The sequence below is a fragment of the Streptomyces europaeiscabiei genome (assembly GCF_036346855.1).
In the GTDB taxonomy this organism is placed as follows: domain Bacteria; phylum Actinomycetota; class Actinomycetes; order Streptomycetales; family Streptomycetaceae; genus Streptomyces; species Streptomyces europaeiscabiei.
Map to the genome: position 1 here is coordinate 4,708,208 of NZ_CP107841.1, position 227,317 is coordinate 4,935,524.

Below are 227,317 nucleotides of genomic sequence, written 5' to 3' on the forward strand. Positions count from 1 at the left end.
TCGCCCGACGTTCCGTACGCCTCGGCGGTCCCCGTGCCGGCCGGCGCCGAGCCGCCCGCTCTGACCGCCCTCTACGTGGCCGCGCTGATCGCCGGCCTCATGGGCGCAGGTCTCGTCTATCTGGTCATGTTCGACGAGTTCTCGGAGCCCGAGCTGGTCACGATCACACCGCTGTGGTTCTTCCCCATCGTCTTCGGTGTGTACGGCTTCGCCTCCCAGCGGCTGCTGCGCTACATCACCGCCGGCCGCGCGCGAACCCTCGGCGAAGCCGCCCGCGTGTCCATCGACGTGGCCGGTTACTGGGCGGCGCTGGTGCTCTTCCCGTTCCTGGTGCTGAAGTGGCGCAGTTCCCTGCTCGTGTCACTGGCGGCGGCACTCTTCTGGGCGGTGCTGCTGTGGCTCTTCTTCGTCCTGCTCTTCCCGACCCTCTGACGGAACAGCCCACTTTTCTCACGCCACCACTTCACGCCGCCACCTCACGTCTCACCTCACGCTCAGCTCACGGCTTACGGCTTACGAAAAGGCGCCGGCCCCGGGAAACCCCGGAGCCGGCGCCCACGTCTCTTACGGCTGCCGCGCCTACTTCACGTCGACGGCGTCGGCCGCCGAGGTCACGGCCGCCGTGCCCGAGCTGCCCGCGAAGACGAAGCGGTACGTGCCGTCGACGGTCGCCTTGACGGTGGTCTTCAGGGCGCCCGCGGAGGACGTCTTGACCGTCTTGACGTCCTTGTAGACGGACGTGCCCTTCTTCTTGAACTGCAGCTTCACGGACTGGCCGCCGTACGCCGGGAACTTGTTGGTGTCCCAGTTCGCGCGGGTCAGCTTGCTCGTGACCGTGATGGTCTTGCCCTTCTTGACGGGCTCGGGGGCCGCGTTGGCACCGGTGAGCCTCGTCTCGCGCTGGAGCTTGGCGGTGCCGAGGCCGCCCTGCCAGGTCTCGCCCATGTCCGCGGCGTCCTCGTCGAACTGGATGGCGAGGCCGCCGGCCTTCCAGGTCTTGGCGTACGCGTTGACGAGTTCACCGTCGCCCGGCCTGATGTCGATGACCGCCTTACAGTTGGCGGTGGTCGGGGAGGTGGCCGCGCAGGACGCCGCCTCGTCGCCGAAGAGCACCGGGTTCTCGAGTGTGTCCTCCAACGAGGCGGGCAGCGACTTGAGGTAGAGGAAGGGCCCGTTGGCGAAGTCCTCGTCGGCGATGTCCACGTCCGCGGCGTGCGTGAGCGTGTAGGTGACCGGCACCGTGCGCTTCTTCGTCGCGCCGACGACGATCGGCTTGCCGCCGTTCACCTTCATGGCGGAGAAGGAGACGTCGGGGCCCGCCGTCGCGTCGGCGGTGGTGGCCGCGCCGAAGGCGGACGGCCCGTTGCCGGCGGTGACCGCCGCCCACTGCGGGGAGGTGGCGATGCCGTTCGCCGAGTCGTCCGCGGCGTACACGGCCGGAGCGGCGAAGGCGGAGAGAGCGAGGGCGCCGGAGACGGCGACCGCGGTGGTTCGGATACGCATGTGTTCCCCCGGTGGAAAGTGGAGCCCGACGGTCGTCGTCACATCGGCCCCCGTGATCGCGGGCCCGTTGGCCCGCGTGCTCTGGTGCGTCGGGGGGACGCGCCGGTTCACCCGGCGCGTCCCCCCTGCCTCCCGCTACGGCGCCAGGCCGACCGGAAGGGGTGAGCCCTGGGGCTCGCTGCCTACTGCACGTCGATGGTGTCGCCCGTGGCGGTCGAGCCTGCCGTGGTCGAGGTGCCCGCGAAGACGTAGCGGTACGTGCCGTCGGCGCTCGCCTTCACCGTGGTGGACACATCGCCCGTGGAGGCCGAGTTGACGGTCTTGACCACCTTGTAGGTGGACGTGCCGCTCTTCTTGAACTGGAGCTGCACCGGCTGACCGCTGAGAGCACCGTTCACGTTGGTGTTCCAGTTGGCGCGGGTCAGCTTGCTGGTGATGGTGATCGTCGCGCCCTTGGCCACGGGCTCCGGGGCGGCGTTGGCGGGCGCGAGCTGGCTCGCGCGCAGGACCTTGAAGGACTTGGCGTTGTCCTTGATGTAGTAGTCGTAGTCCTTGGCCTGGGCGAGCACCGTGGTCTTCCAGGTACCGGCGACGGAGTTGATGACGTCGTAGCCCGGCTTGAAGGTGAAGGTCGCCGAGCAGTTGTACTTGGACGACGTCACCTTCTTGCAGCTGATCGGGTCCTTGTTGGACGCGATGATGCTTTCGGAGGTCTCAACCGTCTGGCCGCGGTACAGGTACGCGCTGGCCGTCCGGTGGCCCGAGTTGTCGGTGACGGTGAACTTGAGCGTGACCGTCTTGCTGGCCTTGGCACCGACGACGACGGCTTTGCCTCCGTTGACGGAGACATTGCTGATCCTGGTGTCGCCGATGTGGTCGTCGGCCTGCGCGGCCGGAGCGGCGAGGGCGGTCAGAGCCAGGGCGCCGGTGACGGCGACGCCCAGAGTGGCGCGCTTACGCAATGTTTTCCCCACGTGGAAGGGATCTCACGGACGGTCGGTCACACGAGATCCGGTTCAAATCTGAGGAGCCGGTCGGCTCCCGGGAGTCGAGTGACTCCTGAGAAGCCCGTCGGCTCGGGTGATCAGATCCACGAGGGATACGAATGGTTGTACGAGATTCGAGTTTCCGGTGGAGATGTTGCCCAGATCACAGTCGACCTCGCGCACAACCCGGCAAAAGCCGCTATACACGCTCCAGCGGGTGATGCGGCCCCGCCGGAAGCTCGACGTCGATCGCGTCGCCGGGACGGACCGTTCCCCCCTGCCGGACCACCCCCATGATCCCGGACTTGAAGGTGAAGTCCCCTGTCACGGCGTCGAGTTCGAAGACCTCCTTCAGCAGCCCCTGCTGGAACGTGTTGATCTGGTCGCACGGGTTGCGGAGCCCCGTGACCTCCACGACCGCCTCGTCACCGAGGTGCAGCAGCGCGCCCGTGGGCAGCCCCAGCAGGTCGACCCCGCGCGTGGAGACGTTCTCGCCGAGCTGACCGGCCGCGACGGTGAAGCCCTTCACGGCCAGTTCGTCGAAGAGTTCCTCGTGGATGAGGTGCACCTGCCGCAGATTGGGCGCGTCCGGCTCGTACGTCATCCGGAACCGGTGCTTGATGGTCTTCCCCGCGTGGACGTCGCCCTCGACGCCGAGACCGGTGAGCAGCGTGATGCTCGTCCGGTTCGGCTTGCTGAAGGAGTACGTCCCGTTCGCGCTCACCGCCGTGACCCGCGCCGTCATCGTGTGCCCGCCTCTCCTGCCGTACGTATCCGAATCCGCCACCGGCCTCCGCTCGTGCGCACTCAGTCGAACCAGCGGTCCCGGGCCAACTCCGCCGTCCGGGACGGGTCTTCGAGCAGCGCGGCCACCTCGAAGCGGCGCGGCCACTGCCCCGCCGCCCAGGCCAGCCCGGCGGCGACCCCTTCCAGGGTGGAGGCGTGCAGTACGCCGTCGCGGGTGCGGCGCCAGTCCAGCTCGACGCCGTCGACGACGAGTTCCTCGTGCTCGAAGTACGACGAGGGGGTGGCCGGGCCGAGCAGGACCCGTACCGGCTCCGGTACGTCGTGTTCCGTGCCCTGCGAGTCCACGCCCCCGGTCACCGACTCGCTGAGCCTTCGCACCTGGAACAGCTCGGCCAGTTCGGCGGCCCGTGACGGCCGTACGGGGAGCAGGGGCATACCGGAGGTGAAGGGCAGCAGGTCGGGGGAGTCGACGACGACGGCGTCGGCCGCGTCCACGACCGTCACCTTGCCGTCCACCACGGCGCGCACGTCGTCCGGCAGGGTCACCTGCTCGGGGTCGAGGTCGGCCAACGCACCGTACAGACCGTGCAGTTGGGCGGACGTCACGGGAAGGTCCGGGTCGGCCAGGCGGTCCAGCAGTTCGGCGGCGCCGCCCGGCTCGTCCAGCAGCGCGGCCACCGAGGTGCGGACGCCCAGCGCCCGCAGGACCTGCTCGTCGTCGAAGCCGGTGGCGTCGGCCTCGTCGTACAGGCCGTGCAGGAGCGGGTCACCGCCGGCCGCGAGGAGGCCCGCCGGGCGGCGGCCGTCGAGGACCGGGTGCCCGCGCAGCCACCAGGCCGTGTAGGGGCGTACGACCTCGTGCGTGCCGTCCGGGAGCAGGATGCGTACCGGCTGGACGAGGGCGTCGCGCAGCGGGGGCCGGGCCAGCAGGGCGAGCGCCTCCGGCCAGCGGTCCTCGTCGACGAGGTCCAGGTCCCGCACGGCCACGATCTCCGTCGCGACGGGCGGCACGGGGCTGTCCGGGAACCGGTCGAGGATGTCCTCGGACCACACGTCCACCGCGTCGAGCAGCCCCGGGTCGTCCGGCTCGGCGAAGTCCCCGTCGCGCGGCTCCAGTTCGTCCGGGTCGAGGACGACGTCGGTGGCGCGTACGAGGGCGAAGTTGGCCAGAACACCGCAGGCGGCCAGGGGCTGTTCGCCCCAGCGGTCGGCCAGCTCGGCGTCCACGAAGGCGAGTTCGTCCTCGCGGATGACCCGGGCGAAGGGGCTGCCGGGGAGGACGAGTTCACCGGCGGGCGCCAGTTCGCCGTCCTCGTCGGTCAGGGCGAGGGCGCCGAGCCAGGGTTCGTCGCCGGGGTCGAGGGCCGCGTCGCGGACCAGGGCGAGGACGAGGTCGGCCAGTTCGTCGGCGTCCGGCCGTCCGTCCTCCTCGTCCCAGACACCGCCCTCGTCGTCCAGGGACGCGGCCACGGCGGCCCGTACCTGCGGAGTGGTGAGCACGGCACGCGGGGTCGCGGGCAGGGCGCCCAGCTTCTCCAGAAGCGGATGCGCGGCGTCCGGGTGGGCGACCTTCAGGCCGAGGCGGGCGAGGGTCTCGGGGGCTGTCTGCGGCCCGTCGGGGATCGGCAGGAGCACCTGGCGGGGCCCGATGGTGGTCCGCCCGTCCGCGAGCGGCACGGGAAGGCCGGACAGGCGGTCCGGATCCACCCCGGCGAGGCTGTCGTACAGCCGCCGCCACCAGTCGGGCTCCTTCTCCAGGCCCGCGAGCCGGTCGATCGCGTCGCCCAGCGGAAGGCGCGCGACACCCAGCGTGCGCAGCTCCGCGCGCCGTTCGAGCCCGGCGGGCAGCAGGCTGGGCAGTACGTCGGCGAGGACCTGCACGGTCTCGGCGCCGGCCCCCTCGACGACCTCGGCGTCACGGGGGCGGAGGGCGGCGGGCAGGTCGTCGTCGGGCTCGGGTGCGACCGCGCGCGGCAGGAACGCGGTCCGCGGCAGCCGTTCGAGGATCGCCTGGCGCAGGGCGCCGTCCAGCTCGCCCTTGCCCAGCGGACCGGGCACGAGGTCGATGATGCCCTCGGCGACCGGCTCCCAGGCGGCGAGGAGGCCCGCGTACGCGTCCGCCGCGCGCTGCACGAGGAAGTCGGTGAGCGGCCCGGCCGCGGCGTGCCGCCGGGTCGTGTCCAGGGGGAAGGAGGCGATGAGCAGCGCGGGTACGCCGAGGGCCTCCTCGCTGGGTGTGGGCGCGTGCACGACGGCGCTGGTGCGCGGCCGGACCGGCTCTCCGTCGGGCCCGGTCGGCACGGCCCAGGTGACGGACCAGTGCGGCCGCAGCCGCTCCTCGACGGGCCGGTCGGCGAGCAGCGTGGCCTCCAGTGCCCCGTGCTCGGCGACGGTGCGCCAGCGCGTGACCCCGTCCCGTGAGTCCTCGACGACGACGTGCGCCCCCTCCACGCTCCGTCGCAACGTCCGTACGTCACCGGTGCCGATCTCGATGACGACCTCTTCGAGGCCGGGCAGCGCGAGGAGCAGGGCGTCGTCGACCGCGTGCAGCATCCGCTCGGCGAGACCGGCGGCGGCCGTGTCGCGCAGCGGCAGGATGACGACGGTGTCGTACGTGTCCGGGGCGGTCCCCTCGGCCGCGAACGGCAGCCGCAGCAGCGGCACATGCCCGTCACGCCGACGGATCTCGTCGCCCAGTCCCGGGCTGTGCCGGGCGGTGTCGGCGGCGAGCAGCCGGGCCTCGGCGAGCGACCAGCGGATACCGCCGTGCCGGCCGACGACGGCGGGCTCGTCGGTGACGGAGAGCACGGCGGCGAAACCGACGCCGAACCGGCCCACCGTGCCGTCATGGCCGCTCGGGGTGTCCCGCTTCGCGGACGCCCGGAGTGTGGACAGCGACTCGACGCCGCCCGCGTCCAGGGGGGCGCCGGTGTTGGCGGCGACGAGGACGCCGTCCCGGAGGGTGAGCCGCAGCCGCCCCGGCACCTTGGCCCGCGCGGCGGCGTCGGCGGCGTTCTGCGCCAGTTCCACGACGAGGCGGTCCCGGTAGCCGCCGAGGACGAGATCCTCCTCGGCGTTGGCGTCCTCACGGAACCGGGCCGGACTGGTGGCCCAGGCGTCGAGCACGCCCCGCCGCAACCGAGCCGTCCCGAACGGGTCCGCACCCTCGACCGCCGGCCGCACGAACTTGCTCACGGTTCACCTTCCATGTCGCCAGGTGCACGAAGGTACCGTGTCGCTGCGCTGCTTCGGCCGGACGCCCAGGGGGGTGGGGGTGCCTGTGCGTCGGCGGGTGCGGGTGGTGGGGGCTGGTCGCGCAGTTCCCCGCGCCCCTGAAAAGCAGGGGCTGCGCCCCGTGCTTTCATCCAGCAGACCCGCCGCCTCCAGGCCCGCAGGACCGCCGCTTCCAGGGCCGCGGGCCGCAGTCTTCCAGGGCCGCAGGACCGTCGCCTCTCGGGCCCGCAGGACCGTCGCCTCTCAGGCCCGCAGGGGCCTGGATCTTTCAGGCCCGCAGGACCGTCGCCTCTCAGGCCCGCAGGGGCCTGGATCTTTCAGGCCCGCAGGACCGTCGCCTCTCAGGCCCGCAGGGGCCTGGATCTTTCAGGCCCGCAGGGGCCTGAATCCTTCAGGGGCGCGGGGAACTGCGCGAGAAGCCCCACCGGACCCGCACCCGCCGACGCACCGAACCCCCGAGCTCTCAGGCGAACCCGGGACCCAATGTCCCTGCGCCTCTACGCCCCTGCGCCTCTACGCCCCTGCACCCCTGCACCCCTGCACCCCTAAGAGTGCCCCAGATCCGCCTCGGACTCGGTCTCCTCCGACCCCACGGGCACCGATCCCGAGTCCGGCGACGGCCGCAGCGGGAAGGGGTCCACCCGGGTCTCGTCGAGCCGTGGCGGAGCCGGCCGAGGCGTGGCCGGCATGACCGCCGCCTCCGAGTGCCCGCCGCACCCGTACGTCAGGGAGACCATCCGCCCGTCCGCCGGGGCGAACTCGTTCGCGCACACCCCGAAGGCCTGGCCGAGCGACCCTCCGATCGCCACGAGGAACCCACAGCTGACGCACGCCGCCGGCGCGGCCTGGGCCATCGCGGTCTTCGCCCCGAACCCTTCCTCCCACCGGTCCGCGGCCGTGTGCAGCCCGTACCGGGACAGCACCCGGGCCCGCCGCATGCCCAGTTCCTCCGCGACCGCGGCGATCGACCCGCGGGTCGGCGCGAACGGAAGGTTCGCCGGTGCCCCGGCGGTGACCTCGGCGTCCTCCGCCTCCACCAGCTCGGCCATGTCGTGCGAGACCGGGGAGTTCGGCAGCGGCTCGTCCTCGCCGGAGTACCCGGGCTCCAGCCGCAGGTCCTCGGCGTCCGTGGGCAGCAGGTCGCCGGGGCCCATGTCGCCGGGCCGGAGCCGCTCGCTCCACGGCACCCACTCCGGCGCGAGCAGCGCGTCGGGGCCCGGGAGCAGGACGACCTCGTCCAGTGTCACGAACTTCGCGCGTGAGGCGCGGGCGACGGTGACGGCCCAGCGCCAGCCGCGGTAGCCCATCTCCTTGCACTCGAAGAAGTGCGTCACGACACGGTCGCCCTCGGACACGAGCCCCGCGTGCTCACCCACCACGCCTGGCGCGGCGGCCTCCTCGGCGGCGGAGCGGGCCAGATCGACGGCCTCGGCACACAGGCGGTCGGGGGTGCGGCTTCGCGTTGTCGCTGCGCTCACAGGTATCGCTTCTCTCCTACGCCGTCTCACGAGTGCGCCTCCCTCGGCGGGGGGTGCGGACGGAGCGGACCAAAGGGCCGCGTCGACGTCCGCGCCCGATCGCACTCGGGCGCACCTATGTCATCCATTCTGCGGGATGAACGAGAGGCGCGCGGCCGAGAACAACCGCCGCAGGCGCGCTATGCACGCTACCTTCTCCGAGGCTCTGCGCCCACACCGACGTAGCGGTTCCGCGATTCCGCTGCGCTCGGCTTTGGCCGGAGAAGGGTCCGGGGAGGCTGGACAAACACGGTCGGTTGTTGGCGGGAAACCGCCGTGACCTGCGGTCCGGCCGCGCGTGAGGACTCGGGAGGCCAGGATCTTCGGGCGGCCGCGGGTGGATCGCGGCTGATCGCGCAGTTCCCCGCTCCCCCGAAAAGCAGGGGCTTCACCCCGTGCTTCTCGGCCCGCAGGTCCATCGCCCTTCAGACCCGCAGGGTCTGATCCTGCTGGGGCACCGGGAAACGCGCGACCAGCCCCCACCCACCCGCGGCCGGCCCACCCACCGCGGACACCCCGTCCCACCGCGGACACCCCGTCCCGAACCGGGGCCATACGAGCGGTAAACGCACTACGCCCCCCTTTCTCGGGGCACTATGACGAGGTGACCGGCGCCGAGCGGAGCGGAGCGCGCGGAACGGGTCGGGTGACCGGCGCCGTCCGCTCGATGGGCCGCGCCCTGCACCTGCCGTTCACCGGCCCCGCACGAGGCATCCGCAAGGCCACCCACGCCCACGGCGCCGGCGAATCCGGCCTCGGCAAACTCATCGAGCTGCACGGTGTGAACGGCGCGGGCGACGTGATGATCACCGTCTCCCTCGCCTCCACCGTCTTCTTCTCCGTCCCCACCGACGAGGCCCGCGGCCGCGTCGCCCTCTACCTCGCCATCACCCTCGCCCCGTTCGCCCTCCTCGCCCCCGTCGTCGGCCCCCTGCTGGACCGCCTCCCGCACGGCCGCCGCGCCGCGATGGCCTGCGCCATGCTGGCCAGGGCGTTCCTCGCCCTGATCCTCGTCGGCGCCGTCGAGACCGGCGGCATCGAGCTCTATCCCGCCGCCCTGGGCGTCCTGGTCGCGTCGAAGGCGTACGGGGTGGTCCGCAGCGCGGTCGTACCCCGGCTGCTCCCGCCCCGGTTCTCCCTGGTGAAGGCCAACTCCCGGGTCACCCTCTGCGGCCTGCTCGCCACCGGCCTCGCCGCGCCCATCGGCGCCGGACTGCAGGCGCTCGGCCCGCGCTGGCCGCTCTACGGCGCCTTCGTGATCTTCATCGCGGGTACGTTCCTCTCCTTCACGCTCCCCGCGAAGGTCGACTCGGCGAAGGGCGAGGACAGGGCCCTGCTCGCGGCGGACCCCCAGCATCTGCACGGCCCGCACCGCAGCGAGACGCTGAAGAAGCCGGGCCTGCGGACGGTCGGACCGGCGGTCACCCACGCCCTCACCGCCAACGCCGCGCTGCGTGGCCTCTCCGGGTTCCTGATCTTCTTCCTGGCATTCCTGCTGCGCATCCACCCGCTCCACGGGCAGAGCGCCGCCGTCTCCCTGGGCATGGTGGCCGTGGCAGCCGGTACGGGAAACGCGCTGGGCACGGCCGTAGGTGCGTGGGCGAAGCAGCGTTCGCCGGAACTGATCATCGTGACCGTCGTCGCCGTCGAACTCTGTGTGGCGATCACGGCGGCCCTGTTCTTCGGCTGGTTCTTCGTCGCCTTCCTCGCCGCGGTCGCCGGGTTCTCGCAGGCACTGTCGAAGCTGTGCCTGGACGCCCTGATCCAGCGCGACGTCCCCGAACTCGTCCGGACCTCCGCCTTCGCCCGCTCCGAGACCCTGCTCCAGATGTCCTGGGTGGTCGGCGGCGCCATCGGTATCGCCCTCCCCCTCAACGGCACCCTCGGGATGGCCGTGGCCGCCGCGATCGTCGCCGCGGGCTGGCTCACCACGGTCCGCGGCCTGCTCGCCTCCGCCCGTCACGGCGGCGCGCCCCGCGCCCGTGTGGCCTGACCGATTCCCCGTCCGGCCCGGCACGCCGTACCCCACGTAAGGGAGCCCCTGGACATGCCAGATAACCTTCGCCCATGACCTTCCCGCGTTCCCGTCGCGCCGCAGCCACTCTCGGCGCCGTTTCCGCCGGACTTCTCGTCCTGTCGGCCTGCGATGAGCCGACGCCGATGGCCACCGTCACGATCGGCACCGACTCGATCAGCGCCGAGGCCGAGTGCTACCGGACCCTCGACGCCGCACAGGCCAAGGAGTGCGCGGAGGAGAAGCCCTCGAAGTCGATCGAGCTGCCGGAGGGCAAGGCCCTGCGCATCGGCGTCGACCCGGAGGTGGCGAAGACGGGCTGGGCCCTGTGGATCAACGGGGAGCAGGCCACCAGCGAAACGTTCGACAAGACCTACTGGTCGTTCGAGAACCCGGGCCTCTTCGCCACCCAGCCCGGTCAGCCCGCCCAGAAGTCGCTGACGATCAGCATCGTCGAGCAGAACGCCTCGGGTTCGGCGATCAAGGGTGTCTGGAACTTCAAGCTGAAGAACCCGGACGCCTGATCCGCGGCCGCCGCCCATGCGCATTCTCGTAGCCACCGCCGTCCCCGCCGAACGGGACGCGGTGGCACGAGCGCTTCCGGGCCCCGTCGCCGAGACCCGCCTCCCGGCGGGGACCCTCCACGGCTTCCGGACGCCCCCGCACGACTACGACCTCCTCGCCGCCGGTGTGGGCCCCGCCCTCGCCGCCGCCTCCACCGCCGCCGCGCTGACCGCCGCGGCCCTGGAGGGCAGGCCGTACGGGCTGGTCGTGTCCGCCGGTATCGCGGGCGGGTTCCTGCCCGAGGCGCCCCTCGGCTCTCTCGTCCTCGCCGACGAGATCACGGCGGCCGATCTGGGCGCCGAGACGCCGGACGGCTTCGTCCCGGTCACCGACCTGGGCTTCGGCACCGTCACCCACCACCCGCCGCGGGACCTCGTACGTGCCGCCGCGACCGCCACCGGTGCCCGCACCGGCACCGTCCTCACCGTCTCCACGGTCACCGGCAGCGCCGAGCGCGCGGCCTCCCTGCGGACCCGCCACCCGCGTGCGCTGGCCGAGGCGATGGAGGGCTTCGGAGTCGCCGAGGCCGCCGCCGCACACACCACGCCCGTCCTCGAACTGCGCGCCGTCTCCAACCCCGTGGGCCCGCGCGACCGCGCCGCCTGGCGCATCGGCGACGCGCTGGCCGCACTCACCGAGGCCTTCGGGAAGCTGACGCCCGTACTGGAGAGTTGGGACCCCCATGAGCCCTACGAGCCCGACGAGCCCCATGAGCCCTACGAGTCCTGAGGCGACGCCCATGAGCCGCGCGACCACCCCCGCCGGGACCGGCGCACTGCGGATGGCGTACTCGCCCTGCCCCAACGACACCTTCGTCTTCGACGCCTGGGCCCACGGCCGGGTCCCCGGCGCGCCCGCGCTCGACGTGACGTTCGCGGACATCGACATCACCAACGGCATGGCCGAACGCGGCGACCTCGACGTGCTGAAGGTGTCGTACGCCGTCCTGCCGTACGTCCTGGACGAGTACGCGCTGCTGCCCTGCGGCGGGGCGCTCGGCCGGGGCTGCGGCCCGCTGGTGCTGACGCGGGAGCCGGGCACGGACCTCACCGGCCGTACGGTGGCCGTGCCGAGCGAGCGGTCGACCGCGTATCTCCTCTTCCGCCTCTGGGCGGCGGACACCCTGCCCGGTGGAGTCGGCAGAATCGTCGTGATGCCGTTCCACGAGATCATGCCGGCCGTACGGGACGGCAGGGTCGACGCCGGACTCGTCATCCACGAAGCCCGCTTCACCTACCGGAACTACGGCCTCCACAAGCTCGCCGACATGGGCGAGCACTGGGAGGACACGACGGGGCTGCCGATCCCGCTGGGCGCGATCATCGCGAAGCGCTCGCTGGGCGCAAAGACGCTGACCGGGCTCGCTGAGACGATCCGCGCCTCCGTCCGCGCGGCCTGGGACGACCCCGCGGCTTCCCGCCCGTACGTCCTCGAACACGCCCAGGAGATGGACCCGGCCGTCGCCGACCAGCACATCGGTCTGTACGTCAACGAGTTCACGGCCGACCTCGGCGAGGACGGCTACGCGGCGGTCAGGGGCCTGCTCACACGCGCGGCGGCCGAGGGACTGGTACCGCCCCTCGGCCCGGACGCGCTCGTATTTCCTTAGACACCCCGGGAGTTGTCCCGGCTACGGGAGTTCGCGATTACACGTCCAACTGGTCGGCCACGGCGCGGAGAAGACCTGCGATCTTCCCGCCCGCGGCACGGTCGGGATAGCGGCCCCGCTCCAGCATCGGCGTGATGTTCTCCAGCAGCGTCGTCAGATCCTGCACGATCGAGGCCAGTTCGTCGGGCTTCTTGCGCTGGGCGGCGGCGACCGAGGGGGCCGGCTCCAGGACCGTCACGGAGAGGGCCTGGTCGCCGCGCTGACCGGCGACGACCCCGAACTCGACCTTCTGGCCCGGCTTCAAGGTGTCGACACCGGCGGGCAGTACGGAGGAGTGGACGAAGACGTCACCGCCGTCGTCGCGGGAGAGAAAGCCGAAGCCCTTCTCACTGTTGAACCATTTGACCTTGCCAGTCGGCAAAGCACACGCTCCCTCGATAGCTGCCGGACTGACACCGGACGCCCTTGAACTGCCGTTGAGACAGCCTACCGGGGCTCTCCCCAGCGACACACAGGCTTAATCACGCCTGGAAACACGACTGCACCCCTGCCTGTGGCGGCAGAGGCTCAGAGAGGTGGGGGAAGCGTGCGGGGCCGGCCGATGGGGCGGTAGAGAGTGGCGCGGGAGACTCCGAGAGCCTCGGCAATGGCGGAGACGCTTTCACCCTCGGCCGTACCAGCCTTGGCGACAGTCGGCTCGTCCTCAGTGATGGCAGTGGGACGTCCACCGGTACGGCCCTGAGCCTTGGCAGCGTCCAGACCAGCACGGGTCGGCTCAACGATCATGTCTCGCTCAAGCTCAGCAAAGGCGACCATCACCGTAAAGAAGAACTTGCGTCGGAAAATGCGTCTGAAAAGTGTTCTCGGTGTGCGCAAACCGCTCTGGACAGCACTACAGCGGGTCGTCGGACCCGCCGGTCCCCGGCCTATTGGTCCGGGGGCGGGTGACAAGACGTCGGCCGACTGTTCCCTCGCGGCCGGCCGGCTGTTCCCTCGCGCTGGGAACTACCCTGGTCGGGTGCGTGACAAAACCCAACCGAATTCCGCCGAACCCGGTGACCGGCTGATCCGTGCCGGTGCCGTCGTGTTCTTCGTCGGCGCCGTGGCCACACTCGTCACCGTGGCCCCGCTGTTCCTCGGAACGACTCCGTTCCCCACCTATATGTTCGTCCTCAGCATGCTCATGGGCGTCGGGTTCCTCATCGCCGGCGCCGGAGTCCTGCAGTCCGTGGCAGCGGGACGCCGGAGGGCGCGCGAGGCACGTTCGTAGTCCTGATGCAGTCCTGCCGGTTCTCCGGGGCTACCGGGAGCGCGTCCGCCGGTGGGTGTCGAGCCACGCCGGGAACGCGGTCAGGTCCGTGAGGACGACGTCGGCGCCGGCCTCGCTCAGCTCCCGCTCGTCGCAGGGGCCCGTGGCCACGGCGACCGCGTACGCCTGTGCCGTGCGGGCGCCGCGTACGTCGCCGGTGTGGTCGCCGACGTACACGCTCGCGCCGTGCTCGCGCAGCGCAGCCGCCTTGGCCTCCGCCCACAGGTCACCGACGAGTTCGTCGGGCTCCATGCCGAGGTGCTCCAGGTGCAGCCTGGCGTTGGGCTCGTACTTGGCGGTGATCACGATCGCCCGCCCACCGGCCGCCCGGACCGCCGCTATCGCCTCCGGCGCACCCGGCATCGCGGGGGTCGCGGCGATCGCGATCGCCGGATACATCTGCCGGTAGAGGTCCGCCATCGCCGGGATCTCCGCCGCCGGGAACCAGTGCGCCAACTCCTCCGCGAGCGGCGGCCCCAGCCGGGTGATCGTCAGATCGGCGTCGATGTACGTCCCCGTCCGCGCCGCCAGCGCCTCGTAACAGGCATGGATCCCGGGCCGCGAGTCGATCAACGTCATGTCGAGATCGAATCCGACGGTCAGTGCGCGAAAGTTCATGCAGTCCATTTTGCGCCGGGTGGGGTGGCGGGTCGGGGGCGGGTGCGTGGGGGCCGGTCGCGCAGTGGGGCCGATGAAGTGGCATGAGCGCAGCCCCTTGCCACTTCAGGGGCGCGGAGAACTGCGCGAGCAACCACGACGGACCCTCGCTGGAGGCGCTGGAGGCGCTGGAGGCGCTGGAGGGGGCCGAAGGGGCGCAGCCCCTTGAGGATGGGACGGGTAGGGGCGGCGGGGGCGAAGAAGCCCCCTGGTCAGCGGGGGCGTTGGGAGCGCCAGAGGAGATAGAGCGCGGAGGAGACGGCGGCGATACGGAGCATCCAGGGCCAGGCTTCGGCGAGCGCGGCATCCATGTGTCCCTGGGCGATGGGCTCCCCCCAGCGCCCGTCCGTTCGCCCCCACAGCCAGACGATCCCCCCGGCGGCCACCACCCCCGGAATGCCCATGACCGCCCACTTCGACTCGGCGGGCGTCAGCCTCCGCGACAGATAGGCGATCAGCCACCCGAGCCCCAACGGCACCAGGCTCCCCATGACCGCCCCCGCGACCAGCAGCACGGCGGCCAGCAACAGCAGCGGATTGCTCCACCCCTCACCCGCAGGCCGCAACCGGGGCAGCGGCAACCGCCGCCGCCGGGACCCGGCCGCCTCCGTGACGACCGCCGAGGGGGTCTCCCCCTTCTCGGCCGCCCCCGCGGCGCCGATGGCCTTGTCGACCGCCCCGCTCTCCCCCTCCGCCTTCACCGGCGGCGGCTTCAACAGCTCGGGAATCTCCACACCCCCGACGAACCCCGGCACGGAGTCCCCGAGCCCGAACCCGAGATCGGCACCCCCGGGGCCACCGCCTCCGCCGACCCGCCACCAGTCGGGCTGCGCGTCGCCGTCCCCCAGCTCGTGCAGCGGAGCGAGATGCGGCGGAGCGGCACCACCCACCACCGGCGGCACGGCGTCGGCGGGACGCGGTCGCGGCACGACCCGCCGCAGCCCCCTGGACAGCCCCTTGGACCGCTCCCCTGCGTCCTCCGCGTCTTCCCCGCCGGTGGCCCGCTGCGCGGGCACGGCGGCAGCCGGCGGCTCCGGTACGTCACCGGGCGCGCCCGCCGCCTCGACGACCTCGTCCGGCGTACCCAGGCGGGCGATGATGCGCCGCATGGCGGCCGGGCTGTCCACCGGCACCGTCGCCCGCCGCCGGTCGATCTCGTCCCGCAGCCCCGACACCAGACGCATCCGCGTCGCCGACGGCAACTGCCGCTGCTGGGCCAGATCACCGACCCGGCTCAGATACTCGTAGACGACCTGGTCGCTCTCAATCCCCACGAAGCCCCTCCGGGGTTGGCGCGCATACTCCCCCGACGGTATCGCTTCCGAGTACCCGGGGTTCCCCGGTGCCCCGCGCCGGAGCCGGGCGGGGCGGGTTCCACTCACCGGCACCAGCCGGGTGCCGCCGCGCGCGGCCGGGCGGCCGGGCGCCCCGGCAGGGGCGCGGGGCGGTGCCGGCTCGCGGCTCCGCCGGGTGGGCGCGATCAGCCACGCCCCACCCGCACCCGCCACACCGCACACGCCCCCGAGTCATGAGGCGCCCCGGTCCGGCGGAGCCCGCGCGCTAACGTTGGCCGGATGAGCACCGAGGAGCACATCCCCACGGAGGCGGCGCCTGCCGGTGGGGCCCCCCGTTCGCTGGCGGAGGCGCTGCGCGGGCGGGACGACCGTTCGCTCGCCGTGCTGCTCCGGGCACGGCCGGACCTCATCACCCCCGTGCCGACGGACCTGACCCAGCTGGCGACCCGGGCCGGGACACGCGCGTCGGTCGTGCGGGCTCTGGAGCGCCTGGACCGGTTCGCCCTGCAGACGGCGCAGGCCCTGGCCGTGGCGGCCGACCCGGCGTCGTACGCCGAACTCGCGTCCCTGCTGGCCGGCGACGAGGGGGACCCCGCCGTCGCCACCGCGCTGCCCCACGCGCTCGGCTCCCTGCGCGACCAGGCCCTCGTGTGGGGCCCCGACGACCGCCTCCGCCTCGTCCGCACGGCCCGTGAGCTGCTCGCCCCCTCGCCGCAGCATCCCTCCCCCACCGGTCTCGGCCCGACCGTCGCGGAGGCCACGGCGGGCATGTCGCCGGGGCGGGTGCAGGAGATCGTGGCGGAGGCCGGTCTGGCGAGCACCCACGACTCGGTGTCGGCCGTCACCGGTCTCAGCGGGCTCTTCACCGACCGTCGCCGCATGGCCACGCTCCTCGCCTCCGCGCCCCCCGAGTCCCTCGACGTCCTGACCCGCCTGGTGTGGGGTCCGCCGTACGGCCAGGTCACCGCGAAACCGGCGGCCCATCTGCGGTGGCTGCTGGACCGGGGCCTGCTCCTGCCGACCGCCCCCGGCACGGTCGTCATCCCCCGCGAGGTCGCCCTGCATCTGCGGGCGGGCCGGGCGCACCGGGAGGTCCAGCCGGTACCGCCGCCCGTCGAGGCGACGGCCGCACACCGTCCACAGGTTGTGGACGCGACGGCGGCCGGCCAGGCGTACACCGCGCTGGCGACCATGGAGGAGCTGCTGAAGGACTGGGACGAGGGCGGGCCGGGCGTCCTGCGCGCGGGCGGGCTCAGCGTGCGGGACCTGAAACGGACCGCCGTGGCCCTCGACCTGCCCGAACCCGCCGCCGCGTTCTGGGTCGAACTCGCCTACGCCGCCGGGCTGCTGGCCTCGGACGGCGAGGCCGACGAACGGTACGCCGCCACCCCCGCGTACGACGAGTGGCTGGAGCTGCCCGCCGCCGAGCGCTGGGCGCGGCTCGTCACGGCCTGGCTGACGGCGACCCGTACGCCGGGCGTGATCGGTGAACGGGACGCCAAGGACCGTACGTTGTCGGCGCTGGGCCCGGGGCTGGACCGGTCGGCCGCGCCCGAGGTGCGCCACCGGGTCCTCGCGCTGCTCGCCGGGCTCCCCGAGGGCACCTCGGCCACCCCCGACTCCGTACTGGCCCGCCTCCACTGGGAACGCCCCACCCGCGGCGCCCAGCAGTCCTCACCGCCCCAGCAGCCACCCGCAGCGCACGCGCAGTCCGCGCAGCCGTCCCGTCAGGGCGAGGACCTGCGCGCCCGGATCGCCCGGTGGACGCTCTCCGAGGCCGAGTCGCTCGGCGTCACCGGGCGCGGCGCGCTGTCCTCGCACGGCCGCGAGCTCCTCGGCTTCCCTCACGAGGCCGCGGCCACCGCCGACCTGCCGGAGACCCCCGGCGACAAGCTCCCCGCCCATCACGTGCCCCTGCCGCACCCTTCCGCACCCGCCCCTTCCTCCTCCCCCGACTCCGTCGCCGAGCAGGCCGCGGCCGCCTCCCGGGCCGCGCGGCTGCTCGCGCCGCTGCTGCCCGAGCCGCTGGACCACGTGCTGCTGCAGGCGGACCTGACGGCCGTCGCGCCCGGCCCGCTGAAGCGGCCGCTGGCCGACACGCTGGGCGTCCTGGCGGACGTGGAGTCGAAGGGTGGCGCGACGGTGTACCGGTTCACGCCGGGGTCGGTACGCCGGGCGCTGGACGCGGGCAGGAGCGCGTCCGACCTGCACGACTTCCTGACCGCCCACTCCCGTACGCCGGTCCCGCAGCCGCTCGCGTATCTGATCGACGACGTGGCCAGGCGCCACGGCCATCTGCGGATCGGCGCGGCGTCGGCGTACGTGCGCTGCGACGACGACGGGATGCTCAGCGAGATCCTCGCCGACAAGCGGTCACAGGGGCTCGGGCTGCGGCGTCTGGCGCCCACCGTCCTCGCCGCGCAGGCGGACCCGGCGACCCTGCTCGACGGGCTGCGGGCGATGGGTTTCGCGCCGGCCGCCGAGTCCGCGGAGGGCGACGTCCTGATCACCCGGGCCCACGCCCACCGCACCCCGCCCCGCACGGCCCCGGAGCCCGTTCCGGACGGCCCTCCGGCGCCGGACGACACGCTGCTGGGCGCCGCGATCCGCGCCATCCGCGCCGGTGACCTCGCCACCACCACACCCCGCAGGACGACGCCCGGGGATCCGGCCCCGTCCGGTGCCCTGCCCCGCACCGGCTCCGCCGAGACCCTCGCGACGATGCAGGCCGCGGTCCTCACCGGCGAGGCCCTGTGGATCGGCTACGTCAACGCCGAGGGCTCCGCCAGCCAGCGCGTCATCGCCCCGGTCCGGGTCGAGGGCGGCTTCGTGACGGCGTACGACCACACGGCGGACGAGGTACGGACGTTCCCGCTGCACCGGATCACGGGCGTCGCGGAACTCGCGGACGACCCGTCCTGAACAAGTGGATCAAGCCGCTTCCCACCCCTCACCCGTTCGGGTGCATGGGGGCGTTCATGCAGGCCATACCCGCTTTTCCCTCTCACGAGCGATGAAGGGGCGCCCCGCGCATCCCGCCCGGTGACGCGGGGCAGCCACCCTGTGTCCGATCGAGATCGACCCCTGCGCTCGAAAGGCCCACACGTACGCATGCGCCCCCTCGTCACGCTCGTCTCCGCCGTCGCCGCCGTCGCCCTGATGGGCGTGCTCGCCTCCCCGGCCGCGGCCAACCCGCCCCTGCCCCTTCCCGAACTCGGCACGCTGGTGGGTGAGGGCATCGGCGTGGAGGGGCCGTTGATCCAGAACGTCAGCCTGCTGAAGTAGTGCGGCGCAGCCGGTAGCTGTCCCCTTCGAGGCGGACGATCTCGGCGTGGTGCGCGAGGCGGTCGACCATCGCCGGGGCGGCCCCGCCGAAGATCTCCTCCCAGCGGCCGAGCGGGCGGTCGCTGGTCACGATCAGCGAGGCCCGCTCGTAGCGGTGCGCGATCAGCTGGAAGACGAGCCGAGCGGTGTCCGTGTCGAAGGGGAGGTAGCCGACCTCGTCGACGATCAGCAGGGGGCAGGCGTCGAGCGCGGACAGCTCCTCGGCCAGCCTGCCCTCGGCCCGCGCCCCGGCCAGCCGCGCGGCCCACTCCGTGGCGGTCGCGAACAGCACCCGGTGCCCGGCCTGGCAGGCCCGTACGCCGAGCCCGATCGCCAGATGCGTCTTGCCGGTGCCGGGGGCGCCGACGAACACCACGTTCCGTCCGGCGGCCACGAAGTCCAGCGTTCCGAGCCGTGCCAGCAGCCGCCGGTCGAAGGAGCGCGGGTGGCCCGCGTCGAACTCCTCCAGCAGCTTCCGCGCCGGGAACCCGGCCGCCCGCACCCGCCCCTCGACCCCGAGCCCGGCCTCGGCCCCGTGCGGCGGGCGCCGGGCCTCGTGGATCGTGTAGTTCTCGTACGAGGTCGCCTGGGCCGGGATCGGCAGCGGCGCACGAACGGGAAAGGGGGCGGCAGCGGGCCCGTGCGGCCGGTCCGGTGCCGTCGGATGGGCCGGTCCTGTCGGTTCCACCGGTTCCCTCGGTTCGTTCGGTTCGTTCGGTTCGTTCGGTTCGTTCGGTTCGTTCGTGGGTTCCGTCGGCGTCCACGAGGCCCTCGGTGGCCTCGGGTCGTCGGGCGGGCCGTGGTGGGAACCGTGCCCCTTGTCCTCGCGCAGCATCGGTCCCGACATGTACGCCAGGAGCACCGCCGAGGCGATGAACGCCATGTGGATCACCGTGCCCCACAGCAGCGCGTGGTGCGAGGTGTGGTGGACGTCCACGAACATCTGGAGCAGGTGGACGGAGGAGATGCCCACGATGGCGGTGGCAAGCTTCACCTTCAGCACGTTGGAATTGACGTGCGAGAGCCATTCGGGCTGGTCACGGTGGCCCTGGAGACCGATGCGGGAGACGAAGGTCTCGTAGCCGCCGACGATCGTCATGATCAACAGGTTGGCGATCATGACGACGTCGACCAGCTTGAGCACGGCGAGCATCACGTACGTCTCGGTGGCGCTCCCGCTCACGCACCGGACGATTAACGTCCACAGCTCGTTGAAGAACTTGTAGACGTACACCCCCTGTGCCGCGACCAGACCGAAGTACAGCGGCGCCTGGAGCCAGCGGGTGGCGAACAGGGCGTAGCCGAGCGTGGTGCCCTGCGGGGAGGCGGACGGGATGACCGGATCGGCGGGGTCGGCCGGGGTGAGTGGCTGCACGGTTCGCCATTCTTCGGAACCATTGCCGCAAATCTGAATTCCCGCCACTCAGGGGAATGAATAGACATTCAATAGCACTGGTGAAGGTGGGCGGGATCGCACACGCGAGCCCGCCGGAGGAGCCGAATGATCAGGCACACTGGACGTTTGGCCGAAGCGCCGAAGAGCCCACGACGACCTGGGGACGTTCTCAACGCCTCCTCACTCCGGTCCGGGCCGAATCGAAAGGGTGTCGTGCGGTGAATGGTCCCCTCATCGTCCAGTCCGACAAAACGCTGCTCCTGGAAGTCGGCCACGAGCTGGCCGACGAGTGCCGTCGCGTCATCGCGCCGTTCGCCGAACTGGAGCGGGCGCCCGAGCACATCCACACCTACCGGGTGACCCCGCTCGGCCTGTGGAACGCGCGGGCCGCCGGGCACGACGCCGAGCAGGTCGTGGACGCGCTGGTGCAGTACAGCCGTTATCCGGTGCCGCACGCGCTCCTCGTGGACGTCGCCGAGACGATGGACCGCTACGGCCGCCTCACCCTCTCCAAGCACCCGGTCCACGGCCTCGTCCTCACCACCACCGACCGGCCGGTGCTGGAGGAGATCCTGCGGTCGAAGCGGGTCGCCCCGCTCGTCGGCACCCGGATCGATCCGGACACCGTCGCCGTGCACCCCTCCGAGCGCGGGCAGATCAAGCAGACCCTGCTGAGGCTGGGCTGGCCCGCCGAGGACCTCGCCGGATACGTGGACGGCGAGGCCCACCCGATCGAACTGGCCGAGGACGGCTGGGCACTGCGCCCGTACCAGAAGCAGGCGGTGGAGAACTTCTGGCACGGCGGCAGCGGGGTCGTCGTGCTGCCCTGTGGTGCCGGCAAGACGCTGGTCGGGGCCGGGTCCATGGCCCAGGCCAAGTCGACCACCCTCATCCTCGTCACGAACACCGTCTCCGCTCGGCAGTGGAAGCACGAGCTGGTGAAGCGGACTTCGCTGACCGAGGAGGAGATCGGCGAGTACAGCGGGACGCGGAAGGAGATCCGGCCGGTCACCATCGCCACGTACCAGGTGCTGACGACCCGCCGGAAGGGCGTCTACCCGCACCTGGAGCTGTTCGACTCCCGTGACTGGGGTCTCATCGTCTACGACGAGGTGCATCTCCTTCCCGCTCCGGTCTTCAAGTTCACCGCCGATCTGCAGGCGCGCCGGCGGCTGGGGCTGACGGCGACGCTCGTCCGGGAGGACGGGCGGGAGTCGGACGTGTTCTCCCTCATCGGGCCCAAGCGGTTCGACGCGCCCTGGAAGGAGATCGAGGCGCAGGGCTACATCGCGCCCGCCGACTGCGTCGAGGTCCGGGTGAACCTGACCGACTCCGAGCGGCTCGCCTACGCCACCGCCGAGCAGGAGGAGAAGTACCGCTTCTGTTCCACCACCGCGACCAAGCGGAAGGTGGCCGAGGCGCTCGTCCGCCGCTTCGCGGGGCAGCAGATCCTCGTCATCGGCCAGTACATCGACCAGCTCGACGAACTGGGCGCCCACCTGGACGCGCCGGTGATCAAGGGCGAGACCAGCAACGCGCAGCGCGAGAAGCTCTTCGACGCGTTCCGGCAGGGCGAGATCAACGTCCTGGTCGTGTCGAAGGTCGCGAACTTCTCCATCGACCTCCCGGAGGCCACGGTCGCCATCCAGGTCTCCGGCACCTTCGGCTCCCGCCAGGAGGAGGCCCAGCGTCTCGGCCGCGTCCTGCGCCCCAAGTCCGACGGCCACCAGGCCCACTTCTACTCCGTCGTCGCCCGCGACACCATCGACCAGGACTTCGCCGCCCACCGCCAGCGCTTCCTCGCCGAACAGGGCTACGCCTACCGGATCATGGACGCGGACGAGCTGCTGACGGAGGGCTGACGAAGGGCTGAGCAACAGGTCACAGGGGGTGCCCGCGCTCGGTACGCTGAGTCGTACCAGCGCTGAGCAGGGCAAGGGAGAAGGGCACCATGCCTCACGAGGACATCTACGCGGTGCTGTACACCGAGTCGGCGGCCCGTGACCGCGACCGGCTCGACCCCATGCGCCGGGCTTCCTTCGACAAGGCGATCGAGCTGCTCGCCCGCGATCCGTACACCGAGCTCTCCCGCACCATAGGAGTGGGCGACCAGGACCGCGAGATCCGGCTCACCTCGCAGATCGTCGCGGAGTACATGGTCTCCCGCGGTCGCCTGCTCCTGGTGATGCTGCGGATCTTCGACGACACGGACATCCTGCTGCCCGAGGAAGGCTGAGGCCGCCGACGAGGGCGGAGAAGGGCTGAGCGGCAGGAGTGATCGCCCCGTGGGCCGGCCCGGGGCTCAGCGGCGTACGCCAGGTGGGCGGGGCCTCACCGGCGGCGTATGCCCGCTTCCTCCGCGTACTCGCCGAGGACGATCACGCCGAAGGCGGCGCTCGCGAAGACCTTGACGGCGCGGAGGGCGTCGCCGAGGCGGTGGCGGTTGTGGTGGTCGTCGAGGCCGGTCGCGCCGGACGGCGGACCGGGTCGGCCGGAGGCCGATGCTGGGATGAACGTCGCTGCACTCATGACTCCATGGTGGAACGTCCGCCTTTGGATTACGTCGGTCTACGGAGTGAACCCGCTGAGCCCCCGGCTCACCCTCAGGTGTCGCCCACCCCTAGTACCCGCGAAGTACAGACCCCCTAGGGGTACGGCGAGGGCAGATCAGGGGCCCACCAGGCCGACGAGCACGCGGCCCGTGGAGCCCGGCCCGTCGCAATCGGTCCGTGGAGCCCGGCCCGAGGACATCTGTCCGTGGAAATCGGTTGGCCTACGCCCCCTCCCCTCACCTACACTCTCCGCTCTTGCCCGCCTCCCGTTCGTGGAGCGCCGCCGTCCGGACGGAAACCGGTCGGCCACCGCCACTAGTGCCGCGGCACTAGGCAGCACCCGCTCTCAGGCAGACCCCCACAGGTCCCGTAGGCCACCGGAGGCACCCCCTTGTCCGCGCACCCCGACGACCCCGCCACCGGCGCCGTCCTCGATCCCGTCACCCCCAACGACCCCCTCACCCGAGAGCGCTCCCACCTCGCCGCCTCCCGTTCCGCTCTCCGCGCCATGCGGGAGGACGTGGAGGCGCTGGACATCAAGGACGTCACCGCGAACTGGGTGAACGCGGAGGTGCTGGCACGCCAGATCGGCGAGCGGATCAAGTCGCTGGCCGATCTGAGCCACACACCGCTCTTCTTCGGCCGTCTCGACTATCTGCACTCTCCCGGCGCCGACCGGGCCGAGGGAGCGGAGGGGGAACGGTTCTACATCGGACGTCGGCATGTGCACGACGCGGACGGCGATCCGATGGTCATCGACTGGCGTGCCCCCGTCTCACAGCCGTTCTACCGGGCCTCCAAGACCGATCCGCTGGACGTCGGACTGCGGCGCCGCTTCGGATACACCGGCGGCGACCTCACCGCGTACGAGGACGAGCACCTCTCCGACCCCTCCGAGGCGGCCGCCACCAGCAAGCTGCTCCAGCAGGAGATCGAGCGCCCGCGCGTCGGCCCGATGCGGGACATCGTGGCGACGATCCAGCCGGAGCAGGACGAGATCGTCCGCTCCGACCTCGCCGGCTCCCTCTGCGTCCAGGGGGGCCCCGGCACCGGCAAGACCGCCGTCGGCCTGCACCGGGTCGCCTACCTCCTCTACGCCCACCGCGAGCGCCTCGCCCGCACCGGCACCCTCGTCATCGGGCCGAACCGCTCGTTCCTCCACTACATCGAGCAGGTCCTCCCCGCGCTCGGCGAGCTGGAGGTCAAGCAGGCGACCGTCGACGACCTCGTCTCCCACGTCGAGGTGCGGGGCGCGGACGAGGCGCCGGCCGCGGTCGTCAAGGGCGACGCCCGGATGGCCGAGGTGCTCCGCCGGGCCGTACGCTCGCACGTCACCCTCCCCACCGAGCCCGTCATGGTCGTCCGGGGTTCACGTCGCTGGCGCGTACCGGCGTACGAGCTGACGGACATCGTGGGGGAGTTGCTGGACCGGGACATCCGCTACGGGGCCGCCCGTGAGGCGCTGCCGCAGCGGATCGCGCACGCGGTGCTGGTGCAGATGGAACGGTCCGGGGAGGCGCCCGACGACCGGGTGCAGGACGCGGTGGCCCGCAACACCGCCGTGAAGGCGGCCGTCAAGGCGATCTGGCCGCCGGTCGAGCCCGCCAAGCTCGTCCTGCGCCTGCTCTCCGACGCGGACTTCCTGGCCGTACACGCGGACGGGATCCTGACCGAGGACGAGCAGAAGACGATCCTGTGGGCGAAGCCCGCGCGGAGCGTGAAGTCGGTCAGATGGTCGGCCGCCGATGCCGTACTCATCGACGAGACCACCGACCTCGTGCAGCGCACGCACTCCCTCGGCCATGTCGTCCTCGACGAGGCGCAGGACCTGTCGCCCATGCAGTACCGGGCGGTCGGACGCCGCTGCACCACCGGTTCCGCGACCGTTCTCGGCGACCTCGCGCAGGGCACGACGCCCTGGGCGACGCGGAGTTGGGAGGAGGCGCTGACCCATCTCGGGAAGGCGGAGGCGCATGTGGAGGAGCTGACGGCCGGTTTCCGCGTGCCGACCGACGTGATCACGTACGCCTCCCGGCTCCTCCCCCACATCGCGCCGGGTCTGACACCGGTCGCCTCGGTCCGTGAGAACCCGGGCTTCTTCGACGTACGGCCGAGCACGGACGACTCCCAGGTCGTCGCCGCCTGCGAGGAGTCGCTCCGCAACGAGGGTTCGACCGGGCTCATCGCCGCCGACGCCCGGGTCCCCGCGCTCGCCGAGGCGCTCACAGCGGCGGGCATCGGCTATCTGGCGCCGGGTGAGGAGACGACGTACGAGACCCGCCTCACCCTCGTACCGGCCTCGCTCGCCAAGGGCCTCGAATACGACTACGTCGTCCTGGACGAACCACAGGCGGTCGTCGACGGCGAACCGGACGAACGGACGGGCCTGCGCCGCCTGTACGTGGCCCTCACGCGCGCGGTGTCGGGCCTGATCGTGACGCATACGGCCCCGCTGCCGCCGCAGCTGGCCTAGATCAGGTCGTCCGGTCCTCCGGGCAGGGCGCCCAGCTGACGTCGTGCTTCCGCCAGCCACATTCCCTCGCCGCCGCGTGTCATGGAGTCGTCGTCCTCCTCCTCGGACAGCGATTCCGCGTAGTCCGACCGGGCCTGGGCCAGGCTGAGCAGGCCGTTGGGGCCGCCCCGGACGACATGTGCGTCGGCGTCGTCCTGACCGTCGTCCTCCCAGCCGCACTCCGGGCAGATCTCGAAGTAGGCACGCTTCTCCAGGGTGGGCTGGAAGCAGCAGGGACACGGCAGCGGGCCCGGACCGCCCTCGGCCGTCAACCCGCCCACCTGGCCTGGTCGTCCGGGGTGTGTGGGCTGGCGAAGTGGAAGGGGACGGAGAGGCGGGTGGCCAGGGCTCGGCCGGAGTGGGTGGCGGCCTCGGCGGACGGGTGGCCCGGAGCGCGGGCCACCCGCTCCTCGCCGAGGTACCGCTCGGCCGTCCCCCGGTAGACGGTGGCCAGCGGATGCTCGCCCTCGGGGTCGGCGGTGTGGGCCAGCAGGATCACGAACCAGTCGTGGACCGTGTCGCCGTCCCAGATCGCCTCGACGGCGACGAGGCGGCCGGGCAGGCCGGTGGCCAGGGCGGTCAGGGAGTCCTGGTCGAGGGGGCTGTCGGGGGTGCGGGCGACGCGGTCACCGTGGTGGAGGTAGCGGTCGTGGACGACGTATTGGGCGTCGGCGAGGCCGAGACCGTGGGCGCGGCCGGCGGCGAAGACGGCGCGGACCGCTGGGAGGAGGGCGTCCTGAAGGACGTATCCGTCGACCTGCGTACGGATGCCGGCGGGCAGCCGCTCCCACCACTCGGACGTGTTCATGACGTCGAATGTACGGGAACGCGCACACGCGACGGCCCCCGGCGACCGAGGTCACCGGGGGCCGATCACGCGAGGGTTCCGCCTACTTGAACTTGTTGCTGGTCGCCAGGTAGACCTGCTTGGCGTTCTTGCCGAGGCGCGGCCCGGTGATGAACGTGGAGCGGTCGCTCAGGGAGTTGTTGGAGACCAGGTAGGTGCGGCCCTTGTAGGTCGTGAACCAGGGGCCGCCGGAGGCGCCGCCGTTCATGGTGCAGCCGACCATGTACTGGGCCGGGTAGTCGCTCGGGTAGCTGTGGCCGAGGACGAAGCGCTTGGTGGCGCCCTGGCAGTGGTACATCTTCGAGCCGTCGTACGGGGCCTCGGCCGGGTAGCCGCGGACCTTCATGTTCTTGACCTTGTTGGCGGCGGGCGCGTTGAACCACACCGGCAGGGCCGAACCGAGGCGCTCCTCCAGGGACTTGGAGCCCTTCTCCGGCTTCACGTGGAGGACGGCGTAGTCGTACGCGGCGGCCACGGTGCCCTCGCCGGCGGCGCCACCCTTGATCCAGGTGCCGGAGGTGGTGGCCCAGTCGGCCCAGGTGAGGCCGTAAGGGGAGACGTTGCCCGCGCGGTAGTCCTTCGACGCCTGGGCGATGTTCAGCTTGCCCGTGTTGTTGAAGGACGGCACGAAGGCGATGTTGCGGTACCAGCCGCCGCCCTTGCCCGCGTGCACGCAGTGCCCGGCGGTCCACACGAGGTTGGACTTGCCCGGGTGCGCCGGGTCCTTCACGACGGCGGCGGAGCAGACGCTCGACCCCTGGGGCGTGGTGAAGAAGAGCTTGCCGACCGGGGCGGCGTTCTTGTGGTAGGTCGCCTTGACCTTGGTGGCCTGCTGCTTCTTGACCTTGCCGTCGGGCAGCCAGACCTGGGTGGTCTTGCCGCCACCGGCGGCCGTGTTGCCCGCCTCGGCGACCGCCGGCAGCTCCGGGAGGTTCTCCTCGGCCTCGGCGATGCGCTCCGGCGTCCAGAAGTCCTCGATGTACGGGTTGGCGAAGTCCTCCGCCCTGGAGGGCCAGTCGCCGCCGAAGTCCTGCCAGCCACCGTCCTTCCACTTCCGCAGCGCGTCACCGGTGAGGTCGGTGGGCACGCCCTCGGGGAGCTTGAAGCCGCCGACGGTCGTGTCACCTCCGCCCTCGTTCTCGCCGGTGTCGATGTCGTCGCCCGCGCCCGCCTGGGCGGTCGTCGAGTCCGAGGCCTTGGCCCCGCTCTCCTCGGTCTTGCCGCAGGCGGTGGTGGTGACCATGACCGCGACGATCACGGCGGCAGCGGCCGTGAGTCCGCGGCGGCGTATGAATGACATGGAACCTGTCCCCCGTGTGACTGAAACTTGTCATGCCCCCGCTTGGCTGGGGGCCGGGACAACTATGCCCGCGGGCGGGCGCGAAATGATCTCCGAGACGGCCTTCGCGGCGACTCCGCACACAACAACTACCTGGCGGATATCTGCCCGTGATGTGACACCGGGTCGCGGCATCCGATTCCCGGCGGCGCCCCGCAGGGGCAACGCACAGGATCTACACATTGATTGATTCTTCATCACTCCGACACCTCCCGCCTCTTGTGCACTACCCGCGAGTAGGGCGAACCTGACCTGCGCATGCCACCCCGCACATCGGCATGTCCCCGCCCCGGCTCCCCCGGCCGTCCCCCCGCGCCGCGGTCCATCAGGAGGTCGCAGTGAAGACAGGTTCGCGCACGCGCACTTCGCGTCGTTTCCGCAGATCCGCAGTCACCCTCGGCGCCACCGTCGCGCTGGTCGTCGGTGTCGCCGGCAGCGCGTACGCGGCTCCGCCCGCCGCGCTGCCCGCCAACGCGGAGGCGCTGGAGACGACTTGGCAGCCGGCCTACGACTACGACACGGACGGTTGTTACTCGACCCCCGCGATCGGCCCCACGGGCACGGTCAACGGTGGCCTGAAGCCGACCGGTTCGCTCAGCGGCGACTGCCGCGACCGGTCCGACCTGGACAACACCAACGGCTACTCGCGCTACAAGTGCAACAACGGCTGGTGCGCGATCATGTACGACCTCTACTTCGAGAAGGACCAGGCGGTCTCGGGCAGCAGCATCGGCGGCCACCGCCACGACTGGGAGCACGTCGTGGTCTGGGTGCAGAACGGCACGGCCCAGTACGTCTCGACGTCCAACCACGGCGGCTTCACCGTGCACGCCGCGTCCGCGGTGCGCTGGGACGGCACCCACGCGAAGATCGTCTACCACAAGGACGGTATCCGGACGCACTGCTTCCGCCTCGCGGGCTCGAACGACGAGCCGCCGGAGAACCACGAGGGCACCTGGCAGTACCCGCCGCTCGTCGGCTGGAACGGCTACCCGTCCGGCGTCCGCGACACCCTCGTCGCCTACGACTTCGGCAGCGCCAACTTCGGCCTCAAGGACGGCAGTTTCGCCTCCAACCTCACGAAGGCGATGCCGTCGGGGATCTCGTTCGACCCGAACGCGTAACGGCCGCGGACCGCCAGACCGGCAGATCGCCAGACCGGCAGATCGCCAGACCGGCAGACCTGCAGATCGCCAGACCTGCAGACCTGGAGACCGGTGGAAGGCCACCTCGGGGAGGTTCGCCGCCCCCGAGGTGGCTCACGGCTGTGGGCGCGTCCCGGAAGGACGACCGCCCCGGCCCCCGCTCGCCCTGTGCCGCTACAGCGCCAGCGCCAGGAACCCCACCAGATAGGCGGCCACGAAGAGCGGTGGCACCCACTGTTCCAGGCGGGTCAGGGGCACGTATCGGCGCCAGTCCTCCCCCTCCCCCAGCTCGGTCCATTCGGCGCGGGAGTAGGCGTAGGCGGGGAGCCGTTTCTCGAACGCGCCGATCACCGCCCACTTCGCGGTGTTGAGCTGGCGGTAGGAACGGACCATCAGGTACCACGCCACGCACTGCCCGACGAGGATCAGCAGACCGGCGAGAAGCAGCCAGACCGAAACGCTGCCCGGACGCGGCCCCAGCCCGCCGACCATGGCCGTGGCGATCGCGCTGTTGAGCGACAGGAAGAAGGTGTTGGCAGCGCCCCGCCGCGCGCTGACGCGGTCGGCCGTCTCGACACAGAGCTTGTACTGCTCGAAGAGCACGCCCAGATAGGGGGTGTTGGCGGGCGTGTAACTGTCGGGGGCGACTTCGGAGTTCCACAGGGAGTGGTGGACGTCTGCCATCCGCTCATCATGGCCGCCGCGCCGGAGACCCGCTGGTACGGGCCCGTACGTGCCACGAAAGAGCGAATCCGGCGCCGTAACCCTTGGTGTTCGATTGCGTGTCGCGCCCCGCCTCCGATCTGTTGTTCCTCATGACCGATCACCCTCCCTTCGGAACTCCCCGCCGTCGTCAGCGTCCGCTGCTCGGCTGCGTGTTACGGCTCGTGGGTTTGGCGGGGACGCTCTGGGGCGGGCTGCTCGTGATCCTGGCCGCCTCGCGGACCAACACCGTCTTCATCCCCGTTCCCGGCGAGCCCATGGTGCAGAACGTGTTGATCGTCGCGGGGACAGGGCTCTGGGGCGCGGTGTCGCTGCTGGTGGGCCTGCGGATGCGGCGGCACGGGCGGCGTCATCACGTCCGGGTGGTCAAGACGATGGAGGAGGCCCGGCAGGAGCCGTACGTCCTCTATCTGCGCCCCTTCGCCGAGGACGTCACGGGCGCCCTGATGCGGCATGCGTTCACCCGTTGGATGGGGGTGGGCGGCTCGCTCGTGAACGGCAGTTCGCTCACGCTGGAGGAGGGCGTGTGCCGGATGTTCAGCGGTTTCGGCCGCCCGCTCGCCGTGGGTGAACCCGACGAGTCACTCCCCCTCGCCGGCTCCCGCCGCCTCTATCTCCCCCTCCACGACTGGCAGCCCACCGTCACCTCGCTCATCACCGACGCCCGCCTGGTCCTCCTGGTGGCCGGCGCGAGCGAGGGCACCCTGTGGGAACTGACCGAGGTGATGCGCCTGCGCCGCCCCGAGTCCGTACTGGTCCTGCTCTACGGCGACCGGGAGACGTACGACGTCCGGGCGGACTACGACATCTTCCGGACCGCCGCCGAGCTCGAACTGGACGACCGGGCCGAGGAGTTGCGCCAGGTGCACGGCGCCGACTGGCAGCCGCCCCGCTTCCCTCCCCTCCCCGGCTTCCACGACCCGGACCGCTTGAAGTGGACCCCGCTCCTGCGGGCCGTCATCCACTTCCGCTCCGACTGGACCCCCGAGGTCGTGCTCCTGGACCCCACGGCCGTCAGCGCGTGGACGTACGAGGGGCGTATCCGCAAGATGACCCGCACCCAGCTGATGCCACTGATGGCGCGGTTGCACGACGGCCTCGACGGCCCTGACGGGGCCGGTGACGGCGGAGGCCGACTGACCCCGCCGCCGCTTCCGGTGGACCCTCATTGAATCCTCCTCTCCCTGAAGGGAGGGGATTCCTGGCTCAGGCCGCCTCCTGGAGCAGCGCTCCAGGAGGCGTTCCGCCATCGGCACCAGCCGGGTTGAGACCAGCCCGGACGAGCATGACGCGGGCGGAATTCCTGTCCCGTGGGGACACGGCTCCGCACGCGGTGCAGGTGTAGGTGCGCCCGCGTCGCGACACCCGGATGCGATTTGCCCCGGCGTGAACGCCGGGGCCTCCTCGCAAGAAACAGGTGACTGACGGGAATCGTCAGACGGAGTTGTCAGACGGAGTTGTCGGACAGGCCTAGGCCCGGCCGGCCCGAGGTCCTGGTTCCCGGGCGGGCGGGGCGGGTGTCCAGTGCCGTACGCCATTCCTGTACGGCGTCGGCGGCGACCGGCGCGGTCCAGCCCTGGGGGCGGGCCGCGCCTCCGATGTGGAAGGCGTCGACGCGGGCGGCGCGCAGGCGCGGGACGTGGCCGAGACGGAGGCCACCGCCGATCATGAGGCGCTGGGTGTAGCCGGGGTCGCCGCGCCGCGCGGCCTCGGCCAGCAGCACCGGCAGGCCGTCGTCGACACCGGCGCCCGAGCCCGCCGTGAGGTAGGTGTCCAGCCCCGGCAGGTCCGCGAGCTGCTTGCGCAGGGCGTCCCGGTCGGCGGCGCGGTCGATCGCCCGGTGGAACGTCCACGACCGCCCGTCCAGCTCGGCGACCACGCGCTCCACGGCGTCCAGATCCAACCCGCCGCCCTCCCCCAGGAACCCGAGCACGAACTCCTCCGCCCCGGCCGCCCGCAGGTCGCACGCCACCCGCACCAGCGCGTCCACGTCCCCCGCCGCGAACCCGTCGGCGAGCCGCAGCATGACCCGCACCGGGATGTCCACGGCGGCCTGCACCTCCACGAACGTCGCGACCGCCGGGGTGAGGCCGTCGGCCTCCATGTCCGCGACCAGCTCCAGCCGGTCGGCACCTCCGGTCTGGGCGGCGACGGCGTCCTCGGCGTCGAGGGCGATCACCTCCAGAAGCGCGCGCGTGGTCATGGGGCCCCTTCCATCGGGCTTCACGTGACGACAACAGGTCTAGTCCAATTTAGCAACAACCCGGAGTGGTGGACGTGAACGTCACGATGAGCACCCGGAAGACCACCCTCCGCATCTACCCTCGTTCGGGCGCTCTTCAACAAGACCGGCCGTGCGAGAGGGAGTTGTCCCACGCCGAAGCCGAAGACCATCGACCCGTCCCGGTCCACGCCGGCGATGTACGGCGCGGAACTGCGCCACCGGCGGGAGCGGGCGGGAATGTCGCGGGAGGAACTGGGGCGGCGATGTTCCTCACCGGAGCGCATGTCGGGATGCTGGTGTTCCAGGCCGGCCGTCTGGTCCCGCTTCGTGGGGGGCGTGATGCAGACGGGCATGTAAGTCACGTCCGAACACGGAGGCGAACCTAGGTAGGGATACTCAGGCGTCCGGTCGCTCCGGGACGCATCGTTGACCTCAGCGCATCAGCACCAACAAAACGGTCAACATCCCTTCGTCTCCATGGAGTTCAGTAATGACCGCCTCGTCTCGTTCCCTGTCCCGGAGCCTACGCCGTCACCTGTTGAACCCCGCCGCCCTGGGCTATCTGGCCCTCGTGGTCGCCGTGGGCGTCTGGGTCGGGGTGGACTCGCTGTTCGTCGAGCACGCGGACGCCGGCTTCGCAGGGGTCTGGCTCTTCCTCGTCACCGCGCCGACCTCGCTCCTGTTCGTCGCGCTGCCCGGCGGGCTGCCCTTCCTCGGGATCGTCCTCGGCGCCGTGATCCAGGCCTTCGTGCTCGGTGCCACGTACCGCTGGGTCGTCGAACGGCCCACGAAGAAGGTCAACTTGGGCAACGCCTGACACTCCGAGACCGTCTTTCGCCAGACTCCGCGCCCAGCTGGCCTCGATGGCCGACGCCACACGTATCACGGTCATCGACGTCGACCCGGCCTACACCAGCCGCTGGGGCGCCCAGCACTGGCAGAAGCCGCTCACCAGCACGACTCGTCAGACCACTCGCCACGATGCTGCTGCCATGGCGATCGGAAGGCGCGCTCAGGGACATCCGGTCCGGCGACGGACGGCACCGCCCCCACAGCACCGGAGTGATGCGGTGGGGCATCGGACCGTCCAGGCCGGACCCGGCGTCCCTGGGCGTGAGGAAACCCGCCTCCGCATCCCCGGACCACGGACACGATCCGTGCGCGCCGGACGCGGAACGAACGCGGGCAACCAGAACGCCCAACACCGTCCGGGGCGTTCGGCCGAGCACGAGACCTGGCAACAGGACTCACCCCCGCTCAGTCTTCAGCATGATCTAGCGCGGAACCCCGGGCGTTCACGCCCGGGAGGAAACGCTTCTTAACACTGCTCTGACGTGCACGGGTGCAGGGTCTGCACTGTTGGCCTCAGTCGGGACGTTTCTGGTTCTCGATGTACTCCTTGATGACGGCGAGCGGGGCGCCCCCGCATGAGGCGGCGAAGTAGGACGGCGACCAGAAGTGCTCACCCCACAGGTACTTGCGGATGTGGCCGGGGAACTCCTGCCGCAGGCGCCGGGCGGAGACGCCCTTGAGGGAGCCGACGAGCCGGGAGATGGCGACCTTGGGCGGGTAATGCACGAGCAGGTGGACGTGATCGCGTTCGCCGTTGAACTCCCGCAGCTCCGCGCCGAAGTCGGTGCACACGTCGCGCATGACCTCTTCGCAGCGCCGAAGGATCTCGTCGGTGAACGGTCCGCGCCGGTACTTGGGGGTGAAGACCAAGTGCGCATGCAGGGTGCAGACGACGCTACGGCCCCTGCGGATGTCGGGGTTTGGCTCCCAGCGTGGTGACATAGATCAATGCTACGATCACTCTCGTGAAGATCGTGACGCAGGTCAAACTCATGCCGGACGCCGTGCAGGCATCCGCGCTTGAGCGCACCCTGCGCACGGTCAACGATGCCGCGAACTGGGTGTCACAGGTGGCGTTCGAGCGCGGTGTGCCGCGTGAGTACGAGCTGCGCAAGCACACCTACGCCGAACTCAAGGCCCGTGGGCTGGGAGCGCAGGCCGCGCAACACGTCATCAAGAAGGTGCGCGACTCGTACACCACGCTCAAGGCCAACATCCGTGCCGGGAACCTCGGCAAGGAGGGCTCGAAGCGCCGCCGCAGGGCTGAGTCCAAGCCGGTCACCTTTCGCCCCGAAGCCGCACAGCCGTATGACGACCGGTGTCTGAGCTGGCAGCACGACCAGCGGACCGTGTCCGTCTGGACCGTGGACGGCCGAGTCAGGAACATCCGCTTCGCCTGCTCCGCCGACGCGCTCAAGACGCTCCAGGCGCACCGGCAGGGCGAATCCGACCTGATCCAGCGCGACGGCGTGTTCTACCTCGTCGCCACCTGTGACGTGCCCGAGGCCGAGAGTTACGAGCCGGACGGCTTCATCGGCGTGGACCTCGGCATCGAGAACATCGCCACCGCCTCCACCGGCTACCTCGCCACGGGGCGGAGACTCAACCGGTACCGCAAGCGACAGCTTGCCCTGCGCGCCAAGCTCCAGAAGAAGCGCACCAAGTCCGCCAAGCGGCGGCTCAAGGCCCGTGCCCGCAAAGAAGCGCGGCACGCCGCCAACCAGAACCACATCATCTCCAAGACGATCGTGACCGAGGCTGAACGCACCGGACGCGGCCTGTCCCTCGAAGAACTCAAGGGCATCCGCAACCGGGTACGGCTCCGCAAGCCCCAACGGGTCGCACTCCACTCCTGGGCCTTCGCCCAGCTCGCAGACTTCATCGTCTACAAGGCCAAGCGGGCCGGGGTACCCCTGGTCTTCGTCGATCCCGCGTACACGTCGCAGACGTGCGCCGAGTGCGGCCACGTCGACAAGCGAAACCGTGTCGACCAGGGGCTTTTCATCTGCCGGAGGTGCGGGGTCGTTGCCCACGCCGACCGGAACGCATCCCACAACATCGCCACCCGTGGCGAGAGCGTGTGGAATGCGGGGCGTGAGTCACGCGTCCCTGCCACCCCATAGGGGTGTCTGGACGGAGGAGTCCACCCCAGCAGCCAGCTGGGCACTACCTCCAAGCCCGGTCCTTCAGGGCCGAGTCAAGTTGACGAACGGTTGAGCCCGGCCCAGCTCGCGCGGACACGGCACACGGCACAATGCGTATATGCCGCCCGACCCTGACACCGTCGACGCCCGCCGGGAAGCCCTGCGCTACCGGTGGCTCCCCGCGCTGCTCTCCGCCCGGGACGGTGCCTGTGACCCGGCGCCGACCCCGTACGCCGACAACCTGATCGAGCGGTGGGCCGAGCCGCGGCGGAAGTACCACACGCTCGATCACCTGACGGCGGTCCTGGACCACGTCGAGACGCTGGAGGACCACGCGGCCGACGCCGACCTCGTACGGCTGGCAGCCTGGTTCCACGACGCCGTGTACGCCCCGGACCGGTCGGAGAACGAGGAGCGGTCGGCCCGGCTCGCCGAGCGGGCGCTGACCGAGGCCGGGGTGCCCGGGGCGAAGGTGGCGGAGGTCGCCCGGCTGGTGCGGCTCACCGTCACCCACGACCCGGCCGACGACGACCCGAACGGACAGGTCCTGTGCGACGCGGACCTCGCGATCCTGGCCTCCGAGCCGGACGCGTACGCCGCGTACGCCGCCGCCGTACGGGAGGAGTACGGGTTCGTGCCCGACGACGCCTTCCGGGCGGGCCGGGCGGCCGTACTGCGCCAACTCATCGATCTGCCACGGCTGTTCAGGACACCGTACGGAGAGCGGGAGTGGGAGGAACGGGCCCGGGAGAACCTGCGGGCGGAGCTGGCCGGACTGGCGGAGGACTGACGCCGCACGGACACGGACGCACGGACCCGGACCCACGAACACGGACCCACGGACACGGACCCACGGACACGGAAGGAATGCGACCCCATGACCGCCTGTTGCCGATGAATATGTCTTCACCCGCCGCTGCCGCGCCCGACCACGCCCGCTTCCGCATACCCCTGTCCGTCTACGTCCTCGGCCTCGCCGTCTTCGCACTCGGAACCAGTGAGTTCATGCTCTCGGGGCTGCTGCCGCCCATCGCCGAGGACATGCAGGTGTCCATTCCACGGGCGGGGCTGCTGATCTCGGCGTTCGCGATCGGGATGGTGGTCGGGGCGCCGCTGCTGGCGGTGGCGACGCTGCGCCTCCCCCGGCGTACGACTCTCGTCGCACTGATCACGATCTTCGGGTTCGGGCAGATCGCCGGCGCCCTCGCACCGAACTACGCCGTTCTCTTCGCCTCCCGGATCGTGAGCGCGCTCGCCTGTGCGGGGTTCTGGGCGGTCGGGGCGGCCGTGGCCGTCGCGATGGTGCCGGTGAACGCGCGGGCACGGGCGCTGGCCATCATGATCGGCGGGTTGTCGATCGCGAACGTGCTCGGGGTGCCGGCGGGGGCGTTCCTCGGGGAGCACTTCGGGTGGCGGTCGGCGTTCTGGGCGGTGGCGGTGGCCTCGGCGATCGCGCTCGTCGGGGTGGTCACACTCGTTCCGGCCATTCCCCGGCCCGAGGAGCGGCCCCGGCTGGGGCAGGAGGTCCTGATCTACCGCGAACCCCAGGTCTGGCTGTCCATCACGGTCGTCGCGCTGGCCGCCGGCGGCATCTTCTGCGCGTTCAGCTACCTCGCGCCGCTGCTCACGGATGTGGCGGGGCTGGACGCCGGGTGGGTGCCGTCGGTTCTCGCGCTGTTCGGGATCGGGGCGCTGATCGGCACGGCGGTCGGGGGACGGGTCGCGGACGCGCACCTCTTCGGGGTCCTGCTCAGCGGTATCACGGCCTCCACGGTCCTCCTCGTCGCCCTCGCGCTGCTCGCCGAGTACGCCGTCGCCGCCGTCCTCCTCTCCTTCCTCCTCGGGGTGTCCTGCTTCTACACCGCCCCGGCCCTCAACGCCCGGCTGTTCAACGTCGCCGGCGCCGCCCCGACCCTCGCCGGCGCCACCACCACCGCCGCGTTCAACCTCGGCAACACCGGTGGCCCCTGGCTCGGCGGCGTCGTCATCGACGCGGGCTTCGGCTTCGCCTCCACGGCCTGGGCGGGCGGCGCCATCACCGCGGCCGCCATCGGCACCACGGCCGTGTCGCTGCGCCTCGACCGGCGTACGCGGGCCTCCCGGCGCGTGGCCGGGAGCAGTGGCAGCGTCGTAAATGCAGTACGTACGGACGTCTGACCCCGCCTATCCTCGCCGCCATGCGACCAATGGGTGGGGATCAGGTACAGGAAGCTGTCGAACACAGCCTCGCGGTGCTGGGGACGGTGGTCGACCAGGACTGGGAGGGCGTCAAGGCCGGTCGGCTGGAGTGGAGTTGCCGGGGGACCGCCGACCACATCGCGTCGGACCTGATCGCGTACGCGGGGCAGTTGACGGGGCGGCCGACGGCCCGCTGGGTACCGTTCGAGATCGATACGTCGGAGTGCGAGGAGAACGCCGACGTACTGGAGGTGATCCGGACGACCGGCGCCCTCCTCGCCGCCGTCGTCAGCACCGCCCCCCGCACGGTCCGCGCCTTCCACCCGTATCCGTTCCGCGCGGCCGACCGCGAGGGCTTCGCGGCGATGGGCGTCGCCGAGGTGCTGCTGCACACGTACGACATCGCGGAGGGCCTCGGGCTTCCCGCGTCCGCGTCCGTGCCGCCCGTCGGGCTGTGCGAGTCCGTCCTCGCGCGCCTCTTCCCGCACGTCAGGCCCGGTGACGACCCCTGGGCGACGCTGCTGTGGGCCACCGGTCGGGGCGAGTTGCCGGGGCGCGCGCCCGTCACGGAGTGGCGTTGGAGCAACCCGCTGCACATCGACGCCGAGCGCGTCGTCCTCCAGGGCGTCCACCCGGCGGCCGCGGCCGACCTGGCCGAGGGCGGCACCGGTGGCTTCGACTGGATCGTGGGCGGCCCGATCGAGGGGACGCGGGTCGGGGCGGGGCTGGTGTTCCAGGCGTACGAGGCGGGGGTGCACCGGCCGGAGTGGGGCATGTTCGTGCTCGTGCGCAAGGAGGACGGGCTGGCCGTCGGCGCGCTCGGCTACCACGGCGCCCCGGACGAGGAGGGCCGCGTCGAGGTCGGCTACGACCTGGTCGAGGGGGCGCGCGGGCGCGGCTACATGACCGAGGCGCTGGGCGCGCTGGCCGGCTGGGCGCGGGAACGGGGCCGGGAGCAGGGAGACGTACGGTCGCTGTTCGCGGTCGTCGAGAAGGCCAACATCCCTTCGCAGGGCGTCGTTTCGCGGGCCGGATTCGAGAAGGTGAGCGACGACTGGGGTGACGGGGAGCACGGGGAACAGTTCGCGTACGAGCTCCGTCTGCGCGCCTGACGCAAGCCGGGCCCAGCCTCGGACCGGACGCGGACCGCACGCGGGACGTGCGGGGACGCAGGGGAACCCGGGACAGCCGGGCACCTCGTCGACCGGCCCCGCCGAGCGGCGGCACCCTCTCAGGCCGTAGCCCCCCGCCGCTTGGGCCTGCGCAGCCCCGCCTCCGTCAGCCTTCGCAGCAGCTCCTTCGAGCCCACCTCCACGGCCCCCGCCCGCACGACCTCCTCGTAGCGGTGGGACGGGATGTCGTAGTGGTCGCGCTCGAAGGCGCGCTCGGGGATGCCCGACCCCCGTGCGAACGCGTGCAGCTCGTCGAAGGACACGTCGCTCACCAGGTGGGACCACATGTGCCCGTGCCCCGGCCAGGTGGGCGGGTCGATGTAGAGGGTCACGAGGACGGCGCCTCTCCGGAGGCCTCTCCGGACGCGTCGCCGGAGGCCTCTCCGAACCCGTCCCCGGTGGCCTCTCCGTGCACTGCCCCGGAGGCCTCTCCGTGCGCTGCCCCGTACGCCGAGCCCAGCGCCCCCACCGCGGCGACCCGCACCCCCGCCTTGTGGCACACCCACTGCGGATCGGGCCCGAGCTCCGGCTCCACGTCGAGCGCGTGCGGGTCGCCGTCGTCGCAGACCGGGCAGAGCGGCCAGCGGCCGTACCGTTCGAGCAGGGCGTCCTGGACGTCCTGGGCGACGAGCCCGCCGACGTATGTCACGCCGTCCGGCCACTGCTCGACCCACCAGCGGCGCTGCACGACGGAGTCCTCGACCATGGACACGACATCCGCCTCGGCGACCTTCCCGGCCACCAGATCGGCGAGCACGAGGGCGCGGGCCGCGTGCAGCGCCTGCTCAAGAGGGCTCACGGGATCCATGGGGGGCTGTACGGGGTCGCTGCTGGAACTCATGCATCCATTGTGCGGCCCTTGACCATATGGCCGGACAGAAAATATCTTTCAAGATGTGAGCGATGATGTGAAGGAAATTTTCGCACCTGTGGAGGGACAGGCCACGGGCCGCCCGGCCGGAGGGCGGAGCGGCGCCGCGACCACACCCCCCACACCTCCCGCACCCGCCGCCCTCGCGGCGAAGGTGCGGACGCTGGCCCCTTCCATGACCCGTTCCATGCAGCGGGTCGCGGAGGCCGTCGCAGGGGACCCGGCGGGCTGCGCGGCGCTCACGGTCACCGGCCTCGCCGAGCTCACCGGCACCAGCGAGGCGACGGTCGTCCGCACCGCCCGCCTCCTCGGCTACCCCGGCTACCGCGACCTGCGCCTCGCCCTCGCCGGCCTCGCAGCCCACCAGGAGTCGGGCCGCGCACCCTCGGTCACGGCCGACATCGCGGTCGACGACCCGCTCCCCGACGTGGTCGCCAAGCTCGCCTACGACGAGCAGCAGACCCTGGCGGACACGGCGGCCGGACTCGACATGGTCCAGCTCGGCGCGGCGGTCGGTGCGCTCGCCGGGGCCCGCCGCATAGACATCTACGGCGTCGGGGCGTCCGGGCTCGTCGCCCAGGACCTCACGCAGAAGCTACTCCGCATAGGGCTGATAGCCCACGCGCACAGCGACCCGCACCTCGCCGTCACCAACGCGGTGCAGCTGCGCGCGAAGGACGTGGCCATAGCGATCACCCACTCCGGCTCGACGGGCGACGTCATCGAGCCGCTGCGGGCCGCCTTCGACCACGGGGCCACGACGATCGCGATCACCGGGCGGCCGGACGGACCGGTCTCCCAGTACGCCGATCACGTCCTGACGACGTCCACGGCCAGGGAGAGCGAGCTGCGCCCGGCGGCGATGTCGTCCCGGACGAGTCAGCTGCTGGTGGTGGACTGCCTGTTCATCGGGGTGGCGCAACGGACGTACGAGTCGGCGGCGCCGGCGTTGTCCGCGTCGTACGAGGCACTGGCGCATCGACATCGGACCGGGGGCCCGTCGCGGTAGCGCGTCCGGGAGCGAGCGTCCAGGCAGGGGCGGCGGGTCTGTGTCATCCGCGGCTCCACCGCGGGGCGCGACCGACCACGACGAACCCGCGGACAACCACGGCGTCCGACCTGAAGGCACAGCCGCACCGGACCGGACCGCACTGTACGGAATGAGTCGCCATGCCCCCCTCCTCCTCCAACGCCTCCGCCCTCCCCCACCACCTCTCCGTGCGCGCCGAGTTGGAGTCGCTGACGACCGAGGCGTTCCGGCCGGAGCTGGCCGACATCGATCAGCTGCCGACGCTCGACATCGCGAAGCTGATGAACACCGAGGACGCTACCGTGCCGACGGCGGTCTCCGCGCAGTTGCCGCTGATCGCGGCGGCGATCGACGCGATCGCGGAGCGGATGGCCCGGGGCGGCCGGCTGATCTACGCGGGCGCGGGCACGGCGGGCCGGCTGGGCGTACTGGACGCGTCCGAGTGTCCGCCGACCTTCAACACGGCACCCTCGCAGGTCATGGGCCTGATCGCGGGCGGCCGGGAGGCCATGGTGACCTCGATCGAGGGGGCGGAGGACTCGGCTGAGCTGGCCCGGACGGACCTCGACGCGCTCGGGCTGACGCCCGACGACACGGTGGTCGGCGTCTCCGCCTCCGGTCGCACGCCGTACGCGGTGGGCGCGGTGGAGCACGCGCGCGCGGCCGGCGCGCTGACGGTCGGCCTGTCCTGCAACGCGGCCAGCGCGCTCGCCGGGGCGGCCGACCACGGCATCGAGATCGTCGTCGGCCCGGAACTGGTGACGGGCTCGACCCGCCTCAAGGCGGGCACGGCCCAGAAGCTCGTCCTCAACATGCTCTCGACGATCAGCATGATCCGCCTGGGCAAGACCTACGGAAACCTGATGGTCGACGTCCGCGCCACCAACGACAAGCTCCGCGCCCGCTCCCACCGCATCGTCGCCCTCGCCACGGGCGCGACGGACACCGAGATCGAAACGGCCCTCACCGCCGCGAACGGCCAGGTGAAGAACGCGATTCTCACCATCCTGAGCGGCGTGGACGCGCCCACCGCGGCCCGCCTGCTGGCAGCGAACGAGGGCCATCTGAGGGCGGCCCTGGCGGCGGCGATGACGACGGGCTGATACTCCGCGGGACAGGTGGGGCGCCCCCGAGCAGACTCCGCGGGCTCCGCGATATGCAGAATTTCCGGCAATCATCCCAGAAAACACACATACCCCTCCGAGGTCGAGCCTGGCCTGCGGGGAGTGTCAGTGGTGTGTGGCACGGTGGTGGGGATCGCTGATGTCAGGTGAGGGTCGCTGATACCACCCATGTCACCGACGTCTCCCACGTCTCCCACGTCTCCCAGGGAAGGACCGAGCACGTGAACCACGCGCAGCTCACCGCCCTCGGCCGCGCCCTGCGTCTCCTCGGGGAGCACGGCGACGCGCTGAACGCCGACACCCCGGACGCCCGGCTGCACGAGGTGAAGGCGGACCTCAGACGAGCCCTGGAGCTGCTGGACGAGACGGTCACGGCGGCCGCACCGACGACCCGCTGCGCCGAGCATCCGAACGGCCCGGTCGACGAGGAGGCCCCCGACCGCTGCCTCCTCTGCGAGACCCGCCGCCGCGCCGCCCGCCGCACCCAGCTCAACGACAGCTACGGCCCTCCCCGGCCCACCGGCCCCGCCACCCCGACCCCCTCCCGCTACGGCGTACGGGACGAGCGCCCCCAGGCCCAGGAGCGCTGGCTCCCGGAGGCGTGGAACGGCCAGGTCTGGCAGCTCTGCGGCACCCCTCGCCGCGACCGCCGCGAGGCCGAGCTGTATCTCGCCGCCCAGCGCCGGGGCCCCCGCCCCGCCATCGCCTACCGGCTGGTCCAGGAGTTCACCGACTACGACGTGACGCGCATCTGGGGCGAGCCGGTCCGGATGGACATCGAGCCGATGGGGAACCTGTGAGCGGGCGCCGCACCTAGCCGGCCGGCAGCGTCGTCACGGAGGACACCGTCAGGCGTGCCAGGCGTGCCACGAGGGAAGGGTGCACCTTCACGGCACCAGCATTCAACACGGCAGCCGCCCTTCCCCGTTGACCTGCCGCACCCGGGCCCGCAGCACCTCCCCCGGGGCGGCCTCGCGCAGCGTGTCCGGCGGACAGTCCCACTCCCGCCCGCCCCCGACCGGCCGCAACTGCACGTAACCGCCCTCGCGGCCCATCACCTCGCCGAGCCGCCCGTCCCGTACGTCCACGGCGTACGACCGCTGTGACGCGGTCACGTCTTTGCCGCGCTGCGCAGGACGGCGGCGAGGTCGGCGGCGACCTGGAGGTTGCAGCACCCCAACTCGACCAGTGGGTAAGGCAGTTCGCTGGCCCCGGTCACCGGGTCGACCCGAAGCGAGGGCAGCACGATGCCGACTCCGCGCAGGGCCCGGTCGAGCCGCTCCACGGCTTCCTCGGTCGTCCGCACCGTGCTCCGCCCCTTCGCCGCCGCTCTGTTCTTCACGTCCGCTTCCTCCACGCTGGGTTTCCGGTTCACCACACAGCGTGTCCGAGGGGCATCTAGCCTGACCAGATACGACGCCCCAACAGGGGGTCTGCTGGACAGGGAGCTGTGGCCATGCCAGGACCGAAGGATCTGGACCCGTCGTCGTCACCCCGAGCGCTTTTGGGCGCGGAGCTTCGCCATGCGCGGGAGAGGGCGGGGCTCAGCCAGGAGGATCTGGGCCAGCAGTTGTTCGTGAGCGGGTCGTTCGTGGGGCAGCTGGAGTCGGCGGTACGGCGCCTGCAGCCGGAGATCGCGCGGCTGATCGATGTGGCCCTGGAGACCGGGGACTTCTTCCTGCGGAACTGCCAGGCCGCAGCCAAGTCCAAGTACCCGGAGCACTTCGCCCAGGCGGCCGAGGCCGAGGCGGTCGCTACGAGGATCAGGGAGTACGCACCCATGCTGATCCCAGGGCTGCTCCAGACCCGCGCTTACGCACAGGCTGTGTGCATCGCGCATCAGCCGACGGCTCCCGACGAGGCAATCGACAAGCTGGTCTCGGCACGGCTGGAGCGGGCCAAGCTCCTCGACGATCCAACAAAGCCTCTGCTGAGAGTCGTACTTGACGAGGCGGCACTACGCCGGGTGACGGGCAGCCCGACCGTTATGGTCGAGGCTCTTCGCCACGTCGCAGCGCTGGTCCACCGGCGCCGGGTCATTGCACAAGTGCTGCCGTTCAGAGCAGGCGCGCACACGCTGATGGGCGGGGCGATCAAGCTGATGGGCTTCGACGACGCACCACCGCTCGTGTACTTCGAAGGTCCCGGAACCGGCAGGCTGGAAGACGACCCAGCCACCGTCACCCGCTACGAACTGGCCTACGATTTGCTGGGGGCCACTGCGCTCTCGCCCCACGAATCTCTGGCCTTGATCGAATCGGTGGCGGAGGATTACGCCCATGAAGATCAGCCCTGAGTACCACCTCCCCTCGCTTGCCTGGCGCAAGTCCACACACAGCGACGGCAGCGGCGGCAACTGCCTCGAAGTAGCCGCCAACCACCCCACCCACATCCCCGTGCGCGACTCCAAGACCCCCCTCGGCCCGAAGCTCGTGTTCCGGGCCGAGGCATGGTCCGCGTTCGTCGAAGACCTCAAGTCGCGCTAGGCGAACGGGTTGCCGTGACCCGGCAGCTGTCCGCCCGACCGCACATACCGCAGCCGGCCCATCTGGTCAGTCATCGGTGTGAACCCGGCGGCCTCAAGCTGGGCGGCGTACCTGACGTTGCGACGTCGACTCGCCACGAGCCCGACGTACACCAGGCCCATGAGCGCGGCCCAGACGCCGACGGAGACGACGACGCCGATGGTGCCGTCCCCGAACCGGTATCCGATGCCCGCGACCATCCCGGTGATGCCGATACCCGCGAGGGCGAACCGCTGCTTGTCGGTGAACTGGCGGCCGAGGTCGAACAGCATCCGGAGCTTGAGAAGTCCGGCCTCGTCGGGCGGGACAGGCGGCAGCGAGCCCTCGTTCCCGGCGTCGGGATACCGCTCCCGGTTGCGCGCGGCACGCTCCCGGCCTTCCCGGCTCGGGTCGGGCACGATGCGCAGCGCGAACCTGTTGTCGCTCAGGTTCAGGTCCGCGTACTCGTACCCGAACTGCTGCGCGATGAAGGCAAGTCGGGTGAGCCCCTTCATCGTCGTCATGGTGACGATGAGCTCCACGGGCTCACCACTCTCCATCTTCCGCAGCATCTTCCGCACATGCCTCTTACCCACCAGTGCCCCCGTCCCTCAGCAACGCCCATTGATCGAACAGCACCGAGGCGACCCCGGCGACCGATTTACCGCCCCGAAGCTCAAGCCCCCAGCTCCGAGCCCTCTTTTCAAGGAATGGGAGGTGGGCCTCAACCCACCCTCCCACCCGGCGAGTTGACTTGACGCGTTCGAGTTGCCACGCACGGTGACGATGCTGATACCGTGCCCGCAGACGAAACAGCCCCCGCCAGGTGCTACCAACACCTGCGGGGGCTTGACCTACGAGATCGAAAGCTCCTCGATCCCCATGGCTACTGCCAACCTTAGTGTTGCCCCCCTGCCCGCGCACGCGGACCCGCACCCTCCGCGCCCCCACCCCATGGCCAACCCTGGCTACGGCAAGCGCACCGCCCCCGGCCAACACCCCCGCACGGCCCACGACTTCGCGGACCTCCCACCCCGCGAAGCGGCGATCGCCGCGTACATCGACCGCCTCTCCGAGGGCGCCGACATCTCCGTGAAGACGCTGGCCAAGACCCTCATCTACGGGCAGTGCGCGCTCCGGACGGCCCTCAACAGGCTGCAAGAAGCGGGCCACTTGCGTCGGGGCCGTGAGGCCGTGGAGACCGAGTCGGGCAGTTCCCGCTGGATCACCCGATCGTGGTTCTCCCGGACGGCACGGGACGACGACTGGTGGGCGGTTTTCACGCGGGGAGACGTACCGCAGGAGCAGGGGCAGGAGCAGGGGCAGGGGCAGGACCCGAAGAGATCCCCCACTCGCTCCCGCGCCCACATCCTCCTGGCCGCGCTGGGCCGGGAGGCCCCCGCGCTCTCCCTCTCCCAGGCGGAGTGCGCGGCGCTGGCCCCGCTCCTGCTGCCGTGGTTCGAGCGAGGCGCCACCGACGAGTCCATCCGCCAGGCCCTGACCTCCGGCCTCCCCACCCCGGTCCACAGCCCGGCGGCCCTCCTCCGCACCCGCCTCCTCACCAAGCTCCCCCCGGAGCCGGCGCCCACTCCCGACCCCGTACGCCCGCCCCTCCGCATGCTGGAGTGCGGTGAATGCGGCACCCCGGGCCCCCCGGAGGCCCTGCCGGGCGGCAGGTGCAGCGCCTGCCGGGGTCAACGCGCCCCTGCTCAACCCAACACGCCCCTGTCCGCCGCCGCAGTTCACCTCCACGCGGCCCAGATCCGTGCGGCGATGTCACAACAGCCACGAGAAAGAACACCCGCATGACCGCTCCTACGGTCCGCAGGCATCACCCCAGGGCACGATGGAGGGGAGGAGGCGACGCCATGACCCCCAGCACCGCCGAACGTCCGCAGATGCCCGTCGAGGACTTCGAGGAACTCGCCAGCGTGGCACCGGAGCACGTCCGGCTCGAATTCGTCGACGGGCGAGTCCGGACCAGGGACCCACTGAGCGTCGAGGACTTCGAGGAACTGGAGCGGCGGGCACCGGAGACCGTCCGGCTTGAGTACATCAACGGAAAACTTGAGGTCAAGGCCATGCCGGACGGCAACCACAGCGAGATCTTCATGTGGCTGCTGGAGCAGTGCCTGCATCATCGCCCCGGCCTGCGTCTTTACCACGAGCGCGGAGTCAGGACCGAGGCCTACCGCAAAGGTCGCGCTCGCACGGACGGAGCTCTCGCGCAACGGGGTCACTTCAAAGGCCACGGGGAGTGGTCCGCTTCCAACGGCGTCCTCATGGTCGTCGAGATCACCTCACACGACCGCGACACCAATCAGCGAGACCGCATCGACAAGCCCGTCGGCTATGGGGCAGTCGACATCCCCGTCTACCTCCTCGTCGATCGCGACAAGGAGACCGTCGTCGTGTACAGCGAGCCGAAGGACGGCAGCTACCAGCAGATCACCCCATTCCCCTGGGGAACCCCGGTGGAGCTGCCCGACCCCCTCGGCTTCACCCTGGACACGGAAGAACTGAAGGACTACGCCGACTGACCCGCCCCCCCATGCCGGGCCCACCGGACTCGTGGGCCCGGCACCACCTCAGCTGAGCGAGCCCAGCGCCGCCGGCTCGAACGCCTTCAGTTCGCCGAAGCGGCCGTCGAGCACCTTCGCCGCCCACTCCGGGTCCTGGAGCAGCGCGCGGCCCACGGCGACGAGGTCGAACTCCTCGGCCTCCAGGCCGTCCAGCAGGTCGTCGATGGCCTTGGTCGACGACGACTCACCGGCGAACGCGGCGAGGAACTCGCCGTCCAGGCCGACCGAGCCGACGGTGATGGTGGGCTTGCCGGTGAGCTTCTTCGTCCAGCCCGCGAGGTTGAGCTCGGAGCCCTCGAACTCCGCCTGCCAGTAGCGGCGCGTGGACGCGTGGAACGCGTCGACCCCGGCCGCCACGAGCGGGCTCAGCAGCGCCTCCAGCTCCTCCGGCGTCTCGGCGAGGCGCGCGTCGTACGCCTCCTGCTTCCACTGCGAGTAGCGGAAGATGATCGGGAAGTCGGCGGACACGGAGTCCCGTACGGCCGCCACGACCTCCGCCGCGAACTTCGTACGGGCGACGAGGTCACCGCCGTAGGCGTCCGTACGGCGGTTGGTGCGCTCCCAGAGGAACTGGTCGATCAGGTAGCCGTGGGCACCGTGGATCTCCACGCCGTCCATGCCGATGCGCTCGGCCTCGGCGGCGGACTTGGCGAAGGCCTCGACGACCTCGTCGATGTCGGCCTGGGTCATGGCCCGGCCGCCGTCGGCCTCGGTGCCGTCGGGCCGCAGGCCGGAGGGGCCGAACACGGGGGCGTCCGGGAAGAGCTTGCCCTGCTGCCGGACGGTCCCGATGTGCCACAGCTGCGGGACGATCGTGCCGCCACCGGCGTGCACCGCCTCCACGACCTTCGCCCAGCCGGCGAGCTGCTCCTCACCGGCGAACCGCGGCACTCCGTCCAGGTCCCCGGCCGTCTCGTGACCGACGTAGGTGCCCTCGGTCACGATCAGGCCGACTCCCGCGGCCGCCCGCCGCCCGTAGTACGAGGCCACGTCCGCCCCGGGGACACCGCCGGGCGAGAACACCCGCGTCATGGGGGCCATGGCGATCCGGTTCGGAACGGTCAGACCGTTGATCGTGACGGGTCGGGACAGCACTTCGGCGGCACGGGAGGTGGAGGCGGTGGTCACGTGGGGACTCCTCGGAGAGGCCGTAGGGACGTCGGCACGACGTCGCGTGGACATCGAGTGGTACGAGTGGAACTAGTGGAACATGCACTACATGCGCATGCATCTAGCACCTCTCCTCCCAACCGCCCCGCCCGGCACGGAATTCCGCCGCCACCCCCGCGTCCGATGTGACCCCGGACACGCCCGAGGGCGGCACTCCCTGCGTCCAGGGAGTGCCGCCCTCGGTACTGAAGGACGGTGATCGACCAGGGTCGATCAGAAGTCCATGTCACCGCCGGGCATACCGCCACCGGCAGGCGCGGAAGCCTTCTCCGGCTTGTCGGCGATGACGGCCTCGGTGGTGAGGAAGAGCGCGGCGATGGAGGCGGCGTTCTGCAGAGCGGAGCGCGTGACCTTCGCCGGGTCGATGATGCCTTCGGCGATCATGTCGACGTACTCACCGGTCGCGGCGTTCAGGCCGTGACCGACGGGCAGGTTGCGCACCTTCTCGACGATGACGCCACCCTCGAGACCACCGTTGACGGCGATCTGCTTGAGCGGGGCCTCCAGCGCGAGACGTACGGCGTTGGCGCCGGTCGCCTCGTCACCCGTCAGCTCCAGCTTCTCGAAGACCGAGGAGGCCTGGAGCAGGGCCACGCCACCACCGGCGACGATGCCCTCTTCGACGGCCGCCTTCGCGTTGCGAACGGCGTCCTCGATGCGGTGCTTGCGCTCCTTGAGCTCGACCTCGGTCGCGGCACCGGCCTTGATGACGGCCACGCCGCCCGCGAGCTTCGCCAGGCGCTCCTGGAGCTTCTCGCGGTCGTAGTCCGAGTCGCTGTTCTCGATCTCGGCGCGGATCTGGTTGACCCGGCCCTGGACCTGCTCGGAGGAGCCGGACCCGTCGACGATGGTCGTCTCGTCCTTGGTGATGACGACCTTGCGGGCACGGCCCAGGAGGTCGATGGAGGTGTTCTCGAGCTTGAGACCGACCTCCTCGGAGATGACCTCGCCGCCCGTGAGGATGGCGATGTCGTTCAGCATCGCCTTGCGGCGGTCGCCGAAGCCCGGGGCCTTGACGGCGACGGACTTGAAGGTGCCACGGATCTTGTTGACGACCAGGGTCGACAGGGCCTCGCCCTCGACGTCCTCGGCGATGATCAGCAGCGGCTTGCCCGACTGCATGACCTTCTCCAGGAGCGGGAGCAGGTCCTTGACGTTGGTGACCTTGGAGTTGGCGATGAGGATGTAGGGGTCCTCGAGCACGGCCTCCATGCGCTCCATGTCGGTCGCGAAGTACGCCGAGATGTAGCCCTTGTCGAAGCGCATGCCCTCGGTGAGCTCAAGCTCGAGCCCGAAGGTCTGCGACTCCTCGACGGTGATGACGCCTTCCTTGCCGACCTTGTCCATCGCCTCGGCGATGAGCTCGCCGATCTGGGTGTCGGCGGCGGAGATGGAGGCCGTGGAGGCGATCTGCTCCTTGGTCTCGACCTCCTTGGCCTGGTCGAGCAGCGCACCGGAGACGGCCTCGACGGCCTTCTCGATACCGCGCTTCAGGGCCATCGGGTTGGCACCGGCGGCGACGTTGCGCAGGCCTTCGCGGACCAGCGCCTGGGCCAGGACGGTCGCGGTCGTCGTGCCGTCACCGGCTACGTCGTCCGTCTTCTTCGCGACTTCCTTGACCAGCTCGGCGCCGATCTTCTCGTACGGGTCCTCGAGCTCGATCTCCTTGGCGATGGAGACACCATCGTTGGTGATCGTGGGGGCGCCCCACTTCTTCTCGAGGACGACGTTGCGGCCCTTGGGGCCGAGCGTCACCTTGACGGCGTCCGCGAGCTGGTTCATGCCGCGCTCGAGGCCGCGCCGTGCCTCCTCGTCGAACGCGATGATCTTGGCCATGTGAAGTGGTCCTCCCGGACAGGGGGTGGATTTCTCCGGACCGTGCTGGCGCCCGCGACGGACGGCTCGCCGGCCTCGTGGTTCCTTGCCCCACATGGCCTGCGGGCCTCACCGACCCGATCCTCGTTGTCACTCTCACCTTCAGAGTGCTAACGCCAATGATTAGCACTCGGCATGCCCGAGTGCAAGGTGCGCCCGCGAAGCGGGCTCGTTGAGGGGTGGTGGTCGGGTGACGGGCGGGCGCAAGCGGCTCTCGATGATCCGCAGGTGAACGCACCCCCGCGCGCCCATGCGCGACCCCCGCCCGCACCCCCGCCCCGGACCCGTGGGCGGCCTCGACCGGTGACCGCGCACACAAGAGGGCTCGCACCCCTTACGGGATGCGAGCCCTCCCACGAAGAACGAAGAACGTCGCTGCGTTAACCCCGGCGCGTTACTTCAGCCGGCCGCGAGCCGGACCATGTCCGCCTGCGGCCCCTTCTGACCCTGCGAGATCTCGAACTCGACCCGCTGGCCCTCTTCCAGGGTGCGGTAACCGTCCATCTGAATCGCGCTGTAGTGGACGAATACATCCGCACCACCGTCGACCGCGATGAAGCCGTACCCCTTCTCCGCGTTGAACCACTTGACGGTGCCCTGAGCCATGCCTAACTCCCCTATTACTGGCCCTTGCACAGATCCACACTTCGCGGATCCGGGTCAGACCTCACCCCCCAACGGTTGGGGGTGTGCGCCGGAACGCGTCGACCGCGGCCGAATGTATCTGTCCAACTGCCCTCTGCAACAGGTCAATCGGACGAGAATTCTGGACACGACCGGTCGGGAATGTACGAACAATTCACCCGAATTCAGGGCAAGTCGGGCCCCACAAAAGGGAAGAAATACGCAAAAGGCCTGCACACTTTGGCTACTTCATATAGGGCGTGCGGCTCAATCAAATATGCGCCCGGCATGGAATCACTATGCCGATCGGACCGGGTTCCCCAACTGTACCGTGCTCAACCATAGAGAATTGCCCCCTCCGCTTCTCTCGCAGAGGGGGCAATTCGATGAACTCTCAGTAATCAAAGTTACCGACGGTTACTACCGGCCGGTACGGCCGGGGTCAGCCGCCGGCGACGGCGGGAATGATCGACACGCCCGCACCGTCCGGCGTGGCCGTCTCCAGCCCCTGCTCGAACCGGACATCGTCGTCATTCACGTACACATTCACGAACCGCCGCAACTTGCCCTGGTCATCCAGAACCCGGGCGGCGATCCCGTTGTGGTTCTTCTCGAGGTCGGCGATCACCTCGGCGAGAGTCGCGCCTTCGGCACTCACCTCGGCCTTGCCGCCGGTGTAGGTACGAAGGATGGTGGGGATGCGAACGTTGACGCTCATGACGTGTGACCTCCGGTCGGGACGGCGGGGTTGGGGGCGCGGGGAACTGCGCGGCCGGCCCCCACCGGCCCGCAGACGAACGACTGGCGAGTCTTACGCGAGACCGGCCTCACGGAACGAATCAAGGTTGGGCCGAATGGTCGCGGTGAGGCCGGTCCCGGCCACCGCGTCCAGCGTCTTCAGACCGTCACCGGTGTTGAGAACGACCGTGGTCAGCGTCGGGTCGAGAAGCCCGTCCTCGATCAGCTTCTTCGCCACCCCGACGGTCACCCCACCGGCGGTCTCCGCGAAGATCCCTTCCGTCCGCGCCAGCAGCTTGATCGCCTCGACGACCTGCTCGTCCGTCACGTCCTCCACGGCCCCACCGGTGCGCCGCGCGATGTCGAGCACATACGGCCCGTCCGCCGGGTTGCCGATCGCCAGCGACTTCGCGATGGTGTTCGGCTTCTGGGGCCGCACCACGTCGTGCCCGGCCTTGAAGGCCACCGACACCGGCGAGCACCCCTCCGCCTGCGCACCGAAGATCTTGTACGGCTTGTCCTCGACGAGCCCGAGCCTGATCAGCTCCTGGAGCCCCTTGTCGATCTTCGTGAGCTGCGACCCGGAGGCGATCGGCACGACCAGCTGGTCGGGAAGCCGCCAGCCGAGCTGCTCGCAGATCTCGTACGCCAGGGTCTTGGAGCCCTCCGCGTAGTACGGCCGCAGGTTGACGTTGACGAAGCCCCAGCCCTCGCCGGCCGGGTCGCCGATCAGCTCGGAGCAGAAACGGTTCACGTCGTCGTAGTTGCCCTCGATGCCGACGAGCTCGCCACCGTAGATGGCGGCCATGACGACCTTGCCCTGCTCCAGGTCGTGCGGGATGAACACGCAGGACCGCAGGCCGGCGCGGGCGGCGGCGGCGCCGACGGCACCGGCCAGGTTGCCCGTGGAGGAGCAGGAGAGGGTGGTGAAGCCGAAGGCGCGGGCCGCCTCCAGTGCCTGGGCGACGACGCGGTCCTTGAAGGAGTGCGTCGGGTTGCCGGAGTCGTCCTTGATGAAGAGCTTGCCGGTGTCGACGCCGAGCGCGGCCGCGAGGTTGTCCGCCTTGACGAGCTGGGTCCAGCCGGGGTTGATGTTCGGCTTGGTGGCCACGTCGGCCGGGACGGGCAGCAGGGGCGCGTACCGCCAGATGTTCGCGGGGCCGGACTCGATCCGCTTGCGCAGCTCTTCGGTTTCGTAGGCGGAGTAGTCGTACGCGATCTCCAGCGGCCCGAAACACTCCTCGCACGCGAAGACCGGCCCGAGGGATACGCGGTGACCGCATTCGCGACAGCTCAGGGCGGCGGCGGGGCCGAGGTCTACTGTGGAGGTGGAGTCGGTGGTGCTTGCAACAGTCTGCGCAGCCATGGAGGCGAGGCCCTTTCTCCTCATCTTCCTCACGACGCACTTCGCCGTGAGACGGATTTGGCACCTTCCCGAGCCGGGAGCCTCGCGGAACGATCAACGGTGGCGCGCCATCGCGCTGCGCCGTCGATCGGTACGAGACCGGCTGGAGGGTTGCCGGGGCTTCATCGGGCCGTATCCCTCTGCCCCTCTGGATGAGCGGTATTTGGTTGTATACGCGGACGAGCACCGACATGCGATGGTCACCAGCGTTGTCCAAGACTGTAACCGAAGGCCAGGACAGTTGAGAGAGCCGTCCGAACCGCGAGATGAACGCAGAGGAGCCGCGCACCGTGCTGAAGGAAGTCGAGCGTTGGCTGAGCACCCGCTCCTGGTCCATGACCGACCGCCCGCTCCACAGGATCATGGCCGCGAAACGAGCGAGCGGCCAGTCGGTCAGCGTCGTCCTGCCCGCGCTGAACGAGGAGGAGACGGTCGGCGACATCGTCGCGATCATCCGTCATGACCTCATGCGGCAGGTCCCGCTCGTCGACGAGATCGTGGTCGTCGACTCCGGCTCGACCGACCGGACGTCCGAGGTCGCGGCGGCAGCCGGGGCGAGAGTCGTCCACCGCGACGACATCCTGCCCCGCATCCCGGCCGTGCCCGGCAAGGGCGAGGTCCTGTGGCGCTCCCTGCTCGTCACGACGGGCGACATCGTCTGCTTCATCGACGCGGACCTCAAGGAGTTCTCGTCCGACTTCGTCTCCGGGATCGTCGGCCCCCTGCTCACCGACCCCGGTGTCGACCTCGTCAAGGCGATGTACGACCGCCCCCTGGGTTCCGCCGCCGGCCAGGGCGGCCGTGTGACGGAACTCATGGCCCGCCCCCTCCTCAACATGCACTGGCCCCAGCTGGCCGGCTTCGTCCAGCCGCTCGGCGGCGAGTACGCGGCCCGCCGCTCCCTGCTGGAACAGCTCCCGTTCCCCGTCGGCTACGGCGTGGAGCTGGGCATGCTGGTCGACGCACTGCATCTGGTCGGCCTCGACGCCCTGTCCCAGGTCGACGTGGGCGTCCGCAAACACCGTCACCAGGACGGTCAGGCGCTGGGCCGCATGTCCGCGGCGATCTACCGGACCGCGCAGCTCCGGCTGGCCCGGGGCCACCTGATCCGGCCCGTCCTGACGCAGTTCGAACGGGGGCGGAACGGGTTCGAGCCGCGGACGCATTCGGTGGATCTGGAGGAGAGGCCGCCGATGGTGGAGATCGCGGAGTACGTGGAGCGGAAGGCGGCGTGAGGGGGTGGGGGGGTGCGGTTCGTGGGGTGCGGTTCGTGGGCGGGTGCGGGTGAGTGGGGGCTGGTCGCGCAGTTCCCCGCGCCCCCGGAAAGCAGGGGCTGCGCCCCGTGCTTTCCGGCCCGCAGGGCCGTCGTCTTTCAGGCCCGCAGGGCCTGGTCTTGAGGGGCGCGGGGAACTGCGCGAGAAGCCCCACCGGACCCGCACCCGCACCCCCCACCCCCATGGACGCTCCTGTATACGGCCGAACCGCACGTTTGACCGCCGAACCCCCGGGCTAGGTTGAGCCTTATGGCATCAACGCACCGCGCGGCTCAGGTACTGGTCGCGTCCAATCGGGGACCCGTCACCTACACGCTGGACGAGAAGACCGACACGCTCAGCGCGAAGCGCGGCGGCGGCGGCCTCGTGTCGGGCCTCTCCGCGATCGACCCTGACTCCGGCGCCGTCTGGGTGTGCTCCGCGCTGGGCGACGGCGACCGCGAGGCCGTACGCCGCGGCGTCGCCGAGCCCGGCGTGCGCATGCTGGACATCCCCGCCGACGTGCACCACGACGCCTACAACGGCGTGGCCAACTCCACGCTGTGGTTCGTGCACCACATGCTCTACCAGACCCCGCTGGAGCCGTCCTTCGACGCGGAGTTCCGGCGCCAGTGGGCGGCGTACGAGACGTACAACCGCGCCTTCGCCGAGGCCCTCGCCCAGGAGGCGGCGGACGGCGCGTCCGTGCTGGTCCAGGACTACCACCTGGTCCTGGTCCCCCGGATGCTGCGCGAACTCCGCCCCGACCTGCGGATCGGCCACTTCTCGCACACCCCGTGGGCGCCCGTCGACTACTTCCGGCTGCTCCCCGACGACATCGCCGCGCAGGTGCTCGACGGGATCCTCGGCGCCGACCGGGCCGCGTTCCTCACCCAGCGGTGGGCGGACGCGTTCACCGAGTGCTGCCGGGCGGTCCTGGGCCCCGGCAGCCCGTCCGGCACCCGGATCGGCGTGCACGGTCTGGGCGCCGACGCGGACTTCCTGCGGGCCCGCGCCCACCAGGCGGACGTCGACGACCGCATGGCCCTGCTGCGGGAACAGATCGGTACGGCCCCGGACGGCACCCCGCGCCGCACGATCGTCCGTGTCGACCGCACGGAACTCTCCAAGAACATCGTGCGCGGCCTGCACGCCTACCGGCAGCTCCTCGACGACCAGCCGACCTGGCGCGAGCGCGTCGTACACGTCGCCTTCGCGTACCCGTCGCGGCAGGACCTCGCGGTGTACCGGGACTACATGGCCGAGGTCCAGCGGGTCGCGGACGACATCAACGAGCGGTACGGGACGCCGGGCTGGACGCCGGTCATCCTCCACCTGAAGGACGACTTCGCGCGGTCCCTGGCGGCGTACCGGCTCGCGGACGTGGCCCTGGTGAACCCCATCCGGGACGGCATGAACCTCGTCGCCAAGGAGATGCCGATCATCTCCGACGAGGGGTGCGTGCTCGTGCTGTCACGGGAGGCGGGGGCGTTCGAGGAACTGGGGGACGACTCGATCGTGGTGAACCCGTACGACGTGGTGGGTACGGCAAGGGCATTGCACGAAGCGCTGTGCCTGCCGGCGGCTGAGCGGGCGGAGCGCACGAAGCGGCTCGCGGCGGCGGCCACTGCGTTGCCGCCGACTCAGTGGTTCCTGGATCAGTTGAGGGCGTTGGAAGAGTGAGAGCCCCGCGCCCCCGAAAGAACCGGGCGCCCTCTCTCGTTCTCTCGTTCTCTCGTTCTTCGTTATACGTGCTCGGCGATCGCCGACAGCAGGTGTACGACCCCCGCCGGGCCGTCCACCACCAGGTCCGCCCGCTCCGACAGCTCCGTGACCTCTGTGCTGCCGCTGCAGACCAGCAGCCCCGGGGTGCCCTCGGTGCGGAGTTTTTCGACGGCGGCGAAGGCGGGGAGGTCGCCGAGGTCGTCGCCGGCGTAGAGGACTGATTCGGCAGCGGTTTCCGCCAGGTACTCGCGGAGGGCGACGCCCTTGTCCATGCCCGGGGGGCGGAGTTCGAGGACCATGCGGCCGGGTTCGACGATGAGGCCGTGGCGGGTGGCGAGGTCGGTGAGCGGGGCGCGCAGCGCTTCGAAGGCGGCCTGCGGGTCGGTGGCACGGCGGGTGTGGACGGCGATCGCCCGGCCCTTCTCCTCGGTCCAGGTGCCCTGCCACGCGCCGACGCTGTCCAGGAGACCGGGCAGTTCGGCGCGGACCGCCGCGACTCCGGGGTGCGGGGCGGGGGCGGTGACCGTGCCGGTGACGGCGTCCCAGCGTTCGGCGCCGTAGTGGCCGAGGACGACGAGGTGTTCCAGGCCGGGGACACCGGCGAAGCCACCGTGGCGGACGGCGACGCCCGCGGGGCGGCCGGTCACCACGGCTACGGAGGCCACCTTGGGGGCGAGCGCGGCGAGCGCGGCGACCGCGTCGGGGTGGGCGCGGGCCTGTTCGGGGTCGGGGACGATCGGGGCGAGCGTGCCGTCGAAGTCCAGCGCGATCACCGTACGGCCGGGGCGGTCGAGGATCGCGTCCAGCGCGTCCCGCCCGGCCGGGGTCACGGGTGTCGGCAAGGTGGCCTTGGGGTTCTCTGCGTCCTTGTGGCTGCCCATGCCTGCGACCCTATCCGTCATCGCTCGGACCGGCGCCCCTCCCGGACTCTTCGCAGCCGGTTGACCGTGACCGGGTCGTGGGCGAGGGCGCGTGGGTCGTCGAGCAGGGCGTTGAGCAGCTGGTAGTAGCGCACGGGGGCGAGGCCGAGCCGCTCCCGGATGGCCCGCTCCTTGGCCCCGGGCCCCGCCCAGCCCTGCCGCTCCACGGCGAGGATCGCCTGCTCGCGGACGTCCAGCTCTTCCATGCGACGACGGTAACGGACGGGTACGACATCGCGCCGTACGGCTGCGGGGTGCGTGGTCGGCTGCGGGTGGGTGGGGCTTCTCGCGCAGTTCCCCGCGCCCCTGAAAGACCACGGCCCTGCGGGCCGAAAAGCACTGGGGCGCAGCCCCTGCTTTTCAGGGGCGCGGGGAACTGCGCGACCAGCCCCCACCGGACCCGCACCCACCGACGCGACCGCAACCGCCCGAGGAGCACGGCCGCGCAGCGACAACGCGCCCCTCAGCCCGCCCGATCCGCAACCGTCGCCGTCTGCTGCAGCTGCTGCAGCACGACCCCCGGCTTCACCCCGGGCCGCACCGCCCGCCCGATCTGCTCCTTGACCGCCGCGCTGACGTCCGCCCAGGACGTCTTGCCGACGGGGTAGAGCTCGGCGTTGGGCAGCTCTTCGAGGAAGGGGCCGAGATCCGCGTCGTCCTTGTCCGCGCCCATCTCCTCGGACGCGGACGCGGTCACCGGCAGCAGGTCGTACTCACGGGAGAAGTCGAGAACGTTCTCGTCGCTGTAGACGAAGTCGAGGAAGTCACCGATCTCGTCACCGTGGCCGTTCTGCTTGAAGGCCATCATCCAGTCGGTGACGCCCATGGTGGCGTGCTCCTGCTCGTCGCGCCCCGGCATGGCGGCCGTGCCGTACTCGATCCCCTGGTCGGCGGCCATCCGCATCAGGCTGGGGTGCCCGTTGAGCATGCCGACCTCACCGCGCGCGAACGCCGCGAACGCGTCGGCACGGTTGAGATCGGCGGGGGCGGTGGGCCCGGTGAGACCCTTGCCGACCAGGTTGTCCTTGAGCCAGGTGAAGGTCCGGACGTTGTCGTCGGAGTCGAGCCGGTAGGTGCCGGCGTCGTCGGTGTAGCCGCCCCCGCCGCTGAGCAGCCACTGCATGGTCTCGGCCTGTGCCTCCTCGGACCCGAGCGGCAGCGCGTACGGGGTCTTGGTACCCGCCTGGTCGAGGGCCTCGGCATCGGCCGCCAGTTCGCTCCAGCTGCGTGGGGCGCTGTCGATGCCCGCCTCGGCGAAGAGCTTCTTGTTGTAGAAGAGGACGCGGGTGGACGCGGCGAAGGGCATCCCGTACGCGATCCGCCCCACCTGGCCCGAGCCGGCGAGCTGAGGAAGGAAACCGGCCTGGACGGGGATGGAGAGCAGCTCGTCGACCTTGTAGAGCCGGCCGGCCGAGGCGTAGTCGGCGTACGTACCCGCCTGCGCCAGGTCGGGGGCCTCGTCGGCGGCGACCATTTCCTTGACCTTGCGGTCGACGTCGTTCCAGGAGTAGACGCTGACGTCGACCGTGACACCCGGGTTCTTCTTCTCGTACGCCTTCACGACCGCGTCCCAGTACAACTGGGAGCTGTTCGCCTTGGAGTCGCCGTAGTCGGCGGCGACCAGCTTCAGGGTGACGCCGGAGCCGTCGGCCTCCGAGACACCGCAGCCCGCAAGCGTCGCCATCAGTCCCAGCGCGGACAGTGCGGCCAGTGCCGCCGTTCCGTTGTTCCTGTTCCTGTTCCTGACGCCGGTCTTCGTCCGCCGCTGCCGCTGTCCCACTCGTACTGCCCCAACCTGTCGCACGGCCCCGCGCACAACAGCCTGAACCACAGGCCCCGCGTTCAAGACCGTCAATCTCTCAACCTCTCGAACTTCTCGAACTTCTCCATAAGGTCTACACCATAAGGTCTATACCACGTAAGTGGACTAGACCTCTCGTGGTCGAAGGGTCACACTGTTCTCCGTGAGACACGTCATCGCCCTCGATGTGGGCGGCACCGGGATGAAGGCCGCACTGATCGGGGCGGGCGGCGAGCTGCTGCACCAGGCGCGGCTCGCCACCGAGCGCGAGCGCGGGCCGGACGCCGTCGTCGGGTCGATCCTCGACTTCGCCGCCGAGTTGCGCGCGTACGGCGAGCGGCGCTTCGACGTGCCCGCGGCCGCCGCCGGGGTCGCCGTGCCCGGCATCGTCGACTCCGGCCGGGGCGTCGCCGTCTACGCCGCCAACCTCGGCTGGCGCGACGTCCCGTTGCGCGCGCTCCTCGCCGAGCGCCTCGGCGGTGTCCCGGTCGCCCTCGGCCACGATGTGCGCACCGGCGGGCTCGCGGAGGGGCGCGTGGGCGCGGGCCGGGGCGCGGACCGCTTTCTCTTCGTGGCGCTCGGCACCGGGATCGCCGGCGCGATCGGCGTCGACGGCCGGGTGGAGGCGGGCGCCCACGGCTTCGCGGGCGAGATCGGCCACATCGTCGTACGGCCCGGTGGCATCCCGTGTCCCTGCGGGCAGCACGGCTGTCTGGAACGGTTCGCCTCCGCGGCGGCCGTCAGCCAGGCCTGGGCGGAGGCCTCTGGCGACCCCGGGGCCGACGCGGCGGACTGCGCCAAGGCCGTCGAGTCGGGCGACCCGCGCGCCGGCGCCGTCTGGCAGCACGCCGTCGACGCCCTCGCCGACGGACTCGTCACCGCCCTCACCCTGCTCGACCCCCGCACCCTCATCATCGGTGGCGGCCTGGCGGAAGCCGGTGAAACCCTGTTCACACCGCTGCGCACCGCCGTCGAACACCGGGTCACCTTCCAGAAGGTGCCCACCATCGTCCCGGCCGCCCTGGGAGACACCGCGGGCTGCCTCGGCGCCGGCCTCATGGCCTGGGACCTCATCACCACCACGGACCCCACGGACCCCACGGACCCCACGGAACCTTCGGAGGTAACCACCTGATGGCCCCCACCCTTTCCGGCACCGGGTCCGACAACAGCGCCCCGTCAAAGGCCGCGCGTCCTGACGCCGGTTCCGCCAGCGCCCTGAAAGGGGCGCGGAGCGACGCTGAACATGCGGCTACCGCCGCGTGGGCGCAACCAGCCCCCACACACCCGCAGTCGCCACCCAAGGCGCACCCTTACGTCCTCGAAGGCGCCAACGTCGTCCTCCCCACCGGCACAGTGAGAAACGGCCGACTCGTCATCAACGGCACCAGGATCGCCGCCGACGCCCCGGAGAACGCCCACACCATCGACGTCCGCGGCCACTGGCTGGTCCCCGGTTTCGTGGACATCCACAACCACGGCGGCGGCGGAGCCTCCTTCACCTCCGGCACCGTCGACGACGTACTCCACGGCATCCGCACCCACCGCCTCCACGGCACCACCACCCTCGTCGCCTCCACGGTCACCGGCGACATGGACGGCCTCGCCCACCGTGCCGGCCTCCTCTCCGAACTCGCCGAGCAGGGCGACATCGCCGGCATCCACTTCGAGGGCCCGTTCATCTCCCCCTGCCGCAAGGGCGCCCACTCCGAGGAACTCCTCCGCGACCCCGACCCGGCGGACGTCCGCAAGCTGATCGACGCGGCGCGCGGCCGGGCGGCCATGGTCACCCTGGCCACCGAACTCCCCGGCGGCCTCGACTCCGTACGCCTCCTCGCCGAACACGGCGTCATCGCCGCGATCGGGCACACGGACGCGACGTACGAGCAGACGGTTCAGGCCATCGACGCGGGCGCGACCGTGGCGACCCATCTGTTCAACGCGATGCCTCCGCTCGGCCACCGCGAGCCCGGCCCGATCGCCGCGCTCCTGGAGGACGAGCGGATCACCGTCGAGCTGATCAACGACGGTACGCATCTGCACCCGGCCTCCCTCCAGCTGGCGTTCCGTCACGCGGGCGCCGACCGGGTCGCGTTCATCACCGACGCCATGGACGCGGCCGGCTTCGGCGACGGCCTCTACACGCTCGGCCCGCTGGCGGTCGAGGTCGTGGACGGCGTGGCCCGCCTGGTGGAGGGCGGTTCGATCGCGGGCTCGACCCTCACCCAGGACCGCGCCCTCAAGCGCGCCGTCACCGTCGACCGCCTCCCGGTCGAGGACGCCGTCGCCGCCCTCTCCGCCAACCCGGCGCGGCTCCTCGGCCTCTACGACCGCGTCGGCTCCCTGGACCCGGGCAAGGACGCCGACCTCGTCCTCCTCGACGCGGACTTCGAGCTGAAGGGTGTGCTGCGGAAGGGCGAGTGGTTGACATCCTCCCCTTCTTAAAAGCGGGGGATTCCAACCCGTTGGGGTTGAGGTTCACGGACGTTCGGCCGCTGGTTGGGCGGTGTCGTCCCTCCGGCACCGGCTGTCCGCCGGGGGCGGGGGATCCCGCCCTGTCCTGCCGCGACGTTGATACTGGCGTTGGTGTCCGCGTTGCAGGTGAAGCCGCAGGAGGAACAGACGAACTCGGCTTGGCTCTTGCGCGAGTTCTTGTCGATCCATCCGCAGGCACTGCACCGCAGACTCGTGTACGGGGCGGGAACGTCCTCGACCCGGCCGGGGGCCTTGTGCCCGGTGCGCTGCCGCAGCAGGCCCCAGCCCTGGGCGAGGATCGCCCGGTTCAGGCCGGACTTCTGCGCCACGTTGTGGCCGGGCCGCTCCACGGTTCCCTTCGCGGACCGGGTCATCGTCTTGATGTCCAGCTTCTCGAACCGGACAAGGTCATAGCAGCGGGCGAGCATGGTGCTGGTCTTCTCGCACCAGTCCTTGCGCCGGTTCGCCTCCCGCGCCTTGAGGCTGGCGGCCTTCGCGTACTCGTCGGTCTTGGCCTTGCTGCCCTTGGGGGGCGCGAGCAGCCCGCCGCTGCCCGGCAAACAAGGTGGACTGGCCTATGGGCTGATCCACAGGCGATCGATCCCCAACCGGCCTGCTCCGTCCGGTCGTTGGCATGTGGTGCGGAGTGCGACGGTCGGCCCGGAGGGACTGGGCCGACCGCCGCTCATTTGGCATGATCGAGCCTCCGCGCAGTCGAGACGCAAGGGGGTTGGTCCCGTGATCCTCACGGTCACACTGAACACCGCTCTCGACATCACCTATCGCGTACGGGACCTGAGGCCCCACGCCACGCATCGGGTGACCGACGTGACCGAACGCCCCGGCGGCAAGGGCCTGAACGTGGCCCGCGTCCTCGCGGCGCTCGGCCACGAGGTGACGGTCACCGGCTTCGTCGGCGGCGCGACGGGCCGGGCTCTGCAGGATCAACTCACGCACACACCGGGTGTGGTGGACGCGCTGGTCCCGGTGAAGGGCGCGACGCGCCGGACGGTCGCCGTGGCCGACGCGAGCGGTGACACGACTCAGCTCAACGAACCGGGCCCGCTCATCGCACCCGCCGAGTGGTCCGCCTTCCAGGAGGCGTACGTCGATCTGCTGCGCTCCGCCTCGGTGGTGGCCCTGTGCGGCAGCCTGCCGCCGGGGGTACCGGTGGGCGCGTACGCGGGCCTGGTCCGTACCGCCCGCACGCTGTCCGTACCGGTCCTGCTGGACACCAGCGGCGAGCCGTTGCGACGCGGGGTGGCGGCCCGCCCCGACCTGGTGAAGCCGAACGCCGACGAACTGACCGAACTCACCGGCTCCCACGAGCCGTCCCGCGCGACCCGGGACGCCCGGCGCCGCGGCGCCCAGGCCGTCGTGGCCTCCCTCGGTCCCGAAGGCGTCCTCGCCCACACCCCCGAAGGCGTCTGGCGCGCCACCCCGCCCCGCCGCTTCCGCGGCAACCCGACGGGAGCGGGCGATTCGGCGGTCGCGGGCCTGCTGTCCGGCCTGATCGACCGCCTCCCCTGGCCCGACCGCCTGGCCCGAGCCGTCGCCCTGTCGGCGGCGACCGTAATGACCCCGGTGGCGGGCGAGTTCGACCGTCAGGCGTACGAGGAACTGGTGGGGCAGGTGACGGTGACGGGGGAGGTTACAGCGGCCTGACGACATCCTGATCGCGGCTGAAAGCCACTCTTGTGGCTAAATACTCCATTGCGTTTCGAACTGGCGTTTGAAATTGTCGTGATCAGCCAACCTCGATCAAGAAAGCGAAGAACTCGCTATGAAGCTACGCCTGCTTGCGCTCGCCGGGGCCACTGTGATCGCCACCCTGCCACTCACCACCGCCCAGACGGCATCCGCCGCGACGAAGTGCCCGAAGAATTACGTTTGTTCGTGGAAGAAGGCCAGCTTCAAGGGGACGAAGCACATCCATAACAATTCAAGCGGGTGCTCCCCGTTCAGCGGCCGATCGGTGTCCAACCAGACCGGCAAGCTCATCACTGTCTACACGGACGAGTCCTGCTACGGCGACAGCATCGACATCGAGACGGGCCACTACTCGTCGAAGACTCCGTGGCGTTTCAAGAGCGTGGCCGTCTGGGGCCAGTGATGTTCTCCGGGCCATGACCCGGGGTAACGCCTTCACCACAGCTAGGGACTTGAGGGCCATCAACTGGCGGCCCTCAACTGTTTGCTTCTACGGGACTGTCACGGCACTACGAGCCCCGAGCCGCCTACTCCGGAGGCTTGAGGTACAGCTGATCGAGATTGGCATCACACTGATTGCCCTCGTTGCACTCGATCTTGATCTCGTTCGTTCCCTTGTTCAGGGTGACGAGGGACCAGGTGTTCTGCCAGCCCTTCGCGTAGTCGCCCTTGGGGGAGTTGGAGAAGTTCTTCAGGTTGAGCGGGCGGCTCTGGACGGTTCCATTCACCACGAGCGTCGCGTCAGCATCCACACCGGGGATGCCGTACTGCACGTACAGGCGGTATTGACCGGCCTCGGCGAGGTCTTCGATCTTCCATGTCACCGACGAACCGACCGAGTTGAAGTTCCCGACATAGAACCCGCCCTCCGACTTGGCGCCGGGGACGTCGGAGGCGATGGCCGCGTTGCCGCCGAGGAGGAGGGTCTTGGCCTCGGCCTTGGGGAGTTCGCCGGCTTTCGCCTTCTTCGACTTGCTGGCCGACGGGCTGGGGTCCTTGCTCTGCTCGGCGGTGGGGGTGGTGGAGGCGCCGGTGTTGTCGCCGGAGGTGTCCTTCGAGTTGTCGCTGAGCATGGCGACGCCGATCCCGATCACCACCGCGGCCACGACGGCGATCGCGCCGATGAGGAGACCCTTGGTGTTGGGGCCACGGCCCCGGCCGCCGCCCCCGCCGTTGCCGTGCCCGTGCTGGCGGGTCGTCGGGGCGCCGCCGGAGAAGCTCTCGGGGGCCTGGTAGTGCGTGTTCGGCTGGCCGGGGCCGCCCTGCTGCTGGCCGTACCCCTGCTGCGGGACCTGCCCGTACTGCGCGGTGGGGGCCTGCGGAGCCTGCTGGGTCTGCTGCCCGTACTGGCGTTCGCCGACCGGTCGCGCCCGGTTGACCGCGTTCGGGTAGCCGTAGCTCGCGCTGGGCGGCTGGGCTCCTCGGGCCTGCCCGTCCTCGTAGAGGTAGCCGAACGGGTCGTCGTCCTCGGGCGTGCTCGCGCCGTTGTTGCCGGGCGTCATCCCTAGGTCTCCTCAGCGGTGCGGTACATACACGTACGGGTGGCGGGTTATTGCGTGGGGGTGTAGGAGAGCGAGCCTACCCGCTCGCGGTGGCCCAAACGGGTGACTCGGACCTCATCGCCTCGCCGACCCACCACCCACCAGGTACTTTCCAGCCGCCGCCCGGCGCTGACCTGGTCTTATCCCTACATGTCGCGGGTGTCACTCCGGCCGCTATCCGGCCCGCCTGTGCTGCCTGGGACGTGATCGTTTCTCGACGTACATCCGCTCGTCAGCTGATTTCAACACCTCGTCCGCCGTCATTCCGCAGTGCGCCCATCCGATGCCGAAACTGGCGCCGACGCGCATCGCGCGGCCGTCGACCCGAATCGGCTGGATGATCTCGTTACGGAGGCGTACGGCGAGGTCCTGGGCGTCCGCGCGGCCGAGGCCGTCGGCGAGGACGACGAACTCGTCGCCGCCGAGCCGGGCCACCGTGTCGCCGTCGCGCACACCCCGGCTGAGCCGCCGGGCCACCTCGATGAGGACGGCGTCGCCCGAGTTGTGCCCGAACCGGTCGTTGATCGACTTGAACCCGTCGAGGTCGCAGAAGAGCACCGCGAGCCCCTTGGCCCCGTCGTCCCGCTCGTCCTCGGGCGCGACGGTGTGCACATGGTGGTCGAAGGCGTCGTACGGCCCGCCGGCCCTGTGGAAGTCGAAGGCGTGCCCGCTGTGTCCCGCGGCCTCGTACTCGTCGAACGACGGGTGCGGCAGCCGCGCCGAATGCTCGGCGGCACCGTGCTCCCCGAACTCGCCGTGCCCGGCGCCGAACTCCCCTGGCACCCCGAACTGCCCGAAGGCCGCGTTCATCGAGTCGGCCGCCGCGCCGGCCGGGAGCGACTGGGGGCGCTGACAGAGACGGGAGGAGAGGCGCGAGCGCAGCTCCGCGGAGTTCGGCAGCCCGGTGAGCGCGTCGTGCGAGGCCCGGTGCGCGAGCTGCAGCTCGCGCCGCTTGCGCTCCTCGATGTCCTCGACGTGGGTGAGCAGGAAGCGGGGCCCGTCGGCGGCGTCCGCTACCACGCTGTTGCGCAGCGACACCCACACGTACGTCCCGTCGCGCCGCCCGAGCCGCAGCTCCGCGCGCCCGCCCTCGGCGGAGGTCCGCAGGAGGGTGCCTATGTCCTCGGGATGGACGAGATCGGAGAACGCATACCGCCGCATCGCCGAAGCCGGCCGCCCGAGCAGCCGGCACAGCGCGTCGTTGGTCCGCAGGATCCGGCCGTGCTGATCGCCGCCCATCTCGGCGATGGCCATGCCGGAGGGGGCGTACTCGAAGGCCTGCCGGAAGGATTCCTCACTGGCGCGCAGCGCCTGCTGCTCCCTTTCGAGCCTGACCAGTGCGCGCTGCATGTTGGCGCGCAGGCGAGCGTTGCTGATCGCGATGGCGGCCTGGAAGGCGTACATCTGGAGCGCTTCCCGCCCCCATGCACCCGGTCGGCGACCGTTTCGCGGCCGGTCCACGGACACGACGCCCAGCAGCTCGCCGCAGGAGGCGCCAGGGGCGCCCGGGGTGTACATCGGGGCGAAGAGCCGGTCGGACGGATGCCACTCGTCCTCGAACCGGGGGGCGGGACCGTCGGTGTACCACTGCGGTACGTCGTCCTCGTCGAGCACCCAGCCCTCGGTGTGCGGTATGAACCGCAGGTCGCCCCAGGCCTCGCCCATGTTCAGCCGGCGGTCCCAGGCGTCGCGGGAGCCGACGCGGCCGGTGATCAGGGCTTCGGCGGCGCTGTTCCCGGCGAGGGCGGCGACGACCAGGTCGCCGTCGGGGCGGACGAGGTTCACGCACGCCAGTTCGTAGCCCAGGCCGTTGACCACACCGTCGGCGACGGTCTGCAGCGTGTCGGCCAGGCTGCGCGCGGTGTTCATGTCCGCCATCACCTTGTGCAGCTGCCGCAGTGTCGTCAGACGGACGTAGGGCTCCGAATCGGTTTCCATTCGCCCTCCCCCCGAGATCTCGTGGCAGCTCCAGGCTCCAGGTAACCTGCTTAACTCGCGGGCTTACTACCGCTTACAGTTCCCGCTTACAGCTTGCAGCTTCCCCGCCACTGAATCACAGCGCGAAGCCCACTCGGTACACAGGGTCAACAAAATATGGCTCCTGTGACTCAAGTCACAACAGAAGATGAGCAATTGAGTGGAGTTTATGCGTTTCCCACGTGCGCTTCCTGAACAGAATTCAGAACTCTGTGTAGGCACTGTGCGCGGGGCTGATCGGGGCTGATCAGGGCGGCCGAGCAGGGCCGAGTGGGACCGACTGGGACCGAGTGGGACTGAGCGCGGCCGGGCGGGTCGCCCTGGTACTAGGTCGTAGGTCCGGGTGGCGGGTCGTGCCCTGGCCCGATGTGGCGGCCGGCCGCCGAGGATTAGCGTGCGGACGTGTCGAAGACCCCGCCCTCAGCCCCGCCGGTGCCACCGCGCACCGATCCTCCGGTTCCTCCCGCTCTTTCCGTTGCTCCGGTTCCTCCCGCTCTACCCGTTCCTGTCGCGCTTCCCATTCCTGTCGCAAATTCGTCGGCCGCCGCGCGGAGCACCCCGGCCACCCACGGTTCCCTGTCCGGCGGGCATGCTGAGGGGGTGAGTGAAGACGAGTTCCGAGCCGCGATGTCCCGACTGGCGGCCGGTGTGGTCCTGGTGACCGCGCACGAGGCGGCGCTGGATCAGGACGGGCCGCGCGGCGAGGACGTCGGCATGACGGCCACCTCGTTCATGTCGGTGTCCCTCGACCCGCCCCTCGTCATGGTCAGCCTCCGCGAGGGTTCCCGCATGGACGACCTTCTCGACGAGCAGCCCCTGTGGGCCGTATCCGTCCTCTCCGACCACCAGCGCACCATCGCCGGCCGCTTCGCCATGAAGGGCCGCGTGAGCGACCGCCTCCTCTTCGACGACCTCTCGTACACCCGGGGCGAAATCACCGGCGCCCCCCTGATCGACGACGCCCTGGCGACCCTGGAATGCCGCACCGAACAACGGGTGACCGCCGGCGACCACACCCTCGTCATCGGCAGGGTCCTGGCTTCGACGTCGCCGGGGTCCGGAGGCGGCCCTCTGGCCTATTTCCGGGGCCGTTACAGGCATTTGGCCCCGTAAAGGCCGGCCCCGCCGGAAGCGTGGGAATTCGCGCGAGCGACCCGATCACGACACTCAGGCGCCTACCACCTACCGATCACCACTTGCCCTCACCCTTGCCCTTGCCGCCTACGCAGGAGCGCCGACCCGGGCCTCAGCCCCAGTCCCGCCCCGACCGCCCCCGCTTGGTGTCGGACCGCTGCTTCTTCTCCCGCAGCCGCCGTTCGTTGATCCCCCTCGGGATACGGGTGGCCCGGCGCGGCCTGGGCGGCGGCGCGGTCGCCTCCGCGAGCAGCGCGGCCAGACGTACGGCGGCGGTCTCCCGGTTGCGCCACTGGGAACGGTGCTCGGAGGCCCGCACGCTGACGACCCCCTCGACGAGGCGCCCCGCGAGCCGCTCCAGCGCCCGCGCCTTCCACACCTCGGGAAGTGCCTCGGTGTTCGCGAGGTCGAACCTCAGCTCGACCTGCGAGTCACTGGTGTTGACGTGTTGTCCGCCGGGACCGGAGGACCGGGAGAAACGCCACATGAGCTCGGCCTCGGGAAGCGAGACGGAGCCACGGATGACGTGAGGACCGGACATGCCCCCATCGTCGCGCGGATGTCCGGTCCACGTCACGCCCTTTTCACCGCGTCCGGCGATGCTGCGTACCGCGCCCGGCCGAAGCTCGGGTAAAGAAAGTAAAAACCGCAGGAACCTCTGGCGCCCCTCCCGACGTTCATAGGGGTACAGGTAGCTTCGTCCCCGGCACGAAGCCCGTAAGGCACGTACGCAACGAGGGAAGGACTCCCAACCATGGCTGTAAGCCTGTCCAAGGGTGGCAACGTCTCGCTCACCAAGGAGGCCCCGGGCCTGACGGCCGTCACCGTGGGCCTCGGCTGGGACGTCCGTAGCACCACCGGCACGGACTTCGACCTCGACGCCTCCGCGATCGCGGTCAACACGCAGGGCAAGGTCTACTCGGACGGCCACTTCGTGTTCTTCAACAACAAGCAGACCCCGGACCAGACCATCGTCCACACCGGTGACAACCGCACGGGTGAGGGCGCGGGCGACGACGAGGCGATCAACGTCAACCTGGCGGGTCTCCCCGCCGACATCGACAAGATCGTCTTCCCGGTCTCCATCTACGACGCCGAGAACCGCTCGCAGAACTTCGGCCAGGTCCGCAACGCCTACATCCGTATCGTCAACCAGGCCGGCGGCGCCGAGATCGCGCGCTACGACCTCTCCGAGGACGCCGCCACCGAGACCGCCATGGTCTTCGGCGAGCTGTACCGCAACGGCGCCGAGTGGAAGTTCCGCGCGGTCGGCCAGGGCTACGCCTCGGGCCTCGTCGGCATCGCCCAGGACTTCGGCGTCAGCGTCTGACGTTTAGACCGTCCGGGGCGCCGATGCCCCGCACCGCACCACACCGCCGAAGGCCCCGCCGCGACGCCCGCCGTCGCAGCGGGGCCTTCGGCCGTCCTGCCTGGCCCCACCACACGCCGCGTCCTCGCACCCGTCTTCACACCCGTCGGCCCTCACACCCGCCAGTCGGCGGAGTACTGGATGTGCAGCGAGGCGGGTACGTGCCGTCGGTTCGGCGGTCGCGACCATGGCCCCGCGCCCAGCTCGACACAGAAGTGTAGGGAGTTATGGGTGGGGGTTGTGAGTGGGGAGTCAGGGGAGCGGAGGGCGGGAATCTAGTCGCTCGGTCCGGGGCCGGTGTCAGACCCGGTCGATAGCGTGCGGGGCATGCTGCTGCTCGAACCACTCCACACGGCCGAGGACGGAACCATTCCCGGCCCCCTCCTCGCCGAACTCACCGCCCTGCACGCCTCCAACCGCGACTTCTACACCCTCAGCGGTGACTTCCCGGACGCGAACGACATCCGTCCCGAGCAGGTGGCTGCGGCACTGTCGGTGGAGCTGGCCAACCCGGACGTGGAGATCCTGCTCGCCCGCGACGGCGGCGGCGGCAGCCTCGGTGACCGCGGCGACAGCGACAGCGCCAGTAACAGCCGGCGGCTCGTCGGGGTCGCCATCACCCTCGCGCGCCATCCCGATCCGGCCGACCCCGACCCGTGGATCGGGCTGCTGCTCGTCGACACGGCGGCCCAACGACGGGGGTACGGGCGGCAGTTGGCGGCCCTCGTCGAGGAACGGTTCCGGCGGGCAGGGCGTACCGCCGTGCGGCTGGCGGCGCTCGACAACAACCCCGGTGCCCTGGCGTTCTGGACGTCTCTCGGTTACGAGGTCGTCGAGCGTCGCCGGGACCGCCAGCTGGGGCGCCCGTGCACGGTGCTGCGCAGGACGCTCCGTACGCCGCGCCGGGCCGCACGGGTCGCCGTACTCGATCCGGAGGGTGCCGTCTTCCTGTTCAAGTACCACAACGAGGAGGTGGGCGTGCACTGGGCGCTGCCCGGAGGCGGTCTGGAAGCGGACGAGGCACCGCGCGAGGGTGCCCTGCGGGAACTGCGTGAGGAAACGGGCTGGACGGACGTGGAGCCGGGCGCCTTCCTCGGTACCTGGGACCATGACTTCATCCGCGCCGACGTCCCCGTCCGTCAGTACGACCAGATGTTCGTGGCCCGGGGGCCCCGCCGTGAGCCGGTCGGTGGCCTCCTCGCCGCCGCGCGCACCAAGGAAGGCATCCTGGCCTGGCGCTGGTGGACCCGCCAGGAGCTCACCGAGGCGGAGGAGGCCGTGTGGCCGCCCGAACTGCTGTCGCTGCTGACGGAGTTCGAGAGGTCGGAGAAATCCGGGAAGTGACGGAACAGCACTCTCACGCCTCCGGCGGCCTGCCCTCCCCGTACAGCCATTCCTCCCAGATCGGCGTCAGGTCCGCGTCCGGAGCCGCCTTCTCCGCGAACTTCTCGACGTACGCCGTGAAGTCGGCCGTGTCCGCGTTGCCGTGGCGGTGAGCGGTCGCCCAGCCCCGGATCAGCCCGAAGAAGGCGTCGTCGCCGACCGCCTCGCGGATCTTGTGCAGGACCATGGCACCGCGTTCGTACACCGGGCTGTCGGAGATACGGGCGGCGCTCGGCGGCTTCGCGGGCGGGAAGTCCCAGACGGCCTCGTTCGAGGCGGCGTCCTGGTGGTAGTCGCCCTCGTACAGCGCGTCGAAGATCTCCTGGGCGGTGTCGCCGCCGTGGTCCTCCTCCCACAGCCACTCGGCATACGTGGCGAAGCCCTCGTTGAGCCACATGTCCCGCCAGCTCTTCGGGGTGACGGAGTCGCCGTACCACTGGTGGGCCAGTTCGTGGACGAGGAGCGAGAGGTCCGGGGCGCCGGGGAAGACGGGGCGGTTCTGGGTCTCCAGGGCGTACGCCACGTCCTCCGGCCTCTCGACGATCGCGCCGGTGGAGGAGAAGGGGTACGGGCCGAAGTTCCCCTCCGCCCACTCGATGACCTCGGGGATCCGGCCGAGGACCGCGCGGCTGTCCTCGGCCTGCGCGGGATCGACGGCGACGTACACCGGAAGCCGACCCGCGCCCGTGCCTTCGTCCGTGCCCTCGCCCTCGCCCTCGTCCGCGCCCTCGCCCTCGTCCGCGCCCACTGTCGAGTGTCGGATCTCGTACGTGCCGATCGCGATCGTGGCCACGTAACTCGCCATCGGCTCGGCGGTGTGCCAGGAGTAGGTCGTACGGCCGCTCTTGGTGGACTCGCTCCTCAACTCCCCGTTGGAGACGGCCCGCAGGCCCTCGGGGACGGTGACCGTGATGTCGTAGGTCGCCTTGTCGGAGGGGTGGTGGTTGCCGGGGAACCAGGTCATCGAGCCCGCCGGTTCGCCCAGCGCGAGGACTCCGTCGGCGGTCGGCAGCCAGCCCTCCCGGGAGCCGTCCGGGTCGGTGATCGTCTCCGGGGCGCCCGAGTAGCGCACCGTCGTACGGAACGTCTCCCCTTCGCGAAGCCCGTTCTCGGGGGTGACGGTCAACTCCTGCCCCGCCCGCTTCCAACGCGCCGCCGCGCCATCGACGGTGACCGACCCGACGTCCATCCCCTTCAGGTCGAGGTTGAAGGAGCCGAGGTTGCGCGTCGCCCGTGCGGTGACGACGGCGGTGGCACGCAGGTGGGCGTCCGCCTCGGTGTCGACCTCGGTATCGGTGTCGGTATCGGTGTCGGTGCCGGTGTCGGTGCCGGCGCCGGTGTCGGCATCGGGCTCGGTGTCGGAGTGGGAGTCGGCATCGGGCTCGGTATCCGTATCGGCCGGGGGTTCGTATCCAAGGGTGAGGGCGTAGTGGGTGACGTCGTAGCCGCCGTTGCCGAGTTTGGGGAAGTACGGGTCCCGGAGGCCGGCGGAACCCCTGCTCTCCTCGGCCGCGCCGCCGCCCCCGGTGCACGACGTGAGCGTGAGTGCCAGCGCGACAGTGAGCAGGGCGGCGGGGACAACCGGTGCGGATCGGGACACGTCGGGGATCCTATGAGGACATGACACCATCGCCTACGTGCTCGACATCGGCTACGCCCTCTCCAACCGCTTCCCCGACCCGCCGCAGACGGACTACCGCCGCGCCGACGTGTACGCGCTGCGGCACGACCTGTTCTGCGGAGACGTCTACCTCGCCGACACCAAGGCGGACCGGGAGCTGTCCACAGCCTGGGGATGGGTGCCGGTGCTGGACTTCGCGTGGGCGCTGTGCGACATCGTGGAACGGCTGGACCAGGACCCGGCCGGGTCCCGTGCCTCCCGGCCCCAGTACGCGGAACTCGACTTCACCGAGTCCACCGACCGCATGCTCTTCGAGCGGCGCTTCGGGTGGGTGGACGTCGAGGCGGACTGGATGCGGGCCGAGGAACCCCCGCTGACCTTCTCCCACACCGAGCTCCGCCGCGAGGCCCGCGACTTCCTGCACGATGTGATCGCCGACCTCTGCGACCTCCACGACGCCTTGGCCGAGAACCCGGCGATCTGGACCCTCCAGTCCCGCTTCCCCAGACTCCCGTAGGGGCGCCGCGGTCGTCTGCGGGCCCGGCGGGAGCGGAGTCTTTCAGGGGCGCGGGGAACCGCGCGAGCAACCACGACGAACCCGCGGTGGGTGTTGAAGGGGCACCGCCCCTCGGGGATGGGAACGGGTAGGGGCGGTGGGGGGCGAACCCCACCAGGCACCCCCGCAGGTCACCCCTCCACCCGAATCCCCATCTCCCCCGCCAACACCGGCGCCAGGTCCATCAACTGGGCCGCGCTGATCACCGCCCCGGACAACCGATCCACCCCCCGCACGATCTCCACCGACGCGGCCCCCCGCAGATCCACATCCACCAGGGTCACGCCACTCAGATCGGCCCCCTTCAACGCGCACCCCACAAACGCGACCCGTTCCAGCCGCGCACCCGCGAAATCCGGCTCGACCAGCACGCAGTCCTCGAAGACCACATCCTTGAGCCGAGCCTCACGCAGGTTGAGGTAGTCGATCTTCCCCCCGCGCACGAGCACCCGCTCCAGCACGGCCCCGTGCAACTGCACCCCGCCGAGCCGCGCATCGACCAGCTCCACGTCACGCAACGTCGCCTCGGCGAGATCCGTGCCGACACCCCGTATCCCGGTGAGGACGGAGTCGAGCACGCGAGCCCGGTGCAGCCGCGTCTCGTCCAGCGCGCAGCCTCGCAGCGCGCAGTCCATGAAACGGGCGCCCCCGCCGTCCTGCCCGGCGAAGTCCTCCTCATGGAACTCCAGCCCGTCATAGTCCCCGTCGGGCTCCAGCCCCCCGCCCGCATACGCCTCCAGCATCGGCAACCGCACCTCCGGCCGCCGCGCCGCCTTCACCACCGACCTCGACCTCGACCCCGACACCGACCTCGCCCTCACCATGCCCCCATCGTGCACCCCGCCACTGACAATCACCCTGACCTGCGCCGACACCCCGCCAAACCACCAACCGACAGCCCCATGTCACATTCCGGCGCCCTCGACCTGTCGTACACGCGGACAGCCGCCAAGACGGCCGACACCGACCGGCACCGACCGGCACCGACCGGCACCGACCGGCACCGACCAAGGGAGCCCCAGCCATGCACCGCGCTCCAGCCGAGCCCGGCCCCTCCCCCCGTACGGGCACCGCACCCCGCACCCACGCCACACGCGTCCCCGCCCCCACCCCCCTCACCATCATCGGCGGCGGTTTCGCCGGGCTCACCGCGGCGATCACCGCCGCCGAGGCAGGGGCGAGGGTCACCGTGTACGAGGCGCACCACACGCTCGGCGGCCGGGCGCGGACCGCGGAGGGGCCGTACCGGACGAACGAGGGACCGCACGCGCTGTACAGCGGCGGCCCGCACTGGACGTGGCTCGGGCAACGCGACCTGATCGGGCCGCTCGCGCCTCTCCCGCCCCTGGAGGCCGCCCGGCTGCGCCTGCACCACAAGGGCGCCCTGCGCCGGACCCCGCCGTACGCGATGCTCAGGCTCCTCCGCCCACGCCGTACGGGCCAACAGGCGCCCGTCGACGTCGACTTCCTCACCTGGGCGACCGAACAGGCCGGCGAGGAGGCCGCGCGCGCCGCCGCCAACTACTCGGCGGTGGCGCTGTTCCACCACGCCCCGGGCTCCCTGTCCGCCGCCTTCGTGCAGGAACGGCTGCGCCGGGCCACGAAGTTGCCCCCGGAGGCGCACTACCCACGCGGTGGCTGGGCGAGCGTCATCGACCGCATGGCGGCCCGCGCCTGGAACCTCGGCGTCCGCATGGAGACCCTCAGCCGCGTCGACACCCTCGACACCCTCACCGGCAACAGCAACAGCAACAGCAAGGGCAGGGGCAGGGGCACCGGCCCGATCATCGTCGCCACCTCCCTCGCCGCCGCCCGTCGCCTGCTCAAGGACGACTCGCTGACCTGGCCGAGCGGCCGTACGGCACTCGTCGACCTCGCCGTACGCACCCGCCGGGGCGACGCGTTCACGGTCTCCGACCTGGACGCGCCCGGCTGGATCGAACGGTTCACCGCGCAGGACCGCACGCTGGCCCCGGCGGGCGAGCAGTTGCTCCAGGGGCAGTTCCCGATCGGTCCGCACGAGTCACGGGCGGACGGCGTCGCCCGAGCGGAACGCCTGCTGGACCTGGGCTTCCCCGGCTGGCGGGACCGGGTCACCTGGCGGCGCGAGGCGACCTCGAACGGCCGTACGGGCGCGGTCGATCCGCCCGGCACCAGCTGGCGCGACCGCCCTGCCGTGGACCGGGGAGACGGCGTGTACCTCGTGGGCGACCAGGTCGCGGCGCCGGGCGTGCTCTCGGAGGTGTCGTTCAACAGCGCGCTCGCGGCCGTCTCGCTGGCGCTGGGCAGAAGGTCGAAGAACACCCTTGACCTCAAGCGCGCTTGAGGTCGGAGTCTGGGGCTCGCCAGGCGAAACGAGACGTACGCACGCCACGCGCACGCGAGACCGCCCAAGGGGGCCCACATGCACGCCATCCGTCTGCACGCCTTCGGTCCGGCCGAGAACCTCACGTACGAGAAGGTCGCGGACCCCGAGCCCGGTCCGGGCCAGGTCCGTGTCGCCGTCGCCGCGGCGGGCGTACACCTGCTGGACACAGCCATCCGCGAGGGCCACCCCGGGCCCGGACCGACACCGGAACTGCCCACGGTCCCCGGCCGCGAGATCGCCGGCGTCGTCGAGGCGCTCGGGGAGGGCGTCCCGGAACTCTGGCTCGGCAGACGGGTCACCGCACACCTCGGCTTCGTGCCCGGCGGTTACGCCGAGTTGGCCGTCACGGAGATCGAACGGCTGCACGAGATCCCGGAGAACCTCGACTTCGCCGAGGCCGTCGCGATGATCGGCACGGGCCGTACGGCGATGGGGATACTGCTCTTCGCCGAACCGGGCCCGGACGACGTGGTCGTGATCCCGGCCGCGGCCGGCGGTCTCGGCACACTGCTCGTGCAGTACGCCAAGAACGCGGGCGCCACGGTGGTCGGCCTGGCCGGCGGGCCCGAGAAGACGGCCCGGGTGGCGGCGAACGGCGCCGATCTCGCCGTCGACTACACGGACCCGGCGTGGCCGGAGAAGGTCGCGGCGTACCGGGGGAAGGCCACGATCGTCTTCGACGGGGTCGGCGGGACGGCGGCGCGGGAGTCCGTCGCCCTGCTCGCCCCCGGCGGCAGGCACCTCGTCTTCGGCTGGTCGGCGAGCGGGATCAAGGAGGGCGGACCGTACGTCGTCGAGGGCGTCTCGGAGTCGGTCCTGGGCGAGGAGATGCGGCGTCGGGCGGGTGGCCCCGACCCCCTCCGCACCCTCGAACTCCGCGCCCTCGCCGAAGCCGCCACCGGCCGCCTCACCCCGGCCGTCCACCGCTTCCCCCTCCCCCAGGCAGCCGCCGCCCACCGAGCCCTGGAAAACCGCGGCACCACCGGAAAGGTGGTACTGGAGCCATGACATCCCATGCCCGGTCCCGACCATGGGACCACCGACCCCCCGGAGGTATGGCCACGACCTTCATTCCGGTCTTCGCCACCGCCACCGCCACCGCCGGAGTCGCCCCGAGCGAGGCGGGCGTTACCTCCGCGACAACCGTCAACACCGCCCGGCAGGTGGGTGATCAGATCGGCGCGGTCCTGCTGAAGACCATCGTCACGACCAGCGAACCTCCTGCCTCGCGGCCCACGACCGCACCACCACGACCGTTCGCGAGGGCGTCGACACAGCTGCGCGACCGCCCTCCGGTGGGCCAATGCGAGCATCCTCCTCGCAGGTCCCCTCGCGGCCACGCCGAACAGGGCGAAGGCCCCCAACACCGCCACATGACCCCGGGAACGAAAGCCGGTGGCCCCTGCCCGATCGGGCAGGGGCCACCAGGGCACCGACGTGGCGGTCAGCTCACTTCACGACCGCCCGGGTCGCCTTGCTCACCGCCGAGCCGTCCTTGTGCCCCGCACGGTGCGCGATCACCTTCACCGTGATCTTCTTGCCCTTCTGCGCCGACTTCAGCACCAGCGACGACTCGGCCGCCCCCTTGATCGCCTTGCCGCCCGCGTACCACTGGTACGCGTACGACCCGGCGGCAGGGCTCCAGGTCCCCTTGCTCGCCTTCAACCTCTTCCCGACCTTCGCCGTCCCGCTGATCACGGGCGCCTTGGTCACCTTGGGCGCGGAGCCCTTGGCGACCGTCACCGCGGCCGAGGTCGCCGTCCCGCCGTCCCAGCCGGACTTGGCGGCGCCGACCGTCACGGTCAGCCTCTTGCCCAGCAGCCCTGCCGGAACCATGTACGTCGAGGCCGTGGCGCCCTTGATCGCCTTGCCGTCCGCGTTCCACTGGTACGTGTACGACGACGGCGCCGAGGACCAACTGCCGTGCGTCGCCGTTGCCTTGGCGCCGACGGCGACGGTGCCGGACACCTTGGGCGCGGCGGTGTTCCTCAGCTGCGCCCGGGTGACCGTGAAGGTGCCGCGCTGGAACTCCCAGCCGCGCGCGATCACGCTGACGCTCCACGTGCCCGGGGACACGCCGGTCAGGTCGAGGGTGGCCGTCAGCGTCCGGTGGTCCGTGGACACCGACTCCGTCTTCGCCATGATGCTCCGGCCGCTCTGGTACAGCCGGACCTCTGCGTCCGCGGGCAGCGCGGTGCCGGTCACCGTGAGCGTGACCTTGCCGTCGGCCGCGCCCGTGTCCGGGCCGACCGAGGTGACGCCCACCTCCTCGGTGCCGCACAGCGTGGGCGAGCAGACCAGCCTCGCCCGGTAGGAGGTGGTGGACGCCTTCTCCGGCAGGCCCAGCAGGAACAGGCTCGGTGCGCTCTGGCCGGGCGAGCCGTCCACACCGCAGCGGTAGCCGTCCGAGGAGTTCACGCAGCCGTTGGACCACGAGGACATGGTGTAGAGCACGGGCACCGCCGTCGTCGTGGCACCGGTGGTGTCGCTGATCTCGGTGGCGAAGGTGTCGAAGCCCGCGGTCGGCAGCACCGCGCACACCGCGGTGCGCGACTCGTCGAGCCTGCCCGTGACCGGGCCGTACCCGTACGCCACCGTGGGCACCTTCTCGCACTCGGCGGCCGGCCCGTCGGCGGTGGCGATGCGCAGGGCGTCCAGACGGTAGTCGGGCGCGGTCTTGAGGCTGGCCGGAACCTGCACGAGAACCTGGTGGCTGATGGACCCGCTCACCGCGCAGGGCCGGTTGCGGAACGAGCACTCCATGCCGCCGTCGCCGCCGAACACCGCGATGTTGCCGGTGCCGAGCCTGTCCCGGACGTCGATGTGCACGACATCGGTGGCGGCGGTGGTGGTGACGCGATGGCAGCGCAGGGTGCCCGGCGCCCCATGGGTCCCCGGAACGGAGGCCCCTCCCACCTTGGTCGCCGCGCTCGCGGCGCAGCCGGCCGAGGAGGCGGACGCCGTGACGTCACGTCGCGCGAGCGTGTACGTGGCCGCCTGGTCCCTGCCGTTGACGAGCACGGTGTGCGCCTTGCCCGGCGTCAGCGCGCACAGCACCCACCCGTTGGTGCTGGCACTGCGGTCGCAGATCTTCCTGCCGTCGGCGTCGACCACGGAGAACCGGGCGGCGACACCGCCGGACGTGGCGATCAGCTGGAAGACCTCGGCTTCCGTGTGCTCGCCCTCCGGAACGCTCAGACAGCGCGAGAAGACCCCGCCGCCCGTGCCGAACGTGGCCCGGGCGCCGTCGTCGGCGAAGCTCCCGCTCGGCAGTTCGGCGCAGCCCTCGGGGGTGTCGGTGCGGACGAGGTCGAGCGCGTACGCCCCGGTCGTACCGGAGTCCGCGCGCACGAGCAGGCGGTAGGGCGCCGTGCCCGCCGGCTCGCAGGTGCCCGTGTTGAGCGCCTCGTCGGTGCACTGGGTGACGCCCTCGCCGTCCAGGACTTCGACCGCCGGTCGGGGCCCCGGCCCACCGAGCTTGGTCAGCGCCGCGAACCGCGCTCCCTCCGAGCCGGGCAGCAGCAGGCAGTCGTACTCCCCCGCGCCGCCGAACTCGCCCTCGTGGCGCCCCCATTCGACGGACCGGCAGCCCTCGGTGCCGGTGCGGTCGAGGAAGGCCGTGGCGTACTGGGGGTCGCTGACGCGATTCGGGTCGCCCACCACCAGCGTGTAGGGCCCGGCTGCGGGGAAGGTGCACCAACCGCCCGCCTGGCAGACCTTCTTGCCCTCGCCGTCGTAGACGTACGACCACAGGGCCTCGTTCTGCTCGGGGTCCACCGGGCTCACCAGGAACCGGCCCGCCGCGGGCACGGTCAGCGAACGGCAACGCAGAGTGCCGGGCGCGGGCGGGGTGCCGTACGCGCCGGTCGTCAGGGCCGGGCAGCCCTCGGCCGCGGAGAGCCGACGGATCTGCAGCCGCTCATCGGCGGGCAGCCCGCTGTCGGAGAAGCCGTACGACAGCACCCGGTACGGGCCGTCGCCGGGCAGGACACAGCCGTGCTCGTCGTCCTCGCCGCGCTCGCAGATGTCCGTGCCGGTCTCATCGGTGATCCACTGCCGGACGTCGCCCCTGTACACGTTGACGCGCTCGCCCGGTTCTCCCCGGAACGGCAGGCAGTCGACCTGCACCGGGCTGACCACCCTGAACGTCGCCGAGGGCAGGTCCCACGATGTGCCCACGGCCGGGGCACAGCCCTCGGACCCGGCCAGCGGAACCACACCGAGCTGGTAGTCGGTGGCGTCGAAGCCCCCCGAGTTGTCCACCACCACGGTGTAGGCGCCGGCCGCCGGGAAGTCGCACCAGCGCACGCCGTAGTTGGGGGCGGTGCACTCGGGCTCGGTGCCGTCGGCACCGCGGACCACCACGAAGGCCTCGTGGCGGGGGTCCGCGAGCGACACCTGGTGGCGGCCCGCCTCGGCGGTGACCGTGTGGCAGGCCCTCGCCCCACCGGCGAGCGTGCCACGGGCGACGGAATCGCCCGGATCCCCGAACGGCGCGAGCGCGAGCGGCGCGCACTCCACCGGGTCGTCGGCGCGGGCGGTCCCCGCCCCGGTCAGGGTCAACAGCGAGGTGAGCAGCGAGACCAGAACGGTCAGCGCGAGCAGCGGCACAACAGGCCGCCCGCGTCTCCGTCTCACGGGCAGGCTCAAGGCCGGCATGGGTTCCCCCCGGAACGGTCGGAGCCCGCGGAACGGTCGGATCCCGGGCTCACGTGGTCAGTGAGGCGATGTTCGCACACAGGTGTGACACAGCACTCACGGATTTCCCGGGGGTTGTCGAGCCGTCAACGCCGACTCGTGCCGTCAACGCCGACTCGTGCCGTCAATGCCGAGGTGCCCTCAGTGCCGCCCCGCCACCCGGTCCGCCCACCGCGCCAACCGCGACGACTCCCCCTTGTGCGAGGCGGCTTCACGCCGGTCGGCGGTGCGATACGTCGCGTACATCCCCTGCACCCCCGCCCAACGCAACGGCTCCGGCTCCCATTTGCGCACCCGGTGGTTCACCCACGGCAGCGACGTCAGCTCCGTCGCCCCGGCCTGCCCCGAGTCCCGCTGGACGAGGTCGCGGAGGGTGCGGGCGGCGAGGTTGGCGGTGGCCACACCGGAGCCGACGTAACCGCCCGCCCAGCCGAGCCCCGTCGACCGGTCCAGGGTGACCGTGGCACACCAGTCGCGGGGGACCCCGAGCACACCCGACCATGCATGGTCGACCTTCACCCCCGCCAGCGAGGGGAAGAACTTCACCAGGATCTCGTACAGCGCCTCGATCGTCGCCGCCTGCGTACGCCCGTCGTTGTCCGTCCGCGACCCGAAGCGGTACGGCACCCCGCGGCCACCCAGCGCGATCCGGTCGTCGGCGGTGCGCTGGGCGTACATGTACGCGTGCGCCATGTCACCGAGCGTCTCGCGGCCCTCCCAGCCGATCGCCGCCCACTGCGCGGGGGTCAGTGGCTCGGTGGCGATCATCGACGAGTTCATCGGCAGCCAGGTCCGCCGCTGCCCCTTGAGGTTCGCCGTGAAGCCCTCCGTGCAGCGCAGCACATAGGGCGCCCGGACCGTGCCGTACGGCGTGACCGCGTGCCCCGGCCGGATCTCGGTCACCGGCGTCAGCTCGTGCACGGTCACCCCCAGCCCCTCGACGACGGCCGCCAGCCCCGTCACCAGCTTCACCGGGTTCAGCCGCGCCCCGTGCGGCGTCCACGTCGACCCCACGGCATCGGCGACCCGGATCCGCTCGGCCGTCTCCCGCGCGCCGTACAGCTCGCGGTCGACCTCCCCGTACGCGAGTTCGTGTTCGTGAAAGGCCTTGAGCCGCCCCGACTGAGCCGGGGTGTAAGCGACTTCGAGCACCCCGCCCCGATGGATGTCCGCCTCGATCCCCTCCGCCCCCGCCACGCGCACGACCTCGTCGACGGTCTCGTTCATGGCCCGCTGCAACCGCATGGCGGCCTCCCGCCCGTGCAGCCGCGCGTACCGGTCCCGTCCCGCGATCCCGTTGTAGAGCCACCCGCCGTTGCGCCCCGAAGCCCCGTACCCGCAGAACTTCCGCTCCAGGACGACGACCCGCAGAGAAGGGGCGGCCTTCTTCAGGTAGTAGGCCGTCCACAGCCCGGTGTACCCACCCCCGACGATCACCACGTCGGCGGACGCGTCCCCGGCCAGCGGCTCCCTGGGAACGGGAAGGCCGGCCTGCGCGTACCAGAAGGAGATCCCACCGTTGACGGTGCCGGCGATCGCGTCCGAGCTGCTCATGGCCGGACGCTAACCCCTGCCGACAGGCCCTGTCTCCTACGGATTTCGTGGCGTACGTGCCGCCTCCGGGCCGGAAATCCAGAGAACTCCGGGAAGGCGCACGCGTAGTGTCACCCGCATGATCGACGCCATCTCGGTACCGGAGGAACTGGCCGCCACGCTGGAGATGTTCTTCGACGAGAAGGGCGTGGCCTTCGCCGCCGCCCTTCCGGACCTGGCCACCGCATTCCTGAACCGGTGGGGGCTGCGCCTCGACGGGCCGGCCATGCACGGCATGTGCGCCCTGGTCCTGCCCGTGGTCCGCACGGCCGACGACACCCCTGCGGTCCTCAAGCTCCAGATCCTCGACGCCGAGAGCGAGGGCGAGCCGGTCGCCCTGCGCGTCTGGGACGGCGACGGGGCGGTACGGCTCCTCGCCCACGACGGCGAAACAGGCACCATGCTGCTCGAACGCCTCGACCCGGCCCGCATGCTGTCCCACGAGCCCGACACCCGCAAGGCCGTCCTGGTCATCGCCCGCCTCCTGGCCCACCTGACCACCGCACCGGCCCCGCCTGCCATGCGCCGCCTGTCCGACATCGCGACGGACATGCTGGACCGCACCCCACCGGTCCTGGCCCGCATCCCGGACACGTCCGACCGCCGCCTGATCGCGGACTGCGCGGCAGCGCTGCGCGAGGTCGTGTCCGAACCCGGCGACCGCCTCCTCCACTGGGACCTGCACTTCGACAACGTCCTGGGCGCCGACCGCGCACCCTGGCTCGCCATCGACCCCAAGCCCCTGGCCGGCGACCCCGCCTTCGAACTCTGGCCGGCCCTGAACAACCGCTTCGACCCGAACGAGGTCCCCTGGCGCTTCGACGCGATGACGGACGTCCTCTCCCTGGACCGCGACCGCGCCCGAGCCTGGACCCTCGCCCGCCTCCTCCAGAACGCCGTCTGGGAGATCGAAGAAGGCCGCCCCCTGGACCCCGACGACCTGGAACTCGCCCGCCGACTCCCCTGACCCACCCCTCCAACAACAAGATCCCGGGCCACCATCGCGACCCGGGATCCCCGGAGCCCCCTGTCGGATTCGAACCGACGACCTACGCATTACAAGTGCGTTGCTCTGGCCAGCTGAGCTAAGGAGGCGTGGCCCCTCGCGGGGGCGCCCGTGCAGTGTACCCACGTCACAGGGCGTACTCGTCGAAAATTTCCGCGAAGTTCACAGGGGTCCAGGTACTGACAGACCAGGTGAACGCCAGGTACCGTCCTGACCCAATCCACTCTCGTGGACTACACCACCGTGGAACCGTCCGCGGTGGATCACCACCTTTACTCGGATCGTCCGGCACGTTCCTGCCGGTGAAGGGGGCCTACGACCCATGGCCACAGTCTCGTTCGACAAGGCGACCCGCATCTACCCGGGTTCCACGAAGCCCGCCGTCGATGCTCTGGAGATCGACATCGAGGACGGCGAGTTCCTCGTCCTCGTCGGTCCGTCCGGTTGCGGCAAGTCCACCTCGCTCCGCATGCTCGCGGGTCTTGAGGACGTCAACGGCGGCGCCATCCGCATCGGTGACCGCGACGTCACGCACCTGCCGCCGAAGGACCGGGACATCGCCATGGTGTTCCAGAACTACGCGCTGTACCCGCACATGTCGGTCGCCGACAACATGGGCTTCGCGCTCAAGATCGCCGGTGTGAACAAGGCGGAGATCCGGCAGAAGGTCGAAGAGGCCGCCAAGATCCTCGACCTCACCGACTACCTGGACCGCAAGCCGAAGGCCCTCTCCGGTGGTCAGCGTCAGCGTGTCGCCATGGGCCGTGCCATCGTGCGTGAGCCCCAGGTCTTCCTCATGGACGAGCCGCTGTCGAACCTCGACGCCAAGCTCCGTGTCTCGACGCGTACGCAGATCGCGTCCCTGCAGCGCCGCCTCGGCATCACCACCGTCTACGTCACCCACGACCAGGTCGAGGCCATGACGATGGGCGACCGTGTGGCGGTCCTCAAGGACGGTCTGCTCCAGCAGGTCGACACCCCGCGCAACATGTACGACCGCCCGGCCAACCTCTTCGTCGCCGGCTTCATCGGCTCCCCGGCCATGAACCTGGTCGAGGTCCCGATCACCGACGGCGGTGTGAAGTTCGGCAACAGCGTCGTCCCGGTCAACCGTGACGCCCTCAAGGCCGCCTCCGACAAGGGTGACACCACGGTCACCGTCGGTGTCCGTCCCGAGCACTTCGACATCGTGGAGCACGGCAGCGCCGTCGCCTCCACCCTGTCCAAGGACTCCGCCGACGCCCCGGCCGGCCTCGCCGTCACCGTCAACGTCGTCGAGGAGCTCGGCGCCGACGGTTACGTCTACGGCACCGCCGAGGTCGACGGCGAGACCAAGGACCTCGTGGTCCGCGTCAACGGCCGCCAGGTCCCGGAGAAGGGCGCGACGCTGCACGTCGTGCCGCGTCCGGGCGAGAACCACGTGTTCTCGACCTCGACGGGCGAGCGCCTCTCCGACTGAGCCGGACACGGTGCGTTCGTGACCGTTCGCGAAACCACCGGCCCGGGATAAATCACCCAGGTTGACGAAGAAGGCCTCGCAAACATCTGCGGGGCCTTCTTCGTTGCCACCAACTACCCCGACAAATAGGTTCATTTCGACCAGCGTGCGTCAACCCGCCACCCTCGGGACGGCGCTTCGACATCCCCCGTACCGGTGACCTAATGTCGCCATATCACTACCCCGCGCTACCCTCACTCGCGTGAAGCACACCCACACCCACACCCAACGGACGCGGCACGGCCGCGGTCCCGCCCGCCGGATCGGCCGCTCCCTGGCCCTGGTCCTGCCCGTCGTCCTGGTCCTCTCCGGCACCCTCGCGGTCACCCGGGTCAACTGGTCGGGCTCCGACCCCGCGGAGTCGGTGCTGGCCGGCTCGGAGGTCTCCCAGCGCGCCAAGACCCGCGCCCCGCACGAGGTGCTGCGCGACAAGCTCCTCGTGGAGCTCCAGGAGGAGGACCCCGGCGTCGCCCTCACCCACCTCCAGCAGGCGGTGAACGGCCGCCCCGCGCTGGCGAAGCACTGCACCTCCATCGCCCGCGCCCTCGGCCGCGCCGCGGTCCGCGCCTACGGCCCCACCCGCGCCCAGTCCTACGCCCGCCCGGTCTGCGACACGTCCTTCGCGACGGGAGTGGCCGCCCAGTACAGCTGAGGCCCGCTCACAGCGCCGCTGAGGGCCACGCGGGGCCGTAGAAGCTCCCCCAGGCGGCTTCCACGGCTCCCCACGGCCTTCAGCAAGCTCCCAAACGGCTCCCAGAGGTCCCGGAGGATTCCCCAGGGCTCCAGGGCTCGCACCCCGTATACCGCCCCGTTCCCACCCCGTATACCGATCCCAGGGCCGTGCTCCCGCGAACGGGGCGCCACGTACAGTTCGGTCATGACCGATCCGAACGCCGCGTCGCGCCCCGTTCAAGCCGTGGTCCTCGCCGGTGGCCAGGGCTCCCGGCTGCGTCCGTACACCGACGACCGGCCCAAGCCCATGGTCGAGATCCCCGGTACGGGCACCCCGATCATCGGCCATCAGCTCACCTGGCTCGCCGAGGAGGGCGTGACCGACGTGGTCGTCTCCTGCGGCCACCTCGCCGACGTCCTGCAGAAGTGGCTGGACTCGGCCGACCTGCCGGTCCGCGTCACCACGGTCGTCGAGACGGAACCCCTGGGCCGAGGTGGAGGCCTCAAGTACGCCGCCTCACACCTCCCCCACCCCGACCGCCCCTGGTACGCCACCAACGGCGACATCTGGACCCGCTTCTCGCTCCGCGACATGGCGGACTTCCACGCCGAACGCGACGCCCTGGCCACCCTCGCCCTGGCTCGCCCCCGCATTCCCTGGGGCGCCGTGAAGACGGACGGCTTCGGCCGCGTGACGGACTTCATCGAGGCCCCGCCCACTACGTACGAGATCAACGCCGGCGTCTACGTCTTCTCCCCCGAGTTCACCGACCTCCTCCCCGCCCGGGGCGACCACGAGCGCACCACCTTCCCCCGGCTGGCCCGAGAACGCCGCCTGGCAGGCTTCCCCATCCCCCAGGGCGCCTACTGGCGAGCCATCGACACGGCGAAGGACCTGACAGAGGCAGCGAAGGAACTGGCGGCACTGAGCCGCTGAGGGGAACGCGGACTCGTAGGGGCGCCAGACAGCCACCGGCCGCCAAAGGGGCGCGGGGAACTGCACGACAGGCCACAACCGACCCGCAGCCGCCCGCAACGCGATCGCCACGATCCATCAGGCGCTCCGCCCGTCCCCCTCACGCTCGTCTCCCTCACACCCATCTCCCTCACGCCAGAACACGACAACGGGCCCCGCGCGAAGCATCACGCGGGGCCCGTCCGTGTATCGGCGTATCGGCGTATCGGCGTATCGACGCAACCAGTGGAGCGACTACCCGAGCAATCCCCCCACCAGCCCGGGCTGCCCACCCGAGGAGCTCCCCCCGGTGGACCCACCGGTCGACCCGGTGGCCCCCCCGGTCGTACCGCCGGAGGCACCGCTGGAGCTCGGCCCAGCAGTGGTACTCGGCGCCTGCTCGACCGGCGAGGTCTGCTGCGGCGGCACCTGCCCCGCCGTCCCCTGCGTCTGACTCGGCTGCCCGCCGGTGACCGCCCCGGTGTCCCGTGTGGCCCCCGGCGTCGTGGCCGCCTGCGAAGGCGTCGCCGACGTCGCGCCCGCGGTGGGCGAGTTGGACGCGGACGGGCTGTTCTCGCGCCGTGCGCTCGGCTCACCCGGCAGCGGCGACCCCGGCAACTCGTTGCGCGGCGCCTCGCCGGGCCCGGGAACGACGATCCGGTCGGCGTCCCGCACGGCACCACCGAGCACGGACCCCACGAGCAGCGTCAGCCCGACGACGATCGCGGTGACGATCGCGCCCCGCCGCAGCACATAGCGCCGCAGCTCCCAGATGTCGGCGCGCGGCCCGAGTGTGCGCCAGGCGCCGCCCGCGAGCCGCCCGTCGACGGAGTACACCGGGGCGCCCGCGATGATCAGCGGGGACCAGGCGGCGAGGTAGATGATGTCGGGCGTCTCGTAGACGGGGACGGTCTTCCAGCTGACGGTGACGAGCAGCGCGGCCGACAGCAGCGCCCCGACACCGGCGGCGACCCGCTGCCAGAGTCCGCAGATGGTCAGCACACCGACGATGACCTGGGCGAAGGCGATGACGAGCCCCGAGCCCACCGGGTGTTCGAGGGCGAACTGCCTTAGCGGCTCGGCGACTTCCCACGGGTGCAGCGTGTTCAGCCACTTCACCATGGAGCCGCGCTTGCCGCCGTCGAAGTAGTGCGGGTCGCAGAGCTTGCCCATGCCGGCGTAGACGGAGATGAACCCGAGGAAGACGCGCAGCGGCAGCAGCACCACGCCGAGGTTCATCCGGCGGCCGGGGTAATAGGCGTGCCGGACGGGCTCGTTGCCGGTCCGGCGTCCGTTCCGCTCGTCCTCGCCGTCGTCGTACGACTCCGGGAACTCCTCGTCGGCGTACCCGCCTTGGCCGTAGCCCGCCGCCTGGTCGTACTCCGCTTCGTCGTACGTGCTGCCGACGGTGCGCATGGCGGGGAGCAGCCGGGTGCCCTCGGGGGCGGCGTGGTCGCCGTGCGTGCGCTGGCTGCCGACGATGGGCGTCTCGACGGTCTCGACGGTCAAGTCGGCGCCGTAGCGCCCGCCTTGGTCGCCGTAGCGCCGGCTCTCGGTGTCGTAGCCGTCACCCCTGGGACCGTCGACCCGTGGGATGACCTGGGTCGAGCCGGTGTCGTTCAAGGGGTCGGGGGCCCCGCGGCCGACGCCCGCGCCGCGTACCGCCTGGAGGAGCCGGTGGGCCCCGGTGTCGTCCGGCGCGGACTTCCCGCTCCAGACGACGGGCGCGCGCCGACGCCCGGCGGCGGGCGCGCCGGAGCGCCCCGCCGCGCCCACGACAGGGATGCGCGCGGTGTCCTCGCCGGTGTTCAAGTGCCGTGCGATGCGCGGGGACGCCCGCGTGGAGACGCCCAACTTCACGCGGAAACTCGCGTGGTTGACGATGACCTGCGCCGGATCGCTCGGCACCTTCACCATGCTCAGCGCGGGAGCGTCGTCGAATCCCGAGTCGAATCCCGACGAACGGTCCCCCGTGGGTGTGCGGGGTGTTCTGGTGTCCACACTCATCTAACCGAGTGACGTGTCGTTAGGACACTGCTTTGACCGCCCCGATCTGTCCGGACCCCGTCAAGGTGATCCAGAACATCCCGAACCCCCAGTTGAGGCCCGGTTTCACACCCGTCGCGACAACGGGACCACGTCCCGCGCCGCGCCGCCTCCTACCGCGCAACTCCCCCCGTGACACCGGCGTTCGACGACCGGGCCCCACCCGGCATCGGCACGTGCACCCGGTAGTCGCAGGACCGCTCCCGCCCGCGACCCCCGCACCGCTTCGCGGGGTTCACGACGCCGCGCCGGCCGCCGGACTCGGGGCTCGGCCCATCCGCCGACCACCACGGTCAGGCGCGACGCCGAGCCGCCTCGTACAGCACGACCCCGGCCGCCACGCCCGCGTTCAGCGACTCCGCGCCACCCGGCATCGGAATCCGCACCCGGTGGTCGCAGGTCTCGCCGACGAGGCGGGAGAGGCCCTTGCCCTCGCTGCCGACCACGATGACGACCGGGCCGCCGAGGGCCTCCAGGTCGCCGATCTCGGACTCGCCGTCGGCGGCGAGTCCGACCACGACGATGCCGGCCTTCTTGTACGCCTCCAGCGCGCGCGTCAGGTTGGTGCAGCGGGCGACGGGCGTACGGGCGGCCGTGCCGGCGGACGTCTTCCAGGCACCGGCGGTCATGCCGGCCGCGCGTCGCTCGGGTACGACCACGCCGTGGCCGCCGAACGCGGAGACGGACCGGACGACGGCACCGAGGTTGCGCGGGTCGGTCACACCGTCGAGCGCGACGATCAGCGGGTCCTCGCCGTCGTCGTACGCGGCGTTCATCAGGTCCTCGGGGTGCGCGTACTCGTACGGCGGGACCTGGAGGACGAGCCCCTGGTGGTTGAGCCCGTTGGTCATGCGGTCCAGCTCGGGCCGCGGCGCCTCCATGAGGTTGATGCCGCCGCGCTCGGCCGCGAGCTGCAGCGCCTCACGCACCCGCTCGTCGTTGTCGATGAACTGCTGGACGTAGAGCGTCGAGGCGGGCACGCCCTCGCGCAGCGCCTCGACGACGGGGTTGCGTCCGACGACCATCTCGGAGGTGCCCTTGCCGCCCCGGCCACGCGGCGCGGGGCGGCGCGCGGCCTGCTTCGCCTTGGCGTTGGCGATGCGGTTCGCCTTGTGCTTCTTGCGCATCTCGGCGGGGGGCGTCGGACCCTTGCCCTCGAGACCCTTGCGCCGCTGGCCGCCACTGCCGACCTGCGCGCCCTTCTTGCCGGACATGCGGCGGTTGTTAGCGGCCATGACCTACCTGTCTGTGTGAAGCGTGCGTGTGTACGTATTTCGTATGTGCTCAATGCAGTGTGCCGCCCGGACGGCCGGGCGGCACAATCGATCAAGGTCGATCGATCAGGATGACCGGAGGACTCAGCGTGGGCCGAGCGTCCAGCGCGGACCGTCCGGGCTGTCCTCGATGACCAGACCCGACTGGTTGAGCTGGTCGCGGATGGCGTCCGCGGTGGCCCAGTCCTTGCGGGCGCGGGCGGCCTCGCGCTGCTGGAGGACCAGCCCGACGAGCGTGTCGACGACCCCGTGGAGGTCATCGCCGCGGTCACCGGCGTCACCGGCCCAGTGTGCGTCCAGCGGGTCGAGGCCGAGCACGCCGAGCATGGCGCGCACCTCGGCGAGCCGCGCCACGGCCTCTTCCTTGTCGTCGGCGGCCAGCGCGCTGTTGCCCTGCCGGACCGTGGTGTGCACGACGGCGAGCGCCTGCGGCACGCCCAGGTCGTCGTCCATCGCCTCGGCGAACGCCGGCGGCACCTCGGCCGCGGGCTCGACGACCCCGCCGGCCTTCTCGACGACCCGCTGGACGAACCCCTCGATACGGGCGAACGCCGACTCGGCCTCGCGCAGGGCGTCCTCGCTGTACTCGATCATCGACCGGTAGTGCGGGGTGCCCAGGTAGTAGCGGAGCACGATGGGCCGCCAGCGCTTGACCATCTCGCTCACGAGCACCGAGTTACCCAGCGACTTGGACATCTTCTCGCCGCTCATGGTGACCCAGGCGTTGTGCACCCAGTACTCGGCGAAGGTGTCGCCGAAGGCCTTGGCCTGTGCGATCTCGTTCTCATGGTGCGGGAAGATCAGGTCGAGGCCGCCGCCGTGGATGTCGAAGGCGCTGCCCAGGTACTTGTGCGCCATGGCCGAGCACTCCAGGTGCCAGCCCGGCCGCCCGCGTCCCCAGGGCGTCTCCCAGGTCGGCTCCCCGGGCTTCGCCGACTTCCACATGGCGAAGTCACGGGGGTCGCGCTTACCGGTCTCGCCCTCACCGGAGGGCTGGAGGAGGTTGTCGAGCGTCTGGTTGGACAGCTGCAGATACTCGGGGAACGACCGCACGTCGAAGTAGACGTTCCCGTCGGCCTCGTAGGCGTGTCCGCGCTCGATCAGCCCGCGCATCATCTCGACCATCTCGGTCACATGCCCGGTGGCACGCGGCTCGTAGGTCGGCGGCAGGCAACCGAGCGCGCCGTACCCGTCGTTGAACGCGCGCTCGTTCTCGTACCCGATCGACCACCAGGGGCGGCCCTGGTCGGCCGCCTTCGCGATGATCTTGTCGTCGATGTCCGTGACGTTCCGGACGAACGTCACGTCGTATCCGCGGTACTCGAACCACCGGCGCATGATGTCGAAGTTGAGCCCGGACCGGATGTGCCCGATGTGCGGGGCCGCCTGCACCGTGGCGCCACACAGGTAGATCGAGACACAACCCGGCGTGAGCGGGGCGAAGTCACGAATCTGCCGGGCGCTGGTGTCGTACAGGCGAATAGTCACGCCCACAAGGGTAGTGGGCCAGCGGCCGTGCCCCCAGCCTTTCCCTCCGAGAACAGCACATCCGTGACTTCAGGCCACGACAGCGCCCCCGAAAGGGGCGCGGGGAACCGCGCGACCGGCCACGACGGTCCTGCGGCGAGCAACGAACGCGGCCCCCGGGGCCGGGCCCGGGGCGCGGCCCCCGGGAGGGACGGGCAGGGGCAACGGCGGGGGCGAGAAGACCGGGACTCAGCCGACACGTACGACGAGCGCCGTGGCGATCGCCATCAGCCCCTCGCCCCGCCCCGGGAACCCGAGCCCGTCCGTGGTCGCCCCGGACACCGAGACCGGCGCCCCCACGACGTCCGAGAGCACCTTCTGCGCCTCGTCCCTGCGCTTGCCGATCTTCGGCCGGTCCCCCACGACCTGCACGGCCACGTTGCCGATGACGAACCCCGCGGCCCGCACGATCCGCGCCGCCTCCGCCAGCAGCGTCACCCCGGACGCCCCGGACCACTCGGGCCGCCCCGTACCGAAGTGCTGCCCCAGATCACCGAGCCCGGCGGCGGAGAACAACGCGTTGCAGGCGGCGTGCGCCACGACGTCCGCGTCGGAGTGCCCGGCCAGCCCCGGCCCCTCCCCCTCCCACTTCAGCCCGGCGCACCACAGCTCCCGCCCCTCCTCGAAGGCGTGGATGTCGGTACCGATCCCGACCTGCGGCAACACCACGGAACCCGGCAGGGACGGCACCGGCGCGGCCCCGGAAACCCCGAAGCTCTCAGAACCCATCGTTCAGCCTCCTGCGCGCCAGAACCGCCTCCGCGAGCACCAGATCCAGCGGCCGCGTCACCTTGAACGCCTCCTCGTGCCCCGGCACGACCACGACCCCGAGCCCGAGCCGCTCCACCATGCTCGCGTCGTCGGTCACCTCCCCGGTGACCGTCTCGTGCGCCCGGACCAGCGTCTCCCGGTCGAACCCCTGCGGCGTCTGCACGCCCCTCAGCCGCGCCCGCTCGGGCGTGGCGACGACCGGCTCCGGCGCACCCGGCTCGACCGCCGGCTCGACCTCCTTGACCGTGTCCGCGAGCGGCAGCGCGGGCACCACGGCCGGCGCCCCGTCCCGTACGGCCTCGATGACGGCGTCGACCGTGTCGACGGGCACGAGCGGACGGGCCGCGTCGTGGACGAGGACGATGTCGTAGCCGGGCGGGAGCGCGTCGAGGCCGAGCTTCACCGACTCCTGGCGCGTCTCACCTCCGGGGACGACGAGGAAGTCCGTCCGCTCGGGCAGGGCGTGCGCGTCGAGCAGGGTCTTGACCTCGGGGGCGCCGTCGGGCGGCGCCACGACGATCACCAGGGAGACGCCACGGGAGGCTGCCATGGCCCGCACCGCGTGGATCAGCATCGGAGTGCCGTTCAGCGTGCGCAGCGCTTTGGGAGCACCCGGGCCGAGGCGTACGCCCCGGCCGGCGGCCGGAATCACTGCCGCCGTACGGGTTGCCGCAGCGGGTCCGGAAGGCGAGGGGCGCGAATCGTCAGACATCGGTTCCTGTCAGGTTTGTGTGCTCGGCCTACGTGGGTATGGCCACAGCGTGCCGGGCGCGACACCTTGACCGGACCCTTCCGTGACATCTGGTCGAGCCAGCTGCCCGGGCCCGGCACGCCAAGTACGGGTACTCGGCACTGACGAGCACTCAGCACCGAAGAGCACCGGGGCACGCCAAGTATCGCCGAGTATCGGGGTCCTCATGGAGACGTGCAGCATCCGGGTACGAACATGCCGCAGCGCCCGGCGACATGAGTTACGTCATCGGGCACCGCGGCATTTCAATGTGCTGCGCTGAACGGCTGAGCGGGCTGGCTGCCTGCCTCAGGAGTCAGTTCAGGACGCGAGAACCTCGTCGAGCAGGGCCTCGGCCTTGTCCTCGTTCGTGTTCTCCGCGAGGGCGAGTTCGCTCACCAGGATCTGGCGCGCCTTGGCGAGCATGCGCTTCTCACCGGCGGACAGTCCGCGCTCGCGCTCACGACGCCACAGGTCGCGCACGACTTCTGCGACCTTGATGACATCGCCGGAGGCGAGCTTCTCCAGGTTTGCCTTGTAGCGACGCGACCAGTTCGTGGGCTCCTCGGCATACGGTGCGCGCAGCACCTCGAAGACCCGGTCCAGGCCGTCTTGACCGACCACATCACGTACGCCGACGAACTCCGCATTGTCCGCTGGCACACGCACTGTCAGGTCGCCCTGAGCGACCTTGAGCACCAAGTAGGTCTTGTCCACGCCTTTGATCTGGCGAGTTTCGATGGCCTCAATCAGCGCGGCCCCGTGATGGGGATAGACCACGGTGTCGCCAACCTTGAACGTCATGTGACAGGTACCCCTTCCGTGGCTATCCAGGGTAACACGGAAACTGCGTGTTCTGAATGGCGTTTTCGCAGGTCAGGGCGCATCTCGGGGCTTGACAACTGCAACAGGAACGTGCTGCGAGGGCCGAACGGAAGGGGGTATCCGCAGGTCGGAGCGGCTCTCCGGGCGGAGCGAAACGCGTACGTTACACGCATCCGGAGGACTCCACGAGCGACCGAACGTCCCGCTTTGTCCTCCATCAAGTGTGCGACTTCCGCTACTCCGTTCGATGAGCGGAGTCGGGTACGAGACGAATCCGGAATTGATCAAGGAGTTCGATCTACGGGCACTGTTCCGCCGTTACCAGTTCGTGTTCTGACGCTGTTCCGGCGGCGTTCCGGCGGTTGTTCCGGAGGGCGTTCCCCCGAGTGTTCCGGAGAGCGTTCCGGAGGGCCTTCCCGCGAGTGTTCCTGCGGCTGATCGATTTCCCGTGCCGGCCCACATTCCTTGGCGGAAATCCAGGGCGCGGCGGTGACGAGTTCGACGGAGGTTATGTGAATGCCGGACAGACGTGTGCGTGACACGTCCGCCAATTGCCTCCGGCGACTTGTCGGGGACTTGGGGAGGGTCGGGTGCGGCGGCGACGGGACGGCTCGGTAACCTAAGGCCGCTACCGACCACGTACCGCCCACGTTCTAGGAGTTGCCGCCGCCGTGAGCAGCAGCCTTCGACGCGGCGGCCTCGCCGCCGCCGCCATCGCGTTCTCGATCGCCTCACTCGCCGCGTGCGCCGCCGGCAACAACGCCCAGACGCTGGAAGTCAAGCCGGACAACGCGGCCACCAGCGTCGGCGACATCAAGATCCAGAATGCGATCGTGGTCACCCAGCCCGGTACCGAGACCGAGGGTCCCGCAGTGGTCTCCGCGACGGTGTTCAACGGCGCCACGACCGACCAGACCCTGGATTCCATCACCGTGGACGGCGCCGGCACCGCCGAGCTCACCCCGGCCAAGGGCGAGGGCAAGGGCGGCAAGGTCGTCATCCCCGCCGGCGGCTATGTGGTCCTGGGCGGCGAGAACAACGCCTCCGCGGTCCTGACGGACCTCACCGACGCCGTCAAGGACGGCAACGCCCAGCGGGTCACCTTCAACTTCAGCGAGACCGGCGAGGTCGGCCTGCGCGCCTTCGTGGTCCCCGCCGAGCACTACTTCGAGAAGTGGGGCCCGAGCGACATCCCCGAGGCCCCCGCCGCCAGCGCCTCCCCGTCCGGGTCGGTCTCCGGCTCACCGTCCGCGTCCACCTCGGGGACCCCGTCCACCGGCGAGGGCACCGCCGAGGAGGAGGGCGCCGCCGCCGGCTCGACGGCCTCCCCGTCCACCTCGGCCTCCGAGGAGACCGCCGGCCACTGAGGCCCGTACACCTGCGCCGAAGGGCGGCACCCCTCCCAGGGGTGCCGCCCTTCGGCGTACGGCGATGGCGCGACCGCCGGTCTACGGCTCGAACTTGTAGCCGAGCCCTCGCACCGTCACCAGGTACCGCGGCGCGCCCGGGTCCGGTTCGATCTTGGCGCGGAGGCGCTTGACGTGGACGTCGAGGGTCTTGGTGTCGCCGACGTAGTCGGCGCCCCAGACCCGGTCGATGAGCTGCATGCGGGTCAGGACGCGGCCCGCGTTGCGCAGCAGCATTTCGAGCAGGTCGAACTCCTTGAGAGGGAGGTCGACCTTGGAGCCCGAGACAGTGACCACGTGACGGTCGACGTCCATACGGACGGGGCCGGCCTCCAGCGCGGCCGGGGTGACCTCCTCGGGCTCGCCGCGGCGGCGCAGAACGGCCCGGATACGGGCGACGAGTTCGCGGGAGGAGAAGGGCTTGGTGACATAGTCATCGGCTCCTATTTCCAGGCCCACGACCTTGTCGATCTCGCTGTCCTTGGCGGTCACCATGATCACCGGGACATTGGAACGGCCGCGCAGCTGACGGCAGACCTCGGTGCCCGGCAGGCCGGGCAGCATCAGGTCGAGCAGGACGAGGTCGGCTCCGTTGCGCTCGAACTCGTCGAGACCGTCGGGCCCGGTGGTCGCGATGGCGACCTCGAAGCCCTCTTTGCGGAGCATGTAGGACAGGGCGTCGGAGAAGGACTCCTCGTCCTCGACGACGAGCACTCGGGTCACGGAAGGACCTCCGGGGCGGGAAGCGGTTCGTACGGTCCGTACGGGGATGGGTCGGTGTGAGGCTGTCCGTCCTCGACGTCGAGGTCCGGGTGCTGGGCCGCACGGTCACGGGTCGCGCCCGCCTCCGGCAGCCTGAGGGTGAAGGTGGAGCCCTGTCCCTCGGAGCTCCACACCGTGACCTCCCCGCCGTGCGAGGCGGCCACGTGCTTGACGATCGCGAGACCGAGACCCGTACCGCCGGTCTGGCGGGATCGGGCCGGGTCCACGCGGTAGAAGCGCTCGAAGACGCGCTCCTTGTCCTTCTCCGAGATGCCGATGCCCTGGTCAGTCACGGCGATCTCGATATGGTCCCCGCCGGGGGCGGTCACCCGGCGCGCGGCTATGCCGACGCGGGTGCGGGCCGGGGAGTAGTTGACGGCGTTCTCGACGAGGTTGCCGAGGGCCGCGGCGAGCTGCCCGCGGTTGCCCCAGACACGCAGCTCGGCGGTGCCGCCCGCCGACCGCGCACCACCCCCCTGTTCGAACCCCTCGGGCGTCCCCGTGTTCGAAGCCATGGTGATCTGCTTGGTGCCGGCCTGGTGGCGGCAGCGGTCGACGGCCTCGGCGACCAGCTCGTCCACCCGGACGGGCTCGGCGTCCTCCAGCGGGTCGTCGTTCTGCACCCGGGAGAGGTCGATGAGCTCCTGCACGAGGTTGGTGAGCCGGGTGGCCTCGATCTGCATGCGCCCGGCGAAGCGTTCCACCGCCTCGGGGTCGTCCGACGCCCCCATGACGGCCTCCGAGAGCAGCGACAGGGCGCCGACCGGCGTCTTCAGCTCATGGCTGACGTTGGCGACGAAGTCACGGCGTACGGCCTCGATCCGGCGGGCCTCGGTGAGGTCCTCTACGAGGAGCAGCACCAGCCTGGAGCCCAGGGGAGCGACGCGCGCGGAGACGGCGAGCGCCTCCCCGCGTCCCGTGCCGCGCCGGGGCAGGTCCAGCTCGACCTGTCGTATCTCTCCGTCCCGTCGGGTGTCGCGAGCCATCTTGAGCATCGGTTCGACCGCGAGCTTCCCGCCCCGCACCAGCCCGAGGGCATACGCGGCGGAGCTGGCCTTGACGACGCCGTCGGCCTCGTCGAGCACGACGGCGGAGGAGCGCAGCACGGACAGCACGGTGTCGACACCGGGCGGCAGTACCGGGTCCGTGTGCAGGGAGGTCCTGGTCGGACGCTTCTGCTCGCGCTCGCTGACGCGGAACGCCAGCATGGCGATGACACCGGTGAGCACTCCGGCGATCGCTGCCGCTGCGGCGACAGCCGCGTTCACGTCCATGCATCCAGGTTAGGCATGAGGTCGGACATCCCCACAGCGATCGGAGGGCGACCTCGAACACTCGTCGCCCAGAGTTCACCTTGGAGCCAGTATTGGTTCATTTGGGATGGCTGAAACGGACGCGTACGGGTCGGAACGTGGGAGCGTGGGGTTCGTCCGGGCCTCAGGTCACCGTTCATTCGGTCGTCCTGGCCTGGCGGAACGGCTTTCGGCAGGGCTTTTCTGGTTACCCACGAGCAGACGTACGTAAGAGAGGGACACCCTGATGCGGGACGCGTACCACGAGGAACTTGACTCGATCGGTGAGGGCCTGGTCGAGATGGCCCGACTGGTCGGGTCGGCCATCGGTCGTGCCACGACGGCGATGCTCGACGCCGACCTGAAGCTGGCCGAGAGCGTGATCGAGGCCGACCAGAAGGTCGATGACCTGCAGCACGACCTGGAGGCACGCGCGATAGCCCTGCTGGCCAGGCAGCAGCCGGTGGCGACGGATCTCCGGATCGTCGTGACGTCGCTGCGCATGTCGGCCGACCTGGAGCGCTCCGGCGACCTCGCCCAGCACGTGGCCAAGCTGACCCGGCTCCGCTTCCCCGAAAACACGGTCCCGCGTGACCTGCACGCCACGATCCTGGAGATGGGCCAGCTCGCGCAGCGCCTGATGGCGAAGGCCGCCGAGGTCATCATCACCAAGGACGTCGACCTCGCCCTCCAGCTGGAGAGCGACGACGACGCGATGGACCTCCTCCACCGCACCCTCTTCCAGCACCTCATGGACGACCGCTGGAAGCACGGCATCGAGACCGCCGTCGACGTCACCCTCCTCGGCCGCTACTACGAGCGTTTCGCGGACCACGCAGTGTCCGTCGCCAAGCGTGTGGTGTACCTGGTGACGGGTGAGCACGCGGACGAGCTGCAGGCGGACATCCAGCCGGTCACGGGGGTGGAGGGGGCGTAGGGCTCCCGGCTGGTGCGGGGAGGGTGAGGAGCGCGGGGCTTCGGTCATGGGGCTCCGGTCATGGGGCGGGGCTCCGGCGCCTGATGGTCCTGCGGGGCGTGTGGACGCCTCCGTGCGCCGTTGATGCGCCCGGCTGAACGGGCCTGCAATGGGGCAACCAATGGGCACAGGCACGGGCCTTCGCTGCATCCGTTGCCTTCGTTGCATCCGCTCCATCCGCTGCATCCGCTGCCTTCGAGGAGGGACCATGGCCGAATCCCCCGCCAGCCCCAGCACTCCGGACCCGACACAGGTCCGGGACAGCCATCAGCCCGCCGACGTCAAGACCCTGCCCCTCTTCGGCGCCTGCGGCTGCGGCTCCGGATGTGCGTGCGGGTGCCAGTCGGGCAACCCGTGCCAGTGCGGCTGACCGGCTGACCGGCACGCGGTCGCTTTCGTACGCGGGAGAAGGGGGTCCGTCGCTCGTGACGGGCCCCCTTCCTCCTGTCCGGGGCGGGAGAACGTTTCGTGAGCGTTCACGTTCGGTGAGCGTTCACGTTCGGTGAGCGTTCACGTTCGGTGAGCGTTCAGCAGTAGGGCTCGGAGGGCTCGCGACTGGCGATGATCCCGACGTCGAGGACCCCGCCCGTCGGCCCGTCGATGGTCAGGTACGCGGTGGTCCCGTCGATGCTCTTGCTGAAGCAGCCGCTCGACCGGTACCGCCAGCCGTGCGCCTGCGCGGCATCCCGGTAGTGCGCGAGGACACTCTCGTGGACCACGACGTCGCTCTCCCGGCCTCGACCCTGCCCCTCGTCGTACGTGTACGACTTCCCCGCGACCACGAACAGATCGTCGTCGTCGCACCCGTCGTACGCCTCCCCCGCCCCGGCCCCGTCCGGCTCGTCGTCCAGCACGGCGTCCCCGGCCAGCGCCTCCCCGAGCCGGTCCTCCTCGCCTCCGCACCCGTACTCCATGAGGAATTCCACCTCGGGAATCGCCCCAACCGCGCCCTTCACGGCCGCGACCCCCAGGAGAGCCGCGATCCCGACGGCCGGCAGCCACACCTTCAACATGCGCATGACGGGACGCTAGCGCACGCACGTTCGACCCCGGGGGTGCTTTCAACGGGTCGCCCACGCGGCCGTACGGGAGCAGCATGAAGGAAGAGGACAGGAAGGGATGAGGACAGGAAGGGAGAGAAGGCGCGAGAGAAGAAGGAACAGAAAAAGGAACAGAAGGAGGTAGGAGGCCATGGCGAAATACATGGACGTCCACCACGGGATGAAGGGCATCACCGCGGACCAGCTGCAGGCCGCCCACAAGGCCGACCTCGACATAGAGAAGGACGAGAACGTCCACTTCGAACGCGCCTGGGCCGACCCCCAGTCCGGCACCGTCTACTGCCTCTCCGAGGCCCCCTCCGCCGACGCCGTCCAACGCATCCACGAACGCTCCGGCCACAAGGCGGACGAGATCCATCCGGTGCCCCTGACAATCTGAGCGTGCGCGGGCCTTTGGCAGGCGCCGGTACGCCTCCGCACGCCCTGTCCGGCGAAGCTCGCGGGATGCAACCATCCCCATGCCGACACCGGTAGCAAAAGGGGGACTCACACATGGCTGTAGTGATGTCGATGCTCTGGGCAGACGTGACAGCGGAGCAGTACGACACCGTGCGGGACGCGGTCGACTGGGAGGGGGTTCCGGCGGCCGGAGGTCAGGTGCACGTGGCCTGGTTCGACGACCAGGGCCTCCACGTCACCGACGTCTGGGAATCCCAGCAGGCCTTCGAGACCTTCTTCACCGAACGCCTCGCCCCCGCGATCCAGAAGGCCGGCCTCACGGGCACCCCCGAAACCACCATCAGCCCACTGCACCGCCGCTTCATCGCCCCGGACATCACCGGTGCCGCGGCCTAGGCGCCCCCAGGGGTGTGGTGGCGGAGTCTGTGCGTGTGCGCGGACTGACCGATCGGGATGCGGGAGGTGATCCACCGGTTCAACGAGTTCGGCCTGGCCTGTCCGGACCCTCGATGGGCGGGAGGCCGTCCTCGCCCGCTCAACGCCGGGCCCTGCATCGCCATGTGCGCTGGCGCAACGCCACCGTCCGCCACCCCGACGTGCTCGCCGCCCAGCGCAGGAACGCGCCCGCATCCGCAGCGAGAAGTACCTCCGCTGGGGCCGACGACCTCCGCCCAACGCGGCCTGACCAGGAACAGGACCGCTATCTCCGGCACCTCACTAACCGACCCGCTGCATCGCCTTCCGGTGCCGTTCCGCCATCGCGGCCCCGGACTCGCGGCGGGCCATTCTGCGCAGGACGGACGGTGCGAGGAGCAGCCCGGCGACCGCCCAGGCACCCAGCACGCCCGCTGTCTCCAGGTGTCGCCAGGAGTCGCCGACCTCGGCGGCGGCCGCTTCGGCCGGCAGCAACGCGGCCCGGAGGCCGAGGCCGAGCCAGTACACGGGGAAGATCTGCCCGACGGTCTGCAGCCACTCGGGCAGCTTCGACAGGGGGAAGTAGATTCCGGAGATCACGATGAGTCCCATCACCGGAAGCATCAGCAGACCGATGGTGCGCGGACTGCCGACGAGGGAGCCGATGACGGCGCCCATCGGCAGGGTTGCCAGGAGACCCAGCGGCACCACCCACACCAGCGTCAGCAACGCTCCGCCGCCCTGCCGGGCAACCCCGTCCACCAGGAACACGCCAGCGGCGAACGGGAGGGCCATGGAGACGAGAGCCGTCCCCGAAACCATGATGATCTTGCCGACCAGGTGGCCGACCATGCCGTGAGGCACGGCCTTGGCCCGCAGCAGCGTGCCGTCCTCGCGCTCGGTCGCGAGCAACTGCGCCGTGGTCATCATCCCGGTGAACGCAAGCGTCATCCCCAGCATGCTCGGCAGCATGAACGCGCCGACCGAGATACCGGCGCCCTTCAGCGACTCGTCCCTGACCAGGAAGAGAGGAACGATGAGCAGGACCGTCCAGAGTACGTACCCGAACACGTCCTGGCCGGTGGTGAAGGTCTGTCGGAGTTCCGTCCAGCCTCGCCGCACCCCTATTCCCGCCGCGTACCACACCGGACTCATCGCGCTTCCTCCCCGAAAGAGTGCGCCGCCCGCTCATCGGGAACGCTCCCCGACTCCAGCTCCTGCACCATCGTCAGATAGGTCTCTTCCAGGCTCGCCCGGCGCACCTCCAGCCCGCCGATCGCCTCGCCGTGCTCCTCGAACAGCCGACGGACGAACCGGGTCGGCTCGGCCGTCGCCTCCTCGAAGGGCCGCCCGTCCCGTGTCCAACGCACGGTGGCCTCGGCCGATGCCTGCCGGGACAACTCCTCGGCCGAGCCGTCGGCCACGATCCGGCCGCCGGCCAGAATGAGGATCCGGTCGGCGAGCTTCTCCGCCTCGGCGAGGTCGTGCGTGGTCATCAGAACAGTGGTGTTCTCGTCCGCGAGCCCGCGTACCAGGCCGTGGAACTCGTTCCTCGCCTCCGGGTCCAGACCGGCCGTAGGCTCGTCCAGGAACAGCAGCTCGGGTCTGCCCACGATGCCGACGGCCACGTCGAAGCGTCTGCGCTGCCCGCCCGACAGAGTTCCGACGCGCTCGTCCGCCTTCTCGGTCAGCCCCACAGCGTCGATGAGCCCATCGACGTCCCACGGCCGCCGCACGAGGGCGGTGGAGTACGGCGCGTAGTACGAGCCAAGATGGGCCAGCAGTTCCCGCACCCGCCACTTGCCGTGGTCGCGCCAGGACTGCAGCACGATGCCCAGGCGCGCCCGCCACCGCTCGTCCCCGCGAGCCGGATCGGTGCCGAGGACGGCCACGTCACCGGCGGAGCGCATCCGGAAGCCTTCCAGGACCTCGATCGTGGTCGTCTTGCCCGCGCCGTTCGGGCCGAGCAGCACGACGACTTCGCCCCGCCGGGCCGTGAAGCCGACCCCCTGCAGTACGTCCTGGCTGCGGTAGCGCATCCGCAGATCCCGTACGTCGATGACCGTGTCGCTCTCCGGCGGTGGGCTGCTCCCTGTCCCGGACAAGGCGTCAGCAGTCGTCATCGGTGTTCCCCCGTCCGTCTTGTGGTCCGTCCTTGGGGATCAGGGGCCGGATGCCGTGCCGATGTCCGTGGTCATGGGACGTGTCTACGGCTTGTGGCCGGCGTTGCCGCCTGGCCGCAGCTGTTCGGGCCCTCCCCGGACGAACACATTACCGAACGGTTCAGGTATCACATGCTGTTCCATCGCCCCGGCGAACGTTCCCGGTCAAGGCACTGGAGAGTTGAGGGAGGACAGCGTCCGCAGCGTCCAGTAGCGTCCGGCCACCCTCCGCTGCTAGGAGCCCGTTTGCACAGGTCACGGCCCTCTCTTGGGAGCGGGCGGGTGCTGACGCTGTGGACGCTGAGGCGGTCCGGGCGAGAAGAGACCACCCGCCGTCGGGGGTGGTCTCTTCGTCCTCGGCGCGCGCCGAGTCGGACGCTCGCGCGGTCACAGGCAAGAGGAACACCCCCCGGCGTGCTCCTCTTGCCTGTGACCGCGCCACTCGTGAGAGAGAGGGGCGCATCCGGCTCCCAGAGGGCCGGAGAACGGGCCCTGACCTGGGATACGACAAGCAACACCGTCCGGTGTCGGGACTCCTTGAAAATGGGTCTGGTCGGAATTTCGTGACGGTCACGATCGCGTGTTCCGGGCGGGGCTTGGGGGGCCGTCCTTAGCGTGACGACCATGCACGCCGCCGCCGTCAGGAACAGAAACAACTGACCGAGGGCGCCTGGGGGCGCTGTACGCCCCCAGGCGCCCTCGGTCGTTCGAGGACCTCCCCGCCAGTGCGGTGTCAGCCGATCTTGTCCGTGAAGCCCACCGACAGGTACGTCTGATGGGTGACCTTGCCCTTGCTGGCTCCCGCCGTCCACGTGAAGGTGTACTCCAGAATTGAAGTTTCCCCATGATCTTGGACACTCGTTGGTTATGCCGCGAGGGTGTGTTGATGCCGCTGCCTGGTCTCGGCCGGGGTGAGGTAGCCGAAGGTCTTGTGCTTGCGCAGGCGGCGGCGGTTGTAGAAGGTCTCGATGAAGGTGAAGACCTCGGCGCGGGCGGTGGCCCGGTCGGGCCAGATGCGGGTGCCGATCTCTTCCTTGAGCAGGGCCCAGAAACTCTCTGCGGCCGCGTTGTCGAAGCATGATCCGGTGCGTCCGTAGCTGTTCCGCAGTCCCAACTCCCTTATTCGGTCGCTGAATTGGGCCGAGGTGTATTCGCTGCCGCGGTCACTGTGGATCACGCAGCCGGGCTCCAGGTTCCCTCGGCCGTAGGCCATGTCGAGGGCGTCCACGACCAGTTCGGTGCGGTGGTGATCGGCCATGGCATAGCCGACGACCTCGCGGGTGGCCAGGTCCAGCCAGCAGGCGAGGTAGAGCCAGCCCCCGGCGGTGGGCAGGTAGGTGATGTCGCCGACCAGCTTGATCCCGGGCCGCTCGGCTTGAAAGTCGCGGCCGATCAGGTCAGGGGCCGGCTTCGCCTTCTTGTCGGGCCGGGTCAACGAGCGGCGCCTGCGCCGGGTGACGCCTCGGATGTCACGCTCGCGCATCACTCGGGCGATGCGCTTGCGGTTCACCCGCCGCCCCAGACGCCGCAGTTCGGCGTGGATGCGCGGAACACCGTAGGTGCAGCGGGAGGCGACATGCAGCACCGTGATCTCGTGCGCGAGCGCGTCGTCGGCGGCCTGCCGGGCATGGCGGGCGGCCTCGCCCTCGCGCCACGCGTAGTAGGAGGAGCGGGCGACGTGCAGCACCCGGCACAGCAGAACGATCGGGTAGTTCGCCTTCTCCGCGTGGACGAACCGGCACAACTCACTCACCGGTCGTTCTCCTTCACGAAGAAGGCGGTCGCTTTTTTCAGGATCTCGATCGTCTGCTGCTGCTCGCGGTTCTCCCGCCGCAGCCGCTGGAGCTCCTCGCGCTCGGCACTGCTCAATTCGCCGGGAGTGCCCTCGCCCCGGCCCGCCTTCGCCTTGCGGTACCAGCCGGGCAGGGACTCGGAGCTGATGCCGAGTTCCCGGGCGACCGCCGTGACCGTCTTGCCCGAGGAGTCGACAAGCGCGATGGCGTCCCGCTTGAACTCTTCGGTGTACCGCTTCGTGTACTTGCTTCCCACCTGGTGCTACTTCCTCTGGAACCCTCAGGTCCCAGTCTCCAGGTGTCCACGATCAAGGGGAAGGTTCACTCCTGCGAGACGGACGGCGCTACGAGCCAGCTCCGCCGGCAAGGGCTGCCGCATAGGAAGGGACGCGACACGCTGCGCGCGGCCAGGTGGTCTGACCGACCCCGTCAGACCAGGCAAAACTCGTTACCTGCCGGGTCTGCCATCACCACGTGATCCGGCCTGCCCTGCAACTCGTCCTCGCGGACCACGGTCGCGCCCGCAGCGGTCAACCGCTCCACCGCCTCGACCACGCGCGGCCAGCGCACCTCCCACGGGGTTTCACGGCCGCCACCAACTTGCACGTCGATATGTAGCCGGTTCTTCGCCACCTTCGGCTCCGGCACCTTCAGGAAGGACAAGGTGGGGCCCACGCCGTCCGGATCTGAGAGGTACGCCCCGTCATCCCACTCGTCCTCCGGAACCTCATGATGCGAGAACCACTCCTCCCAGCTCCCGAACCCTGCGGGCGCGGGCTTCTCCTCGTAGCCCAACGCCAGCGCCCAGAACGCGGCCAGTTTCGCCGGGTACGCGCAGTCGATCGTCAAGCTCCACTTGGTCGCCATGAGCCCTCCCCAGTCGGATGAACGGACTGTACCGCGCACCTCCGACACATCCTGCCCGCTACCTCAAGCGTGCGCCGCGGCTTGACGAACGGCATTAGGAATCGATGAGGCCAACTCACGTTTGACGGCGGGAATGCCCTACTCATGGGGGATCTGTTCGTGCTGAAGGACGTACTGTTCCCGAACTCCGTGGGGATGGTGCTGGACCGGTTGACCGAGGTGGGCGGGGTGGTTGTGGCCGAAGCCCACAGCGCCGTACCTGAGTTGAGGTGCCCGGACTGCGCAACCGCCTCACATCGTGTGCACAGCCGGTACGGGCGGCGGCTCGCCGAGTACCCGGTCGGCGGGCGCCGCGTGGTGGTGAAGTTGGAGGTCCGGCGGTTCTTCTGCGACGCACCCGATTGCGGGCCGCGCACGTTCGTCGAGCAGGTCGAGGGTCTGACCACGCGTTATGCCCGTGCCGGGCCCGGCGTGAAGACGCTGTGGCGGTCTGTCGCGCTCACAGCAGGCGGCCGACCGGGTACGCGGCTGTGCCGCTCGCTGGCCGTGCCCACAGGCCTGGCCCGGCTGCTCGGCCAGCTGCACGCGCCCGACGTTCCCGCCCACAGCCCGCGGGTGCTGGGTGTCGACGACTTCGCTTTTCGCCGCTCGCGCACCTACGGGACCATCCTGCTCGACGTCGAGACCTCCACCCCCATCGACCTGCTGGCCGACCGCACCAGCGAGACGCTCGCCGCCTGGCTCACCGCACACCCCGGCGCCGAGATCGTCTGCCGGGACCGCGACAGCGGTTACAGCCGTGCGATCAAGGAGGCGGCACCGGACGCGACCGAGGTGGCCGACCGCTGGCACCTGCTTCAGAATCTGTCGGCCGCGATCGAGAGGACTTGCCACCAACACCGCGCCTGCCTGCACAAATACGCCCTGGACGACGTGGACGCACCCCCGTCGGCGACCGCACCGCCAACGGCACTGCTGCCGCTGGCGCCGCCACTCGACAGCATCCCCGCCACCCCGCTCATGCAACGGGTGACGGAACGGCATGCGGAAATCCACCGATTACGGGAGGCGACCTGGACGATCAGCGCCATCGCCCGCCGGTTCGGACTGGACCGTAAGACCGTCCGCCGCTACCTGACCACCGATCTCGACGTGCTGATCGCCTCGGCCCGCGACCGCCGCCCCCGCCAACTCGACCCCTACCGCCCCTACATCCAGCAGCGGTTCACCGACGGCTGCACCAACGCCGCCCAGCTCTACCGCGAGATCCACGAGCACGGCTACCGCGGCAACCATCAGGCCGTCCGCCTCTACATCCGCTCCATGCGCGGCGGCACCGCCGCGGCCGAGCCTCCCCGTCCCATCCCCACACCGCGCAAGATCACCTCATGGATCATGAGACCGCGCGACGGGCTCAGCCGTGAGGAACAAGACCAGCTCGACGAGGTGCGCATCGCCTGCCCGGACATCGCCACCGCCTGCGACCTGGCCCGCGTCTTCACCGGCCTAGTCCGCGACCGGCGAGGACATCTCCTGGCCACCTGGGTCCGCGAGGCCGAGACTACCGGGCCCGGGCCCGTGCGGGGCTTCGCCGGATTCCTCCGCCAGGACTGGGACGCCGTCCTCGCCGGCATGACTCTCGACTACAGCTCCGGAGTCGTCGAGGGACACGTCAACCGTTTAAGACGATCAAGCGGCAGATGTACGGCCGAGGCTCCTTCCGGCTCCTTCGCACCCGTGTCCTGCTGCGATCGTGACCGTCACGAAATTCCGACCAGACCCTTGAAAATCCCCACCCTCGCTCTTCGCCCCAGTTGATTGCGGGCTCAACCAGGAGGCGGAACCCCCACCAAGCCAACTATGGCGCGCATCACATCGACTTCATGTCACGGACTGGCTCGCAGCTTCCATCCACTGGTCGTCAACAGCGAGCGGAGGAAGGGAAAGCGATGAGCGCACAGCATGAAGTCGGCAGGGCGACCACCCACCGGGTTCTGATCGTGGGGGCGGGTTACGCGGGCATGTCCGCGGTCATCCAGCTTGCGGCGCGGGTCAAGCAGCGCGAGGACGTGCAGGTGACCCTCGTGAATGCGCAGGAGCGGTTCACCGAGCGGCTGCGGCTGCACATGACGGCGACCGGGCAGCAGCTCGCCGAGCTGAGCATTCCGAAGCTGCTGGAGGGGACGGGCGCACGGTTCGTGCGTGGCTGGGTGACGGCGGTGGACGCGGACACACGGACGGTGCGGATCGACGACGACCGGGTCCTGCACTACGACACGCTGGTGTACGGATTGGGCAGCGTGGCCGACACGACTGCGGTGCCGGGCGTCGACGACCACACGTACAGCCTCAACAGCCCCCAGGACGCCGAAGTGCTGGCCGACCGGCTGGCGCGGCTCGGCGGCGGCACGGTGGTGATCGCCGGCAGCGGGCTGACCGGCGTCGAGTCGGCCGCGGAGATCGCCGAGCGGTACCCGGAGCTGAATGTCGTACTGCTGGGCCGGGACGAACCCGGTGCGGCGATGAATGCAAAAGCCAGGACCTATCTGCAGTCGGCGCTCGACCGCCTTGGCGTCCGGGTGCGCAGCGGCGTCGAGGTGGTGAAGGCGCTGCCCGGGTCGGTCGAACTGGCGGGCGGTGAGAGCATCGCTGCCGATGTCGTCCTGTGGACGAGCGGTACGCGGGTGTCGCCGCTGGCAGCCGCCGCCGGACTGGCCGTCGACGAGCGCGGTCGTATCGTCACCGACTCCACGCTGCGTTCGGGGTCGCACCCGGAGGTGTACGCCATCGGTGACGCCGCGGCAATCCGCCAGGGCTACGGCGTCATGCACGGCACCTGCCAGAGCGGGATGCCGACCGGTGTGCACGCCGCGGTGTCGATCGTCCGCAAGCTGAAGGGCAAGCGGCCCAAGCCGTTCCGCTTCGGCTACTACCACACGCCGGTGAGCCTGGGCCGGCACGACGCGGTCGTGCAGTTCACCCGCCCCGACGACAGCCCGCGACGAATTCATCTGACCGGCCGGATGGCGGCCCGGTATAAGGAGACGGTGACTGCCTCGCCCTGGCCGACCTTCGGCCGTATGAAGAAGATGCCCGCCTCGGGCGCGTTCTGGCCGCACGGCGGTCGCTTCACCTGCGTCGCCGAAGGTGCCGAGTGAGCGCCGGCCAGCAGGTCTTTCACGAGTACCGCAAGCTGCTGTTCTCCGTGGCCTACCGCGTCCTCGGCTCCGCGGCCGACGCTGAGGACGCGGTGCAGGACGCCTGGATAAAGTGGTCGTCCGCCGACCGTTCCCAAGTCGCCGATCCCAAGGCGTACTTGACGCGCATCGTGTCCAACCTGGCGCTGGAACGCCTGCGTTCCACCCGGCACAAGCGCGAGACCTACGTCGGCCCGTGGCTGCCCGAGCCCATCCTCACCAGCGGTGACACCGCCGATGCCGTCACGGACGCCGAGTCGGTGTCGATGGCGATGCTGGTGGTGCTGGAGACGCTGAGCCCGCTGGAGCGCGCGGTCTTTGTGCTGAAGGAGGTCTTCGGCTTCAGCCACGCCGAGATCGCGGAGGCGGTGGAACGGTCCGAGGCGGCGGTACGACAGGCCGCGCACCGTGCGCGTGAGCACGTACGCGCCCGCAGGCCCCGGTTTACCGCCGACCGCTCTCGGCAGCGCGAGGTCATGGAGCGGTTCTTCGCCGCCGCGAGCGGTGGTGACATCAACACCCTCATGGAGCTGTTGTCCCCGGACGTCATCCTGTGGACCGACGGCGGCGGCAAGGTCCGTCAGGCGCTCAAGCCTGTCGTAGGAGCGCAAACGGTGGCCTCGTGGTTCGCGGCCATCGGCACGGTCACCTACCAGGGCGTCCAGCCCGCCGACATGCGCGCCGAACTCGTCGAGATCAACGGCGGCCCGGGCATGGTGTTCAGTGCCCCGGACCGGGTGATCGCCACCATCACCTTCGACTTCGACGCCGCCGGTCGTGTCACCGCCATCCACAACGTCGCCAACCCCGACAAACTCCAGGCCATCACGGACGGCACCGCCCACGACGTCGCGACGTGGTGACCGTCGGACGAGAACCGCCCTCGGACGCCAACCGAGGGCCCAACGCCGGGGAGAGCGTTGAGGCCCTCGCTGAGCACCTCGGCCACTCGGACCCAGGGCTGACGCTGAAGGTGTACGCGCACCTCATGCCGAGCAGCCGGGAGCGGGCCCGGAAGGCGCTCGGTGAGGCACTCCGGCCGCCGCAGGATCCGCCGCGCTGAGGGCCCACAGTGGGCCCAGGCCGTGAAAACGCCCCCGTCCCGCGCCGTTTGCGCAGGTCGGGGGCATGATCACAAAACCTACTTCTTCTTGCCCTGGGTCTTGTCAGGGATCTTGGTGAGCTGGGTTTTTGCTGGTCAGGGGCGGTGGGCTCGTGCGCTTGGTGGTCGTCGTTGGTCGTCATTGGCCACTGTTGAGCGACCTCGGACGGCCCAGGGACGGCCCGGCTTTGCCCGGTGCGGGGCCTCGTTCGGCTGACGGCCGGCACCTTCGTCGCGGCCCGTCTCGGCCTCGGCCAACGAAAGCCCGCCACGACGGCGCGTCAGCCATCCGAGTAGTTAGTGGCTGCGCGTGGGACGACACCTGGCGAATGGTCTGGGCACCCGACACCGAACCCGGCGCCGTCCCGCTCACCACCATGCGACACCCAGCCGCATCGGCAACCGCCGCCGACATCCTCAACCCCGACGCGGGCAGCCCCGCCACCTGGGCAGCCTGACGCGGCTGAGCACGCGCAGAAAGGGCCCTGGCCTCCATCGCTTTGGAAGCAGGGCGCTTCTTTCGGTTCCAGTGGAAACGCGCGACACCGGGGCCAACACCGAAGCGTCAACGCGGCGTTGTCGATCCACCCCGCCACCCAGGAGCGAGCCACCTCCCGCCGTATCCAGCGCAAATTCTGGGCGGGGAAGGGTCCGGAAACGCTAGTCTCGCCCCCCGTGCCCACCGCAGTCCTGGAGATCTCATGGCAGGCGAGCTCCCGCGGCTCAAGCGTAAAAGCGCCAAGTCCAAGCCCGAAGTGGCTCCCGAAGAGATCCTGTACACCAACACGGACCGCAGCGGGGACACCCTGGACCCGGATCTGTCGTCTCTGTGGGTGTACGACTCCGACTTCCGCCCCAAGGGCCGGAACTGGCCCCTCATCTGGGCGTACATCATCGAAGGCGGCGGGTCCACCAAGACCACCAGCGCCACGTCCATGGCCGTCACTGCCGCCCTGGACGGCTACCCAGGCGTTGTCTTCGACCTCGACAGCAACATGTCGGCGACCACCGTCCTCGGCTACGACGAGACCGCCCTCAAGGGCAAGAAGACCGCGATCGACCTGCTCTACGGCAGGGCCACCCTGGACGAGGTCGCGCTGCCCGCCCGCTATCGCGTCGGCGACGGCGACGACCCCGAAGAGGACTTCGAGCCCATCGAGAACCTGCGCGTCGTGCCCGGCAGCCCCGCCATGGCCGACGCGGACCTGGCCATCGCAGAGGACGCGGACCGCAACAACTGGTTCGCCGAGATCCTGCGCTCCTACGAGGGCGACGAAGCGGTCTTCTACCTGGACTTCCCGGCGAGCTACGGCAAGATGCCCTACTCCGTGCTGCGCATGCTGGACGAAGACGACTCCGTCATTCCGTCGATCAAGGCCGACCCCAAGGCCGTCAAGCTGGTCAAGCGGCTCACGGACGAACTGGAGCGAGTCCGCGACAAGAACCGCGGCAGCCGGTCCGTCCCCGGCCGGCCGACACTCAAGCGCTTGATCCTCACCGGCACGCAGCCGCTGACCTGGCCCGAGCAGGTGGCAGCCCGTCGCGGCACGGCCGCGGCAGAGGCGATGTACAGCTCCGTGCTGCTGCCCTACATCCGGTACTCGGCAGACGCCGAGAAGATCTACGAGGACGCAGTTCCCCTGCCGATCCTCCTGCCCGACTCGGTGGCCTCCGTGGACTACCGGGAGGTGACGAGGTGCATGTGGATTGTCCCGTATCTCAACGAGTGTGGGTGCGACTACTGCCCGGTGCCCTGATGTAATGCCAACCCCAAGGGCACCACCGCGATGTGGATCCGTGACCGCCTCGACGACCTCTGGAGTGACGAGGACTTCACCGCCTGGTACCCGCGTGACGGCCGCCCTGAGCTCTCACGGTGGATGTCAAGCGCGTCGCTCCCTGGACGCCGGAACGGGTCTTCGCCGTGCGGGCCGCCATGCCTGAGCGGTACCAAGCCATGGTCGACCTGGGTGGCGGCTGCGGGCTCCGCCAGGGGGAGATCCTTGGCGTCGCCGTCGACGCGATCGACTTCGAGTCGGACACGCTTCACGTAGTCCAGCAACTGAAGCTGAGCCGCAGCAAGGCCGTGTTCGCTCCGCCCAAGGGCGGCAAGCTGCGGGATGTGCCGCTTCCTGGGCCGGTCGCTGATGCGCTCCGGGAGCACATGAAGCGCTTCCCGCCGGTCGAGATCACCTTGCCGTGGAAGGTGGCGGACGGGCCTCCGGTGACCAAGCGGCTGATCTTCACCGGGCCTCGTGGCGGGCACGTCTGGCGTACGTCACTCAACGAGGAGGCGTGGAAACCAGCGCTCGCCGCTGCTGGGGTCATCCCGGTTCGGGAGCGTGGCCAGCCCTACGCCGAGTCCCGCGAGAACGGCATGCACGCGCTCCGCCACTTCTACGCCTCGGTGCTCCTGGACGCCGGAGAGAACATCAAGGCCCTCGCCGAGTACCTGGGTCACTCCGACCCCGGCCTGACCCTCCGCGTGTACGCGCACCTCATGCCGTCCAGCCAGGAGCGCACCCGCAAGGCCGTGGCCGCCGTCTTCGATACGGCCCGGCCCGAGCCGTCCCGCACCTGACGGCCCAGCCCCACCAAGAAGCCCCCTACCAGCGGACAACCCGCAGGTAGGGGGCTTGTTCGGCCCTGGTTACTTCTTCTTGCCCTGGTTCTTGACCGCCTCGATCGCCGCCGCGGCCGCGTCCGGGTCGAGGTACGTGCCGCCCGGGTTCAGCGGCTTGAAGTCGGCGTCCAGTTCGTACGACAGGGGGATGCCCGTCGGGATGTTGAGGCCCGCGATGTCGGCGTCCGAGACGTCGTCGAGGTGCTTGACGAGGGCGCGGAGGGAGTTGCCGTGGGCGGCGACGAGGACCGTGCGGCCGGCGAGGAGGTCCGGGACGATGCCGTCGTACCAGTAGGGGAGCATGCGGGTGACGACGTCCTTGAGGCACTCCGTGCGGGGGCGGAGCTCCGGGGGGATGGTCGCGTAGCGCGCGTCGCCGGCCTGGGAGAACTCGGAGTCGTCCGCGAGCGGGGGCGGCGGGGTGTCGTACGAGCGGCGCCACAGCATGAACTGCTCCTCGCCGAACTCGGCGAGGGTCTGGGCCTTGTCCTTGCCCTGGAGGGCGCCGTAGTGGCGCTCGTTCAGGCGCCAGCTGCGGTGGACCGGAATCCAGTGGCGGTCGGCGGATTCGAGGGCCAGCTGCGCGGTGCGGATGGCGCGCCTCTGGAGGGAGGTGTGGAGCACGTCCGGGAGCAGGCCGGCGTCCTTGAGCAGCTCGCCGCCGCGCGTCGCCTCCTTCTCGCCCTTCGGAGTGAGGTTGACGTCCACCCAGCCGGTGAACAGGTTCTTCTCGTTCCACTCGCTCTCGCCGTGGCGGAGGAGGATCAGCTTGTACGGTGCGTCGGCCATGGCTCCGAGCGTAATCGACGGCCGGGAATCGTAGCCCGCCCGGCCGACAGGCGGACAACCGGCGGACGGCACGCGGTCCACCCCTCACCGTTTCCCCTGACAGTTGACCGGGGTTGCTAATTGGGTGGCCCGATTCCCCAGCGCGTTCGTAAGTTGTGTTCACCGTCTTAGCCGCTTACGTCCACGGGGGATCTCCATGCCACTTGTCGCTGCCAGACGTGCCGTCCGGGAGTCCGTCTCCGGGCTGCCGCGGGAGTTCTGGTGGCTGTGGACCAGCACGCTGGTCAACCGGCTGGGTGCGTTCGTCGCCACCTTCATGGCGCTGTATCTGACGCTGGACCGCGGGTACTCCGCCTCGTACGCCGGGCTCGTCGCCTCGCTGCACGGCCTCGGCGGGGTCGTCTCCTCGCTCGGCGGTGGAGTCATGGCCGACCGGCTCGGGCGTCGGCCCACGCTGCTCGTCGCGCAGGCGTCGACGGCCGTGTCGGTCGCGCTCCTCGGCTTCGTACAGCACCCCGTCGCGATCGCCGCCGTGGCCTTCCTCGTCGGCGCGGCCAGCAACGCGTCCCGCCCGGCCGTGCAGGCGATGATGGCGGACATCGTCCGGCCGGAGGACCGCGTCCGCGCCTTCTCCCTCAACTACTGGGCCATCAACCTGGGATTCGCCATCTCCTCCATGGGCGCCGGGTTCATCGCCGAGGTCAGCTATCGCGCCGGGTTCCTGGCCGAGGCGGGGATGACGCTGGTCTGCGCGGTCGTCGTCTTCCTGAAGCTGCCGGAGTCGCGGCCGGAACGTACGGCGGTGGAGAGGGCCGGGGTGGAGGCGGTCGGGCTGGGGACCGTGGTCCGGGACGGGCGGTTCATGGGCGTCGTGGGGCTCTCGTTCCTCGTGGCGCTGATCTTCCAGCAGGGGTCGGTGGGACTGCCGGTCGCGATGGGGGAGGCCGGTTTCACGCCCGCCGACTACGGCCTCGCCATCGCCGTCAACGGGGTGTTGATCGTGGCCCTGCAGATCCCGGTCACCCGTTTCATCGAGCACCGGGACCCCGGACGGCTCCTCGTCATCTCGTCCGTGCTCGCCGGGTACGGCTTCGGCCTCACCGCCTTCGCCGGGTCGATCGGGGTGTTCGCCCTCACCGTCTGCGTCTGGACTCTCGCCGAGATCGTCAACGCGCCCACCCAGACCGGCGTCGTCGTCCGTCTCTCGCCCGCGCAGGGGCGTGGCCGCTACCAGGGCATGTACACGATGTCGTGGTCCGTCGCCGCGCTCGTCGCCCCGCTGATGTCCGGCGTCGTCATCGACCGCTGGGGCGCCGAGTGGCTGTGGGGGCTGTGCGCGGTGATCGGGACCGTGGCGGGGGTCGGGTACTGGGCCCTGATGCGCCGGATGCCGGCGCCGGAGGAGGAGGACGGCGAGAAGGCCGTCGCCAGGGAGGCCGCCGAGAAGGCCGCCGCCGGGGAACCCGTCGTGGGTCCGGCTGCGGAGGCAGAGACTTGTCCGGTCGCGGATGCAGCAGTTTGTCCGGCCCCGGAGGCCAAAGCCGGCACCAGCTCGTGACACCCGGTGGCGGACGGTCGCCCATGCCCGTCCCCGCCCCCTCTGAGCCGCCTGCCTGAGCCGCCTGCCTGAGCAGCCTGCCTGAGCCACCTGTCGGAGCAGCCTGTCTGAGCCGCCCGTTTGAGCAGTCTCACGGATGCATTCGCGCCCCCTTCACCACCTTGTCCACCCCGTTGCGCGGCCCGTACACCGCCAGCCCCACCAGGTCCAACTCCCCCGCCCCCACAGCTCGTACGGCCGCGCGGTTGTCGCGGTCGTTGCCCGTGGCGAAGAGGTCGGACGTGAAGACGGCGCGGGGAAGGGCCCGGGCCAGCGCTCGCGCATGGGCCGCCTTCAGCACCTCCTTCGTGCCCTCGAAGACAAGGACCGGCTGGCGGAACATCGGCAGGTAGGCCGTGCCGTCGGCGTCCTCGTACGGGTCGCCGATCACCTCCGGAATCATCGGGCCGACGCCGCTGACCAGGAAGGACGTGACGTTCAGGCGCTGCCAGGTCTCCAGGTCGTCGCGGAGGAGGACGGCGATCTTGGTGTCGAAGCGGACAGGAGCCTGGTCGAAGACGGGTTGGCCGGGGATCTCGTTGCTCATGGGACGAGACTGCCGACCGGCGTACGCCCACGTCTTGTACGTTCCTTGCATGTGCCCCCAGCGGCAGCAGCCTCCCCGAGGGCAGCAGTCTTCCGACCGGCAGCGGTCTTCCGACCGGCAGCCGTCCCCTCAGCGCGAGGTCTCCGCCTGGCGGCCGCGTGTGCCCGGCATCGTCGAGGTGTTCCACGCGCACTACACGGAGTACGCGTACCCGATGCACGTGCACGACGTCTGGACGCTGCTGATCGTCGACGACGGGGCCGTGCGGTACGCGTTGGACCGGCACGAGCACGGGACGCCGAACGACACGGTCTCGCTGCTGCCGCCGTATGTGCCGCACGACGGGGCGCCGGTCACGGACGAGGGCTTCCGCAAGCGGGTGCTGTACCTGGATTCGAGCACGTTGGACGAGAGTCTCATCGGGGCGGCGGTGGACGAGCCCGACCTGCGGGATCCGCTCCTGCGGCAGCGGGTGGGGCAGTTGCACGCGGCGCTCGCGCGGCCGGGGGACGAACTGGAGGCGGAGAGCCGGCTGGCGCTCGTCGGGGAGCGGCTGCGCGGGCATCTACGCAGGCCGCCGACACCTTCGCCCTCGCAGGCACCCGCCGGTCGCACGGTCGCCCATCGGCTGCGTGAGCTTCTCGACGAGCGGGTCGCGGACGGGGTGACGCTGGAGGAGGCCGCGGGAACGGTGCACGCCCACCCCGCACATCTCGTACGGGCGTTCGGGGCGGCCTTCGGGATCGCGCCGCACCAGTATCTGATGTCCCGGCGGGTGGAGCGGGCGAGACGGCTGCTGCTGGACGGGATGCGGCCGGGCGAGGCCGCGGCGGTGGCCGGGTTCTACGACCAGGCGCATCTGACGCGGCACTTCAGGCGGTGGGTGGGTGTCACCCCTGGCCGCTATCGGAGCGGTCGGCCACCTCGCGGGTCAGGTGACTGAACGCGTCCAGATTGCGGGTCGACTCCCCGCGGGACACACGCCACGCGTACTCCTTGCGGATGGCGGAGGCGAAGCCCAGTTCGAGGAGGGTGTTGAAGGCGCCGTCGGCCGCTTCCAGGACCTGGCCCAGGAGGCCGTCGATCCCGTCCGGGGTGACGGCGGAGAGCGGCAGCCGGGCCGTGACGTAGACGTCGCCGAGCGGGTCGACGGCGTAACTCACGCCGTACAGCTTGAGGTTGCGCTCCAGGAGCCAGCGGTGGACGCCCGCCTCGTTCTCGTCGGGGTGACGGATCACGAAGGCGTTGAGGGAGAGCGAGTGCCGGCCGACGATCAGCGAGACGGTTGTCGAGAGTTTGCGGGTGCCGGGGAGTTTCACGACGTAGTTGCCGGGTGCCGGGCTCTCCCACTCCAGCTCGGCCTCGTTGAGGACCTGCTCGATGATCGACGCTTCGTCAGCCATGGGGCGAGCGTACCCGCCGGTACGAGCGGGTCGAAGGCGCGCCCGTGAGGGGGTGCCCGACGGCTCACCCGTAGAGACCCCGCACCCGGTGGCGGCGGTGGTCCTGCATGGCGGCCGTGTACACGTCCGCGGTGACGGCGGCCGACGTGTCCCAGCCGAAGGACTCGGCGTGGCGAGCCGCGGCCGCGCCCATGCGGGCGGGCAGCTCGGGGGTGTCGGCGAAGTCGCGGAGCACGCGCGCGTAGTCGACGGGATCGTGGCCCTGGACCAGGAAACCGGTCCGCCCGTCGCGCACGGCGACCGGGAGGCCGCCGACCGACGCCGCCAGCACCGGCGTACCGGCCGCCTGCGCCTCGATGGCGACGAGCCCGAAGGACTCGCTGTACGACGGCATGACCAGCACCGACGCCGCCCGGAACCAGTCCGCGAGCTGCTCCTGGCCGACGGGCGGCCGGAACCGTACGACATCGGCGATCCCGAGCCGCGCGGCCAGCTTCTGCAGGCCTTCCGGCTTGGCGAGGCCGCTGCCGCTCGGCCCGCCGACCACCGGTACGACGATCCTCGACCGCAGCTCGGGACGCTCGTCGAGGAGGACGGCGACTGCGCGGAGCAGGACGTCCGGGGCCTTGAGCGGCTGGATGCGGCCGGCGAAGAGAGGGATCAGGGCGTCCTGGGGCAGGCCGAGACGGGCCCTCGCCGCGGCGCGGCCGTCGGCGGGACGGAAGCGGTCGAGGTTGACGCCCGGGTGGACGACGGCGACCTTGGCCGGGTCGGCCTCGTAGTGGCGTACGAGTTCGTCGGCCTCCTCGGCCGTGTTGGCGATGAGGCGGTCGGCGGCGCGGACTATCTGGGTCTCGCCGATGACACGGGCGGCGGGCTCGGGGGTGTCGTCGTCGGCGAGCGCGGCGTTCTTGACCTTGGCCATCGTGTGCATGGCGTGCACCAGGGGGACGCCCCAGCGTTCGGCGGCGAGCCAGCCGACATGGCCGGAGAGCCAGTAGTGCGAGTGGACCAGGTCGTAGTGGCCGGGGCGGTGGCCCGCCCATGCCTGCATCACACCGTGCGTGAAGGCGCACAACTGGGCCGGGAGTTCCTCCTTCGCCAGCCCCTCGTACGGGCCCGCGTCGACGTGCCGGACCAGAACACCCGGGGCCAGCTCGACCTTCGGGGGCAGGGCGCCGGTCGTGGCCCGGGTGAAGATCTCCACCTCGATGTTCTGCGCGGCCAGCCGCTGCGCCAGCTCCACGATGTAGACGTTCATCCCGCCCGCGTCACCCGTGCCGGGCTGGTGCAGCGGCGATGTGTGCACCGAGAGCATCGCGACCCGGCGCGGCTTCCGGTGCAGCCGAAGCCGCGCCGCGCCGACCGGGGAGCGTCGCCCGAGCCTGCTGACGTAGTGGCTCACGTGGCGGTCCTCCTCGCTCCGGGCATGCCGTTAGGAGGGCATGGGATCCCTCTGGACAGGAGGAACGTCGGAGGAAGCAGTTCCATTTCCTCTTTGCAGAATTATTACCGAACCTCGCTCAACCGTTCGATCGCTTGAGGAGTGGAGGGCGGGCAGGCCGCCGTGTATGCGAGGGGCGAGGGAGATCGCTCGCAGGCGAGGGGTCGGGGGAAGCGCCCGCAGGCGAGGGGTCGGGGGAAGCGCCCGCAGGCGAGGGGTCGGGGGAAGCGCCCGCAGGCGAGGGGCGGGGGGAATCGATTGCTCGCGAGAGGCCGGGGACTGCGCGATCACCGCATACGGCTGCGGGAATACGCTCACTCCATGGCAAGACCAGTCGGCACCGTGACGCGCGGCACCACCAACCCCAACCGCCTGCGCCGCATGGACCGCTGGATCGCGGCCGCACACGGCGCCGAACTCCGCCGTGCCACCACCCCCCTCGCCGTCGACCTCGGCTACGGCGCCGCCCCCTGGACGGCCGTCGAACTCCTGCGACGCCTCCGCGCGACAGCGCCCCGCACCCGGGTGGTCGGCATCGAGATCGACCCGGCCAGGGTCGCGGCGGCGCAACCGTACGAGTGCGAGGGCCTGACCTTCCGGCACGGCGGCTTCGAGGTGCCGGTACCCGGCCGCCCGACCCTCATCCGGGCGGCGAACGTCCTGCGCCAGTACGACGAGGAGGAGGTCACGGCCGTCTGGGAGCGCCTGTGCGCCCGCCTCGAACCGGCCACCCCCTCTTCCTCCGGAGGCCTGCTCGTCGAGGGCACCTGCGACGAGATCGGCCGTCGGCACGTCTGGGTGGCGCTCGGCCCGGAGGGCCCCCGCACGGTCACCTTCGCCACCCGGCTCGGCTCCCTGGACCGCCCCTCCGACCTCGCCGAGCGCCTCCCCAAAGCGCTCATCCACCGCAACGTCCCCGGCGAACCCGTGCACGCCTTCCTCCGCGACTTCGACCGCGCCTGGGCCGCCGCGGCCCCGTACGCCTCGTACGGCGCCCGCCAGCGCTGGATCCGCGCGGTCCGCGCCCTGAGCGCGGACTGGCCGGTACGGGACGGGGCGACGCGGTGGCGGCAGGGCGAAGTCACGGTGGCATGGGAGGCGTTGGCGCCAAGGGGGTGAGCGCGCGCCCGACCCACCCCGCACCGCACCCGGTTCGGTAACTCAGAGCAACATTTCGTGACGCACGGGAACGATCTCCCTGTGCCGTTCGTCGGACGGACGGGAGCACACGAGGGCACACACAGGGGCCGACACGGTGGGCGACACGTGAGCGACGGCACGCAGGTGGGAGCAGGCGGGAAACAAGGGAGTGCCAAGAGAAGGGAGTTCTTGCCCACCTCTGTCGTATTGCGCGACGCCGTGACACGATCACCGGGCACCGGCAGGTTACTGACGGTTAACCAGTTCTGTTTCTATTGGGGTTGGGGGCAAGGGGTATGGGAGCCGGCAAGCGGCGCCTGACCATGGCGGCCGTGGCCGTGGTCTGCGCGATGACCGTGCTGGGCGCACCGGTCGACGCGTACGCGAGCCAGAGGAAACCGACCGAGCCGACCCCGAGCCCGACGCCTTCCCCCTCGCACAATGCGGGCAGTCCAGGTGCGTCAGGCGGTTCCAGCACCCCGGACACGGACCCGACCCCCGTGACGAACGAGGAGTTGGAGGCCGTACGCGAAAAGCTGGAGAGCCTCTACCACGACGCGGCGGTGGCCACGGACGCGTACAACGCGGCCGAGGAGAAGGCCGACAGGCAGTCCGAGGAGATCGTCGATCTGGCCCACGAGGTCGTCCAGGGCCACGCGAAGCTGGACAAGTTGCAGGACCTCATCGGCGCCGCGGCCCGCGCCCAGTACCGCGGCGGCGGCCTCCCGTCCGAGGTGCAGCTGTGGCTGAGCGAGAACCCCCAGGACTTCCTTGAGGGGGCGGACCGCCTGCGGCAGGGACAGCTCGCGACCAAGGGCCTGCTCGCCGAAATGACCCGGACCCAGGAGGACTTGGAGCAGTACTCCAAGGACGCCTCAGCGCGCTGGGAAAAGCTGGAGGCCAACCGCAAGGCCAAGGAAAAGGCCAAGAAGAAGATCAAGAAGCAGATCGCCGCCGCCCAGGAGCTGGAGGGGCAGCTGGAGGACGACGAGCGGGAGCGGCTGGCGCAGCTGGAGGAGGACGCCGCGCAGCAGTCACAGGCCACGTGGCTGGGCTCCGGCATCCTCGACGAGATCAACGGCAAGGCGTCCCCGCAGGGCAAGACGGCCGTGAAGTTCGCGACGGACCAAATAGGCAAATGGTACGAATGGGGCGCCGAGGGCCCCGACACCTACGACTGCTCCGGCCTCACCAGCCAGGCCTGGGCCGCCGCCGGCCTGACCATCCCCCGCACCTCCCAGGAGCAGTGGCGACAGCTCAAGCACATCGACATCCAGGACATGCGCCCCGGCGACCTCATCATCTACAACTCCGACGCCAGCCACGTCGCGATGTACCTGGGCAACGGCTCCATCGTCCACGCCCCCCGACCGAACCGTAAGGTGTCGATCGCGGGCGCGGGGACGATGCAGATCCTTGGGGTCGTACGACCGGACGCGTGAGCCGGACGCGCGTGGCGGACGGGCGAGCCGGACGCGCGTGGCGGGGACGTGAGCCGGACGCGCGTGGCGGGGACGTGAGCCGGACGCGCGTGGCGGGGACGTGAGCCGGACGCGCGTGGCGGGGACGTGAGCCGGGGATGGGTCGCAACAGAGGTTCGGGCATCCCATCGCTGCGGGGGCGACGAGCTACCACTACCGCGGGGGCGACGAGCTGCAGGACTCGCCGGCTTCAGGGGCACACGAGCTACGGGACTCACTGCCGCAGGGGCACACGTGCTACGGGACACGCTGACCGCAGGGGCACACGAGCCACGGGACACGCTGACCGCAGGGGCTCGTCAACCGGGGCCTCGCCAAAGCTGCGGGGCCCGTCCACCGCAGGCTCGCCAAAGCCACAGGGGTCCAGGGGGGCGCAGCGCCCCTGGCGGGGTCCGGGGCGGAGCCCCGTGAGGGCAGCGCCGCGGACACCGGCACGCGGGCGGGGTCGAAGGGGCGCAGCCCCTGGGGATGGGACGGGTAGGGGCGGCGCGGGCGAGATCCCCCTACGCCAGCCGGACCAGGACCGCACCCCACCCCCGCCCCCACCCCAACCCTGACTCCGACCCCAGCCCCACCCCTGACTCCGCCCCCAGCCGCACCCCGACCCCAACCCCAGCCCAGCCCTCGCCTCACCCCCGCCCGGCCAGCCAGCCAGCCAACGCAGGCCCCCCAGGTCCCAGGCCCCGAAAACCCCGCGTGACCCACCCCACGTGACTCTCACCACCTTCCCCACCCAGGCTCAACCCTCACCGCGTGACATACGTCATCTCAGGAGAAAGCCCTGCCATGTCCAAGTGCGGTACAGGATGCGGCATATGACTCCGGCCGATTGCCGCCCAACGCCCCGCCGACCATTCCGTTGCGGCGGCGCCTGGCGCTAAGGTCCCCGTCGATGGGTCGAGGTCTCTCGCCCGCCGTGCCCTCGGGGGGAGGGAAGGAACCAAGAAGATGCCCGTACCCATACCGCGGCAGAGAGCGATCCCGGCCGCGGAAAGTGGTCAGGCGCACGCCGTGTCCGCACCCAGCGGACCATCCGGAGAGGGGGCCGCCATGAACGCCCCGGCCCTGGCCCCTGCAAACGGCTCGAACCCGCCCGGCCCTGCCGGCGACCGTGCCATGGCCCCGGCAGGACCCACCGGTCCGACCGCACAGTCCGGCGGCCCCACCAACCTCACGGTCCTCCTCATCGAGGACGACCCGGCGGTTTCCCTCAACGTGCCCGAGCTGCTCGACTCCACGGGCAGGCCGATCCGCGTCCGCACCGCCCGCAACCTCACCGAGGCCCAGCGACTGCTGACCGACGACGTCAACTGCATCCTCCTGGACCTGGCGCTCCCGGCCCCGGCCCGCCCCACCGACGCGGACACCGAAGCGGCCGACGGCCCCGACGACGAACTCTCCGTCCTCAAACAGGTCCTGGAACTGGCCCCCCGCCACGCCGTCCTGGCACTCACCGACTCCGGCGACACCGAACGCGGCACGGAGGCGGTACGGGTCGGCGCACAGGACTACCTCTTCCGGGACGAGGTGGACGGCCGTCTCCTGAGCCGCGCGATCCGCTACGCGGTGGAGCGGAAGCGGTCGGACACGGCCGAGCGCCGGCTCACGGAATCCAAGCTGCGTGCCCAGGAGAACGCCCGCCTGGAGCGCGGCCTGCTGCCGACGCCGCTCCTGGAGGGCTCGTCCCTGCGATTCGCCGCCCGCTACCGGCCGGGCCGTTCCCGCGCCCTGCTCGGCGGCGACTTCTACGACACCGTCCGCACCCCGGACGGCACCGTGCACGTCATGATCGGCGATGTCTGCGGCCACGGCCCCGACGAGGCGGCACTCGGCGTGGAGCTGCGGATCGCCTGGCGGGCGCTGACCTTCGCAGGGCTGTGCGGCGACGAGCTGCTGTCCACCCTGCAACGCGTCCTGGAGCACGAGCGCGAGAGCGACGAGATCTTCGCGACGCTCTGCACGGTCGACATCGCCCCCGACGGCCGCCGCGCGGGCCTCTGCCTCGCCGGCCATCCGTCCCCGCTGATCGCCCGCCACGGCCGCGGCGGCCGGCCCACCCCGCCGGCCGAGCTGCTGCCGTACGACAACGGCGGCCCGGCCCTCGGCCTCCTGCCGAACGCCCGCTGGCCGCGCACGCAGATCGAGCTGGGCGCCGCCTGGAGTCTGATGCTCTACACCGACGGCCTGATAGAAGGCCGGATCGGCCAGGGCAAGGAGCGGCTGGGCCAGGACGGCATGGTGGAGATGGTCCGCCGCCAGTTCGCCGAGGGCCTGCGCGGCGAGGATCTGCTGCGCGCCGCGGTGAACGAGGTCCGCGACCTCAACGGCGGCGAACTGACCGACGACGTGGCGGTCCTCATGCTGGACCGGGAAGTCTGATTCCGGAGCCGGACACGAATGCCGGACCGGGACGGTTGGTTCCGGAGCCGGACCCAACCGACTCCGGCCGATCCGCCTCGACCGGGGTCACGGACCCCCGTCGACAGCCGTGTCGGTAGAGGTCATCGGCCACCGTGTCGGTCCAGGTCACCCGCGACCGTGTCGGTCCAGGTCACCCGCGACCGTGTCGGTCGAGGTCACCCGCGACCGTGTCGGTCGAGGTCACCGGCCGCCGTTGTACGGGCCGTACGGGCCGTCGCTGCTGGAGCCGCGACGGCCGCCGCCTCCGCCGCCACCGGACACCTGCTTGACCGCGGGCCGCACATCCACGATGTAGACGATGCTGGCGATGACGCCGATGATCGGCAGGAACGACAGGATCGAGAACAGATAGCTCACGATGAGGGCGATCCCGAGGATGACCAACCAGAACACCTTGGTCTGCTTGTCCGCCGCGCGGAACGCGTCCTCACGCCGGAACGCGGCGTCGAACAGCCCGAACGCGGCGAGAGCCATCAGGACGATCTTCAGAAGTCCCAGGAACCCCGCGAAGCCCGTCATCAGCATGCCGCCCACACCACCCGTTCCGTTCGCTCTTCCGACTGCCGACCGGCTGTCCCGTGCCGGTGCCGACACCTACGCGGCCACCGTACCCGTAGAACGGGCCGGTCACCCCAAAGGTGCCCGGCCCGTCTCCGTACCGCGAAGTACCGCGCGGGTACCTCTCGCTCTGTCGCCGACCTCTCCGTCGGCTATGTCGCCCACCGGGCAGCGCGCCGTGCCGCTTACTTGGCGGGCGGGGTGGTCTTCTTCGCGGCCGTCGTCTTCCGGGCCGGAGCCTTCTTCGGCGCGGGCGCGGTCTTCTTGGCGGCGGGGGCGGGCGCGGCCTGGGCCGGGACCGGCTTGGCGGCGGTCGGCTCGTCCTTGACCTCGACCGGCTTGGCGTTCGGCTCGACGGCGATCGCGAGCTCCTCGATCTCCTCCGCGGCCTCGCCACGCCAGGTCTTCACGGCCTGCTCACCGTGCTCGGCGACCTTCTCGTACGTCTCCCGGGCCTTCACCGCGTACTCGGCGGCGACGCCGACGCTGCGCAGCGCGAGGTCCTGAGCGCTCTCACCGAGCTTCTTCAGGTCGGTGTCGAGGGTGCCGATGAACTCGGTGACCTTGGTCTGCAGGTTCTCCTGGGTCTCCTTGACCCGGGCGGTCGCCTTCTCCTGGACGGCCTTCGGGTCGGTCTGGCGCACGGCCTCGATCTTGGCCGGCGCGTCGGCGCGCAGCTGCTCGACGATGCCGGGAACCTTCTTCGCCTGCTGGAGGGCGAGGTCGGCGGTGCCGGCGGCGAAGTAGAACGGCGTCGGGTCGGTGACGGCCTTGCGGATGTCGTCGGTGATGGCCATGGTGATGGTCCTCCGGGTTGCTTTCAGCTGAGGGTTTGTGTCGTTCCGGTCCGCGTTCGAGAACTCGGGCGAATCGCCCGAGCCGGCCGCGTCGTCGAGATCGTGCAGGTCGTAGAAGTCGTCACATCGTGGAAGTAGTGGAAGTCGTAGGAGTCGTGGAAGCCGTCACGTCGTAGGAATCCTCGAAGTCCTCGATGTCATCAACTCGCCGTCTGCCGCGGACCGGCATCGTCGCCGTCGGCCGTACCGGGGCCGGGCGCCGAGGCTTCCTCGTCGTCCGTCACCACGCCGGGGCCGAGGTCGATCTCGAATCCGTTCTCCTTGCGGAAGGACTCGTAGATCTGGAGCAGCACCTGCTTCTGCCGCTCGTTCAGCGTGGGGTCGGCGAGGATGACGGCGCGCGTCTCCACCTCGTCGCGATCCCGCTCGGCGTCGAGAATGCCGGCCCGCACGTACAGCGTCTCGGCGGAGATCCGCAGCGCCTTGGCGACCTGCTGCAGCACCTCCGCGCTCGGCTTGCGCAGCCCGCGCTCGATCTGGCTCAGATACGGATTGGACACCCCGGCGGCGTCGGCGAGCTGCCTGAGCGACAGCTGCGCGTTTCGCCGCTGTTCACGCAGGTACTCACCGAGATTGCCGACGTTGAGCGATGCCATGCCTCCACCATGCCCCACGCTCGCTAACTTTTGCAAGCACCCGCTTGCAAAAGTGCGCTACACCACTGCGGCGCCGTGCTCTACCGGCTGCTGAAGGCGGTCGGCTCCGGGCGGCACACACTTGGCTCGGCCCGCGCCCGCCGCTCGCCGGCCAAGCAGCCGGAGGGCATGTTCGGCCAACTGACCGCGGCCCGTCCGGGCGAGGTGATGGAGATCGATTCCACTCCACTGGATGTGCTGGTCGTGCACGACGAGGCACGGTGGACGCCGTCGAACTGACCGGGATCGTGGACATCGCGACCCGCACGCTGGCCGCGGCGGTGCTGCGACCGTCGACGAAGGCGGTGGACGCCGCCCTGCTGTTGGCGCGGGCGATGACGCCGGAGCCGATGCGGCCCGGCTGGGCGGACGCCTTACGGATGTCCCGGTCGGTACTGCCGCACACCTCGCTCATGGCTCTGGACAAACGGCTGGCGCACGCGGCGGCCGTCCCCGTGATCACGCCGGAGACGATCGTCTGCGACCGGGGCAAGGCCTACGTCTCCGACACGTTCCGCTCGGCCTGCCAGTCGCTGGGCATCTCCTTCCAGCCCACCCACCCCGACACCCCGACCGACAAGCCGCACATCGAGACGACGCTCGGTTCGGTGGCCACGATGTTCGTCCAGCACCTTCCCGGCCACAAGGGACGCAGCACCGAACACCGGGGCACCGACCCGGCCTCGGAGGCCTTCTGGACGATCCACCGGCTCCAAGAACCGCGGCAGGAATGGATCGTCCACTGGCAGAACCGGTCGCACGACGGGCTGTGCGACCCGCTGATGCCCGGCAAGGCGTTGAGCCCGAACGAGAAGTACGCCGCCCTGGTCGCGGCGGCCGGGCACGTCCCGGTCGCGCTCAGCCCGCAGGAGTACATCGAGCTGCTGCCCCGCTGCCGACGGAGGATCAACTCCTACGGCATCCGTTTGGGCCACCGCACCTACGACAGCGCGGAGTTGAATCCCTTCCGTCGCCAGCCCTCCGGCGCTGGCCCAGACGGGCGGAGCCGGGAGGTCCACTACGACCCCTACGACATCTCCCGCATCTGGGTACGCAACCACCGCGAAGGCGGCTGGAGCACCGCCATCTGGCCGCACCTTCGCACCGCCCCGACGCCGATGGGCGAGCCGGCCCGGGACCACGCTCGCCGCATTCTGGCCCAGCGCGGCACCGATCCGGTGACCGAGGACGAGATCGCCGAGGCCGCCGTCGCTCTGCTGGACCGCGCCGCCGACGGCCCGGAGGACAAACCAGCGAAGCCGTCCCGCGCATCGCGCCGGGGTCGCAAGGTCGCCGCGCGGACCCGGGCCACCGCCGAGCCGTCCTGGCCCCGGCCCCGGCCCCGGCCCCGGCCCGAGGAGCCTGCCGAAGAGCCCATTACCGAACCGGTGGAGACGGACGAGGACGAACTTCGCCGACGTGATCCCACTGGAGATCTTCGACGCACGCCAGGAGGCCGAACGGTGGTGGTGAACGCGCCGGAGCCGGACGGCGGGGAAGTGCCTGAACCCGGCGGGGACCGCACGGATCCGTCCACGCGGCTGGAGGGCTGGCGCCGGTTCGTCGAAGAAGACCCGGCTGTCTTCGACCTGCTGCCCGAGCAGCAGTGGCAGGCCTTGAGCCCGCCGATGCGGGACGCCTACGACGAGGCCGCATCGCCTACCACTCCGAACTCCAAGTCGTGCGCACGTCCACGGTCAAGGACATCGCCCACCAGGGACGGCAGCTGACCCTGCTCAACCAGCGCGAGCACGGCGCCCGCCGCGGGCTCATCGTCTCCGGTGAATGGACCACCGGGAAGACCACCGCGCTCAAGCAGCTCGGCCGCCTGCACGAACTGCGCGTCCGGCAGCGCTATCCGGGAAGCGACCGCATCCCGGTCGTCCACATCACCGCCCCGCCCAAGTCCACCAGCGCTTCCCCACCCAGAGCACGCTTCGCGGCACCAGCCGCGTCCGGCTCACGAAACCGTCAAGTCGTCGGCCGCGGAGATCGAGTATCGGCTCGGCAACCCCGAGGCCGTGGCCACGCTCATCGCCAACCGAGACGCCCCACACCTTCCTCGTCCCACTCAGCTCTGAGCGTCCCCGGTCAACGGCCCGCTCCGGGTGATCAGTTCAGCAGGATGGCCGTGAACATCTCGCGGCGCTCCGCCAGCCAGGTCTGAATGCGGTCCCAGCGTTCCCATCCACCGCGCTCGGCCAGTGCCTGGATATATACGGGGTCGCCGTCAGCCACGCGGCTGGCGACGAAGGCCCGGCAGACGTCGGTGGCCTGCTCGATGACGCCGAACAACTCGGCGCGGTCCTGCGGCGAAAGGCCGTAGCTGTCGGCAAGGATCCGCAGCCGCGCGGGCGCATCCAACCCGGAGGGGTAGAAGGCGGCTGCGGATGCGGGATCGACCAGGGGCACCCAGTAGCGGGCGGTCATGGCGACGTCCCAGAGGGGACGGCCCGGAGCTGCCAGGTCGAAATCGATCAGGGCAGCGGCACGGCCGTCGCGGAAGACGACGTTGTCCGGGCACACGTCGTTGTGGCACAGCATCATTCCCCCCTCCGGATCGGCCAGGTCCCCTGGCCACCCGGCACGGGTGTCGACCTCGATGGCCGCGCTGGTTTCATGCAGGCGCCGCAGCAGGCTCCCCACCGATTCCAGGGCGGTCTTCGTCATCGCCCAGTCCGCGAACGGTGGCAGAGCCACGTCTCCGGGGATGAAGGTGAGCTGTTCACGGCCATCCTCGGTGAGACCGACAGGGGCCGGCGCTGCGTCGAAGCCGTGCTCCTTCAGGGCAAGAAGGTACGCATGCAGGGCGCGCGCGTTGCGCGGCGCCGGGCGCTCCACCAGCGCACCACGGCGGAAGACCGCCCCTGCGTTCACCATGCCGCCGAGCAGCGCCTCGCCCTCAGCCGTCATGACGATCACGCTACCGCCACATCGACCCCACGCGGTCCAGGCCCCGAAATCTGTCGAAAACACCGGCTCACATACACACGCCATGCGACGAACTGCCCACAGATAAGCGGGACAATCTCAGCGAGCGTGCCCCAGACAAAACGAAGCAACCCAGGTCACGGCCTCGCACTACCCACACTTAACTGGGACAGGACAATGTGACTCGTCACGCCGACTGTCGTGTCGGCAAGACATCTGCCGTGATGACTGTCGGACCCTGGTGCTCTGCCCGGTAGCGTCCGGCTCCACTGGCCGGCCGCGCCGGTTCTTCTTCGACCTGTCTCAAGGCGCCCAGCACCGCGACGCCCAGATACGGCACACCCTCACGCGGCTGCTGAACTGGGCCAGGACCTGCGGCGTCAAGGCCATCGCAGTCGAAGACCTCGACTTCCAGACCGAGAAAACCAGAGAGAGGCACGGGCGCAAGCGCCGATTCCGGCAACTCATCTCCGGCATGCCGACCGGCAGGCTCCGCGCCCGGCTGACTTCCATGGCCGACGCCACAGGTATCGCGATAGGGGGCGCCGGGGCCGTACGGGCCCGTAGACGACTACGGCCCGCTCGTGTCCTTCCTGGCGTCCGTTGACGCGGGCTGGTGACCGGGGACACCATCCCCGTCTCCGGGCGGCATACGCTGACGCCACGCGGTCTGCGCCGCTGACCCGAGACCGCCCGGAGCCGTTGCTCAATGTCAGCGAGGGGTGAGGAGGCAGAACTCGTTGTTTTCCGGGTCGGCCAGAATTGTCCAGGAGATTGAGGACTGGTCGATACCAGGGTCGGTGGCGCCCAGGGCGCGCAGTCGGGCTTCCTCTGCTGCCAACTCGTCACCGGGGTAGGGGCGGACGTCGAGATGGACGCGGTTCCACACGCTCTTGGTGTCAGGGGTGCGGATGAACTCCAGGTAGGGGCCTACGCCTTTGGCGGAGCGCATTGCCGCGTGGTCGTCGGTGACCTCGTGCAGCGTCCAGTCCATCGCCTCGCCCCAGAACCGGGCCATCCCTCGTGGGTCGGTGCAGTCGACCACCACCGCGGCGATCGGCCCGATGCCCTGGTAGATCGGGCGGGGTTCCAGGACGCAGAACTCGTTGCCCTCCGGGTCGGCCATGACCGTCCAGGGGACGTCGCCCTGACCCACGTCGGCGAGCGTCGCGCCGAGATCCTTCAGGCGCGCGACCAACTCCGCCTGATGGGCGGTCGAGGTGGTGGCCAGATCAAGGTGCACGCGATTCTTCACCGTCTTGGGTTCCGGGCGGGCGACGATGTCGATGCAGACGGCCACGGGGTCGGGGTAGGCGAAGCCCACGGGTTCGAGGTTGGTCACGCCGGGTCCCTCGCTGTCGAGACCCCAACCGAGTACCTCCGCCCAGAACCGGCCGAGCGCGGAGTCGTCCTGGGCCTTCATGTTGATCTGCACAAGTCGTGTTGCCATGCCGCAGATCCTAGGAGCTGCCGCTGGCCCGAACCCTTCACGGGCGGGCGGCCCCGGACGACAACGTGCACGACGCTCGCTGAAGCTACCCACTCCGTTGAACTCCGGACCAAGTGGGTCGACGAGCAGCCTTGGCCGTTCTCCGGGCGCTGGCCGCAGTTCGTGGAAACGGCCAGGTGTCGCCAGGGTGGCCAGGGTGGCCAGGGTGGCCAGGGTGGCCAGGATCGATTGTCATCGGGTCGCCGCAGAGTGCGCGGTCATGGAGATCGACACGTTCTGGGACGTCATCGAAGCCACGCAAGCCGGGCTGCCGCAACGGGCGGGCCATTTGACGAGGTTCTCGTCAAGCAACTCGCGGAGGGACCTCGGCAGGAGATCCTGGAGAATGCGGAACGCTTCGATGAGTTGCACGACGCCCTGTGCCGCTGGGATGTGTGGGCGGCTGCTTACCTCATCGGGAGCGGGTGCTCCGACGACACTTTCACGGACTTGCGCGCCGGTGTGATCGCCTTGGGCTGTCAGTCGTACCAGCGCGTGGCCGCCGACCCCGACAGCCTCGCTGCGCACCCTGACGTCGTTCAGGCTGCGAACGTCCGGGACCGTTCCGAGGTGCTGTTCCACGAGACGTGAAGCATGCGGCAAGCGGGCCGTTCTCGCCAAGTCCCATCAACACTTCCCCGCCGAAGGCCGATTCGCGGGACCAGCCGCGTCTGACTCACGAAGACGGTGAAGCCGTCAGCCGCGGAGATCGAGTACCGGCTCGGCAACCCCGAAGGCGTCCCCGCACTCATCGCCGACTGAGCCGGCGCAGCCGCGACGGAACTACGCGCAAAGAGCTCAGCGTCCATCCCTGAAATACAAGATCACGGATGACGAGGGAGACCCGGGACATGACAGACACAGCCACTCGATACCTCTACCTCGCCCGACACGGTGAAGCGTCAGCAGACGAGACGACCCTGACGGAAAGCGGCCGCCGCCAAGCCGGTCTCCTCGGTGAACGGCTCCGTAACACCCCGCTTTCGGCGATCTACCACGGGCCGCTGCCCCGGGCGCAGCAGACGGCCCGGCTGATCAGCGCACAACTTGACGCCGTCCCACTGCACCAGTCGGAACTGGCCGGCGACTACATCCCCTACCTGCCTGTGAAGGAGGAGCTGCCGCCGGATTCGGCCGACGCCATGCTCAGCTTCCTCGCTCAGGTTCCCGAAGAGGAGCGCAACCGCGGTCCAGCACTAGCCCGGGAGGCACTCGCAGAATTCACCGGCCCGGTCGACGGCGATCGCCCCCGCCATGAACTGGTCGTCACACACAATTTCCTCATCGGATGGCTGATCAGAGCCGCCCTCGACGCACCCGAGTGGCGCTGGATGGGACTCAACCACAGCAACGCAGCCCTTACCGCCATTCGATACGCACCCGGCAGGCCGTCCTCCGTGCTGTTCTACAACGACATGCGGCACCTTCCCGCAGAACTGCGATGGACCGGCTTCCCGCCCGAACTCCGCATCTGAGCAGCGGCCGTTTGCCCGGACTCGAGTGAGACGACCTTGCCGAAACCGTCTGCCTCGAATCCGGGCACCGCAGGTCAGGGAGACTGCCTCACCTGGACTCACCGAGCGGCTCGGGGCGCTGCGCGGCACGTACTGGGCCTGGCCGCCGCTGCGGTAGGGGGCCGCCACCAGACGCCGGGCCGCGTGGTTGGAGGCGGCCACTCCGAGGTCGCCGCGCAGGATGTGCAGGCACAGGTCGATGCCGGAGGCGGCGCCGGCCGAGGTGAGCACGCTGCCCTCGTCGACGAACAGCACGTTCTCGTCGACCTGGACGAGCGGATGCCTGGCCACGAGTGCCCGCGTGTAGTGCCAGTGCGTCGTGGCTCGCCTGCCGTCGAGCAGGCCCGTGGCGGCGAGCGCGAAGGCGCCCGTCGAGATGGCGGCGAGTCGCGCGCCCCGGTCGTGGGCGGCGATCAGCGCGTCGACGACAGCCCGCGGCGGGTCGTCGCGGTCCGGGAACCGGTAGCCGGGGACGAAGACGATGTCGGCCCACGCGAGCGCGTCGAGGCCGTGGGCGACGTAGTACGCGAGGCCGTCGCCGCCGGTCACAGACCGGGCGCCGCCCCGCACACCCGCACCTCGTACGGCATGCTCGCGCGGGTCGAGAAAACCGGCGTGGGAATCCCGACATCGAGCGGCTTGGCACCCTCAAGCACAAGGACGACGACGCGATGCAGGCGGGGTGCAGGCACAGGAAGAGGTTACGTGGGGCGTGACTTCGATACGCCCACTGCGCGGCCGGGCAGACGACACACCGGCCGGGCCGTCTTCCGCGCCGCGTTGCGCTCCGCTCGGAGATCTCCGGGCGAGTGAGCTGATGTCGCCGTCAGGTCCGAGCACTTGCCCTCACGAACAGAGAGGCAAGTTCGTCTTGACAATTTGAAACTGTCAAGGCGTACTTGCCTCATGGCTCTTCCAGATCTGGACGATCTCATCGCGGAAGTCGACCGGAGGTGCGACACCGCACACCTCCCCGGCAACCGTGAGCAGCCCGACTGGCTCGCCCTGCTGACGGTCGCCGCGCAGGTCGCAGGCCAACTACAGGCACGGGCGGACGACTTGGTCGAGGACTACGTCGAGCACTGCCGGATGCACGGTTCCTCATGGACGGACATCGGCACCGCCCTGGGCGTGACCCGCCAAGCCGTCCAGCAACGCTTCCACGCCCCACACAAGCGCTACGGCCCCGAGATGATGACCGATGACCTCCGCCAAGCGATGGTCCACGTCAAGCAGGCGGCCGTGCAGCACCGCAACAACTACATCGGCACGGAGCACCTGTTGCGGGGGCTTACCGCGGAGGACAACAGCGCCACCCGCCTCCTGCAAGCCGTCGGCGTCTCTCCCGAGGCGGTCCACAGGTCCGTAGGAGCCCGGCTGAGCATGGGCGCCTCGCAAGCGGCCGAACGGATCGCCTGGACCCCCTACTCCCGCAAGGCCATCGACATCGCCGAGGCACGGTCCCAGCAGAACGGCTCCGACCGCATCGACTGCGACGACCTGCTGATCGGCCTCGCCCAGGTCGGCCGCGGAGTGGCCGCCGCTGTCCTGACCGACACGGGCTTCGATCTCGCAACCCTTGACGCGGCATCAGCGGAAGTGGGCCCATCACCGCACGAGTGACCGAAGGTCGATGCATGCCCCTCCTGTGCCCTGACTTACTCGGGAGGGCACTTACCCGGGAGGCTCTTACCCGGGAGGGCACCGATACCCCACCGGCTCGCCCTGGCTGAAAAGTTCAAGGGTGTCCGTGGCCTCGGGGAGCATGGGCCATGCGCCCGGATGACTGGCACCTCACCGAAGACGTCGACGAGTTCCTCGCCCGGGCCGAGGGATTCCTGCGCTCGCGCGGCGGGACGGCCGACGTGGTGGAGGGTTCTCCGGGCCGACCCCCTGGGCGAGTTCCCGGGACTTCGGCCCCACGCGCTCATCGCCCCACCGGCGAGGCCCCGTCGACGAATCCGTGCAGACGAATCCGCGCGGACGGAAACGCGGTAGACGCGGAAAAGCGGTGGACGAGGATCGCGGGAGCGGCAGACTTGCCTCATGACCTCCGCCGCTTCGGACGCCAAGACCGACCTCCGCTTCTATCTGCAGTCCGCCCGTGATGCCCTGCTGTGGAAGCTCGAAGGGCTGTCGGAGTACGACGCCCGACGCCCCCTGACGCCGACCGGCACCAACCTCCTGGGGCTGATGAAGCACGCGGCCGGTATCGAACTGGGCTACCTCGGCGACACCTTCGGACGGCCGTCGGGCGAAGCGCTGCCCTGGCTCGACGGCGACGCCGAGCCCAACGCGGACATGTGGGCCACCGCCGAAGAGTCCCGCGAGGACATCGTGGGGCTCTACCGCCGGGCCTGGGCGCACGCGGACGCGACCCTCGACGCGCTGGCGCTGGACACCGTCGGCAGGGTGCCGTGGTGGCCCGACGGCAAGGACGAGGTGACGCTGCACCACGCCGTCGTCCGCGTGATCGCCGACACCCACCGGCACGCCGGGCACGCCGACATCCTCCGGGAACTCCTCGACGGCGCGGTCGGTATGAACGAGGGCAACACGAGCATCCCGTCGAGCGACCCGACATGGTGGGAGAACTATCGCGGCCGCCTGGAACACGCGGCCGAGGAGGCCGAACGAAAGGCGTGACCCGGACCGATCGACAGGCCGTTCTTTCCTGGACACGGTCCCACACCCCCACCCCTCGAAATGCGCCGGTACTCCGGCCGAATACGTATTGCCCGGCCCCACCCCGTCCCTTTATCGTTGGCGTATGACTGCCGGGTCGGCCTTGAGCCGTGAGCGGATTGGTTACCCGGCCTCCGAGTGAGGCCGGGGCGGGCCAGGGGCCCGCCTGCCGAATTTCCGCGCGCCGAACACCGTTCTCCTGCCTCTGAGTTCCTTCGGTGCTCTTCGGTCCTCTTCGGTGCTCCCTCGACGCACCATCGGTGCATCTGTCGCGCGCGGCGAACTCTCACACCGCATCGCGTCACACGGCACCGCATCGCGCCGCGCAACACTTCGCCCGCGTCGTCTCGCCGCGCCGCGAAACACCTCGCCCCACATTCCGTCGACACGCATTTCTTCTACGGACACTCCACCTACGGACATTCCGCCTGCACGGCATTCCGTCGGCCATTCACTGACGCGCGCGCTGCGGCAATCACCCCTGCCCGAATTCCGCGACAACCCCTGTCGTGCAGCCATCCACAGAAAGCAGAGAATGCCCAACCCCTTCAACCAACAAGTCATCGAAGAGTTCCGCGCCCGGCGCGGCGAGGTCGGCGGCTATTTCGAGGGCGCCCGTCTGATCCTCCTGACCACCACCGGCGCCCGTACCGGCAACCGGCACACCACCCCCCTCGGCTACCTCCCCGACGGCGACGGCACGATCCTGGTCATCGCGTCGGCCGGAGGATCGCCCAAGCACCCCGACTGGTACCGGAACATCAAGGCCGACCCCCGCGTCACCGTGGAGACCGGGGCGTTCACCTACGAGGCCGAAGCCGTCGCACTGATCGGCAAGGAGCGGGACCGGGCGTTCGCGCGGGCGGTCGAGGCCGAACCGGGATGGGCCGAGTACCAGGCGAAGACGGACCGTACGATCCCGGTCGTCGCCCTGCGCGAGGTCCTCGTGGCCGGTCCCCCGAACATCAACGCCGGCTCCATGGGCGAGGCCATCAAGGTCGTCCATGACGCCTTCCGCCGCGAACTCGCCCTGATCAAGAAGGAGTTGCTCACGAGCAACGGCAGGGCCGGGCTCGGCGCCCAGCTCCGCGTCAACTGCCTCACGTTCTGCCAGGGGCTCCACAATCACCACACCGGCGAGGACATCGGCCTCTTCCCCTACCTCTCCGACCGCCGGCCCGAGCTGGCGCCGGCCCTCACCCGCCTCCACGAGGAGCACGAGCGGATCGCCACCCTCACGGAGGAACTGCGCCGGATCGTGACGGCCGAGGACGCCGACCCCGACGCCGTACTCCCCGAGGTGGAGCGCCTCACCGACCAACTCGAAGCCCATCTCACGTACGAGGAGGAGCAGTTGATCCCCGCGCTGGACGCCGTGGCGGTGCCCACGAATCCCTGAGCGGTGGGTGAGTGGGTGAGTGGGTGAGTGGGTGAGGGAAAGGACGCGGAAGCAGGCACGCGAGACCTCGTGAACAACCGGTGAGCGGCGCGCGAGCCCCCTGGGGGGAGGGAGATCGGGCTCGCGTTCGCGCCGCTCACCGGCACCCGCTCACCGTAGCCACGGCCCAGATCACCGAGGTGCCGGTACGGTCATGACTCCGCCGCCTTCCCGTAACACGGCGCACCGCGACACCCTCGGTACGGGTGGCCCGGCGGCACCCCGCAGCACGGGGCACCCGCAGCACGGGGCACGCGCAGCACGGGGCACCCGGCGACACCCGCAGCACGGGGCACCCGGCGGCACCCACGGTACGAGCCACCGACCGGCACCCGCGCCGCTCACCCGGAACGGATCGCTCACCACGGCAGTGCGCGCTCGTGCACCACGTCCAGCCGCGACACCGCGCGCGTGAGCACGACGTACAACCGGTGCAGCCCCCGCCCCTCCGCCGCCACGATCGCGGCCGGCTCGACGACCACGACATGGTCGTACTCAAGCCCCTTCGCCACTCCGGCGCCCAACACCGCGACGCGCGCGCCGAGTTCACCCGGACCGCCCGTCGCGATCCCGGCCCCGCCGAGAGCCGCACGCAGCCGTACGACAGCCGGTCCGTCAGCCGCGATGACCCCGATGGACCCTTCACGGGCGAGCGCGTCCCGCACGGCGGCGACGGTCTCGGTGACGACACCCTCGCCCTCGCCCCCCGCGTCCGTCCCGTCCACCTTCCTGATCCGCAGTTCCCCGTCCCTCCGCAGGGACCGGGCAGCGGGCACGTCCACCCCCAGTCGCCCCAGCAGGCCGTTCGCCAGCCCCACGACGGCCTGCGGCACCCGGAATCCGGTGGTGAGAGGGATGACGTGGGCGTCCGGCTTGCCCAGGTGGGCGAGGAGTCGGGGCCAGTCGCGGGCGGCCCAGGGGGTCGTGCCCTGGGCCAGGTCGCCCAGGACGGTCACCGAGCCGTAGGCGGCCCGGCGGGCGATCGCGCGGCACTCCATCGGGGAGAGGTCCTGGGCCTCGTCGACGACGACATGGCCGTAGCCGTCGGGGTGGGCGAGGAGCCCCGCGACCTCGTCGAGGAGGACGAGATCGGCTGCCGACCAGCGGGCCGACCGCCATGTACGCGGGGGCCTCGCCCAGGAGACGGCCTTCCGCTCGTCCGCGTCGAGCAGCCCCTCCGCCGCGGCGGCGAGGGCGTCCGGATCCCCGAGCAGCCGCGCCACCACCTCCTCCGGCCGTGCCTTCGGCCATACGGCGTCGACGTACGCGCCGACCGGACGCGACCGCGAGATCCGGTACAGCCACGCGTTCGGACGCGGCCCGGACCGCCGCTCCGCCTGCACCTGGAGCAGCCGCACGACCCGCGCCCGGACGCGCTCCCGCCCGATGTCGTAGGGCAGCGCCTCCGCCCGGACGTCCGCCACGATCCGTCGCAGTTCGTCCCCGGACACCCGCCAGCGAAACGAACCCTCGGACAGGACAAGGGAGTCGAACCGCTCCCCCGATCCGCCACCGCCCGCGACACCGGCATACAGGGCCCGGCGGAGCACCCCTGCCATCCGGGCGTCGTGCTTCACGGCCGCCGCCCGCTCGTCGTCCTCCGCCGTGACCGGGTGCCGGGCGATCTCGTCCGTGACCGTCGACTGGCGTACACCCGTCTCGCCGAGCGCCGGCAGAACCTCCGCGATGTACGAGAGGAAGGTGCGGTTCGGCCCGAGGATCAGCAGACCGCCGCGGCGGATGCGCTGCGGGTACGTGTAGAGGAGGTACGCGGCGCGGTGCAGCCCGACGGCCGTCTTGCCGGTGCCCGGGGCACCCTCCACGCAGACGGAGGTGCCGAGATCCGCCCGCACCAGCTCGTCCTGCTCCGGCTGGATGGTGGCGGCGATGTCCCGCATGGGACCGAGCCGGGGCCGCTCGATCTCGACGGCGAGAAGACTTCCCGGGTTTCCTGGGCCGTCTCGGCCGCCTCGGCAGCCTCGGCCGTCATGGCCGTCATGGCCGTCATGGCCGTCATGGCCGTCTCGGCAGCCTCGGCCGTCATGGCCGCCTCGGCAGCCGTCCGGTGCGGCGGAGCCCCGGCCGGTCGGGGTGGCACGACGGTCCAGGTGCTCGTCCTCCAGCCCCGTGAGGTCGGCCGACTCCCCTCGGCTGCCCTGCGCCCACCCGAAGCGACGCCGGACGGCGACACCCTGGGGATCACGGGAACTCGCCTGGTAGAAGGCCCGCGACACCGGCGCCCGCCAGTCCACGACGAGGGGCGGCACGGCCGGATCCTCACTGATCCGCAGCCGCCCGACGTGATAGCTCTGCCCGGCGTGGTCGATATTCGCGTGATCGGCGTTCATGCGGTCGTCGAAGTCGAGCCGCCCGAAGAACAACGGCCCCTCCGGCAGCTCACGCATCTCCTTGGCACGGCTGCGCAGCCGGTACCCGAGCACCTCGGCGTCGGCCCCCGACGCGGAGACGTCCTCGCCGACGACGACCTGCTCCCCCGCCCCCTCGACCATGGCGGCGAGGGCGGCGCGGCAGGTGTCGTGGTACGCACGCTCGCGGACGAGAGCGTGCCGGAGGGCGGGGTCGGTGGCAGGTTCGACAGACGTCATTCCGCCGAGCGTACCGAATAACGTGACCGAGTTAAATTATTTACCGAGACTCATCTCTCGGGAGCCCGCCACCCTCAGGCCGCCCGGACCGAGAGAACATCGAGAGGACAACGCACGCGCCCCCTCAGACCGCCCCGAGCGGAAGCGCCCCCTCCAGCCGCCCGAACACCCGCTCGGCGGCGGCAACGGCGTCCCGCTCGACCTCCTCCACCGGCTCCCCCCGCTCGACCCGCCGCCGGTTCTCCTCCGCGAGCACCCGCCGTACGGTCACGATCTGCCCGGCGGCGACCCGCGCGTCGAGCCCACCCCCGAGCACCTCGGCGAGCGCGGCCTCGGCCCGCTCCAGATGTCCATGGGCCCGCGCGACCAGCGACGGCGTCCCGTAGAGGAGCCGATGGAACGCGAGCACCTGCGGATGGTCGTTCAACCCGGTCACCGGGTCCCGCCGGGCCAGCCCCGCCAGGAAGTGCGCCCGGACCGCCCCCACCACCGACTCCCCCTCGGCCCGCCCCGCGACCACCCGCGCCGTCTCGTCCTCGTGATCGGCGATCCGGTACAGCACGAGGTCCTCCTTCGCCGGGAAGTACCGGAAGAGCGTCGGCTTCGAGATCTCCGCCGCCGCGGCCACCTCGGCCACGGACACCGCGTCGAACCCCTTCTCGAGAAACAGCCGGATCGCGACCTCCGACACGCTCTCGTACATCCGCCGCTTCTTACGCTCCCGCAGGCCGGTCTCACTCATACGGTCGAGCCTACGCAGATCGGGCCTCCGTCTCAGACTCCCGTGCCTCGGGGCCAGGCCGGCCGCACCGCCAACCGCCAGAGGTCGTCGAAGTGTTTGTTCCAGGTCGTCACCGCGGCCTTGGCGTCGTCGGTTTCCTCCACCGACCAGACGTTCAGGTCGGTGAGGTAGCCCTTGGGGTCGTAGTACTCCGGGTCCGAGCCATAGCCCACGGTGCGGGCGGCCACGTCGTACAGCCCGTGCAGCACCAGCTCCCGGTTGAAAATGCAGATCTTGTCCCGCGGTATGCCGGGATAGAAGCGGTACTCGCACTCGGCCGTCACCCGCCCCCCGACGCTCAGTCTGTGAGCGATCGCCGACAGCCTCTGGTCGTACTCCTGACATTTGAGTTCCAGGCGCTTGCGGAACTCCTCGTCGTCGACCGGTTCACCTCCCGGACCCACTCGTGAGGGGACGGTCATGGACTGCTGGAAGTCGGGGACCAGGAACCGGACCAGGACGTGCCGCGTCGGGCCGGGGTCGTCCAGAAGGCCTTCCAACCGGTGGTAGAGCTCGTTGTAGAGCGTCTCCCCCGTGTATCCAAGGAAGCTGATCTCCACCGTCCGCGTGTGGAACGCGTCCGTCACGAAACCACCCAGTTCGCGCGACTTCACCTGGGCACGCATGGGCGCCCGGAGGGAGCTCGCGAGATCCTTCACGGTGTCGTACAGCACATAACCCACAAGGCCGAGCAGGGCGCCACCGAGGAACACCTTGCCCTGCAGCGCTTCGCCCACGGGTTTCACGAACTGGGCGGTGAGTCCCGTGACAAAGATCCCGAACAACAGCAGACGAGTGGCCACGGGCTCGATGCGCGTCTGGAACCGTTTGAAGCGCTCACCGACACCCCCATCGGGCGGCCTGTTCCCCCCACCGGACATCCCGACCCTCCCCCGTCTCGCAGCACGCGGCTGCGTGTCAGCCTTCCGCGGCCCTGCCCGTCCTACCGGTTCCATCGTCGAGGCGGGGCAGCGCCTCGGCAAGATAGGGGTTGGTGGGCTTCACTCCCAGCCCGAGCGAGGCGGTCGCCGCGGCCAGGGTCATGGCATAGGTATCCACCGCCCGACGGACGTTGGGGGCGTCCAGACTGTCGCCGGTGACCAGCCGGTCCAGGTCCACATAGGCGGAGCGGACCGTCTCGATCCACCGGTACACGCGCCAGTCGTCGTGCCATCCCTTGGTGCAGTCCTCCGGCAGTATCCGGGACCAACGGGTGAACAGTCGGTCCCGGATCTCCGGGAGCGTGGGAGTCAGGTGCATGTGGCGCACCAGGTCGTACAGCGGATCACCCACCATCGCCATCTCCCAGTCGATGAGGGTCAGCCCGGTACCACCACTTCGGCGCACCAGGTTCCAGGGGTTGAGATCGCCGTGCAGCAGAACGGACCGGCGCGGGGTCACCAGGTGCCGGTCGAGAAGTTCACCGAGCCGGCGGATGTTTCCGGGGAGCCCCAACTCCCTCGCGAGCGCGAGGGTTTCCTTGGGGAGTTGGTCGACCATACGAAGCAGTTCGTTGCGCAGCCCCTGCCAGAAGTCGTGGCCCAGCGTGTCCGAACCCAGCTCCTCGCAGTCGACCCGGGTCAACTCGCAGAGCTGGTCGACGAGATCGTCCGCCTCATGCGGCAGCAAGCCCTCCTCCGGATGGTCCGGGTGCCGGATCTCGCCCTCCGGCCCCTCGTACGTGTGGATGGTGAACCGATCACTCAGACTCGGATGGCTGTCTCCCAGGGCCAGCACTCGTGGCGCCCGCACCTTCACCCCGGACTTCTCGATGGCGATCAGGACGGCGTGCTCGTTCAGAAAGCGCCGCTCCCGGGGGTTGGCCGACCCCACGTTCCGTCGCACCATGACCGGGAAGGGAATGCCCCGGACCTGCACGGCCGTACTGAGATGGGCGGTCCCCTTGAACACATGGTCGGCCGAGGCGGCACCCTCCGCGAACAGCGCGTCCCTGACGGCCCATGCCGGGAACTTCGGGTGCAGCTGAACCCTCTTGTCGGCCCGCCAGGGGATGGACTGCACTCTCCTGCCTCCGATGTGCTGCCTTCCGTTGGACACATACCAACTCACGAGAATCCGTTCGATGACTCTCAGGTCCGGCACGCTCTTGAGCCCCAGGGGCTCCTCGGCCACCAGTAGTGCCCGGTGCACCGCGTGGGTCGCGGCATCGACGTCCCGCTGATCGAGGTGCCCGTCGAGCGAGGTCACCGCGCGCATCACATCGGGGTAGACGGACTGGGCCTGCTCGAAGGCGACGTAGTGCCTCAGATCTCGCTCGACACCGTTGACCGCCTTGCTGCACCTCTGCTCCATGGCCGCCCGCCACGCGTCCGTCACCTCGACCCACTGCTCCCGGGGGTACGCCGTCCGCACGAGATGTGTGGCGAGGTCGTGCACCGGGTCGCCGTAGGTCGCCAGTTCCCAGTCGACGCAGATCAGCGGAGGGTCACCGTGGTAGGAGAAGATCACATTGTCACGGTGCAGATCCGTGTGGAGCAGGCTGAAGGGACGGCTGACCATCGCCGGCACCCTCTCCGCGAACCGCACCATCGCGTCGTCAGGAATGCCGAGCGAGGCGAACAGCCCTCCGAACCTGCGCCAGTTGGGCTGCCTGATCTGTTCCTCGGTCGCGAGCGCAAGAGTCCGGAGAAAGGCCCGGCTGTCCCGGCTGGTCCGAGGCCAGGACTGCGGCAGCGGAGGCAAGTCCTTCCTCTTCACCTGCGTCATGTCCGCCAACAGGCCGGCGAGAGCGGAGATCAGATGGGGCTCCAACGGCTTGCCACTGCGGCAGATGGTGGAGAGCGGCACGCCCTGCACATAGCTCAGGACAGTCACGTCCCCGTGTTTGACCAGGCACTGCGGAACATGAGGCAGCGCACCGCGGATAGACCTGAGGATCTCCGCCTCGTCCTGCCAGGTCCTGATCACGACGGGCAGCGCGTGGCGCATTCTGCGCCGGACGGTGACACGGTCATGGCGGGCCAGAGCCGGAAGTCCGAGGCTGATCTCCTCCGACGGCCGCACGACGTAGTTCAGGTTGTGGTGGCCCCGGCTGGACTCCCCCTCGGTCCTCGCGTACGCCACAAGGCTGCTGAACGCGTCGTCCAGCTCCGTCCTCGGAGCGGAAGGCCCGGGCACTGGCGAACGGCCCAAAGGTCACTCCTGAAAGATTGTGCATCGCGGTGTGCATGCGCCGCGAAATGAGTGGGCACACTGTAGTGCTCCGAGCTCGGGCAGCTTGACCAAGTCGGAAAATCAGCGCCGGAGTGTGACTTCCACCACCAGTGGGCTCACCGTACCCATCCGCGCATCGACCCGCGCGATTCAGGACGTCGAGGCGAGCCGTTCCCAGCAGGAGTCGAACCAGGTCTGCATGCTCTCCATGAACACCGACCCGGTGGAGTTGGGGTCGCCCTCGTCGTTGACGTGCCGGGTCAGGGTCGAGCCCAGACCGAGCACGTCCAGTGCCTCGATCTCCGTCCCGTCGTCGAGAAGGATGGGACGCTCCACCACCTCGTACGGGCCGAACAGCGCCTCCACGCCCCTGCGCAGATAGAGCTTGAAGGTGGGGACCAGTGGGACGGTCCGCACCTCCACCTCCACGGACGGCACCAGGCCCTCCGTCCTCAGGTTTTGCAGCGCCAGGCGCGACGAGGTCGTGTGTCGTCGGGTGATTTCCCGGAGCCGCTCCTGTAGCTGGCCCTGCAACCGGTCCAATTGGCCTGCCTCGCCCAACTCGGCGACGGGGTTCCTGGCCCGGGGGTACGGCAGCTCCAGCGATCCGTCGGGCTGCAGCATCCGCAGCTCGATGCGTTGCGGAGGAGCGAGCTCACCGGTACGGATGCGCTCGGCCTGCAACCGCACATGGGCGTCGAGGCTTTCGGACGTCAGGGTGAAGACGTCCAGCCGCACGACGGGCTGCGCGAAGGCCCTGGTGACGAACGGCCCCAGCGCGGCGCGCAGCCTAGGCGCCGCCTGCGGCTCGCGTCCCGAGTGGATCGGGCTCTTCACCACCCGGGAGCCGCTGCCCTGACGGGACTCGATCCATCCCTCGTTCTTCAGCTCACGCAACACACGCTGCACGGTGTCACGCGAAACCCTGAACTCGTCGGCGAGTTCGCGCTGCGTCGGCAGAGTGGTGTCCAGGGCGTACGTGCCGTCGGCGATACGGGTGCGCAGATCTTCCAGAAGGGCGTTGAACCCCTTCCCGCCGCCATCACCACGTTCTCCGCTCACACCGCGACCGTACCTCCATGGCGGAGCGACCAAACCACGGTCAGTCATATTGGCGGCCCAGTTGGCTGGTTGACTGCAACAAATCGAGAAGAGCCGTTAAGGGATCAACCAGTCCGGGCACATCAAATATGCGGCAACCAGTCCAATTGGACTGGTAGTTGATTGGCTGTCATGGATGAGGAGGGGGTGGGCTCTTGTGGCGTTCTTGCAACTGCTTTTGACCGTGACGGTGCTCGGGGTGGAGCAACTGTTGAAAATCCGGTACGGAGCCCTGGGGCTCACCTTCCTCGTGCTGTTCAGCATCGGTGTCAGGACCCGCAACACCACGTTCCTGTCCGCCAGTGCCGTGGTCTTCCTGCTGTTGATGGCTCAGGCCTGAGACCTCAGCACACTCAGCACGGGCTGCAACGAACGTACGACGACCTCCGCGCCCGCACTTCTCAGCAGCTTCTCCTTTCGGTCGTTTCGCGCGTAGCCGAGGAACGGCACTCCGGCCCGCGTGGCGGCAACGCAGTCCGTAGGGGCGTCACCGATCATCAGGGCCGCAGAAGGAGGGGCGCCCAGGGCGTTCAGAGCCCGGTTCAGACAGTGCGGGTCCGGCTTCAGCAGATCGAGATCGCTGGTGCGCCCGTACAGGTGCGGGACGAAGCACTCGGCGAGACCACGGCCTTCGAGGTAGTTCAGCACCGTACGCGCCGAGTTGTTGCTGGCCACCGCGAGCCGGCCGCCCTTCGCGGACCAGGTGCGTATCAGCGGATCGGCATACGCGGTGGGCATCGCGGAGGCGACCGCCTTGAGTTCCTGCCGGGTGAGCCGCTCTTCCAGCTCCGTCACCAGATCGCTGCGCGGATGCCTCCTGTTGACCGCGTACAGCACGACCATCGGGTCGGAGTGGACCCGCTCCTCGTCGGTGAGGAGCCCGCTCAGCCCCTGCCCCTCCAACCAGGCCACCAGATCCTTCGCGACCTGCTCCGCCGTGTGCCCGGCGAAGAGCCGGCAGATGGGCCCGTCGAAGTCGAAGAGAACGTAACGAACAGGGGTGATCAGTGCTCGCAGAATCTCTGTCTCTACTGTCACCGGTTCAGTCTGCGTCGTATCAGGAGTCACTAGGAGAGTGTCAGGTCCGTCGTGATGGTTTCCCAGAGCGCGTTGAACCACAGTTGCGACTGCTCCACGAACGCGGCGTCACGGGGCCCGGTCTCCTTCTCGAAGGAGAAGAGGAGGGACTGGGTGCCGAAGGCGTCGTACATCTGCAGGGGGCCGTCCGCCATCTGCTCCTCGCGCTGCATGAGCATGTAGTAGGCGATCAGGGCTTCCTGGCCGTTGAGGAGGTAGAGCTTGACGGGCGGGGTGAAGGGGAGGGCGCGGAAGGTCACGCGGACGTCGAGCTGGTGGGACGTGCGCAGGGCCAGGAGGTTGTGGCGCAGGACGCGGATCTGGGCGTTGCGCTGGTCGAGCCAGCGCTTGTGGACCGGGTCCTCCTCGTCGTCCTCGCCCCGCCCCTCCACGGGGACCGGGAACGCCAGGTTGATCTTCCGGGAGGGGAGGAGGATGCGTACGTCGATGGACTCGGGACGGATCGTCCCCTCGTGGATGCGGCGGACCGGTTCACCGAGGGCCATCATCAGGGTCTCGGCGGTGAGGCAGGCCGCGTCGACGCGGACCTGCGGCTGGGAGAAGGCCGCGCCGAGGCGGGGACCGAGGCCCACCATCGTCGGCTGCGGCTCGTCCCGCGCGGCGTGGGCGGCCTCGGCGACCCTGGGCGGGCTCCCCTTGCTCACGTTGCTCAGCAGCCCGTCCTCCTGCAGGGCGCGCAGCGCCTGACGGACCGTGCCGCGCTCCACGCCGAACTCCTCCGCCAGCTCGGCCTGGGTGGGCAGGCGCTCGCCGGGCCTGAGGTCGCCGCCGCGGATGCGGTCCCGCAGGGCGTCGGCGATCTCCTGGGACGAGAGCTTTCTGCTGCCGTTCACTGCAACGTTCTCCTGGGTCACGACCAAACGCTACAACTCTCACCCATCTTTGGGGAGTTCACGGGAAGGTGGTTATGAACATAGACCAAGTGGGAACCATTTAAACAGAGTTGGTTGCCAACTTGGTCGAGTTGGCGGAAGTTCCGCCTCATCTCGGCTCCCGCCCACCCCAGCCCCTCGGAGGAGGTTCCACCATGCCCGCTGCCATCGCCCTCGTCTCCGCCCTCACCTTCATCGTCTTCCAGCGATTCGTCGAGTGGCGCTTCGGCACGATGGGAGCCGTCGGCCTGCTGTTCCTCACGATCGGGCTGAAGGCGAACAACCACACGTGCAGCTCGATCGGCGCGGTCATCCTCGCGCTGATGTTCACCGGACCCGCGATGTGAAGCGGGAACCCCGCCCTGTGCCGGCCGTCAGCTCGTGAGCAGCAGGTCCGAACTGATGGTCTCCCACAGGGCGTTGAACCACAGGCCGGACTGCTCGACGAAGGTCGTGTCCCGCGGGGCGGCGGCCGCGCTCCGCTCGAACGCGAACAGCGTGGACTGGGTGCCCTCGGCGTCGTACATCTCCAGCTGCTCACTGTCCACTTCGGCCTCCTTCCGCTGGACCGTGTAGTACGCGAACAGCGCCTCCCGGCCGTTGAGGAGGTACAGCTTCACGGGTGGGGTGAAGGGCAGCGCGCGGAACGCGACACGCACGTCTATGCCGTGCGTGGACCGCAGGGCCAGCAGGTTGTGCTTGAGGACCTGCCCCTGGGCGTTGCGATGGGCGAGCCAGCGGCGCTGCAGCCGGCCGTCGACCGAGGCGTCGACCGGGGCCGGGAAGGCGAGCGGGATGTCACGGCTGGGCAGCATCACCCGGACGTCGACCCTGGCCGGATTTATGCGCCCCGCGTGAATCTCGCGCAACGGCTCACCCACGGCGAGCGTGAGGGACACGGACGTCAGGCAGAGGGCGTCGATCTTCACGTGCGGGGCCGCGAAGGCTGCGGATATGCGAGGGGCAAGCTCCACCATCGTGGGCCGCGGCGCCGCGTGCGGTCCGCGGACGGCCGACGCCCCCACGCGTGGGGCGACAGTCGCCGGGCTGCCCTTGGAAACGTTGGTGAGCAGGTGCTCCGACTGCAGGATGCGCAAGGCCTGCCGTACGGCCCCGCGCTCCACGCCGAACTCGTCCGCCAGCTTCGCCTGGGTGGGCATGCGCTGTCCCGGTCGCAGCTCGCCGGACCTGATCCGGCCGCGCAACACGTCGGCCACCTCGCGATGTGACCTCTGGGGCCGCTGTGACGACTTCCGCCCATCGACGGCCGTACGTTCCCGCTCCACGAACAAACACTACAACTTCTCGCCATCTTTGGGCAGTTCGTGGGAAGGTGGTTATGAGACGACTCCAAGCGGAGATAAGTAAGTTGGAGTTGGTCGCCAACTTTCACAACATGGTCTGAATTTCAGAGGGTTGGCGACACCGAGACGGACACCGCGACGGACACCGCGAGCGAAACCGTGAGCGACCGCTGGCGACACCGCGAGCGACACCCGAGACCGACCGATCGACCTCCCCTCCGGAGGGGAGCCGGGAGCTCGACCGGTCCGCACAGCCACAACTGAATGGTTCAGCCACAACTGAATGCGCAGCCACAACCACAACTGAACAGCTACGGATTCCGCACCCACCAGGAAAGGTCTCAGAAGAGGTCCGGGCACCACGGGCGCCTGGACGTCCGCAGTAGGGCGTCGGCCACAAAGGCGGCGCCCTTCCGCTGTTCCCGCACCCGGCCGAGCGCGGTGAGCCGTACGGCCGACTCGTCGCCCAGCCACAGCGCCGCCAGGTCCGCGGCCTCCAGGACGAGGTCCCCGTCCTCACTCGTCGGCACGCAACTCGCCCCGTCCGGGCCCGCGTCCAGCCGATAGCGCCCGCCCGCGAAGCCGTCCCGGTCGACGACCTCCAGCACCAGCGCCGCCCCGGTCCCCGCGTACGTACGGGCCTCCAGCGCCCGTACGACGTCCAGGATCCGCACCCACAGCCAGTCCGCATGGGTGGTGACGCTCACGGCGCGCGGGTCGGGGAAGAAGTGCGGGAGGAGGTCGTCCGGGGCCCGCCAGCCGGACTTGACCTTGGTGATCCAGTCGATCGAGCAGAGGTAGTGCCACAGGGCGCGCTCGGCGGCCGGGGTCGTCGCGATCAGCCAGTTGACGTCGGCCGTGTTCTGCGGCTGCTTCATCTGCCAGGTGTCGTCCGTCTCGTACGAGACCATGCCCTCGATCTCACCGGCCGCCGAGCGGTACACCGCATAGAACGGCTCGGTCCAGGAGGAGCTGGTCCGCAGGTCACCGGTGTTGACCCGCCACCAGCGCTCGTCGCGGTCCACCGCGCCGGGCTGGGCGTGGCGGAGGCGGTCGTGCAGGGCGGGGCCGAGAGCGCGTACGACCGCGCCGTCGACGAGGTCGACCCGGCCGCCGTCCGCCGGGCCGGACCAGCGGGGGTCCAGGCCGGTGCGGGGCACGTCGACGGTCCACTCGGTGGTGCAGGTGGCGGGACCGAAGCCGTAGCGGCCGTAGATCGGGTACTCGGCGGCGATCAGGGTGGCGACGACGTCGCCGCGGTCCTTCGCGGCGACGAGGTCGTGGGCCATCATCCGGGTGAGAATGCCTCGGCGGCGGTGGGTGGGGCTGACCGTGACGTTCGAGATGGCGTCGGCGGGGACGGTCCGGCCGCCGACGACTGTCAGCTCCTGCGGGAAGGAGCGGAAGGTCGCGACGACCTGGGTGGTGTCGGTGGGGGTGAGGGGGGTGCGGGATCGGGACGCGTCGAAGGCGGCGAGGGTGCGGGGTGGGTCCATGTGGGCCGAGCGGTCCTTGAGCTCCTGCTCGGAGAGGGATTCCGGGGCGCGGAGGAAGCCGGTGTTGAGGGCGTTCAGCCAGGCCGGGATCTCGTCCTCGGTGACAGGGCGTACGGCTATGTCGTGGGAGGAGCTCATGGGGCCACGCTAGGGGGTGCTCCGCGGTGTGTCTCGGGGTTTTTCCCGCCCCCGCCGCCCCTGCCCGTCCCTCCTCCAGGGGCCGCGCCCCTTCGACCCCCGGCCGCGGGTTCGTGGGGGCTGGTCGCGCAGTTCCCCGCGCCCCCGGAAGGCGCGGCCCTTCGGGCCTGGCCTTCCAGGGGGTCACCCCGGTCGATCAGATCAGCAGGTCGTCCACCTGGGCCTCGCCCTCGCGGTAGCGGCGGGCGATCTCGGCGCTGCAGTCGTCCGCGGTGCGCTGGAGTCGCTGGCGGCGGCCGGAGATCTGCTGCTCGTGGTGGACGAGACGGGCGAGGCCGGCGGTGAGTTCGTCGTCGGTGCGGGCCTGGAGGTCGGAGAGTTCGACCTCGGCGAGCATCTCGGCGGCGAGCCGGCGGTACTCCTCTCCGTAGGGCGTGCCCACGGTGACGTGGCGGGCCGAGGACCGGTGCCGGGCCGGGGCGTCCGTGAGGATCGCCGAGAGCCGGTCGACGAGCGCCGAGGGCTCCCCCCGGGCCGTGGGGTCCGCCGCGCCGCCCCGGCGGACCAGTTCGGCGCGCAGGATGTCGATACGGCCCTGGAGCAGCCGCCGCAGATAACTGAGATCGGCCTCGTCCCGCTGGGCGTCCCGGCGCAGTGCGCGCAGTTCGGGCAGCCGCAGCCGGGACAGGGCGTGCTCGGCCGGGTCCGGCGGCGGCAGTGGTTCGCTGTCCGTGCGCTGGACCGGTGGCCGGCGGACGCCGGGGCCCGGCCCCGGATTGGTACGGGTGAACGTCGCAGTCCCCGGGGGCTGCCCTGTACTCGATGTGCTCATGCGCCTCAACCGTCCCCTCGACCGGTGTGTGTGAGCATGGTGCCACTCCGAGTGGCCGCTATGTGACCGAGTCCCCGCGATCCACCCCAGATGGTCGGTAATGGATCAATGAGAAAGACCGGGCAAAGCGCTCTTCAAACCCTCGTGATCACAAACCCCCCGTAAGGGGGACCCCCTTGCACGCGGCCGATGGACGTCGGCGGCATGATGGTCGGCATGCGTGCGGTGGTGCAGAGGGTCGACGGCGCGAGCGTCGTCGTGGACGGTGAGACGGTCGGTGCGATCGAGGGCGAGGGGTTGTGTGTCCTCGTGGGGGTGACGCACGACGACACCAAGGAGAAGGCGGCGCAGCTGGCCCGCAAACTGTGGTCGGTGCGGATGCTGCACGACGAGAAGTCGTGCGGCGATGTGGACGCGCCACTGCTGGTGATCAGCCAGTTCACCCTGTACGGCGACGCCCGCAAGGGCCGCCGGCCCACCTGGAACGCGGCGGCGCCCGGCGATGTCGCCGAGCCCTTGGTGGAGGAGGTCGTCGCACAGCTGCGGTCGCTGGGGGCGACGGTGGCGACCGGGCGGTTCGGGGCGCAGATGCGGGTCACGCTGACCAATGACGGGCCGTTCACGGTGCTGCTGGAGATGTGAGACGCCGGGCGCCTCCCGCCGGCCGGCGGGAGGGGGGCGCAACCCGGCGCTCACGGGGTGCCACCGCTACGGCTCGACCACGGTCTCCTGTGCCGCTGCCGTCGTGTCGGCCATGAGCCTCGCGTCCACCGGTACGTTGCGCTTGATCAGGGCGAGGGCCACCGGGCCCAGTTCGTGGTGGCGGGCCGAGGTCGTGATGAAGCCGAGCTTGCGGCCGTCGGGGCCGTCGTCCGCGAGGCGGATCTCCGCGCCGCGCGGCGGGAGGTGGACCTCGCTGCCGTCGAGGTGGAGGAAGACCAGGCGACGCGGGGGCTTGCCGAGGTTCTGGACGCGGGCGACGGTCTCCTGGCCCCGGTAGCAGCCCTTCTGCAGGTGCACCGCCGTACCGATCCAGCCCAGCTCGTGCGGGATGGTGCGGTGGTCGGTCTCGAAGCCGAGGCGGGGGCGGTGGTGCTCGACGCGCAGCGCCTCGTACGCGAGGAGACCCACCGCGGGGGCGGTCTTCTCCGCGTACGACTCCAGGTCCGTACGCGGAAGGAACAGATCACGGCCGTACGGCGTCTCGCGGACCACCGTGCCCTCCGGGATCTCGGCGATCGAACCGGCCGGGAGGTGGACGACCGCGAAGTCGCCCGTCCGGTCGGCTACTTCGACCCGGTAGAAGAACTTCATCGACTCCAGGTACGCGAGCAGCGCCTCCTGGGTGCCGGGCTCGACGTGGGCCCAGACGGTCGCGCCGTCGTCGACCAGGTACAGCGCGTGCTCGATGTGGCCGTTGGCGGAGAGGATCAGCGCCTCGGTGGCCTCGCCCGTGGGGAGTTCGCTGACGTGCTGGGTGAGGAGCAGGTGCAGCCAGCTGAGCCGGTCATCGCCGGTGACGGCGAGGACGCCCCGATGGGAGAGGTCGACGAATCCGGTGCCGTCGGCGAGGGCACGCTGTTCGCGGAACAGGTCCCCGTAGTGGGCGGCGACACCTTCGTCCACCCCCTCGCCGGAGACGGCGCCGGGCAGGGACAGCAGAGGGCTCTTCATACGCCTAAGCCTACGACTCGGTAGTTGAACTCTTGGCAGTTGAGTTCTTGGTGCCTGAAGCCTTGCGGGCACAGTCCTGGCAGCGGCCGAAGATCGCGAAGTGCTTCATGTCGGTGTCGAAGCCGAACGTCTCACGCAGCTTGGCCGTGAAGTCCGCCGCCACCGACACATCCGCCTCGATCACGTTCCCGCAGTCCCGGCAGACGAGGTGGATGTGGTGGTGCCGGTCGGCCAGGTGGTACGTCGGCGCCCCGTGCCCCAGATGGGCATGGCTGACCAGCCCGAGCTCCTCCAGGAGCTCCAGGGTCCGGTAGACCGTGGAAATGTTGACCCCCGACGCCGTCTTCCTCACTTCCACGAGGATGTCGTCGGGGGTCGCGTGCTCAAGGGTGTCCACGGCTTCGAGCACGAGTTGCCGCTGCGGCGTCAGCCGGTAGCCGCGCTGCCTGAGGTCACTCTTCCAGTCGGTGCTCACCACACCACGAGTCTAGAACTACGTCAGCCACCCGGGGTGCCGTCCCGGGTTTGCACTCACCTACTTGAAGAAGGCGATGCCGTCGTCCGGCATGTCGTCCGGGAGGGCCTTGGCCCAGCGCTCGACGTCCTCGGGGGTGACGACCTTCTTCAGGTGCGCGGACATGTAGGGGCGCAGCTCGACGTCGGGCGTCGCCTTCTCGCCGACCCACATCAGGTCGCTGTGCACATAGCCGTACAGCCGCTTGCCGCCGCTGTAGGGCCCCGAGGCCGCCGTACGCGCGACCGCGTCCGTGACCACGTCGATCTGCGGCTTCTGCTTGGCCAGCTCGCCGTACCAGACCTCGACGACGCCGTCGTCGCGGGTCATGACGATCTCGACCTTACGGTCGGCGTCGATGCGCCAGAATCCGGACTCGGTCTCCAGCGGGCGGACCTTGTTGCCGTCCTGGTCCAGCACCCAGGTGTGGGAGTGGTACTCCAGGAAGTCCCGGCCGTCGTGGGTGAAGGTGACCTCCTGGCCGAAGTTGCACTTCTCGGCACCGGGGAAGTCGTGGACGCCCGCGCCCGCCCAGTCGCCGAGCAGAAAGGCGAGGGGGACGAGGTCCTTGTGCAGGTCGGACGGGATCTCGATCATGAGTGCGGTTCCTGGATGTCCTCGACGTGGGTCAGCGCTGGCCCTGGTACAGCTTCTTCACGGTCAGACCGGCGAAGGCGAGTACGCCCACGGCGACCAGGACCAGCAGGATTTCGAAGAAGAGTTCCACGGGGTGCTCCTCGGATGAGCGGGATTCGGTACTGCACAAGGCCGGAACCCAGCTTACGCGGCCGGAACCCGGGGCTCGCCGCGAGGTGGGCCCTTCCGCCCGGCGGGCGTCAACCGAGCAGCTGGCTCTGCAACACCACGGTCTGCTGGAAGGGCAGGGCTTCGGTGACGCCCTTCCGGGACTGCACGATCAGCGCGAGGGTGTCGCCCGCCGACAGATACGCCTGGCGGACCTGCTCCTTGCCGTACGGCTTGCCCTCGACGTAGGCGGCACGCTCGACGTCGGCCAGGTCCGAGCGGGGGGCGAAGTCCTCGTCCCGGCTGAACACCCCGTCCGACCCCCGTACGACGTAACGCGGGCTGTTGTACTCGGTCAGCTTGTCCGAGTACACCGCGTCCGCGACGGCCGCCGTACCGAACCGCAGCAGGTAGATCCGGGTGTGCGTGCCGTCCGGCGTGGTCCAGCCGCGGGCGGCGATGTGCCGCAGTCCGTGGTCGGTGAACATCTGCCCGAGGCCGTCCAGGTCGTCCTCCGGCTCGTACTCCTTGAGGAAGTCCTCGGCCGGCAGCCAGCCGTCCGCACCGGCCAGCGCCTTGTCGGTCTTCGCGCCCTTGGGTGCGGGGAGTACGAGTTCGCGCAGGTCGGCGTGGTGCACTCCGGTCTTGTTCCCCTCGGCGAAGGGGGCCGGGCTGCCGGAGGGCAGCGGGGGGAGGGTGAGCTCGGGGTACTCCCAGCGGCCGTCCGGTTCGGTCGCGAGTCCCGGTAGGTCCGTACGCTCCGTCCGCGTGATCCCGTACCCGGTGGCGGCGCCGACCGACGCGAACACCACGAGGGCGGCCGTCCACCGCAGGGCCGCCCGGAGCACCCGGCGGTCCTTCCGCGGCCCCGTCCCCGCCGACGACGGCACGTCGAGCGGCGCCGGGGGGAGGGGAGGCACGGGCGGGTGGACGACGGGTGCCCCGGCCCCGGCGGAGGACCGCGGGGGCACACCCGCGGTGGCCCCCGCGGGCGCGGTGGGGTGCGGCTGCGGTGCCGTGGGTTCCTGGGCGGCGGACTCCGGAACCGTGGGCTCCCGGACCGGCGGCTCCGGGACCGGCGGCTCCTGGGCCGTCGTCCGCTGTGGCTGTTCCGTGTTCTCGGTCATACCGCCTCCCCCGGCTCGGCGATCCGGTCGAGCTGCTCGCGGACGAGCTGCGCGACTCCCTTGGTGTCCAGCGACTTGACGCCGTAGGCGTCCACCGTGACGAGGACGTCTCCCTGGACCGCCAGGCAGAACATCGCGTCGATCTTCAGGTCCGCCTCCTTCGGCGGCAGGAAGCAGTGCGCGTTCCTGTGACCCTCGATCTTCGGACCCTTGCGGAACACGTCCAGGATCTCGATGAAGTCCTTCTGGAAGGCGGCGGTGTCCCGGGCCGCGCCTCCGTCCATCCGGACGAGCTCGATGCTCACGGTGAAAGGGGCTTCCGAGCGGTACGCGTCTTCATCGGCGAGGTAGCTGCGCATCGCCATGCCCTGGATGTCCTGCTTGTCGATCTGCCGTGCCAGCTGCCGTCGCTCGGAGCGGGGCAGGTCGCTCAGGGACTCCTTGCGCAGGGCGGCGGCCTCGCCACCGCTGAGCGAGGCGTCCGAGCCGTACTCGCCGATGTCGGGGCCCCGGGTCCACTCGTCGTCGTACGGCACGAGCATCCCGGCCAGTCCGGAGGCGCCGGTGGCAGCCGTCCTCCCGGCCTTCTCGGCCTTCTCGGCCTTCGGGAGCTTCCAGACGGGCGCGCCCGCGTCGCGGTCGGCGTCCCGCACGGTCACGACGGTGAAGCCGACTCCGGCGACGACCGAGGCGGCCAGCACCACCGAGCCGGCGACGGCGGCGACACGGCCCGGGCGCATCCGTTTCCGCACCGGCGGGGCAGCCACGACAGTCGTCCCGCCCTCAGGTTCGACGTCTCCGATCAGCCCTACCGCCGGGGCCGTGGCGCCGGGAACCGCTGTGCCGGGAGCGGCTGTGTCGGGAGCGGCGTCCGCGAGGTTCTGCGGGTTCTCGCTCACAGCCGCTCCATCTGCCGCTTGGCCAGGTCCATGATCTTCTTCTTGGACACGGGCCTGGTGTCGGTGATCCAGATCCCCATCATGACGTCGCCACGCCAGGCGTACGCCTCCGCCGTGTAGAGCGACAGATAGCCGGGCTTCGTATCCGGGGTGTTGTGCACATAGGCCATGCCGTCACCGGTGCCGGGGACGGGCCAGCTGTCGGTGTCCGGCTCGTTTTCAGCCCAGTAGTACGCCCCGTCGGCGTAGTCCGCGGCGCCCAGGCGCTCCTCCTGGTGGAACTGCGCGAGTCGGACCTCCACGAAGTCGGTGGTGCCCGTGGCCCAGCCGGTGATCGCCACGCGGCGGAACTCGGCGGTGACGAGGTCGGCGAACGCCTCGGCGGGCTTCTCGTAGTAGCCCGAGTAACCCGCCAGGTCCACCCAGCCGTCGGAATCCGCCCGGAGGGAGACCTCACGTGCGCCACGCGGCTTGTTCAGCAACAGCTCGCGCAGGTCGCCGCCGGTCTTCACCTTGAAGTCCTGGTCGGCGGACAGTGGCTCCGGTCCCTTGCCCTCGGCCTGCTTCAGCGTCGGCTGCGAGAGCGGGGGCAGCCCGGTGGGCTCCCGGTCGGCCTGCACCAGGTAACCGGCACAGGTTCCGGCGACCAGCCCCAGCACGACCGCGGCGGCGATGAGCAACGTCGTACGTCCCCTGCGCCGCACCCGCGCCACGGGCTTCACCGGCACTTCGGGGATTTCAGAGATCTCGGGCTTCCCCGACACCTCTGGACTTTCCGGGACTTCCAAGGTGTTCCCCCACAAAAATGAAGCGCGGATTCCGTATCAGCTGACAGGAGACCACCGGCACCCGCGCGGGGTTGCCCCGGCAATGATCACGATTCGGACTACCATTCGGGCCATGGCGAAGAAGCTCGTGATCAAGGTGACGGCGGGGGCCGATGCTCCCGAGCGGTGCTCCCAGGCGTTCACGGTGGCGGCCGTGGCCGTGGCCAGTGGGGTGGAGGTGTCGCTGTGGCTGACCGGCGAGTCCGCGTGGTTCGCGCTGCCGGGCCGGGCCGCCGAGTTCGAGCTGCCGCACGCCGCCCCGCTCCCCGACCTGATCGACTCGGTCCTCGCGGGCGGTCGGCTCACCCTGTGCACCCAGTGCGCGGCCCGCCGGAACATCACGGAGACGGACGTCATCGAGGGCGTACGGATCGCGGGGGCGCAGGTGTTCGTGCAGGAGGCCATGGCGGACAACACCCAGGCTCTCGTCTACTGAAAGCCGCCGCTCCTCTGCGTCAACTGCTTCCCTGCTCCTCTGCTTCCCTGCTCCTCACTCCTCTGCTTCCCTGCTTCGCTACTCCTCGACCCACAGGCAGAAGAGGTGTCCCGCCGGGTCGGACAGCACCCGTACGTCGTCCTGGGGCTGGTGGTCGGCGAGCCGCGAGCCGCGCGCGCTAGGCCACGGCCCGCTCGGTCTCGGCCTCCAGGTCGTCGACCTCGCTGTCGAGGTGGAGCATCATCCGCTCGTCGCCGGGGTTCCGGGTCGGCCAGACGGGCGGGACGTACTCGGGCTCGGGCTCGAACGACAGAGCCGTGCCCCCGGAGCCGGGCGAGGGCCGATGAGCACGCAGTGGGGCACCTCGCGCCGTATCTCGTAGCCGAGCAAGGCGAACACAGAAGCCGGCCGGCTCGTGAGCGTCGTGCGCGTCCAGGACCACGGTCGACAGTCTCCCGGGCGCCATGCCCGCCTTCCTGTCGCGGGCGGTCGCGCTCGTCTACCGCGGGCGCCTCTTGCCGTCCAGTTCGTCCCACCACTCGTCGGACCTCGGATCGCCCGAGGGGTCGTCCCACCAGCGGTCGTCGGGGCCGCGCCGGTTGGCGGCGACGGCGGCGAGCGGCGGGATGACCATGGCGACCACGCACATGCCGACGGCGACCGGGACCGACCAGAGCCGTACGACGCCCCAGGCCAGGACGAAGAGCGCGAGGCACGTGCCCATCATGGCGAAGTAGGTGTGGCGCCGGCGGGCGTACATGAATTCAGCGTACGTCCGCGCACGGCCGAGGGCCGTACCCCGGGTCGGACACCCGGGGTACGGCCCTCAGCCGTTCAGCCGTTCAAGGACGACCGCCTCAGACGGCGATCGCGACCTCCGCCAGGCCGCCCTGCTCGGCGACGACGGTGCGGTCGGCGGTGCCGCCGGGGACGAGCGCGCGGACGGTCCAGGTGCCCTCGGCCGCGTAGAAGCGGAACTGGCCCGTCGCGGAGGTGGGGACCTCCGCCGTGAACTCGCCGGTCGAGTCCAGCAGACGGACATAGCCCGTCACCGGCTCGCCGTCGCGGGTCACCTGACCCTGGATCGTGGTCTCACCGGGCTTGATCGTCGAGGCGTCCGGGCCGCCGGCCTTCGCTCCACACATGTCTTTCTCCAAGAGAGGTCTGACCGGAAGGAAGGCCGGTCGGGATGAACGGGTGTTCGCTTACTACTGGCTACCGGCTACTACTGCCTGCCGGTCCTACTTGTTGGCGCCGAGCTCGATCGGGACGCCGACCAGGGAGCCGTACTCGGTCCAGGAGCCGTCGTAGTTCTTGACGTTCTCCACGCCGAGCAGCTCGTGCAGGACGAACCAGGTCAGCGCGGAGCGCTCACCGATGCGGCAGTAGGCGATGGTGTCCTTCGCCAGGTCCACCTGCTCGTCGGCGTACAGCTCCTTGAGGTCGTCGTCCGACTTGAAGGTGCCGTCGTCGTTGGCGTTCTTCGACCACGGGATGTTGCGGGCGGACGGGACGTGGCCCGGGCGCTGCGACTGCTCCTGCGGCAGGTGGGCCGGGGCGAGCAGCTTGCCGGAGAACTCGTCGGGCGAGCGCACGTCGACCAGGTTCTGCGAGCCGATCGCGGCGACGACGTCGTCACGGAAGGCGCGGATCGCGGTGTTCTGCGGCTTGGCCTTGTACTCGGTCGCGGGGCGCACCGGCACCTCGTCGACCAGCTCGCGGGCGTCCAGCTCCCACTTCTTGCGGCCGCCGTCGAGAAGCTTGACGTTCTCGTGGCCGTACAGCTTGAAGTACCAGTAGGCGTACGACGCGAACCAGTTGTTGTTGCCGCCGTAGAGGACGACGAGGGTGTCGTTGCCGATGCCCTTCTCCGACAGGAGCTTCTCGAAGCCCTCCTGGTCGACGAAGTCACGGCGTACCGGGTCCTGGAGGTCCTTCGTCCAGTCGATCCGGATGGCGTTCTTGATGTGGTTCTTCTCGTACGCGGTCGTGTCCTCGTCGACCTCGACGATGGCGATGTTCGAGTCGTCGAGGTTGGCCTCGACCCAGTCGGCGTCAACCAGGACGTCGCTGCGGCTCATGCTCTTTCTCCTCCGGGGCAGTTGCGGCGGGGTGTGCGAGGCGCCTGACGGCGGTCGGGCCGGGCGCGCACGGGTGTGCCCTGGCTGGGCAGGGCGACGGGGAACGCGGCAGTCGTGGCTGCCACTCAGAAAGTGCGACAGAGCATGGCGGCGACGCGGCACAGGTCTACTGCCCGCCGCTTCGTGAGATCCGCCTGTCGCTTCATGATGGTCGATCGTAGGGACGGACAGGCGGGCGTGTCACCGGCATGTCGTATTCTGAGACGCGATCGTCCGGAATGTGGGATAGCGAGGCTGTCGGGGCTGCCGTGACGGGGCTTCCGGGCCCGTGTAGCCGTCGTCACATCTACGGTACGGACGGCGGCGTCTCGCTTTTTGGACGCCGTCGGGTCCACCGCGGGCGGGACCCGTACTGGTCCCGGTCCCGGCCTGTCGGCCGCCGTCGGTCGTCCTACCCGGCCAGCCTGACGTTCGAACCCCGCACCGTGATCTCCACGCCGTCCGGTGCCGCCTCGACCTTGTCGAGCTTGATGCCGCCGGGGAGGTCGTCGATCTTCTGCTCGAAGTCGGTGATCGACCGGACCTGGCCCTCCGCGGCCTCGACGACCAGGTTCGGCAGGTTGTCGGCGTGCACCTTCACGGTGTCACCGTCGACGGTGACGGTGCTGAGCACCGGGTACGTCGTCGACCTGCCCAGGGCCTCGACCTTGATGTCGACCTTGACCTTGCCCTTGCCGCCGTCGGAGAGGCCGACGACCTGGGCGGTCACGCCGGGCAGGATCCCCGTCGGTTCGGACTTGGCGGCCTTGAGGAGTTCGTCGTACGCGATGGTCGCGCTGCCGGTGGCGCTGGTGGCGGTGGCGGAGCTGTAGTCGCTGGAGAAGGCCACGCCGCGCATGTTCGCCTGCAGATCGGCGATACGGATGCTCTCGTCGGACTTGCCCGTGCTCGCCTCGTAGTCCTTGATGCCGACCTCGACGTCGTCGAGTTCACCGCTCGCGACCTGGGTGAGGAACGGGAAGCCCTTGATGGACACGTCGGGGGTGCTCGCCAGGCCCTCGCTGGTCTTCAGCTGCTCGGCCGCCTCGTCCTCGGCGAAGCCGACGGCCACGCGGTCCGCGATCACGAACAGGCCGCCCAGGATCACGGCGACGATGACAAGTATTCGCAGTGCGCGCATGTCTCGGTGTTCCCCACGTTGTCCACTCGGCGGCCGGTTCGGCGGTCGGTCCGGCTTCAACGACCCGGGTGGCCGTTCTACGCGAGAGTAATCGTGTGGGCGTAAGGGCGGGGTTGGTCGGCCGGCCTTGTCGATCACCTGTGACAGGGCGGGTGGGCGCGCCTTGGGGGTTTTCGCCCCCGCCGCCCCTGCCCGTCCCCTCCCTCGGGGCTCCGCCCCGGACCCCGTTCGCGCAGTTCCCCGCGCCCCTTTTCAGGGGCGCGGGGAACTGCGCGAGACGCCCCGCCCACCTGCAGGCGACCCGGATACGTGAGTGGGGTCGAAGGGGCGCCAGCCCCTGGGGATGGGACGGGCAGGGGCGGCGGGGGCGAAAGAATCCCTGGTCAGCCCAGCGCGCGGCCCAGCAGGTACACCGCCGGGGCCGCGGCGGCCAGCGGGAGGGCGACTCCTGCGGTGAAGTGGACGAAGCGGGAGGGATAGTCGTAGGCGGCGACTCGGTGCCCGATGAGGGCGCAGAGGGCCGCGGCGGCGCCGAGGAGCGCGCCGGAGGTGCCGAGGTCGGTCGCGCCGCCGACGGCGATGCCCGCGCCGGTCGCCGCAAGCAGGGACACGATCACCGAGGCCGCTGTGGGGAGCGGCAGGGCGCGGGCCAGGACGGCCACCGCCACCGCGACGCCGCCCACCGTGACCGCGTCCGCCACGGCTGCCAGGTAGCCGGTCGCGATGATCGACAGTGCCGCCGAGGTCACGGTGGCCATCAGTCCGTACATCCGCTCGTCCGGGTCCGCGTGGCTGCGCAGTCCCAGCACGATGCTGAGCAGCACCCACACGCCGAGCGTGCCGAGGATGGCGGCGGGCGCGTGCTCCCGGCCGGCCGCGAACAGTGCCGTGTCCGCCGCGAGCGCGCCCGCGAAGGCCAGCACGATGCCCTGCCGGGCCGGCCACATGCCGTTCAGCCGGAACCAGCCCGCCGCGGTCACGGCCTGAAGGACCACCAGCGGCACGGCGAGGGCGTACTCGCCGATCGCCGCGGCGCCGGCCAGCAGCAGGCCCAGTACGGCGGTGAGCAGCGCCGGCTGCATCCCGGGCTCGATGATCGGCGACCGTCCCTCGGCCCGCGCCCGCTGGGCGTCGGTGACGCGGGTGTTGCCGGTGAGGGTGGGCGGACCGTAGCCGGGGCCGGACTGCGGGACGGGGTCGGCCGGGGGCGGGCTTGAGGGTTGCGGCTGCGAGGGCTGCGGCTGCGGCCCGCCCTGGGGCGCGTACTGGCCGTACTGCGCGTTCGGGTCGTGCTGCGCGTTCGCGCCGTGCTGCCCGCCCTGGCCGTACTGCGCGTTCGGGCCGTGCTGCGCGTTCGCGCCGTGCTGCCCGCCCTGGCCGTACTGCGCGTTCGGGCCGCCCGTCTGCGGGGGCAGGTAGGCCGTCTCCGCCACGTCGGCTGCGGGCGGGGTCCGGGGCGGGGTCTGGGGCTGGATCTGGGTCTCCCAGGTCTGGCCCTCCCACTGCTGGGTGTACTGCTGGGCGTGGGCGGCCTGGCTCTCGTCGTAGCCCTGCCAGTGCGGCTGCGGCTGCGCCTGGGACTGGGCCGCGTACTGGTGGGGCTCCGCCTGCGGCTCCTGGTACGCGTCGTAGCCCTGGTGTCCCTGGTGGCCCTCGTACCCGTACGGCTGGTTGCTCATGATGTGGGGGTCACCCTCCTGCGAACGGCGGGAGCACCTCGACCGTGCCGCCCTCGGCCAGACGTACCGTCTCATGCGCACGGGTGCCCACGGGGTTCCCGTCGACGAGGAACGCGCATCGGCTCAGTACGCGGACGAGTTCGCCGGGGTGTCGCTCGCGGGCCGTGTGCAGGGCGTCCGCGAGGGTGGCCGCGTCGTAGGGCTCCTCGGCGATGCCTGCGGCGGCTTTGGCGGCTGCCCAGTAGCGGACGGTGCCCTTTGGCATCTGCGTTCCTCTGTATTAGTCGTGACGGGGATCAGGCTACGGGGCGGTCGGCTTCGCGCGGAAACCACGGGCCCGGTGGGGGCCGGTCACGCCCGCGCGGCGGAGCCTCACTTCGATACGCCCCGCACTTCGATACGGCCCCGCGCCCCTGACGCCCCGCGCCCCTTACGGCCCCGCGCCCCATACGCCCCGCGCCCTTTACGGCCCCGCACCCCTTACGATGCCGCGTTCTTCTCCACCCAGCCCCCGATCCGCTCCAGCAATTCCTCGCTCGCCGCGTTCTCCGCGTGCCCCATCCCGTTCTCCAGCCACAGTTCACCGTTCTTCCCCGCCGCTGCCGCCAGCATCTCGGGGTGGTCGGTAGGGAAGTAGCCGTCCCTGTCGCCGTGGACTATCAGGAGCGGGGTCGGGGCGATCAGGGGGACGGATTCGACCGGGGAGAGGGGGACGGGGTTCCAGTCGCGGTGGTGGATGCGGGTGCGGAAGCCGTAGCGGCCGACCAGGCGGCCCTCGGGGCGGGTGATGAGCCAGTGGACCCGGCGCATGGGGGCGGTGCCGCGGTAGTACCAGCGGGCGGGGGCGCTGACGGAGACGACGGCGTCGGGGCCGTCGGGGAGGGCCGCGTGGCGCAGGACGACCGAGCCGCCCATCGAGAAGCCGACCGTGGCGACGTGCTCGTGGCCGAGTTCGCGGGCCCAGCGGACCGCCGCCGCGAGGTCGAGCACCTCGCGGTCGCCGACCGTGGAGTGGCCGCCTGATCTTCCGTGGCCGCGGAAGGAGAAGGTGACGACGGACCCGTACCGGGCGAGCACCTCCGACACCCTTCGAACATGTGGACGGTCGGCATCACCCGTGAAGCCGTGCGCGACGACGACGGCCAGATGGCCGGAGGACGGCGTTCCGGTGCCGTCGGAGCCGTTGTATACAACGGCTTTCGGATCGTATACGGCCTCGATATTCACCCCGCCGTCAGTGCGCAGAAACCTGCGCAAAGGGGTTCGGGGCGGCCTCGACGGTGTTCGATCGGCCGTCTCAGAGTTCGGAATGTCGAAAGATCGCGTCACATGACCTGCCGGACCAGCACTCATGTGGGCTATTCTGCTGGACAGAGGACTCGGGCAATGTCGCCCCCGGGTCCTTTTGTGCTTTCGGAAGCGTTGTATACGAGCGGGAAACGCCAGGTGACCGCAGATGTACGGGCCCCGGGATCGCAGAGCAGAACACTGTTGAGCACCGCAGTCGACATCGCGGTGCCGCGCAGTGCCACACACGTCCTCGCAGGGACCGAGGAGGAACCAGACGTATGAGTTCTCTGCTGCTCCTGACCAATGCCCTCCAGCCTTCCACCGAGGTGCTTCCGGCCCTCGGCCTGCTGCTGCACAACGTGCGCGTGGCCCCGGCGGAAGGCCCCGCTCTCGTCGACACCCCCGGTGCGGACGTCATCCTGATCGACGGACGCCGTGACCTTCCGCAGGTCCGCAGTCTGTGTCAGCTGCTCCGCTCCACCGGCCCCGGCTGCCCCCTCATCCTCGTCGTGACCGAGGGCGGCCTCGCCGCCGTCACCGCGGACTGGGGCATCGACGACGTCCTCCTCGACACCGCCGGCCCCGCCGAGGTCGAGGCCCGGCTGCGGCTCGCCATGGGCCGTCAGCAGATCGTCAACGACGACTCCCCCATGGAGATCCGCAACGGCGATCTCTCGGTGGACGAGGCGACCTACAGCGCCAAGCTCAAGGGCCGCGTCCTCGACCTCACCTTCAAGGAGTTCGAGCTCCTCAAATACCTCGCCCAGCACCCGGGCCGCGTCTTCACCCGCGCCCAGCTGCTCCAGGAGGTCTGGGGCTACGACTACTTCGGCGGTACGCGCACGGTCGACGTCCACGTACGGCGGCTGCGCGCCAAGCTCGGCCCCGAGCACGAGTCGCTGATCGGGACCGTCCGGAACGTCGGTTATCGATTCGTTACGCCCGAGAAGGCGGAGCGCTCCGGTGACGACGCGAAGGGCAAGGCCGCGTCCTCGACCTCCTCCTCAAAGGCGGCGGATGCGGACGAGACGGCGTCCCTGGACACGGTCGAGATCGCGGCCGAGGCGTAGCGCCCCGCCCCGTCGGGTCCCTGCTGGGCGGCCTACGCACAACCGCCGCCCAAGGGGTCTCCTTTACGCCCTGCCCAGGGGCGATTTATCCGCGTAGACTCCGGACGTGGCCAAGGTGACTCGGGATGACGTGGCAAGACTGGCGGGTACGTCGACCGCCGTCGTCAGCTACGTCATCAACAACGGACCCCGGCCGGTTGCCCCGGCCACGCGCGAGCGTGTCCTCGCCGCTATCAAGGAACTGTCGTACCGGCCCGACCGGGTCGCCCAGGCGATGGCTTCGCGGCGCACCGAGCTGATAGGCCTGATCGTCCCGGACGCGCGCCAGCCGTTCTTCGGCGAGATGGCCCACGCGGTCGAACAGGCCGCCGCCGAGCGCGGCAAGATGGTCCTCGTCGGGAACTCCGACTACGTCGCCGAGCGCGAGGTCCACTATCTGCGGGCGTTCCTCGGCATGCGCGTCTCCGGACTGATCCTCGTCAGCCACGCCCTCAACGACAACGCCGCCGCCGAGATAGAGGCGTGGGACGCACGGGTCGTGCTGCTGCACGAGCGGCCCGAGGCGATCGACGACGTGGCCGTGGTGACCGACGACCTCGGCGGCGCGAAGCTCGCCGTCGATCACCTTCTCTCGCACGGCTACGAGTACGTCGCCTGTATGGGCGGTATCGCCGAGACCCCGCTCGTCGGTGACCCCGTCTCCGACCACGTCGAGGGCTGGCGGCGCGCGATGGACGAGGCCGGGATCCCGACCGAGGGGCGGCTCTTCCAGGCGCCCTACAACCGGTACGACGCGTACCAGGTGGCGCTGAAGCTGCTGGCGGAGCCTGACCGGCCGCCGGCGATCTTCTGTTCCACCGACGACCAGGCGATCGGTGTGCTGCGGGCCGCGCGTGAGCTGCGGATCGAGGTGCCGAGTGAGCTGGCCGTCGTCGGGTTCGACGACGTCAAGGAGGCGGCGCTCACGGATCCGCCGCTGACGACGATCGGGACGGACCGTACGGGGATGGCCCGGGCGGCGGTGGATCTCGTGCTGGACGACGGGATTCGGGTGGCGGGGTCCCGGCGGGAGCGCGTGAAGCTGTTCCCGTCGAGGTTGGTGGCCCGGCGGTCCTGCGGTTGCGAGTAGTGGGTGGCGGTAGCAGTAGCGGGTAGCGGGTAGCGCCCCAGGGGCTGCCCGCCGTTGCTGACTGCGGGTTCGTCGTGGCTGATCACGCGGTTCCCCGCGCCCCTCAGAAGCGGGCCTCCCCCACAACACCCCCTTGTTTCCCATGCCTGTGGGGCCCCGGCGCCTTTATATGGGGCGAACGAGGTTCTGGTGGGGTTCTCAGGGAGCACTCAGGAACGTCTCATGGTCGGGCGGCAGGCTCTGAGTCATGACCGAGAGCTTCCGCCGCAGCGGCGAGTACGAGAACCCCTACCAGGGTGACCAGCAGCAGCACTCCGGGTACACCGAGGGCGAGACCCAGCAGCAGCCCGCGTACCTCCAGCAGCAGCCCGTCTCCGCCCCGGTGAACCCGGAGTGGCCGCCTCCGCCGGCGTACGACCCGGCCTCGGCGCCCTCCGCTCAGGCGGCCCCCTCCGCTGAGTACGCGTACGCCACGTACGAGCAGCCCGCCGCGACGGCCTCGGCTCCCACCGCGCTCCTCACCGAGCCGGTCTCCTCCGGGTCGGCGCCCGCGTCGAGAAGGCGTGCCCGGGGTCCGATCGCGCTGCTGGCGGCCGTGGCGTTCGTCGCGGCGGCGATCGGCGGTGGCACGGCGTACGGCATCCAGGAGCTGACCGGCACGGACACCGTGGCCTCCAGCTCCACCAGCACCAGTGTGGTGCCGACCAGTCAGAAGGGCACGGTCTCCGGGGTCGCCACGGCGGTCAGCCCCAGCATCGTGGAGATCAGCGCCACCTCGAACGCGGGCGAGTCCACCGGTTCCGGTGTGATCATCACCAGCGACGGCGAGATCATCACCAACAACCACGTGATCTCCGGCGCCTCCCAGATCAAGGTGACGACGAGCAACGGCAAGTCCTACACGGCCGAGGTCGTCGGCACCGACAGCAAGAAGGACCTCGCCCTCATCAAGCTGCGAGACGCCTCCGGGCTGAAGGCCGCCACCCTCGGCGACTCCGCCGGCGTCAAGGTCGGCGACCAGGTCGTGGCGATCGGCTCCCCCGAAGGCCTCACCGGCACGGTGACCAGCGGCATCGTCTCCGCCCTCGACCGTGACGTGACGGTCTCGACGGACGAGAGCCAGGGCCAGCAGCAGCAACAGCAGGGCGGCGGCAGCGGCCAGTGGCCGTTCGAGTTCGGCGGCCGGCAGTTCAACGGTGACACCGGCTCCTCCACGACCACGTACAAGGCCCTCCAGACCGACGCCTCCCTCAACCCCGGCAACTCCGGCGGCGCCCTCATCGACATGAACGGCAACATCATCGGCATCAACTCGGCGATGTACTCCGCCGCGGACGCCTCCTCGTCCAGCGCCGGCAGCGTCGGCCTCGGCTTCGCGATCCCGATCAACACCGTCAAGGCCGACCTGAGCACGCTGCGGGCGGGCGGCTCGGACTGAGGTCCACCGCATCGCATCCGACATCGCATCCGACCAGGTAGACCCCTTCCGGTGCCTCCCGTCCCTTCCGGTGCCTCCCAATTCTTCCGGTCCCTTCCAGCGCCTCCCAGTCCCTTCCAGCCCTTTCCCGTCCGCTGAGTCCAAGGAGTTCGACATGATCACGCAGATCAGGAACGGCGCGCAGATCACGCAGATCACGCAGGTCTCGCACGACGTCGCAACCGCCGGCGACCCGGCCGGGCTGGGCCTCGCCCTCGCGGTGGCCGCCGAACTGCACACGCCGGTGGTCCGGGCTCCCGAGGTGGCGTCCGCAGCCCGAGGAACGGCCCGCCGCACCACGGCGGCGCGCCCGCACCGGCGTACGGTTCGCGGCTGATCACGGGACTCTCACGGGCTACTGCGCGGCCAGGGGACGTGCAAGGCTAGGGCGGTACCGCGCGCGCCCCTCCACGGGCGCGGGGAACTGCGCGACCAGCCACAACGCACCCGCACCCGGCAACGCACAAGGAACCCCCACGGCGCCCCCGGCCCTGTAAACCACCGCATCCGAGGAACGAACCCATCATGAGCCCCGCCGAAGGCGCCCCCGAACCCCAGCGCATCCTCATCGTCGACGACGAGCCGGCGGTGCGCGACGCACTCAAGCGCAGCCTCGCCTTCGAGGGCTACGGCACCGAGGTCGCCGTCGACGGCGCGGACGCGCTGGAGAAGGCGACCGCGTACAAGCCGGACCTGATTATCCTCGACGTCCAGATGCCGCGGATGGACGGGCTGACCGCCGCCCGCCGGATCCGCGGCGCCGGCGACACGACCCCGATCCTGATGCTCACCGCCCGCGACACGGTCGGCGACCGTGTCACCGGCCTCGACGCCGGTGCGGACGACTACCTGGTCAAGCCGTTCGAACTGGACGAACTCTTCGCCCGTGTCCGCGCGTTGCTGCGCCGCAGCACGTACGCGTCCGCCCTGACCGACGCCGCCGAGGTGGACGAGGCGCTCACCTTCGCGGACCTGCGGATGGATCTGGCCACGCGGGAGGTCACGCGGGGCGCGCGCCCGGTGGAGCTGACCCGCACGGAGTTCACGCTCCTGGAGATGTTCATGGCGCACCCGCGCCAGGTCCTCACCCGCGAGCAGATCCTGAAGGCCGTCTGGGGCTTCGACTTCGAGCCGTCCTCCAACTCCCTGGACGTGTACGTCATGTACCTGCGCCGCAAGACCGAGGCGGGCGGCGAGCCGAGGCTCGTCCACACCGTGCGGGGTGTCGGGTACGTCCTGCGACAGGGCGGCGCGGAGTGAAGAAGCTACTGAGTCGGTACCACTCCCTGCCGATCCGGGCCCGGCTGTCGATGCTGGTCGCGGCGGCGGTGGCGTTCGCGGTGGCGGCGGTGTCGGTGACGTGTTGGTTCATCGTGCAGGGGAAGCTGGACGACGAGATCAACAACGATCTGAAGTCCATGGTCAGCCGTGCGCTGCCCAAGCAGATGGTTGAGGAGAGCGTCCTCACCGCCTGCCCCGAGGTCCCGTCGCAGTCATTCTTCGGACCGCGGAACAAGGGGTACTCCCAGGTGATCAAGGCGGACGGCACGAGGTGTGTCTTCCCCAACTCCATGGGTGTGGTGAACGTCGCCGATAGCGACAAGGACATGGCCAAGAACCCCAAGATCAAGACCGGGGAGATCCGCAACGGCACGGACAGCGAGGGCAATCCCGTACGAGTACTGGCCACGGCACTCGTGGTCGAGGACGGCGGGGTTCAATACGTGATGCGGAACGCCGCCTATGTGGTGGCGGTTCCGCTCAAGGGCACCGAGTCCACGCTCAACGAGCTGGCGCTGCTCCTCCTCCTCGTCTCCGGCATCGGAGTCGTCGGCGCCAGCGCGGCCGGTCTGGCCGTGGCCCGCGCGGGTCTGCGCCCGGTCGACAAGCTCACGGAAGCCGTCGAACACGTGGCGCGCACCGAGGACCTGAGCATCCGCATCCCCGTGGAGGAGGAGAGCGAGGACGAGATCGCCCGCCTGTCCCGCTCCTTCAACTCGATGACCAGCGCACTCGCCAACTCCCGCGAACTGCAGCAACAGCTGATCGCGGACGCCGGCCACGAACTCCGTACGCCCCTCACGTCCCTGCGGACGAACATCGAGCTCCTCACCCGCAGCGAGGAGACGGGCCGCCCGATCCCGGCGGATGACCGCAAGGCCCTGCTCGCCTCGGTGAAGGCCCAGATGACCGAACTGGCCGCGCTGATAGGTGACCTGCAAGAACTGTCACGCTCGGAGTCGGGCCAGCAGGGAGGCCGGCACCTCCAGGTGGTCGACTTCCAGGAGACCGTGGAGGCGGCCCTGCGCCGGGCCCGTCTGCGCGGCCCCGAGCTGACGATCACGGCTGACCTGCAGCCCTGGTACGTCCGCTCCGAACCGTCCGCCCTGGAGCGCGCGATCGTCAACATCCTCGACAACGCGGTGAAGTTCAGCCCCGAGGGCGGCACGATCGAGGTCTCGCTGGATGCGGGTGTCCTGACGGTCCGCGACCACGGTCCCGGCATCCCCGTCGACGAACTCCCCCACGTCTTCGACCGCTTCTGGCGCTCCCCCAGCGCGAGGGCCCTGCCGGGCTCGGGCCTCGGTCTGTCCATCGTGGCCCGCACGGTCGAACAGGCGGGCGGCGAGGTGTCCCTGTCGCGAGCCGAGGGCGGCGGCACGCTGGCGACGGTACGGCTGCCGGGGGCGGCTACTCCTCCGCCGGAGGCGCCGGAGTAGCCGTAGGAGACTCGGCACCGAGCCGGAAGAGTCCGTGACCACTTCTGGGGAGCCTCAGTAGAAGCCGAGCATTCCAGGGGAGTCGATGTCGATGGCGAGTACGCCCGGCGGGTAGTCGTCCTCGTGTGCCGTCAGAATGATGGACATGCCGCCCGTCTCCAGGTGCGGCGTGGCGACATAGAGAGCATGACAGGTATCAGCTCCGCCCCAGCCGTCACGCACCATCCCGCCCACCGTCACAGCGGCCGTCTGCCCGAGTGGATCGACGTGGATGCCCGGCAGCGCGAGCAGTGCCCGTCCGATGCCCTCGTCCTTCTCCTCCGCCCGCATGAGGCACAGGGAGGGGATGTGCAACCAGTCACCGGGGGTATGCGCGACGTTGTCCGCGAGGCGGTGCATGGCCTCGTGGCCGCGCGCGAGCGCGAGGGCCGCGCCCGTGTCGAGGACGATCACGCGGCGCGCCCCTGGTCAGGGCGCGTCGTCTCGCGGCCGGAGTGCATTTTCTCCGCAGCCATCGCGTAGATATTGGCCAGGACGTCGGGCCCGCCGTCGAACTCCTCGTCGGTGAGCGTGCACCCCATGCGCTCACGCAGCACCTTGCGCGTGGCGGCGACCCGCTCCGCGATCTGTTCCGCCGTCGGCTGCTCCGCGGCCAGCCGCTCGATGAGCTGGCCGAGGGTCATGCCTCGTTCCTTGGCGACCTGGGCCAGATGATCACGGGCCTGCTTGGACACCTGGATGGTCGTGCTTTCTGCCATGGATGCACCATAGCCACACCACGGCGGGAGCGTCCCGCTTCCGAGACCCCCTTCACCCGAAGGTGCTCAGCCGGCCGCGACGACCTTGACGAACGTGGACCAGGCGCGGGGGGAGAACAGGAGCGGGCGGCGGTCCGGGGCCTTGCTGTCCCGGACGGGGACTATGCCGGGGACTTCGTCGGTGACTTCGAGGCAGTTGTTGTCTCCCCCGTCGCTGTAACTCGACTTGCGCCAGGTGGCTGCGCTGAGGTTGGGGGTGCGGTTCATGTGCCGTGCTCCTCCAGTACATCCCTGATGAACGCCAGCGAGTCCGACGGGGACAGTGCCTGATCTCGAAGCCGATCGTAGGACAGGCCGTGGTGCAGAACGTCTTCCGGATCGTCCATCAGCATCCCGCTGCAGAGGCCTTCCGTGTAGGCCACAGCACTTCCGTCCTTCTGCCAGAGGAGGGTCAGCGACCCCTTCCCCATGAGGTGGTGGATGCCGGCGGAGAAAGGCAGCACCTGAACGACGACGTTGGGCCACTCCGCGACAGCCTCGATGCGCAGCAGTTGGCCTTCCCAGGTTTCCGCACTGGCAGAGGGGCGCCGGAGCGCGTTCTCGTCGATGACGAAGCGGACGCTGGGTGCCGGGTTCTTGCGCAGGAGAAGCTGGCGTCCGAGGCGTGCGGCCACCTGTTCCTCGATCGCCTCGGTGCCCTGCTCGCCTGTTGTCCGGGGCCCAGACAACACCTCACGGGCAAATTCCTCCGTCTGAAGCAGTCCGGGCACGTTCGGCGTGTACTTGTACATGAGCCGCGCCGTTCCCTCCAGTCGCATGAACTCCTTCTACTTGTCCTTGAAGGCGTCGATCCGAGCCGACCTCCAGAGACAAACCAGCAGGTCACCGGAGTCGTAATACCCGTCCAGGTCCTCCATGACCGTCACCTTGGACAGCCGCTGACCCGACTCCAGACGGCTCAGATAGCTCTTGTCGTAACCGGTTTCCTCGGCCAGTTGTCCGAGCGACTTGCCTGCCTTCTCCCGCAGGAAGCACAGCATCCGACCGAGCACCGCACGGCCCGAATCCACGTCCGCGTCAACCAGTTCGCCCATGTCACCCCTCGCCGTTGTCTGGGGCGCCAGACAACACCGACCCCCTTCCGCAGCGTACGTCCCACCCGTGACGATCGGAACACGAACGGTAATCACCGCTCGTCAGCCCGACCCTGAAATAACCCTGAGACGAAAGAAGGGCACCGCCATGCGCGCACTCGTCGCCCGGCTCTGCGAGGCACTGCTCCGCTGGGCCGCGCCCGGTCCACCGCCGCCCGAGGCCGAGGAGCCGTCGGAACCCGTCCCTCCTCGCCCACCCCACAAGCCCGTCGACGTCTGGCCCTTCGAGCGCTACGACAACCTCGTACGGCCCTACGTGCTCAGCGCGGAAGAGCTGTACAGCCACGACGTCTTCGGCTTCCACCGCATCGAGGTCCCCGCATGATGGACGGACTGCGTCTGCTGCCGTGGACCACACCCGACGGCAAGCCCTGCTACCTCGACCCGGACACCGCGCACCCCGGGGCCCTCTCCCTCCTCGCCGACAGTGTGGAGGTGTCCCAACTCGGTTCGGCGGAGGAGGTGTTGGCCGGGAGCAGGGCCGTACTGGGGGACGCGGCGGCCGGGGAACGGGCGGTGCGGTTCGCGCTGACGCGGGCGGCGGAGTCGTTGGAGGACGTGGTGCGGATCGCGGTCAGCAGGGGGCGCCGGATCGGCGAGGGCGGCCCCTAGCCGGGAACGGCGATGTGCAGAACCCCGTCGGCTCCTTCGGGGGTCGCCTCGTCGGGGTCCAGGCTGCCGGCGAAGAAGGCGTACCGTTCGCCGATCAGCGGGCTCAGGATGGCGCCGGCGCCGTACCAGTCGAGGTCCAGGTCGCGCATGCGCATATGGCTGAGGCCTCGTCGCAGGTGGAGGTTGTGGCCGAAGACCAGGGTCGGGCCTCGGCCCGCCTCGATGGCGCGGATGTCGAGGAGGTTCTCGACCATGAGGGCGTCGCGAGTGGCGAGCAGACGGGATATGCGGACGCTCTCCTCGAAGGGCTGCGCCAGCTGCTTGTGGTACCGCAGCAGGCCGAGACCGGCGGTGAGGTGGGTCTTCGCCCTGAACCACTCGGCACGTGAGGTCGCCGCGATCAGTTCCGGCGCGCGGGCGTGGAACTCGGTGAGCAGGTCGTCCGCGAGGCAGCGGAGCGTCTCGGCCTCCGACGTGGCGCCGATGGACATGGCCGGGTCCATGACGGCCTCCGTACGACTCCACCGGTCGTCGTCACCCGCGAGGCCCGCCAGATCGACGGCGGCCGCGGAGGCGAGGGAGAGAGACAGGGTGGGGGCTGGGCCTCCTCCGCGGGTCAGGTAGGAGAGGGCGTGTTCGAGGTAGCGGCGCGGGCTGGGCGCGCTCAGGTTCTCCATCTCGGCGTCGAAGCCGTGGAAGGCGAGGCGTTGCTCCGGCGGGCGGGTCCGGTTGTACTCGCGCATCCAGGTGATCAGTTGCCGGTTGGGGGCCATCTCGCCGCGGCCGAACGCGATGCCTTCACGCATCACCTCGTCGAAGTCGCCGGTTCCCTCCTGGACGTGGTCGTTCAGGGTGAGCGCGGGGACGCGGTCGGTTTCGAGGGCGATCGAACGGAAGCCCTGATCGACGAGTCGGGCGAACAACTCGTTGCGGAGGCGGGGGAAGGCCGGCTCCGTGTGCGTCGGTTCGCCGAGGGCCAGCAGGTCGCATGACGGGGTCACGAAGTCTCGAATGTCCTGACTCATGAGCCTCAATCGTATCCTTGACAGATCGGTTGAGGCTTGGGGAGCAAAAGCCGGGTAGTCCTGGCCGTCGACTCCCGTAAAGTCTCAAACCGGTGATCACCTTTCGACCTTCCGACCTCGCCCGCGAGCACGGCCTCTCGACCCAGGCGGTCCGCAACTACGAGCGGGACGGGTTCCTCCCGGCCGCCGAGCGCACCCACAGCGGCTACCGGGTCTACACCGAGGTGCACGCGGCGGCCCTCCGCGCCTTCCTCGCCCTCGTTCCGGCCTACGGCCACTCGGCCGCCGGGCAGATCATGCGCGCCCTGCACGAGGGCTCCCGCGACGACGCCCTGCTGATCATCGACCGTGGCCACAGCCGGTCGCTCCGCGACCGGGAGACCCTCGACGCGGTGCGGGACTCGGTGGACCACCTGATGGCGGAGGCCGGCGCCGGGCGGCCGGCACCGCCGTCGGCCGAGCACGGCACCCGCACCGTCGGGGAACTCGCCCACCGGCTCCAGGTCACCCCGGCGACCCTGCGGAACTGGGAGAACGCCGGCATCCTCTGCCCCGCACGCGACCCGCTCACCGGCTACCGCGTGTACCGCGCGGCCGACATCCGCGACGCGGAGCTGGCCCACCTCCTGCGGCGCGGCGGCTACACCCTGGACCACATCGCCACCGTGGTCCGGCAGATCCGGACGGCCGGCGGCACCGACACACTCTCCGACGCCCTGGACGACTGGCGACGGCGGCTGACCGCGCGGGGCGTCGCCATGCTCGACGCGGCTGCTCGCCTCGGCACGTATCTGGGCCTGCTCGATCGAGGCCCTTGACCGAGGCCCTTGATCGAGTGCCTTGATCGACGACCTTGATCGACGGCCTCGGCGGTGAGGGACCGCCCGCTTTGTGGATCTTGCGTGATGGTTTCGTGACACATCTCTGAGAGAGGTCGGAGAAGGCTCTGACGCGGCTGTGAGGTAGGTCGTGTTCGCTACCGCTGAGTTCTTCGAGTTCTTACGTTCCCCAGACGACAGAACCGGTGACCGCCGACGCCGGCGTACAGCAGTAGGAGCACACAGCCATGCGAACTGCACTCAGGGTCAAGGCATCTCTCAAGAAGGGCGCCCTCGTCGCGGCGTCCACCGCGCTGGCCGTGGCCGGTGTCCTGGCAGGCCCCGGTTCCGCCCAGGCGGCCACCGGGCCGGGCGGCGCGACGAACATCCGGGGCGTGGACCCCGGCAACACCGACTCGATGATCGAGCGGCTGTGCAACCAGAGGACGAGCATGACGGGTGTGTACGGCGCCCTCAACGTCCGGACCGGCGAGTTCAAGACCCAGGACGAGTATCTGCGGGACGTCTTCGGGCTGTTCGTGCCCGCCGGGGACTGGGAGACCTTCCGCGGCTGGTGCGGCAACGCGCAGGCGTCGACCTGGTCCATCACGGGCGCCGCCATCCGCACCTCTCCCTGGATCGGCAACCGGGGGTCGCAGGCCGACAAGGAGACGTTCGTCAGCAGCTACAGCACCAAGACGTTCGCGAAGAAGAGCGTCGGCGCTCAGCTCAGCTTCTCCGTCGCCAAGAGCATCTTCTCCGGCAGCGCGGGCGGCAGCTTCTCGTACGAGTGGGGCTGGGAGAAGTCGTCGAGCTTCGAGCGCCGCAGCGAGAAGGCGATCCCGCCGTGCACCCAGATCGCCATCACCTGGTCGCCGTACCAGCGCGTCGTCCGCGTCAACCCGATCTTCTACGTCGAGGACTACTCCTGGAACAAGGGCAACGGCGAGAAGACCGTCCACACCTGGCGCAACCGGTCCTACCGCACGATCTACTCGCACGGCTACTACATCGACGGCACCTCCGACAAGCTCCTGCCCAACGGCCAGCCCGACGGCCGCGAGGACAAGTGGGAGCAGAAGCTGGACCCCAAGACCTGCGCCAAGTGAGGCTCCCCCAGCCTGCCCACACCCCGCTCCAAGACCAGCCACAGTGGCCGCCCTCACCTTGTGGGGATGGCGCGGAAGATTCTGCTGGTCGATGACGACGGAGCCGTACGTGAGGGGATCGGGCGGCTGTTGAGGTTCGAGGGCTACGAGACCGTGCTCGCCGAGAACGGTCTCGTGGCCCTCGACGCTCTGCGGGCTCCCGGCGGTGAGCCGGACCTCGTCCTGATGGACGTCACCATGCCGGGGCTCGACGGGCTCGCCGCGACCCGGCGGATCCGGGCCTCCGGCTCCACCGTGCCGGTCATGATGATCACCGGCCGGGACGCGGTCGGCGACCGTATCGTCGCCCTCGACAACGGCGCCGACGACTACCTCGCCAAGCCCTTCGCCCCCGAGGAACTCCTCGCACGTGTACGGGCGTTGCTGCGCCGGGGCCAGTCGCTCGCCCTCCGCGAGATCGTCCCCCGCCTCCCCGCGGACCGGCTCGCCTACGCCGACGTCGTCATGGACCTCGGCAGCCGTGCCGTCACCCGCGCCGAACGCCCCCTCACCCTCACCCGCACCGAGTACGCCCTCCTCGAATACCTCCTCCGCCACCCGGTCAAGGTCCACAGCCGTGCCCGGATCTTCCGGGAGGTCTGGGGCTTCGAGTTCGAGCCTGCCTCCAACACCCTCGACGTGTACGTCATGTACCTCCGCCGCAAACTGGAGGGCCGGGGCGAGCCACGCATCCTCCACACCGTGCGGGGGCTGGGATACACGCTGCGCGGGGCGTGAGCAGCGACAGAAGGCAGAAAAAAGCGGTTCCCCGCGCCCCGGAAGGGGCGCGGGGAACCGCGCGATCAGTCACGGACCACCCACGGCCACCCACGGCCTGAAGCAGTCCGCTTCGCCTAGCTGATGATCGTGATCCGGTTGGCCGCCGGCGGCGCGATCGGGCTGGTCGCCGAGGAGTTGGCCAGCAGGTACTGCTCGAGCGCGGCGAGGTCGTCCGCACCGACCAGGTCGTTCGTGCCCTGACCCAGCGTCGGGTAGCCGTCGCCGCCGCCCGCGAGGAAGCTGTTGGTGGCGACGCGGTACGTGGCGGCCGGGTCGATGGCGACACCGTTGAGCTTGATGGTGCCGACGACGACGCGGTCGGCGCCGGTCTTCGTGAGGTCGAGCGTGTACGTCAGACCGGACGACGGCAGCAGCACCTTCGGCGCGGCGGTGTTCGAACCGCTCACCTGCTCCTTGAGGACCTGGATGATCTGGGCACCCGTGAAGTCCTGGAGGTTGACCGTGTTGGAGAACGGCTGGACGGTGAAGCCCTCGGCGTAGGTCACCACGCCGTCGCCCTCGGTGCCCTTGGCCGCGTAGGTGAGCGGCGCGCGCACACCACCGGGGTTCATCAGCGCGAGGTCGACCTCGGGGTCCAGCGTCTTGCCGTACCAGAACTGCGCGTCGGCGATGAGGTCACCCATCGGCGTCTCCGTGCCGACGTTGGCCACATCGCCGGATATGTAACCGATGGTGCGGTTGCCGATGGGGGCGGCGAGCGTGTTCCACCTGCTGATGAGGGCCGTCATGTCGGCGGCCTTCGCGACGGTCCGGGTGACCACGTGGTTCGCGGACTTCACGGCCGTACGGGAGATGTCGTTGGTCTGACGGTCGTACGTCAGCGTCGTGTCGGTGTAGAGGCGGCCGAAGGACGCGGCCGAGGTGACCATGCGCGGCTGGCCCGCCGGGTCGTTGATCGTGCAGGCGTACGCGGCGTGCGTGTGGCCGGTGACGACGGCGTCGACCTTCGGCGTGATGTTCTTGGCGATGTCGACGATCGGACCGGAGATGCCGTCACCGGCGCCGGGCGAGTCGCAGTCGTAGTTGTACGACTGGGAGGCGGGGAGACCGCCCTCGTGGATCAGCGCGACGACCGACTTGACGCCCTGGCTCTCCAGCTCCTTGGCGTACTTGTTGATCGTCTCGACCTCGTCCTTGAACTTGAGGCCCTTGACGCCCTCGGCGGAGACGACGCCCGGGGTGTCCTCCAGCGTCACACCGATGAAGCCGATCTTGACGCCGTTCTTCTTCCACACCCAGTAGGGCTTCAGGAGCGGCTTGCCGGTCTTCTCCTCGATGACGTTCGCCGCGAGGTACGGGAAGTCGGCGCCCTTGAACTTCTTGCCCTCGACGTAGCAGCCGTCGACCTTGTGGCAGCCACCCTTCTGCAGGCGGCGCAGTTCCTTGACGCCCTCGTCGAACTCGTGGTTGCCGACGCTCGTCACATCGAGTTCGAGCCCGTTCAGCGCCTCGATGGTGGGCTCGTCGTGGAACAGGCCCGAGATCAGCGGGGAGGCGCCGACCATGTCACCGGCGGCGGCCGTGATCGAGAACTTCGTGTTGGTCTTGCGGGCCTCCCGCAGGTGCGTGGCCAGGTACTCGACACCACCGGCGTTGATCGTCGTGGTCGTACCGTCCTCGTGCAGCTCGGTCACCCGGCCCGAGGAACCGGCCGGCGGCTCCAGGTTGCCGTGCAGGTCGTTGAACGACAGCAGCTGCACGTCCTGGTACCGCGGCTTGCTCTTGCCGGGCTTGTGAGACTTCGCCTCACCGGCACTCGCCGGGATCGCGGCGGCCAGCGCCCCGACGGTCGCCAGGCCGGCCGCGACGGCGAGGATCCGGTTGCGGCGGCTTCTGCGGCGGTGCGCTTGGGGTGTGGCTGACATGTGCCCCCCTGGATTCGTGAGATGTGAGAGAAACGTGAGAACAGGCCCCGTCGGGCCGAAGCGTAGGGTCAACGCGCGTAGCGCGACAGGGGGTTCATGGTTACGACCTGGTTGCCGTCGGGGAGGAGTAGGAATGAAACGGCACGTATGGGGGCGTGGGACCGTGACATCCGGGGCTCCGCCGCGGGGCGCGATCAGCCACATTCAAGCCGCGGTCGCGGGACAACGGGAGACAACCGGGCTCGTGGGGCGCTCCCTCGGCCCACCCCGCGGTTAACCTCGAACCCATGACCAGCGACGACACCGCCCGGCCCGGCTCAGCGGCAAGCGCAGCCGCCGCCCGCAGTATCGAGACCCGCCTGGACCTGACCGCCACCCAGAAGGACGCCGTACTGGCCCTGCTGGAAGAGGCCGCCCAGGTGGACGGCCAGCAGGCGGTGTCCGAGCAGGGCCGCCTCCAGCTCCGCGGCGGCCCGCGGGACGGCGTACGGCACCTCCTCCTCAGCGTCGGGGACGACCTGGTCGGTTACGCCCAGCTGGAGGACAACGACCCCGTCGAGGCCCCCGCCGCCGAGCTGGTCGTCCACCCCTCCCATCGGGGCCACGGCCACGGCCGGGCCCTCGGCTCCGCCCTGCTCGCCGAGTCCGGCAAGCGCCTGCGCGTCTGGGCGCACGGCGGCCACTCCGCCGCCCGCCACCTCGCCCAGGTCCTCGGCCTCACCCTCTTCCGCGAACTGCGCCAGATGCGCCGCTCCCTGGCCGATTTCGACCCGCCCGAGCCGGTACTGCCCGGCGGCGTCACCGTCCGCGCCTTCCGCCCCGGCGAGGACGACACGGCCTGGCTCACCGCGAACGCGGAGGCCTTCGCCCACCACCCCGAACAGGGCTCTCTCACCCAGCGCGACCTCGACGACCGCAAGGCCGAACCCTGGTTCGACCCGGCGGGCTTCTTCCTGGCCTTCAAGGGTGACGAGCTGGTCGGTTTCCACTGGACGAAGGCGCACACCGACGAACAGCTCGGCGAGGTCTACGTCGTCGGTGTCCGCCCCGGCGCCCAGGGCGGCGGCCTCGGCAAGGCCCTCACCACGATCGGCCTGCGCCACCTGGCCGCCCAGGGCCTGCCCACCGCGATGCTCTACGTCGACGCCGACAACAAGGCGGCGGTGACCGTGTACGAACGCCTCGGATTCGTGACGTACGAGACGGACCTGATGTACCGCAGCGAAACCTGACGTACCCGGAGTTTTCCACAGGCTGGGGGCGGTGTTGTTGACATCGCCCCCTCTCTTGCACCACCCTTTCACTACTCAATTAGTGAAAGGGTGGTTGTCCGAGTGGTCGAGTACCGCATCGACCGGCGCAGCGGTGTCGCCACCTATGTGCAGATCGTCCACCAGACCAAACAGGCCCTGCGGCTGGGCCTGTTGGAACCGGGCGACAAGCTCCCCACGGCCCGCGAGGTCGTGGAGGCCACCGCGATCAACCCGAACACGGTGCTGAAGGCCTACCGCGAGCTGGAGCGCGAAGGCCTGGTCGAGGCCCGCCGCGGCCTCGGCACGTTCGTGCGGAAGTCCCTGGGCGCCACGCCCGTCGACTCCCCGCTGCGGGCCGAGCTGGACACCTGGGCCGTACGGGCCCGGGAGACCGGGCTCGAACGGGACGACGTAGCGGCGCTCTTCACGTCCGTACTGGACGAACACTTCACCAAAGACCAGCAAGACCGGCGAGACCAGAAGGATCAGGGGGACGAGGCATGACGGGGACCGCGATGGAGGCGGCCGCGCTCGGCAAGAAGTTCGGGTGGCGGCAGGGGGGCTGGGCGCTGCGCGACTGCACGCTGCGGCTCCCGATGGGGCGGGTGTGCGCGGTCGTCGGACCGAACGGCGCGGGCAAGTCGACACTCCTGGCCCACGCGGCCGGGCTGCTCGGCCCCACCGAGGGCGCGATCAGTGTGCTGGGTACGACCCCGGCGGCGGCCCGCGAGCGCATCGCCTACGTCGCCCAGGACAAGCCCCTCTACCCGCAGCTGACCGTCGCCCAGACACTGCGGCTGGGCCACGAACTCAACCCCGGGCGCTGGGACGCGACCGTCGCCGAGCGGGTGGTGGACGCGGGCGGGCTGAACCACGACGCCAAGATCCGCTCCCTCTCCGGCGGTCAGCGCACCCGGGTCGCGCTCGCCCTCGCCCTCGGCAAGCGGCCCGAACTGCTGCTCCTGGACGAGCCGATGGCCGACCTCGACCCGCTGGCCCGGCACGAGCTGATGGGCACCCTGCTCGCGGACGCCGCCGAGCACGGCACCACGGTTGTCATGTCCTCGCACGTAGTGGCCGAACTGGAAGGCTCCTGCGACCACTTGTTCCTGCTGGGCGCCGGGCGCGTACGGCTCGCGGGCCCGCTGGACGAGATCCTCGCCGCACACACCCTGGTCACCGGCCCGGTCGGCGATCTCGCCCCGCACACGGTCGTCGAGTCCCGCACGACGGGGCGTCAGCTCAGCGCGCTCATCCGCCCGCAAGGCCCCGTCGGCCCCGGCTGGCAGACCGCCGAACCGACCCTGGAGGAGCTGGTCCTCGCCCACCTGAGGGCACCTCAGGCCCCGGCCCTCACCATCGACGACGAGGGTGACGACGCCCACGCCGGCGAGACCGGCGGGGCCGAGACGCGGAGGGCTGCCGTATGAGCACCACGACCACCGAGACCGTCTGGTCCGCCCGCTCCGAGGACCCCGCCCCGGCCCCCGCCCCGGCGATGATCCCGACCCGGGGTCTGATCCGGGCGACGCTGCGCGTGCACCAGTCGGCGCTGTGGTTCTGGGGGCTGCTGGTGGTGCTGGCCGCCGGCGGGCTGCTGTGGGCCGCCGGACCGGGGGTGGACGCGGCCTGGGCGGAGTACGTGAAGAGCGGCTGCAAGGAAGTCGACTACTGCGAAGTGGGCCCCGCGTACAGCCGGTTCGACCTGACCGTCGGCCTCGCCTCCACCGCCCTCGCCGTCGCTCCGATCCTGATCGGCGCCTGGGCGGGCGGTGCCCTGATCGCCCGCGAGCTGGAGAGCGGCACGGCCAGGCTGGCCTGGACCCAGTCCGTCAGCCCGGCCCGGTGGCTCGCCGCCAAGCTCGCGGTCCCGGCCGCCCTGATCGCCTCGGGGACGACCCTGCTGACCCTGCTGCACCGCCTGGTGTGGTGGTCGGACGAGGAGCTGCGGCACACGCTCGGCACCCGGGACTGGTTCACACCCACGACCTTCGCGGCCAACGGCACCGCCGCCACGGCCTACGCCCTGCTCGGGCTGGCCGTCGGCGCCGTCGCGGGCCTGCTGCTGCGCCGCTCCCTGCCCGGGCTCGCCGTCGGCCTGCTGGGCACGGGCGTCCTGATGGCCACGCTCGAATCGAACCGCCACCGACTGTGGCCGGTCGAGACCCTCGTCTCCAAGACCGCGGAGCCGGCCTGGAGGGGCTGGACGGGCGAGATGGTCGACCGCGGCTTCATCACCAGCACGGGCGAACGCGTCTCGGACGTGGCGTGCACGGACGACGCCTGCGGTCGGACCGACGCCGTCGCCTTCTACACCGACTTCCACCCCTCCTCCCACTTCTGGCCCCTCCACCTCGTCGAGACCGGCATCGTCCTCACCGTCACCGCCCTGCTGGTCCTGGCCGCCTTCCGCCTGCTGCGCCACCGCACGGGAGGTGCCGTATGACCACCACGACCGCCCCTGCGCCCGCCGAGGCCCCCGCGCCCGCCGAGGCCCCCGCCCCCCGTGGCGGGCTCCGCCTCCGCGGCCTGACCTGGGCGACGCTGCGCCTGCACACCTGGGCGGCGGTGTGCTGGGCGGTGCTGGTCCTCGTCGCCGCCGGAGCACTGCTCTGGGCGGCGGGGCCGGGCGTGGACGCCGCCTGGGCCGGCTATCACACGGAAAGCTGCCAGGGCCACGGGCTGATGAGCGAGGGCTGCAACCACGGGGCCCCCGCGCTGGAGCGGTACGAGACGGCCGTCACCGTCGGTTCGTCGCTCATCAGCTTCGCGCCCCTGCTCGTCGCCCTCTGGGCCGGAGCCGCGCTGATCGGCCGCGAACTGGAGAACGGCACGGCCCAACTGGCCTGGACCCAGTCCGTCACCCCGGCCCGCTGGCTCGCCGCCAAGCTCGCCGTCCCGGCCGCCCTGCTCACCGCCGGCACCCTCTTTCTCGTCCTTCTGCACCGAACGATGTGGTCGGCGCACATCACGCAGGGCAGCGGGCCGTGGTACTGGCAGGAGTACTACGACGAGTTCTTCGTGGGCAACGGCCCCCTCGCCGTCGGCCGCGTCCTCCTCGGCCTCGCCGTCGGCGTCCTGATCGGGCTGCTCACCCGACGCTCCCTGCCCGCAATGGGTTTCGGATTCTTCGCCATGACCGGTCTGCTGTACACGCTCGAAGAGCTGCGCCCGTACCTCTGGTCGCCCGTGACCGCGACGACGACGGCGGAACACGGTCCCCCCGATGCCATGGGCATGACCCTCAGCCGCGGCGCCCTCACCTCCAGCGGCACCCGCATCCCGAACCCCTGCCTGACCGACGCGGGCTGTGACAGCGTCCCCGACCTGGCCGGCTACTACAGCGACTACCACCCCGCCTCCCACTTCTGGCCCCTCCACCTCGTCGAGACGGGCATCGTCGTCGCCGTCACCGCCCTGCTGGTCGCGGCCTCCTTCCAGCTGCTGCGCCGCCGTACCGGAAGCGTCACGTCACCGCGCGAAGGAGGCACGACATGACCGCCACGACCGTTCCCGCACCCCCGGGCACCCGCCGCGGTCTCGTCCGCACCGTGCTGCGCGTGCACCGCTCGGCGCTGCTGGTGTGGACCGCGTACGTGCTGGCCATGGCCGGGTGGATGCTCTGGCTGCGGTTCGTCACCCTGGACGACGTCCGGCGGGAGAGCGCCTCGTGCGCGGGGCGCGGCGGATGCGTCGACATCGAGTCGGCGATGTCGTACAGCACGAGCATGAGCACGATCGGCACGCTCGTCTCGTACCTCTGCTACGGCGTGGCCGCCTGGGCCGGGGCTTCACTGACCGGCCGTGAGCTGGAGCGGGGCACGGCCCAGCTGGTCTGGACCCAGTCCGTCACTCCGGTGCGGTGGCTCACCGTCAAGTTTGCGGTGCCCGCTGCCGCGCTGACCGCCGGCACCACCGTCCTGGTGCTGTTCTACCGCTGGGCCTGGCCCTCGGACCGGGACCTGCGCGGCGACGAGTGGTACTACACCGACCCCTTCGTGAATCGGGGCCCCGCGGTCCTGGCGTACGCCCTGTGCGCACTGGCCGTCGGCGCCCTGGCGGGCCTCGCCCTCAGACGTGCGCTGCCCGCCCTCACCGTGGCTCTCGGCTTCATGGTCGCGTTCCGCGCATGGCTCGACGTGCGGTACGACGAGCTGTGGCCGTCCACGACGCTCACCGGCACCGCCGCCAGTCGGCTGCCGATGACGGCGGACCAGCTGGAGGTGGGCGCGATCACCCGCTCCGGCACTCGCGTGAACGACCTGACCTGCTTCGACGTCGATTCCGACCTCGACTACACCCGGTGCATGAGCGGGAAGAGCTTCACCGACCTGTACGCCGAGGTGCACCCGGCGTCCCACTTCTGGCCGCTGCACCTCATGACGACCGGCGTCGTCCTCGCCGTCGCCGTCCTCGCCACCGCCGCCGCCTTCTGGCTGCTGCGCCGCCGCGCACGCTGACGGCCGGCCCATCGACCCGGCACGCCCCTCCTACGGGGGGAGGGGCGTGCCGAAGGCGTACGGCAGGTGAACAGCGCGCGACGGCTGAACGGCGTACGCCGGGGCCCGGCGCAGGTCCGCGCGGAACCGGCGGGCCTCCCCGCGCTATCCCGCACGTAAGGTCTCCGTAACCCTCGATTCAGACGAGCTTGCGACGCTTCCGCAATGAACCCCGTCGTGCCCGAGCCCTCGCCTCCCCCACGCAACGGCCCAAGCAACGGCCCAAGCAACGGGAAGAGCACGGGGAGCGGACCCCGTGCGGCCGTTTTTGTCGCCCCGGACCACGCCGCCGATGTCGTCGACGTCGTCGCGCGCATCGACGCGGACATCGCCGAGAACGACGCCGCGAACGCCTCCGCGCCCGTCCTCACACTCCCACCGGCCCTGTCCGACGCGCCTGTGACGCTCGCGGCGCGGAAGAATGGTGTCATGAGCCAGTCCAACGCCCAGGCAGACCAGGTCCAGCACGCACAGCCGACCGTCGGCTCCATAACGGGCCACCGCCCGCACACGGTGTCGGCCGTGGTCTCCGACCTGGAACCCGACATCGACGCCGACCTCGACGGGTACGAGGAGGAGGAGCACGAAGGCGGAAGGCTGCCGCAGGGCCGTTTCCTCGACCGGGAACGCAGCTGGCTCGCCTTCAACGAGCGCGTCCTGGAACTGGCCGAGGACCCGAGCACCCCCCTCCTCGAACGGGCGAACTTCCTGGCGATCTTCGCCAGCAACCTCGACGAGTTCTTCATGGTCCGCGTGGCCGGTCTGAAGCGCCGTATCGCCACCGGCGTGGCCACCCGCTCCGCCTCCGGCCTCCAGCCCCGCGAGGTGCTGGAGATGATCTGGGCCCGCTCCCGCGAGCTGATGGCCCGGCACGCCGCCTGCTTCCACGAGGACGTCGCCCCGGCGCTGGCCGAGGAGGGCGTGCACCTGGTCCGCTGGAGCGAACTGGCGGAGAAGGAGCAGGCCAGACTCTTCACGCTCTTCCGCCACCAGATCTTCCCGGTCCTGACGCCCCTGGCCGTCGACCCCGCGCACCCCTTCCCGTACATCTCGGGTCTCTCCCTGAACCTGGCCGTACGCGTGCAGAACCCCGTGACCGGCACCTCGCACTTCGCCCGCGTCAAGGTGCCGCCGCTGCTGTCCCGCTTCCTGGAGGCCTCCCCGGGCCGGTTCGTCCCCCTGGAGGACGTGATCGGCGCCCATCTGGAGGAGCTGTTCCCGGGCATGGAGGTGCTGGAGCACCACGCCTTCCGGGTCACCCGCAACGAGGACCTGGAGGTCGAGGAGGACGACGCCGAGAACCTCCTCCAGGCCCTGGAGAAGGAGCTCATGCGGCGCCGCTTCGGGCCGCCGGTGCGCCTGGAGGTCGAGGAGAACATCAACCAGGAGGTCCTGGACCTGCTGGTGCGCGAGCTGAAGATCAAGGAGTCCGAGGTCTACCCGCTGACCGGGCCCCTGGACCTCACCGGCCTCTTCCGCATCGCCTCCCTGGACCGGCCCGAGCTGAAGTACCGCAAGTTCGTCGCCGGCGTCCACCGCGACCTGGCCGAGGTGGAGTCGGCGTCCGCACCCGACATCTTCGCCGCCCTGCGCAACCGGGACGTGCTGCTGCACCACCCGTACGACTCCTTCTCGACGTCGGTGCAGGCGTTCCTGGAGCAGGCGGCCGACGACCCGGACGTCCTCGCGATCAAGCAGACCCTGTACCGGACCTCCGGCGACTCCCCCATAGTCAACGCGCTCATCGACGCGGCCGAGGCAGGCAAGCAGGTCCTCGTCCTGGTCGAGATCAAGGCGCGTTTCGACGAGCACGCGAACATCAAGTGGGCACGCAAGCTGGAGGAGGCCGGCTGCCACGTCGTCTACGGCCTGGTCGGTCTGAAGACCCACTGCAAGCTGTCCCTGGTGGTCCGTCAGGAGGGCGAGACGCTCCGCCGCTACAGCCACGTCGGTACGGGCAACTACCACCCGAAGACGGCGAGGCTGTACGAGGACCTGGGCGTGCTGACGTCGGACCCGCAGGTCGGCGCGGACCTCTCCGACCTCTTCAACCGGCTCTCCGGCTATTCGCGCCGCGAGACCTACCGCCGCCTCCTCGTCGCGCCCAAGTCCCTGCGCGACGGCCTGATCGCCCGTGTCAACAAGGAGGTCCAGCACCACCGTGCCGGACGTCCCGCGCACGTCCGTATCAAGGTCAACTCGATCGTGGACGAGGCGCTCATCGACGCCCTGTACCGGGCCTCGCAGGCGGGTGTGCCCATCGACGTGTGGGTACGCGGCATATGCGCCATCCGCCCCGGCGTCCCGGGCCTGTCGGAGAACATCCGGGTCCGCTCGGTCCTCGGCCGCTTCCTCGAACACTCCCGGGTCTTCGGCTTCGGCAACGGCGGCGAGCCGGAGGTGTGGTTCGGCAGCGCCGACATGATGCACCGCAACCTCGACCGCCGGATCGAGGCCCTGATCCGGATCACCGACCCGGCCCACCGGGCGGCACTCAACCGCCTGCTGGAGACCGGTATGTCCGACACGACCTCCTCCTGGCACCTCGGTCCCGACGGCGAGTGGATCCGGCACTCCACCGACGCGGACGGCCAGCCCCTGCGCAACGTCCAGGAGATGCTCATTGACGCCCGGAGGCGCCGGCGTGGCACAGCAACACCTTGACCCCACGGACCCCACGGCCGTACCCGCCGATGCCGTCGCCGGCTATCTGCGGGCCCAGGCCACGGAGTTCCTCCGCGCGCTGCGCACCCACCGCGAGACCGGTGGGGGCGCGGCGTCGGGTGCCGAGGAGTCCACCGACGCGGCCCTGGCCCTGCGCCGCTCGGCCCGCCGCATCAGCGGCACGCTGCACACCTTCCGCCCCCTCCTGGACACGGACTGGTCGGAATCCCTCCGCCCCGAACTGGCCTGGCTGTCGGGCACACTGGGCCGCGAACACGCCTACGCGGCCCGTCTGACCCGCCTGGTGACAGCCCTCAACCGCCTCTCGGGAGCGACCCCGTTCCCGACCCAGCCGGCCATGCCCACCCGCGCCACCGCCGCGGGTGGCCTCGCCACCACCTCGGGCGTCCGCTCCGCCGGTGGCCGTGCCGGCGCCGCCGCCTCGACCACCGGTGGCCGTTCGACCGCCGCCTCCGCTGTGGGCAGTCGTTCCGCCGGGGCGGAACGGGCGGGCACCGGGGGCACCTCCCAGGCCTTCAAGGCACCGGGGGAGGAACCCGGCACCGCCGGGCCGGGTCCGCGCCCCGCGGCAGCCCCCGACCGCGGCAGTCTCACAGTCGGCGCGGCAAAGGCCGGCGCCCTCCTGGACCGCCAGCTCACCCTCGCCCGCACCCGGGCCCACTCCGCCGCCCTCCAGGCCCTCGGCTCCAGCCGCTTCCACGCCGTCGCCGACAGCGTCGCCGTCCTCGCCAGCGAGGTCCCCCTCACCCCCATCGCCCCCACCGCGGACCTGCGCCCCCTGGCCGCCGCCGCCCACGACCGCCTCCGCGACGCGGTCATCGGTCTTCCCCTCCACACGGCCGGCCACCCGTACAACGCCGAGGCCCTCGTCCACGGCCTCTCCCCGGACACCGCGCCCCACCCCCAGGACTCCCCCTGGCACCAGGTACGGCTCCTGCTCCGCCTCCACCGTTACGCCCTGGAGGTCCTGTACCCCGAGGCCGTCCCCGTCGACGTACGCCTCCTCGCGGCCGGCGAGGCCCTCAACCGCCATCGCGACGCCTCCGAAGCGGCTTCCGCGGCGGCCGCCGCCGCCCGCACCCCCCGCATCGCCCCGGCCACGGCCTACGCCCTCGGCGTCCTCCACGCCGACCAGCGCCACGAAGTGGAGGCATCCCGGTTCGCGTTCCAGCAGTCCTGGCAGAAGGAGGCGGTGAGCACGTCGTGACCGAGAGCACCGACGCCGCCATCCGGGCGACGGGCCGCGTCCTGTGGCGCCGCTCGCCCGACGTCGCGGACCTGCGGATCCGTCCGGTCCACCGGCCGCACTGCGACGAGTCGTGTCATCGCTCATCACGGTGAAAGAACCCGCAGGCCAGAGGCCCGACGAATCGAGGTAGTGATGGACATCACGCCGTTGGTACGTGCCGCAGGCTGTGCCCTGTGGCGCCGGTCGCCCTCCGGCGGGGGCATCGAGCTGGCCCTGGTCTACCGACCGAAGTGGTCGGACTGGTCTCTGCCGAAGGGCAAGCTCAAGCGTGGCGAAGAGGCCCGTGACGGCGCCCTTCGCGAAGTCCTTGAGGAAACCGGCATGGAATGCGCCCTCGGCCCGGAACTGCCGACCGTCCACTACACCGACGCCCAGGGCCGCCCCAAGCAAGTGCGCTACTGGGCGGCCGAAGCGACGAGCGGCGCGTTCGCCCCGAACCGCGAAGTGTCCCGCCTCCTCTGGCTGTCTCCCGAGGCCGCGGAGCAGCGCCTCACGCACGAGAGGGACCGAACGATGGTGTCCTCGCTTCTCGAAGCGCTGCACAAGGCAGGGACGGGCCACCAGTAGGGCTTGGCCGGGACGGTCCACCAGTAGGGCTTGGCCGGGACGGTCCACCAGTAGGGCTCGGCCGGGAAGGGGCGCCCCCCACCAGGGAGGGCGCCCCTCGCTCATTTCGCCGTCCTCCTCAAGAAGACGAGGCCGTGTTCTCGCTCAGTCCTCGCACTTCGCCTTGGACTTCACCTTGGACTTCCACAACCAGTCCTTCCCGTCCTGCTCCCAGGGGGGAGGACCGTCGTGCTTCCAGAGGGGAGGACCGTCGTGCTTGGAGCAGTGGGGCTTGTGGGGCTTGTGGCCCCCGTGATCACCCTTGCCTCCGTGCTCACCGTGATCACCGTGGCCTCCTTGATCACCGTGGCCCCCGTGGCCCCCGGGGCCCCCACCATGTCCCGCAGGACCCTGCGGCCCTTCAGGACCCTGAGGCCCGGTGTCTCCCCGGGGCCCCTCGGGCCCGATGCGACCAGTGTCTCCCTTGTCTCCCTTGTCTCCCTTGGCTCCCTTGGGCCCGACAGGACCGGTGTCTCCCTTGGCTCCCTCAGGCCCGATGCGACCGGCGTCTCCCTTGTCTCCCTTGTCTCCCTTGGCCCCCTGAGGCCCGACAGGACCGGTGTCTCCCTGGGCCCCCTCAGGCCCGACAGCACCGGCAGGCCCACTGGGTCCGACTGGTCCGAGAGGCCCGAGGGGACCGGTGTCACCCTGGGCTCCCACAGGCCCGACGGGGCCGGCAGGCCCACTGGGTCCGACAAGCCCGACTGGTCCGAGAGGCCCGGCAGGCCCGGCGGGACCCGCAGGTCCGGTGTCTCCCTGGGCCCCCTCAGGCCCGGCGGGACCGGCAGGCCCACTGGGTCCGGCGGACCCGGCCGGTCCGGCAGGCCCGGCGGGACCCGCAGGTCCGGCGTCTCCCTGGGCCCCCTCAGGCCCGGCGGGACCGGCAGGCCCGCTGGGGCCCGCAGATCCACTGGGGCCCGCAGATCCACTGGGGCCGGCAGGACCCGTCGGTCCGACAGGCCCGGTGGGGCCGGTCGCACAGAACGGCGTCGTGATGACGTTGTCGTCCAGCGTCACCGCGCCTGTCTGCGCGAGGGCCCGGCCCTGGATCTCGGCGCCGGTCGTCACCGTGATGGATGCCTGGGCCAGGATGGTGCCCACGAAGGTCGAATTGGTCCCGAGAGTGGCGGAACTTCCCACCTTCCAGAACACATTGCAGGGCTGCGCGCCATTGACGAGCACGACGCTGCTCGCGGAGGCGGTGGTCAGCGTCGATCCGGCCTGGAAGATGAAGACCGCATTGGGGTCACCCTTGGCATTGAGGGTGAGGGCTCCGGTGAGTCCGATGCCCTCATTGGCCGTGTAGACCCCGGGCACCAGTACCTGTCCGCCGAGATCTGCCGTAATGGCAGCCCCGGGTCCCCGACCGGCCGCATCGGTGTAGGCAGTGGTCAGATCCGTCTTCGCCTGAATGGCCTCGGCGTTGGACACATTCAGGTCGCCGAAGATCTGTCCGGGGCCGGCGGGCGTCGACGACGAGAAGCCCGTCACCGAGGAGCCCGGACTGAGCCCCACGTCACCGTTGATGACGGTGGGGCCGGTGTTGGTGATCTCTGAACCGGCCAGGATCGCGTAACTCTTGGCGGTCCCCAACTCAACCGGGGCTTCCGCGGCCTGCGCGGTGGAGAACCAAGCCAGAGTGGCCGTGGCCAGCAAGACCACGCCGGGCACGACCGCGAGACGCGCCTTGAGGCGGCGGTTTATACGGGGTCTGCCTCGCAGCGGAGATGGTGCGTCGACCACTGTCATTGTGACTGACCTTCCTTGTCGCCATTGAGCTCAGCCGCCGGCACAAGGGCACCCCGGACTCCCGCGGCGAGTTCCGTTCGGACCGGAAGCCGCGTCTCGTATCGAGGTCCGCGGAGTGGGCCGAGAACAGAGGACCGCTGGGGCGAGCACCTGCCGATGGTGATGAGCCGTCATTAACCCTTTGGAAGCTAGCAATAGCCGCATAAAGGACATACGGATAAGAGGCCGAACGAGGTGCAATGTGTGTGTTATTCACCCTGCCGGTCGTGTCGGTGCTTGCTTCCTCCGGCCATCGGCTCGCCCTCGGGGAGGGCCTGACCACCAGCCGGATCACGGAGCTGGCGACCGACTCCGAGCGCCCGCTCCACGGCTCGACCCCTCCCTGTCCGAAGCAGGTGGGGCCGGCACGGGCTGGTTGACCACCTGTCACCGAGCACGCCCACGACCGGCACGGGTACACCGACGTGAGCCGACAGGAAACGGCGGACGCCTTCGGTTCCCCCAGTCCCCGCTGCTTCGCATCGCCCACCGGACACAAGACGAGGCGTCAGCCGAGACGACCTCGGGCGACCGGGATCCGGATGCCGTGATCACCGTGCAGTCCCTCGCCGGGGACGAACAGGGCGCGGCCGTGGCTCGGGTTCCGGGAGTCGTCGCAGCACCCGGTTCCGGGGATGAAGTGGACTTCGAGATCCGTAAGGACCGGTCGCACCCCAAGGGCGAGTTGAAGCGCGACGAGGGCGCCCTCACCGGCGCACTGCGCGAGGTCGAGGAGGAGACCGGCCACCGCCGCTCGCCCGGCACCCGGCTGCCCACGACCCACCACTTCGTCAGCGGGCGTGCCGAGCAGGTGAGTTACCGGGCGAGCGAGGCGACCGACGGCCACTTCACGCGCAACCGCGAGGTGGACCGGATCCTCCGGCCGGGCCCGCCACCGCCCGCCGCACCCGCCTCACCCGCCTCACCCGGCCCGCAACCGGGAACTGATCGACGAGTCTCCTTGGCGATGCTCCGCCGCGCCTGCCCCTCCGCCGCGCCCGCCCCTCAGACCCCGCCCGCCGTGTGCCCCTGCGCGTCCGTCCGCGCCAGGCTCCGGGCCCGCCGGGCCGGACCTCGCCAGCCGCAGCTGCATCTCGCCACACAGAACTGGCCCTGTTCGACAGTGGTCGTACGGTGCTGCTGCGGAGGTATCGGCTCGTCCTGATGCGCCACACCCACAACGTTACCCAGGGCAAGTAAGCCCGATCCCTTCCCCTCGACCCCTTCCACCCGACCCCTCCCACCCGAACGCTCCCACCCGACCCCTTCCCCTCCGAACGCTCCCGCCCCGAACGCCCCCGCGGGGGGCGAAGCCCTTTCAGGGGTGCGGGGACCTGCGCGACCAGCCACATCCGACCCGCGGTCGCGACACGACGTACGACCCGGGTCCACGGGCGCCCCCGCCCCTCGGCCTCACCCACCCAGCGTGACGACCTCCCCGACCCGTCGTTATCCGACCGAACGAGCAGGAGACCCGGTACAGACCCGGCCAGGGGATTGGCAGGCGATGGTGACGCGGCGGCACAGCAGGACAGGCGCGGCGCTCGTCGCGGCAGGACTCATCGTCGGCACGACCGGTGTCACCGGCTGCTCGGGCGGCGGCGGCCCCGACGACTCCCTCCCCTCCGACCCGGTGGACCTGCTGCACCGCGCCGCCCCCACTCTCGTCCGCGCGGGCAGCTCCAAGGCCCGTACGGAGATGGAGATGGCCACCGGCGGCACCCGCGTGACCATCCACGGCGAGGGTGTCTACGACTACGGCAGACAGCTCGGCAGGCTCAAGGTGCTGCTCCCGCACGACCCCGCCGGCCGCAGCGAGCACCGCCCGATCACCGAACTCCTCGCCCCCGGCGCCCTGTTCATGAAGAACCGCGGCGCGGGCGTCCCCGCCGACAAATGGGTCCGCGTCGACACGGGCACCCTCTCCGACGGCAATCTGGTCACCGGCGGCGCAACCGACCCGTTCGCCGCGGCCGAGGTGCTGCGCGGGGCACGTACGGCAGAACTCGTCGGCGAGACCGAGATCGACGGCACCCAGGTCCGGCACTACCGCGGCACCGCCGACCTCACGACCGCCTCCCGCGCGGCCTCCGAGGGCAACCGGGCCCCCCTGCGCGCCGCCGCCGAGGGCTTCGCCACCGCCCGGGTCCCCTTCGACGCCTACCTCGACGACGACGGCCGCATCCGGAAGGTCCGCCACCGCTTCAGCTTCGTCAACGGCGCCCGGCAGGGCACGATCGCCGTCACCTCGACGACCCTGCTGTACGACTTCGGCGTGCCCGTCACCGTACGTCTGCCGAGGCCCGAGGACATCTACGCCGGGAAGATCTCGGAGGAGTAGAGGAGTAGCGGAAAGTACGGGGCCGGAAATGGTCCGTTGGTGCCATGCGCGGGTTGTGGGCCGCTGCCTACCCTAGGAGTCGGTGACGGCAGAGAAGAGGTGATGCGCGTGGCTCCGGCAGGCGGTACGGCGGTTCAGGACCACGTGGCCCTCGCCGAGATCGAGCTCTGCGGCGACCTCATCATCGCGGCCTCGACCACCGACGGCGACCGCCTCAGCCCCGACCGCATCGACGAGGTCCTGCGTGTCTGGGAAGAGCACGCCCACGAGGACCGACCGCCCCGGTAGCGGACGGCCCCGCCGGGAGCACCGGCCCCTGGCCGTATCCGCACACCACGGCCGGCCCCGGCGGCTGATCCTGTGGCCGCGCCCGGTAGCCGTACCTGGTGACCACACCCGGCAATTACACCCGGCAACCACACCGAGTGGCCGAAAAGCGCCCCCGGGCGGCACGCCCTCCAAGCCCTCCCCCGGCGCTCAGGTCCGCAGCAGCCGCCCGATCGCCTTCGTGGCCTCCTCCACCTTCGCGTCGATCTCGGCGCCGCCCTTGAGAGCCGCGTCGGCGACGCAGTGCCGCAGGTGTTCTTCCAGCAGCTGCAGCGCGAAGGACTGCAGGGCCTTGGTGGAGGCGGAGACCTGGGTGAGTATGTCGATGCAGTAGACGTCCTCGTCGACCATCCGCTGGAGCCCACGGATCTGCCCCTCGATACGCCGCAGGCGCTTCAGGTGCTCGTCCTTCTGGTGGTGGTACCCGTGGATTCCACGGTCGTGGTCGGTCACGACACCCGGCTCCACGCCGTCTACGGCGGAGGGCACTTCAGCGCCGGCCCCTGTGGTCGTCATCGCAGCCTCCAGACATATACCCCTACCGGGTATATGGTAGCGAACTTTGGCGGGTATGCGCCCTGCGGGCGGCCCCCCTGCCGGTCGATCTTCCTGATGGGCGACACTGGGGGACGGCCCATTAGCCGTGGCCGGATGATGCGCCTAGCATCAGCCTGACCGAAACCAATGCATACCGAGGACCCCACGTGCGCTTTCGTCTGACCCCCAGGGAGACGAGCTTCTACGACATGTTCGCCGCATCCGCGGACAACATCGTCACGGGCTCGAAACTCCTCATGGAACTGCTCGGGGCGGACACCGCCGGCCGGGCCGAGATCGCAGAGCGTATGCGGGCCGCTGAACACGCCGGTGACGACGCCACACACGCGATCTTCCACCAGCTGAACTCCTCGTTCATCACGCCGTTCGACCGCGAGGACATCTACAACCTCGCGTCCTCCCTCGACGACATCATGGACTTCATGGAGGAGGCCGTCGACCTGGTCGTCCTCTACAACGTGGAGGAACTGCCCAAGGGCGTCGAGCAGCAGATCGAGGTGCTGGCGCGGGCCGCCGAGCTGACCGCCGAGGCCATGCCGAACCTGCGGACCATGGCCAACCTCACGGAGTACTGGATCGAGGTCAACCGGCTGGAGAACCAGGCCGACCAGATCCACCGCAAGCTGCTGGCCATGCTCTTCAACGGCAAGTACGAGGCCATCGAGGTGCTGAAACTCAAGCAGATCGTGGATGTGCTGGAGGAGGCTGCGGACGCGTTCGAGCACGTGGCGAACACGGTGGAGACCATCGCCGTCAAGGAGTCCTGAACCTTTAATGGACACCTTCGCTCTGGTCGTGACCATCGGGGTCGCGCTCTTCTTCACGTACACCAACGGCTTCCACGACTCCGCGAACGCGATCGCGACCTCGGTGTCGACCCGCGCGCTGACGCCCCGCGCGGCCCTCGCCATGGCCGCGGTGATGAACCTCGTGGGCGCCTTCCTCGGCAGCGGCGTCGCCAAGACGGTCAGCGAGGGCGTGATCTCCACGCCCGAGGGCTCGAAGGGGATGGGCATCCTCTTCGCGGCGCTGGTCGGCGCGATCACCTGGAACCTCGTCACCTGGTACTTCGGTCTCCCGTCGTCCTCCTCCCACGCGCTGTTCGGCGGCATGGTGGGCGCGGCACTCGCGGGCGGTACGACGGTCTACTGGTCCGGCGTCCTGGAGAAGATCGTCATCCCGATGTTCGTGTCACCGGTGGTCGGCCTCGTCGTGGGCTATCTGGTGATGGCGGCGATCATGTGGATCTTCCGCCGCGCCAACCCGCACAAGGCGAAGCGCGGTTTCCGTATAGCGCAGACCGTGTCGGCGGCCGGCATGGCCCTCGGCCACGGTCTCCAGGACGCCCAGAAGACGATGGGCATCGTCGTGATGGCCCTGGTCATCGCGGACGTCGAGGACTACGGCGATCCCATCCCGGTCTGGGTGAAGATCGTCTGCGCGGTGATGCTCTCCCTCGGTACGTACGCGGGCGGCTGGCGCATCATGCGCACCCTGGGCCGGAAGATCATCGAACTCGACCCGCCGCAGGGCTTCGCCGCCGAGACCACCGGCGCGTCGATCATGTTCATCACGGCCTTCATCTTCAAGGCCCCCATCTCCACGACCCACATCATCACCTCGGCGATCATGGGCGTCGGTGCGACCAAGCGCATCAACGCCGTCCGCTGGGGCGTGGCCAAGAACATCATCCTCGGCTGGTTCATCACGATGCCGGCCGCGGCCCTGGTCGCCGCCGCGAGCTTCTGGATCGTGAACCTGGCGGTCCTGTAGTCCCCGCCCCGCACCGCAAGGGCCGCGGGGAACTGCGCCCCGTCAGGGGCGCGGGGAACTGCGCGAGAAGCCCCACCGGACCCACGCCCGACCACTCGGCGACGGGGGTCTGGGGGCGCAGCCCCCAGGGATGGGACGGGTAGGGGCGGCGGGGGCGAGAAGAACCACCTGCCACGCCCCCGCGAGAAGGACCCCGTACGGACGAGAAGAAAGGGCCCGCCCCCGGAAACCGGGGACGGGCCCTTCACCTACCTCGCGGCGGCACCGCCATGCAGCACCGCGAGGAGTTCCTTCGGACGAGGACGACGGCCTAGCCGAAGCGGCCGGAGATGTAGTCCTCCGTGGCCTGGACGGACGGGTTGGAGAAGATCCGCTCCGTGTCGTCTATCTCGATGAGCTTGCCGGGCTGCCCCACGGCCGAGAGGTTGAAGAACGCCGTACGGTCGGAGACACGCGCCGCCTGCTGCATGTTGTGCGTCACGATGACGATCGTGAAGCGCTCCTTCAGCTCACCGATGAGGTCCTCGATGGCGAGCGTCGAGATCGGGTCCAGCGCGGAGCACGGCTCGTCCATGAGCAGCACCTTCGGCTCGACCGCGATCGCGCGGGCGATGCACAGCCGCTGCTGCTGACCGCCGGAGAGACCGGAACCCGGCTTGTTGAGGCGGTCCTTGACCTCGTTCCAGAGGTTCGCGCCCTTGAGGGACTTCTCGACGATCTCGTCCAGCTCGGACTTCTTCTTGCCGCCGACCAGCTTCAGGCCCGCCGCCACGTTGTCGTAGATCGACATCGTGGGGAACGGGTTCGGCCGCTGGAAGACCATGCCGACCTCACGCCGCACGGAGACCGGGTCGACCCCGGCGCCGTACAGGTTCTCGTCGTCGAGCATGACCTTGCCCTCGACGCGGCCGCCCGGCGTGACCTCGTGCATCCGGTTCAGGGTGCGCAGAAACGTGGACTTGCCGCAGCCGGAGGGACCGATGAAGGCCGTCACCGTACGGGGCTCGATGGCCATCGAGATGTCCTCGATGGCCCGGAACGAGCTGTAGTAGGCGTTGAGGCCGCTGACGTCAATTCGCTTGGCCATGGGAATCACTGCTTCTTTCGCGGGGGAACTGGTCGCTGTATGGCCGCGTCAGCGACCGGCCACGCGGCGGAGCCGCGTGTTGTCATCGTGGGGCCTTCCAACGGGCGATACCGCGGGCCGCCAGGTTCAGGATCATGATGAAGGCGATCAGCGTCAGCGACGCCGCCCAGGCACGGTCGTACGCCGCTCCGGAGCCGCCGCTCTGCTGGAACTGCAGATAGATGTACATCGGCAGCGAGGCCTGCGGGTCGGCGAAGGGGTTCGCGTTGATGTAGTTCGAGCCCCACACCAGCAGCAGGACCGGAGCGGTCTCACCGGCGATACGGGCGACCGCGAGCATCACACCTGTCGTGATACCACCGATCGCGGTCGGCAGCACGATTTTGAGGATGGTGCGCCACTTCGGCACGCCCAGGGCCAGCGAGGCCTCGCGCAGCTCGTTCGGGACGAGCTTGAGCATCTCCTCCGTGGAGCGGACGACGACCGGCAGCATCAGGATGGTCAGCGCCATCGCGCCGGCGAAGCCGGAGGGGCCCATGCCCAGTATCAGGATCCAGGTACTGAGGATGAACAGACCCGCGACGATCGACGGAATGCCCGTCATGACGTCGACGAAGAACGTGACGGCCTTGGCGAGACTGCCGCGACCGTACTCGACCAGATAGATCGCGGTCAGCACACCGATCGGCACGGAGATCACCGCGGCGAGGCCGACCTGCTCCAGCGTGCCGAGGATGGCGTGGTAGATGCCGCCGCCGGGCTCGGAGGTGGAGACCACACCCATCGAGTGGCCGAGGAAGTAGCCGTCGAGGACCTTCACACCGCGCTTGACCGTCTCGTATATGAGGGAGGCCAGCGGGATGAGGGCGAGCAGGAACGCGACCCAGACGAGGCTGGTCGCCACACGGTCCTTGGCCTGCCGGCTGCCCTCGACCCGCGAGGTGATGACGTACGACCCGAGGACGAAGAGGACTCCGGCGATCAGGGCCCACTGGATGGAGCTCTCCAGTCCGGCCACCGCGCTGATGCCGAGCCCCAGGGCGATCGAGCCGGCGGCGACCGCCCACGAGAACCACTTCGGCAGGGACGCGGCACGCAGCGTGCTCGGGCGCTTGCCGGAGAGAGTCGAGTTGCTCATGCGTTGGCCCCCGAGAACTCCTTGCGGCGGGCGATGATCAGGCGCGCCCCACCGTTGACCAGCAGAGTGATGACGAACAGGACCAGACCGGAGGCGATGAGCGCGTCCCGCCCGATCTCGGTGGCCTCACTGAACTTGCTCGCGATGTTCTGGGCGAAGGTGCCGCCGCCCGGGTCGAGCAGGCTGAGGTTGATCTCGAAGCTGGACGACAGGACCATCGCCACGGCCATGGTCTCGCCGAGCGCGCGGCCGAGGCCGAGCATCGACGCGGAGATGACACCGGAGCGCCCGAAGGGCAGCACCGCCATGCGGATGACTTCCCACCGGGTGGCGCCGAGGGCCAGGGCGGCCTCCTCGTGCATCCGCGGGACCTGGCGGAAGACCTCGCGGCTCACGTTGGTGATGATCGGCAGGATCATGATCGCGAGCAGGATGCCGACGGTGAGCATCGAACGGGGGGCGCCGCCCTGCCATTCGAAGATGCCGGTCCAGCCGAGGTAGTCGTTCAGCCAGCCGTAGAGCCCGTCGAGCTGCGGTACGAGGACCAGGGCGCCCCAGAGGCCGTACACGATGGACGGCACGGCGGCGAGCAGGTCGATCACGTACGCGATGGGGCCGCCCAGCCTGCGCGGTGCGTAGTGCGTGATGAACAGGGCGATGCCTACCGCGACCGGGACCGCGATGGCCATGGCGATGACCGACGAGACGATGGTGCCGAAGGCCAGGACCGCGATGCCGAACACCGGCGGCGCCGCGGTGGGGTTCCACTCGAAGGTGGTGAAGAAGTTGGCCTCGTCCTCACTGATCGCGAGCGCGGCACGGTAGCTGAGGAACACGGCGATGGCCGCCATGAGCGCCAGCAGGAAGATGCCGGATCCGCGGGAGAGACCGAGGAAGACCCGGTCGCCGACGCGCGTGGCGCCGCGGGCGGCACGCTTCTCCTCGACGTTCACGGAACTCGGTGGGGTGGGGGGAGCGGGAGTGTCTTTGGTCGATATGTCCATCACGTTCTCCGGTCTGCGGAGCCGTCGTCGTGCGGGCGACGGCTCGGGGCGGAGCCGCCCGCGATGGCGGAGGGCTCCTGGCGGCGGTGCACCGGACGGTGCGGCCCGGTCCCGGTGGGGACCGGACCGCACTCAGGTCAGCTCAGTTCCGAGATGGTCGTGCGGACCTTGGTGATGATCTCCTCGGGCATCGGGGCGTACCCGGCCTCGGAGAGCAGCGCCTGGCCGTCCTCGGAGGCGACGTAGGTGAGGAAGGACTTGGTGGCGGTCAGGGTGTCGGCCTTGTTGCCCTTGTCGCAGACGATCTCGTAGGTGACGAGGGTGATCGGGTAGGCGCCCTCGGCGGTCGGCGTGTAGTTGAGCTTCAGCGCGAGGTCCTTGCCGGTGCCCACGACCTGGGCCTCGGAGATGGCCTTGGTGGCGTTCTCGACGGTCGCCTTCACCGGGGTGGCGGCGCCGGTCTTGACGTCGACCGTGCTGATGCCGTCCTTGGCGTAGGAGAGCTCCATGTAGGAGATCGCGCCCTTGGTCTCCTTCACGCCCTGCGCGACACCGGAGGAGCCCTGCGCGGACTGGCCGCCCTTGGCCTGCCAGGCCTTGCCGCCCTCGTACTTCCAGCTGTCGGGGGCCGCGGCGATCAGGTACTTGGTGAAGTTGTCCGTGGTGCCGGACTCGTCCGAGCGGTGGAAGGCCTGGATCTTGAGGTCGGGCAGCTCGGCGTCGGGGTTCAGCGCCGCGATGGCCTTGTCGTTCCAGTTGGTGATCTTGCTGTCGAAGATCAGGGCGAGGGTCTTGGCGTCCAGGATCAGGTTGTCGACACCCGGGACGTTGTAACCGACGGCGATCGGACCGCCGACCATCGGCAGGTCGATGCCCTGACCGCCGGAGCAGATCTCCTTGGAGGCCGTGACCTCTTCGGGCTTCAGCGCCGAGTCGGAGCCGGCGAAGGCGACCTGGCCCTGGGTGAACGCGGTGATGCCCGCGCCCGAACCGCTGCCCTTGTAGTTGATCACGACGTCCTTGCAGGCGCTCTGGTACTGCTTCACCCAGGCGTCGATCGCGTTCTTCTGCGCGGAGGAGCCGTCGGCCAGCAGCTGCCCCTTGGCGTCGCCGCAGTCGATGTTGCCGGCGGCCGCCGTGCTGTCGCCCGTACCGCTCGCGCCGCCACTGGTGTCGTCGGACCCGCATGCCGTGAGGGTCAGGACGCCGGTGAGGGCGACAGCACCGAGAGAAAGGGCGCGCAGCCGGTTCTTGCGCTGAAGCTTCACTTTCGGGAGTTCCTTCCAGGAGCCGCCGTCCACATGGCGGCGTGCGAAGTCGTCGTATCAGCATCGGGACGTGTCCAGCGGGTGCCTTCAGTCCCTCAGACTGCTGTCGTCACGGGTTGCGCGGCCCCATTTCGGCCCACACCCCGCACCGGGTAAGGCCGAAATTAGGCAGATCAGGTGAAGCCGCCGATGGACGGAAGTGAACGGCGAGTGAACCCCTGCCGAAAGTGCGGTGAGGTCACGGAACGCTCACGGGAAGAGCACGTGCAGATTCCGATGCGGCGACCCCCGACCGATCACCTCACCCACCCCACCGGACTCAAGCGTTCCACACACCCTCACCTTCCCCCTTCTGTGGTGACGCTCCGCACTCATACCACTACAGAGAGAAGCAATCCCCAGTTCAAGCCCGCCCTACGCCCACCCATCGCCCCCCGCCCACACAAAAGGGACGCGGGGAACTGCGCGAAAACCACAGGATTACCGTACAAACCACCCAAGCCGGCCACCGCATCACCCCCAGCGGGGGCCTGGGAGCGGCAGCCCCCAGAATCGGGCGTCGAAGGGGCACAGCCCCTGGGGACGGGAACGGGCAGGGGCGGCGGGGGCGAGAATCCGGGAACCCCACCCCCACCAACCCCGTCTCGTTCCACGACCCACCCCACGCGGCGCACCGGAGGCGCACATGGAACGACGCACGTTCATCGGCGGCGGCGCAGCCGCCCTGACCACCCTGACGGCCTCCGCCTGCACAGGCACCGACACCGGCACCGGCACCCGCGCCACGGACACCTCCCTGCGCACGACAGCCACGGGCGCGGGCACCGCGTCCAAGGCCACCGTCGCCAACTGGTCCGCCCTAGCCCGCGACCTCGACGGCCCCCTCGTCCGCCCCGGCGACAAGGCCTGGTCCACGGCCCGCCAGCTCTACAACACCCGCTTCGACACCCTCAAGCCCACCGCGGTCGCCTATGTCGCCCACTCCGACGACATCCGCACGACCCTCGCCTACGCCAGGGCCCACGACATCAAGGTCTCGATCCGCAACGGCGGCCACTCCTACGGGGGCTGGTCCTCCGGCAACGGCCGCCTGGTCGTGGACGTCTCGAAGCTGAGCAAGGTCCGCGCCTCCGCGAACGAGGCGGTGGTCGGCGCCGGCGCGAAGCTCATCGACGTCTACCGCGCCCTGGCCGCGAAGGGCGTGACCATCCCCGCCGGCTCCTGCCCGACCGTGGGCGTCTCCGGCCTGACCCTCGGCGGCGGCCACGGCGTGACCTCCCGCGCCTACGGCCTGACCTGCGACAGCCTCACCCAGGCCACCCTGATCACCGCGGACGGCAAACAGCTGATCGCGAACGCCACGACGAACAAGGACCTCTTCTGGGCCCTACGAGGCGCGGGCAACGGCAACTTCGGGGTGGTCACCGAACTCCGCTTCAAGACCCACCCGGCCCCCCAGGGCGTCACCGCGTACGTCACGTGGCCGTGGTCCAAGGCCGCCGCCGTACTGAAGGCCTGGCAGGAGTGGGGCCCGACGCAGCCCGACGAGATCTGGTCCTCCTGCCACCTGGAGAACGGGGGCAGCCCGTCCGTCGCGGTCGCCGCCTTCTCCCTCGGCACATACGGCGACCTCGAGAACGCCCTCGACCGCCTTGCGGACCGCGTCGGCACCCCGGCCCGCAGTGTCTCCCTGCGGCGCCGCTCGTACGAGGATGCCATGGAGGGCTACGCGGGCTGCGCCTCCTTCTCGACCGACGCCAAGTGCCACCTTCCCGGCTCGACCCCGGGCCGCTCCCCCCAGGGCGCGCTGGGCCGCGAGACGTACGCGGCCCGCTCGGACTTCTTCGACCGCTCGATCTCCTCGGCGGGCATCCAGACCCTCCTGACCCAGATCACGGGCGTGAAGGGCGGGGCCGGCAGCATCGCCCTCACGGCCCTCGGCGGCGAGATCAACCGCGTCTCCCCCACGGCCACGGCCTTCGTCCACCGCCGCTCCCGGATGCTGGCCCAGTACCTCGCCTCCTGGAAGAGCGGTACCTCCGGCACGACGGCCCAGTCCTGGCTCACCACGGCCCACAGGTCCATGACCCGCCACGCCTCCGGCGCCGCCTACCAGAACTACGCCGACCCCACCCTGACCAACTGGAAAAAGGCCTACTACGGCGACGCGGTCCCCCGCCTCACCACCCTGAAGAAGAAATACGACCCGAAGCGCTTCTTCACGTTCCCGCAGGCGCTGTAGCCCCGGACCCCTGAAGGGCCGCAGGCCCCTTCAGGGGCGCGGGGAACTGCGCGACAAGCCCCCACCCACCCGCACCCGCCGAACAACCGACCCCCCGAGCCATTAGGCGCCCGAGGGGGTCGAGGGGGTCGAGGGGGTCGAAGGGGCACAGCCCCTGGGGACGGGAACGGGTAGGGGCGGCGGGGGCGAAAAGGATCCCGGGCGAACCCCCAGGAAGATCCCCGGACGAACCCTCGGGAAGCCCCGGAAAGCCCCGGGCGAACCCTCAGGCCGCCAGATCCCGCTCCTCCGCCGGAGCCCCCTCGACCCGCGCCCCCGGAATCACCGCACGCCCCCCGTCCCGCCCCCGAGCCCGCACGACCCACCCCACCCGAGGCGACCGCTCCACCGCCCTCATCAACGGCGTGAGCAGAGCCATCGCCAACGGCGACAACAGCAACGCGACAGCGGTCCCCAACGCGAACCCACCGATCACGTCAGTCGGATAGTGCACACCCATGTACACCCGGATGAACCCGCCCAGCAGCCCGATGACCAGCCCGACCATCCCGAACTTCCGATTGGCGACGAACAACCCCACCGCCATCGCCATGATCAGCGTCGCGTGATCGCTCACGAACGAGTAGTCCGTCTTGCCGGAGACGAGCACCTCCAGCCCCTCATGATCGAGAAAAGGCCGGGGCCGCTCCACGAACCCGCGTATCGGCACGTTCACCAGCACGGCGATCCCGGCGGCGAGCGGCGCCCACACCAACGCGGCCACGGACGGGGCGGCATCCTCCCCACCCCGCTTCCGCACCCCCCACCAGCACCACAGGATCAGCAGCACCATCGCGAAGAGGAGCCCGTACTCACCCACGAACTCCATCACCCGGTCCAGCCAGTGCGGCGCGTCCTTGGCGAGGCCGTTGATGTCATACAGCAGCTCGACGTCGGGGTTCGATCCGGATTCAGCGGCAATTGCGGCATGCGCGGCGAGTCCAGCCATCGTGCTGCGGCCCTTTCGTCATCGTTCTCGCGACCGCACCCTTACGTGCGCCGCGCTTTGCCACCCCCGTGGTGTGCGTAGTGCTTCCGCATGAGCGTCAACGTGCTACGTCAAATAGGAACGCACACTCCCCTTCAATGCGTTCCACTCTCCACTGAATGATCACCCAGACGTTATCGAAGAGAGACACGTCTCCGCAGCTCAGGGCAGGGTCTCACAGAGAATTACGGCGCTGTCAGACCGTCTTGGGCAATGCTTTCGCGCCATCCTCGGTGACCCGTGTGGCACCGAAGTAGTCGGGGGTATCAACCGGGTCGAACCGGATGACGGCCCCCGTCCGCGGAGCGTCGATCATGTATCCGCCCCCCACATAAATCCCGACGTGCCGAATGGCGCGGGAGTTGGTGAGGTCGTCCGAGAAGAACACCAGATCCCCGGGCAGCAGCTCGTCCCGCGAAGGATGCGGCCCGGCATTGTACTGATCGTTCGCGACCCGCGGCAGCGTGATCCCCACACTCTCGTACGCCGCCTGCGTCAGCCCCGAGCAGTCGAAGCGTCCGCCCTGCTCAGCGGTGCCGGTGCCGCCCCACAGATACAGCGTGCCGAGCTTCTTCTGCGCGTACGCGATGGCCCCGGCCGCCTGCTCGCTCGGATCGACCCGGCTCGTCGGCGCGGCGAAACTCTCCGACAACGTGGTGATCGTCTTGACGTAGTTCTGGGTCTCCTTGTACGGCGGGACGCCCCCGTACTTGATGACGGCGTACGCGCCCGCGTTGTAGGAAGCGAGCATGTTCGCCGTCGGATCACCGGGTACATCCTTCACGTACGACGCGAGGTGACAGTCGTACGATGCCGCCGATGGAATCGCGTCATTCGGGTCCCAGACGTCACGATCCCCGTCCTTGTCCCCGTCGACCCCGTGCGTGGCCCAAGTCCCAGGAATGAATTGCGCGATCCCCTGCGCGGCGGCAGGGCTCTGCGCCTTCGGGTTGAACCCGCTCTCCTGATACAGCTGTGCGGCGAGCAACGCCGGATTGATGGCGTCGCACAGATTGCCCCATTTCTGCACGAGGGTCTGATAAGCGGCGGGCACGGCCCCCTTGGCCAGCCCGACCGACTTCCCGCCGATCCCGTTGGCGAGGTTCCCGGCGACCATGTAGACACCCACGACCAGCAGCAGCACGAAGCTCAGCCCGGCGCTGCCGGCAGCGATCACCACGATCCACGCCTTACGCACCGTCAACCGCCCCTCACCGCGCGCCAGTCCGCCGTCAGCAAGTGTAGAGCGGACCCCGCCCCGGCGGAATGATCACTCGGCGGCCCCGCAGTCGACCCACAGCAGCTTCCCACCCTGTGAGACACCGAGGTCCCGCAACACGGACACGCCCCGGTCCTCGGCACAGGCACGTACGAGCTGGAGCCCACGCCCGCGCTCCGCGTCGAGGTCGACGGGTCCGGCGTCCTCCTTGAATCCCACCGGCACCCGCCAGTCCCGGTCCCACACCCCCACGCGCAGCCTCCCGCCGATCTCCAGCACCCGCAGGGCGTACTCCTGCGCGGTGTGCCGATGAGCGTTGGTGAGCAGCTCGGCGGCCAACAGTTCGGCGGTGGGGGCAAGTTCGGAGAGGCCGTGCGCGGCGAGCACGGCCCGGAGGGTGGCACGCCCGACGCCGGGGGACCGGGGATCACGCGGGAGGCTCAGGGTGTAGTTCCAGGACGGGGATACGGTGGCCATGGAAGTCTCCGGTTACTGAGGGGAGTTGGTTGGATACGGCTCCTGAGCCCTAAAGTAGCGAGACAGAGTTAATACATTCACCGATTCTCGGCAATTTCGTTCACTGCCACCCGTGTGGGTGACCAGCGGCGGCAAGGAGGTCGACAGCCCCGTGAGGACCAACCCGACGGGCAGACAACTCCGCTTCGGCGCAGAGCTGCGCAAACTCCGGGAGCGAGCGAGCCTGAGCGCCACGGAAGCCGGTCAACTCCTGGGCATCAAACAGACGCAGGTCAGCAACATGGAGGCCGGCCGCGTGGGAGTGAGCCCCGAGCGCCTGCGCACGATCGCCTGCCACTACGACTGCTCTGACAAGGCCCTGGTCGAGGCGATGGCGGCCATGACGTCGGACCGGAAGCGAGGCTGGTGGGAGACCTACCGCGAGCTGCTCCCGACGCCGCTGGTCGACCTGGCCGAACTGGAGCACCACGCCAAGTCGTTGCGCGACGCCATCACAGCCCGCATCCCTGGCCTGCTCCAGACCCGCGAGTACGCCCTTGAGATCTTCCGCAAAGCGGTCACCGAACTCTCACCGCCCGACATCGAGCACCGGCTCTCGTTCCGCATCAAGCGGCAGGCGATTCTCTTCCGTGAGGATGACCCGACTCCGTACGAGGCGGTCATCCACGAGGCCGCCTTGCGCATGCGGGTCGGCGGTTCCACGGTTGCCCGACAGCAGTTGCAACACCTGCTCGACATGAGCGACCGACCCCACATCACCCTGCGCGCGATCACCTTCGACGCCGGCGCCTACCCGGGGTCCGGGCAGTCGATCCACTACGCCTTCGCCCACGTGCCACAGCTGGACACCGTCTATCTCGACCAGTCCCACGGCCTGGCGTTCCTCGACGCCGAGGCGCAGTTGCACAAGTACCGCACGCTGTTCGACCGGATCGAAGCCGTCACACTCGCTCCCGAGAAGACCCGAGACCTCATCCACAACGTGATGCGAGAGCTGTGAAGGGAACACCCATGACCCCACGCTGGCAGAAGTCCTCGTACTGCTCCGAGGGCGCCTCCTGCGTCCACATATCCACCGGCCCCGCCACCATCCACATGACCGAATCCGCCGACCCCACCCGAGCCACCCTCACCACCACCCCCTCCTCCTTCCGAGCCCTCCTCCACGCACTCAAACTCGACAAGGAACCCACCCGTGTCTGACATCCCCCCGGACCTCGACTGGATCCGCGCCGCCCCCGAGGACGCGACGGGCCCCGGCCCCTGGATCGAGCTGGCCTTCGGGGAGGGGCAGGGCGAGGACGACCCCGAAGCCCTCGTCTACATCCGCGAGACCAGCGACCCGGACAACGTCGTGACGACGAACCGCCGGAAGTGGGACGCGTTCGTACTGGGCGTACAGGCGGGGGAGTTCGACCACTTCGTGGAGGGTGTGGAAGGGTTCGAGCCGACGAAGAAGTAGGCCCGGGGGCGTTGTCGGTGGGGCGTGCCAGGATCTCGGTATGAAGGTCAACGTCCCGCTTCCGACACAGCCGCACACGTCGATGGTGTACGTCGACTGGGTCAGAGCCCACGACCCGGCCGGCGAGCCGATCGCGCTCGACGCGCTGGAGGCGGTGCGCGCGCAGATCCGGGTGGCGTACGAGAAGCCGGGCCGTTTCCTGACGGACATGGAGCGGCAGGCGACACGGCTGCCGGCGGCGCATCTGCCGTGGTTCTGGGACATGGTGGGGCACCGCCTGAGCGGCTGGAGCGTCCGCTACGCGGGGAAGGCGTTCGCGCTGGCGCGGAAGGCGGAGCGGGAGCACGCACTGCCGGTGGACGGGGAGTGGTACCGGGCGAACGTACGGCTGTTCGCGGGGCTCGGGGCGCTGCCGGTCAAGGAGTTGACGGATCACCAGCGCCGGCTGGCCGGCGAGCTGAGCGCGGCGGAGGCGCACGCGGAGTACACGCGGGTGCTGACGGCGTGGGCGGCGTCGCCGGGTGAGTTGCCGGCGACGCTGGCCGGGCGGGTGCGGGCGTCCGCTGAGGCTGCGGGGCTGGGCCGGGACGAGGACGCGCGGGTGCTGGCGGCGGCGGTGGGCGGGGCCCGGGGGAAGGCCGTACCGGACGCCCTGCTGGACGCGGTCGCGGGGCTGCTGGCGGAGTTCCCGCAGGGCGACGACGTGAACGCCGCGCTGGTGGACGTGTTCCCGGATGCGCGGGGCGACGCGGCGGCCTGGCTGCGGCTGCTGCTGCGCTCGGGCGCGGCGGAGGCCGTGGTGGCCGGGCGGGTGGCGCCGGAGGGCGGGGTCGCCGGGTGGCTGGGGCGGTACACGCGGATGTACCGGCACGCGCGCGTGGCGGGCGGGGGTGTGAGGTCGCAGCAGCTACCGACGGAACTGTTCGAACTGGTGACCCTGTTCGCGCCCCGGCTGCGCGCGGCCGAGGCTCCCGTGCGGCTGCACGAGGACCGCTATCAGTGGCCGGAGCTGGACGCGGATCTGCTGGACGCCTGTCTCGCGGAGGGGGTCGCTGTCGAGGATCCGGGCGACTCGATCGGGTTGAAGTTCTGGGGCGGCAAGTCACGGCGGGACCTCACCGCCCTCGCGGCCGACCCGGTCTTCAGGCCCCGGCTGGAAGGCACGGTCCACGCCGGTCTGCGCGGCGGCGGCTCGGCGATCACCCGGCTGCCGGAGAACGCGGGTATCGCCGCCGAGGTGCACACCAGGATCGAGAAGTTGATCGGCGAGTTGCGGGGCGGTGGGATCGCGGCGGCCGACGAGGCGGTGGACGAGCTGGCCGCGCTCCTCGACCGCCCGACGGCGACGGCCCTGGACGGCATCGAGGAAGTCCTGGCCGCACTGGACCTGACCGGCCCGCTGACCCGCGCCCTCACCGCCGGGCTGCCGGAGGAGCTGGGCTGGCCGGCGCTGGAGGCGGTCCTGGCCGAGTTCGGCGATGCCGCCGGGCCCGACGACGTACGGGGCGGTGTCCGCGGCGTCACCTGCACCTGGCCGGTGCTGACCGTCTACGGCGACGACCGTGCCGTGGCCGTGGACCACGCGGGCCGGCGCGGCTCCTGCGCCTTCGCTCTCCCCGACGGCACGACGAGCCACAGCGTGCACTTCGCGGGCGGCCGGTTCCTGGTGTACCGGACCGCCCTGGGCCGTGACACCCTCGCGCGTTTCGGGGAGCACGGCTTCTGGACCGACCGGCCCGAGGAGGTGTTCGAGCCGGAGCAGCGGATCGGGCTGCGTCCGTACGACGGGATCATCGACGGCGGCTTCGGCTTCCAGTTCGCGAGCCTGGACGGCGGCACCGAGGCCGGCCGGCACGACGGGGACCGGGTGCTGCGGCCGGGCGACCGGTCCGGCATCGGCAGCCGCGAACTGCAGATGAGCGACGGCGAGCGGTTCTGGAGCGCCGACGTCTACCACGACAACTGGGAGCGCGTCGACCCGACGACCGGCGCGCGGACCGGGGACCGCGCGCTGCCCGAATTCCACCGCGACGCCGAAGTGCCGCCGGGTCGGGCGGTGTTCATGGACTCACTCACCCTGGCTGCCCTGCCCGAGGACGCCCCGCCGTCGCCACTGGGCCAGGACGGACGACTGACCGGCTGCCACGTCCTGTACCGCACGCCTTACGCGGGCCCCTCCCCCACCGATTTTCTGCTGCGTTCCGTCGACGGCCGTGAGGGACGGTTCGTCAGCACCCGGCCCGGACGTCACCCGTGGGGCATCCTCCGGCTGCCCGCGGGCGGCGAGGACGCGGTGCTGGTGGAGCCGAGCCACGTACGGGTCCACGCCGTCACCGACGGCTCTCTCCTGTGGGAGTCCCACGGCTTCCCGGCCACCGACCGGCACCGGGGCCGCAAGACCTCCGCCCACAGCGTCGGCCCGCTGCCCCCGCCCGCGTACTGGCACTTCCTCACCCCGCGCGACGAGTCCGCGTCCAAGGCACTGCGCACGGTCACCGCCGAGGTCGTACGCGCGCTGCTCGACGCGGCCCGCGACGCGACGCCACGGGCCGTACACGCCGAACTGGGCCGGCTGCTGCCCGAGGTGACCGAAGCGCGGATCGCGGACGGGGTGGTGCGGGTCGCGCTGCTCGCCGCCGAGGTGCTCCGGCGGCGTGAGGACCTGTCCCGGCGCGTGGCCATCATGCGGTCGGGCCCGGTGGTGACACTCCCGGCCGAGATCCCCGACACCGCGCTGTCCCCCGCCCTGTACGGCCTGCTGCCCGAACTCCGCGCGTACGAGGCCCACGTGCCCGGCCCCCGGCCCGCCACCATCACCGCGGTCGCGGCGGACGGCCGGTATCTGCGCGGCGAGATCGACGACGAGACCCGGCGGCTGGCGCTGCCCGCGGAGCCGCTGGAGTGGGCCGCACTGCTCGGCGGTATCGACGCGGCGGCCTGGCGTGCCGTGGTGGACACCACCTCCGACGAGGAACGGACGGCCCTCGCGGCGCTGCTCCGCACCTGGAGCGCCCAGCCGTTCGCCGAGCGGGGAGGGCGGTGGCGTACCGGCCGCGCACCGGTGGCGGCACTGGCCGCGTCCCGCGCCGCCGGGCAGGTCATCGCCTCGGTCGGCGAACGCGGCGGCACGGCCCGGTTCGTCCAGCGGGCCGATGATCCGGCCCCGGTCCGTACGGCGCCCGAGACCGATGCGATCGAGGGGGAGGACGACGAGACGTTCACCGTCGAGCAGGACGACACCGCGCGCCTGCCCGAACTGCTGGATCTGATGGCGCGACGGGGCCCGCTGCCCCTCGCCGCGCGGGCCGTCGAGGTCTTCTCCCGGCGCACGGGGGTGCGCGGCACGATCGCGACCCTGGTCCTGGCCGGCCTGCCCCGACGGCAGCGGTACGACGACGACTGGAAGATGCTGCGCTCGAAGCCGTACAAGGCGACCAAGCCCGTCGCCGACGAGTACCACGACTTCTGGCACCGGCTCGGTCCGGCGGGACGGCGTGCGGTGCTCGCGGCGGGCGTGCCGGAGGACCCGGCCGAGCTGTGGACGGACGGCGGGACGGTTGCGGCCGCGGAGCGCATGGCGGAGGTGTGGGTCGCCCTGCTCGGCGCCACGGCGTACGTGGACGACGGCCTGGCCGACGCGCTGGAGGCCGACCTGGGGCTCGCCGGCCCTTGGGCCCGTGCCCTCACCACCGACGAGGCACCCCCCGCCGGAACCGATCCCGGCCCGCACGGATTCGTCCTGGTCGGCAGCGTCAGCGGCGGGCTCACTCTCCACCAGGCGTGCCCCGACGGAACGGCGGGCGACTGGGTGTCCCCCTCCGCCCTCCCGGACCAGCAGTTGCTGTCCGTCGTGGCCTGGGCCCTCACCGAGCGCCCGGTCGGCGACCCCGCCGCCGTCGGCGCCGTGGCGCTGTACGGCCGGCTGCGGACGCTGCTGGACGCTCCCGGCACCCTCGTCCCCCTGGGTCGGCACCGGGCGCTCGCCGCGGCAGCGGCCGACACCCCGGGCTTCGCGCCCTACGAGGGGGCGGTGCTGCCCTGCCCACATCCCCTGCGGGAGAACGTGACCGAGACGTCCACGGCGTACGACGACGGCCTCTTCGTGGTCGCCGTCCCCCACGGCGACGTCTTCCTGCGGTCGTCCGCCCTCGCCGATCCGGACCGGCTGGAGCGGGCGGAACACCTGTGCGACGAACTGGCCCTGTCCTGGCTCCTGGGCGAGGTCCGAGCGCTACAGGAGCTGCGCGTCGGAGGGCTCCTCCGGATGACGGAGCGGGTGTCCACGACCCCGGTCCCGCCGGGCGGCCACGAGCTGAACCCGGCCCTGAGCACCCCCGACCTCGTCGCCGAGGCCGCCGAGTCCCTGGGCGTCGGCACCGACGCCGCCACGCTGTACCTTCAGCTCCTCGCCCTCGCCCGCCCCACCGACCAGAACGTCCGCCGCTGGAACGGCTGGACGCCCGCCCGGCACAGAACCGCACAGACAGAGCTGTCGGCCGTGGGCGCAGTGGAGACGGACAAGCGCCCCCGAGCAGGGCGCACGGTGTTCGTCCCGGGCCCGTGGACCGACCTCAAGGCGCCCCATCTCCCACTGGAAGCCGCCAAACTGGCCGCCCACCGCGCACCGTCCACCACGGCGACCCGCCTGCACGGCCCGTTCACCCGCCTGCTGCCGCCGGTACCGCCGCACGAGCTGTTCGCCGGCGCTTGGGCCGAGTCGCGCATCCGAGTACGGGGGAGGTGACCGGAGGGCGGACGCCCGAAGGAAGACGACAGTCCGGGAGCCGCCCGAGGAGAACGCCGGGGCAGGGACGACAGTTCCGGGAGGGCGACCGCCCCGCGAAGGACGACAGTTCCGGGAAGGCGACCGCCCCGCGAAGGACGACAGTCCGGAAGCGGCGACCGTCCCCGCGTCAGCCCGACGCCTCCGGCGCACGCAGGGCCCGTACGCGGGAGAGCGCCAGCCTCCGCCGCTCCCGGTCGACCTCCGTGACCACGACCGTGATCTCGTCACCCACCTCGACGACCCCGTCCGGCGTCTCGACGGGCTCCACCGTGAGCTCGCTCAGATGGACGAGCCCCTCGATCCCGTCGGCCACCTCGACGAAGACGCCGAACGGAATCAGCTTCGTGACCCGGCCCCGCAGGCTCCGCCCCTCCTCGACCCGGTCGGCGAACTCCTGGAAGGGATCCGGCCGCATCGCCCGCAACGACAGCCGGGCCTCCCCGTTCCAGGTGTCGAACTGCAGAAACTCGCAGGACACCCGCTGCCCGACCCGAACGACATCCGAAACGGCCTTGATACGCCGCCAGGAAAGCTCGGGAACGGTGATGAACCCGACGCCGGGAAAGACCGGATGCCCGGGCCCGTCGTCCAACGCCACGAACACCCCGAAGCTCTCGATCGACGCGACCGTCCCGGAAAGGACCTCACCGAGCCGGAGCCCGCCCAGAAACGCCCAGAGTTCCGGAGTCTCCTCAGCCCCCAGCTGCACTTACCCGCCCCCTCAAGTCCGCCGAGCACTTCTGCCCGCCTCCGACCACGGCGCGCATACAGAACGCCTGGAACACCTCGAAGACGTCGTCGACCTGCGGCCCGGCAATCGGCGTCATACGCACGCCACCGGACTCCACGAACCTGCCGCGTATGACCTCCAGCAACTGCGCGTCCCGAGACCCGACCAACGCCCGGGCAGCAGCCACATCCAGCAGATACGCACCCAGCGAAGGACTCATTCCCCTAACGGAGCAGCCCCACTGACACTGTCTCAGGTGGGGAACTCGCCCAACCAGCCACGTTCGAGGAGGTACTTGGGCAAGTACTCCGACTCGACCCCCACTGGAATACCGCCGTCATGGGCGAGGCAGGCCAACGCAAGGGGGCCGAGAGCCAGAAACCCTTCGGTGCGATCGGCACGGTCCTCATCGGCCGTCCAGTACGTCTTGTGCAGTTCGACGGCCTCCACCAGGGCCTCGTTGAAGCCCTCCTCGTCCTGCCGCACGAAACGGTGGAAGAGGTTGATCGGCGGATAGAGCACGTGCTGCACCATGTCCCTGGGAGCCACCGAGATCGCGTCGGGGTGTGAGGCTTCGAGCGTGGCGATCAGCTTCTCCACCAGGCCCGGACGCCGCAGCCAGTACGTCTGCAGAGTGTCGACCCAGCGATAGACGTACTCGTCATACTCTCCATCGGGCGAGCGCAGGCGGTCGAGCGGAATCTCACAGAGCTCCGTCATCCGCTTCTGCTCGCGGCAGACGACGGCCAGCCAGAACGCCGTCAGCCAGTTGCCCGCATCGGCGTACGCCTGCGGACCGGCAGCCGGGATGTGCCGTACCTCGCGGTCGATCCGGCATTCGACCACGCCATCCGTCGCCGCGGTCACGGCGAACATCGCCGACCCGAGCTGCATCGCGGAGACAGTCGCCTCCCACGTCTCCAGTTCCGCGGCCTGCGGATCGATCACGCAGCGAGCCTGAAGATGAAGAAGCGCCGTACCGAACGTGAAGTCGATCATCCCGACCGAACGCTCAAGCCTCCCGACACCCCGGGCCACATCTTCTGCCAGCCCTTGAGCGAAGGCCTCGCCCTCCGCCCCGGGCGCACCATGCCTGGCGATGGTCACGGTCACGGATTGCTCCTCATGGCGATGTCGAACTCCCTCACACGGTAGCCAGCGTACTGACCGGCATTCTTCTCTCCCTTGACCACGACGTAGTCCAGCTTGCCGTCGTCCAGGGCCTCTGCCAGATCGGCTGCCAGCTTCCGCGGCAGACCACCGGCGTTGTCGAGGTCCTCGGCACGGTAGCCGTACATGTTGTCTTTGTTCGAGCCGTCGTTGACGACGAGCGGCTCGCCGCCGACCAGCGCGACTATCTTGTTGTGACAGGCCAGTTCGGCGGCCTGGAAGGCGGACCAGCGGCGTTCACCGCGTTGCGGCGGGCCGTGTTCTCGTCGATGAGGTCGCCGTCCGCGACCCACTCGTCGTCGTCCGCGACGCGCCGTTCGAACGCCGCGGCCTCCGCGCGGAGCGAGTTGAGCCGGTCGGCCACAGGCCGGACCTCGGCCGCGCAGTCGAGCAGCGCCTTGGAGACCGTGCCCAGTTCGGTCCACAGGTCGTGGCCGGCCGCCGCGACCGGCGCCGTCGTCGCGAAGAGCTGGTCGGCCGCGGGGGCCTTGTAGAACGGTGCCAGCAAGTTGAAGTTGGCGTCGATCAGCAGGCCCGCGGCACCGACCGCCATCCCGTCGAACGCGATCTCCCCGGCGTCCGTCTCCAGCTGCTCCAGATTCCCCGTCACCTTCTCGGCCGTGAACGGCCGAGCTTGTGCGTCGGTCGTTCACGCTTTGTCGCGCTCCCGACTGTCCCCTACGACAGGACGGTCACGGGTCGCATCCACCCTCTCCCCAAGTGAGCTCAGGAGGAGGGTGCGGGTGCGGTGACAAGCACCCACGCCGAGCGGGCGCGGTTGCGCACGTTGACCCCGGCGACGTGGTCGGCGGGCCCAGCGAGGCCACACCGACGACAGCAAAAATGTTCCCGGGTCGACCGGTTGGCCTTCTCGGTGTGGCCGCAGCGCGGGCAGCGCTGCGATGTATGGCGCGGATCCACCTCCATAAACGGGACCCCGGCTTGACGGGCCTTGTACCTCAGGTGCTCGCCCAGCTGATGGAAGGGCCAGGAGGAGAGGGTGGCTCGCTGGTCGCGGCGAAGCCGTACCCGCTCGCGGATCCCGCCGAGTTCCTCGACAGCGATCCCGCGACCGGTGCGTTGCGCGACAGACACGATCTCCTTGGAAATCTTGTGGTTTACGTGAGTGGCATGACGCTGCTCCTTCTGCGTCCGTCGTGCAAGGCGACGGGTGGCCGAGCGGGTCTGCTTCTTTTGCAGTTCGGTGCGTTTGCGGGCCTGCCAGCGCCGGTAGCGCGACAGGCGCCGGCCCTGGTAGTTGGTGCCGTCGGAGGTGGTGGCGAGGTTGATGATGCCGCGGTCTACGCCGACGAAGTCCACCGGCTCGTACACCTCGGGATCGGGCACCTCGCAGGTGGCTATCAGATACCACCTGCCGCCCCGGCAGATGAGATCGCTCTCGCCGCGCCGGTACTGCACCAGTGTCTTGAGCTGGTCGACATGGCCGGTGTAGCGCAGGTTCTTCAGCCGCCCCTGAACCGTCCAGATCGACACCGTGCGCGCGTCGTGCTGCCACGACAGACACCGGTCGTCGAACGGCTGGGCCGCCTCGGGCCGGAAGGCGACCGGGGTGCCGGTGGCCTTGAGCCAGCGTTTCGAGCCGGGCTTGCCGAGGTTTCCGGCCGTCAGGTTCGCCTGCAGGGTGGCGTAGGCGTCGACGGTCTTCTTGATCGCGCGGACGGCGGGCTGGGCGGACAGACCAAAGGTCGCCTTGATGTCCGTATACACCAGCTTCTGCAGTTCGTTGCGCCCGTACAGGCCCTGCTCGAAGGCGGTACGGGACACATGGTCGGCCGCGCGGTTGCAGACGCGCAGGGTCGCCTCAAGTACCGACGCCTGCTCGGGCGTCGGTAGCAGCTTCACCTGCACCACCAGCTTCATGACATCGGACCGCGTAGTACGACCACCACACGCACAGGCGACACTTCTGCGAGCATCACCGATTTCGGCGACATGAGGAACGACTGTTCGCATAGCCCGACTCCATCGGCAGCGGTACGGGCGCTCCGCGCCCACAGGGAATCGAAGCGGCGACGCTCCGCGTCGCGGTCACGGGAGGCGATTCCTGCCCGGCGTGAACGCCGGGGCCTCCTCGCCAGAATCAGGTGAACTCCGGTATCTCACCCGAGACAACGGGCCTCTCCTCGCTCACACCTACCCCCGTGGACGCCCTCGCAGATTCGTTCCGTCAACTCGGCGCCCAGCCACCACGCCTGACGCATGGACAGACAGGGGCACCCAGTCGATCATTTGTACCAAAATTGCGATCGCGATCCCATGCAGTTCTGGCCAAAGCTCGCCCCTCATGGGCATCCGGCCCCCACACACGACCCTTACGTCCACATCAGGCACACTCGAACCTGGAGAACACCGGATCGCCAGAACATCGACAGAGCAGGCCCGACGCCCCGTCAGAAGCGGGACCGGACCTGCCCTCAGAGGTCACGAAGAGGGAATAACGACGGAACCACACCACAGGTTCCGATTCATCCTCGTTGCCCGGCGTGACCTGCCGTGATACACAGAGTGACGATACGACCCTTCGTTTACCGTTCCGCGCCCCCCGTTAGGGTCTCGTGCGGGTCGGCGGCAAGGGATCCGTACGAAAACCGCCAATCAATGACGCCAAGTCGACATACGACAGCGTCATTGTCGGCGAGAATGGGCCCGACCTCTGCGCACCCGCGCGGAGGCGTGCGACGCGGACGCCCAGGCGCACGCGCCGCACAGCCAGCGAAGACAGAAGACAACAGAACTACCCACTAGGGGCGGTGACTTACATGTTCGTTGCGGCCGACAAGGGCGACATCACCACCATCATCGGCGGAATCGCCCCGGACTGGGGGCCTTTCGGCAGCCTGGGCAACGAGGCACGCGTGATGATCGAGGTCGTGATGGCGGTCGCCATCCTCCTCTGCCTCGGCATCGCGATCTGGGGCGCGGCCAAACAGCGCATCGGCGCGACCGCCCTCCGCGACACCTTCAGCGCCGAACAGGGCAAGGGCCTCATCATCGCCGGACTCACCGGCGTCTTCATCATCGGTTCACTGGGCACGGTCTTCACCATCGTGTACGGCATGGCCGTGTAGCGCGGCGGCCGGGCCCGTCCCGGCCGGGCCGCCGGCTTCGCCCGGTTCCCCCATCCACCCCACACGTCCGTCGTGCCCACCGGCTGAGGTTGCGTTTCCCTGATGTCGAGTCTCCACACCGCGCCCGCGCGGGAACCAGCGCGGCTACCGTCGTACTGCTACGCCTTTCGGTACGACGTCGAAGTTGAAGGGGCGACTGCGGCATGAGTCTCGGCGACGAGCAGGGGTACGGCGAGTCCTCGCGCTCCGGTGACGGCGGGGCGTACGGGGGATACGCCGGCACCGGCCAGACCCGAACCCGCCTCCCCGAAGGCGGCGGCGACCCCTACGGCGGCGTCCCCCGCCGCCCCCGCTCCTCCTCCAGAAGCCTCGTCACCATCGTCGGCGTCGTCGTCCTCCTCATCGCCGCGATCGCCTTCGCGAACCGAGGCGGCGGCGACTCCGACACCGACGGGAACCCCGGCGGCGACAAGGCGGAAACCGCGCCTACGGCGGCTTCGGGGGAGCGGCCGGTCACCACGAAGACCGGTGGCATCCCCTCCGGTTTCGCCCACGACCAGCAAGGCGCCGAATCGGCGGCAGCCAACTACTCCGTGGTGCTGGTCTCAGCCGACATCCTCAAGCCCGCCCGGCGAAGCGCGATCGTCCAGCAGGTCTTCGTGACCGAGAAGGTCGTCGATCTGGAAGACAGCCTCAACAAGGCTTACGACGCGAACTTCTTGGCTGACGTCGGCTTGGACGAGAACGGCAATGCCCCGTCCGGCAGCACCTACGTCTCACGAACCATGCCGGTCGGCACCAAATCCACGAGCTACTCGGACAGCACCGCGACCGTCGAGGTCTGGTGTACCGGCGTCTTCGGCATGGCGTCGGAGGACACCGCCAGCCCGGTCACCAGCGACTGGTTCACCATGACTCTGAAGCTGCGCTGGGCCGGCGGGGACTGGAAGGTCGACAGCTTCGGGCAGAAGGAAGGCCCCGCGCCAGTCAACGGTGACAACAAGGTCTCGACGGCTGACGAGATCTCGCAGGCCGTCGAGGAGTACGGAGGGTTCACTTATGCCCGGTAGGTCGCACCACGTACTCAAGGTCGCCACAGTTCTCACAGCCGTTCAGACCTTGGCTGTTCTGCTGGCCACCCGGGCAGCCGCCGCGCCCACCCCTTCACCCTCACCCTCGCCCTCCGACGACCGCTGCGACCTCATCGTCGGCCCAGCCAAGGACTACTGCGAACGAGGAGCCGGCGAAAAAGGCAACACCCGCACCCTCCCCAACGACGTAACCACCACCCTCGACCCCCTCTCCTCCCTCGCCCAAGGCTGCGCCGACGCCGCCTCCTGGACCATCGACAAGCTCTCCACCGCGGTCAACGACACGGCGAACGTCGACTTCACGAACCCGAAGTTCCTGCAGCAGTACGCCGTGGTCTTCGCGGCATCGACGATCCTCACCCTGGTCCTGTGGCTGCTGGCGGTCGCGAAGCGGGCGGTGCGTGGCGTCCCCCTCACCACGGCCCTGTCGGAAGCGGTCGGCTTCCTCTGGCTGACGGTCCTCGCCTCCGCCTTCACCCCCCTGATCCTCTACACCGTCGTATCGGCGACCGACGGCGTCACCGACGTGCTCGCCAAGGCCACCGGCGACCAGACGGACACCTTCTTCGGCACCTTCTCCGGCGCACTGAAGAAGGGCGAGGACATCGGCGGCGGCCCGATCATGCTGATCGTCGTCTCCCTCGTGTCGATCCTCGCCGCCGGCGTCCTCTGGCTGGAGCTGGTGATCCGCGCCGCGCTGCTCTACGTCGGCGCGCTGCTCGGCACGGTCGTCTACGCCGGCCTGGTCGACAAGAACCTGTGGGGCCACGTCCGCCGCTGGGCGGGCATCATGATCGCGGTCATCCTCATCAAACCGGTGATCGTGATCGTCCTGGGTCTCGCCGGAGCGCTCTCCGCGGACGACGGCCCGAACGCGTTCTCCGCGGTCGTCTCCGGCCTCGCCATCATCCTCCTCGCCATCTTCGCCTCGGCGATGATCTACCGCTTCGTCCCGGGCTTCGGTGACGAGATCGCGGGCTCCCGCAACAACCGCATCATGCGCGGCGCCGAAGGCAAGGCCGCGGCCGTGATCAGCTCCCCGGCCAGCCTCGTCGCCCAGGGCATCAAGACCCACAGCTCCCGGGCCGACAACAACGGCGGCGGAGGCGGAAACAACACCCCCCGCCCGGCCAACCCCGTATCCGGCGGCGTGGCGGCCCACAGCTCCCGCAACGCGAGCGGAGGCGGCGGAACCGTCCCCTCCGCCGCACCCCCACCCCGTTCGAGCCCGGTCAACACCCCCCACGCCGGCAGCACCCGCAACAGCAACCGCACGGGAGGTGAAGGGCGTTGACGACCGAGTCCCACCTGTCCCATCCGGTCACGCCCCGCCGTACATATCTGATCGGCCGCGCCCGGCCGAACGCGATCATCGGCCGGAACCGCGAGTCCGGCGAGATCGCGCTGATCATCACGGGCGCGTTCCTCGGCATGATGTGCGGCCTCCTCGTCCCGACGCTCGTCCCGCGCATCGCCCTGCTGACCGGCTTCCCGATGCTGGCGCTGGCCGCGGTGTACGTGCCGTACAAGCGCCGGACGTTCTACAAGTGGTTCGAGATCAACCGCAGTTACAAGCGCAGCCTGCGCCGCGGCACGACGTACCGCTCCGCCAACATGGAGGCCGGCACGCACCTCGACGGCCGTGAGGTCGAGGTGGGCCCCCCGCCGGGCATCGGCCGTATCACCTGGCTGGCCGCGCCCTTCGGCCCCGACGAGATCGCCGTCCTCCTGCACGCCGACCGCCGGACCGTCACCGCGGCCATCGAGATCGAGGGCCCCGGCGTCGGCCTGCGCGACTCCGAGGACCAGGAAGCCCTCGTCGACCGCTTCGGCACCCTCCTCAAGCACGTGGCCAACGGCGACGGCTTCGTCACCCGCCTGCAGATGCTCGCCCGCACGCTCCCGGCCGACCCCGACGCCCACGCCAAGGACGTCGCCCAGCGCGGCGACGAGCGGGCGCCGGGCTGGCTGCAGCAGTCGTACGACCAGCTGCAGTCCATGGTCTCCACCAGCAGCGAGCAGCACCGCGCGTACCTCGTCGCCTGCATGCACTACTCCCGCGAACTGGCCGCCGAGGGCCACGCCATGGCTCGCGCCGCCCGCCCGCAGGGCCGCAAGCTCGACAAGGACGCCGGCCTCGCTGTCGTCATGGCCCGCGAACTGACGGACATCTGCTCGCGCCTCCAGGAGGCCGACATCCGCGTACGGCAGCCGCTGGGCCAGGGCCGCCTCGCCTCCCTCATCCACTCCATGTACGACCCGGACCACCCCATCGACCACATCCAGGCCATGACCAAGCGCAACGCCTGGCCGGCCGAACTGGACGCGATGGAGCCGGACTACCTCCAGGCCAAGACCCGCGAGTCCTCCACCCGCGCCCCCTGGTGCCACGCCACGGCCTGGGTGAAGGAGTGGCCGATGACCCCGGTCGGCGTCAACTTCCTGGCGCCGCTCCTGGTCCACACCCCGGACGTCATCCGCACCGTCGCCGTCACGATGGACCTCGAACCCACCGAGGTCGCCATCGAACGCATGCTGACCGAGAAGACGAACGACGAGGCGGAGGCCTCCCGCGCCGCCAAGATGAACCGCACCGTCGACCCCCGTGACGTGGCCTCCCACTCCCGCCTCGACCAGCGCGGCGAGGACCTCGCGAGCGGCGCGGCCGGCGTCAACCTGGTCGGCTACATCACCGTCTCCTCCCGCTCCCCGGAGGCCCTGGCGCGCGACAAGCGGACGATAAGGGCCTCGGCCGGCAAGTCGTATCTGAAGCTGGAGTGGTGCGACCGCGAGCACCACCGGTCCTTCGTCAACACGCTCCCGTTCGCCACCGGAATCCGAAGGTAGGGCCACCGCGATGCGGGATCATCCGGACCAGCAGAGCTCACGGCCGCAGTCGGGACAGAAGCAGGGAAAGAAGTCGGGACGGAAGTCAGGACAGGAGGTACGTCGCTGATGAGGGACCCCATGTCCGCCCTCACGGACGCCTTCACGTCCTTCCTCTTCGGCAAGGTCGAGACGACCCGCCTCCCCGTGCGCACCTCCACGGGCCAGGCCCAGGCCGTCTACCTCCCGACCGCCGCCCCCGGCCTCGGCGACTCCGGCGTGATCATCGGCCGCGAGGTCTACTCCGGGAAGGGCTACATCTACGACCCCTTCCAGCTCTACGGCCAGCAGCTCCCCGCCCCGCACTGGCTCGTCCTCGGCGAGTCCGGCAACGGCAAGTCGGCCCTGGAGAAGACGTACGTCCTACGGCAGTTGCGGTTCCGCGACCGCCAGGTCGTCGTCCTCGACGCCCAGGGAGAGGACGGCGTCGGCGAATGGAACCTCATCGCGGAGGAGCTGGGAATAACCCCCATCCGCCTCGACCCGACGGCCGCCCTGGACATGGGCATCCGCCTCAACCCCCTCGACCCCTCGATCACCACGACCGGCCAGCTCGCACTGCTCCGGACGATCATCGAGGTCGCGATGGGCCACGGCCTGGACGAGCGCTCCGGCTTCGCCCTCAAGGTCGCCCACGCCTACGTCAACGAGACGATCGTCGAACGTCAGCCGGTCCTCACCGACATCGTCGAGCAACTCCGCCACCCCGAGCCGGAGTCCGCGGAGGCGATGAACGTCGCCATAGACGACGTACGGGCCTGGGGCCTGGACGTGGCGCTGGTCCTGGACCGCCTGGTCGACGGCGACCTCCGCGGCATGTTCGACGGCCCCACCACCGTCGGCATCGACCTCGACGCGCCCCTGATCGTCTTCGACCTGTCCCACATCGACCGCAACTCCATCGCCATGCCCATCCTCATGGCGATCGTCGGCGTCTGGCTGGAGCACACCTGGATCCGCCCCGACCGGAAGAAGCGCATCTTCCTGGTCGAGGAGGCCTGGCACATCATCAACAGCCCCTTCGTCGCCCAGCTCTTCCAGCGCCTGCTGAAGTTCGGCCGACGGCTCGGTCTGTCCTTCGTCGCGGTCGTCCACCACCTGTCCGACGTGGTCGACGGCGCGGCGGCGAAGGAGGCCTCGGCCATCCTCAAGATGGCGTCGACCCGGACGATCTACGCCCAGAAGGCGGACGAGGCGAGAGCGACAGGCCGCGTACTGGGCCTGCCCCGCTGGGCGGTGGAGATCATCCCCACCCTCACCCCCGGCATCGCCGTCTGGGACGTCAACGGCAACGTACAGGTGGTCAAACACCTGATCACCGAGACCGAACGCCCCCTGGTCTTCACCGACCGCGCGATGACCGAATCGTCCGTCGACCACCTCCTGGACGAGGACGACGCCTTCCACGCCGCCGAACTGGAGGCCGAGGAACGGGCGGCCGCGTTCGTCGAACAGCAACTGTACGAGGCCGACGGATACGGCTCCTCCGAGTCGACGGTGGCCTGAACAGGACCAGGAACGAGCCGGAACAAGCAAGGCCAGGGCAAGGTGACGGCGTGAACGGCGGCGGAGGAAACGGCGTGAACGGCGGCGTGCGATGAGACCGGACGACCGCCGCCCCGAGCAGGGCGGAGGCGGCATCCCCGACGGGCTGCTGATCGCCCTCCTCGGCTTCCTGGTGGGCCTGACCCTGCTGGTCTGGTCGGCCACCGGACTGGCCGGTCTCTTCGCCCACGGCGCCTGGCCCGACGCCGTCACCTTCTCCCGTACGCCTCTCGCCGCACGCAGCCTGGTCTCCGCCCCCCAGGACCTCGCCGCCGCCTGGCCGGACACCCCCGCCGACCAGCTGTCCGGCTACGGCCTCTTCTGGGGCCTCGTCATCGGCCAGCTCATGGTCTTCCTCGTCCTGACCGTCTTCGCCATGGGCACACTGGCCCGCTGGAGAGCCGTACGGGCGCGGGAGAAAGCGGCACAGCGCCAGGCAAAGGACGGCGCCGCAACGGGGGCGCCCACCGAGTACCCCGGCCACGCCACACCGCCCACCGGGGCCTACGTCCACAGCGCGGGCCCGGCCACCGGCGCCCCCGTCCCGCCGCACACCGCAAGCCCCGGCGGCGGGCTCGCCCCACCCGCCGGGTTCCCTGCCATGGCCTCGACGCACGCCACACCGGTCCCCGAGCCGCGTCACAGCGCGCCCTCCACCCCGCTCGCCCCGGCAGCCGGGGTCGGCGCGCCGACCGAGCCTCCTCTCGTGGCCCCGGCCGGCACACACCCCACCACCAGCCCGCCGACCGCGACCGGTACGGACGCCGCCGCCCCACTCACCCACCCCCGGCCCGCAGCCACCGTGCCCGCAACGGTGCCCTCGACCTCCGGCGGCCCTCACACGGCCGGGTGGGCGCCCACGCTCCCCCCGGTCGTCCTGGGCCCCGCCGAGGCCCGCTACCCCGCCGCCGCCCAAGCCATCCGGGACGCCGAAGGCCCGGTCCTGGTGGTCACCTCCGACCCCGCCCTCTGGTCGGACACGAAGGACGCCCGCGCGAAACTGGGCCCGGTCCTCCTCTACGACCCCGCACACCGCTGCGACACCCCGGCCCGCCTCCACTGGTCCCCCATCTCCGGCTGCGAGGACAAGGCGACGGCACTGGCCAGAGCGACCGCTCTCCTCGCCCCCATCCGCCCCACCGCCAAGATCGACCAGGCGATGGCGGACACGGCGGAAACCCTCCTGCGCAGCTACCTCCACGCCGCCGCCATAGACACCCGCACCATCCGCCACCTGCACCGCTGGGCCCAGGGCAGCAACGTCCAGGAGGCGGTGCGCACTCTCCGTACGAACCCGAAGGCGGCCCCCGGCGCGGCGGGCGAACTGGAGTCGGCCCTCACCTCGCACCCCGAACGTCGCGACATCGCGCAGCAGTTGACGGCGCGAGCCCTCTCCGCCCTCTCCACGGTCAATGTCCGGGAATCCTGCGCCCCGAACCGAGCGGACGCTCTCGCACTGGATTCCTTCGCGCACGAGGGGGGAACGCTCTATGTGGTCGGCGACCCCATCGAGGACCCCAAGGCGAACCCTTCCGCCATGCCCCTTCTGACGGCCCTCGCCTCAAGCGTGGTCGAGCGCGGCCGGCGCATGGCCGAACGGTCATCCTCCGGGCGCCTCGACCCACCACTCACCCTGATCCTGGACGACGTGGCAGCCGTGGCCCCGCTCCCCCAGCTCCCCGCCCTCCTGGCCTCAGGCCCCGACCGAGGCCTCCCCACCCTGGCCCTGCTCCGCTCCCGCGAACAGGCCAGGTCCCGCTGGCCGAACCACGAACTCCCGCTGCCGTAACAGCCGTTCACCACCACGGATCAGGCGGCGGTCACGACCGATCGGGGCCCGTCACCCGCTCGACCCCTCTCCCTCCTGAGGCACCGCGTATCCGGCGACGGACGGCCACCGCACGGTCAGCACCACCGACTCCTCCTCCGCGACCCAGGAGTGGTCCACCCCGCGCCCCCAGACGACGTAGTCACCCTGGCGCTCCAAGACGACGCTACGGCCGGGGAAATCGACCCGGAACCGACCGCTGATCAGCACCTGCAGGGCGGTACGTTCCTCGCCCCGAACCCACTGGGCGCGCGTGTCGCCCCGCGGGTGAACCCCCCACTTGATCTCCACCTCGTCACTCCGGCGAGGATCCCCCTCGTCCTTGAAGTGCCCGAGCAGCCAGCCACTGTCCAGCGCCGCGTCCTTGCCCGCATTGCCCACATACACGCTGTCGTCCATGCCGCCGAACGCTAACACCAGCCCACCCGGCACCGATGCCTACGTGGACCGCAGCACATACTCCAACTCCCGCCCCTCGTCCCCCTCGAAGGTCACCCCGCTGCCCACGAACCCGACCCGCCGATAGAACGTCTCGGCCCGCCCGTTTCCCTCGTTCACGAACAACCTCACCCGCTCGACCCCGGCCCCCCGAGCCCACTCCAACGCGGCCGCGAACATCGCCTCGCCCACGCCCTTCCCCCGGTGCCCGTCGCGCAGGAACACTCCCACCAGATGCGCCTGCCGCCGCTCGACGATCCCCCCGAAGAAGTCCCGGACGCCGGCCTCTTCCACGAGCACGGTCACAGTCCCGACCCACCCGCCGTCCCCGGCCTCCACTACGAACTGCTGCCGCTCCCGGACTCCCTCCGCAGCCCCCTGCGTCCGCTCCTTCCAGAAGGCGTCCGGCCGTGCCACGGCATCCTCGTACGTCTCCAGAAACGCGAGATGCGCCACCGGATCCAACAACGCGGCCAACCGCAACTCCCGCACGGCCGGCCACTCATCGGCCCGAACGGCCCGCACCGCATAGCCCTCGGGTACGGCGCTCTCAGCACTCATCACCAGATCCATACCGGCCACGGTAGTACCGGGGCCCCACACCCTTCCTCCGATTTTCCGCCCCGGAAACGCAAAAAGGCCCACACCATAAGGTGTGGGCCTTTCGCAATATTTGTTCGGCGGCGTCCTACTCTCCCACAGGGTCCCCCCTGCAGTACCATCGGCGCTGTAAGGCTTAGCTTCCGGGTTCGGAATGTAACCGGGCGTTTCCCTCACGCTATGACCACCGAAACACTATGAAACACTCAACCGCACCATCCCCCGTGACCAAACAAGGGAATGGGGTTGTTCGTGGTTTCAGAACCAACACAGTGGACGCGAGCAACTGAGGACAAGCCCTCGGCCTATTAGTACCAGTCAACTCCACCCGTTACCAGGCTTCCATATCTGGCCTATCAACCCAGTCGTCTACTGGGAGCCTTACCCCATCAAGTGGGTGGGAATACTCATCTCGAAGCAGGCTTCCCGCTTAGATGCTTTCAGCGGTTATCCCTCCCGAACGTAGCCAACCAGCCATGCCCTTGGCAGAACAACTGGCACACCAGAGGTTCGTCCGTCCCGGTCCTCTCGTACTAGGGACAGCCCTTCTCAATATTCCTGCGCGCGCAGCGGATAGGGACCGAACTGTCTCACGACGTTCTAAACCCAGCTCGCGTACCGCTTTAATGGGCGAACAGCCCAACCCTTGGGACCGACTCCAGCCCCAGGATGCGACGAGCCGACATCGAGGTGCCAAACCATCCCGTCGATATGGACTCTTGGGGAAGATCAGCCTGTTATCCCCGGGGTACCTTTTATCCGTTGAGCGACGGCGCTTCCACAAGCCACCGCCGGATCACTAGTCCCGACTTTCGTCCCTGCTCGACCCGTCGGTCTCACAGTCAAGCTCCCTTGTGCACTTACACTCAACACCTGATTGCCAACCAGGCTGAGGGAACCTTTGGGCGCCTCCGTTACTCTTTAGGAGGCAACCGCCCCAGTTAAACTACCCATCAGACACTGTCCCTGATCCGGATCACGGACCCAGGTTAGACATCCAGCACGACCAGACTGGTATTTCAACGACGACTCCACAACCACTGGCGTGGCCGCTTCAAAGTCTCCCAGCTATCCTACACAAGCCGAACCGAACACCAATATCAAACTGTAGTAAAGGTCCCGGGGTCTTTCCGTCCTGCTGCGCGAAACGAGCATCTTTACTCGTAGTGCAATTTCACCGGGCCTATGGTTGAGACAGTCGAGAAGTCGTTACGCCATTCGTGCAGGTCGGAACTTACCCGACAAGGAATTTCGCTACCTTAGGATGGTTATAGTTACCACCGCCGTTTACTGGCGCTTAAGTTCTCAGCTTCGCCACACCGAAATGTGACTAACCGGTCCCCTTAACGTTCCAGCACCGGGCAGGCGTCAGTCCGTATACATCGCCTTACGGCTTCGCACGGACCTGTGTTTTTAGTAAACAGTCGCTTCTCGCTGGTCTCTGCGGCCACCCCCAGCTCAAGGAGTAAATCCTCTCACCAGTGATGGCCCCCCTTCTCCCGAAGTTACGGGGGCATTTTGCCGAGTTCCTTAACCATAGTTCACCCGAACGCCTCGGTATTCTCTACCTGACCACCTGAGTCGGTTTAGGGTACGGGCCGCCATGAAACTCGCTAGAGGCTTTTCTCGACAGCATAGGATCATCCACTTCACCACAATCGGCTCGGCATCAGGTCTCAGCCACATGCACGACGGATTTACCTATCGCACGGCCTACACCCTTACCCCGGGACAACCACCGCCCGGGATGGACTACCTTCCTGCGTCACCCCATCACTCACCTACTGCAAGTCTGGTCCGTCGGCTCCACCACTTTCCTTTCCCCGAAGGGTCCGGAACGGCTTCACGGACTTAGCATCGCCTGGTTCAATGTTTGACGCTTCACAGCGGGTACCGGAATATCAACCGGTTATCCATCGACTACGCCTGTCGGCCTCGCCTTAGGTCCCGACTTACCCTGGGCAGATCAGCTTGACCCAGGAACCCTTAGTCAATCGGCGCAAACGTTTCTCACGTTTGTATCGCTACTCATGCCTGCATTCTCACTCGTGAACCGTCCACAACTCGCTTCCGCGGCTGCTTCACCCGGCACACGACGCTCCCCTACCCATCCATACTCCCGTTGGGGATATGTGTATGAATGACACGACTTCGGCGGTACGCTTGAGCCCCGCTACATTGTCGGCGCGGAATCACTAGACCAGTGAGCTATTACGCACTCTTTCAAGGGTGGCTGCTTCTAAGCCAACCTCCTGGTTGTCTGTGCGACTCCACATCCTTTCCCACTTAGCGTACGCTTAGGGGCCTTAGTCGATGCTCTGGGCTGTTTCCCTCTCGACCATGGAGCTTATCCCCCACAGTCTCACTGCCGCGCTCTCACTTACCGGCATTCGGAGTTTGGCTAAGGTCAGTAACCCGGTAGGGCCCATCGCCTATCCAGTGCTCTACCTCCGGCAAGAAACACACGACGCTGCACCTAAATGCATTTCGGGGAGAACCAGCTATCACGGAGTTTGATTGGCCTTTCACCCCTAACCACAGGTCATCCCCCAGGTTTTCAACCCTGGTGGGTTCGGTCCTCCACGAAGTCTTACCTCCGCTTCAACCTGCCCATGGCTAGATCACTCCGCTTCGGGTCTTGAGCGTGCTACTCAGTCGCCCTGTTCGGACTCGCTTTCGCTACGGCTACCCCACTCGGGTTAACCTCGCAACACACCGCAAACTCGCAGGCTCATTCTTCAAAAGGCACGCAGTCACGACGCACCGAGTAAACTCGATGCGCGACGCTCCCACGGCTTGTAGGCACACGGTTTCAGGTACTATTTCACTCCGCTCCCGCGGTACTTTTCACCATTCCCTCACGGTACTATCCGCTATCGGTCACCAGGGAATATTTAGGCTTAACGGGTGGTCCCGCCAGATTCACACGGGATTTCTCGGGCCCCGTGCTACTTGGGTGTCTCTCAAACGAGCCGTCAATGTTTCAGCTACGGGGGTCTTACCCTCTACGCCGGACCTTTCGCATGTCCTTCGCCTACATCAACGGTTTCTGACTCGTCGACCAGCCGGCAGACTGATCAAGAGAGATCCCACAACCCCGTACACGCAACCCCTGCCGGGTCTCACACGTATACGGTTTGGCCTCATCCGGTTTCGCTCGCCACTACTCCCGGAATCACGGTTGTTTTCTCTTCCTGCGGGTACTGAGATGTTTCACTTCCCCGCGTTCCCTCCACTTGCCCTATGTGTTCAGGCAAGGGTGACAGCCCATGACGACTGCCGGGTTTCCCCATTCGGACACCCCCGGATCAAAGCCTGGTTGACGACTCCCCGGGGCCTATCGTGGCCTCCCACGTCCTTCATCGGTTCCTGGTGCCAAGGCATCCACCGTGCGCCCTTAAAAACTTGGCCACAGATGCTCGCGTCCACTGTGCAGTTCTCAAACAACGACCAACCACCCGTCACAACCCGCTCACGCAGATTTTTACCGGGGCCGGCACTGAAGGCAGCCATACGGCCATACCCTCAGACACCCAACAGCGTGCCCGACCGGTCCTCCGTCCGAAGATCATGCTTTCCACACTCTTACGAGCAGTACTCACAGCCTCCGGCCCGTGAACCGGCCGAATAATCAACGTTCCACCCATGAGCAACCACCGCAGAACATTCGCCTGCGTTATGGCCCTGGACCACCGGGCAAGCCCGGCAGCCTAGATGCTCCTTAGAAAGGAGGTGATCCAGCCGCACCTTCCGGTACGGCTACCTTGTTACGACTTCGTCCCAATCGCCAGTCCCACCTTCGACAGCTCCCTCCCTTACGGGTTGGGCCACCGGCTTCGGGTGTTACCGACTTTCGTGACGTGACGGGCGGTGTGTACAAGGCCCGGGAACGTATTCACCGCAGCAATGCTGATCTGCGATTACTAGCAACTCCGACTTCATGGGGTCGAGTTGCAGACCCCAATCCGAACTGAGACAGGCTTTTTGAGATTCGCTCCGCCTCACGGCTTCGCAGCTCATTGTACCTGCCATTGTAGCACGTGTGCAGCCCAAGACATAAGGGGCATGATGACTTGACGTCGTCCCCACCTTCCTCCGAGTTGACCCCGGCAGTCTCCTGTGAGTCCCCATCACCCCGAAGGGCATGCTGGCAACACAGAACAAGGGTTGCGCTCGTTGCGGGACTTAACCCAACATCTCACGACACGAGCTGACGACAGCCATGCACCACCTGTACACCGACCACAAGGGGGCGACCATCTCTGGCCGTTTCCGGTGTATGTCAAGCCTTGGTAAGGTTCTTCGCGTTGCGTCGAATTAAGCCACATGCTCCGCTGCTTGTGCGGGCCCCCGTCAATTCCTTTGAGTTTTAGCCTTGCGGCCGTACTCCCCAGGCGGGGAACTTAATGCGTTAGCTGCGGCACCGACGACGTGGAATGTCGCCAACACCTAGTTCCCACCGTTTACGGCGTGGACTACCAGGGTATCTAATCCTGTTCGCTCCCCACGCTTTCGCTCCTCAGCGTCAGTAATGGCCCAGAGATCCGCCTTCGCCACCGGTGTTCCTCCTGATATCTGCGCATTTCACCGCTACACCAGGAATTCCGATCTCCCCTACCACACTCTAGTCTGCCCGTATCGAATGCAGACCCGGGGTTAAGCCCCGGGCTTTCACATCCGACGCGACAGACCGCCTACGAGCTCTTTACGCCCAATAATTCCGGACAACGCTCGCGCCCTACGTATTACCGCGGCTGCTGGCACGTAGTTAGCCGGCGCTTCTTCTGCAGGTACCGTCACTTTCGCTTCTTCCCTGCTGAAAGAGGTTTACAACCCGAAGGCCGTCATCCCTCACGCGGCGTCGCTGCATCAGGCTTTCGCCCATTGTGCAATATTCCCCACTGCTGCCTCCCGTAGGAGTCTGGGCCGTGTCTCAGTCCCAGTGTGGCCGGTCGCCCTCTCAGGCCGGCTACCCGTCGTCGCCTTGGTGAGCCGTTACCTCACCAACAAGCTGATAGGCCGCGGGCTCATCCTTCACCGCCGGAGCTTTCCACACTCATCGGATGCCCGAGAGTGTTGTATCCGGTATTAGACCCCGTTTCCAGGGCTTGTCCCAGAGTGAAGGGCAGATTGCCCACGTGTTACTCACCCGTTCGCCACTAATCCCCACCGAAGTGGTTCATCGTTCGACTTGCATGTGTTAAGCACGCCGCCAGCGTTCGTCCTGAGCCAGGATCAAACTCTCCGTGAATGTTTACCCGTAATCGGGTCGACACCACGAGAGCGGAACAGTCAGGCGGAATAAGCCCGACCGTTCACAGCGTCCTCGCTGTGTTTTACTTCAAAGGAACCTCGACCACCGAAAAGTTTCGGCGGACGGGGTATCAACATATCTGGCGTTGATTTTTGGCACGCTGTTGAGTTCTCAAGGAACGGACGCTTCCTTTGTACTCACCCAAGCTACTCTCGGGCTTTCCTCCGGGCAGTTTCCCTTCGGTCTTGCGTTTCCGACTCTATCAGATCGTTTTCCGATCCGATTTCCTCGGTGCTTTCCAGGTTCCCGCTTTCGCGTTTCCCTTTCCGGCGGTTCCGACTCTATCAGATCCTTTCGGGCCTGATTCCCAGTCAGCGGGCGTTGTCTTCGTGGCTGTTGGGCCGTTCCGACGTTCCAAACCCTAGCGGATCTGCTCGGCAGTTCCCAATCGGGGCTGTCGAACCCAAATCGAATTTCATTCGGGCACGCCGAATTCATCCCGATGGGAGATCGTGCTGGTTGGTTTGGGTGCCGCTTGGGGCGGCGGAGGTGCTGTCGCAGAACCGTTAAGGCTCCGTGGCAACCCGAAGAACTTTACGGATCGCGGGGTGGACTGTCAAGCCTCCCCAGGGCGCCCCTCGGCCAAACCTCGGACGCCCCCACAAGAGCGGCCTCAGTCGAGGTCGGTGAGGCGACCGCCGGCGTCCGGCTGTGCGTGCTCGACGCGACGGAGGAGTCGGGTCAGAACCTCGCCCAGGACGGTGCGCTCCAGAGGGGAGAGGTCCTGGAGGAGGTCCTCCTCGAAGACCGAGGCGAGACGCATGGCCTCCAGCCACTTCTCGCGACCCTCGGGCGTGAGCTCGACGATGACGCGTACGCGGTTGGTCTCGTCGCGCTCCCTCGTCACCAGGCCCTCGGTGACCATGCGGTCGATGCGGTGGGTCATGGCGGCAGGGGTGAGGCCCAGCCGCTTGGCGAGCTCGCTCGGGCCCAGGCGGTAGGGGGCGCCGGAGAGAACGAGGGCCTTGAGGACCTCCCACTCGGCGTTGCTGATGTCGAGCGCCGAGGTCTGGCGGCCGTAGGCGACGTTCATGCGGCGGTTGAGACGGGAGAGAGCCGAGACGATCTTCTCGACCTGGGGGTCGAGGTCCCTGAACTCGCGCTGGTAGGCGGCGATCTGCTCTTCGAGTGTCGGCTCGGCGCTGCCGGAGGTGCCGGGGGTGTCGCCCATGGGCCGAAGTATGGCACGCCACGGCTTGGCATCGAAGTCCTTCGGTGTGTACTGTTTAGCTTCTAAGTTTTAGCTTCGAAGTCTTCAGTGTTAACGCTTGAGCTGTGGGCTTCCCTTTCCTAGGCAGGTGAACGTGACCAGGGGGATGGGCGCAGCGATGCGCCGGATTCATGTGGGCAACGCGCTCGGCGCGTTCGGACTCGGCTTCACCGTCCCGTATCTGTACGTCTATGTGGCGCAGGTGCGGGATCTCGGTGCGACGACGGCGGGGCTCGTGCTGGCGGTCTTCGCCGTTGCCGCGCTGGTGGTGCTGCCCCTCGCAGGGCGGGCCATAGTCCGGCGGGGCCCGCTTCCCGTGCTGCTCACCGCCCTGGTCACCGCCTCCGTCGGATCGCTGAGCCTGGGGCTGGCCTCCAGTGCGACGACCGTGCTCTTGTCGGCCGCGGCGCTCGGGGCGGGGCAGGCCGTGATGCAGCCGGCACTCGCGACGCTGATCGTCGACTGTTCGACCGCGGAGAACCGGTCTCGGGACTTCGCCACGCAGTTCTTCCTGCAGAACCTCGGGCTCGGGGTCGGCGGGCTGATAGGCGGGCATCTCGTCGATGCCACACGCGCAGGGTCCTTCACGCTGCTCTTCTCCATACAGGCGGCGATGTTCCTGCTGCTCGTGGGTGTGATGGCGACCGTGCGGATGCCTCGCGCTCCGAAGGTCGCGGGTGTGCCGACGGGGACGGCGGCCAAGGGGAGCTGGAAGCAGCTGCTCGGGAATCGGGCCATGGTGCAGCTGTGCGTGCTGGGCTTCGTGCTGTTCTTCGCCTGCTACGGGCAGTTCGAGTCGGGGCTCAGTGCGTACGGGGTGGAGGCGGCCGGGATATCGACGTCCGCACTCGGGACGGCGCTGGCGGCCAACACCGCGGTGATCGTGGTCGCGCAGTTCGCCGTGCTGCGGTTCGTGACGCGGCGCCGGCGGTCACGGGTGATCGCGGCCGTGGGGCTGATCTGGGCCGTCGCGTGGGGTGTGGCCGGGTTCGCCGGGCTGGGGGAGACGAGCCAGGCCATGGCGACCGCCGCGTTCGTCTCAACGTACGCGCTGTTCGGTCTCGGTGAGGCCATGCTGTCGCCGACCGTCGCGCCGCTGGTGGCCGATCTGGCGCCGACGGGGATGGCCGGGCAGTACAACTCGGCGTTCGCCCTGGTCAAGCAGCTCGCGCTGGCGGTCGGTCCGGCGGTGGGCGGGCCGATGGGTGCCTCGCTGCATGCGCTGTACATCGTGGCTTTCCTTTTGTGCTCGCTGGGCATCAGCGTGCTGGCGCTGCGGCTCGGGCGGCATCTCACGGGCGGGCAGGATCAGCCCGCGCTCGTGGCCAGCCGGGTGGTCGCCGGGAGTGGGGCCGCCGCGGAACCGGTGGTGGCGCGGGCTTGATGTGCCGGCCTTGAGGGGTTGAGAGGAGTCGGGTGGGACGCCTCTCCCTTCAGGTGGCTCGGGCTTCGGTCACACGGAGCTTGTGGGCGGACAGGACGGCGGCGAGAAGTGCCGCCGCATAGGTCGCCGCGGCGAGTACGGCGAGTTGCCACCACGGCACGCTCAGGACGAATCCGGAGACCTGGAAGGCGAGGACCACGGTGGGGATCATGGCGATCAGCAGACCCAGGAGGGTGCTCACCGCGATGAGGACGGCGTGCTGGCAGAGCAGCACATGGCGGGCCCAGCGCGGGGGAATGCCCACGGCGATCAGCCGCGCGAGATAGCGGCGGAGGATGCGGGTCTGGCTGCGGGTGGCGGCCAGTACGGCGGCGAGGGCCAGGACCACCAGGCCCACGGCGGTGGCCAGGAGCGCCGCCGGGGGCACCGGGTCGTCGGGTTCCACGTGGATCAGGACGGCTCCGGCGTCCATGCCGGCGTTGACGACGGCCTGTTGCAGGGCTCGGGCGTCGGTGTCGGGGACGCCGGTGACCATGATCGGTCCGTGGATCTGGATCGGCAGGTCGAGTGCGTTCGCCGTGGCGCGGAGCATGATGCCGTCGGAGCCGGTCCGCCACTCGGCGGGGGCGACCTCGA

General features: G+C 69.9%; 214 protein-coding genes, 1 tRNA gene, 3 rRNA genes, 8 pseudogenes and 1 riboswitch (2 of these 227 cut by a window edge). Of the genes and pseudogenes, 110 read left to right on the forward strand and 116 right to left on the reverse strand.

Annotated features, from left to right (window positions below; all coding sequences use genetic code 11):
- Positions 1–432: the 3' portion of a hypothetical protein gene (locus OG858_RS20420; RefSeq protein ID WP_086746939.1), read on the forward strand. The gene continues 120 nt to the left of window position 1, outside the view; only the last 432 of its 552 coding nucleotides appear in the window; its start codon lies beyond the left edge, outside the window; its stop codon occupies positions 430–432.
- A gap of 147 nt (positions 433–579) precedes the next feature.
- Here the strand turns inward: OG858_RS20420 and OG858_RS20425 are convergent, their stop codons facing one another.
- The 5 genes from OG858_RS20425 to OG858_RS20445 all read right to left on the reverse strand — a co-directional run bounded on the left by OG858_RS20425 (position 580) and on the right by OG858_RS20445 (position 7,948).
- Positions 580–1,503, reverse strand: coding sequence for a hypothetical protein (locus OG858_RS20425; RefSeq protein ID WP_086746938.1), 924 nt, complete (start codon positions 1,501–1,503; stop codon positions 580–582).
- 182 nt (positions 1,504–1,685) lie between these two features.
- On the reverse strand, positions 1,686–2,477 hold the full coding sequence (locus tag OG858_RS20430) for a calcium-binding protein (RefSeq protein WP_256960224.1): 792 nt from the start codon (positions 2,475–2,477) through the stop codon (positions 1,686–1,688).
- Between the two features lie 211 nt (positions 2,478–2,688).
- The gene (locus OG858_RS20435; protein WP_319319913.1) at positions 2,689–3,234 is read right to left on the reverse strand and encodes an MOSC domain-containing protein; all 546 of its coding nucleotides are present in this window, start codon (positions 3,232–3,234) and stop codon (positions 2,689–2,691) included.
- Between the two features lie 62 nt (positions 3,235–3,296).
- Positions 3,297–6,431 carry a sacsin N-terminal ATP-binding-like domain-containing protein gene (locus tag OG858_RS20440; protein ID WP_319264867.1) on the reverse strand — a complete coding sequence of 1,045 codons (3,135 nt, stop codon included), beginning with the start codon at positions 6,429–6,431 and terminating at the stop codon, positions 3,297–3,299.
- 584 nt (positions 6,432–7,015) lie between these two features.
- Positions 7,016–7,948, reverse strand: a complete 933-nt coding sequence (locus OG858_RS20445) for a DUF3027 domain-containing protein (RefSeq protein ID WP_319067049.1) — start codon at positions 7,946–7,948, stop codon at positions 7,016–7,018.
- Positions 7,949–8,633: 685 nt separating this feature from the next.
- Here OG858_RS20445 and OG858_RS20450 point away from each other — a divergent pair.
- From OG858_RS20450 to OG858_RS20465, 4 genes are all read left to right on the forward strand, one after another.
- Positions 8,634–9,980 (forward strand): MFS transporter, encoded by a 1,347-nt coding sequence (locus OG858_RS20450; protein WP_328544644.1) that lies wholly within the window; start codon positions 8,634–8,636, stop codon positions 9,978–9,980.
- 74 nt (positions 9,981–10,054) lie between these two features.
- Positions 10,055–10,525: a hypothetical protein gene (locus OG858_RS20455; protein ID WP_086749034.1), complete on the forward strand. Its 471-nt coding sequence runs from the start codon at positions 10,055–10,057 to the stop codon at positions 10,523–10,525.
- Between the two features lie 16 nt (positions 10,526–10,541).
- Positions 10,542–11,294 carry a futalosine hydrolase gene (locus OG858_RS20460; RefSeq protein WP_086749033.1) on the forward strand — a complete coding sequence of 251 codons (753 nt, stop codon included), beginning with the start codon at positions 10,542–10,544 and terminating at the stop codon, positions 11,292–11,294.
- A 10-nt stretch (positions 11,295–11,304) separates the two neighbouring features.
- On the forward strand, positions 11,305–12,174 hold the full coding sequence (locus OG858_RS20465) for a 1,4-dihydroxy-6-naphthoate synthase (RefSeq protein ID WP_256960516.1): 870 nt from the start codon (positions 11,305–11,307) through the stop codon (positions 12,172–12,174).
- 37 nt (positions 12,175–12,211) lie between these two features.
- Here OG858_RS20465 and OG858_RS20470 read toward each other — a convergent pair whose 3' ends face one another.
- Positions 12,212–12,595 (reverse strand): cold-shock protein, encoded by a 384-nt coding sequence (locus OG858_RS20470; RefSeq protein ID WP_037705295.1) that lies wholly within the window; start codon positions 12,593–12,595, stop codon positions 12,212–12,214.
- A gap of 146 nt (positions 12,596–12,741) precedes the next feature.
- Entirely contained in the window at positions 12,742–13,125 is a 384-nt protein-coding gene (locus tag OG858_RS48520) for a helix-turn-helix domain-containing protein (RefSeq protein WP_319067052.1), read from the reverse strand.
- Between the two features lie 67 nt (positions 13,126–13,192).
- Between OG858_RS48520 and OG858_RS20480 the strand changes: the two genes are divergently transcribed.
- Positions 13,193–13,444: a hypothetical protein gene (locus OG858_RS20480; protein ID WP_319067054.1), complete on the forward strand. Its 252-nt coding sequence runs from the start codon at positions 13,193–13,195 to the stop codon at positions 13,442–13,444.
- A gap of 30 nt (positions 13,445–13,474) precedes the next feature.
- On the opposite strand, the gene OG858_RS20485 is transcribed toward OG858_RS20480, so the two are convergent.
- Positions 13,475–14,101, reverse strand: coding sequence for an HAD family hydrolase (locus tag OG858_RS20485; protein WP_319067055.1), 627 nt, complete (start codon positions 14,099–14,101; stop codon positions 13,475–13,477).
- 251 nt (positions 14,102–14,352) lie between these two features.
- The gene (locus OG858_RS20490; RefSeq protein WP_319067056.1) at positions 14,353–15,414 is read right to left on the reverse strand and encodes a hypothetical protein; all 1,062 of its coding nucleotides are present in this window, start codon (positions 15,412–15,414) and stop codon (positions 14,353–14,355) included.
- A gap of 300 nt (positions 15,415–15,714) precedes the next feature.
- Between OG858_RS20490 and OG858_RS20495 the strand changes: the two genes are divergently transcribed.
- Positions 15,715–18,357 (forward strand): helicase C-terminal domain-containing protein, encoded by a 2,643-nt coding sequence (locus OG858_RS20495; RefSeq protein WP_319319379.1) that lies wholly within the window; start codon positions 15,715–15,717, stop codon positions 18,355–18,357.
- 189 nt (positions 18,358–18,546) lie between these two features.
- Complete coding sequence (locus OG858_RS20500; protein ID WP_319067058.1) at positions 18,547–18,720, forward strand: hypothetical protein; 174 nt, start codon at positions 18,547–18,549, stop codon at positions 18,718–18,720.
- On the opposite strand, the gene istB is transcribed toward OG858_RS20500, so the two are convergent.
- Positions 18,704–20,134, reverse strand: coding sequence for an IS21-like element helper ATPase IstB (istB, locus tag OG858_RS20505; RefSeq protein ID WP_327744174.1), 1,431 nt, complete (start codon positions 20,132–20,134; stop codon positions 18,704–18,706). The genes OG858_RS20500 and istB overlap by 17 nt on opposite strands.
- A gap of 239 nt (positions 20,135–20,373) precedes the next feature.
- Between istB and OG858_RS20510 the strand changes: the two genes are divergently transcribed.
- On the forward strand, positions 20,374–22,017 hold the full coding sequence (locus OG858_RS20510; protein ID WP_086746923.1) for a DNA repair helicase XPB: 1,644 nt from the start codon (positions 20,374–20,376) through the stop codon (positions 22,015–22,017).
- 89 nt (positions 22,018–22,106) lie between these two features.
- Complete coding sequence (locus OG858_RS20515; RefSeq protein ID WP_319067061.1) at positions 22,107–22,391, forward strand: hypothetical protein; 285 nt, start codon at positions 22,107–22,109, stop codon at positions 22,389–22,391.
- Positions 22,392–22,486: 95 nt separating this feature from the next.
- Here the strand turns inward: OG858_RS20515 and OG858_RS20520 are convergent, their stop codons facing one another.
- Positions 22,487–22,684: a hypothetical protein gene (locus OG858_RS20520; RefSeq protein WP_086746921.1), complete on the reverse strand. Its 198-nt coding sequence runs from the start codon at positions 22,682–22,684 to the stop codon at positions 22,487–22,489.
- A gap of 414 nt (positions 22,685–23,098) precedes the next feature.
- Here OG858_RS20520 and OG858_RS20525 point away from each other — a divergent pair, with 414 nt between their 5' ends.
- Positions 23,099–25,180, forward strand: a complete 2,082-nt coding sequence (locus OG858_RS20525; RefSeq protein WP_408059418.1) for a HelD family protein — start codon at positions 23,099–23,101, stop codon at positions 25,178–25,180.
- Here the strand turns inward: OG858_RS20525 and OG858_RS20530 are convergent.
- The 3 genes from OG858_RS20530 to OG858_RS20540 all read right to left on the reverse strand — a co-directional run bounded on the left by OG858_RS20530 (position 25,177) and on the right by OG858_RS20540 (position 27,366).
- The gene (locus tag OG858_RS20530; RefSeq protein ID WP_256960219.1) at positions 25,177–25,491 is read right to left on the reverse strand and encodes a CPCC family cysteine-rich protein; all 315 of its coding nucleotides are present in this window, start codon (positions 25,489–25,491) and stop codon (positions 25,177–25,179) included. The two genes, OG858_RS20525 and OG858_RS20530, sit on opposite strands and share 4 nt — an antisense overlap.
- Positions 25,488–26,027 carry a hypothetical protein gene (locus OG858_RS20535; protein WP_328544643.1) on the reverse strand — a complete coding sequence of 180 codons (540 nt, stop codon included), beginning with the start codon at positions 26,025–26,027 and terminating at the stop codon, positions 25,488–25,490. Before OG858_RS20535 ends, OG858_RS20530 begins: the two co-directional genes overlap by 4 nt.
- 82 nt (positions 26,028–26,109) lie before the next feature.
- Complete coding sequence (locus OG858_RS20540) at positions 26,110–27,366, reverse strand: trypsin-like serine peptidase (RefSeq protein WP_319067063.1); 1,257 nt, start codon at positions 27,364–27,366, stop codon at positions 26,110–26,112.
- Positions 27,367–27,743: 377 nt separating this feature from the next.
- Between OG858_RS20540 and OG858_RS20545 the strand changes: the two genes are divergently transcribed.
- Positions 27,744–28,529 (forward strand): NPP1 family protein, encoded by a 786-nt coding sequence (locus tag OG858_RS20545; RefSeq protein WP_319067064.1) that lies wholly within the window; start codon positions 27,744–27,746, stop codon positions 28,527–28,529.
- 195 nt (positions 28,530–28,724) lie between these two features.
- On the opposite strand, the gene OG858_RS20550 is transcribed toward OG858_RS20545, so the two are convergent.
- Positions 28,725–29,234: a RipA family octameric membrane protein gene (locus tag OG858_RS20550; protein WP_086751528.1), complete on the reverse strand. Its 510-nt coding sequence runs from the start codon at positions 29,232–29,234 to the stop codon at positions 28,725–28,727.
- A gap of 131 nt (positions 29,235–29,365) precedes the next feature.
- On the opposite strand from OG858_RS20550, the gene OG858_RS20555 reads away from it, so the two are divergent.
- Positions 29,366–30,445 carry a hypothetical protein gene (locus OG858_RS20555; RefSeq protein WP_328544642.1) on the forward strand — a complete coding sequence of 360 codons (1,080 nt, stop codon included), beginning with the start codon at positions 29,366–29,368 and terminating at the stop codon, positions 30,443–30,445.
- 34 nt (positions 30,446–30,479) lie between these two features.
- Here the strand turns inward: OG858_RS20555 and OG858_RS20560 are convergent.
- Both OG858_RS20560 and OG858_RS20565 read right to left on the reverse strand, forming a co-directional pair.
- Positions 30,480–30,623, reverse strand: a pseudogene (locus OG858_RS20560) (RNA-guided endonuclease TnpB family protein); the annotation flags it as partial.
- 97 nt (positions 30,624–30,720) lie between these two features.
- A complete protein-coding gene (locus OG858_RS20565; protein ID WP_327724282.1) occupies positions 30,721–31,476 on the reverse strand; it encodes a copper homeostasis protein CutC in 756 nt (251 codons plus the stop codon).
- Positions 31,477–31,987: 511 nt separating this feature from the next.
- Here OG858_RS20565 and OG858_RS20570 point away from each other — a divergent pair.
- Together OG858_RS20570 and OG858_RS20575 are read left to right on the forward strand one after the other, a co-directional pair.
- Positions 31,988–32,314, forward strand: coding sequence for an SCO4225 family membrane protein (locus OG858_RS20570; protein WP_086753275.1), 327 nt, complete (start codon positions 31,988–31,990; stop codon positions 32,312–32,314).
- A gap of 19 nt (positions 32,315–32,333) precedes the next feature.
- Positions 32,334–32,819, forward strand: a pseudogene (locus tag OG858_RS20575) (hypothetical protein); the annotation flags it as partial.
- Positions 32,820–32,862: 43 nt separating this feature from the next.
- Here OG858_RS20575 and tnpA read toward each other — a convergent pair.
- Positions 32,863–33,291 (reverse strand): IS200/IS605 family transposase, encoded by a 429-nt coding sequence (gene tnpA / locus OG858_RS20580; RefSeq protein WP_086747703.1) that lies wholly within the window; start codon positions 33,289–33,291, stop codon positions 32,863–32,865.
- A 50-nt stretch (positions 33,292–33,341) separates the two neighbouring features.
- Here tnpA and OG858_RS20585 point away from each other — a divergent pair, with 50 nt between their 5' ends.
- From OG858_RS20585 to OG858_RS20600, 4 genes are all read left to right on the forward strand, one after another.
- Positions 33,342–34,472, forward strand: coding sequence for an RNA-guided endonuclease InsQ/TnpB family protein (locus tag OG858_RS20585; protein WP_328545254.1), 1,131 nt, complete (start codon positions 33,342–33,344; stop codon positions 34,470–34,472).
- A gap of 139 nt (positions 34,473–34,611) precedes the next feature.
- Complete coding sequence (locus tag OG858_RS20590) at positions 34,612–35,283, forward strand: HD domain-containing protein (RefSeq protein WP_319264052.1); 672 nt, start codon at positions 34,612–34,614, stop codon at positions 35,281–35,283.
- Between the two features lie 155 nt (positions 35,284–35,438).
- Entirely contained in the window at positions 35,439–36,650 is a 1,212-nt protein-coding gene (locus OG858_RS20595; RefSeq protein ID WP_319321423.1) for a Cmx/CmrA family chloramphenicol efflux MFS transporter, read from the forward strand.
- A 29-nt stretch (positions 36,651–36,679) separates the two neighbouring features.
- Entirely contained in the window at positions 36,680–37,783 is a 1,104-nt protein-coding gene (locus OG858_RS20600; protein WP_319067837.1) for a GNAT family N-acetyltransferase, read from the forward strand.
- Positions 37,784–37,902: 119 nt separating this feature from the next.
- Here OG858_RS20600 and OG858_RS20605 read toward each other — a convergent pair whose 3' ends face one another.
- Both OG858_RS20605 and OG858_RS20610 read right to left on the reverse strand, forming a co-directional pair.
- Complete coding sequence (locus OG858_RS20605; protein ID WP_319058231.1) at positions 37,903–38,175, reverse strand: DUF4031 domain-containing protein; 273 nt, start codon at positions 38,173–38,175, stop codon at positions 37,903–37,905.
- Positions 38,172–38,651 carry a hypothetical protein gene (locus OG858_RS20610; protein ID WP_327726044.1) on the reverse strand — a complete coding sequence of 160 codons (480 nt, stop codon included), beginning with the start codon at positions 38,649–38,651 and terminating at the stop codon, positions 38,172–38,174. Before OG858_RS20610 ends, OG858_RS20605 begins: the two co-directional genes overlap by 4 nt.
- Before the next feature lie 88 nt (positions 38,652–38,739).
- On the opposite strand from OG858_RS20610, the gene OG858_RS20615 reads away from it, so the two are divergent.
- The 3 genes from OG858_RS20615 (at position 38,740) to OG858_RS20625 (ending at position 41,668) form a co-directional block, all read left to right on the forward strand.
- Positions 38,740–39,723, forward strand: coding sequence for a MurR/RpiR family transcriptional regulator (locus OG858_RS20615; RefSeq protein WP_327724284.1), 984 nt, complete (start codon positions 38,740–38,742; stop codon positions 39,721–39,723).
- Between the two features lie 161 nt (positions 39,724–39,884).
- Positions 39,885–40,847 carry an N-acetylmuramic acid 6-phosphate etherase gene (gene murQ / locus OG858_RS20620; RefSeq protein WP_327724285.1) on the forward strand — a complete coding sequence of 321 codons (963 nt, stop codon included), beginning with the start codon at positions 39,885–39,887 and terminating at the stop codon, positions 40,845–40,847.
- Positions 40,848–41,089: 242 nt separating this feature from the next.
- Positions 41,090–41,668, forward strand: coding sequence for a hypothetical protein (locus tag OG858_RS20625; RefSeq protein WP_037688536.1), 579 nt, complete (start codon positions 41,090–41,092; stop codon positions 41,666–41,668).
- A gap of 102 nt (positions 41,669–41,770) precedes the next feature.
- On the opposite strand, the gene OG858_RS20630 is transcribed toward OG858_RS20625, so the two are convergent.
- Both OG858_RS20630 and OG858_RS20635 read right to left on the reverse strand, forming a co-directional pair.
- Positions 41,771–41,983: a hypothetical protein gene (locus tag OG858_RS20630; RefSeq protein WP_319067840.1), complete on the reverse strand. Its 213-nt coding sequence runs from the start codon at positions 41,981–41,983 to the stop codon at positions 41,771–41,773.
- Positions 41,980–42,210: a hypothetical protein gene (locus OG858_RS20635; protein ID WP_319067822.1), complete on the reverse strand. Its 231-nt coding sequence runs from the start codon at positions 42,208–42,210 to the stop codon at positions 41,980–41,982. The genes OG858_RS20630 and OG858_RS20635 overlap by 4 nt, the downstream gene beginning before the upstream one ends.
- 114 nt (positions 42,211–42,324) lie before the next feature.
- Here OG858_RS20635 and OG858_RS20640 point away from each other — a divergent pair, with 114 nt between their 5' ends.
- Together OG858_RS20640 and OG858_RS20645 are read left to right on the forward strand one after the other, a co-directional pair.
- Complete coding sequence (locus OG858_RS20640) at positions 42,325–43,164, forward strand: helix-turn-helix domain-containing protein (protein ID WP_328544641.1); 840 nt, start codon at positions 42,325–42,327, stop codon at positions 43,162–43,164.
- Positions 43,148–43,354 (forward strand): DUF397 domain-containing protein, encoded by a 207-nt coding sequence (locus OG858_RS20645; RefSeq protein WP_086748864.1) that lies wholly within the window; start codon positions 43,148–43,150, stop codon positions 43,352–43,354. The genes OG858_RS20640 and OG858_RS20645 overlap by 17 nt, the downstream gene beginning before the upstream one ends.
- Here the strand turns inward: OG858_RS20645 and OG858_RS20650 are convergent.
- Positions 43,351–43,932, reverse strand: coding sequence for a hypothetical protein (locus tag OG858_RS20650; RefSeq protein ID WP_327748732.1), 582 nt, complete (start codon positions 43,930–43,932; stop codon positions 43,351–43,353). The two genes, OG858_RS20645 and OG858_RS20650, sit on opposite strands and share 4 nt — an antisense overlap.
- Positions 43,933–44,326: 394 nt before the next feature.
- Here OG858_RS20650 and OG858_RS20655 point away from each other — a divergent pair, with 394 nt between their 5' ends.
- Positions 44,327–45,181, forward strand: coding sequence for a hypothetical protein (locus tag OG858_RS20655; RefSeq protein ID WP_319067820.1), 855 nt, complete (start codon positions 44,327–44,329; stop codon positions 45,179–45,181).
- Positions 45,182–45,240: 59 nt separating this feature from the next.
- Positions 45,241–45,912, forward strand: coding sequence for a Uma2 family endonuclease (locus OG858_RS20660; protein ID WP_319067818.1), 672 nt, complete (start codon positions 45,241–45,243; stop codon positions 45,910–45,912).
- A 48-nt stretch (positions 45,913–45,960) separates the two neighbouring features.
- On the opposite strand, the gene OG858_RS20665 is transcribed toward OG858_RS20660, so the two are convergent.
- The 5 genes from OG858_RS20665 to thrC all read right to left on the reverse strand — a co-directional run bounded on the left by OG858_RS20665 (position 45,961) and on the right by thrC (position 51,727).
- Complete coding sequence (locus tag OG858_RS20665) at positions 45,961–47,082, reverse strand: NADH:flavin oxidoreductase (protein ID WP_319264060.1); 1,122 nt, start codon at positions 47,080–47,082, stop codon at positions 45,961–45,963.
- Positions 47,083–47,337: 255 nt separating this feature from the next.
- Positions 47,338–48,960 (reverse strand): chaperonin GroEL, encoded by a 1,623-nt coding sequence (gene groL / locus OG858_RS20670; protein WP_086750074.1) that lies wholly within the window; start codon positions 48,958–48,960, stop codon positions 47,338–47,340.
- Between the two features lie 438 nt (positions 48,961–49,398).
- Positions 49,399–49,605: a cold-shock protein gene (locus OG858_RS20675; RefSeq protein WP_005486335.1), complete on the reverse strand. Its 207-nt coding sequence runs from the start codon at positions 49,603–49,605 to the stop codon at positions 49,399–49,401.
- 460 nt (positions 49,606–50,065) lie between these two features.
- Positions 50,066–50,341: a MoaD/ThiS family protein gene (locus OG858_RS20680; protein ID WP_037688515.1), complete on the reverse strand. Its 276-nt coding sequence runs from the start codon at positions 50,339–50,341 to the stop codon at positions 50,066–50,068.
- A 93-nt stretch (positions 50,342–50,434) separates the two neighbouring features.
- On the reverse strand, positions 50,435–51,727 hold the full coding sequence (gene thrC, locus OG858_RS20685; protein ID WP_086750073.1) for a threonine synthase: 1,293 nt from the start codon (positions 51,725–51,727) through the stop codon (positions 50,435–50,437).
- 17 nt (positions 51,728–51,744) lie between these two features.
- Positions 51,745–51,925: riboswitch (SAM riboswitch) on the reverse strand.
- 131 nt (positions 51,926–52,056) lie between these two features.
- Between thrC and OG858_RS20690 the strand changes: the two genes are divergently transcribed.
- Positions 52,057–53,001 carry a glucosyl-3-phosphoglycerate synthase gene (locus OG858_RS20690; RefSeq protein WP_086750077.1) on the forward strand — a complete coding sequence of 315 codons (945 nt, stop codon included), beginning with the start codon at positions 52,057–52,059 and terminating at the stop codon, positions 52,999–53,001.
- A 288-nt stretch (positions 53,002–53,289) separates the two neighbouring features.
- The gene (locus OG858_RS20695; protein WP_086753881.1) at positions 53,290–54,702 is read left to right on the forward strand and encodes an alpha,alpha-trehalose-phosphate synthase (UDP-forming); all 1,413 of its coding nucleotides are present in this window, start codon (positions 53,290–53,292) and stop codon (positions 54,700–54,702) included.
- A 62-nt stretch (positions 54,703–54,764) separates the two neighbouring features.
- On the opposite strand, the gene otsB is transcribed toward OG858_RS20695, so the two are convergent.
- The 3 genes from otsB to OG858_RS20710 form a co-directional block, all read right to left on the reverse strand.
- The gene (gene otsB / locus OG858_RS20700; RefSeq protein ID WP_319067816.1) at positions 54,765–55,625 is read right to left on the reverse strand and encodes a trehalose-phosphatase; all 861 of its coding nucleotides are present in this window, start codon (positions 55,623–55,625) and stop codon (positions 54,765–54,767) included.
- A 17-nt stretch (positions 55,626–55,642) separates the two neighbouring features.
- A complete protein-coding gene (locus OG858_RS20705) occupies positions 55,643–55,870 on the reverse strand; it encodes a DUF3263 domain-containing protein (RefSeq protein ID WP_086752727.1) in 228 nt (75 codons plus the stop codon).
- Between the two features lie 257 nt (positions 55,871–56,127).
- A complete protein-coding gene (locus OG858_RS20710) occupies positions 56,128–57,348 on the reverse strand; it encodes an extracellular solute-binding protein (protein WP_328545314.1) in 1,221 nt (406 codons plus the stop codon).
- Positions 57,349–57,628: 280 nt separating this feature from the next.
- Here OG858_RS20710 and OG858_RS20715 point away from each other — a divergent pair, with 280 nt between their 5' ends.
- Positions 57,629–58,600 (forward strand): ROK family protein, encoded by a 972-nt coding sequence (locus tag OG858_RS20715; RefSeq protein ID WP_328544640.1) that lies wholly within the window; start codon positions 57,629–57,631, stop codon positions 58,598–58,600.
- Positions 58,600–59,910, forward strand: coding sequence for an N-acetylglucosamine-6-phosphate deacetylase (nagA, locus tag OG858_RS20720; RefSeq protein WP_086752731.1), 1,311 nt, complete (start codon positions 58,600–58,602; stop codon positions 59,908–59,910). The genes OG858_RS20715 and nagA overlap by 1 nt, the downstream gene beginning before the upstream one ends.
- Here the strand turns inward: nagA and OG858_RS20725 are convergent.
- Positions 59,907–60,500 carry an RNA-guided endonuclease InsQ/TnpB family protein gene (locus OG858_RS20725; RefSeq protein ID WP_256960948.1) on the reverse strand — a complete coding sequence of 198 codons (594 nt, stop codon included), beginning with the start codon at positions 60,498–60,500 and terminating at the stop codon, positions 59,907–59,909. The genes nagA and OG858_RS20725 overlap by 4 nt on opposite strands.
- A gap of 178 nt (positions 60,501–60,678) precedes the next feature.
- Between OG858_RS20725 and OG858_RS20730 the strand changes: the two genes are divergently transcribed.
- Both OG858_RS20730 and OG858_RS20735 read left to right on the forward strand, forming a co-directional pair.
- Positions 60,679–61,605: a 1-phosphofructokinase gene (locus OG858_RS20730; protein ID WP_086752733.1), complete on the forward strand. Its 927-nt coding sequence runs from the start codon at positions 60,679–60,681 to the stop codon at positions 61,603–61,605.
- A gap of 118 nt (positions 61,606–61,723) precedes the next feature.
- Positions 61,724–62,053 (forward strand): peptidase inhibitor family I36 protein, encoded by a 330-nt coding sequence (locus OG858_RS20735; RefSeq protein WP_086752735.1) that lies wholly within the window; start codon positions 61,724–61,726, stop codon positions 62,051–62,053.
- Positions 62,054–62,177: 124 nt separating this feature from the next.
- Here OG858_RS20735 and OG858_RS20740 read toward each other — a convergent pair whose 3' ends face one another.
- Positions 62,178–63,152 (reverse strand): CBM35 domain-containing protein, encoded by a 975-nt coding sequence (locus tag OG858_RS20740; protein ID WP_086752737.1) that lies wholly within the window; start codon positions 63,150–63,152, stop codon positions 62,178–62,180.
- A gap of 213 nt (positions 63,153–63,365) precedes the next feature.
- Positions 63,366–65,129, reverse strand: a complete 1,764-nt coding sequence (cdgB, locus tag OG858_RS20745; RefSeq protein WP_319067809.1) for a diguanylate cyclase CdgB — start codon at positions 65,127–65,129, stop codon at positions 63,366–63,368.
- A 639-nt stretch (positions 65,130–65,768) separates the two neighbouring features.
- Between cdgB and OG858_RS20750 the strand changes: the two genes are divergently transcribed.
- Entirely contained in the window at positions 65,769–66,281 is a 513-nt protein-coding gene (locus OG858_RS20750) for a flavin reductase family protein (RefSeq protein WP_306300431.1), read from the forward strand.
- A gap of 133 nt (positions 66,282–66,414) precedes the next feature.
- On the opposite strand, the gene arfB is transcribed toward OG858_RS20750, so the two are convergent.
- On the reverse strand, positions 66,415–66,843 hold the full coding sequence (gene arfB / locus OG858_RS20755) for an alternative ribosome rescue aminoacyl-tRNA hydrolase ArfB (protein WP_037688487.1): 429 nt from the start codon (positions 66,841–66,843) through the stop codon (positions 66,415–66,417).
- 213 nt (positions 66,844–67,056) lie between these two features.
- Here arfB and OG858_RS20760 point away from each other — a divergent pair, with 213 nt between their 5' ends.
- Together OG858_RS20760 and OG858_RS20765 are read left to right on the forward strand one after the other, a co-directional pair.
- A complete protein-coding gene (locus OG858_RS20760; RefSeq protein WP_037688484.1) occupies positions 67,057–67,632 on the forward strand; it encodes a TerD family protein in 576 nt (191 codons plus the stop codon).
- A 369-nt stretch (positions 67,633–68,001) separates the two neighbouring features.
- Complete coding sequence (locus OG858_RS20765; protein ID WP_086749340.1) at positions 68,002–69,015, forward strand: GNAT family N-acetyltransferase; 1,014 nt, start codon at positions 68,002–68,004, stop codon at positions 69,013–69,015.
- A gap of 13 nt (positions 69,016–69,028) precedes the next feature.
- On the opposite strand, the gene OG858_RS20770 is transcribed toward OG858_RS20765, so the two are convergent.
- Entirely contained in the window at positions 69,029–70,684 is a 1,656-nt protein-coding gene (locus OG858_RS20770; protein ID WP_328544639.1) for a M1 family metallopeptidase, read from the reverse strand.
- Positions 70,685–70,691: 7 nt separating this feature from the next.
- Between OG858_RS20770 and OG858_RS20775 the strand changes: the two genes are divergently transcribed.
- Positions 70,692–71,192 carry a hypothetical protein gene (locus OG858_RS20775; RefSeq protein ID WP_319067806.1) on the forward strand — a complete coding sequence of 167 codons (501 nt, stop codon included), beginning with the start codon at positions 70,692–70,694 and terminating at the stop codon, positions 71,190–71,192.
- Positions 71,193–71,362: 170 nt separating this feature from the next.
- Here OG858_RS20775 and OG858_RS20780 read toward each other — a convergent pair whose 3' ends face one another.
- Positions 71,363–72,055, reverse strand: a complete 693-nt coding sequence (locus OG858_RS20780) for a pentapeptide repeat-containing protein (RefSeq protein ID WP_319067805.1) — start codon at positions 72,053–72,055, stop codon at positions 71,363–71,365.
- Positions 72,056–72,255: 200 nt separating this feature from the next.
- On the opposite strand from OG858_RS20780, the gene OG858_RS20785 reads away from it, so the two are divergent.
- Positions 72,256–73,557 carry an FAD-dependent oxidoreductase gene (locus tag OG858_RS20785; protein WP_328544638.1) on the forward strand — a complete coding sequence of 434 codons (1,302 nt, stop codon included), beginning with the start codon at positions 72,256–72,258 and terminating at the stop codon, positions 73,555–73,557.
- Between the two features lie 78 nt (positions 73,558–73,635).
- Positions 73,636–74,607 (forward strand): zinc-binding dehydrogenase, encoded by a 972-nt coding sequence (locus tag OG858_RS20790; RefSeq protein ID WP_319067803.1) that lies wholly within the window; start codon positions 73,636–73,638, stop codon positions 74,605–74,607.
- Positions 74,608–75,048: 441 nt separating this feature from the next.
- Here the strand turns inward: OG858_RS20790 and OG858_RS20795 are convergent, their stop codons facing one another.
- Together OG858_RS20795 and OG858_RS20800 are read right to left on the reverse strand one after the other, a co-directional pair.
- Positions 75,049–78,237, reverse strand: a complete 3,189-nt coding sequence (locus OG858_RS20795; protein ID WP_319318313.1) for a Tat pathway signal protein — start codon at positions 78,235–78,237, stop codon at positions 75,049–75,051.
- A gap of 201 nt (positions 78,238–78,438) precedes the next feature.
- Positions 78,439–79,851, reverse strand: a complete 1,413-nt coding sequence (locus OG858_RS20800; RefSeq protein ID WP_328544637.1) for an NAD(P)/FAD-dependent oxidoreductase — start codon at positions 79,849–79,851, stop codon at positions 78,439–78,441.
- A 118-nt stretch (positions 79,852–79,969) separates the two neighbouring features.
- Between OG858_RS20800 and OG858_RS20805 the strand changes: the two genes are divergently transcribed.
- Complete coding sequence (locus tag OG858_RS20805) at positions 79,970–80,857, forward strand: aminoglycoside phosphotransferase family protein (RefSeq protein ID WP_328544636.1); 888 nt, start codon at positions 79,970–79,972, stop codon at positions 80,855–80,857.
- Between the two features lie 54 nt (positions 80,858–80,911).
- On the opposite strand, the gene OG858_RS20810 is transcribed toward OG858_RS20805, so the two are convergent.
- A tRNA-Thr gene (locus tag OG858_RS20810) sits at positions 80,912–80,985 on the reverse strand.
- Between the two features lie 233 nt (positions 80,986–81,218).
- On the opposite strand from OG858_RS20810, the gene OG858_RS20815 reads away from it, so the two are divergent.
- The 3 genes from OG858_RS20815 to OG858_RS20825 all read left to right on the forward strand — a co-directional run bounded on the left by OG858_RS20815 (position 81,219) and on the right by OG858_RS20825 (position 84,003).
- On the forward strand, positions 81,219–82,355 hold the full coding sequence (locus OG858_RS20815; RefSeq protein ID WP_319067799.1) for an ABC transporter ATP-binding protein: 1,137 nt from the start codon (positions 81,219–81,221) through the stop codon (positions 82,353–82,355).
- Between the two features lie 241 nt (positions 82,356–82,596).
- Entirely contained in the window at positions 82,597–83,046 is a 450-nt protein-coding gene (locus OG858_RS20820; RefSeq protein ID WP_037688463.1) for a hypothetical protein, read from the forward strand.
- A gap of 225 nt (positions 83,047–83,271) precedes the next feature.
- Positions 83,272–84,003 carry a nucleotidyltransferase family protein gene (locus OG858_RS20825; RefSeq protein WP_319067797.1) on the forward strand — a complete coding sequence of 244 codons (732 nt, stop codon included), beginning with the start codon at positions 83,272–83,274 and terminating at the stop codon, positions 84,001–84,003.
- 273 nt (positions 84,004–84,276) lie between these two features.
- On the opposite strand, the gene OG858_RS20830 is transcribed toward OG858_RS20825, so the two are convergent.
- From OG858_RS20830 to OG858_RS20855, 6 genes are all read right to left on the reverse strand, one after another.
- On the reverse strand, positions 84,277–86,022 hold the full coding sequence (locus OG858_RS20830) for a DoxX family protein (protein WP_319264217.1): 1,746 nt from the start codon (positions 86,020–86,022) through the stop codon (positions 84,277–84,279).
- Positions 86,023–86,360: 338 nt separating this feature from the next.
- The gene (gene rlmB, locus OG858_RS20835) at positions 86,361–87,302 is read right to left on the reverse strand and encodes a 23S rRNA (guanosine(2251)-2'-O)-methyltransferase RlmB (protein WP_086752758.1); all 942 of its coding nucleotides are present in this window, start codon (positions 87,300–87,302) and stop codon (positions 86,361–86,363) included.
- Positions 87,303–87,425: 123 nt separating this feature from the next.
- Entirely contained in the window at positions 87,426–88,829 is a 1,404-nt protein-coding gene (cysS, locus tag OG858_RS20840; RefSeq protein ID WP_086752762.1) for a cysteine--tRNA ligase, read from the reverse strand.
- A 228-nt stretch (positions 88,830–89,057) separates the two neighbouring features.
- Complete coding sequence (gene ispF, locus OG858_RS20845) at positions 89,058–89,597, reverse strand: 2-C-methyl-D-erythritol 2,4-cyclodiphosphate synthase (protein WP_327744219.1); 540 nt, start codon at positions 89,595–89,597, stop codon at positions 89,058–89,060.
- Positions 89,587–90,351, reverse strand: coding sequence for a 2-C-methyl-D-erythritol 4-phosphate cytidylyltransferase (gene ispD / locus OG858_RS20850; RefSeq protein WP_319067792.1), 765 nt, complete (start codon positions 90,349–90,351; stop codon positions 89,587–89,589). Before ispD ends, ispF begins: the two co-directional genes overlap by 11 nt.
- A gap of 339 nt (positions 90,352–90,690) precedes the next feature.
- A complete protein-coding gene (locus OG858_RS20855; protein WP_003953493.1) occupies positions 90,691–91,173 on the reverse strand; it encodes a CarD family transcriptional regulator in 483 nt (160 codons plus the stop codon).
- Positions 91,174–91,865: 692 nt separating this feature from the next.
- Here OG858_RS20855 and OG858_RS20860 point away from each other — a divergent pair.
- Positions 91,866–92,561: a copper chaperone PCu(A)C gene (locus OG858_RS20860; protein WP_086746813.1), complete on the forward strand. Its 696-nt coding sequence runs from the start codon at positions 91,866–91,868 to the stop codon at positions 92,559–92,561.
- 81 nt (positions 92,562–92,642) lie between these two features.
- Here OG858_RS20860 and OG858_RS20865 read toward each other — a convergent pair whose 3' ends face one another.
- Together OG858_RS20865 and OG858_RS20870 are read right to left on the reverse strand one after the other, a co-directional pair.
- Positions 92,643–93,323, reverse strand: a complete 681-nt coding sequence (locus tag OG858_RS20865) for a response regulator transcription factor (RefSeq protein ID WP_009340348.1) — start codon at positions 93,321–93,323, stop codon at positions 92,643–92,645.
- Complete coding sequence (locus OG858_RS20870) at positions 93,320–94,636, reverse strand: sensor histidine kinase (protein WP_086746814.1); 1,317 nt, start codon at positions 94,634–94,636, stop codon at positions 93,320–93,322. The genes OG858_RS20865 and OG858_RS20870 overlap by 4 nt, the downstream gene beginning before the upstream one ends.
- 265 nt (positions 94,637–94,901) lie before the next feature.
- On the opposite strand from OG858_RS20870, the gene phoU reads away from it, so the two are divergent.
- Both phoU and OG858_RS20880 read left to right on the forward strand, forming a co-directional pair.
- A complete protein-coding gene (gene phoU / locus OG858_RS20875; RefSeq protein WP_086746815.1) occupies positions 94,902–95,591 on the forward strand; it encodes a phosphate signaling complex protein PhoU in 690 nt (229 codons plus the stop codon).
- A gap of 247 nt (positions 95,592–95,838) precedes the next feature.
- Positions 95,839–96,000 carry a hypothetical protein gene (locus tag OG858_RS20880; RefSeq protein WP_179200805.1) on the forward strand — a complete coding sequence of 54 codons (162 nt, stop codon included), beginning with the start codon at positions 95,839–95,841 and terminating at the stop codon, positions 95,998–96,000.
- 157 nt (positions 96,001–96,157) lie between these two features.
- Here OG858_RS20880 and OG858_RS20885 read toward each other — a convergent pair whose 3' ends face one another.
- A complete protein-coding gene (locus tag OG858_RS20885) occupies positions 96,158–96,649 on the reverse strand; it encodes a hypothetical protein (protein ID WP_319067791.1) in 492 nt (163 codons plus the stop codon).
- Between the two features lie 172 nt (positions 96,650–96,821).
- On the opposite strand from OG858_RS20885, the gene OG858_RS20890 reads away from it, so the two are divergent.
- From OG858_RS20890 to OG858_RS20900, 3 genes and pseudogenes are all read left to right on the forward strand, one after another.
- Positions 96,822–97,070, forward strand: coding sequence for an SCO4226 family nickel-binding protein (locus OG858_RS20890; protein ID WP_086746817.1), 249 nt, complete (start codon positions 96,822–96,824; stop codon positions 97,068–97,070).
- Between the two features lie 113 nt (positions 97,071–97,183).
- Positions 97,184–97,486: a class I SAM-dependent methyltransferase gene (locus tag OG858_RS20895; protein WP_086746818.1), complete on the forward strand. Its 303-nt coding sequence runs from the start codon at positions 97,184–97,186 to the stop codon at positions 97,484–97,486.
- 140 nt (positions 97,487–97,626) lie between these two features.
- Positions 97,627–97,775, forward strand: a pseudogene (locus OG858_RS20900) (IS630 family transposase); the annotation flags it as partial.
- A gap of 32 nt (positions 97,776–97,807) precedes the next feature.
- Here OG858_RS20900 and OG858_RS20905 read toward each other — a convergent pair.
- From OG858_RS20905 to OG858_RS20925, 5 genes are all read right to left on the reverse strand, one after another.
- Positions 97,808–98,659 carry an ABC transporter permease gene (locus tag OG858_RS20905; RefSeq protein WP_179200806.1) on the reverse strand — a complete coding sequence of 284 codons (852 nt, stop codon included), beginning with the start codon at positions 98,657–98,659 and terminating at the stop codon, positions 97,808–97,810.
- Positions 98,656–99,627 (reverse strand): ABC transporter ATP-binding protein, encoded by a 972-nt coding sequence (locus OG858_RS20910; protein WP_086746820.1) that lies wholly within the window; start codon positions 99,625–99,627, stop codon positions 98,656–98,658. The genes OG858_RS20905 and OG858_RS20910 overlap by 4 nt, the downstream gene beginning before the upstream one ends.
- A 904-nt stretch (positions 99,628–100,531) precedes the next feature.
- Positions 100,532–101,419 (reverse strand): IS3 family transposase, encoded by an 888-nt coding sequence (locus OG858_RS20915; protein ID WP_328544635.1) that lies wholly within the window; start codon positions 101,417–101,419, stop codon positions 100,532–100,534.
- Positions 101,416–101,715: a transposase gene (locus tag OG858_RS20920; RefSeq protein WP_319319364.1), complete on the reverse strand. Its 300-nt coding sequence runs from the start codon at positions 101,713–101,715 to the stop codon at positions 101,416–101,418. The genes OG858_RS20915 and OG858_RS20920 overlap by 4 nt, the downstream gene beginning before the upstream one ends.
- 173 nt (positions 101,716–101,888) lie before the next feature.
- A complete protein-coding gene (locus OG858_RS20925; protein WP_319319366.1) occupies positions 101,889–102,326 on the reverse strand; it encodes a VOC family protein in 438 nt (145 codons plus the stop codon).
- Positions 102,327–102,470: 144 nt separating this feature from the next.
- Here OG858_RS20925 and OG858_RS20930 point away from each other — a divergent pair, with 144 nt between their 5' ends.
- The 7 genes and pseudogenes from OG858_RS20930 to OG858_RS20960 all read left to right on the forward strand — a co-directional run.
- Complete coding sequence (locus OG858_RS20930; protein ID WP_328544634.1) at positions 102,471–104,144, forward strand: ISL3 family transposase; 1,674 nt, start codon at positions 102,471–102,473, stop codon at positions 104,142–104,144.
- Between the two features lie 131 nt (positions 104,145–104,275).
- Complete coding sequence (locus OG858_RS20935) at positions 104,276–105,484, forward strand: NAD(P)/FAD-dependent oxidoreductase (RefSeq protein WP_328544633.1); 1,209 nt, start codon at positions 104,276–104,278, stop codon at positions 105,482–105,484.
- Positions 105,481–106,386 carry an RNA polymerase sigma-70 factor gene (locus OG858_RS20940; protein WP_319067785.1) on the forward strand — a complete coding sequence of 302 codons (906 nt, stop codon included), beginning with the start codon at positions 105,481–105,483 and terminating at the stop codon, positions 106,384–106,386. The genes OG858_RS20935 and OG858_RS20940 overlap by 4 nt, the downstream gene beginning before the upstream one ends.
- Before the next feature lie 41 nt (positions 106,387–106,427).
- Positions 106,428–106,586: pseudogene (locus OG858_RS20945) on the forward strand (site-specific integrase); the annotation flags it as partial.
- A 368-nt stretch (positions 106,587–106,954) separates the two neighbouring features.
- Positions 106,955–107,083, forward strand: coding sequence for a hypothetical protein (locus tag OG858_RS20950; RefSeq protein ID WP_256960206.1), 129 nt, complete (start codon positions 106,955–106,957; stop codon positions 107,081–107,083).
- A gap of 243 nt (positions 107,084–107,326) precedes the next feature.
- A complete protein-coding gene (locus OG858_RS20955) occupies positions 107,327–108,382 on the forward strand; it encodes a ParA family protein (protein WP_256960207.1) in 1,056 nt (351 codons plus the stop codon).
- A 116-nt stretch (positions 108,383–108,498) separates the two neighbouring features.
- Positions 108,499–109,206, forward strand: a pseudogene (locus OG858_RS20960) (tyrosine-type recombinase/integrase); the annotation flags it as partial.
- Between the two features lie 69 nt (positions 109,207–109,275).
- On the opposite strand, the gene OG858_RS20965 reads toward OG858_RS20960, so the two are convergent.
- Positions 109,276–110,037, reverse strand: a complete 762-nt coding sequence (locus OG858_RS20965) for a phosphoglyceromutase (protein WP_037688427.1) — start codon at positions 110,035–110,037, stop codon at positions 109,276–109,278.
- Positions 110,038–110,233: 196 nt separating this feature from the next.
- On the opposite strand from OG858_RS20965, the gene OG858_RS20970 reads away from it, so the two are divergent.
- A complete protein-coding gene (locus tag OG858_RS20970) occupies positions 110,234–111,595 on the forward strand; it encodes an MDR family MFS transporter (RefSeq protein WP_328544632.1) in 1,362 nt (453 codons plus the stop codon).
- Between the two features lie 130 nt (positions 111,596–111,725).
- On the opposite strand, the gene OG858_RS20975 is transcribed toward OG858_RS20970, so the two are convergent.
- Positions 111,726–112,181: a DUF2000 domain-containing protein gene (locus tag OG858_RS20975; RefSeq protein WP_086747924.1), complete on the reverse strand. Its 456-nt coding sequence runs from the start codon at positions 112,179–112,181 to the stop codon at positions 111,726–111,728.
- 49 nt (positions 112,182–112,230) lie between these two features.
- Between OG858_RS20975 and OG858_RS20980 the strand changes: the two genes are divergently transcribed.
- On the forward strand, positions 112,231–113,124 hold the full coding sequence (locus OG858_RS20980) for a helix-turn-helix transcriptional regulator (RefSeq protein WP_327748718.1): 894 nt from the start codon (positions 112,231–112,233) through the stop codon (positions 113,122–113,124).
- On the opposite strand, the gene OG858_RS20985 is transcribed toward OG858_RS20980, so the two are convergent.
- Together OG858_RS20985 and mshA are read right to left on the reverse strand one after the other, a co-directional pair.
- Positions 113,072–113,584 carry a type III secretion system chaperone family protein gene (locus OG858_RS20985; protein ID WP_086747922.1) on the reverse strand — a complete coding sequence of 171 codons (513 nt, stop codon included), beginning with the start codon at positions 113,582–113,584 and terminating at the stop codon, positions 113,072–113,074. The genes OG858_RS20980 and OG858_RS20985 overlap by 53 nt on opposite strands.
- Before the next feature lie 64 nt (positions 113,585–113,648).
- Positions 113,649–114,989 carry a D-inositol-3-phosphate glycosyltransferase gene (gene mshA, locus OG858_RS20990; RefSeq protein WP_319067780.1) on the reverse strand — a complete coding sequence of 447 codons (1,341 nt, stop codon included), beginning with the start codon at positions 114,987–114,989 and terminating at the stop codon, positions 113,649–113,651.
- Between the two features lie 360 nt (positions 114,990–115,349).
- Between mshA and OG858_RS20995 the strand changes: the two genes are divergently transcribed.
- From OG858_RS20995 to OG858_RS21005, 3 genes are all read left to right on the forward strand, one after another.
- The gene (locus tag OG858_RS20995; RefSeq protein WP_319067778.1) at positions 115,350–116,147 is read left to right on the forward strand and encodes a class I SAM-dependent methyltransferase; all 798 of its coding nucleotides are present in this window, start codon (positions 115,350–115,352) and stop codon (positions 116,145–116,147) included.
- A 317-nt stretch (positions 116,148–116,464) separates the two neighbouring features.
- Positions 116,465–117,610: a C40 family peptidase gene (locus OG858_RS21000; RefSeq protein ID WP_086752756.1), complete on the forward strand. Its 1,146-nt coding sequence runs from the start codon at positions 116,465–116,467 to the stop codon at positions 117,608–117,610.
- Between the two features lie 987 nt (positions 117,611–118,597).
- The gene (locus OG858_RS21005) at positions 118,598–120,028 is read left to right on the forward strand and encodes a PP2C family protein-serine/threonine phosphatase (protein ID WP_086747161.1); all 1,431 of its coding nucleotides are present in this window, start codon (positions 118,598–118,600) and stop codon (positions 120,026–120,028) included.
- A 222-nt stretch (positions 120,029–120,250) separates the two neighbouring features.
- Here the strand turns inward: OG858_RS21005 and OG858_RS21010 are convergent, their stop codons facing one another.
- From OG858_RS21010 to OG858_RS21020, 3 genes are all read right to left on the reverse strand, one after another.
- Positions 120,251–120,595: a DUF2516 family protein gene (locus tag OG858_RS21010; protein ID WP_234360834.1), complete on the reverse strand. Its 345-nt coding sequence runs from the start codon at positions 120,593–120,595 to the stop codon at positions 120,251–120,253.
- A gap of 218 nt (positions 120,596–120,813) precedes the next feature.
- The gene (locus OG858_RS21015; protein WP_086747163.1) at positions 120,814–121,425 is read right to left on the reverse strand and encodes a hypothetical protein; all 612 of its coding nucleotides are present in this window, start codon (positions 121,423–121,425) and stop codon (positions 120,814–120,816) included.
- A gap of 200 nt (positions 121,426–121,625) precedes the next feature.
- Complete coding sequence (locus OG858_RS21020) at positions 121,626–122,081, reverse strand: helix-turn-helix domain-containing protein (protein ID WP_086747164.1); 456 nt, start codon at positions 122,079–122,081, stop codon at positions 121,626–121,628.
- 75 nt (positions 122,082–122,156) lie between these two features.
- Between OG858_RS21020 and OG858_RS21025 the strand changes: the two genes are divergently transcribed.
- Together OG858_RS21025 and OG858_RS21030 are read left to right on the forward strand one after the other, a co-directional pair.
- Positions 122,157–122,360 carry a hypothetical protein gene (locus tag OG858_RS21025; RefSeq protein ID WP_256960251.1) on the forward strand — a complete coding sequence of 68 codons (204 nt, stop codon included), beginning with the start codon at positions 122,157–122,159 and terminating at the stop codon, positions 122,358–122,360.
- Complete coding sequence (locus OG858_RS21030) at positions 122,342–123,850, forward strand: Mu transposase C-terminal domain-containing protein (protein WP_328544631.1); 1,509 nt, start codon at positions 122,342–122,344, stop codon at positions 123,848–123,850. Before OG858_RS21025 ends, OG858_RS21030 begins: the two co-directional genes overlap by 19 nt.
- A 382-nt stretch (positions 123,851–124,232) precedes the next feature.
- Here OG858_RS21030 and OG858_RS21035 read toward each other — a convergent pair whose 3' ends face one another.
- Entirely contained in the window at positions 124,233–125,033 is an 801-nt protein-coding gene (locus tag OG858_RS21035; protein WP_086747167.1) for a phosphotransferase, read from the reverse strand.
- A gap of 289 nt (positions 125,034–125,322) precedes the next feature.
- Between OG858_RS21035 and OG858_RS21040 the strand changes: the two are divergent.
- A pseudogene (locus OG858_RS21040) lies at positions 125,323–125,589 on the forward strand (IS200/IS605 family accessory protein TnpB-related protein); the annotation flags it as partial.
- A 174-nt stretch (positions 125,590–125,763) separates the two neighbouring features.
- Here the strand turns inward: OG858_RS21040 and OG858_RS21045 are convergent.
- The gene (locus tag OG858_RS21045; protein WP_319067773.1) at positions 125,764–126,501 is read right to left on the reverse strand and encodes a VOC family protein; all 738 of its coding nucleotides are present in this window, start codon (positions 126,499–126,501) and stop codon (positions 125,764–125,766) included.
- Between the two features lie 249 nt (positions 126,502–126,750).
- On the opposite strand from OG858_RS21045, the gene OG858_RS21050 reads away from it, so the two are divergent.
- Together OG858_RS21050 and OG858_RS21055 are read left to right on the forward strand one after the other, a co-directional pair.
- Positions 126,751–127,131 carry a DUF4240 domain-containing protein gene (locus OG858_RS21050; protein ID WP_256960253.1) on the forward strand — a complete coding sequence of 127 codons (381 nt, stop codon included), beginning with the start codon at positions 126,751–126,753 and terminating at the stop codon, positions 127,129–127,131.
- A 260-nt stretch (positions 127,132–127,391) separates the two neighbouring features.
- The gene (locus OG858_RS21055; RefSeq protein ID WP_086747166.1) at positions 127,392–128,015 is read left to right on the forward strand and encodes a histidine phosphatase family protein; all 624 of its coding nucleotides are present in this window, start codon (positions 127,392–127,394) and stop codon (positions 128,013–128,015) included.
- A 97-nt stretch (positions 128,016–128,112) separates the two neighbouring features.
- On the opposite strand, the pseudogene OG858_RS21060 reads toward OG858_RS21055, so the two are convergent.
- Positions 128,113–128,746: pseudogene (locus tag OG858_RS21060) on the reverse strand (AraC family transcriptional regulator); the annotation flags it as partial.
- 214 nt (positions 128,747–128,960) lie between these two features.
- Between OG858_RS21060 and OG858_RS21065 the strand changes: the two are divergent.
- The 3 genes from OG858_RS21065 to OG858_RS21075 all read left to right on the forward strand — a co-directional run bounded on the left by OG858_RS21065 (position 128,961) and on the right by OG858_RS21075 (position 132,138).
- The gene (locus OG858_RS21065) at positions 128,961–129,677 is read left to right on the forward strand and encodes a Clp protease N-terminal domain-containing protein (protein ID WP_319067770.1); all 717 of its coding nucleotides are present in this window, start codon (positions 128,961–128,963) and stop codon (positions 129,675–129,677) included.
- 423 nt (positions 129,678–130,100) lie between these two features.
- Positions 130,101–130,700: a DinB family protein gene (locus OG858_RS21070; RefSeq protein WP_319067768.1), complete on the forward strand. Its 600-nt coding sequence runs from the start codon at positions 130,101–130,103 to the stop codon at positions 130,698–130,700.
- A 574-nt stretch (positions 130,701–131,274) separates the two neighbouring features.
- Positions 131,275–132,138, forward strand: coding sequence for a nitroreductase/quinone reductase family protein (locus OG858_RS21075; RefSeq protein WP_328544629.1), 864 nt, complete (start codon positions 131,275–131,277; stop codon positions 132,136–132,138).
- Positions 132,139–132,536: 398 nt separating this feature from the next.
- Here the strand turns inward: OG858_RS21075 and OG858_RS21080 are convergent, their stop codons facing one another.
- The 5 genes from OG858_RS21080 to OG858_RS21100 all read right to left on the reverse strand — a co-directional run bounded on the left by OG858_RS21080 (position 132,537) and on the right by OG858_RS21100 (position 139,800).
- Positions 132,537–134,783: a HelD family protein gene (locus OG858_RS21080; RefSeq protein WP_328544628.1), complete on the reverse strand. Its 2,247-nt coding sequence runs from the start codon at positions 134,781–134,783 to the stop codon at positions 132,537–132,539.
- Between the two features lie 124 nt (positions 134,784–134,907).
- Positions 134,908–135,525 (reverse strand): TetR family transcriptional regulator, encoded by a 618-nt coding sequence (locus OG858_RS21085; RefSeq protein ID WP_319264152.1) that lies wholly within the window; start codon positions 135,523–135,525, stop codon positions 134,908–134,910.
- Between the two features lie 32 nt (positions 135,526–135,557).
- On the reverse strand, positions 135,558–136,367 hold the full coding sequence (locus OG858_RS21090) for a hypothetical protein (RefSeq protein ID WP_319067764.1): 810 nt from the start codon (positions 136,365–136,367) through the stop codon (positions 135,558–135,560).
- A gap of 115 nt (positions 136,368–136,482) precedes the next feature.
- A complete protein-coding gene (locus OG858_RS21095; RefSeq protein ID WP_179201263.1) occupies positions 136,483–138,702 on the reverse strand; it encodes an aminoglycoside phosphotransferase family protein in 2,220 nt (739 codons plus the stop codon).
- A 186-nt stretch (positions 138,703–138,888) separates the two neighbouring features.
- The gene (locus tag OG858_RS21100) at positions 138,889–139,800 is read right to left on the reverse strand and encodes a GntR family transcriptional regulator (protein WP_256960737.1); all 912 of its coding nucleotides are present in this window, start codon (positions 139,798–139,800) and stop codon (positions 138,889–138,891) included.
- A gap of 196 nt (positions 139,801–139,996) precedes the next feature.
- Between OG858_RS21100 and OG858_RS21105 the strand changes: the two genes are divergently transcribed.
- The gene (locus tag OG858_RS21105; RefSeq protein ID WP_086750811.1) at positions 139,997–140,179 is read left to right on the forward strand and encodes a hypothetical protein; all 183 of its coding nucleotides are present in this window, start codon (positions 139,997–139,999) and stop codon (positions 140,177–140,179) included.
- Here the strand turns inward: OG858_RS21105 and OG858_RS21110 are convergent.
- On the reverse strand, positions 140,170–140,907 hold the full coding sequence (locus OG858_RS21110) for an HAD family hydrolase (protein WP_319067763.1): 738 nt from the start codon (positions 140,905–140,907) through the stop codon (positions 140,170–140,172). The genes OG858_RS21105 and OG858_RS21110 overlap by 10 nt on opposite strands.
- The gene (locus OG858_RS21115) at positions 140,907–141,770 is read right to left on the reverse strand and encodes a winged helix-turn-helix domain-containing protein (protein ID WP_319067762.1); all 864 of its coding nucleotides are present in this window, start codon (positions 141,768–141,770) and stop codon (positions 140,907–140,909) included. The genes OG858_RS21110 and OG858_RS21115 overlap by 1 nt, the downstream gene beginning before the upstream one ends.
- A 194-nt stretch (positions 141,771–141,964) precedes the next feature.
- On the opposite strand from OG858_RS21115, the gene OG858_RS21120 reads away from it, so the two are divergent.
- Positions 141,965–142,156, forward strand: coding sequence for a hypothetical protein (locus OG858_RS21120; RefSeq protein ID WP_086753986.1), 192 nt, complete (start codon positions 141,965–141,967; stop codon positions 142,154–142,156).
- Positions 142,157–142,183: 27 nt separating this feature from the next.
- On the opposite strand, the gene OG858_RS21125 is transcribed toward OG858_RS21120, so the two are convergent.
- The 3 genes from OG858_RS21125 to OG858_RS21135 form a co-directional block, all read right to left on the reverse strand.
- Positions 142,184–143,101: a winged helix-turn-helix domain-containing protein gene (locus OG858_RS21125; protein WP_406197315.1), complete on the reverse strand. Its 918-nt coding sequence runs from the start codon at positions 143,099–143,101 to the stop codon at positions 142,184–142,186.
- A gap of 353 nt (positions 143,102–143,454) precedes the next feature.
- Complete coding sequence (locus OG858_RS21130) at positions 143,455–144,747, reverse strand: GNAT family N-acetyltransferase (protein ID WP_327724302.1); 1,293 nt, start codon at positions 144,745–144,747, stop codon at positions 143,455–143,457.
- Positions 144,748–144,943: 196 nt separating this feature from the next.
- Positions 144,944–145,579, reverse strand: coding sequence for an RsiG family protein (locus OG858_RS21135; RefSeq protein WP_086752413.1), 636 nt, complete (start codon positions 145,577–145,579; stop codon positions 144,944–144,946).
- Positions 145,580–145,795: 216 nt separating this feature from the next.
- Here OG858_RS21135 and dtd point away from each other — a divergent pair, with 216 nt between their 5' ends.
- Positions 145,796–146,221, forward strand: coding sequence for a D-aminoacyl-tRNA deacylase (gene dtd / locus OG858_RS21140; protein ID WP_086752414.1), 426 nt, complete (start codon positions 145,796–145,798; stop codon positions 146,219–146,221).
- Between the two features lie 66 nt (positions 146,222–146,287).
- Here the strand turns inward: dtd and ygfZ are convergent, their stop codons facing one another.
- The 6 genes from ygfZ to OG858_RS21170 form a co-directional block, all read right to left on the reverse strand.
- Positions 146,288–147,253 carry a CAF17-like 4Fe-4S cluster assembly/insertion protein YgfZ gene (ygfZ, locus tag OG858_RS21145; protein WP_086752411.1) on the reverse strand — a complete coding sequence of 322 codons (966 nt, stop codon included), beginning with the start codon at positions 147,251–147,253 and terminating at the stop codon, positions 146,288–146,290.
- A gap of 10 nt (positions 147,254–147,263) precedes the next feature.
- Positions 147,264–147,731 carry a Fur family transcriptional regulator gene (locus OG858_RS21150; RefSeq protein ID WP_086752409.1) on the reverse strand — a complete coding sequence of 156 codons (468 nt, stop codon included), beginning with the start codon at positions 147,729–147,731 and terminating at the stop codon, positions 147,264–147,266.
- A 57-nt stretch (positions 147,732–147,788) separates the two neighbouring features.
- Complete coding sequence (locus tag OG858_RS21155) at positions 147,789–148,364, reverse strand: FABP family protein (protein ID WP_086752408.1); 576 nt, start codon at positions 148,362–148,364, stop codon at positions 147,789–147,791.
- A gap of 239 nt (positions 148,365–148,603) precedes the next feature.
- A complete protein-coding gene (locus OG858_RS21160; RefSeq protein WP_319067757.1) occupies positions 148,604–149,638 on the reverse strand; it encodes a hypothetical protein in 1,035 nt (344 codons plus the stop codon).
- Complete coding sequence (locus OG858_RS21165; RefSeq protein WP_328544627.1) at positions 149,635–150,537, reverse strand: hypothetical protein; 903 nt, start codon at positions 150,535–150,537, stop codon at positions 149,635–149,637. Before OG858_RS21165 ends, OG858_RS21160 begins: the two co-directional genes overlap by 4 nt.
- Positions 150,534–151,301 carry a hypothetical protein gene (locus OG858_RS21170; RefSeq protein WP_256960413.1) on the reverse strand — a complete coding sequence of 256 codons (768 nt, stop codon included), beginning with the start codon at positions 151,299–151,301 and terminating at the stop codon, positions 150,534–150,536. Before OG858_RS21170 ends, OG858_RS21165 begins: the two co-directional genes overlap by 4 nt.
- Before the next feature lie 136 nt (positions 151,302–151,437).
- On the opposite strand from OG858_RS21170, the gene OG858_RS21175 reads away from it, so the two are divergent.
- Entirely contained in the window at positions 151,438–151,800 is a 363-nt protein-coding gene (locus tag OG858_RS21175; protein WP_086748434.1) for a DsrE family protein, read from the forward strand.
- A gap of 178 nt (positions 151,801–151,978) precedes the next feature.
- Here the strand turns inward: OG858_RS21175 and OG858_RS21180 are convergent, their stop codons facing one another.
- The 8 genes from OG858_RS21180 to OG858_RS21215 form a co-directional block, all read right to left on the reverse strand.
- Positions 151,979–152,266, reverse strand: coding sequence for a VOC family protein (locus OG858_RS21180; protein WP_256960414.1), 288 nt, complete (start codon positions 152,264–152,266; stop codon positions 151,979–151,981).
- A 33-nt stretch (positions 152,267–152,299) separates the two neighbouring features.
- Positions 152,300–152,560 (reverse strand): DUF3099 domain-containing protein, encoded by a 261-nt coding sequence (locus tag OG858_RS21185; RefSeq protein ID WP_086748435.1) that lies wholly within the window; start codon positions 152,558–152,560, stop codon positions 152,300–152,302.
- A gap of 97 nt (positions 152,561–152,657) precedes the next feature.
- Positions 152,658–152,945 carry a DUF1416 domain-containing protein gene (locus tag OG858_RS21190; protein ID WP_037688344.1) on the reverse strand — a complete coding sequence of 96 codons (288 nt, stop codon included), beginning with the start codon at positions 152,943–152,945 and terminating at the stop codon, positions 152,658–152,660.
- Between the two features lie 96 nt (positions 152,946–153,041).
- Positions 153,042–153,881, reverse strand: coding sequence for a sulfurtransferase (locus OG858_RS21195; RefSeq protein WP_086748436.1), 840 nt, complete (start codon positions 153,879–153,881; stop codon positions 153,042–153,044).
- A gap of 451 nt (positions 153,882–154,332) precedes the next feature.
- Positions 154,333–155,061 carry an LmeA family phospholipid-binding protein gene (locus tag OG858_RS21200; protein ID WP_319067752.1) on the reverse strand — a complete coding sequence of 243 codons (729 nt, stop codon included), beginning with the start codon at positions 155,059–155,061 and terminating at the stop codon, positions 154,333–154,335.
- Positions 155,062–155,444: 383 nt separating this feature from the next.
- Positions 155,445–156,740 carry a hypothetical protein gene (locus OG858_RS21205; protein WP_319067751.1) on the reverse strand — a complete coding sequence of 432 codons (1,296 nt, stop codon included), beginning with the start codon at positions 156,738–156,740 and terminating at the stop codon, positions 155,445–155,447.
- A 10-nt stretch (positions 156,741–156,750) separates the two neighbouring features.
- On the reverse strand, positions 156,751–157,005 hold the full coding sequence (locus tag OG858_RS21210) for a MoaD/ThiS family protein (protein ID WP_037688333.1): 255 nt from the start codon (positions 157,003–157,005) through the stop codon (positions 156,751–156,753).
- A gap of 215 nt (positions 157,006–157,220) precedes the next feature.
- The gene (locus tag OG858_RS21215) at positions 157,221–158,093 is read right to left on the reverse strand and encodes an alpha/beta hydrolase (RefSeq protein WP_328544626.1); all 873 of its coding nucleotides are present in this window, start codon (positions 158,091–158,093) and stop codon (positions 157,221–157,223) included.
- A gap of 215 nt (positions 158,094–158,308) precedes the next feature.
- On the opposite strand from OG858_RS21215, the gene OG858_RS21220 reads away from it, so the two are divergent.
- The 6 genes from OG858_RS21220 (at position 158,309) to OG858_RS21245 (ending at position 164,426) form a co-directional block, all read left to right on the forward strand.
- The gene (locus tag OG858_RS21220; protein WP_086749012.1) at positions 158,309–159,100 is read left to right on the forward strand and encodes a response regulator transcription factor; all 792 of its coding nucleotides are present in this window, start codon (positions 158,309–158,311) and stop codon (positions 159,098–159,100) included.
- Positions 159,101–159,206: 106 nt separating this feature from the next.
- Positions 159,207–160,229: a LacI family DNA-binding transcriptional regulator gene (locus OG858_RS21225; protein ID WP_086749011.1), complete on the forward strand. Its 1,023-nt coding sequence runs from the start codon at positions 159,207–159,209 to the stop codon at positions 160,227–160,229.
- Positions 160,230–160,476: 247 nt separating this feature from the next.
- Positions 160,477–161,667, forward strand: coding sequence for a S1C family serine protease (locus OG858_RS21230; protein WP_086749010.1), 1,191 nt, complete (start codon positions 160,477–160,479; stop codon positions 161,665–161,667).
- A 154-nt stretch (positions 161,668–161,821) separates the two neighbouring features.
- Positions 161,822–162,043 carry a hypothetical protein gene (locus tag OG858_RS21235; protein WP_319318917.1) on the forward strand — a complete coding sequence of 74 codons (222 nt, stop codon included), beginning with the start codon at positions 161,822–161,824 and terminating at the stop codon, positions 162,041–162,043.
- Positions 162,044–162,231: 188 nt separating this feature from the next.
- Positions 162,232–162,966 carry a response regulator transcription factor gene (locus OG858_RS21240; RefSeq protein WP_086749008.1) on the forward strand — a complete coding sequence of 245 codons (735 nt, stop codon included), beginning with the start codon at positions 162,232–162,234 and terminating at the stop codon, positions 162,964–162,966.
- A complete protein-coding gene (locus OG858_RS21245; RefSeq protein WP_327724308.1) occupies positions 162,963–164,426 on the forward strand; it encodes a sensor histidine kinase in 1,464 nt (487 codons plus the stop codon). Before OG858_RS21240 ends, OG858_RS21245 begins: the two co-directional genes overlap by 4 nt.
- A gap of 54 nt (positions 164,427–164,480) precedes the next feature.
- On the opposite strand, the gene OG858_RS21250 is transcribed toward OG858_RS21245, so the two are convergent.
- From OG858_RS21250 to OG858_RS21265, 4 genes and pseudogenes are all read right to left on the reverse strand, one after another.
- A complete protein-coding gene (locus OG858_RS21250; RefSeq protein ID WP_086749006.1) occupies positions 164,481–164,879 on the reverse strand; it encodes a PIN domain-containing protein in 399 nt (132 codons plus the stop codon).
- The gene (locus OG858_RS21255) at positions 164,876–165,184 is read right to left on the reverse strand and encodes a hypothetical protein (protein ID WP_319067748.1); all 309 of its coding nucleotides are present in this window, start codon (positions 165,182–165,184) and stop codon (positions 164,876–164,878) included. The genes OG858_RS21250 and OG858_RS21255 overlap by 4 nt, the downstream gene beginning before the upstream one ends.
- Positions 165,185–165,250: 66 nt before the next feature.
- A complete protein-coding gene (locus OG858_RS21260) occupies positions 165,251–165,451 on the reverse strand; it encodes a DUF397 domain-containing protein (RefSeq protein WP_319067747.1) in 201 nt (66 codons plus the stop codon).
- Positions 165,448–166,278: pseudogene (locus OG858_RS21265) on the reverse strand (helix-turn-helix domain-containing protein). The gene OG858_RS21260 and the pseudogene OG858_RS21265 overlap by 4 nt, the downstream one beginning before the upstream one ends.
- A gap of 148 nt (positions 166,279–166,426) precedes the next feature.
- On the opposite strand from OG858_RS21265, the gene OG858_RS21270 reads away from it, so the two are divergent.
- Positions 166,427–166,663, forward strand: coding sequence for a hypothetical protein (locus OG858_RS21270; protein WP_086749002.1), 237 nt, complete (start codon positions 166,427–166,429; stop codon positions 166,661–166,663).
- The gene (locus tag OG858_RS21275; RefSeq protein WP_319067746.1) at positions 166,660–166,950 is read left to right on the forward strand and encodes a hypothetical protein; all 291 of its coding nucleotides are present in this window, start codon (positions 166,660–166,662) and stop codon (positions 166,948–166,950) included. Before OG858_RS21270 ends, OG858_RS21275 begins: the two co-directional genes overlap by 4 nt.
- Here the strand turns inward: OG858_RS21275 and OG858_RS21280 are convergent.
- A complete protein-coding gene (locus OG858_RS21280; RefSeq protein WP_319067745.1) occupies positions 166,947–167,975 on the reverse strand; it encodes an erythromycin esterase family protein in 1,029 nt (342 codons plus the stop codon). The two genes, OG858_RS21275 and OG858_RS21280, sit on opposite strands and share 4 nt — an antisense overlap.
- Before the next feature lie 92 nt (positions 167,976–168,067).
- Here OG858_RS21280 and OG858_RS21285 point away from each other — a divergent pair, with 92 nt between their 5' ends.
- From OG858_RS21285 to OG858_RS21295, 3 genes are all read left to right on the forward strand, one after another.
- Entirely contained in the window at positions 168,068–168,793 is a 726-nt protein-coding gene (locus OG858_RS21285; RefSeq protein ID WP_319067744.1) for a TioE family transcriptional regulator, read from the forward strand.
- A 248-nt stretch (positions 168,794–169,041) separates the two neighbouring features.
- Positions 169,042–169,902 carry a hypothetical protein gene (locus OG858_RS21290; protein WP_319067743.1) on the forward strand — a complete coding sequence of 287 codons (861 nt, stop codon included), beginning with the start codon at positions 169,042–169,044 and terminating at the stop codon, positions 169,900–169,902.
- A gap of 66 nt (positions 169,903–169,968) precedes the next feature.
- Positions 169,969–170,679, forward strand: coding sequence for a response regulator transcription factor (locus tag OG858_RS21295; protein WP_086748999.1), 711 nt, complete (start codon positions 169,969–169,971; stop codon positions 170,677–170,679).
- Between the two features lie 116 nt (positions 170,680–170,795).
- Here OG858_RS21295 and OG858_RS21300 read toward each other — a convergent pair whose 3' ends face one another.
- Positions 170,796–172,607, reverse strand: coding sequence for a bifunctional metallophosphatase/5'-nucleotidase (locus tag OG858_RS21300; RefSeq protein WP_086748998.1), 1,812 nt, complete (start codon positions 172,605–172,607; stop codon positions 170,796–170,798).
- 287 nt (positions 172,608–172,894) lie between these two features.
- Between OG858_RS21300 and mshD the strand changes: the two genes are divergently transcribed.
- The 10 genes from mshD to OG858_RS21350 all read left to right on the forward strand — a co-directional run bounded on the left by mshD (position 172,895) and on the right by OG858_RS21350 (position 182,860).
- Entirely contained in the window at positions 172,895–173,839 is a 945-nt protein-coding gene (mshD, locus tag OG858_RS21305) for a mycothiol synthase (protein ID WP_086748997.1), read from the forward strand.
- Positions 173,840–173,941: 102 nt separating this feature from the next.
- Positions 173,942–174,364, forward strand: coding sequence for a GntR family transcriptional regulator (locus tag OG858_RS21310; RefSeq protein WP_086748996.1), 423 nt, complete (start codon positions 173,942–173,944; stop codon positions 174,362–174,364).
- The gene (locus OG858_RS21315; protein ID WP_319318928.1) at positions 174,361–175,290 is read left to right on the forward strand and encodes an ABC transporter ATP-binding protein; all 930 of its coding nucleotides are present in this window, start codon (positions 174,361–174,363) and stop codon (positions 175,288–175,290) included. The genes OG858_RS21310 and OG858_RS21315 overlap by 4 nt, the downstream gene beginning before the upstream one ends.
- Positions 175,287–176,306: an ABC transporter permease gene (locus OG858_RS21320; RefSeq protein ID WP_327744239.1), complete on the forward strand. Its 1,020-nt coding sequence runs from the start codon at positions 175,287–175,289 to the stop codon at positions 176,304–176,306. Before OG858_RS21315 ends, OG858_RS21320 begins: the two co-directional genes overlap by 4 nt.
- Positions 176,303–177,358, forward strand: coding sequence for an ABC transporter permease (locus OG858_RS21325; RefSeq protein ID WP_319067740.1), 1,056 nt, complete (start codon positions 176,303–176,305; stop codon positions 177,356–177,358). The genes OG858_RS21320 and OG858_RS21325 overlap by 4 nt, the downstream gene beginning before the upstream one ends.
- A complete protein-coding gene (locus OG858_RS21330) occupies positions 177,355–178,320 on the forward strand; it encodes an ABC transporter permease (RefSeq protein WP_327748708.1) in 966 nt (321 codons plus the stop codon). Before OG858_RS21325 ends, OG858_RS21330 begins: the two co-directional genes overlap by 4 nt.
- A gap of 468 nt (positions 178,321–178,788) precedes the next feature.
- A complete protein-coding gene (locus tag OG858_RS21335) occupies positions 178,789–181,023 on the forward strand; it encodes an RNA degradosome polyphosphate kinase (RefSeq protein ID WP_179201262.1) in 2,235 nt (744 codons plus the stop codon).
- Positions 181,004–182,251, forward strand: coding sequence for a CHAD domain-containing protein (locus OG858_RS21340; RefSeq protein ID WP_319067738.1), 1,248 nt, complete (start codon positions 181,004–181,006; stop codon positions 182,249–182,251). The genes OG858_RS21335 and OG858_RS21340 overlap by 20 nt, the downstream gene beginning before the upstream one ends.
- On the forward strand, positions 182,248–182,385 hold the full coding sequence (locus tag OG858_RS21345) for a hypothetical protein (protein ID WP_319264183.1): 138 nt from the start codon (positions 182,248–182,250) through the stop codon (positions 182,383–182,385). Before OG858_RS21340 ends, OG858_RS21345 begins: the two co-directional genes overlap by 4 nt.
- A gap of 40 nt (positions 182,386–182,425) precedes the next feature.
- On the forward strand, positions 182,426–182,860 hold the full coding sequence (locus tag OG858_RS21350; RefSeq protein WP_319067737.1) for an NUDIX hydrolase: 435 nt from the start codon (positions 182,426–182,428) through the stop codon (positions 182,858–182,860).
- Positions 182,861–183,004: 144 nt separating this feature from the next.
- Here OG858_RS21350 and OG858_RS21355 read toward each other — a convergent pair whose 3' ends face one another.
- Positions 183,005–184,648, reverse strand: a complete 1,644-nt coding sequence (locus tag OG858_RS21355; protein ID WP_086749542.1) for an ice-binding family protein — start codon at positions 184,646–184,648, stop codon at positions 183,005–183,007.
- Positions 184,649–185,234: 586 nt separating this feature from the next.
- Between OG858_RS21355 and OG858_RS48180 the strand changes: the two genes are divergently transcribed.
- The 3 genes from OG858_RS48180 to OG858_RS21370 all read left to right on the forward strand — a co-directional run bounded on the left by OG858_RS48180 (position 185,235) and on the right by OG858_RS21370 (position 187,316).
- Positions 185,235–185,852, forward strand: coding sequence for an NUDIX domain-containing protein (locus tag OG858_RS48180; RefSeq protein WP_408059419.1), 618 nt, complete (start codon positions 185,235–185,237; stop codon positions 185,850–185,852).
- A gap of 342 nt (positions 185,853–186,194) precedes the next feature.
- The gene (locus OG858_RS21365) at positions 186,195–187,028 is read left to right on the forward strand and encodes a hypothetical protein (protein WP_319067731.1); all 834 of its coding nucleotides are present in this window, start codon (positions 186,195–186,197) and stop codon (positions 187,026–187,028) included.
- 102 nt (positions 187,029–187,130) lie between these two features.
- A complete protein-coding gene (locus tag OG858_RS21370; protein WP_319067730.1) occupies positions 187,131–187,316 on the forward strand; it encodes a hypothetical protein in 186 nt (61 codons plus the stop codon).
- Between the two features lie 189 nt (positions 187,317–187,505).
- Here the strand turns inward: OG858_RS21370 and OG858_RS21375 are convergent, their stop codons facing one another.
- The gene (locus OG858_RS21375; protein WP_037688248.1) at positions 187,506–187,871 is read right to left on the reverse strand and encodes a metal-sensitive transcriptional regulator; all 366 of its coding nucleotides are present in this window, start codon (positions 187,869–187,871) and stop codon (positions 187,506–187,508) included.
- A gap of 188 nt (positions 187,872–188,059) precedes the next feature.
- Here OG858_RS21375 and OG858_RS21380 point away from each other — a divergent pair, with 188 nt between their 5' ends.
- Together OG858_RS21380 and OG858_RS21385 are read left to right on the forward strand one after the other, a co-directional pair.
- Positions 188,060–188,680, forward strand: a complete 621-nt coding sequence (locus tag OG858_RS21380; protein ID WP_037688246.1) for a DUF47 domain-containing protein — start codon at positions 188,060–188,062, stop codon at positions 188,678–188,680.
- 7 nt (positions 188,681–188,687) lie between these two features.
- A complete protein-coding gene (locus tag OG858_RS21385) occupies positions 188,688–189,686 on the forward strand; it encodes an inorganic phosphate transporter (protein WP_319067729.1) in 999 nt (332 codons plus the stop codon).
- A gap of 310 nt (positions 189,687–189,996) precedes the next feature.
- Here the strand turns inward: OG858_RS21385 and pstB are convergent, their stop codons facing one another.
- From pstB to pstS, 4 genes are all read right to left on the reverse strand, one after another.
- Positions 189,997–190,773 (reverse strand): phosphate ABC transporter ATP-binding protein PstB, encoded by a 777-nt coding sequence (pstB, locus tag OG858_RS21390; RefSeq protein WP_037688242.1) that lies wholly within the window; start codon positions 190,771–190,773, stop codon positions 189,997–189,999.
- A gap of 82 nt (positions 190,774–190,855) precedes the next feature.
- Positions 190,856–191,911, reverse strand: a complete 1,056-nt coding sequence (pstA, locus tag OG858_RS21395) for a phosphate ABC transporter permease PstA (RefSeq protein ID WP_086746334.1) — start codon at positions 191,909–191,911, stop codon at positions 190,856–190,858.
- On the reverse strand, positions 191,908–192,915 hold the full coding sequence (gene pstC, locus OG858_RS21400) for a phosphate ABC transporter permease subunit PstC (RefSeq protein WP_037688237.1): 1,008 nt from the start codon (positions 192,913–192,915) through the stop codon (positions 191,908–191,910). The genes pstA and pstC overlap by 4 nt, the downstream gene beginning before the upstream one ends.
- A gap of 137 nt (positions 192,916–193,052) precedes the next feature.
- Positions 193,053–194,183 (reverse strand): phosphate ABC transporter substrate-binding protein PstS, encoded by a 1,131-nt coding sequence (pstS, locus tag OG858_RS21405; protein ID WP_179200757.1) that lies wholly within the window; start codon positions 194,181–194,183, stop codon positions 193,053–193,055.
- A gap of 685 nt (positions 194,184–194,868) precedes the next feature.
- Between pstS and OG858_RS21410 the strand changes: the two genes are divergently transcribed.
- Entirely contained in the window at positions 194,869–196,425 is a 1,557-nt protein-coding gene (locus OG858_RS21410; RefSeq protein WP_327748705.1) for an FAD-binding oxidoreductase, read from the forward strand.
- A 265-nt stretch (positions 196,426–196,690) separates the two neighbouring features.
- Here the strand turns inward: OG858_RS21410 and OG858_RS21415 are convergent, their stop codons facing one another.
- From OG858_RS21415 to OG858_RS21425, 3 genes are all read right to left on the reverse strand, one after another.
- Positions 196,691–197,413 carry a phosphatase PAP2 family protein gene (locus OG858_RS21415; protein WP_037688226.1) on the reverse strand — a complete coding sequence of 241 codons (723 nt, stop codon included), beginning with the start codon at positions 197,411–197,413 and terminating at the stop codon, positions 196,691–196,693.
- Positions 197,414–197,648: 235 nt separating this feature from the next.
- On the reverse strand, positions 197,649–198,656 hold the full coding sequence (locus OG858_RS21420) for a C40 family peptidase (protein WP_179200767.1): 1,008 nt from the start codon (positions 198,654–198,656) through the stop codon (positions 197,649–197,651).
- Positions 198,657–198,722: 66 nt separating this feature from the next.
- A complete protein-coding gene (locus OG858_RS21425; RefSeq protein ID WP_179200766.1) occupies positions 198,723–199,148 on the reverse strand; it encodes an ATP-binding protein in 426 nt (141 codons plus the stop codon).
- Positions 199,149–199,299: 151 nt separating this feature from the next.
- On the opposite strand from OG858_RS21425, the gene OG858_RS21430 reads away from it, so the two are divergent.
- The 4 genes from OG858_RS21430 to OG858_RS21445 are packed head-to-tail and all read left to right on the forward strand — an operon-like array spanning position 199,300 to position 205,354.
- Complete coding sequence (locus OG858_RS21430) at positions 199,300–200,148, forward strand: helix-turn-helix domain-containing protein (protein WP_319067830.1); 849 nt, start codon at positions 199,300–199,302, stop codon at positions 200,146–200,148.
- 11 nt (positions 200,149–200,159) lie between these two features.
- A complete protein-coding gene (locus tag OG858_RS21435) occupies positions 200,160–200,351 on the forward strand; it encodes a DUF397 domain-containing protein (RefSeq protein ID WP_319067727.1) in 192 nt (63 codons plus the stop codon).
- A complete protein-coding gene (locus tag OG858_RS21440) occupies positions 200,344–200,610 on the forward strand; it encodes a DUF397 domain-containing protein (protein WP_328544625.1) in 267 nt (88 codons plus the stop codon). The genes OG858_RS21435 and OG858_RS21440 overlap by 8 nt, the downstream gene beginning before the upstream one ends.
- A 40-nt stretch (positions 200,611–200,650) precedes the next feature.
- The gene (locus tag OG858_RS21445; RefSeq protein ID WP_328544624.1) at positions 200,651–205,354 is read left to right on the forward strand and encodes a hypothetical protein; all 4,704 of its coding nucleotides are present in this window, start codon (positions 200,651–200,653) and stop codon (positions 205,352–205,354) included.
- Between the two features lie 169 nt (positions 205,355–205,523).
- Here the strand turns inward: OG858_RS21445 and OG858_RS21450 are convergent, their stop codons facing one another.
- From OG858_RS21450 to OG858_RS21475, 6 genes are all read right to left on the reverse strand, one after another.
- Positions 205,524–206,105: a S1 RNA-binding domain-containing protein gene (locus tag OG858_RS21450; RefSeq protein ID WP_319319391.1), complete on the reverse strand. Its 582-nt coding sequence runs from the start codon at positions 206,103–206,105 to the stop codon at positions 205,524–205,526.
- On the reverse strand, positions 206,089–206,346 hold the full coding sequence (locus OG858_RS21455) for a hypothetical protein (protein WP_319319393.1): 258 nt from the start codon (positions 206,344–206,346) through the stop codon (positions 206,089–206,091). Before OG858_RS21455 ends, OG858_RS21450 begins: the two co-directional genes overlap by 17 nt.
- Before the next feature lie 32 nt (positions 206,347–206,378).
- The gene (locus OG858_RS21460; RefSeq protein ID WP_086749753.1) at positions 206,379–207,239 is read right to left on the reverse strand and encodes an immunity 49 family protein; all 861 of its coding nucleotides are present in this window, start codon (positions 207,237–207,239) and stop codon (positions 206,379–206,381) included.
- Entirely contained in the window at positions 207,236–207,424 is a 189-nt protein-coding gene (locus OG858_RS21465) for a hypothetical protein (protein ID WP_319319395.1), read from the reverse strand. The genes OG858_RS21460 and OG858_RS21465 overlap by 4 nt, the downstream gene beginning before the upstream one ends.
- A gap of 56 nt (positions 207,425–207,480) precedes the next feature.
- Positions 207,481–207,906, reverse strand: a complete 426-nt coding sequence (locus OG858_RS21470; RefSeq protein ID WP_319319397.1) for a hypothetical protein — start codon at positions 207,904–207,906, stop codon at positions 207,481–207,483.
- Between the two features lie 116 nt (positions 207,907–208,022).
- Positions 208,023–209,177, reverse strand: coding sequence for an RNA-guided endonuclease InsQ/TnpB family protein (locus OG858_RS21475; RefSeq protein WP_179201149.1), 1,155 nt, complete (start codon positions 209,175–209,177; stop codon positions 208,023–208,025).
- 899 nt (positions 209,178–210,076) lie between these two features.
- On the opposite strand from OG858_RS21475, the gene OG858_RS21480 reads away from it, so the two are divergent.
- From OG858_RS21480 to OG858_RS21505, 6 genes are all read left to right on the forward strand, one after another.
- Positions 210,077–210,385, forward strand: coding sequence for a hypothetical protein (locus OG858_RS21480; protein ID WP_037688205.1), 309 nt, complete (start codon positions 210,077–210,079; stop codon positions 210,383–210,385).
- Between the two features lie 203 nt (positions 210,386–210,588).
- Entirely contained in the window at positions 210,589–211,455 is an 867-nt protein-coding gene (locus OG858_RS21485) for a hypothetical protein (protein WP_328544623.1), read from the forward strand.
- Positions 211,445–212,770, forward strand: coding sequence for a hypothetical protein (locus OG858_RS21490; RefSeq protein ID WP_328544622.1), 1,326 nt, complete (start codon positions 211,445–211,447; stop codon positions 212,768–212,770). The genes OG858_RS21485 and OG858_RS21490 overlap by 11 nt, the downstream gene beginning before the upstream one ends.
- On the forward strand, positions 212,767–214,323 hold the full coding sequence (locus tag OG858_RS21495; RefSeq protein ID WP_037688202.1) for an SCO6880 family protein: 1,557 nt from the start codon (positions 212,767–212,769) through the stop codon (positions 214,321–214,323). The genes OG858_RS21490 and OG858_RS21495 overlap by 4 nt, the downstream gene beginning before the upstream one ends.
- A 108-nt stretch (positions 214,324–214,431) precedes the next feature.
- Positions 214,432–215,868 carry an ATP-binding protein gene (locus OG858_RS21500; RefSeq protein ID WP_086750824.1) on the forward strand — a complete coding sequence of 479 codons (1,437 nt, stop codon included), beginning with the start codon at positions 214,432–214,434 and terminating at the stop codon, positions 215,866–215,868.
- 91 nt (positions 215,869–215,959) lie between these two features.
- A complete protein-coding gene (locus OG858_RS21505) occupies positions 215,960–217,696 on the forward strand; it encodes a type IV secretory system conjugative DNA transfer family protein (protein ID WP_328544621.1) in 1,737 nt (578 codons plus the stop codon).
- Between the two features lie 51 nt (positions 217,697–217,747).
- Here the strand turns inward: OG858_RS21505 and OG858_RS21510 are convergent, their stop codons facing one another.
- The 6 genes from OG858_RS21510 to OG858_RS21535 all read right to left on the reverse strand — a co-directional run bounded on the left by OG858_RS21510 (position 217,748) and on the right by OG858_RS21535 (position 225,258).
- Complete coding sequence (locus OG858_RS21510; RefSeq protein WP_327724329.1) at positions 217,748–218,134, reverse strand: cupin domain-containing protein; 387 nt, start codon at positions 218,132–218,134, stop codon at positions 217,748–217,750.
- 39 nt (positions 218,135–218,173) lie between these two features.
- A complete protein-coding gene (locus OG858_RS21515; protein WP_327724330.1) occupies positions 218,174–218,734 on the reverse strand; it encodes a GNAT family N-acetyltransferase in 561 nt (186 codons plus the stop codon).
- Between the two features lie 114 nt (positions 218,735–218,848).
- Positions 218,849–218,965 (reverse strand): 5S ribosomal RNA (gene rrf, locus OG858_RS21520).
- 96 nt (positions 218,966–219,061) lie between these two features.
- Positions 219,062–222,184 (reverse strand): 23S ribosomal RNA (locus tag OG858_RS21525).
- A 314-nt stretch (positions 222,185–222,498) separates the two neighbouring features.
- Positions 222,499–224,024, reverse strand: a 16S ribosomal RNA gene (locus OG858_RS21530).
- Together the 16S, 23S and 5S rRNA genes form the textbook arrangement of a ribosomal RNA operon.
- Positions 224,025–224,700: 676 nt before the next feature.
- Complete coding sequence (locus OG858_RS21535) at positions 224,701–225,258, reverse strand: MarR family winged helix-turn-helix transcriptional regulator (protein WP_037689226.1); 558 nt, start codon at positions 225,256–225,258, stop codon at positions 224,701–224,703.
- A gap of 145 nt (positions 225,259–225,403) precedes the next feature.
- Between OG858_RS21535 and OG858_RS21540 the strand changes: the two genes are divergently transcribed.
- Entirely contained in the window at positions 225,404–226,681 is a 1,278-nt protein-coding gene (locus OG858_RS21540; RefSeq protein WP_319268034.1) for an MFS transporter, read from the forward strand.
- Positions 226,682–226,730: 49 nt separating this feature from the next.
- On the opposite strand, the gene OG858_RS21545 is transcribed toward OG858_RS21540, so the two are convergent.
- Positions 226,731–227,317: the final stretch of a hypothetical protein gene (locus OG858_RS21545; protein ID WP_328544620.1), read on the reverse strand. The gene runs 2,197 nt beyond the window's last position; only the last 587 of its 2,784 coding nucleotides appear in the window; its start codon lies off the right edge, out of view; its stop codon occupies positions 226,731–226,733.

Bases quoted from the DNA above. Each gene is read 5' to 3' on its own strand.
- OG858_RS20790 (WP_319067803.1), top strand. From the start codon at position 73,636: ATGCACGCCATCCGTCTGCACGCCTTCGGTCCGGCCGAGAACCTCACG.
- OG858_RS20465 (WP_256960516.1), top strand. From the start codon at position 11,305: ATGAGCCGCGCGACCACCCCCGCCGGGACCGGCGCACTGCGGATGGCG.
- OG858_RS20930 (WP_328544634.1), top strand. From the start codon at position 102,471: ATGGGGGATCTGTTCGTGCTGAAGGACGTACTGTTCCCGAACTCCGTG.
- pstC (WP_037688237.1), bottom strand. From the start codon at position 192,915: ATGGACATATCGACCAAAGACACTCCCGCTCCCCCCACCCCACCGAGT.
- OG858_RS21300 (WP_086748998.1), bottom strand. From the start codon at position 172,607: ATGTCAGCCACACCCCAAGCGCACCGCCGCAGAAGCCGCCGCAACCGG.
- OG858_RS21205 (WP_319067751.1), bottom strand. From the start codon at position 156,740: ATGAGCAACCAGCCGTACGGGTACGAGGGCCACCAGGGACACCAGGGC.
- ispD (WP_319067792.1), bottom strand. From the start codon at position 90,351: ATGTCTGACGATTCGCGCCCCTCGCCTTCCGGACCCGCTGCGGCAACC.
- OG858_RS20995 (WP_319067778.1), top strand. From the start codon at position 115,350: ATGGCAAGACCAGTCGGCACCGTGACGCGCGGCACCACCAACCCCAAC.
- OG858_RS21160 (WP_319067757.1), bottom strand. From the start codon at position 149,638: ATGACCGAGAACACGGAACAGCCACAGCGGACGACGGCCCAGGAGCCG.
- OG858_RS20980 (WP_327748718.1), top strand. From the start codon at position 112,231: ATGTGCCCCCAGCGGCAGCAGCCTCCCCGAGGGCAGCAGTCTTCCGAC.
- arfB (WP_037688487.1), bottom strand. From the start codon at position 66,843: ATGTCCGGTCCTCACGTCATCCGTGGCTCCGTCTCGCTTCCCGAGGCC.
- OG858_RS21275 (WP_319067746.1), top strand. From the start codon at position 166,660: ATGATGGACGGACTGCGTCTGCTGCCGTGGACCACACCCGACGGCAAG.
- OG858_RS21135 (WP_086752413.1), bottom strand. From the start codon at position 145,579: ATGAGCACATCGAGTACAGGGCAGCCCCCGGGGACTGCGACGTTCACC.
- OG858_RS21080 (WP_328544628.1), bottom strand. From the start codon at position 134,783: ATGACGTCTGTCGAACCTGCCACCGACCCCGCCCTCCGGCACGCTCTC.
- OG858_RS21190 (WP_037688344.1), bottom strand. From the start codon at position 152,945: ATGTGTGGAGCGAAGGCCGGCGGCCCGGACGCCTCGACGATCAAGCCC.
- OG858_RS20645 (WP_086748864.1), top strand. From the start codon at position 43,148: ATGAAGATCAGCCCTGAGTACCACCTCCCCTCGCTTGCCTGGCGCAAG.
- OG858_RS20975 (WP_086747924.1), bottom strand. From the start codon at position 112,181: ATGAGCAACGAGATCCCCGGCCAACCCGTCTTCGACCAGGCTCCTGTC.
- nagA (WP_086752731.1), top strand. From the start codon at position 58,600: ATGGCCCCCACCCTTTCCGGCACCGGGTCCGACAACAGCGCCCCGTCA.
- OG858_RS20660 (WP_319067818.1), top strand. From the start codon at position 45,241: ATGACCCCCAGCACCGCCGAACGTCCGCAGATGCCCGTCGAGGACTTC.
- OG858_RS20910 (WP_086746820.1), bottom strand. From the start codon at position 99,627: ATGACGACTGCTGACGCCTTGTCCGGGACAGGGAGCAGCCCACCGCCG.
- OG858_RS20870 (WP_086746814.1), bottom strand. From the start codon at position 94,636: ATGGACGTGAACGCGGCTGTCGCCGCAGCGGCAGCGATCGCCGGAGTG.
- OG858_RS20555 (WP_328544642.1), top strand. From the start codon at position 29,366: ATGACCGATCACCCTCCCTTCGGAACTCCCCGCCGTCGTCAGCGTCCG.
- OG858_RS20460 (WP_086749033.1), top strand. From the start codon at position 10,542: ATGCGCATTCTCGTAGCCACCGCCGTCCCCGCCGAACGGGACGCGGTG.
- OG858_RS20540 (WP_319067063.1), bottom strand. From the start codon at position 27,366: ATGTCATTCATACGCCGCCGCGGACTCACGGCCGCTGCCGCCGTGATC.
- OG858_RS20650 (WP_327748732.1), bottom strand. From the start codon at position 43,932: ATGGAGAGTGGTGAGCCCGTGGAGCTCATCGTCACCATGACGACGATG.
- OG858_RS20535 (WP_328544643.1), bottom strand. From the start codon at position 26,027: ATGAACACGTCCGAGTGGTGGGAGCGGCTGCCCGCCGGCATCCGTACG.
- OG858_RS21220 (WP_086749012.1), top strand. From the start codon at position 158,309: ATGAGTTCTCTGCTGCTCCTGACCAATGCCCTCCAGCCTTCCACCGAG.
- OG858_RS20890 (WP_086746817.1), top strand. From the start codon at position 96,822: ATGGCGAAATACATGGACGTCCACCACGGGATGAAGGGCATCACCGCG.
- OG858_RS21490 (WP_328544622.1), top strand. From the start codon at position 211,445: ATGCCCGGTAGGTCGCACCACGTACTCAAGGTCGCCACAGTTCTCACA.
- OG858_RS20965 (WP_037688427.1), bottom strand. From the start codon at position 110,037: ATGGCCGACGCACCGTACAAGCTGATCCTCCTCCGCCACGGCGAGAGC.
- OG858_RS21425 (WP_179200766.1), bottom strand. From the start codon at position 199,148: ATGGCCACCGTATCCCCGTCCTGGAACTACACCCTGAGCCTCCCGCGT.
- OG858_RS20885 (WP_319067791.1), bottom strand. From the start codon at position 96,649: ATGCGCATGTTGAAGGTGTGGCTGCCGGCCGTCGGGATCGCGGCTCTC.
- thrC (WP_086750073.1), bottom strand. From the start codon at position 51,727: ATGGCTGCGCAGACTGTTGCAAGCACCACCGACTCCACCTCCACAGTA.
- OG858_RS21015 (WP_086747163.1), bottom strand. From the start codon at position 121,425: ATGGCCATCACCGACGACATCCGCAAGGCCGTCACCGACCCGACGCCG.
- tnpA (WP_086747703.1), bottom strand. From the start codon at position 33,291: ATGTCACCACGCTGGGAGCCAAACCCCGACATCCGCAGGGGCCGTAGC.
- OG858_RS21465 (WP_319319395.1), bottom strand. From the start codon at position 207,424: ATGTACGGCTACCGTGCCGAGGACCTCGACAACGCCGGTGGTCTGCCG.
- OG858_RS21480 (WP_037688205.1), top strand. From the start codon at position 210,077: ATGTTCGTTGCGGCCGACAAGGGCGACATCACCACCATCATCGGCGGA.
- OG858_RS21085 (WP_319264152.1), bottom strand. From the start codon at position 135,525: ATGAGTGAGACCGGCCTGCGGGAGCGTAAGAAGCGGCGGATGTACGAG.
- OG858_RS20495 (WP_319319379.1), top strand. From the start codon at position 15,715: ATGAGCACCGAGGAGCACATCCCCACGGAGGCGGCGCCTGCCGGTGGG.
- OG858_RS20515 (WP_319067061.1), top strand. From the start codon at position 22,107: ATGCCTCACGAGGACATCTACGCGGTGCTGTACACCGAGTCGGCGGCC.
- OG858_RS20600 (WP_319067837.1), top strand. From the start codon at position 36,680: ATGGGTGGGGATCAGGTACAGGAAGCTGTCGAACACAGCCTCGCGGTG.
- OG858_RS21290 (WP_319067743.1), top strand. From the start codon at position 169,042: ATGCGAACTGCACTCAGGGTCAAGGCATCTCTCAAGAAGGGCGCCCTC.
- OG858_RS20805 (WP_328544636.1), top strand. From the start codon at position 79,970: ATGATCGACGCCATCTCGGTACCGGAGGAACTGGCCGCCACGCTGGAG.
- pstA (WP_086746334.1), bottom strand. From the start codon at position 191,911: ATGAGCAACTCGACTCTCTCCGGCAAGCGCCCGAGCACGCTGCGTGCC.
- cdgB (WP_319067809.1), bottom strand. From the start codon at position 65,129: ATGGAAACCGATTCGGAGCCCTACGTCCGTCTGACGACACTGCGGCAG.
- ispF (WP_327744219.1), bottom strand. From the start codon at position 89,597: ATGGGTTCTGAGAGCTTCGGGGTTTCCGGGGCCGCGCCGGTGCCGTCC.
- OG858_RS20800 (WP_328544637.1), bottom strand. From the start codon at position 79,851: ATGAGCAGCTCGGACGCGATCGCCGGCACCGTCAACGGTGGGATCTCC.
- OG858_RS20705 (WP_086752727.1), bottom strand. From the start codon at position 55,870: ATGGAAGAGCTGGACGTCCGCGAGCAGGCGATCCTCGCCGTGGAGCGG.
- OG858_RS20955 (WP_256960207.1), top strand. From the start codon at position 107,327: ATGGCAGGCGAGCTCCCGCGGCTCAAGCGTAAAAGCGCCAAGTCCAAG.
- OG858_RS20985 (WP_086747922.1), bottom strand. From the start codon at position 113,584: ATGGCTGACGAAGCGTCGATCATCGAGCAGGTCCTCAACGAGGCCGAG.
- OG858_RS20935 (WP_328544633.1), top strand. From the start codon at position 104,276: ATGAGCGCACAGCATGAAGTCGGCAGGGCGACCACCCACCGGGTTCTG.
- OG858_RS20780 (WP_319067805.1), bottom strand. From the start codon at position 72,055: ATGGTGAGGGCGAGGTCGGTGTCGGGGTCGAGGTCGAGGTCGGTGGTG.
- OG858_RS20435 (WP_319319913.1), bottom strand. From the start codon at position 3,234: ATGACGGCGCGGGTCACGGCGGTGAGCGCGAACGGGACGTACTCCTTC.
- OG858_RS20520 (WP_086746921.1), bottom strand. From the start codon at position 22,684: ATGAGTGCAGCGACGTTCATCCCAGCATCGGCCTCCGGCCGACCCGGT.
- OG858_RS21260 (WP_319067747.1), bottom strand. From the start codon at position 165,451: ATGAACCGCACCCCCAACCTCAGCGCAGCCACCTGGCGCAAGTCGAGT.
- OG858_RS21500 (WP_086750824.1), top strand. From the start codon at position 214,432: ATGAGGGACCCCATGTCCGCCCTCACGGACGCCTTCACGTCCTTCCTC.
- OG858_RS20815 (WP_319067799.1), top strand. From the start codon at position 81,219: ATGGCCACAGTCTCGTTCGACAAGGCGACCCGCATCTACCCGGGTTCC.
- OG858_RS20770 (WP_328544639.1), bottom strand. From the start codon at position 70,684: ATGGTGTCATGTCCTCATAGGATCCCCGACGTGTCCCGATCCGCACCG.
- OG858_RS21035 (WP_086747167.1), bottom strand. From the start codon at position 125,033: ATGACGGCTGAGGGCGAGGCGCTGCTCGGCGGCATGGTGAACGCAGGG.
- OG858_RS20590 (WP_319264052.1), top strand. From the start codon at position 34,612: ATGCCGCCCGACCCTGACACCGTCGACGCCCGCCGGGAAGCCCTGCGC.
- OG858_RS20655 (WP_319067820.1), top strand. From the start codon at position 44,327: ATGGCCAACCCTGGCTACGGCAAGCGCACCGCCCCCGGCCAACACCCC.
- OG858_RS21130 (WP_327724302.1), bottom strand. From the start codon at position 144,747: ATGAGCTCCTCCCACGACATAGCCGTACGCCCTGTCACCGAGGACGAG.
- OG858_RS21535 (WP_037689226.1), bottom strand. From the start codon at position 225,258: ATGGGCGACACCCCCGGCACCTCCGGCAGCGCCGAGCCGACACTCGAA.
- OG858_RS21365 (WP_319067731.1), top strand. From the start codon at position 186,195: ATGGTGACGCGGCGGCACAGCAGGACAGGCGCGGCGCTCGTCGCGGCA.
- OG858_RS21055 (WP_086747166.1), top strand. From the start codon at position 127,392: ATGACAGACACAGCCACTCGATACCTCTACCTCGCCCGACACGGTGAA.
- OG858_RS20785 (WP_328544638.1), top strand. From the start codon at position 72,256: ATGCACCGCGCTCCAGCCGAGCCCGGCCCCTCCCCCCGTACGGGCACC.
- OG858_RS21375 (WP_037688248.1), bottom strand. From the start codon at position 187,871: ATGACGACCACAGGGGCCGGCGCTGAAGTGCCCTCCGCCGTAGACGGC.
- OG858_RS20425 (WP_086746938.1), bottom strand. From the start codon at position 1,503: ATGCGTATCCGAACCACCGCGGTCGCCGTCTCCGGCGCCCTCGCTCTC.
- OG858_RS21270 (WP_086749002.1), top strand. From the start codon at position 166,427: ATGCGCGCACTCGTCGCCCGGCTCTGCGAGGCACTGCTCCGCTGGGCC.
- OG858_RS21065 (WP_319067770.1), top strand. From the start codon at position 128,961: ATGGCTCTTCCAGATCTGGACGATCTCATCGCGGAAGTCGACCGGAGG.
- OG858_RS20680 (WP_037688515.1), bottom strand. From the start codon at position 50,341: ATGAGCGTCAACGTTCGCATCCCCACCATCCTTCGTACCTACACCGGC.
- murQ (WP_327724285.1), top strand. From the start codon at position 39,885: ATGCCCCCCTCCTCCTCCAACGCCTCCGCCCTCCCCCACCACCTCTCC.
- OG858_RS21325 (WP_319067740.1), top strand. From the start codon at position 176,303: ATGACCACCACGACCGCCCCTGCGCCCGCCGAGGCCCCCGCGCCCGCC.
- OG858_RS21120 (WP_086753986.1), top strand. From the start codon at position 141,965: ATGCCCGCTGCCATCGCCCTCGTCTCCGCCCTCACCTTCATCGTCTTC.
- OG858_RS21240 (WP_086749008.1), top strand. From the start codon at position 162,232: ATGAGCCCCGCCGAAGGCGCCCCCGAACCCCAGCGCATCCTCATCGTC.
- OG858_RS21410 (WP_327748705.1), top strand. From the start codon at position 194,869: ATGGAACGACGCACGTTCATCGGCGGCGGCGCAGCCGCCCTGACCACC.
- OG858_RS21000 (WP_086752756.1), top strand. From the start codon at position 116,465: ATGGGAGCCGGCAAGCGGCGCCTGACCATGGCGGCCGTGGCCGTGGTC.
- OG858_RS20950 (WP_256960206.1), top strand. From the start codon at position 106,955: ATGGTCTGGGCACCCGACACCGAACCCGGCGCCGTCCCGCTCACCACC.
- OG858_RS20550 (WP_086751528.1), bottom strand. From the start codon at position 29,234: ATGGCAGACGTCCACCACTCCCTGTGGAACTCCGAAGTCGCCCCCGAC.
- OG858_RS20710 (WP_328545314.1), bottom strand. From the start codon at position 57,348: ATGGCGACGCTTGCGGGCTGCGGTGTCTCGGAGGCCGACGGCTCCGGC.
- OG858_RS21215 (WP_328544626.1), bottom strand. From the start codon at position 158,093: ATGAGTGCTGGTCCGGCAGGTCATGTGACGCGATCTTTCGACATTCCG.
- OG858_RS21200 (WP_319067752.1), bottom strand. From the start codon at position 155,061: ATGCGCGCACTGCGAATACTTGTCATCGTCGCCGTGATCCTGGGCGGC.
- OG858_RS20565 (WP_327724282.1), bottom strand. From the start codon at position 31,476: ATGACCACGCGCGCGCTTCTGGAGGTGATCGCCCTCGACGCCGAGGAC.
- OG858_RS20675 (WP_005486335.1), bottom strand. From the start codon at position 49,605: ATGGCTCAGGGCACCGTCAAGTGGTTCAACGCGGAGAAGGGGTACGGC.
- OG858_RS21010 (WP_234360834.1), bottom strand. From the start codon at position 120,595: ATGCTGATGACGGGCTTCGCGGGGTTCCTGGGACTTCTGAAGATCGTC.
- OG858_RS21445 (WP_328544624.1), top strand. From the start codon at position 200,651: ATGAAGGTCAACGTCCCGCTTCCGACACAGCCGCACACGTCGATGGTG.
- OG858_RS21315 (WP_319318928.1), top strand. From the start codon at position 174,361: ATGACGGGGACCGCGATGGAGGCGGCCGCGCTCGGCAAGAAGTTCGGG.
- pstB (WP_037688242.1), bottom strand. From the start codon at position 190,773: ATGGCCAAGCGAATTGACGTCAGCGGCCTCAACGCCTACTACAGCTCG.
- OG858_RS21280 (WP_319067745.1), bottom strand. From the start codon at position 167,975: ATGAGTCAGGACATTCGAGACTTCGTGACCCCGTCATGCGACCTGCTG.
- OG858_RS21185 (WP_086748435.1), bottom strand. From the start codon at position 152,560: ATGTACGCCCGCCGGCGCCACACCTACTTCGCCATGATGGGCACGTGC.
- OG858_RS21230 (WP_086749010.1), top strand. From the start codon at position 160,477: ATGACCGAGAGCTTCCGCCGCAGCGGCGAGTACGAGAACCCCTACCAG.
- OG858_RS21295 (WP_086748999.1), top strand. From the start codon at position 169,969: ATGGCGCGGAAGATTCTGCTGGTCGATGACGACGGAGCCGTACGTGAG.
- OG858_RS21070 (WP_319067768.1), top strand. From the start codon at position 130,101: ATGACCTCCGCCGCTTCGGACGCCAAGACCGACCTCCGCTTCTATCTG.
- OG858_RS20485 (WP_319067055.1), bottom strand. From the start codon at position 14,101: ATGAACTTTCGCGCACTGACCGTCGGATTCGATCTCGACATGACGTTG.
- dtd (WP_086752414.1), top strand. From the start codon at position 145,796: ATGCGTGCGGTGGTGCAGAGGGTCGACGGCGCGAGCGTCGTCGTGGAC.
- OG858_RS21510 (WP_327724329.1), bottom strand. From the start codon at position 218,134: ATGGACGACAGCGTGTATGTGGGCAATGCGGGCAAGGACGCGGCGCTG.
- OG858_RS21455 (WP_319319393.1), bottom strand. From the start codon at position 206,346: ATGAGTCCTTCGCTGGGTGCGTATCTGCTGGATGTGGCTGCTGCCCGG.
- OG858_RS20855 (WP_003953493.1), bottom strand. From the start codon at position 91,173: ATGACGTTCAAGGTTGGCGACACCGTGGTCTATCCCCATCACGGGGCC.
- OG858_RS21355 (WP_086749542.1), bottom strand. From the start codon at position 184,648: ATGACAGTGGTCGACGCACCATCTCCGCTGCGAGGCAGACCCCGTATA.
- OG858_RS20895 (WP_086746818.1), top strand. From the start codon at position 97,184: ATGGCTGTAGTGATGTCGATGCTCTGGGCAGACGTGACAGCGGAGCAG.
- otsB (WP_319067816.1), bottom strand. From the start codon at position 55,625: ATGGGCAGCCACAAGGACGCAGAGAACCCCAAGGCCACCTTGCCGACA.
- OG858_RS21320 (WP_327744239.1), top strand. From the start codon at position 175,287: ATGAGCACCACGACCACCGAGACCGTCTGGTCCGCCCGCTCCGAGGAC.
- OG858_RS21195 (WP_086748436.1), bottom strand. From the start codon at position 153,881: ATGAGCCGCAGCGACGTCCTGGTTGACGCCGACTGGGTCGAGGCCAAC.
- OG858_RS21045 (WP_319067773.1), bottom strand. From the start codon at position 126,501: ATGGCAACACGACTTGTGCAGATCAACATGAAGGCCCAGGACGACTCC.
- groL (WP_086750074.1), bottom strand. From the start codon at position 48,960: ATGGCCAAGATCATCGCGTTCGACGAGGAGGCACGGCGCGGCCTCGAG.
- OG858_RS21155 (WP_086752408.1), bottom strand. From the start codon at position 148,364: ATGATCGAGATCCCGTCCGACCTGCACAAGGACCTCGTCCCCCTCGCC.
- OG858_RS20735 (WP_086752735.1), top strand. From the start codon at position 61,724: ATGAAGCTACGCCTGCTTGCGCTCGCCGGGGCCACTGTGATCGCCACC.
- OG858_RS20880 (WP_179200805.1), top strand. From the start codon at position 95,839: ATGGCCGAATCCCCCGCCAGCCCCAGCACTCCGGACCCGACACAGGTC.
- OG858_RS20760 (WP_037688484.1), top strand. From the start codon at position 67,057: ATGGCTGTAAGCCTGTCCAAGGGTGGCAACGTCTCGCTCACCAAGGAG.
- OG858_RS20640 (WP_328544641.1), top strand. From the start codon at position 42,325: ATGCCAGGACCGAAGGATCTGGACCCGTCGTCGTCACCCCGAGCGCTT.
- OG858_RS21350 (WP_319067737.1), top strand. From the start codon at position 182,426: ATGGACATCACGCCGTTGGTACGTGCCGCAGGCTGTGCCCTGTGGCGC.
- OG858_RS21515 (WP_327724330.1), bottom strand. From the start codon at position 218,734: ATGAGTGCTGAGAGCGCCGTACCCGAGGGCTATGCGGTGCGGGCCGTT.
- OG858_RS21210 (WP_037688333.1), bottom strand. From the start codon at position 157,005: ATGCCAAAGGGCACCGTCCGCTACTGGGCAGCCGCCAAAGCCGCCGCA.
- OG858_RS20695 (WP_086753881.1), top strand. From the start codon at position 53,290: ATGGCATCAACGCACCGCGCGGCTCAGGTACTGGTCGCGTCCAATCGG.
- rlmB (WP_086752758.1), bottom strand. From the start codon at position 87,302: ATGGCCGCTAACAACCGCCGCATGTCCGGCAAGAAGGGCGCGCAGGTC.
- OG858_RS21370 (WP_319067730.1), top strand. From the start codon at position 187,131: ATGCGCGTGGCTCCGGCAGGCGGTACGGCGGTTCAGGACCACGTGGCC.
- OG858_RS21475 (WP_179201149.1), bottom strand. From the start codon at position 209,177: ATGAAGCTGGTGGTGCAGGTGAAGCTGCTACCGACGCCCGAGCAGGCG.
- OG858_RS21435 (WP_319067727.1), top strand. From the start codon at position 200,160: ATGACCCCACGCTGGCAGAAGTCCTCGTACTGCTCCGAGGGCGCCTCC.
- OG858_RS20825 (WP_319067797.1), top strand. From the start codon at position 83,272: ATGACCGATCCGAACGCCGCGTCGCGCCCCGTTCAAGCCGTGGTCCTC.
- OG858_RS21005 (WP_086747161.1), top strand. From the start codon at position 118,598: ATGCCCGTACCCATACCGCGGCAGAGAGCGATCCCGGCCGCGGAAAGT.
- OG858_RS20925 (WP_319319366.1), bottom strand. From the start codon at position 102,326: ATGGCGACCAAGTGGAGCTTGACGATCGACTGCGCGTACCCGGCGAAA.
- OG858_RS21485 (WP_328544623.1), top strand. From the start codon at position 210,589: ATGAGTCTCGGCGACGAGCAGGGGTACGGCGAGTCCTCGCGCTCCGGT.
- OG858_RS21180 (WP_256960414.1), bottom strand. From the start codon at position 152,266: ATGGCGCCCGGGAGACTGTCGACCGTGGTCCTGGACGCGCACGACGCT.
- OG858_RS21175 (WP_086748434.1), top strand. From the start codon at position 151,438: ATGGCGAAGAAGCTCGTGATCAAGGTGACGGCGGGGGCCGATGCTCCC.
- OG858_RS21020 (WP_086747164.1), bottom strand. From the start codon at position 122,081: ATGGCATCGCTCAACGTCGGCAATCTCGGTGAGTACCTGCGTGAACAG.
- phoU (WP_086746815.1), top strand. From the start codon at position 94,902: ATGCGGGACGCGTACCACGAGGAACTTGACTCGATCGGTGAGGGCCTG.
- OG858_RS21505 (WP_328544621.1), top strand. From the start codon at position 215,960: ATGAGACCGGACGACCGCCGCCCCGAGCAGGGCGGAGGCGGCATCCCC.
- OG858_RS21330 (WP_327748708.1), top strand. From the start codon at position 177,355: ATGACCGCCACGACCGTTCCCGCACCCCCGGGCACCCGCCGCGGTCTC.
- mshD (WP_086748997.1), top strand. From the start codon at position 172,895: ATGACCAGCGACGACACCGCCCGGCCCGGCTCAGCGGCAAGCGCAGCC.
- OG858_RS21415 (WP_037688226.1), bottom strand. From the start codon at position 197,413: ATGGCTGGACTCGCCGCGCATGCCGCAATTGCCGCTGAATCCGGATCG.
- OG858_RS21075 (WP_328544629.1), top strand. From the start codon at position 131,275: ATGCCCAACCCCTTCAACCAACAAGTCATCGAAGAGTTCCGCGCCCGG.
- OG858_RS21540 (WP_319268034.1), top strand. From the start codon at position 225,404: ATGGGCGCAGCGATGCGCCGGATTCATGTGGGCAACGCGCTCGGCGCG.
- OG858_RS21235 (WP_319318917.1), top strand. From the start codon at position 161,822: ATGATCACGCAGATCAGGAACGGCGCGCAGATCACGCAGATCACGCAG.
- OG858_RS21385 (WP_319067729.1), top strand. From the start codon at position 188,688: ATGGACACCTTCGCTCTGGTCGTGACCATCGGGGTCGCGCTCTTCTTC.
- OG858_RS21255 (WP_319067748.1), bottom strand. From the start codon at position 165,184: ATGGCAGAAAGCACGACCATCCAGGTGTCCAAGCAGGCCCGTGATCAT.
- OG858_RS20455 (WP_086749034.1), top strand. From the start codon at position 10,055: ATGACCTTCCCGCGTTCCCGTCGCGCCGCAGCCACTCTCGGCGCCGTT.
- OG858_RS20570 (WP_086753275.1), top strand. From the start codon at position 31,988: ATGACCGCCTCGTCTCGTTCCCTGTCCCGGAGCCTACGCCGTCACCTG.
- OG858_RS20740 (WP_086752737.1), bottom strand. From the start codon at position 63,152: ATGACGCCCGGCAACAACGGCGCGAGCACGCCCGAGGACGACGACCCG.
- ygfZ (WP_086752411.1), bottom strand. From the start codon at position 147,253: ATGAAGAGCCCTCTGCTGTCCCTGCCCGGCGCCGTCTCCGGCGAGGGG.
- OG858_RS20585 (WP_328545254.1), top strand. From the start codon at position 33,342: ATGCCGGACGCCGTGCAGGCATCCGCGCTTGAGCGCACCCTGCGCACG.
- OG858_RS20610 (WP_327726044.1), bottom strand. From the start codon at position 38,651: ATGGATCCCGTGAGCCCTCTTGAGCAGGCGCTGCACGCGGCCCGCGCC.
- OG858_RS21335 (WP_179201262.1), top strand. From the start codon at position 178,789: ATGAGCCAGTCCAACGCCCAGGCAGACCAGGTCCAGCACGCACAGCCG.
- OG858_RS20500 (WP_319067058.1), top strand. From the start codon at position 18,547: ATGCGCCCCCTCGTCACGCTCGTCTCCGCCGTCGCCGCCGTCGCCCTG.
- OG858_RS20905 (WP_179200806.1), bottom strand. From the start codon at position 98,659: ATGAGTCCGGTGTGGTACGCGGCGGGAATAGGGGTGCGGCGAGGCTGG.
- OG858_RS20970 (WP_328544632.1), top strand. From the start codon at position 110,234: ATGCCACTTGTCGCTGCCAGACGTGCCGTCCGGGAGTCCGTCTCCGGG.